The organism is Caldivirga maquilingensis IC-167 (assembly GCF_000018305.1).
Taxonomy (GTDB): Archaea; Thermoproteota; Thermoprotei; order Thermoproteales; family Thermocladiaceae; genus Caldivirga; species Caldivirga maquilingensis.
The window spans coordinates 634,386-865,071 of sequence record NC_009954.1; the positions used below are offsets into that span (position 1 = coordinate 634,386).

At 42.6% G+C, this 230,686-nt stretch carries 224 protein-coding genes, 8 tRNA genes and 1 other RNA gene (2 of these 233 only partly in view); 116 read left to right on the forward strand and 117 right to left on the reverse strand.

Annotation, left to right across the window (positions count from 1 at the left end):
* Positions 1–1,101 carry the 3' portion of a glycosyl hydrolase-related protein gene (locus CMAQ_RS03060; RefSeq protein WP_012185663.1) on the forward strand. 1,470 nt of this gene lie to the left of the window's left edge, so 1,101 of the gene's 2,571 nt are visible here — the last part of the coding sequence; its start codon lies off the left edge, out of view; the stop codon is at positions 1,099–1,101.
* Between the two features lie 7 nt (positions 1,102–1,108).
* Here CMAQ_RS03060 and CMAQ_RS03065 read toward each other — a convergent pair whose 3' ends face one another.
* Both CMAQ_RS03065 and CMAQ_RS03070 read right to left on the reverse strand, forming a co-directional pair.
* Positions 1,109–2,278 (reverse strand): MFS transporter, encoded by a 1,170-nt coding sequence (locus tag CMAQ_RS03065; RefSeq protein WP_012185664.1) that lies wholly within the window; start codon positions 2,276–2,278, stop codon positions 1,109–1,111.
* Positions 2,278–2,943: a DUF3834 domain-containing protein gene (locus CMAQ_RS03070; protein ID WP_048062641.1), complete on the reverse strand. Its 666-nt coding sequence runs from the start codon at positions 2,941–2,943 to the stop codon at positions 2,278–2,280. The genes CMAQ_RS03065 and CMAQ_RS03070 overlap by 1 nt, the downstream gene beginning before the upstream one ends.
* Positions 2,944–3,080: 137 nt before the next feature.
* Between CMAQ_RS03070 and CMAQ_RS10915 the strand changes: the two genes are divergently transcribed.
* Positions 3,081–3,215, forward strand: a complete 135-nt coding sequence (locus tag CMAQ_RS10915) for a hypothetical protein (protein WP_269479086.1) — start codon at positions 3,081–3,083, stop codon at positions 3,213–3,215.
* Between the two features lie 212 nt (positions 3,216–3,427).
* Here the strand turns inward: CMAQ_RS10915 and CMAQ_RS03075 are convergent, their stop codons facing one another.
* From CMAQ_RS03075 to CMAQ_RS03100, 6 genes are all read right to left on the reverse strand, one after another.
* Complete coding sequence (locus CMAQ_RS03075) at positions 3,428–4,489, reverse strand: DUF8196 domain-containing protein (RefSeq protein WP_012185666.1); 1,062 nt, start codon at positions 4,487–4,489, stop codon at positions 3,428–3,430.
* Positions 4,490–4,550: 61 nt separating this feature from the next.
* A complete protein-coding gene (locus tag CMAQ_RS03080; protein WP_012185667.1) occupies positions 4,551–5,270 on the reverse strand; it encodes a glycerophosphodiester phosphodiesterase in 720 nt (239 codons plus the stop codon).
* A 10-nt stretch (positions 5,271–5,280) separates the two neighbouring features.
* The gene (gene pheT / locus CMAQ_RS03085; RefSeq protein ID WP_012185668.1) at positions 5,281–6,924 is read right to left on the reverse strand and encodes a phenylalanine--tRNA ligase subunit beta; all 1,644 of its coding nucleotides are present in this window, start codon (positions 6,922–6,924) and stop codon (positions 5,281–5,283) included.
* On the reverse strand, positions 6,925–8,421 hold the full coding sequence (pheS, locus tag CMAQ_RS03090; protein ID WP_012185669.1) for a phenylalanine--tRNA ligase subunit alpha: 1,497 nt from the start codon (positions 8,419–8,421) through the stop codon (positions 6,925–6,927).
* A 41-nt stretch (positions 8,422–8,462) separates the two neighbouring features.
* A complete protein-coding gene (locus CMAQ_RS03095) occupies positions 8,463–9,617 on the reverse strand; it encodes a radical SAM/SPASM domain-containing protein (protein ID WP_012185670.1) in 1,155 nt (384 codons plus the stop codon).
* A 158-nt stretch (positions 9,618–9,775) separates the two neighbouring features.
* Positions 9,776–10,429 (reverse strand): RraA family protein, encoded by a 654-nt coding sequence (locus CMAQ_RS03100; RefSeq protein ID WP_198002083.1) that lies wholly within the window; start codon positions 10,427–10,429, stop codon positions 9,776–9,778.
* A gap of 137 nt (positions 10,430–10,566) precedes the next feature.
* Between CMAQ_RS03100 and upp the strand changes: the two genes are divergently transcribed.
* Positions 10,567–11,226 carry a uracil phosphoribosyltransferase gene (upp, locus tag CMAQ_RS03105; protein ID WP_012185672.1) on the forward strand — a complete coding sequence of 220 codons (660 nt, stop codon included), beginning with the start codon at positions 10,567–10,569 and terminating at the stop codon, positions 11,224–11,226.
* Here the strand turns inward: upp and CMAQ_RS03110 are convergent.
* On the reverse strand, positions 11,223–12,299 hold the full coding sequence (locus CMAQ_RS03110; protein ID WP_012185673.1) for an FAD-dependent oxidoreductase: 1,077 nt from the start codon (positions 12,297–12,299) through the stop codon (positions 11,223–11,225). The two genes, upp and CMAQ_RS03110, sit on opposite strands and share 4 nt — an antisense overlap.
* A gap of 87 nt (positions 12,300–12,386) precedes the next feature.
* The gene (locus CMAQ_RS03115; RefSeq protein WP_012185674.1) at positions 12,387–12,911 is read right to left on the reverse strand and encodes an SLOG cluster 4 domain-containing protein; all 525 of its coding nucleotides are present in this window, start codon (positions 12,909–12,911) and stop codon (positions 12,387–12,389) included.
* A 108-nt stretch (positions 12,912–13,019) separates the two neighbouring features.
* On the opposite strand from CMAQ_RS03115, the gene CMAQ_RS03120 reads away from it, so the two are divergent.
* From CMAQ_RS03120 to CMAQ_RS03135, 4 genes are all read left to right on the forward strand, one after another.
* Entirely contained in the window at positions 13,020–14,069 is a 1,050-nt protein-coding gene (locus CMAQ_RS03120; protein WP_012185675.1) for a DUF373 family protein, read from the forward strand.
* A 1-nt stretch (position 14,070) separates the two neighbouring features.
* Complete coding sequence (locus tag CMAQ_RS03125; protein WP_048062642.1) at positions 14,071–14,802, forward strand: TRM11 family SAM-dependent methyltransferase; 732 nt, start codon at positions 14,071–14,073, stop codon at positions 14,800–14,802.
* A gap of 636 nt (positions 14,803–15,438) precedes the next feature.
* A tRNA-Thr gene (locus CMAQ_RS03130) sits at positions 15,439–15,550 on the forward strand.
* A gap of 82 nt (positions 15,551–15,632) precedes the next feature.
* Positions 15,633–16,250 carry a coiled-coil domain-containing protein gene (locus CMAQ_RS03135; RefSeq protein WP_012185677.1) on the forward strand — a complete coding sequence of 206 codons (618 nt, stop codon included), beginning with the start codon at positions 15,633–15,635 and terminating at the stop codon, positions 16,248–16,250.
* A 171-nt stretch (positions 16,251–16,421) separates the two neighbouring features.
* Here the strand turns inward: CMAQ_RS03135 and CMAQ_RS03140 are convergent, their stop codons facing one another.
* The 3 genes from CMAQ_RS03140 to CMAQ_RS03150 all read right to left on the reverse strand — a co-directional run bounded on the left by CMAQ_RS03140 (position 16,422) and on the right by CMAQ_RS03150 (position 18,970).
* Entirely contained in the window at positions 16,422–16,823 is a 402-nt protein-coding gene (locus tag CMAQ_RS03140; RefSeq protein ID WP_012185678.1) for a roadblock/LC7 domain-containing protein, read from the reverse strand.
* 429 nt (positions 16,824–17,252) lie between these two features.
* A complete protein-coding gene (locus tag CMAQ_RS03145) occupies positions 17,253–17,822 on the reverse strand; it encodes a hypothetical protein (RefSeq protein WP_048062643.1) in 570 nt (189 codons plus the stop codon).
* A 23-nt stretch (positions 17,823–17,845) separates the two neighbouring features.
* Positions 17,846–18,970, reverse strand: a complete 1,125-nt coding sequence (locus tag CMAQ_RS03150; protein ID WP_232203799.1) for a glycosyltransferase family 2 protein — start codon at positions 18,968–18,970, stop codon at positions 17,846–17,848.
* A 117-nt stretch (positions 18,971–19,087) separates the two neighbouring features.
* Between CMAQ_RS03150 and ffs the strand changes: the two genes are divergently transcribed.
* An RNA gene (gene ffs / locus CMAQ_RS10540) (signal recognition particle sRNA) lies at positions 19,088–19,409 on the forward strand.
* Between the two features lie 171 nt (positions 19,410–19,580).
* Positions 19,581–21,461 carry an ATP-dependent DNA helicase gene (locus CMAQ_RS03155; RefSeq protein WP_048062897.1) on the forward strand — a complete coding sequence of 627 codons (1,881 nt, stop codon included), beginning with the start codon at positions 19,581–19,583 and terminating at the stop codon, positions 21,459–21,461.
* Here CMAQ_RS03155 and CMAQ_RS03160 read toward each other — a convergent pair.
* Positions 21,451–22,023, reverse strand: a complete 573-nt coding sequence (locus CMAQ_RS03160) for a hypothetical protein (RefSeq protein WP_048062644.1) — start codon at positions 22,021–22,023, stop codon at positions 21,451–21,453. The genes CMAQ_RS03155 and CMAQ_RS03160 overlap by 11 nt on opposite strands.
* A gap of 1 nt (position 22,024) precedes the next feature.
* Positions 22,025–22,387, reverse strand: coding sequence for a NifB/NifX family molybdenum-iron cluster-binding protein (locus CMAQ_RS03165; protein ID WP_012185683.1), 363 nt, complete (start codon positions 22,385–22,387; stop codon positions 22,025–22,027).
* Between the two features lie 63 nt (positions 22,388–22,450).
* On the opposite strand from CMAQ_RS03165, the gene CMAQ_RS03170 reads away from it, so the two are divergent.
* The 3 genes from CMAQ_RS03170 (at position 22,451) to CMAQ_RS03180 (ending at position 24,603) form a co-directional block, all read left to right on the forward strand.
* Positions 22,451–23,386: a substrate-binding domain-containing protein gene (locus CMAQ_RS03170; RefSeq protein ID WP_012185684.1), complete on the forward strand. Its 936-nt coding sequence runs from the start codon at positions 22,451–22,453 to the stop codon at positions 23,384–23,386.
* A gap of 67 nt (positions 23,387–23,453) precedes the next feature.
* Positions 23,454–23,885 carry a CBS domain-containing protein gene (locus CMAQ_RS03175; protein WP_012185685.1) on the forward strand — a complete coding sequence of 144 codons (432 nt, stop codon included), beginning with the start codon at positions 23,454–23,456 and terminating at the stop codon, positions 23,883–23,885.
* Between the two features lie 40 nt (positions 23,886–23,925).
* A complete protein-coding gene (locus CMAQ_RS03180) occupies positions 23,926–24,603 on the forward strand; it encodes a hypothetical protein (protein ID WP_048062645.1) in 678 nt (225 codons plus the stop codon).
* Here the strand turns inward: CMAQ_RS03180 and acnA are convergent.
* Entirely contained in the window at positions 24,600–27,287 is a 2,688-nt protein-coding gene (gene acnA, locus CMAQ_RS03185) for an aconitate hydratase AcnA (protein WP_012185687.1), read from the reverse strand. The two genes, CMAQ_RS03180 and acnA, sit on opposite strands and share 4 nt — an antisense overlap.
* Positions 27,288–27,493: 206 nt before the next feature.
* Between acnA and CMAQ_RS03190 the strand changes: the two genes are divergently transcribed.
* From CMAQ_RS03190 to CMAQ_RS10820, 4 genes are all read left to right on the forward strand, one after another.
* Positions 27,494–28,240, forward strand: a complete 747-nt coding sequence (locus CMAQ_RS03190; RefSeq protein WP_156769822.1) for a hypothetical protein — start codon at positions 27,494–27,496, stop codon at positions 28,238–28,240.
* Positions 28,241–28,332: 92 nt separating this feature from the next.
* The gene (locus CMAQ_RS03195; protein ID WP_012185689.1) at positions 28,333–29,235 is read left to right on the forward strand and encodes an ATP-grasp domain-containing protein; all 903 of its coding nucleotides are present in this window, start codon (positions 28,333–28,335) and stop codon (positions 29,233–29,235) included.
* 542 nt (positions 29,236–29,777) lie between these two features.
* The gene (pyrH, locus tag CMAQ_RS03200; protein ID WP_012185690.1) at positions 29,778–30,458 is read left to right on the forward strand and encodes a UMP kinase; all 681 of its coding nucleotides are present in this window, start codon (positions 29,778–29,780) and stop codon (positions 30,456–30,458) included.
* A 233-nt stretch (positions 30,459–30,691) separates the two neighbouring features.
* Positions 30,692–30,838 (forward strand): hypothetical protein, encoded by a 147-nt coding sequence (locus CMAQ_RS10820; protein ID WP_232203800.1) that lies wholly within the window; start codon positions 30,692–30,694, stop codon positions 30,836–30,838.
* A 319-nt stretch (positions 30,839–31,157) separates the two neighbouring features.
* On the opposite strand, the gene CMAQ_RS03210 is transcribed toward CMAQ_RS10820, so the two are convergent.
* The 3 genes from CMAQ_RS03210 to CMAQ_RS03220 all read right to left on the reverse strand — a co-directional run bounded on the left by CMAQ_RS03210 (position 31,158) and on the right by CMAQ_RS03220 (position 33,235).
* Complete coding sequence (locus CMAQ_RS03210) at positions 31,158–31,724, reverse strand: hypothetical protein (protein WP_012185691.1); 567 nt, start codon at positions 31,722–31,724, stop codon at positions 31,158–31,160.
* Positions 31,725–32,209: 485 nt separating this feature from the next.
* Entirely contained in the window at positions 32,210–32,566 is a 357-nt protein-coding gene (locus tag CMAQ_RS03215; protein WP_012185692.1) for a hypothetical protein, read from the reverse strand.
* A 24-nt stretch (positions 32,567–32,590) separates the two neighbouring features.
* Positions 32,591–33,235, reverse strand: coding sequence for a hypothetical protein (locus CMAQ_RS03220; protein WP_012185693.1), 645 nt, complete (start codon positions 33,233–33,235; stop codon positions 32,591–32,593).
* Positions 33,236–33,680: 445 nt separating this feature from the next.
* On the opposite strand from CMAQ_RS03220, the gene CMAQ_RS03225 reads away from it, so the two are divergent.
* On the forward strand, positions 33,681–36,068 hold the full coding sequence (locus CMAQ_RS03225; RefSeq protein WP_012185694.1) for a tRNA(Met) cytidine acetyltransferase TmcA: 2,388 nt from the start codon (positions 33,681–33,683) through the stop codon (positions 36,066–36,068).
* Positions 36,069–36,175: 107 nt separating this feature from the next.
* Here CMAQ_RS03225 and CMAQ_RS03230 read toward each other — a convergent pair whose 3' ends face one another.
* On the reverse strand, positions 36,176–36,508 hold the full coding sequence (locus tag CMAQ_RS03230) for a hypothetical protein (protein ID WP_012185695.1): 333 nt from the start codon (positions 36,506–36,508) through the stop codon (positions 36,176–36,178).
* Positions 36,509–36,880: 372 nt separating this feature from the next.
* Between CMAQ_RS03230 and CMAQ_RS03235 the strand changes: the two genes are divergently transcribed.
* Positions 36,881–37,738: a hypothetical protein gene (locus CMAQ_RS03235; RefSeq protein ID WP_012185696.1), complete on the forward strand. Its 858-nt coding sequence runs from the start codon at positions 36,881–36,883 to the stop codon at positions 37,736–37,738.
* A 42-nt stretch (positions 37,739–37,780) separates the two neighbouring features.
* Here CMAQ_RS03235 and CMAQ_RS03240 read toward each other — a convergent pair whose 3' ends face one another.
* Together CMAQ_RS03240 and CMAQ_RS03245 are read right to left on the reverse strand one after the other, a co-directional pair.
* Complete coding sequence (locus CMAQ_RS03240) at positions 37,781–38,803, reverse strand: polyprenyl synthetase family protein (protein ID WP_012185697.1); 1,023 nt, start codon at positions 38,801–38,803, stop codon at positions 37,781–37,783.
* A 30-nt stretch (positions 38,804–38,833) separates the two neighbouring features.
* Positions 38,834–39,295 carry a class I SAM-dependent methyltransferase gene (locus CMAQ_RS03245; RefSeq protein WP_012185698.1) on the reverse strand — a complete coding sequence of 154 codons (462 nt, stop codon included), beginning with the start codon at positions 39,293–39,295 and terminating at the stop codon, positions 38,834–38,836.
* 260 nt (positions 39,296–39,555) lie between these two features.
* Here CMAQ_RS03245 and CMAQ_RS03255 point away from each other — a divergent pair, with 260 nt between their 5' ends.
* From CMAQ_RS03255 to CMAQ_RS03265, 3 genes are all read left to right on the forward strand, one after another.
* The gene (locus tag CMAQ_RS03255) at positions 39,556–42,189 is read left to right on the forward strand and encodes an adenosylcobalamin-dependent ribonucleoside-diphosphate reductase (protein WP_012185699.1); all 2,634 of its coding nucleotides are present in this window, start codon (positions 39,556–39,558) and stop codon (positions 42,187–42,189) included.
* A 39-nt stretch (positions 42,190–42,228) separates the two neighbouring features.
* Positions 42,229–42,489, forward strand: coding sequence for a hypothetical protein (locus CMAQ_RS03260; RefSeq protein WP_012185700.1), 261 nt, complete (start codon positions 42,229–42,231; stop codon positions 42,487–42,489).
* A 76-nt stretch (positions 42,490–42,565) separates the two neighbouring features.
* The gene (locus CMAQ_RS03265) at positions 42,566–43,921 is read left to right on the forward strand and encodes a hypothetical protein (RefSeq protein ID WP_012185701.1); all 1,356 of its coding nucleotides are present in this window, start codon (positions 42,566–42,568) and stop codon (positions 43,919–43,921) included.
* Here the strand turns inward: CMAQ_RS03265 and CMAQ_RS03270 are convergent, their stop codons facing one another.
* The gene (locus tag CMAQ_RS03270) at positions 43,922–44,923 is read right to left on the reverse strand and encodes a 6-phosphofructokinase (RefSeq protein WP_012185702.1); all 1,002 of its coding nucleotides are present in this window, start codon (positions 44,921–44,923) and stop codon (positions 43,922–43,924) included.
* A 319-nt stretch (positions 44,924–45,242) separates the two neighbouring features.
* Here CMAQ_RS03270 and CMAQ_RS03275 point away from each other — a divergent pair, with 319 nt between their 5' ends.
* Both CMAQ_RS03275 and CMAQ_RS03280 read left to right on the forward strand, forming a co-directional pair.
* Entirely contained in the window at positions 45,243–46,433 is a 1,191-nt protein-coding gene (locus CMAQ_RS03275) for a pyridoxal phosphate-dependent aminotransferase (protein ID WP_048062898.1), read from the forward strand.
* 179 nt (positions 46,434–46,612) lie between these two features.
* Entirely contained in the window at positions 46,613–46,825 is a 213-nt protein-coding gene (locus CMAQ_RS03280; protein ID WP_012185704.1) for a hypothetical protein, read from the forward strand.
* Positions 46,826–47,058: 233 nt separating this feature from the next.
* Here CMAQ_RS03280 and CMAQ_RS03285 read toward each other — a convergent pair whose 3' ends face one another.
* From CMAQ_RS03285 to CMAQ_RS03300, 4 genes are read right to left on the reverse strand one after another with little or no spacing between them, the layout of a single operon-like run.
* Entirely contained in the window at positions 47,059–49,119 is a 2,061-nt protein-coding gene (locus CMAQ_RS03285) for a helicase HerA domain-containing protein (RefSeq protein WP_012185705.1), read from the reverse strand.
* Entirely contained in the window at positions 49,116–49,598 is a 483-nt protein-coding gene (locus CMAQ_RS03290) for a hypothetical protein (protein WP_198002084.1), read from the reverse strand. Before CMAQ_RS03290 ends, CMAQ_RS03285 begins: the two co-directional genes overlap by 4 nt.
* On the reverse strand, positions 49,558–49,872 hold the full coding sequence (locus tag CMAQ_RS03295; protein WP_012185707.1) for a hypothetical protein: 315 nt from the start codon (positions 49,870–49,872) through the stop codon (positions 49,558–49,560). Before CMAQ_RS03295 ends, CMAQ_RS03290 begins: the two co-directional genes overlap by 41 nt.
* A complete protein-coding gene (locus CMAQ_RS03300; protein ID WP_048062649.1) occupies positions 49,869–50,738 on the reverse strand; it encodes a nucleotide-binding protein in 870 nt (289 codons plus the stop codon). The genes CMAQ_RS03295 and CMAQ_RS03300 overlap by 4 nt, the downstream gene beginning before the upstream one ends.
* A gap of 350 nt (positions 50,739–51,088) precedes the next feature.
* On the opposite strand from CMAQ_RS03300, the gene CMAQ_RS03305 reads away from it, so the two are divergent.
* The gene (locus CMAQ_RS03305; protein WP_012185709.1) at positions 51,089–52,003 is read left to right on the forward strand and encodes a sugar phosphate isomerase/epimerase family protein; all 915 of its coding nucleotides are present in this window, start codon (positions 51,089–51,091) and stop codon (positions 52,001–52,003) included.
* Between the two features lie 15 nt (positions 52,004–52,018).
* Positions 52,019–52,450, forward strand: coding sequence for a nascent polypeptide-associated complex protein (locus CMAQ_RS03310; RefSeq protein WP_052290691.1), 432 nt, complete (start codon positions 52,019–52,021; stop codon positions 52,448–52,450).
* On the opposite strand, the gene CMAQ_RS03315 is transcribed toward CMAQ_RS03310, so the two are convergent.
* Both CMAQ_RS03315 and bgaS read right to left on the reverse strand, forming a co-directional pair.
* Positions 52,451–53,152, reverse strand: a complete 702-nt coding sequence (locus CMAQ_RS03315) for an endonuclease III domain-containing protein (RefSeq protein WP_012185711.1) — start codon at positions 53,150–53,152, stop codon at positions 52,451–52,453.
* Positions 53,153–53,228: 76 nt separating this feature from the next.
* Positions 53,229–54,689: a beta-galactosidase BgaS gene (gene bgaS / locus CMAQ_RS03320; protein ID WP_012185712.1), complete on the reverse strand. Its 1,461-nt coding sequence runs from the start codon at positions 54,687–54,689 to the stop codon at positions 53,229–53,231.
* Positions 54,690–54,961: 272 nt separating this feature from the next.
* Between bgaS and CMAQ_RS03325 the strand changes: the two genes are divergently transcribed.
* Positions 54,962–55,414 (forward strand): RecB-family nuclease, encoded by a 453-nt coding sequence (locus tag CMAQ_RS03325; RefSeq protein WP_012185713.1) that lies wholly within the window; start codon positions 54,962–54,964, stop codon positions 55,412–55,414.
* Between the two features lie 121 nt (positions 55,415–55,535).
* On the opposite strand, the gene CMAQ_RS03330 is transcribed toward CMAQ_RS03325, so the two are convergent.
* Entirely contained in the window at positions 55,536–57,968 is a 2,433-nt protein-coding gene (locus CMAQ_RS03330) for an ABC transporter substrate-binding protein (RefSeq protein ID WP_012185714.1), read from the reverse strand.
* Positions 57,969–58,113: 145 nt separating this feature from the next.
* Between CMAQ_RS03330 and metG the strand changes: the two genes are divergently transcribed.
* Both metG and CMAQ_RS03340 read left to right on the forward strand, forming a co-directional pair.
* Positions 58,114–58,458 carry a methionine--tRNA ligase subunit beta gene (metG, locus tag CMAQ_RS03335; RefSeq protein WP_012185715.1) on the forward strand — a complete coding sequence of 115 codons (345 nt, stop codon included), beginning with the start codon at positions 58,114–58,116 and terminating at the stop codon, positions 58,456–58,458.
* Position 58,459: 1 nt separating this feature from the next.
* Positions 58,460–59,422 carry a Gfo/Idh/MocA family protein gene (locus tag CMAQ_RS03340; RefSeq protein WP_012185716.1) on the forward strand — a complete coding sequence of 321 codons (963 nt, stop codon included), beginning with the start codon at positions 58,460–58,462 and terminating at the stop codon, positions 59,420–59,422.
* Here the strand turns inward: CMAQ_RS03340 and CMAQ_RS03345 are convergent.
* From CMAQ_RS03345 to purD, 6 genes are all read right to left on the reverse strand, one after another.
* Positions 59,417–59,611, reverse strand: a complete 195-nt coding sequence (locus tag CMAQ_RS03345; protein WP_012185717.1) for a hypothetical protein — start codon at positions 59,609–59,611, stop codon at positions 59,417–59,419. The two genes, CMAQ_RS03340 and CMAQ_RS03345, sit on opposite strands and share 6 nt — an antisense overlap.
* Before the next feature lie 36 nt (positions 59,612–59,647).
* Positions 59,648–60,910 (reverse strand): histidine--tRNA ligase, encoded by a 1,263-nt coding sequence (gene hisS / locus CMAQ_RS03350; protein ID WP_232203802.1) that lies wholly within the window; start codon positions 60,908–60,910, stop codon positions 59,648–59,650.
* 456 nt (positions 60,911–61,366) lie between these two features.
* The gene (purT, locus tag CMAQ_RS03355) at positions 61,367–62,569 is read right to left on the reverse strand and encodes a formate-dependent phosphoribosylglycinamide formyltransferase (RefSeq protein WP_156769927.1); all 1,203 of its coding nucleotides are present in this window, start codon (positions 62,567–62,569) and stop codon (positions 61,367–61,369) included.
* Positions 62,566–63,237 carry a phosphoribosylformylglycinamidine synthase subunit PurQ gene (gene purQ, locus CMAQ_RS03360; RefSeq protein WP_012185721.1) on the reverse strand — a complete coding sequence of 224 codons (672 nt, stop codon included), beginning with the start codon at positions 63,235–63,237 and terminating at the stop codon, positions 62,566–62,568. Before purQ ends, purT begins: the two co-directional genes overlap by 4 nt.
* Entirely contained in the window at positions 63,215–63,517 is a 303-nt protein-coding gene (locus CMAQ_RS03365; RefSeq protein ID WP_012185722.1) for a phosphoribosylformylglycinamidine synthase subunit PurS, read from the reverse strand. Before CMAQ_RS03365 ends, purQ begins: the two co-directional genes overlap by 23 nt.
* A gap of 71 nt (positions 63,518–63,588) precedes the next feature.
* On the reverse strand, positions 63,589–65,061 hold the full coding sequence (purD, locus tag CMAQ_RS03370) for a phosphoribosylamine--glycine ligase (RefSeq protein WP_012185723.1): 1,473 nt from the start codon (positions 65,059–65,061) through the stop codon (positions 63,589–63,591).
* A gap of 186 nt (positions 65,062–65,247) precedes the next feature.
* Here purD and CMAQ_RS03375 point away from each other — a divergent pair, with 186 nt between their 5' ends.
* Positions 65,248–65,973, forward strand: coding sequence for a phosphoribosylaminoimidazolesuccinocarboxamide synthase (locus CMAQ_RS03375; protein ID WP_012185724.1), 726 nt, complete (start codon positions 65,248–65,250; stop codon positions 65,971–65,973).
* On the opposite strand, the gene purM is transcribed toward CMAQ_RS03375, so the two are convergent.
* The 4 genes from purM to purL are packed head-to-tail and all read right to left on the reverse strand — an operon-like array spanning position 65,963 to position 71,640.
* Complete coding sequence (gene purM / locus CMAQ_RS03380) at positions 65,963–66,961, reverse strand: phosphoribosylformylglycinamidine cyclo-ligase (protein ID WP_012185725.1); 999 nt, start codon at positions 66,959–66,961, stop codon at positions 65,963–65,965. The genes CMAQ_RS03375 and purM overlap by 11 nt on opposite strands.
* Entirely contained in the window at positions 66,942–68,165 is a 1,224-nt protein-coding gene (locus tag CMAQ_RS03385) for a phosphoribosyltransferase family protein (protein ID WP_012185726.1), read from the reverse strand. The genes purM and CMAQ_RS03385 overlap by 20 nt, the downstream gene beginning before the upstream one ends.
* Complete coding sequence (locus tag CMAQ_RS03390) at positions 68,165–69,466, reverse strand: amidophosphoribosyltransferase (protein WP_012185727.1); 1,302 nt, start codon at positions 69,464–69,466, stop codon at positions 68,165–68,167. The genes CMAQ_RS03385 and CMAQ_RS03390 overlap by 1 nt, the downstream gene beginning before the upstream one ends.
* Positions 69,466–71,640 carry a phosphoribosylformylglycinamidine synthase subunit PurL gene (gene purL / locus CMAQ_RS03395; RefSeq protein ID WP_012185728.1) on the reverse strand — a complete coding sequence of 725 codons (2,175 nt, stop codon included), beginning with the start codon at positions 71,638–71,640 and terminating at the stop codon, positions 69,466–69,468. Before purL ends, CMAQ_RS03390 begins: the two co-directional genes overlap by 1 nt.
* A gap of 92 nt (positions 71,641–71,732) precedes the next feature.
* On the opposite strand from purL, the gene purE reads away from it, so the two are divergent.
* Both purE and CMAQ_RS03405 read left to right on the forward strand, forming a co-directional pair.
* Positions 71,733–72,215 (forward strand): 5-(carboxyamino)imidazole ribonucleotide mutase, encoded by a 483-nt coding sequence (gene purE / locus CMAQ_RS03400; RefSeq protein ID WP_012185729.1) that lies wholly within the window; start codon positions 71,733–71,735, stop codon positions 72,213–72,215.
* Complete coding sequence (locus CMAQ_RS03405) at positions 72,205–73,368, forward strand: 5-(carboxyamino)imidazole ribonucleotide synthase (RefSeq protein ID WP_012185730.1); 1,164 nt, start codon at positions 72,205–72,207, stop codon at positions 73,366–73,368. The genes purE and CMAQ_RS03405 overlap by 11 nt, the downstream gene beginning before the upstream one ends.
* A 41-nt stretch (positions 73,369–73,409) precedes the next feature.
* On the opposite strand, the gene CMAQ_RS10825 is transcribed toward CMAQ_RS03405, so the two are convergent.
* Positions 73,410–73,793 (reverse strand): MFS transporter, encoded by a 384-nt coding sequence (locus CMAQ_RS10825; protein ID WP_012185731.1) that lies wholly within the window; start codon positions 73,791–73,793, stop codon positions 73,410–73,412.
* Between the two features lie 80 nt (positions 73,794–73,873).
* Here CMAQ_RS10825 and CMAQ_RS10830 point away from each other — a divergent pair, with 80 nt between their 5' ends.
* Positions 73,874–74,053 carry a hypothetical protein gene (locus tag CMAQ_RS10830; RefSeq protein WP_232203806.1) on the forward strand — a complete coding sequence of 60 codons (180 nt, stop codon included), beginning with the start codon at positions 73,874–73,876 and terminating at the stop codon, positions 74,051–74,053.
* 86 nt (positions 74,054–74,139) lie between these two features.
* On the opposite strand, the gene CMAQ_RS03415 is transcribed toward CMAQ_RS10830, so the two are convergent.
* Positions 74,140–74,216, reverse strand: a tRNA-Trp gene (locus CMAQ_RS03415).
* Positions 74,217–74,464: 248 nt separating this feature from the next.
* Between CMAQ_RS03415 and CMAQ_RS03420 the strand changes: the two genes are divergently transcribed.
* Both CMAQ_RS03420 and CMAQ_RS03425 read left to right on the forward strand, forming a co-directional pair.
* The gene (locus CMAQ_RS03420) at positions 74,465–75,946 is read left to right on the forward strand and encodes a sugar porter family MFS transporter (protein ID WP_012185732.1); all 1,482 of its coding nucleotides are present in this window, start codon (positions 74,465–74,467) and stop codon (positions 75,944–75,946) included.
* Positions 75,947–76,119: 173 nt separating this feature from the next.
* A complete protein-coding gene (locus CMAQ_RS03425) occupies positions 76,120–77,091 on the forward strand; it encodes a 2-hydroxyacid dehydrogenase (RefSeq protein ID WP_012185733.1) in 972 nt (323 codons plus the stop codon).
* On the opposite strand, the gene CMAQ_RS03430 is transcribed toward CMAQ_RS03425, so the two are convergent.
* Positions 77,069–77,779 carry a type I 3-dehydroquinate dehydratase gene (locus CMAQ_RS03430; RefSeq protein WP_012185734.1) on the reverse strand — a complete coding sequence of 237 codons (711 nt, stop codon included), beginning with the start codon at positions 77,777–77,779 and terminating at the stop codon, positions 77,069–77,071. The two genes, CMAQ_RS03425 and CMAQ_RS03430, sit on opposite strands and share 23 nt — an antisense overlap.
* A gap of 44 nt (positions 77,780–77,823) precedes the next feature.
* Between CMAQ_RS03430 and CMAQ_RS03435 the strand changes: the two genes are divergently transcribed.
* Positions 77,824–78,114 (forward strand): hypothetical protein, encoded by a 291-nt coding sequence (locus CMAQ_RS03435; RefSeq protein ID WP_012185735.1) that lies wholly within the window; start codon positions 77,824–77,826, stop codon positions 78,112–78,114.
* Positions 78,115–78,121: 7 nt separating this feature from the next.
* Here CMAQ_RS03435 and CMAQ_RS03440 read toward each other — a convergent pair whose 3' ends face one another.
* The 3 genes from CMAQ_RS03440 to CMAQ_RS03450 form a co-directional block, all read right to left on the reverse strand.
* A complete protein-coding gene (locus tag CMAQ_RS03440) occupies positions 78,122–78,631 on the reverse strand; it encodes a 50S ribosomal protein L11 (RefSeq protein ID WP_012185736.1) in 510 nt (169 codons plus the stop codon).
* Between the two features lie 166 nt (positions 78,632–78,797).
* Positions 78,798–79,157 (reverse strand): hypothetical protein, encoded by a 360-nt coding sequence (locus tag CMAQ_RS03445; protein ID WP_012185737.1) that lies wholly within the window; start codon positions 79,155–79,157, stop codon positions 78,798–78,800.
* Positions 79,158–79,269: 112 nt separating this feature from the next.
* A complete protein-coding gene (locus CMAQ_RS03450) occupies positions 79,270–79,704 on the reverse strand; it encodes a ribosomal protein L13e (RefSeq protein ID WP_012185738.1) in 435 nt (144 codons plus the stop codon).
* A gap of 211 nt (positions 79,705–79,915) precedes the next feature.
* Here CMAQ_RS03450 and CMAQ_RS03455 point away from each other — a divergent pair, with 211 nt between their 5' ends.
* The 8 genes from CMAQ_RS03455 to CMAQ_RS03490 all read left to right on the forward strand — a co-directional run bounded on the left by CMAQ_RS03455 (position 79,916) and on the right by CMAQ_RS03490 (position 89,751).
* A complete protein-coding gene (locus tag CMAQ_RS03455; RefSeq protein WP_156769824.1) occupies positions 79,916–81,082 on the forward strand; it encodes an MFS transporter in 1,167 nt (388 codons plus the stop codon).
* Positions 81,083–81,250: 168 nt separating this feature from the next.
* The gene (locus CMAQ_RS03460; RefSeq protein WP_232203808.1) at positions 81,251–82,732 is read left to right on the forward strand and encodes an ammonium transporter; all 1,482 of its coding nucleotides are present in this window, start codon (positions 81,251–81,253) and stop codon (positions 82,730–82,732) included.
* A gap of 125 nt (positions 82,733–82,857) precedes the next feature.
* Positions 82,858–83,847, forward strand: coding sequence for a Gfo/Idh/MocA family protein (locus CMAQ_RS03465; RefSeq protein ID WP_012185741.1), 990 nt, complete (start codon positions 82,858–82,860; stop codon positions 83,845–83,847).
* Between the two features lie 2 nt (positions 83,848–83,849).
* Complete coding sequence (locus CMAQ_RS03470) at positions 83,850–84,854, forward strand: Gfo/Idh/MocA family protein (protein WP_012185742.1); 1,005 nt, start codon at positions 83,850–83,852, stop codon at positions 84,852–84,854.
* Positions 84,855–84,927: 73 nt separating this feature from the next.
* Positions 84,928–85,950: an ABC transporter permease gene (locus CMAQ_RS03475; protein ID WP_012185743.1), complete on the forward strand. Its 1,023-nt coding sequence runs from the start codon at positions 84,928–84,930 to the stop codon at positions 85,948–85,950.
* Positions 85,947–86,843, forward strand: coding sequence for an ABC transporter permease (locus CMAQ_RS03480; protein ID WP_012185744.1), 897 nt, complete (start codon positions 85,947–85,949; stop codon positions 86,841–86,843). Before CMAQ_RS03475 ends, CMAQ_RS03480 begins: the two co-directional genes overlap by 4 nt.
* Positions 86,844–86,928: 85 nt before the next feature.
* Positions 86,929–88,977 carry an ABC transporter substrate-binding protein gene (locus CMAQ_RS03485; RefSeq protein ID WP_012185745.1) on the forward strand — a complete coding sequence of 683 codons (2,049 nt, stop codon included), beginning with the start codon at positions 86,929–86,931 and terminating at the stop codon, positions 88,975–88,977.
* 162 nt (positions 88,978–89,139) lie between these two features.
* Positions 89,140–89,751 (forward strand): hypothetical protein, encoded by a 612-nt coding sequence (locus tag CMAQ_RS03490; protein WP_012185746.1) that lies wholly within the window; start codon positions 89,140–89,142, stop codon positions 89,749–89,751.
* A gap of 155 nt (positions 89,752–89,906) precedes the next feature.
* Here CMAQ_RS03490 and CMAQ_RS03495 read toward each other — a convergent pair whose 3' ends face one another.
* From CMAQ_RS03495 to CMAQ_RS03505, 3 genes are all read right to left on the reverse strand, one after another.
* The gene (locus tag CMAQ_RS03495; protein WP_012185747.1) at positions 89,907–91,286 is read right to left on the reverse strand and encodes an acetyl ornithine aminotransferase family protein; all 1,380 of its coding nucleotides are present in this window, start codon (positions 91,284–91,286) and stop codon (positions 89,907–89,909) included.
* 63 nt (positions 91,287–91,349) lie between these two features.
* On the reverse strand, positions 91,350–92,408 hold the full coding sequence (locus tag CMAQ_RS03500) for a DUF711 family protein (protein ID WP_012185748.1): 1,059 nt from the start codon (positions 92,406–92,408) through the stop codon (positions 91,350–91,352).
* 42 nt (positions 92,409–92,450) lie between these two features.
* Positions 92,451–93,305: a hypothetical protein gene (locus CMAQ_RS03505; protein WP_052290693.1), complete on the reverse strand. Its 855-nt coding sequence runs from the start codon at positions 93,303–93,305 to the stop codon at positions 92,451–92,453.
* A gap of 149 nt (positions 93,306–93,454) precedes the next feature.
* On the opposite strand from CMAQ_RS03505, the gene CMAQ_RS03510 reads away from it, so the two are divergent.
* Together CMAQ_RS03510 and CMAQ_RS03515 are read left to right on the forward strand one after the other, a co-directional pair.
* Positions 93,455–93,808, forward strand: a complete 354-nt coding sequence (locus CMAQ_RS03510; protein ID WP_012185750.1) for a hypothetical protein — start codon at positions 93,455–93,457, stop codon at positions 93,806–93,808.
* A gap of 45 nt (positions 93,809–93,853) precedes the next feature.
* Positions 93,854–94,480: a zinc metalloprotease gene (locus CMAQ_RS03515; protein ID WP_012185751.1), complete on the forward strand. Its 627-nt coding sequence runs from the start codon at positions 93,854–93,856 to the stop codon at positions 94,478–94,480.
* Here CMAQ_RS03515 and CMAQ_RS10665 read toward each other — a convergent pair.
* Genes CMAQ_RS10665 through CMAQ_RS03525 form a run of 3 tightly spaced genes read right to left on the reverse strand, consistent with a single transcriptional unit; the run spans position 94,452 to position 95,314 of the window.
* A complete protein-coding gene (locus CMAQ_RS10665; protein WP_156769825.1) occupies positions 94,452–94,622 on the reverse strand; it encodes a hypothetical protein in 171 nt (56 codons plus the stop codon). The two genes, CMAQ_RS03515 and CMAQ_RS10665, sit on opposite strands and share 29 nt — an antisense overlap.
* Positions 94,616–95,017: an MFS transporter gene (locus CMAQ_RS03520; RefSeq protein ID WP_048062651.1), complete on the reverse strand. Its 402-nt coding sequence runs from the start codon at positions 95,015–95,017 to the stop codon at positions 94,616–94,618. Before CMAQ_RS03520 ends, CMAQ_RS10665 begins: the two co-directional genes overlap by 7 nt.
* Positions 95,018–95,041: 24 nt before the next feature.
* On the reverse strand, positions 95,042–95,314 hold the full coding sequence (locus CMAQ_RS03525) for an MFS transporter (RefSeq protein ID WP_048062652.1): 273 nt from the start codon (positions 95,312–95,314) through the stop codon (positions 95,042–95,044).
* Between the two features lie 332 nt (positions 95,315–95,646).
* Between CMAQ_RS03525 and CMAQ_RS03530 the strand changes: the two genes are divergently transcribed.
* Genes CMAQ_RS03530 through CMAQ_RS03550 form a run of 6 tightly spaced genes read left to right on the forward strand, consistent with a single transcriptional unit; the run spans position 95,647 to position 100,045 of the window.
* Complete coding sequence (locus CMAQ_RS03530; RefSeq protein WP_012185752.1) at positions 95,647–96,654, forward strand: ABC transporter permease; 1,008 nt, start codon at positions 95,647–95,649, stop codon at positions 96,652–96,654.
* Positions 96,651–97,616, forward strand: coding sequence for an ABC transporter permease (locus CMAQ_RS03535; RefSeq protein WP_012185753.1), 966 nt, complete (start codon positions 96,651–96,653; stop codon positions 97,614–97,616). Before CMAQ_RS03530 ends, CMAQ_RS03535 begins: the two co-directional genes overlap by 4 nt.
* Positions 97,617–97,620: 4 nt before the next feature.
* Positions 97,621–98,643, forward strand: a complete 1,023-nt coding sequence (locus tag CMAQ_RS03540; RefSeq protein ID WP_012185754.1) for an ABC transporter ATP-binding protein — start codon at positions 97,621–97,623, stop codon at positions 98,641–98,643.
* Positions 98,627–99,082 carry an ATP-binding cassette domain-containing protein gene (locus CMAQ_RS10920; RefSeq protein ID WP_156769826.1) on the forward strand — a complete coding sequence of 152 codons (456 nt, stop codon included), beginning with the start codon at positions 98,627–98,629 and terminating at the stop codon, positions 99,080–99,082. Before CMAQ_RS03540 ends, CMAQ_RS10920 begins: the two co-directional genes overlap by 17 nt.
* Positions 99,079–99,819, forward strand: a complete 741-nt coding sequence (locus CMAQ_RS10925; RefSeq protein ID WP_052290695.1) for an ABC transporter ATP-binding protein — start codon at positions 99,079–99,081, stop codon at positions 99,817–99,819. Before CMAQ_RS10920 ends, CMAQ_RS10925 begins: the two co-directional genes overlap by 4 nt.
* Positions 99,820–99,832: 13 nt before the next feature.
* Positions 99,833–100,045 carry a hypothetical protein gene (locus CMAQ_RS03550; RefSeq protein WP_012185755.1) on the forward strand — a complete coding sequence of 71 codons (213 nt, stop codon included), beginning with the start codon at positions 99,833–99,835 and terminating at the stop codon, positions 100,043–100,045.
* On the opposite strand, the gene CMAQ_RS10355 is transcribed toward CMAQ_RS03550, so the two are convergent.
* Together CMAQ_RS10355 and CMAQ_RS03560 are read right to left on the reverse strand one after the other, a co-directional pair.
* Positions 100,012–101,946: an ADP-ribosylglycohydrolase family protein gene (locus CMAQ_RS10355; protein WP_012185756.1), complete on the reverse strand. Its 1,935-nt coding sequence runs from the start codon at positions 101,944–101,946 to the stop codon at positions 100,012–100,014. The genes CMAQ_RS03550 and CMAQ_RS10355 overlap by 34 nt on opposite strands.
* A 191-nt stretch (positions 101,947–102,137) precedes the next feature.
* Positions 102,138–102,743 (reverse strand): alpha/beta fold hydrolase, encoded by a 606-nt coding sequence (locus CMAQ_RS03560; RefSeq protein ID WP_012185757.1) that lies wholly within the window; start codon positions 102,741–102,743, stop codon positions 102,138–102,140.
* 192 nt (positions 102,744–102,935) lie between these two features.
* On the opposite strand from CMAQ_RS03560, the gene cimA reads away from it, so the two are divergent.
* Positions 102,936–104,489, forward strand: a complete 1,554-nt coding sequence (cimA, locus tag CMAQ_RS03565; RefSeq protein ID WP_048062654.1) for a citramalate synthase — start codon at positions 102,936–102,938, stop codon at positions 104,487–104,489.
* Between the two features lie 45 nt (positions 104,490–104,534).
* On the opposite strand, the gene tpiA is transcribed toward cimA, so the two are convergent.
* On the reverse strand, positions 104,535–105,212 hold the full coding sequence (gene tpiA / locus CMAQ_RS03570) for a triose-phosphate isomerase (RefSeq protein ID WP_012185759.1): 678 nt from the start codon (positions 105,210–105,212) through the stop codon (positions 104,535–104,537).
* A 54-nt stretch (positions 105,213–105,266) separates the two neighbouring features.
* Complete coding sequence (locus CMAQ_RS03575) at positions 105,267–105,710, reverse strand: uL15 family ribosomal protein (protein WP_012185760.1); 444 nt, start codon at positions 105,708–105,710, stop codon at positions 105,267–105,269.
* Positions 105,711–105,761: 51 nt separating this feature from the next.
* Between CMAQ_RS03575 and CMAQ_RS03580 the strand changes: the two genes are divergently transcribed.
* Positions 105,762–106,421 (forward strand): KEOPS complex kinase/ATPase Bud32, encoded by a 660-nt coding sequence (locus CMAQ_RS03580; protein ID WP_012185761.1) that lies wholly within the window; start codon positions 105,762–105,764, stop codon positions 106,419–106,421.
* On the opposite strand, the gene CMAQ_RS03585 is transcribed toward CMAQ_RS03580, so the two are convergent.
* A complete protein-coding gene (locus CMAQ_RS03585) occupies positions 106,416–106,940 on the reverse strand; it encodes a hypothetical protein (RefSeq protein WP_012185762.1) in 525 nt (174 codons plus the stop codon). The two genes, CMAQ_RS03580 and CMAQ_RS03585, sit on opposite strands and share 6 nt — an antisense overlap.
* Positions 106,941–107,047: 107 nt before the next feature.
* On the opposite strand from CMAQ_RS03585, the gene CMAQ_RS03590 reads away from it, so the two are divergent.
* Entirely contained in the window at positions 107,048–107,665 is a 618-nt protein-coding gene (locus tag CMAQ_RS03590) for a 30S ribosomal protein S5 (protein WP_012185763.1), read from the forward strand.
* A 17-nt stretch (positions 107,666–107,682) separates the two neighbouring features.
* Here CMAQ_RS03590 and CMAQ_RS03595 read toward each other — a convergent pair whose 3' ends face one another.
* Genes CMAQ_RS03595 through CMAQ_RS03610 form a run of 4 tightly spaced genes read right to left on the reverse strand, consistent with a single transcriptional unit; the run spans position 107,683 to position 112,906 of the window.
* On the reverse strand, positions 107,683–108,798 hold the full coding sequence (locus CMAQ_RS03595) for a sugar phosphate isomerase/epimerase family protein (RefSeq protein WP_012185764.1): 1,116 nt from the start codon (positions 108,796–108,798) through the stop codon (positions 107,683–107,685).
* A 59-nt stretch (positions 108,799–108,857) separates the two neighbouring features.
* The gene (locus CMAQ_RS03600) at positions 108,858–110,354 is read right to left on the reverse strand and encodes a rhamnulokinase (protein ID WP_012185765.1); all 1,497 of its coding nucleotides are present in this window, start codon (positions 110,352–110,354) and stop codon (positions 108,858–108,860) included.
* An 8-nt stretch (positions 110,355–110,362) separates the two neighbouring features.
* The gene (locus CMAQ_RS03605) at positions 110,363–112,228 is read right to left on the reverse strand and encodes an aldehyde ferredoxin oxidoreductase family protein (protein WP_012185766.1); all 1,866 of its coding nucleotides are present in this window, start codon (positions 112,226–112,228) and stop codon (positions 110,363–110,365) included.
* 9 nt (positions 112,229–112,237) lie between these two features.
* Positions 112,238–112,906 (reverse strand): class II aldolase/adducin family protein, encoded by a 669-nt coding sequence (locus CMAQ_RS03610; RefSeq protein ID WP_012185767.1) that lies wholly within the window; start codon positions 112,904–112,906, stop codon positions 112,238–112,240.
* 185 nt (positions 112,907–113,091) lie between these two features.
* Here CMAQ_RS03610 and CMAQ_RS03615 point away from each other — a divergent pair.
* A tRNA-Ser gene (locus tag CMAQ_RS03615) sits at positions 113,092–113,180 on the forward strand.
* A 479-nt stretch (positions 113,181–113,659) separates the two neighbouring features.
* Positions 113,660–115,051 (forward strand): MFS transporter, encoded by a 1,392-nt coding sequence (locus CMAQ_RS03620; RefSeq protein ID WP_012185768.1) that lies wholly within the window; start codon positions 113,660–113,662, stop codon positions 115,049–115,051.
* Between the two features lie 401 nt (positions 115,052–115,452).
* On the opposite strand, the gene CMAQ_RS10360 is transcribed toward CMAQ_RS03620, so the two are convergent.
* On the reverse strand, positions 115,453–115,884 hold the full coding sequence (locus CMAQ_RS10360) for a helix-turn-helix domain-containing protein (protein ID WP_012185769.1): 432 nt from the start codon (positions 115,882–115,884) through the stop codon (positions 115,453–115,455).
* 101 nt (positions 115,885–115,985) lie between these two features.
* Between CMAQ_RS10360 and CMAQ_RS03630 the strand changes: the two genes are divergently transcribed.
* Together CMAQ_RS03630 and CMAQ_RS03635 are read left to right on the forward strand one after the other, a co-directional pair.
* Positions 115,986–117,143 (forward strand): hypothetical protein, encoded by a 1,158-nt coding sequence (locus CMAQ_RS03630; protein ID WP_156769827.1) that lies wholly within the window; start codon positions 115,986–115,988, stop codon positions 117,141–117,143.
* The gene (locus CMAQ_RS03635; RefSeq protein WP_012185771.1) at positions 117,136–117,447 is read left to right on the forward strand and encodes a winged helix-turn-helix domain-containing protein; all 312 of its coding nucleotides are present in this window, start codon (positions 117,136–117,138) and stop codon (positions 117,445–117,447) included. The genes CMAQ_RS03630 and CMAQ_RS03635 overlap by 8 nt, the downstream gene beginning before the upstream one ends.
* A 29-nt stretch (positions 117,448–117,476) precedes the next feature.
* Here CMAQ_RS03635 and CMAQ_RS03640 read toward each other — a convergent pair whose 3' ends face one another.
* From CMAQ_RS03640 to CMAQ_RS03670, 7 genes are all read right to left on the reverse strand, one after another.
* Positions 117,477–119,357, reverse strand: coding sequence for a phosphoenolpyruvate carboxykinase (GTP) (locus CMAQ_RS03640; protein WP_012185772.1), 1,881 nt, complete (start codon positions 119,355–119,357; stop codon positions 117,477–117,479).
* Between the two features lie 258 nt (positions 119,358–119,615).
* Positions 119,616–119,849: a transcription elongation factor subunit Spt4 gene (spt4, locus tag CMAQ_RS03645; RefSeq protein WP_048062657.1), complete on the reverse strand. Its 234-nt coding sequence runs from the start codon at positions 119,847–119,849 to the stop codon at positions 119,616–119,618.
* A 72-nt stretch (positions 119,850–119,921) separates the two neighbouring features.
* Complete coding sequence (locus tag CMAQ_RS03650; protein ID WP_012185774.1) at positions 119,922–120,182, reverse strand: winged helix-turn-helix domain-containing protein; 261 nt, start codon at positions 120,180–120,182, stop codon at positions 119,922–119,924.
* Positions 120,169–120,834 carry a hypothetical protein gene (locus tag CMAQ_RS03655; protein WP_012185775.1) on the reverse strand — a complete coding sequence of 222 codons (666 nt, stop codon included), beginning with the start codon at positions 120,832–120,834 and terminating at the stop codon, positions 120,169–120,171. The genes CMAQ_RS03650 and CMAQ_RS03655 overlap by 14 nt, the downstream gene beginning before the upstream one ends.
* Positions 120,835–120,846: 12 nt before the next feature.
* A complete protein-coding gene (locus tag CMAQ_RS03660) occupies positions 120,847–121,509 on the reverse strand; it encodes a tRNA(Phe) 7-((3-amino-3-carboxypropyl)-4-demethylwyosine(37)-N(4))-methyltransferase (protein WP_012185776.1) in 663 nt (220 codons plus the stop codon).
* Positions 121,510–121,546: 37 nt separating this feature from the next.
* The gene (locus CMAQ_RS03665; protein ID WP_012185777.1) at positions 121,547–122,011 is read right to left on the reverse strand and encodes a hypothetical protein; all 465 of its coding nucleotides are present in this window, start codon (positions 122,009–122,011) and stop codon (positions 121,547–121,549) included.
* 131 nt (positions 122,012–122,142) lie between these two features.
* Positions 122,143–123,105, reverse strand: coding sequence for a cobalamin biosynthesis protein (locus CMAQ_RS03670; RefSeq protein WP_012185778.1), 963 nt, complete (start codon positions 123,103–123,105; stop codon positions 122,143–122,145).
* A 57-nt stretch (positions 123,106–123,162) separates the two neighbouring features.
* On the opposite strand from CMAQ_RS03670, the gene CMAQ_RS03675 reads away from it, so the two are divergent.
* On the forward strand, positions 123,163–123,522 hold the full coding sequence (locus CMAQ_RS03675; RefSeq protein WP_012185779.1) for a 50S ribosomal protein L18e: 360 nt from the start codon (positions 123,163–123,165) through the stop codon (positions 123,520–123,522).
* Here CMAQ_RS03675 and CMAQ_RS03680 read toward each other — a convergent pair.
* A complete protein-coding gene (locus CMAQ_RS03680; protein WP_156769828.1) occupies positions 123,515–124,480 on the reverse strand; it encodes an acyl-CoA thioesterase in 966 nt (321 codons plus the stop codon). The two genes, CMAQ_RS03675 and CMAQ_RS03680, sit on opposite strands and share 8 nt — an antisense overlap.
* 209 nt (positions 124,481–124,689) lie before the next feature.
* Here CMAQ_RS03680 and tatC point away from each other — a divergent pair, with 209 nt between their 5' ends.
* The 3 genes from tatC (at position 124,690) to CMAQ_RS03695 (ending at position 126,531) form a co-directional block, all read left to right on the forward strand.
* Entirely contained in the window at positions 124,690–125,499 is an 810-nt protein-coding gene (gene tatC, locus CMAQ_RS03685; RefSeq protein ID WP_012185781.1) for a twin-arginine translocase subunit TatC, read from the forward strand.
* Positions 125,500–125,662: 163 nt separating this feature from the next.
* The gene (locus tag CMAQ_RS03690) at positions 125,663–126,331 is read left to right on the forward strand and encodes a metallophosphoesterase family protein (RefSeq protein ID WP_012185782.1); all 669 of its coding nucleotides are present in this window, start codon (positions 125,663–125,665) and stop codon (positions 126,329–126,331) included.
* A gap of 123 nt (positions 126,332–126,454) precedes the next feature.
* Positions 126,455–126,531 (forward strand) — tRNA-Phe (locus tag CMAQ_RS03695).
* A gap of 452 nt (positions 126,532–126,983) precedes the next feature.
* Here the strand turns inward: CMAQ_RS03695 and CMAQ_RS03700 are convergent.
* The 3 genes from CMAQ_RS03700 to CMAQ_RS03710 form a co-directional block, all read right to left on the reverse strand.
* A complete protein-coding gene (locus CMAQ_RS03700; RefSeq protein ID WP_012185783.1) occupies positions 126,984–128,243 on the reverse strand; it encodes a molybdopterin molybdotransferase MoeA in 1,260 nt (419 codons plus the stop codon).
* Positions 128,244–128,387: 144 nt separating this feature from the next.
* Positions 128,388–128,475, reverse strand: a tRNA-Leu gene (locus CMAQ_RS03705).
* A gap of 111 nt (positions 128,476–128,586) precedes the next feature.
* A complete protein-coding gene (locus CMAQ_RS03710) occupies positions 128,587–129,090 on the reverse strand; it encodes a hypothetical protein (RefSeq protein ID WP_012185784.1) in 504 nt (167 codons plus the stop codon).
* A gap of 223 nt (positions 129,091–129,313) precedes the next feature.
* On the opposite strand from CMAQ_RS03710, the gene CMAQ_RS03715 reads away from it, so the two are divergent.
* The 3 genes from CMAQ_RS03715 to CMAQ_RS03725 all read left to right on the forward strand — a co-directional run bounded on the left by CMAQ_RS03715 (position 129,314) and on the right by CMAQ_RS03725 (position 131,258).
* The gene (locus CMAQ_RS03715) at positions 129,314–129,922 is read left to right on the forward strand and encodes a histidine phosphatase family protein (RefSeq protein WP_012185785.1); all 609 of its coding nucleotides are present in this window, start codon (positions 129,314–129,316) and stop codon (positions 129,920–129,922) included.
* Between the two features lie 98 nt (positions 129,923–130,020).
* On the forward strand, positions 130,021–130,209 hold the full coding sequence (locus CMAQ_RS03720; protein WP_012185786.1) for a hypothetical protein: 189 nt from the start codon (positions 130,021–130,023) through the stop codon (positions 130,207–130,209).
* A gap of 26 nt (positions 130,210–130,235) precedes the next feature.
* A complete protein-coding gene (locus tag CMAQ_RS03725) occupies positions 130,236–131,258 on the forward strand; it encodes a homoserine dehydrogenase (protein WP_012185787.1) in 1,023 nt (340 codons plus the stop codon).
* 78 nt (positions 131,259–131,336) lie between these two features.
* Here CMAQ_RS03725 and CMAQ_RS03730 read toward each other — a convergent pair whose 3' ends face one another.
* The 3 genes from CMAQ_RS03730 to CMAQ_RS03740 are packed head-to-tail and all read right to left on the reverse strand — an operon-like array spanning position 131,337 to position 132,893.
* On the reverse strand, positions 131,337–131,879 hold the full coding sequence (locus CMAQ_RS03730) for a CDP-2,3-bis-(O-geranylgeranyl)-sn-glycerol synthase (RefSeq protein WP_048062658.1): 543 nt from the start codon (positions 131,877–131,879) through the stop codon (positions 131,337–131,339).
* A gap of 1 nt (position 131,880) precedes the next feature.
* Entirely contained in the window at positions 131,881–132,276 is a 396-nt protein-coding gene (locus CMAQ_RS03735) for a zinc finger C2H2-type domain-containing protein (RefSeq protein ID WP_012185789.1), read from the reverse strand.
* 32 nt (positions 132,277–132,308) lie between these two features.
* A complete protein-coding gene (locus CMAQ_RS03740; protein WP_012185790.1) occupies positions 132,309–132,893 on the reverse strand; it encodes a DUF998 domain-containing protein in 585 nt (194 codons plus the stop codon).
* A gap of 200 nt (positions 132,894–133,093) precedes the next feature.
* On the opposite strand from CMAQ_RS03740, the gene CMAQ_RS03745 reads away from it, so the two are divergent.
* The 3 genes from CMAQ_RS03745 (at position 133,094) to CMAQ_RS03755 (ending at position 135,034) form a co-directional block, all read left to right on the forward strand.
* Positions 133,094–133,201, forward strand: a tRNA-Pro gene (locus CMAQ_RS03745).
* An 89-nt stretch (positions 133,202–133,290) separates the two neighbouring features.
* The gene (cyaB, locus tag CMAQ_RS03750; protein WP_012185791.1) at positions 133,291–133,845 is read left to right on the forward strand and encodes a class IV adenylate cyclase; all 555 of its coding nucleotides are present in this window, start codon (positions 133,291–133,293) and stop codon (positions 133,843–133,845) included.
* The gene (locus CMAQ_RS03755) at positions 133,838–135,034 is read left to right on the forward strand and encodes an MFS transporter (protein ID WP_012185792.1); all 1,197 of its coding nucleotides are present in this window, start codon (positions 133,838–133,840) and stop codon (positions 135,032–135,034) included. Before cyaB ends, CMAQ_RS03755 begins: the two co-directional genes overlap by 8 nt.
* Positions 135,035–135,070: 36 nt before the next feature.
* On the opposite strand, the gene CMAQ_RS03760 is transcribed toward CMAQ_RS03755, so the two are convergent.
* Positions 135,071–135,787, reverse strand: a complete 717-nt coding sequence (locus tag CMAQ_RS03760; RefSeq protein ID WP_012185793.1) for an ABC transporter ATP-binding protein — start codon at positions 135,785–135,787, stop codon at positions 135,071–135,073.
* A 198-nt stretch (positions 135,788–135,985) separates the two neighbouring features.
* Between CMAQ_RS03760 and CMAQ_RS03765 the strand changes: the two genes are divergently transcribed.
* Both CMAQ_RS03765 and CMAQ_RS03770 read left to right on the forward strand, forming a co-directional pair.
* Positions 135,986–137,800 (forward strand): ribosome biogenesis/translation initiation ATPase RLI, encoded by a 1,815-nt coding sequence (locus tag CMAQ_RS03765; RefSeq protein ID WP_012185794.1) that lies wholly within the window; start codon positions 135,986–135,988, stop codon positions 137,798–137,800.
* 159 nt (positions 137,801–137,959) lie between these two features.
* Positions 137,960–138,511, forward strand: a complete 552-nt coding sequence (locus tag CMAQ_RS03770) for a hypothetical protein (RefSeq protein WP_048062659.1) — start codon at positions 137,960–137,962, stop codon at positions 138,509–138,511.
* On the opposite strand, the gene cdd is transcribed toward CMAQ_RS03770, so the two are convergent.
* The gene (gene cdd / locus CMAQ_RS03775; RefSeq protein ID WP_012185796.1) at positions 138,486–138,878 is read right to left on the reverse strand and encodes a cytidine deaminase; all 393 of its coding nucleotides are present in this window, start codon (positions 138,876–138,878) and stop codon (positions 138,486–138,488) included. The genes CMAQ_RS03770 and cdd overlap by 26 nt on opposite strands.
* A 37-nt stretch (positions 138,879–138,915) precedes the next feature.
* The gene (locus tag CMAQ_RS03780) at positions 138,916–139,692 is read right to left on the reverse strand and encodes an MFS transporter (RefSeq protein WP_012185797.1); all 777 of its coding nucleotides are present in this window, start codon (positions 139,690–139,692) and stop codon (positions 138,916–138,918) included.
* A 276-nt stretch (positions 139,693–139,968) separates the two neighbouring features.
* On the opposite strand from CMAQ_RS03780, the gene rpiA reads away from it, so the two are divergent.
* Both rpiA and CMAQ_RS03790 read left to right on the forward strand, forming a co-directional pair.
* Positions 139,969–140,658, forward strand: coding sequence for a ribose 5-phosphate isomerase A (gene rpiA / locus CMAQ_RS03785; protein ID WP_012185798.1), 690 nt, complete (start codon positions 139,969–139,971; stop codon positions 140,656–140,658).
* 47 nt (positions 140,659–140,705) lie between these two features.
* A complete protein-coding gene (locus CMAQ_RS03790; protein ID WP_012185799.1) occupies positions 140,706–141,266 on the forward strand; it encodes a UbiX family flavin prenyltransferase in 561 nt (186 codons plus the stop codon).
* Here the strand turns inward: CMAQ_RS03790 and CMAQ_RS03795 are convergent, their stop codons facing one another.
* A complete protein-coding gene (locus tag CMAQ_RS03795) occupies positions 141,267–141,833 on the reverse strand; it encodes a phosphoribosyltransferase (protein WP_198002086.1) in 567 nt (188 codons plus the stop codon). It lies immediately after the preceding gene.
* A 126-nt stretch (positions 141,834–141,959) separates the two neighbouring features.
* On the opposite strand from CMAQ_RS03795, the gene CMAQ_RS03800 reads away from it, so the two are divergent.
* Both CMAQ_RS03800 and aspS read left to right on the forward strand, forming a co-directional pair.
* The gene (locus CMAQ_RS03800) at positions 141,960–142,493 is read left to right on the forward strand and encodes a DUF309 domain-containing protein (protein ID WP_012185801.1); all 534 of its coding nucleotides are present in this window, start codon (positions 141,960–141,962) and stop codon (positions 142,491–142,493) included.
* A 31-nt stretch (positions 142,494–142,524) separates the two neighbouring features.
* Positions 142,525–143,817: an aspartate--tRNA(Asn) ligase gene (gene aspS, locus CMAQ_RS03805; protein ID WP_012185802.1), complete on the forward strand. Its 1,293-nt coding sequence runs from the start codon at positions 142,525–142,527 to the stop codon at positions 143,815–143,817.
* Between the two features lie 66 nt (positions 143,818–143,883).
* Here the strand turns inward: aspS and CMAQ_RS03810 are convergent, their stop codons facing one another.
* From CMAQ_RS03810 to CMAQ_RS03825, 4 genes are all read right to left on the reverse strand, one after another.
* Positions 143,884–144,960, reverse strand: coding sequence for a Gfo/Idh/MocA family protein (locus tag CMAQ_RS03810; RefSeq protein WP_012185803.1), 1,077 nt, complete (start codon positions 144,958–144,960; stop codon positions 143,884–143,886).
* A gap of 152 nt (positions 144,961–145,112) precedes the next feature.
* Positions 145,113–145,697, reverse strand: a complete 585-nt coding sequence (locus tag CMAQ_RS03815) for a nucleotidyltransferase (RefSeq protein WP_012185557.1) — start codon at positions 145,695–145,697, stop codon at positions 145,113–145,115.
* 511 nt (positions 145,698–146,208) lie between these two features.
* Positions 146,209–146,673 (reverse strand): hypothetical protein, encoded by a 465-nt coding sequence (locus tag CMAQ_RS03820; protein WP_012185804.1) that lies wholly within the window; start codon positions 146,671–146,673, stop codon positions 146,209–146,211.
* 132 nt (positions 146,674–146,805) lie between these two features.
* Entirely contained in the window at positions 146,806–147,780 is a 975-nt protein-coding gene (locus tag CMAQ_RS03825; protein WP_048062660.1) for a replication factor C small subunit, read from the reverse strand.
* Between the two features lie 314 nt (positions 147,781–148,094).
* Between CMAQ_RS03825 and CMAQ_RS03830 the strand changes: the two genes are divergently transcribed.
* Both CMAQ_RS03830 and CMAQ_RS03835 read left to right on the forward strand, forming a co-directional pair.
* Positions 148,095–149,027 (forward strand): MBL fold metallo-hydrolase, encoded by a 933-nt coding sequence (locus CMAQ_RS03830; protein WP_012185806.1) that lies wholly within the window; start codon positions 148,095–148,097, stop codon positions 149,025–149,027.
* Between the two features lie 305 nt (positions 149,028–149,332).
* Entirely contained in the window at positions 149,333–149,518 is a 186-nt protein-coding gene (locus tag CMAQ_RS03835) for a chromatin protein Cren7 (RefSeq protein ID WP_048062914.1), read from the forward strand.
* Between the two features lie 57 nt (positions 149,519–149,575).
* Here CMAQ_RS03835 and CMAQ_RS03840 read toward each other — a convergent pair whose 3' ends face one another.
* Positions 149,576–150,235: an orotidine 5'-phosphate decarboxylase / HUMPS family protein gene (locus CMAQ_RS03840; RefSeq protein WP_012185808.1), complete on the reverse strand. Its 660-nt coding sequence runs from the start codon at positions 150,233–150,235 to the stop codon at positions 149,576–149,578.
* A 21-nt stretch (positions 150,236–150,256) separates the two neighbouring features.
* Complete coding sequence (locus tag CMAQ_RS03845) at positions 150,257–150,919, reverse strand: BAR domain-containing protein (protein ID WP_048062915.1); 663 nt, start codon at positions 150,917–150,919, stop codon at positions 150,257–150,259.
* 94 nt (positions 150,920–151,013) lie between these two features.
* Here CMAQ_RS03845 and CMAQ_RS03850 point away from each other — a divergent pair, with 94 nt between their 5' ends.
* Both CMAQ_RS03850 and CMAQ_RS03855 read left to right on the forward strand, forming a co-directional pair.
* Complete coding sequence (locus CMAQ_RS03850; protein ID WP_012185810.1) at positions 151,014–151,844, forward strand: sulfite exporter TauE/SafE family protein; 831 nt, start codon at positions 151,014–151,016, stop codon at positions 151,842–151,844.
* Positions 151,845–151,990: 146 nt separating this feature from the next.
* Positions 151,991–152,986 carry a glycosyltransferase gene (locus tag CMAQ_RS03855; RefSeq protein ID WP_012185811.1) on the forward strand — a complete coding sequence of 332 codons (996 nt, stop codon included), beginning with the start codon at positions 151,991–151,993 and terminating at the stop codon, positions 152,984–152,986.
* A 212-nt stretch (positions 152,987–153,198) separates the two neighbouring features.
* On the opposite strand, the gene CMAQ_RS03860 is transcribed toward CMAQ_RS03855, so the two are convergent.
* On the reverse strand, positions 153,199–154,020 hold the full coding sequence (locus tag CMAQ_RS03860) for an ABC transporter substrate-binding protein (RefSeq protein WP_012185812.1): 822 nt from the start codon (positions 154,018–154,020) through the stop codon (positions 153,199–153,201).
* 292 nt (positions 154,021–154,312) lie between these two features.
* Here CMAQ_RS03860 and CMAQ_RS03865 point away from each other — a divergent pair, with 292 nt between their 5' ends.
* Positions 154,313–154,945: a hypothetical protein gene (locus tag CMAQ_RS03865; protein ID WP_012185813.1), complete on the forward strand. Its 633-nt coding sequence runs from the start codon at positions 154,313–154,315 to the stop codon at positions 154,943–154,945.
* Positions 154,946–155,217: 272 nt separating this feature from the next.
* Here the strand turns inward: CMAQ_RS03865 and CMAQ_RS03870 are convergent, their stop codons facing one another.
* Complete coding sequence (locus CMAQ_RS03870; protein ID WP_012185814.1) at positions 155,218–156,429, reverse strand: MFS transporter; 1,212 nt, start codon at positions 156,427–156,429, stop codon at positions 155,218–155,220.
* A 151-nt stretch (positions 156,430–156,580) separates the two neighbouring features.
* Positions 156,581–156,681 (reverse strand) — tRNA-Pro (locus tag CMAQ_RS10670).
* 762 nt (positions 156,682–157,443) lie between these two features.
* Between CMAQ_RS10670 and CMAQ_RS03880 the strand changes: the two genes are divergently transcribed.
* Positions 157,444–157,818, forward strand: a complete 375-nt coding sequence (locus CMAQ_RS03880; protein WP_338028827.1) for an SUI1 family translation initiation factor — start codon at positions 157,444–157,446, stop codon at positions 157,816–157,818.
* Entirely contained in the window at positions 157,815–158,162 is a 348-nt protein-coding gene (locus CMAQ_RS03885; RefSeq protein WP_012185816.1) for a hypothetical protein, read from the forward strand. The genes CMAQ_RS03880 and CMAQ_RS03885 overlap by 4 nt, the downstream gene beginning before the upstream one ends.
* 79 nt (positions 158,163–158,241) lie before the next feature.
* Here CMAQ_RS03885 and CMAQ_RS03890 read toward each other — a convergent pair whose 3' ends face one another.
* Together CMAQ_RS03890 and CMAQ_RS10930 are read right to left on the reverse strand one after the other, a co-directional pair.
* Positions 158,242–159,867: an APC family permease gene (locus CMAQ_RS03890; protein WP_269479087.1), complete on the reverse strand. Its 1,626-nt coding sequence runs from the start codon at positions 159,865–159,867 to the stop codon at positions 158,242–158,244.
* Between the two features lie 14 nt (positions 159,868–159,881).
* Entirely contained in the window at positions 159,882–160,268 is a 387-nt protein-coding gene (locus CMAQ_RS10930) for an APC family permease (protein WP_269479088.1), read from the reverse strand.
* A 175-nt stretch (positions 160,269–160,443) separates the two neighbouring features.
* On the opposite strand from CMAQ_RS10930, the gene CMAQ_RS03895 reads away from it, so the two are divergent.
* From CMAQ_RS03895 to CMAQ_RS03925, 7 genes are all read left to right on the forward strand, one after another.
* On the forward strand, positions 160,444–161,334 hold the full coding sequence (locus CMAQ_RS03895) for an ABC transporter ATP-binding protein (protein WP_012185817.1): 891 nt from the start codon (positions 160,444–160,446) through the stop codon (positions 161,332–161,334).
* On the forward strand, positions 161,325–162,134 hold the full coding sequence (locus tag CMAQ_RS03900; RefSeq protein WP_012185818.1) for an ABC transporter permease: 810 nt from the start codon (positions 161,325–161,327) through the stop codon (positions 162,132–162,134). Before CMAQ_RS03895 ends, CMAQ_RS03900 begins: the two co-directional genes overlap by 10 nt.
* A 157-nt stretch (positions 162,135–162,291) precedes the next feature.
* A complete protein-coding gene (locus tag CMAQ_RS03905) occupies positions 162,292–163,476 on the forward strand; it encodes an argininosuccinate synthase (protein ID WP_083755280.1) in 1,185 nt (394 codons plus the stop codon).
* Positions 163,463–164,815, forward strand: coding sequence for an argininosuccinate lyase (gene argH / locus CMAQ_RS03910; RefSeq protein WP_012185820.1), 1,353 nt, complete (start codon positions 163,463–163,465; stop codon positions 164,813–164,815). The genes CMAQ_RS03905 and argH overlap by 14 nt, the downstream gene beginning before the upstream one ends.
* 1 nt (position 164,816) lies before the next feature.
* Positions 164,817–165,959 carry an aspartate aminotransferase family protein gene (locus CMAQ_RS03915; protein WP_012185821.1) on the forward strand — a complete coding sequence of 381 codons (1,143 nt, stop codon included), beginning with the start codon at positions 164,817–164,819 and terminating at the stop codon, positions 165,957–165,959.
* 167 nt (positions 165,960–166,126) lie between these two features.
* Positions 166,127–166,819: a DNA/RNA nuclease SfsA gene (gene sfsA, locus CMAQ_RS03920; protein ID WP_012185822.1), complete on the forward strand. Its 693-nt coding sequence runs from the start codon at positions 166,127–166,129 to the stop codon at positions 166,817–166,819.
* 160 nt (positions 166,820–166,979) lie between these two features.
* The gene (locus tag CMAQ_RS03925) at positions 166,980–167,408 is read left to right on the forward strand and encodes a hypothetical protein (protein WP_012185823.1); all 429 of its coding nucleotides are present in this window, start codon (positions 166,980–166,982) and stop codon (positions 167,406–167,408) included.
* A 517-nt stretch (positions 167,409–167,925) separates the two neighbouring features.
* Here the strand turns inward: CMAQ_RS03925 and CMAQ_RS03930 are convergent.
* The 3 genes from CMAQ_RS03930 to CMAQ_RS03940 form a co-directional block, all read right to left on the reverse strand.
* Positions 167,926–168,002: transfer RNA gene (locus tag CMAQ_RS03930), tRNA-Cys, on the reverse strand.
* Between the two features lie 108 nt (positions 168,003–168,110).
* Positions 168,111–169,379 (reverse strand): ABC transporter permease, encoded by a 1,269-nt coding sequence (locus tag CMAQ_RS03935; RefSeq protein ID WP_048062917.1) that lies wholly within the window; start codon positions 169,377–169,379, stop codon positions 168,111–168,113.
* Entirely contained in the window at positions 169,366–171,993 is a 2,628-nt protein-coding gene (locus CMAQ_RS03940) for a COG1361 S-layer family protein (protein ID WP_012185825.1), read from the reverse strand. The genes CMAQ_RS03935 and CMAQ_RS03940 overlap by 14 nt, the downstream gene beginning before the upstream one ends.
* Positions 171,994–172,080: 87 nt before the next feature.
* Here CMAQ_RS03940 and CMAQ_RS03945 point away from each other — a divergent pair, with 87 nt between their 5' ends.
* The 3 genes from CMAQ_RS03945 to CMAQ_RS03955 all read left to right on the forward strand — a co-directional run bounded on the left by CMAQ_RS03945 (position 172,081) and on the right by CMAQ_RS03955 (position 173,989).
* On the forward strand, positions 172,081–172,797 hold the full coding sequence (locus CMAQ_RS03945) for an ABC transporter ATP-binding protein (protein ID WP_012185826.1): 717 nt from the start codon (positions 172,081–172,083) through the stop codon (positions 172,795–172,797).
* A gap of 89 nt (positions 172,798–172,886) precedes the next feature.
* A complete protein-coding gene (locus CMAQ_RS03950; RefSeq protein ID WP_012185827.1) occupies positions 172,887–173,696 on the forward strand; it encodes a D-aminoacyl-tRNA deacylase in 810 nt (269 codons plus the stop codon).
* A gap of 2 nt (positions 173,697–173,698) precedes the next feature.
* Positions 173,699–173,989, forward strand: coding sequence for a hypothetical protein (locus CMAQ_RS03955; protein WP_012185828.1), 291 nt, complete (start codon positions 173,699–173,701; stop codon positions 173,987–173,989).
* Between the two features lie 22 nt (positions 173,990–174,011).
* On the opposite strand, the gene CMAQ_RS03960 is transcribed toward CMAQ_RS03955, so the two are convergent.
* Positions 174,012–174,254: a sulfurtransferase TusA family protein gene (locus CMAQ_RS03960; protein ID WP_012185829.1), complete on the reverse strand. Its 243-nt coding sequence runs from the start codon at positions 174,252–174,254 to the stop codon at positions 174,012–174,014.
* A gap of 119 nt (positions 174,255–174,373) precedes the next feature.
* Here CMAQ_RS03960 and CMAQ_RS03965 point away from each other — a divergent pair, with 119 nt between their 5' ends.
* Entirely contained in the window at positions 174,374–174,835 is a 462-nt protein-coding gene (locus CMAQ_RS03965; protein WP_012185830.1) for a DsrE/DsrF/DrsH-like family protein, read from the forward strand.
* Positions 174,836–175,054: 219 nt separating this feature from the next.
* Here the strand turns inward: CMAQ_RS03965 and CMAQ_RS03970 are convergent, their stop codons facing one another.
* The gene (locus CMAQ_RS03970; RefSeq protein WP_012185831.1) at positions 175,055–177,181 is read right to left on the reverse strand and encodes a hypothetical protein; all 2,127 of its coding nucleotides are present in this window, start codon (positions 177,179–177,181) and stop codon (positions 175,055–175,057) included.
* 265 nt (positions 177,182–177,446) lie between these two features.
* On the opposite strand from CMAQ_RS03970, the gene CMAQ_RS03975 reads away from it, so the two are divergent.
* Positions 177,447–179,783, forward strand: a complete 2,337-nt coding sequence (locus CMAQ_RS03975) for an ABC transporter substrate-binding protein (RefSeq protein ID WP_012185832.1) — start codon at positions 177,447–177,449, stop codon at positions 179,781–179,783.
* Positions 179,784–179,862: 79 nt separating this feature from the next.
* Here CMAQ_RS03975 and CMAQ_RS03980 read toward each other — a convergent pair whose 3' ends face one another.
* The 5 genes from CMAQ_RS03980 to prpB all read right to left on the reverse strand — a co-directional run bounded on the left by CMAQ_RS03980 (position 179,863) and on the right by prpB (position 184,458).
* Complete coding sequence (locus tag CMAQ_RS03980; RefSeq protein WP_012185833.1) at positions 179,863–180,582, reverse strand: helix-turn-helix domain-containing protein; 720 nt, start codon at positions 180,580–180,582, stop codon at positions 179,863–179,865.
* Positions 180,583–180,771: 189 nt separating this feature from the next.
* On the reverse strand, positions 180,772–181,470 hold the full coding sequence (locus CMAQ_RS03985) for a peroxiredoxin (protein ID WP_012185834.1): 699 nt from the start codon (positions 181,468–181,470) through the stop codon (positions 180,772–180,774).
* A 150-nt stretch (positions 181,471–181,620) separates the two neighbouring features.
* Positions 181,621–182,088 carry a helical membrane plugin domain-containing protein gene (locus tag CMAQ_RS03990; protein ID WP_012185835.1) on the reverse strand — a complete coding sequence of 156 codons (468 nt, stop codon included), beginning with the start codon at positions 182,086–182,088 and terminating at the stop codon, positions 181,621–181,623.
* A gap of 11 nt (positions 182,089–182,099) precedes the next feature.
* A complete protein-coding gene (locus CMAQ_RS03995) occupies positions 182,100–183,266 on the reverse strand; it encodes an NAD(P)/FAD-dependent oxidoreductase (RefSeq protein ID WP_012185836.1) in 1,167 nt (388 codons plus the stop codon).
* Between the two features lie 253 nt (positions 183,267–183,519).
* Entirely contained in the window at positions 183,520–184,458 is a 939-nt protein-coding gene (gene prpB / locus CMAQ_RS04000; RefSeq protein ID WP_012185837.1) for a methylisocitrate lyase, read from the reverse strand.
* A gap of 320 nt (positions 184,459–184,778) precedes the next feature.
* Between prpB and CMAQ_RS04005 the strand changes: the two genes are divergently transcribed.
* Positions 184,779–186,002 carry an amidohydrolase family protein gene (locus CMAQ_RS04005; protein WP_012185838.1) on the forward strand — a complete coding sequence of 408 codons (1,224 nt, stop codon included), beginning with the start codon at positions 184,779–184,781 and terminating at the stop codon, positions 186,000–186,002.
* Between the two features lie 86 nt (positions 186,003–186,088).
* Entirely contained in the window at positions 186,089–187,030 is a 942-nt protein-coding gene (locus tag CMAQ_RS04010) for a 2-oxoacid:ferredoxin oxidoreductase subunit beta (RefSeq protein ID WP_012185839.1), read from the forward strand.
* A gap of 278 nt (positions 187,031–187,308) precedes the next feature.
* On the opposite strand, the gene uppS is transcribed toward CMAQ_RS04010, so the two are convergent.
* A complete protein-coding gene (uppS, locus tag CMAQ_RS04015) occupies positions 187,309–188,016 on the reverse strand; it encodes a polyprenyl diphosphate synthase (RefSeq protein ID WP_012185840.1) in 708 nt (235 codons plus the stop codon).
* A gap of 234 nt (positions 188,017–188,250) precedes the next feature.
* On the opposite strand from uppS, the gene CMAQ_RS04020 reads away from it, so the two are divergent.
* The gene (locus tag CMAQ_RS04020; protein ID WP_012185841.1) at positions 188,251–188,517 is read left to right on the forward strand and encodes a zf-TFIIB domain-containing protein; all 267 of its coding nucleotides are present in this window, start codon (positions 188,251–188,253) and stop codon (positions 188,515–188,517) included.
* Positions 188,518–188,794: 277 nt separating this feature from the next.
* On the opposite strand, the gene CMAQ_RS04025 is transcribed toward CMAQ_RS04020, so the two are convergent.
* Entirely contained in the window at positions 188,795–189,748 is a 954-nt protein-coding gene (locus CMAQ_RS04025) for an MBL fold metallo-hydrolase (RefSeq protein WP_012185842.1), read from the reverse strand.
* A gap of 398 nt (positions 189,749–190,146) precedes the next feature.
* On the opposite strand from CMAQ_RS04025, the gene CMAQ_RS04030 reads away from it, so the two are divergent.
* On the forward strand, positions 190,147–190,335 hold the full coding sequence (locus CMAQ_RS04030; RefSeq protein WP_012185843.1) for a hypothetical protein: 189 nt from the start codon (positions 190,147–190,149) through the stop codon (positions 190,333–190,335).
* A gap of 46 nt (positions 190,336–190,381) precedes the next feature.
* Here CMAQ_RS04030 and CMAQ_RS04035 read toward each other — a convergent pair whose 3' ends face one another.
* Positions 190,382–190,738 (reverse strand): 30S ribosomal protein S25e, encoded by a 357-nt coding sequence (locus CMAQ_RS04035; RefSeq protein WP_012185844.1) that lies wholly within the window; start codon positions 190,736–190,738, stop codon positions 190,382–190,384.
* A gap of 240 nt (positions 190,739–190,978) precedes the next feature.
* Here CMAQ_RS04035 and CMAQ_RS04040 point away from each other — a divergent pair, with 240 nt between their 5' ends.
* The 3 genes from CMAQ_RS04040 (at position 190,979) to CMAQ_RS04050 (ending at position 193,915) form a co-directional block, all read left to right on the forward strand.
* Positions 190,979–191,704 carry a hypothetical protein gene (locus CMAQ_RS04040; RefSeq protein ID WP_012185845.1) on the forward strand — a complete coding sequence of 242 codons (726 nt, stop codon included), beginning with the start codon at positions 190,979–190,981 and terminating at the stop codon, positions 191,702–191,704.
* Positions 191,705–191,925: 221 nt separating this feature from the next.
* Positions 191,926–192,879 (forward strand): D-2-hydroxyacid dehydrogenase, encoded by a 954-nt coding sequence (locus tag CMAQ_RS04045; RefSeq protein ID WP_012185846.1) that lies wholly within the window; start codon positions 191,926–191,928, stop codon positions 192,877–192,879.
* Positions 192,872–193,915: a pyridoxal-phosphate-dependent aminotransferase family protein gene (locus CMAQ_RS04050; RefSeq protein WP_012185847.1), complete on the forward strand. Its 1,044-nt coding sequence runs from the start codon at positions 192,872–192,874 to the stop codon at positions 193,913–193,915. The genes CMAQ_RS04045 and CMAQ_RS04050 overlap by 8 nt, the downstream gene beginning before the upstream one ends.
* A gap of 12 nt (positions 193,916–193,927) precedes the next feature.
* Here the strand turns inward: CMAQ_RS04050 and CMAQ_RS04055 are convergent, their stop codons facing one another.
* A complete protein-coding gene (locus tag CMAQ_RS04055) occupies positions 193,928–194,875 on the reverse strand; it encodes a hypothetical protein (protein WP_012185848.1) in 948 nt (315 codons plus the stop codon).
* Between the two features lie 128 nt (positions 194,876–195,003).
* Between CMAQ_RS04055 and CMAQ_RS10365 the strand changes: the two genes are divergently transcribed.
* The gene (locus tag CMAQ_RS10365) at positions 195,004–195,897 is read left to right on the forward strand and encodes an SAM-dependent methyltransferase (protein ID WP_012185849.1); all 894 of its coding nucleotides are present in this window, start codon (positions 195,004–195,006) and stop codon (positions 195,895–195,897) included.
* Here CMAQ_RS10365 and CMAQ_RS04065 read toward each other — a convergent pair.
* Positions 195,894–196,301 (reverse strand): HIT family protein, encoded by a 408-nt coding sequence (locus CMAQ_RS04065; protein WP_012185850.1) that lies wholly within the window; start codon positions 196,299–196,301, stop codon positions 195,894–195,896. The genes CMAQ_RS10365 and CMAQ_RS04065 overlap by 4 nt on opposite strands.
* Positions 196,302–196,308: 7 nt before the next feature.
* Entirely contained in the window at positions 196,309–197,319 is a 1,011-nt protein-coding gene (locus CMAQ_RS04070; protein WP_012185851.1) for a transcription initiation factor IIB, read from the reverse strand.
* A gap of 259 nt (positions 197,320–197,578) precedes the next feature.
* Here CMAQ_RS04070 and CMAQ_RS04075 point away from each other — a divergent pair, with 259 nt between their 5' ends.
* The 6 genes from CMAQ_RS04075 to CMAQ_RS04100 all read left to right on the forward strand — a co-directional run bounded on the left by CMAQ_RS04075 (position 197,579) and on the right by CMAQ_RS04100 (position 204,851).
* Positions 197,579–197,818 (forward strand): hypothetical protein, encoded by a 240-nt coding sequence (locus CMAQ_RS04075; RefSeq protein ID WP_012185852.1) that lies wholly within the window; start codon positions 197,579–197,581, stop codon positions 197,816–197,818.
* A 57-nt stretch (positions 197,819–197,875) separates the two neighbouring features.
* Positions 197,876–198,367, forward strand: a complete 492-nt coding sequence (locus CMAQ_RS04080) for a hypothetical protein (protein WP_048062662.1) — start codon at positions 197,876–197,878, stop codon at positions 198,365–198,367.
* Positions 198,368–198,501: 134 nt separating this feature from the next.
* Positions 198,502–201,261, forward strand: coding sequence for an ABC transporter substrate-binding protein (locus tag CMAQ_RS10770; protein WP_012185854.1), 2,760 nt, complete (start codon positions 198,502–198,504; stop codon positions 201,259–201,261).
* A 119-nt stretch (positions 201,262–201,380) separates the two neighbouring features.
* Positions 201,381–202,499: an ABC transporter permease gene (locus tag CMAQ_RS04090; protein ID WP_012185855.1), complete on the forward strand. Its 1,119-nt coding sequence runs from the start codon at positions 201,381–201,383 to the stop codon at positions 202,497–202,499.
* Position 202,500: 1 nt separating this feature from the next.
* A complete protein-coding gene (locus tag CMAQ_RS04095; RefSeq protein ID WP_012185856.1) occupies positions 202,501–203,889 on the forward strand; it encodes an ABC transporter permease in 1,389 nt (462 codons plus the stop codon).
* Between the two features lie 5 nt (positions 203,890–203,894).
* On the forward strand, positions 203,895–204,851 hold the full coding sequence (locus CMAQ_RS04100; protein WP_012185857.1) for an ABC transporter ATP-binding protein: 957 nt from the start codon (positions 203,895–203,897) through the stop codon (positions 204,849–204,851).
* Between the two features lie 9 nt (positions 204,852–204,860).
* Here CMAQ_RS04100 and CMAQ_RS04105 read toward each other — a convergent pair whose 3' ends face one another.
* The 6 genes from CMAQ_RS04105 to CMAQ_RS10545 are packed head-to-tail and all read right to left on the reverse strand — an operon-like array spanning position 204,861 to position 211,771.
* Complete coding sequence (locus CMAQ_RS04105; protein ID WP_012185858.1) at positions 204,861–206,195, reverse strand: cobyrinic acid a,c-diamide synthase CobB; 1,335 nt, start codon at positions 206,193–206,195, stop codon at positions 204,861–204,863.
* A gap of 33 nt (positions 206,196–206,228) precedes the next feature.
* Positions 206,229–207,038, reverse strand: coding sequence for a shikimate dehydrogenase family protein (locus CMAQ_RS04110; protein WP_012185859.1), 810 nt, complete (start codon positions 207,036–207,038; stop codon positions 206,229–206,231).
* Positions 207,020–208,072: a 3-dehydroquinate synthase gene (locus CMAQ_RS04115; RefSeq protein WP_012185860.1), complete on the reverse strand. Its 1,053-nt coding sequence runs from the start codon at positions 208,070–208,072 to the stop codon at positions 207,020–207,022. Before CMAQ_RS04115 ends, CMAQ_RS04110 begins: the two co-directional genes overlap by 19 nt.
* A complete protein-coding gene (aroF, locus tag CMAQ_RS04120; protein WP_012185861.1) occupies positions 208,069–209,064 on the reverse strand; it encodes a 3-deoxy-7-phosphoheptulonate synthase in 996 nt (331 codons plus the stop codon). Before aroF ends, CMAQ_RS04115 begins: the two co-directional genes overlap by 4 nt.
* A complete protein-coding gene (locus CMAQ_RS04125) occupies positions 209,061–210,062 on the reverse strand; it encodes a chorismate mutase (protein WP_012185862.1) in 1,002 nt (333 codons plus the stop codon). Before CMAQ_RS04125 ends, aroF begins: the two co-directional genes overlap by 4 nt.
* Before the next feature lie 2 nt (positions 210,063–210,064).
* Positions 210,065–211,771 carry a transketolase C-terminal domain-containing protein gene (locus tag CMAQ_RS10545; RefSeq protein ID WP_198002087.1) on the reverse strand — a complete coding sequence of 569 codons (1,707 nt, stop codon included), beginning with the start codon at positions 211,769–211,771 and terminating at the stop codon, positions 210,065–210,067.
* Positions 211,772–212,015: 244 nt separating this feature from the next.
* Here CMAQ_RS10545 and CMAQ_RS04135 point away from each other — a divergent pair, with 244 nt between their 5' ends.
* The 4 genes from CMAQ_RS04135 to CMAQ_RS04150 all read left to right on the forward strand — a co-directional run bounded on the left by CMAQ_RS04135 (position 212,016) and on the right by CMAQ_RS04150 (position 219,274).
* Positions 212,016–213,269: a glycosyltransferase gene (locus CMAQ_RS04135; RefSeq protein WP_048062663.1), complete on the forward strand. Its 1,254-nt coding sequence runs from the start codon at positions 212,016–212,018 to the stop codon at positions 213,267–213,269.
* A 195-nt stretch (positions 213,270–213,464) separates the two neighbouring features.
* Positions 213,465–217,319, forward strand: a complete 3,855-nt coding sequence (gene rgy / locus CMAQ_RS04140; RefSeq protein WP_012185865.1) for a reverse gyrase — start codon at positions 213,465–213,467, stop codon at positions 217,317–217,319.
* Positions 217,320–217,449: 130 nt separating this feature from the next.
* Positions 217,450–218,838 carry a YeeE/YedE thiosulfate transporter family protein gene (locus CMAQ_RS04145; RefSeq protein ID WP_012185866.1) on the forward strand — a complete coding sequence of 463 codons (1,389 nt, stop codon included), beginning with the start codon at positions 217,450–217,452 and terminating at the stop codon, positions 218,836–218,838.
* 100 nt (positions 218,839–218,938) lie between these two features.
* The gene (locus CMAQ_RS04150) at positions 218,939–219,274 is read left to right on the forward strand and encodes a Rieske (2Fe-2S) protein (protein ID WP_232203812.1); all 336 of its coding nucleotides are present in this window, start codon (positions 218,939–218,941) and stop codon (positions 219,272–219,274) included.
* Here the strand turns inward: CMAQ_RS04150 and CMAQ_RS04155 are convergent.
* Both CMAQ_RS04155 and CMAQ_RS04160 read right to left on the reverse strand, forming a co-directional pair.
* Positions 219,240–219,935, reverse strand: a complete 696-nt coding sequence (locus CMAQ_RS04155; protein WP_012185868.1) for a uracil-DNA glycosylase — start codon at positions 219,933–219,935, stop codon at positions 219,240–219,242. The genes CMAQ_RS04150 and CMAQ_RS04155 overlap by 35 nt on opposite strands.
* A 28-nt stretch (positions 219,936–219,963) precedes the next feature.
* On the reverse strand, positions 219,964–220,725 hold the full coding sequence (locus tag CMAQ_RS04160; RefSeq protein ID WP_012185869.1) for a metallophosphoesterase family protein: 762 nt from the start codon (positions 220,723–220,725) through the stop codon (positions 219,964–219,966).
* A gap of 185 nt (positions 220,726–220,910) precedes the next feature.
* On the opposite strand from CMAQ_RS04160, the gene CMAQ_RS04165 reads away from it, so the two are divergent.
* Positions 220,911–222,248 carry a glycerate kinase type-2 family protein gene (locus tag CMAQ_RS04165; RefSeq protein WP_012185870.1) on the forward strand — a complete coding sequence of 446 codons (1,338 nt, stop codon included), beginning with the start codon at positions 220,911–220,913 and terminating at the stop codon, positions 222,246–222,248.
* Between the two features lie 239 nt (positions 222,249–222,487).
* On the opposite strand, the gene CMAQ_RS04170 is transcribed toward CMAQ_RS04165, so the two are convergent.
* Positions 222,488–223,993, reverse strand: coding sequence for an APC family permease (locus tag CMAQ_RS04170; RefSeq protein WP_048062665.1), 1,506 nt, complete (start codon positions 223,991–223,993; stop codon positions 222,488–222,490).
* 257 nt (positions 223,994–224,250) lie between these two features.
* Between CMAQ_RS04170 and CMAQ_RS04175 the strand changes: the two genes are divergently transcribed.
* From CMAQ_RS04175 to CMAQ_RS04190, 4 genes are all read left to right on the forward strand, one after another.
* Positions 224,251–225,129, forward strand: a complete 879-nt coding sequence (locus CMAQ_RS04175; protein WP_012185872.1) for a damage-control phosphatase ARMT1 family protein — start codon at positions 224,251–224,253, stop codon at positions 225,127–225,129.
* 101 nt (positions 225,130–225,230) lie between these two features.
* A complete protein-coding gene (locus CMAQ_RS04180; RefSeq protein WP_012185873.1) occupies positions 225,231–225,602 on the forward strand; it encodes a cupin domain-containing protein in 372 nt (123 codons plus the stop codon).
* Between the two features lie 89 nt (positions 225,603–225,691).
* The gene (locus CMAQ_RS04185) at positions 225,692–227,065 is read left to right on the forward strand and encodes an MmgE/PrpD family protein (RefSeq protein ID WP_012185874.1); all 1,374 of its coding nucleotides are present in this window, start codon (positions 225,692–225,694) and stop codon (positions 227,063–227,065) included.
* 61 nt (positions 227,066–227,126) lie between these two features.
* Positions 227,127–228,338, forward strand: a complete 1,212-nt coding sequence (locus CMAQ_RS04190; RefSeq protein WP_012185875.1) for an MFS transporter — start codon at positions 227,127–227,129, stop codon at positions 228,336–228,338.
* Between the two features lie 182 nt (positions 228,339–228,520).
* Here the strand turns inward: CMAQ_RS04190 and CMAQ_RS10845 are convergent, their stop codons facing one another.
* Positions 228,521–230,686, reverse strand: the 3' portion of a protein-coding gene (locus tag CMAQ_RS10845) for a helicase-related protein (RefSeq protein ID WP_012185876.1). The gene runs 495 nt beyond the window's last position; the window shows 2,166 of its 2,661 coding nt (coding positions 496–2,661); its start codon lies beyond the right edge, outside the window; it ends in the stop codon at positions 228,521–228,523.

Here is a 230,686-nt window from a genome sequence, read left to right on the forward strand (position 1 = left end):
AAGCCCCTAGTGAGGAGGAGTGTTGAGTCTAAGAATTTATTAATTGAATCACCCTACTATAAGGTCACTATTAAGGATGGTAAGGTAGTTAGTGTCATTGATAAGGAGCTTAACGTTGAGTTAATAGACTCCTCAAAATACACGCTCGATGAATACCTCTACGTACTTGGGGGTAAGGGAACTAGTATGGAGAGGACTATATTGAATTACCTCTATGAAGGTGAACCCACTGGTCCAGTCTTCAGTATTATTAGGGAGTATTCAAGCAGGGTTACTGGGGTTTATGAAAATGATGATGTGGTTACCGTGGTTATTGAGTCTGATAGTTACCTTAGTAAGATTAGGAAGGAGATTACTCTACCTAAGGCCCGCAGGGAGTTGATTATTAGGAATACTGTGGATAAGTCTGAGAATTACGATAAGGAGGGTGTTTACTTCGCCTTTCCATTCAACCTAAGTAAACCCAGAGTGCTTATTGAGGAGCCTGGAGCCTTCATTGACGTGGAGAATGAACTCATTGAGGGTGGGTGCGCCAATTGGTTTGCGGCAAATAACATTGTTTTACTTAAGGGTGAATTCGACATAGCCTTCTACACTGAGGAGGCTCCATTAGTAACCATTGGCAGTATCTTCGATGGTGTATGGAGGGGTAGTGTTAAAGTGAATAATGGCTTATTATTCTCCTACGTAATGAATAATTACTGGCATACTAATTACAAGGCTGCTCAAGGGGGTTCATTCACCTTCACCTATAGGTTAACGAGTAGTAGAGCCATTAAACCAAGCCAAGCCCACAGATTCTTCTCATCACCGGTAATTGGAAGAGCCATAAATGGTGACTTAACAATAGATCCACCTGAGGTGGTGGTGACTACGGTTAAGAAGTGGGATTTAGGTGATGGTGTTGTTTTAAGGTTACTTGAGGTTGATGGTGAAGCCAAATCATTAACCATAAGGTCAAGAACCCTAAACGGCTACAAGGCATACTTAGCAAACCCACTTGAGGAACCCATTGAGGAACTTGGTGAATTCACTAACGGTGAATTAAAGGTAAGTGTTAAGCCAAGGTCATATTTAACCATAGTGGTGAAGAGGAGTTAAGTTGAAACTAACCAAGTGGCTTATCAACAGCATTCACGTACCTTCTCAGGAACAGTAAGATAATAATCACAGGCAGTATTAGTACTATAAATGTGTTCCTTATGCCTATTAAATCCGCTACATAGCCTGTTATTGTTGGTGTTACTATACCTATGAGCATCATGAATGAGAAGAATAGGCTATTAGCCATATTCCTATGCTGTGGTTTAAACGCTCTTGATATGGCAACCACTGATAATGGATAAGTGGTACCATGTGGTATACCCAGTAATAGCAATGCAATAATGTATATCAATAAATTATTAATTAAACCTATCAATGCAATACCAATTACAGTCAATAAAACTGCACTACTCATAAGTGGCCAAAGTCTCTCAGCGGGTTTAATTGATAAGTAAAGCCTACCTAGGAATGATGTTACGAAGAATAATGAGAACAAAGTCTCAACCGTTGAGTAACTTAATCCAAAGGAATTCCTAGCATAAATACCACCGAAGGCCATTAGGAAGGAGAAGACCACGTTATATGTTGCTATGTTTAAGACGGCTGTTAAGAATCCAGGGTTAGATAATACATTGCTCACGGCAATTAATGAATCATTACTTGTCTCTTCAGGGAATTTAATGAATGGGGCTATGGCTAAGGCAAGTATTGGGAATACTGTGAAGAATAGGAAGGATTCCCTTAGGCTATAGTATTTAAGTATCAATGATTCAATAGCTGGACCTAGTATTAGGCTTATGCTTAATGACAACGTGTAAATATTGAGTAATCTCTCCCTAGTCCTCCTATCAGGTAGTAGGCTTGCTGAGGTTATTATGTTAGGCATTAGGAAGCCTAGGGTGAATCCAGCAATGGCTGAAAGCAGCCATATGGTTAATGGTGTTGATAACCAGAATAATGGATAAGCCACAGCATATATTACTGAAGACGCTATGAATGCTAATCTCCTATTACATGACCTTAACCTTGAGTTAATTAAACCACTACTTAGGAATGTCATTAATGCTGTTAAGGCTGATAATAAGCCAATAAGTGTATTACTGAAGTGAAAGCCATACCTAGCTAGTAAGGGTATTGTAGTCATTAACATATTATTAGATGCCCTAACCACTATTGTTAAGGGTACTATTATTAATAATGCCTGCGCTAATCCTAAGTAATGCCCCCTAATCATTAAGCCTCACTATACCTTTTAACAACATTAATAAAACTAACGTAGTCGCCAGGATCATATATGCCGTATTTAACCCTCCTGAGAATATTCTCAATGAACTCCTTAGGGATGGTGATCGGTAACTTCCTCACTATGTAATCGGCGGCATTAGTTAGGTCTTTTCTAATAGCCTCAATGCCGGCTGTATAAGCATCTATGAAGTATTGCGGATTACCATTCACGTAGGCACCACAGGCTCCAGGTGCATTAATTAATTCCTCTAAAAATGCATCATTATGCTCAAGTACTCCTAAGTTAAGTACAGCACTTTGAACCTCACCTCTATTAAGCATGTTAAATATAGAGTACCAGTCATCAGCATAGACGAGCTCAGCCTTTAACCCAACCTTATCCAATAATGCTCTAGTAAGTAAATCCGCTGCACTACCGCGTCTCCAGATGGCAATCCTAGGTCCCTGTAGTTTAGGATAAATGAACATTAGTCTCTTAACTGTTACCATGTCTATTCTTAAATCATTCTTAATCAAGGACACTAGTGAATCAGCCACTGCATAGGCGTTCTCAGTCTCCTTACCCTTAGCGAATACAAGATCTAAGTCACCATAATCCCTTGAGGCAAGTATTAAAGGGTATGAAACAGGACCCGGTGCGGTTACTATCTTCATGATGACATTACCGATATCGATATTTTTAAACATTTCCCGCTACACTAACCACATGCCTTTATAGCTGAAAGCCTTGTCTTTTAAGGTGTGGGTGAAGGTTAATTTATAGGCTTTGTATACTTTAAAGTGGACTAAGTGTGAAGCAATTCTCAGGTAGCTATCCACTGAAGAGACTGAGGGAGGTTGGTGAGGAATACAGGATAGGGTTGAGCATATCAATGGGGAAGCACCTCGAAAATATGCCTGATATGCAGGGTAATGGAGAACCATAAAAGGATAACAAGAGGATTATTCAAATGCTACAGGCATAATAAAGTGTTCAAAGCGGATCTATAACCCTGAGTCCCACACTATACGGGATAGGAGTAAAGCGCCTGAAACCAACAGCAATCTGAGGTGTAGCCATAAACCCCAGTCCTAAGGGGGGGAACCCACCCATTAGGGTAGAAGGAGGTCAGATGAGGTATTGATTCATGTAATTCTCTTAACTTAAGCTGCTTGGAGCATATCTCTCCTTGCCTGATTCAAGAAGCCAGACGTCATTCTTCTTAGCTTCCTCAATTGCATTGGGAATAATCCTCATGCAGTATAATACCTTAATTACCCGTCCAGGTAACTTATCAGGCATAATTCTTCCCAATTCCTCAATCCTACTTACAAGTCTTTGAATGGTTTTTGGACCAGCCCGAACCTTAGCTTCACCAATAATGGTTAATTGGCCATTAGTTCCATAAATGTCGAACTCATACCTAGTGTTAAAGTGAATTGGACTGGTGACTATGATTAATCCCCTTTGCTTAAGATAATATTGAACAACATCATTAGCCTCCTCCTCAAGACTAATACTCATCCTCTCCTGCATAGCCTTAATCCCCCTAATCTCCCTCCATATCTTATCCTGCCCTTCTCTTAACGCCTTTATTTCTTGCCATATTTTATTATTTTCCTCTTTTATTGCTTTGATTTCTTGCCATATTTTATTATTCTCTTCCCTTAGTGCTTTTAATTCCTCCTCATGCCTCTGCTCCACCTCCCTCAAAGCCTTAACCTCCTCCCATAGTTTATTCTGTCCTTCCTGTAGGTTCTTGACTACTTCCCATAGTTTATTCTGTCCTTCTCTTAATGCTTTAACCTCCTCCCAGAGCCTATTCTGTTCCTCTCTTAAAGCCTTAACCTCTTCCCAAAGCTTATTCTGCCCCTCCTGTAATGCCTTAACTTGTTCCTGTAGTGTCTTGACTTGCCCTTGTAGATTCCTAACCTCCTCCCATAGTTTATTTTGTCCTTCTTGAAGTGCCTTAACCTGTTCCTGTAGGTTCTTGACTGCTTCCCAAAGCTTATTTTGTCCTTCTTGTAGTGTCTTTATTTCGCTTCTAGTTTCAGTCTCCTCCTTAATGAGTGTGTTGACGGCATTGGTTAATGCGTTAACAGACTCAATTAATCGAGCCAAGGAGGCATTAACATCACTAATACCAAGAAGCCTCATAACCTCACCCCTAAACCCAGCATCCTCCCTCAACAAACGCAAAAACTCATCACGAAAAGACACGGAAATTAAGATTTTATTAATAATTTATAAGCCTTTCCATTCAACTCGAGTGGCGCTAAGATTATTTATGGTACTTAAGGCTTCCTATTATTAGACTTGGATTATCTGTAGTTACTTCATCAACTCCCATTCTGGTTAATTTAACAGCAATGTTAACATCGTTTACAGTCCAAGCGCCAATCTTTAAACCAGACTCATGGGCGATATTAACGTCACTTTCATTAATTAGCGTATACTCTGCTTGAAGCCATTGAGCCTTTAACTTTCTAGCAGCATCAATAAACCACCTGGCCTTACCTACGAATATTAATCCTAATTCCACTGAATCATCAAGCTGCCTAACTCTCTCAAGTGCATCGAAATCAAAGGACACTATCTTAGCTCTTACATTATATTTCCTAACAAGGTTAAGTACCTTTTCCTCAATGCCAGGGTATACGTCGCTACCGTGTTTAAGTTCAATTACGAAACTTGTTTTATTACCAAGTTCCTTAAGCACCTCATCAAGAGTCGGTATCCTGACTCCACGCCACTTTGCATCAAACTTAACTCCAGCGTCAAGGTTCCTCAACTCATTGGTTGTGTGATCCTTAACGTAGCCTGATCCTGTGGTCGTCCTATCTAATGTATCATCATGGATCACAACTGGTTCACCATCCTTAGTCATATGTACATCTAATTCAATACCATCCACACCGGCTTCAATAGCCATCTTAAACGATGGTATTGTATTCTCCGGGGCACAGCACCTAGCTCCCCTATGTCCAATAATCAATACCATAGGTTTAACTCTACTGATGAATGTTTTTAAGTATACTTAACATTAAGTCTATGTTTAACTCACCGATAACCGTAGGCTTCTCAATACCTAGATTAACCAGTACTTCTGGGTCAACTTCACCAATGCATCCGATACTTGTGTCATTCACTAACACCTCTACTGCACGTACAGGTATGAAGGGTTTGCTACTGCATTTGCGTAGGTTAATGCTCATTCCTAATGCCCTGAGAAGTGACTTAACTATTGATAATCCATCAGTCAATGTGTATCCATCACCCATGAGTAATATGCCAATCCTCCTGCTGGTAACTGCCTCATTATCCTTTAACTCAATTACATCACCCACCTCGAAGGCTTCCAGTTTACCAACAAGCCTTTGATTAATCTTAACTGTTAGGAGTAGTGACGGTATAAGCGAACTGCGGAGCGCTGAGTAGTCCCTAATTTTAGGATTACTTAATTTAATGAAGTTAACTAAACCAATATTCCTCATAACCTCATCACTGGTTAAGTTAAAATTAACCACCTCCTGTAGCCCCATACCAAGTAATAAATCCCTAATAACACCGCTTAGGTACTCCACAGGGTGCTTGATGCCAAAGTGAGTTGATGGTGGTAGGTTTGGTTCAAGGTTATTGTAACCGAGACCAATGGCGACATCCTCTATCACATCAACGTAACTGTGGACATCAATCCTATAGGGTGGGGCAAGGACATCAATTGAGTCACCCATGATTGAGGCTTTAAGCCCCATTCTTGTTAATACATTAATAACCGTGTTGGCTTCAAGCCTTATGCCCAGTAAATCCTCAACATCCCTTAGCTTAACGTTAACCTTAATCCACTTAAGGCTTGGGGTGATTTCACTACTGTTTCCAGTAACCTCAATGGACTCTATTATGGGATTCCTAGACCTCTCAGCCACTGAGGTAACCATAATGTTTAATACGTGTTTCATTAACCCAGGTTCAATACCGGTTACATCAATTAACACGTTCCTAGTGGATTCAGTTATCTTAGTTTCCTCACCATTAAGTATTGGTGGGAATGAGAGCACCCTCCCCTCACTATCAATTAATAATGGATACTCCCCAGGTTTAACTAAACTTGAGTACGCCCTACCCTTCTCAGTTAACTTAAGTACATCAGTAAGTGTCATGGATTCACTGTAGCCTAATGGCCTATAGGTAGCCTCCTTAACGGCAACGTAACTGAAGGGTGGCTTAACAGTGTCAAGGTCATATAGGCCTATTGATACTAGTCTCCTGTCACCACCATAATCCTTATGCAGTATCTCCTGAAGCTGAAAGAGTTGCCTAATGGCCTCATCATTAAGTTCAACGTTCCTTACAATGGCCATGTATGCGTAAGGCCTATACTCCGGCGCCTTAGTTATATCCAGCCTAGTGACCGGCCCATTGATACTGTACTGCGGGATGCTTCTTGAGCCTAGGTATATGCCTATAGCCCTCCCAAGCCCCTCAGCTGAGAATAAATCAGGTCTATCGTAGTTAAGCTCAATAGCCGCGTAATCACCCTTAACCTCAGTGACCTCACCTTTAAGAACCTCAACAACCTCCCTCAGCCTACTGATTGTTAAATCAACCCGCGCTATTGAGGATAGGTCTCTTAAGGAGACTTCAATAGTCGGCACTTAAATCACCCCAATGGGAGTCTTCATTGAGTCTATTTCCTTAACATTATTAGTGTAGAGGGTTCTAATATCATCAACGCCAAGGACAACCATTGCCAACCTATCTATCCCAACACCCCAAGCCGCAACCTTATACTCACTACCTAAGCCAACTATCCTAAGCACCTCAGGTCTAAACATGCCTCCGGGGAAAACCTCAAGTTGACCAAGCTTCGGGTGCTTCACGTAACCTTCAACGCTCGGTTCAGTGAAGGGGAAGTACGCCGGCTTAAAGTAAACCCTACCAAGCCTAAGCCTATTAGCAAGCTCGGTGAAGAAGCCCAGTAGATTCCTGAAGGTAACCCCCCTACCCACTATTATGCCTTCAAGCTGGTGAAACTCCATGAAGTGCGTGGCATCGGGTGTATCAGGTCTGTAAACCCTATCAAGTGAAAACAACCTATACTCCCCCGGCCCCCTATGGTAAATCTGCTTAATAGTAACCAGTGTAGTGTGTGTTCTTAAAAGTACCCTAAGGGCCTCATCCCTACTCCACTCATACGACCAAACTAACCTATGCTGCTCACTAGCCCTCTCCATAACCTCCCCTGGGGCTTCCCTTGGCTTTAGCTTGTTCTCAACGTAGAATACGTCGGTTTCACGTCTAGCCGGGTGGTATTGAGGCACTAGGAGGGTGTCGAAGTTCCATAAGGCTGCATCAACGTGTTCATCCTTAACCTCCTCAAACCCCATGGCCACTAACTCATCTCTAACCTGATTTAGGAACTGAATGAAGGGGTGCTTACGCCTAATAGGCCTTAAAGGCACCTCCACCGTTAAGTCAAATTCCTTAAAGACCCCGCCCCTCCAGGAACCTGAGGCTAAGTCAGCTGAGGTTAGGCTGGTTATTACCCTTGCACTGGTTAATTGACCACTCCTATAAAGGTTTAAGGCCTCCTGGGTCGCAGCCACTATGAGTCTCTTCACTTGATGAACCTTAACAAGTCCCCTCCGCCTAGCCTCCTCTACGTATTCAGGTAATTCACCAGTGTACTCTACTTCACCTTTAATGTTGTTTAGGAATGTTTTAAGTTCATTAATGTAATTCCTGAATTCACCCTCATCACCGGTTAAGTTAATTACACTACCACTTAGGTTAACTGCCTTAAGCCTCCTAAGCCTACCCAAGGCGGCTGTGAGCTCCTCCTTACTTAAATTCATTGATTGACTTAACTCACTTAAGTTAGCCTTACCACCCAATTCCCTTAACCGGGCTATGAGCCTCTCCTCAGGTAGGCCTATTCTTAAGTACTCTTCACCAAGGTCTGTTAACGCAATCCTCGTGACTAACCGGTATTCAATTCTAATGAACTCCCTTGCCTTAAGTTCCTCAAGATCCCTCATAATGTCCTCAGTTCTCTTACCCACCTTACTAGCTAAGGAATCTGCGTCAATAGGCTCATTAACCTCAACCAGCACTTTAATTATACTGTACTGTAATGGTGGTAATACAATCATATTCTACATCCCCGCTTACCAACCCTTATTAAGCTTAACACCTAGCTGTTCATTAATGTGCATTGTGGGTCAGGGCCATTTAATGAACCATACTTAGCGTAAACCCTAGCTGGGCACCCTCCCCGGCATATTTTAAAGAATGGGCATGTAAGACATAATGGACTGGGTACTCTGTTTCTAAAGGCCTTGAACCCACTTACCCACACCTTACTCAACTCATCCCGCCTAACATTACCTTCCCTAAACTCCGGTCGCATTAATAATTCGCAACCGTAAATATCACCATTGGAGTCAATCACAAGCCTACTCCTACCTGCTGGGCATGTACCATAGTTAACCACCTTAAGCCCATTAAGTAACCCCTCAGTCTCACGGTAAGCTTTACTCATAAGGTTCAGTAACCCGAACCTAAAGCCACTGTACACTACCTTAACATTAACATCACTTAATTCACTTAACTTAATTAAAACCTCATGGGCTAATTCATTACTAATACCTAAGCCCCCTCCGCTAGCCCTACCGAATTCCTGAACCCTAATGAAGGTTACCACAGGAATCTTTAAATCGGAGGCTAGTTTAACGAAGTCCTTTACGTAATCAGCATTACTGATTGTGACCGTGTACGATAATGATACCGTTACCCCAGCATCCTTAAGGTACTTAATAGCGTTTATGGCTTTACTGAAGGATCCATGACCCCTAATAGCATCATTAATCACTGGATTAGGCCCATCAAGACTCACTTGAACCTGATCCACCCCTGAATCCCTTAACTTAACTGCAGCCTCCTCGCTTACTAAGGTTCCATTAGTGCTTAGGGAAACAATCATACCATTCTCCTTACCCCTCTTAACTATGTCTAGTAAACCCCTATTAAGTAGAAGGAGGGGTTCACCTCCAAGTAAGTAAAGGTACCTTACCCCCAATTTACCCAACTCATCCACAACCCTTATCCATTCACCAGCATTAAGTTCATTGGGTAATGGTTTTGAGGCTGATACGTAACAGGTAGCGCACCTGAGGTTGCATGCCCTGGTTAAGTAAAGGGTGGCATCCACTGGATTACCTGAACCAAGTGACTTAACAAGACTCTCAGTGTAGTCTCCGGTATTAAGCGCCAGGATGTGAGTTAATGGTGTTGCAGGGCACTCTGTGAGGAAGATTAACCCCATATCCTTAATTAATTCACTGGTCAAGTTAATTCACCTATCTCAACTGTTTTTAATAACATTCCGGTTAAAAAATATTTTGCAACTTTACTTTAATAAATGTATTAATAAATGAATATACTGATAATACATTAGTGCAATCATAGGTAATTCATCTTAATTACCGCTGACCCTGCTACTGGTTTTCAAAGAACCTTGTACTTACCCCATATGTCTTTAAGGTAGGCGCCTCTTCTTAACTCACTCTTAGCGGTGCTTTCCCTATTCACCTTCTCAATAGCCCTATTAATGACTTCACTCATAACTTCCTTAGGTACTATGACTACGCCGTTAATGTCGCCGAAAACTAAGTCACCCACCTTAACCCTCACATCACCCACGGTTACCTCAATTCCATGACCCTTAAACTCACCCCTACCCTTAATATCATACGGCGTTTTACCCACTGCGAACACTGGGAATCCAAGTCTTAAAACCTGGTTAACATCCCTAATTAAACCATGCACAACAACACCCCTAGCACCTCTAGCCATTGCTGCAGTGCTTGTTAATTCACCCCAAACAGCAGTCCTACCTCTAATAGTCTCCTCAACCTCAATAACGATTACTGAATCCTCTGGAACTGCATCCACAGCTTCAATTAGTCCCTCATAAGGGTTATCTGGGTTAGGGTCATTGGCTTCACCAACGTACATTGGGTATGCATACCCCATAACCACGTAATCAGGGTTAATTGGAAGTATGTAACTTGGTAATGCATGATTATAAATGCCTAATTCATCCAATGCATCTGAAATAACTGGTGAGTAGAGTACTCTACTTAAGTACTCGAAGTTCACTGGGATCCACCTTAACTGCTTCAGTATTAATTTCATTAAATACTTTACCTAGATTTAATTTCGTTAAATTCACCTGCTCGGCTTTAAACACAGTATCATCCTTAAAAAGGGCCTGGAGGCAACTGCATTGGTAATTCATGGGGAGGGTGATAATTGTTGATCATCCCCTGGCCCAGGACATATTAACAACACTTAGGGATAAGAGGACGGGCCAAATTGAGTTTAGGAAGGGGTTGGTTAGGCTTGGTAGGTTAGTGGGTTATGAGATAATTAAGTCCTTTGAAACCTATAATGTGGAGGTTGAGACACCCCTTGGTGTTAAGGCTAGGGGGATTAGGATTAAGGATGTTGATAAGGTCATAATAGTTCAGGTACTTAGGGCGGCAATGCCCATGGTTGAGGGTCTTCTTAAGGCCTTCCCAGCGGCTAGAATAGGTGTTGTTAGCGCCAGGAGGGTTGAGAATACTCATGTGCCTGGTTCAATGGAGTTTCAAATAGATGTCGGTTACTATAGGATTCCTGAAATACATGGTGACGATACGTTAATTGTGGTTGACCCAATGTTAGCCACCGGGTCAACAATATTATCCACCTTAAACATAGTGTATAGGCATGGTAAACCTAAGAGAACTATTACAGTTCACGTAATAGGCACTAGGTACGCCATAGATAGGGTACTAGCCAAGTACCCGGATATTGACGTTTACCTAGTTGCCGTTGACCCTGAGTTGAATGAGAGGGGATTCATTGTACCTGGGCTTGGGGACGCTGGGGATAGGGCCTACGGTGAAGCCTAGGATCTCCAACTACTCCCCTTCTTACCCCCAGCCTCAAGGAATGCCTCAACGGATTGCGCTATCCTCATGCCGTGGGACAATGCCTTACCAATTAAAGTCGGGCCATTTGTTACGTCGCCAGCCGCAAAGACACCGAGCCTGGTTGTTCTACCTTGGGCATCAGTATCTATGGTGCCGTTTTGCCTTAACTTCACACCGCAGCACTCCTTCCTCATGGGTGGTGTTGGTATTTCACCAACCGCTGATATTAAGGTATCTACGTTGAGTATGAATTCAGAACCAGGTATTGGCTCTGGGGCAGGTCTACCTGAGGCATCCGGCTTACCTAGCCTCATTTTAATCATCTTAACAGCCTCAACGTACTCCTTACCATTAACCTCCACCGGTAGTGTTAATTCAAGGAGCTTAACCCCCCTTTGAATTAACCTATTTATCTCAGCCTTACCGGCAGGGGCCTCGTTTATGGTCCTCCTGTAGGATAAGTAAACCTCCTTAGCCCCCTCTAATTGAGACTCTATTGCAGCATCAACAGCGGTTAAACCAGCCCCAACCACCATGGACTTTAGGCCTGTTTTAAAAACTTCAGATTTAGGTAAGTAACCATGTTGGCTTGCGTATATTCTGAATAAGTAATCGAGGGCTAGGTATGATCCTTTAAGATTCTCCCCAGGGATTTTAAGCCTCCTGGATTCCCAAGTCCCTGTGGCTATTACTAAGGCGTCGTATTTATCAATCAACTCCTCCAAGTGAATCTTACTTTTAACGAACTGATCACCCTCAATACTGTACTCTTCATCGCAAATAACCTTAACATTACTGAAGAAGTTAACACCCAGTTCCCTAAGTTCCCTCACCCCAGCCCTAATGTTATTCCAAGGTAGTCTCCAATTGGGTATTGCGAAGAGCGTCATTCCACCTGGTTCAGGCATCCTATCGTAGACATCCACATCATACCCCTTGCATATTAAGTAACCAGCCGCACCCAGGCCCGCCGGCCCAGCCCCAATTATAGCCACCTTCCCCTGCCTCTTACTGATCTTCTGACCTGGACTACACTTCAATGCAAACTTCATGAATTAGGCTCTGTTTCACTATTTTTAATGTTTTTCACACGACCTTTAATTCAGTATTATGTTCATTTTATATACCTAGATGAAACCTCATCCCTGTTCCTTAACCTGAATTCCACTTGAAATACAAGCTAACTTACCGGCTTCACGGGGATTAGTTACGTAAAGTATCCTGGAGGTTCTCCTATCATCAACGTAATCTGGGAAGGCTAACTCAAGTCTATCCGTTGGGAAACCCGTGCCCTTAAGCACTATGGTTGGTTTACCCATGGCGTATGCTAAAAGCGCCTCCATTATTGTTCCAACAGCCCCACCAATAGCTATAAGTGAATCACTACTCCTAACTAACACCACTGACCTTTCCCTAAACTCCATACCAGTCCTCACGATTACAGCATCCTTAGGGGCCTCAATGTTCTCGTTCTCAATAGGCAGTATTAACACGACCCTTAACCCCCTTGAGATGGCTTCATCAGCCACAACCCTCATTAATCCCCAGTAGCCGCCTAGAAGTATGGTGGGTTTACATTGGGTTAAGCCATCTATAACATCCTTAACGGCTTTAACATGCTCATCCCTGTATTCACCACTGTGGGCTGCAATGGCCACCTGCATGCTGCGTTAAGTAAATGGGTGGTATAAAGTATTGCCTCATTTCCTAAATCATTCACTCCTCTTAACATCAGATTTATTAAGGTAGAAGAATAAGTAGATGACGTAGTAATGGCTGAAGAGAAGATACTGGTGCTTTGTGTAGATAGGGATAATGATGTTGGGGAGAGGCTTGGTGTTAAGACTCCAGTTATTGGTAGGGATGAGGTTCTTAAGGTTGGGGTGGATTTCATAGTTAGATACCCTGATGATTCTGATGCAAACGCCATATTTGGGGCTATTAGGGTTTACGATAGTTTAAGGCCAATATACGGTAATAACATTGAGGTTGCCTTAGTAACTGGTAGTAGTGATAGTGATGTTGAGGCTGACTTGAAGGTTATGGCTGAGTTAGATAAGGTTTTAAGCGTCTTTAATGCTGACGGCATAATACTTGTCTCAGACGGCCCCTCCGATGAAGTGGTGCTTCCCCTAATACAATCAAGGAGAACAGTGATATCTGTTAAGAGGATTGTTGTTAAACAGACTAGGAGTGTTGAGGATTTCGCTGTGTTAACTAGGTATTACCTTAGGAAGGCTTTTCTTGAACCAGGGTGGAGGCAATACACGTTGGGTTTACCTGGACTGGTGGTTATGCTTTACGGGATATGGCTTCTGATTCCTCAATCAATTAAGCCCATGATAGCTTCATCCTTATCACTATTAATTGGCGTAGTGTTACTCTTCATAGCCTTTAACGCATATAGGCCACTCATATTATTCATAAGGCGTTATGAAGTCACATTCTTCACAATACTGGTAACCATAGTTATACTAGCCATGTACATAAACATATACTCACCCATACTGAGGACTAACCCCTACATGATCTTAATAGGGAAGCCATTAACCCTACCTGAAATTATAGGAATAATATATGGTGCATTAGTGGCAGTATTAGTTATAGAGACTTACTCAAAAAGCCACAGAATACCCTATGGATACATAGCGTCAATTTCATTAATATCACCCTTAACCGGATTATCCTCAATAATAGTACCCGGCTTCAACATAGCATCATTCATACTATTCCTCATAATATACGTATTAATCAACATACTGGTGCTAGCTGTAATATTCGTGATTAGGAGGCATATGAGGAGGATTAGTATTGAACGGTGAAATGGAGGCACTCATTAAATTAAAGAGGCTAATGGGCACTGAGTTAGCGTGCCTAGAATTAAGAATACTGATTAAGTTAAGTGGATTAAATTCAGGTAATGTTGAATGTGGGGATGGTTGGGCTAAGGTAAACACCAGCAGTGGGCTTGAGCAATTGTTAGGAGTCATTAATAGAGCAGCCTTAGTTAAGGAAATGGTGGTTAACGGAGTTAAGTATAAGCCCACCTTAATTAAGACAATACTGGGTAGTGTTAGGAAGGATTCACCTCACTTGAATCCACTTCACGCATTACTCATGATTAACCTAACCGGTGTCATCGACGGCCCATTAATAGACCCGTTCGCTGGGGTAGGTACAATACCTAGGATAGCTGAGGAATTAGGAATACGTGCAATTGGGTGTGATGTTAAGAGTATGAGTGATCTAGTCTGCAACGCATTAATGATGCCTATTAGGCCTGGTTCAATTAAGGCAGTGGTAACAGATCCACCATTCAATAGGGTGTTTAGGACAGAGTCAAGGCTCAGTAACCTCTACATTAGGTTCCTTGAATCAGTCATTGAATTACTGGCTAAGGGTGGTAGTATTGTAATGACGCTTCCCTCATACTTACTGGACGTAGTTATTGATGAAGCCACTTCATTGAACTTAAACGCATACTGCATAGGTGTTGATCATGTTCATGGGGCATTATCAAGGTTCATCCTATGTTTAAGCAAGGATAATGGTTAAAGATTAATGAATCAGTAAAAGAATAAATTCAATCCTTTGCTTTATGTACTAAAGCCATCATTAGTGGTGGTTAAGTTTAATTTAGGTAATTCCCTTGTTTCCATGTTTAAGTGAACTATAAACCATTAACTTGCACCAAAGGGCTAATGCAAGAAGTTCCTCAACATAGCTCAACTCTTTAAGGCAAGGGGAGGTTATATTCGGGTTCGAGTTCAGTTACAGCTTATTAGTGTTACTCATAGTTTTTATTCCTCATTGAGGAATACTTGAGGGTAAATTAAGCAACCTCACATACTTATTTTAATTTCGTTTTACTTCATGCTCCTCAGGGATCCATCAGCCTTTAGTAAATAAACACTCCCTCATTGGGTCTAATAAAATTATTAGTATAGGGGTTGTAGAGTAAGCCGTTTTAAACAATGAGCCGAAACAGGAGAAAGGTGGTAAACATGCTGAAAAACGCAATAATTTTAAACTACTTGAGGTTTTAGGCAATGGTGGAGTTGATGATGAAGCTGAGCTAAAACGATGAGTGAGTGTTTATGAGCCTACTGATAAACTTGAAGATTATCTTTCAATTAATACATGATCCCTCTGGGAGAAAACCTTAAAATCACTTACCTAAAAAACCATGAAGCCCCGGTAGCTCAGCCTGGTTGGAGCGCCCAGGGGTCGCTTACCCCGCGTAAGCCTTGTAAGGATCCAGGCGAGCGGGAGGTCCCGGGTTCGAATCCCGGCCGGGGCTCCATTGAACTCTATTGCCATATTATTTAATTGCTAAGTGTGCATTAGGTTAGGAAGATTTTTAACCAATTGCCTTTTAATTTACTGTGGAGTCTATTGTTGGCTCTATTGTTGATAAGGCCTTGGAGACCGTACTTAAGAAAATTGAGGACGGTAAGAAACTGAGTATTGAGGATTTAGTTGTCTTAATGATTGGGATGTTTCGTGAAACCAATAGGAGGATTGATGAAACGAATAAGAGGCTAGACGCCATGGCTGATGCATTAAATAAGCGCATTGACTCACTTGACGTTAAAATAGATGCTAAAATTAACGATGTTTATAGGAGGATTGATGAGACTAATAAGAGGATTGACGAGATACTAAAGCTAATGGGGAATATGGAGGAACGTATCAATAAGCGTATGGATTTATTAAATACTAATATAGATGCTATTGATAAGTCATTAAATGCTAAGATTGATAGCGTTGATAAGTCGTTAAATGCTAAGATTGATGATGTCGGTAGGGCATTAAGCGTAAGAATTGATGCCATTAGTGGGAGGATTGATGATATCAGTAGGAGGATAGGGGATACTAATAGGAGGATTGATGAAGTTTTAAAGTTAATAGGAGGCATGGAGGAGCGCATTAATAAGCGTATAGATGAAACAAATAGGAGGATAGATGCATTAGTAGAAGCAGTAGCGAAAAGTAGCCATTAGGATGAAGAATAATCATGATCTTAAGGATATTCCGAAAAGGCCGGTAATTAATGATAAGGTATTACTACTTAGATTCCTAGGTTGCATAGCTAGGTGAGGTGTAACCCTTAATGCGCTGATTCCCGGTTACTATATTGAATACCGAGAAGTGAGTTAGGTGAGAATAGGGTATTAATTAGAATCCTTTGTGGACTTTATTAAATTACTTATGTACTCAGCATACTTGCCTGTTACATATGTTATTAAACCCATGTTAGCATTATTATTAGCAACCACCATGAGTAGTAAGTCACCGTAAATATACTCAATGTAAAGTACGTAGCCACTGTAGCTTACTATTGCGTATTCAACATCACCTAACTTAGTCTCACCGCTGATCTTCCGCATGTGATTAATGGTTAAGGCGCATAATGCTGATAATGAATTAATATCCAGGTTAATTACAGTCTTATATGCTATTGGTAAACCATTAATATCCGATACCACTACACTTACCACATCTCCCTCCATATCCCTCAAGTAAGACTCAAGTAAGTCATTAAGCCCATTAACTAGTCCCTTCCCCTGCTTCACTAAGGTACTACTGATACTGACTTTAATTACTTTTAGATAAATTTAACTTAAAGCATCATTTAAGACCTCGTCTAAATAACTGGCGCTAATTCCTGAATTCGCTATGTCTTATCTTAGTGCTTATTAGCATGCATGTCTTAGCGTTTAGTCATCTAAAGGGTGGGCTTTAAAGTAAGTGGTAATGCCGATAATTGATCCATAGTTTTGCTGCTTGGTGGTTACAATTAAGCTGACTGAGGTAGGTTGGATCAATGGGTTTAAGTCTAGTTACTTCTTATCGACACCTACCTATGCCTCTATTCTTGATTTCTAGTCCCCATGTTAATAATTCATTTACCGCTGAAAGAGTGTTTAGGTAATTTAAAAATGATGCAGCATAAATAAGTATTCATAAGCGTTCACAAGCATCGATGAATAATCATAATTGGCTTATATCATGCGTATGTGCGCCATTAATGCCACTATGAGGAATATTAAAGCTAGTGATGAACTTACACCTAGTATTAACTTATTGTTAATTACCAGAGATACTACCGCTGTAATTGAGGATACTCCTAGTATTATCCAGGAAAGCATCTCGATGCTTCTAATTCTTAAAGTACGCCTAACAGTTTTCCTCACCTGCCTAGTAACTAGAGGTTGCTGACTCCTACTCCTATCATCCTCCTCACTGATAAAGAAGGGTGGTTTAGTCTCCTGTACTGCATTTGGGAATATTACCTTTAAAACCTCAACTACGTCGCCTCTAAGTCCCTGGAATTCACCCCTCTTAATCATTAATGGATTCACGTTAAGGTTCCTTAAAATATCCTCAACAGCATTAATCACCTCCTCCTCACTGCAGCCTTGGTTAAGGAGATTGTAGACTATTGAGGATACTCTCCTAACTAGACTTAAGTCACTTATAACATCTCTGAACTTAGTGTACCATAGTCTAAAGTCCTCAGCCTCAAGCCTAATACTCACTGGATCACACCCACCCCTCTTATTGTTGGCCACAAGCATCAATAATGTTGATGTTTTTAAAGGTTATTATCAGTGCCCGTGCGCCGGTATTTGAAGACGTAGACCTCGGCCATAATGTAGTTGGCTATGAAACCGAATATAACACCTATTACGTATGCTACGTAACCATTTACGCCTAGGCCGTAGTGAAGCAGGTTCGTTACAGCATACGTCACCGCTGTTCCGGTTAAACTAGCCACATGATACTTACCTAACCCCACCCAGTAACCCACTGACCTGTCTTTAAACGTCCACACCTTATTTAGGGTGAAGTTATTAGCAATACCCGCCTCAATAGCTGGTATGAGGGATATGAAGTACGCTAACCCAAGTATCCTCCAGAATACGTGAAGCACCAGTTCTGAGACAACTAGGCCTATTGCGCCGACAATGGCGAATTTAATGGGCCTATAACCACTTAGGGAAAGCAGACTCAGTGATATTGAGGCAATCTGCTTAACGTAGTTTATTATTTGCCTAGTACCTAGCTTAGATGAGCCAGCCTCCCTGGTTCTAAAAACGTAGGGAACCTCCACTATCCTCCTAACCCTACAGAGGGCGAGTATGTCGAGGAGGATCTTGTAGTCACCATGGGGCTTATCTATGCATACGGCACTCCTCTTCACTGCGAAGAAGCCTGAGACAGGGTCCTTAACATCCCTGGCTGTGGGCACTAGTATGTGGGCTAGGGTAACTGCCCCACGGCTTATTATCCTCCTAAGGAGGGGCCAATCACCTGCTATGCCGCCACCATTAATGTACCTAGAAGCGACGGCTAAATCAGCGCCGTTTGAAACGGCCTCAATAAGCTTAGGCACTACTGATGGTGGGTGTTGTAAATCAGCATCCATTACAACAATAATACCCCCTCTACTGGCCTTTACACCATCAATCACTGCGCTTGATAATCCAAGTCTCCTACCCCTCTCAATAACCTTAAGATTAACCCCAAGCTTCTTAGCAGTCTCCTCAGCAACCTTAACGGTTCCATCAGTTGATCCATCATCAACAATTACCACCTCATAGTTAATGCCCTTAAGGTTACTGGCTAATTCCTCAATAAGCCTACCTACGTTACCAGCTTCATTAAGTGTTGGTACTATTATTGATGCATCAGGTGCATCACTCATCCTTAACTCCATTAGCAATAGGCAAGGGTACTTTAATAGTTTTTCCTCAAACCAATACTCATAAATAGTTTAAGATAAACTATATTGGTTTCCGAATAAGTAAGAGTTAAAAAGCCCACTTCCCATTACAACTGGGCCGGGCCTGGAGGGGCGCCACCCCTCCCCCTCTTAAAGGGGGCCGTAGGTGAACGGGGGCCGAAACTCCACCCCGCTACTGATTAGCCCAGTGTCGGGCCATGGGCACCGCTATGAAGGCCAGCCCCCTGAGACGCCCATCACCCACGCCTACAGCCGTAGGGCTGTGGGTAGTGGGGTTCCGGTGAACCGGGTTAGGCCCGGGAGGGAGCGGCCCTAAGCCGGGGTGGGCGTGTTCAGGGGTCCACTGGCCTGAGCATGGGCCTATGGCTACGGCTGAGACTAGTCGGTGGTGGGGTGGGGGTTGGGCCCATGTTAATCTTGATACCCCTGATTAGGTTCCTGTAAGGATGAAAGGTAATTATCATGGTGCCAACCCCTTTAAACAGAGTTCCCTTTAATGATGAGGTAAGGTTTACGGTTTTAATTGAGATTAAGGTACTGAACCATAGGTTTTTAAAGCGTGGTGCACCTTAACGCTGGTCTAATGATTAATACTAAGGTGAGTAAGTACTTACCGTACGTTGGTTGGAGGCCTCTTCAAGCTAAGATTGCGGACTTCATATACAGTAACCTAGGGGAGGGTAAGGGTATTGTGGTTGAGGCACCCACTGGTGTGGGTAAGACTGCAGCAGCCCTGGCTGCTGCCTTAGCCTACAGTGAGGGTGAGCCTATTAAGATTATTTACATGATTAGGACTAATAATCAGGCTGCTGCACCCATGAGGGAGTTGAGTAGGATGCTTAAGATTAGGGGAGTCTTCATACCTTATGTCCTAATTAGGAATAGGGCCAGAATGTGTTGTATTTCATCAACATCCAGGTTACCCTACAGGGACTTCCTAATGGAGTGTAATTACTTGAAGAGGACGGGGGAATGTAACTACTACGTTAAGTTGAAGAGCAATGGGGTAGATAGTAGCTTATTCATGGATACTGTGGCTGGCTTAGAGTCACCGGGTGAGTACGTTAAGTCAGTGTGCAAGTTAGGTGTGTGCCCTTATGATGCATCAAGGATGCTTATAGATGAGTCAAGGGTTATAATACTATCCTACTACTACTTATTCTCCCTAAACGCTCCCGAGGTGGTTGACGTTGACTTAAAGTCATCAATACTTATAATTGATGAGGCACATAACCTCCCCTACGCCATACTTGACTTAAACACCCAGTACTTGACTGAGGCCATGGTTAAGGTGGCCTTATCTGATGTTAAGAGATTTGTGAATGATGTTAACGTTAAGGCAGGTGCATTAAGGGCCTTGGCATCGATTAGAGCCCTCTTCAGGGACTTATTCAACGACGTGAGTGAGCAGGGTGAACGTAGGGTTGATTCAAGTAAGATCCTGGAGTACTTCAATGATATTGAATACTTGACTGAAGCCTCCAGTGAGGTTTTAGCCAGTAAGAGGAGTAGGGGTATTCTTCTTGCCGGTACCCCATTGAGTGATATTATTGATTTCTATAGGTCAGTAATTAAGATGCCTAAGGATAAGGCGCTCTTCCTATCCATGGGTAATGATGGTAAGGCTATTGTAAGTAGGTTAATGGATCCATCAGCGGCGGCTTCAGGGGTAATGAATAATGCCTACAGTTTCATAGTTATGAGCGGTACGATGCCGCCTACAAGGCTCTTCACAAGTCTACTTGGGGTTAAGGTTAAGGTTAGTGAGTTGAGGATTGGGTTAACTGAGTACGTTAAGTCCTCTAATGTTAAGGCTGTTGTTTACGGTGAAGTTACCACGAAGTATACTGAGAGGAGTGAGGAGCAGTACAGTAGGATTGCTCAAGCACTGATAAGCATATATGATGCGGTAAAGCATGGTGTATTAGCCGTCTTCCCATCGTACGATACCCTTAAGGCTACTAGGAAGTATATTAGGCATGGAGTTGACTTAATTGTTGAGATAGGTACAACAACCATAGAGGATGTTCTAGAGTCAATTAAAGTTAATCCACATAAATTAATACTGGCTGTGGCTGGAGGTAAGTTAGTTGAGGGCATTGAGTTCAGGTTCAATGATGTTAATTACATAGATGCCGTGGCTATAGTTGGTGTACCTTACCCTGAGCCGAACGACTTCATGAATGGGCTAGTGGATGTGGTTAAGTCAAGGGCTAATTACGATGACGCATGGCACGCCGTCTACACATGGAACGCCTTAGTTAAGGTTAAGCAAGCCATAGGCAGGGGGCTTAGGTCAGATAAGGATAGGGTCTTCATAATATTAATGGATTATAGGTTCAGGGATAATCCAGTAATTTGGAGGGAGATGACGAATTACCTACCTAACATTGAGGTTGCCTCAAATGAGGACGAGTTAATAAGCATGCTTAGGGAGTTCACCTCAATAAACACTAATCAGTGAGGTAATTATTCAATACGCTAATCCTACTCAAGCAAGCAGAGGAGCTTAACCTAACGCCAAGGCACTCATCCTTAGACTCAACAAGCAGTACATCCCTCTTATTCTCAATAAGGAACCTAACCATGGCGCTGGCGAGCTTAAACCTAGAATTAAGCCTCATAATCCTCTTCAATAACCTAACACTTGATAATAAGATGGGTGTACTTAACCCCCTCCCACCCCTGGATAACACCACTATAGGCCTATTAAAGGAGTTTAAAGCCCAGAGTGCCTCGGCGTAGGTTTCTGAACTTAAGTAGGGTTGACTACCCCTAATCAGCACCAGGGGTGGTTGCACATTAGTTTCAATACATGAGTCTAGTAACCCCCTGGATGATTTATACGTATAATCAATATACATTGCTAAGGTAACCGATCCAGTGACCTTAACATTCCTTAATGGGCCGCAGAACACTACGTTACTTAAACCAGCCTCACTGAGGCTGTGCTCCATGTACTCAATTACCCTACTTAATAATCCAGTATCCTTAAATGGCGGTATAACCACTATGGCGGTAGCCATGTTAATGCCCACTCAGCCTCTCAAGTACTGCTACTATACTTGAGTAAAGAACCTCCCACTGGTTAATGGGTGTTACGTTAACACTGCTTAAGTCTGAGCCTGGTTCAGTAACGTAGATTCTCACGTTATGCTGCTTCAATATGCGGTAGGATGGGTAGCATACTGAGCCGTGAGCGGCGATAACCACGTCCGCCCCAAGCTCAACACACCTATTAGCCACTGTGGGTCTTTTGCTTGTACTAAGTAATGCTGGATTATCCTCAACGTGTATTATCTTCCTATTAGTATCCATTAATATGAGTTTAGTAGCCTTTGAGAATACCTCAACCCTGTAGTCATCATTAACCGTGGTGCACACTATCATTAGGGGGTAATTGGGCTTGGATTTATAAACACTGCATTAGTTTATTTAAAGCTAAGAGTATTAATGAGCAGTAGGATTGTTAGGTTTAGGGGTGTTGACATTAGGATTGAGGTCATTGAATTACTTAAGTTAATAAAGAAGTATGGTTCATTAAGCAAGGCAGCTAAACTACTCAACATACCCTACTCCACAGCCTTTAGACTAATTAAGGAGGCTGAGGTCGCGTTATCAGAGGCTTTAGTGGAGGGTATTAGGGGTGGTTCAGGCGGTGGTTATAGTAGATTAACAAAGCTTGGTGAGGAACTCCTGCTGACTTTCAGTGAAGGTGACTTAAGGGGCAGGTTAATAGTAGCCAGTAGTCATGATGAACTCCTCTCCTACATTCTAGATAATCACGCCTCAGTGACTTGGGTTGGGTCAATGAATGGTTTATCAATGCTGCTTATGAATAAGGCCCAGGTAGCTGGGGTGCACTTATCTTCAATATACGGTAGCAACCTAAGCTTACTTAAGGCACTTGGGGTACTAGATGAGTTAACCCTGGTAAGGGGTTATGGTAGGGTTATTGGAATAGGGTACAGGGAGGGGTTGGGTTCAATGAGCCTTAAGGACCTCATTGATGGGGTTAGGAAGGGTAGGTTAATAATGGTTAAGAGGAATCCTGGTTCAGGAACGAGGCTACTTAGTGAATTATGGTTAAGGAGAATGAGCATCAGTAACCCGCAATCACTTAGTAGGGTTGCCTGGACTCATGATGATGTGGCTAAGGCTATAATAAGAGGTGAAGCTGATTACGGCTTCATAACGCAGTATCATGCTGAAAAATGGGGTTTAGGTTTCATTAAGATTACGCAGGAGGACTATGATATAGTTGTGAGGAGGGATTCAATCGATGAGGCTCAGCAGCTTCTAGAGGCCTTAAGGGGGTTAAGGGGCCTTAACATTAAGGGTTATTTAATAGGTAGTGATATTGGGCAAATTATAGAATTAAACCATTGATAAATTTACATATTAACTTGATTAATAATAGGGATTAAGTTTAAAAATAACGCCACTCAGTAAACACGTGAAGGCTTCAGAATTAATAACTAGGAAAAGTCCAATAGTCATTAAGGTTGGTTCCCCAGTAATGGAGGCTATTAAACTCATGGCAGATAATAACGTAGGACTGGTGGTTATTGTTGATTCCCCTGAGAATAAAAAGGTCCTGGGAGTCATAAGTGAGAGGGATGTGATCAGGGCATTGGCTAAGGGTATTGATATTAGTAAGGCCACTGTGGAGCAAGTGGGGACAATGGGTAATATAGTCTCAGTTAAGTACTATGATTACATCACCACTGTTGCAAGGTTAATGAATGAGAGGCAGGTTAGGCACGTGGTGGTTATTGATGATGATAATAGGGTTGTGAGTGTAATATCAATTAGGGATCTTTTAAAGGAGAAGGAGGTTATTGATTCATTAGCCAGACTCCGTCCCCATCCACCTGTTAGAGAGTAGGCGGTGTTAGGTTTATTCACTAAAGGCAGCAATGCCATTGATGCTTAAACTCATACTTGTTGACGCAGCCCTAGAGCCAATACCCCCTGAATTAAGGAACGATAAGGGGATTGTCAAGACGGCTAGAAGGCTTGGCAGGGACCCAATCTACATGCCCCTTGATAAGGCCCTTCACTTCAAGGCCATGAGTAAGCTTAAGGGTAAGGAGAGTAGGGGTAGACCAGATATTGTTCACAAGTTTCTCCTGGATTCATTAAATAGTTTACTTGCTAAAAGAGGTATGTTAACAGTTTACATTCACACCGTGACTGGTAGAGTCATTGAGGTTGCCCCAGGTGAGAGGCCACCTCAGAATTACTTTAATTTCCTTGGATTAATGGAGCAGTTATTTAAGCATGGTTCAGTACCCCCCAGTGGTAAGTGGTTGCTTAGGTTCATGGATGTCTCAATCAGTGAACTGGTTGAGTCAATGAATGAATCCCTCATTATACTTCTTGAGAGGGATGGTGAACCCATTAAGGTTACTGAATTAGCTAGGTTAATAATTAAGAATGGTGGAGCAGTGGTTATGATTGGTGGAATGCCTAAGGGTTCAAGTGAAGTGGCTAGGGCCTTAGCCAGGAGGGTTTTTAGCTTAGCTAATGGTGAATCCTTAACAACAAGCCATGTTGTAAACTCCCTAATAATTTCCATTGAATCTGAATTAGGCTTAATTTAACGTCCATCACTTAATGCGATCCTCCTAAGCATATAGGGTAGTATTCCCCCATGCTTATAGTACTCAACCTCAACTTCATTATCCAACCTGGCAATGGCCTCAACCTCCTTAACCTCACCATTAGGTTTCGTAACCCTGATCTTAAGTCTCTTCCTTGGTTCAAGACCCTCCTCAATACCAATTACATCAACTACCTCATTACCCGTTAACCCAAGGCTCCTCCAACTTACCCCCTCAGGTAATTGTATGGGTAACACACCCATATCCACTAGGTTGCTCCTATGAATCCTCTCAAAGCTCTCAGCAATAACAGCCTTAACACCTAGGAGTAGTGTTGCCTTAGCCGCCCAATCCCTACTACTGCCTGAACCATACTGCTTACCGGCAAATATCACTAAGGGTACACCCTCACTTTGGTATTGGACTGCAGCCTCGTAGACGGTCATGACTTTACCGTCAGGCCAATGAATAGTGTATCCACCATCCTTATTCACCATGAAGTTCTTAAGCTTAATATTACTGAACCCACCCCTAACCATAACTTCATGATTACCCCTCCTAGCCCCATACGTGTTGAATTCCTCAGGCTTCACGCCCCTCTCTATTAGGTACTTGGCCGCTGGGCTATCTAACGGTATTGAACCGGCTGGTGAAATATGGTCAGTGGTTATCTTATCCCCAAGCAACAGCAGTATCCTAGCACCCTTAATGTCCTTAAGCGGCGGTGGTTCTGGGGTAATGTTATCGAAGAAGGGTGGTCTCCTTATGTATGTTGACGAGGGGTCCCATTGGTAAAGTAAACCACTGGGGGCCTTTAAGCCCTCCCATAATTCATCACCCTTATATACATCAGCGTACTTCCTCTTAAATAATTCAGGAACCACGGTGCTTCTTATTATTGAATTAACTTCACTAATACTTGGCCAAATATCCCTCAGGTAAACAGGCTTACCATTTGGGTCGTAGCCCAGTGGTTCATTATCGAAATCCACATCAATCCTACCCGCCAATGCGTACGCAACCACAAGCATTGGTGAGGCTAAGTAAGCTGCCTTAACCAATGGGTGTATTCTACCTTCATAATTCCTATTACCGCTCAGCACAGCCACAGTGTATACATCATTCTCCCTAATCGCCTTAGCCACGGGTTCAGGTAGGGGACCTGTATTACCTATGCATACTGTGCACCCATACCCGGTTACGTGGAAGCCTAAGGCCTCCAGGTAGGGCATTAACCCGGCTGCGGTTAAGTAATCAGTCACAACCCTTGAACCTGGGGCTAGGCTTGTCTTAACCCATGGCTTAGTCCTCAGTCCCTTCTCCACAGCCTTCTTAGCCATTAAGCCAGCGCCAATTAGTACCGTTGGATTACTGGTGTTTGTGCAGCTTGTTATTGCAGCAATGGCAACAGCCCCATCCGTTAAGTTGGCTTTCAAATCCCCTAAATCCACGATGCTACTCCTCTTACCACCCCTACTGTTGGCGTATTCATTAATCAGCTTAGATACAGTTGCCTTAGCTGCCTTGAGGGGTATCTTCTCATCAGGATTCCTTGGACCAGCTATCACCGGCTCCACTTCACTTAAATCAAACTGATAGCTCTCGCTGAAGACTGGTTCATAATCATCAGTGTAGAATAAGCCAACATGCTTAAGGTAATCCTCAACAAGCTTAACGTGAGCCTCATCCCTACCAGTTAACCTTAAGTAGCTTAACGTTAATTCATCCACCGGGAACAAGCCTGTTGTTGCACCGTATTCAGGAGCCATATTGGATACTGTAACTCTATCCCAGGCGGGGAGAGCCTTAATACCTGGGCCATAGTACTCAACTATCTTACCAACCACATTCCTCTTCCTTAGGAATTCAGTAATATTAAGAACTATATCAGTTGCAGTAACCCCCTCCCTTGGTTCACCCACCAGTTTAACCCCAACAACCTGTGGTATCGTTATGTAGTGTGGTTGACCAAGCATAACCGCCTCAGCCTCAATACCACCCACACCCCAACCCAATACACCGATGCCGCTAACCATGGTTGTGTGACTATCCGTGCCTAGCACAGTATCTGGGTAAGCTGAGGCATTGTTTTGATTAACGAAAACCACCTTGGCTAAGTACTCTATGTTAACCTGGTGTATTATACCTTTACCAGGGGGTACTACCTTGAAGTTACTGAATGTTGATTGAGCCCACTTAAGGAAAACGTACCTCTCCCTATTCCTCTCAAACTCAAGCTCCATGTTTAACCTTAATGCATCCGACACACCGAAGTAATCCACTTGAACAGAGTGGTCAATAACCAGGTCCACTGGGACAAGGGGATTGATTACCTTGGGATCCTTACCTAACTTAGCCACTGCATCCCTCATGGCTGCTAAGTCGGCTACAAGTGGGACACCGGTGAAGTCCTGTAGTATCAACCTAGCGGGTATGAAGGGTATTTCCTTAGGGTACTGAGCCTTTGGATCCCACTTAAGTAAGGATTCAATATCCTCCAGCTTAACAACCCTACCATCATAATTCCTAACCACACTCTCTAGGAGTATTCTAATGCTTATAGGTAATTTAGAGACCTTGAACCCGATTTCCTCAAACCTACCTATGTTCCAAATACTTAACTTACCCACTGGTGAACTCCACTGCTCCTTAATGATCCCAAGGTCCTTAACGCTAATGCTCATAGGGCCTCAACCTTAGGGTACTTAAAAAATTACCGATCCTAAGATTAATTCAACGGTAAGCTAGTTTAAAATTATACAGGAAGCTTAACAGTTGATTTAGTGACCTTACTCATTGCTTTCAAGTCCCCAGTATCTTAGGTAATACATATGATTAACCCAGGGTAGTCGGCGTAATGCGCGTCCACTCCACACAGAAGGTAAGGCACATGGATAGTGGGGCGGTCTCGGCATTAGCCACCACGTATATTCTATCATTAATCTCCCTAATTACGCTCAATACATCATTTAACCCACTTAGGATTACTTTAGTGTTTATGCTTGCGTTACTTAATATAATGAGCTTAACGAGAGTTCACTTAAGGTTAATATCGAGGCCAAGGTTCATTGACTACGTATTACTTATGATTAATATACTACCTTACTCTTACTTACTCTATACTGGGTATGATTTAATGTGGATTATACCCTCATTAATATTCCTCTTAATCTTCATTATTGAGGCCATTAGAGGAAAGGGTAGGAGCACGGTGGCTAACATAACTGGTACAGTTCTAATGGCTTCAGTTTACTTACCTTGGTACATAATGATGGGTGGCTTAATTCACCCTACAATCCTCTACATTAGTACTGTTTGGTTAGCCTACCATGCCTTCTCATCAACCTACGTTGAGGGTAAGTTACCGTTTAGGTCAATTAAACCCTGGGTCTCCTCAGTGGTTTGGTCAGCATCACTAGTACCGGTGACTTACCTAGTGGTGAATTACCTTAACCTCAATATTTACTACTTCATACCACTTATTGAACCCACCATAAGGGCTATTCACGCATTATGGGAAAGTAAGCTTAATACTAGTGAGGTTAGGTTAAGGATCAGGAGGATAGGCTGGGGTAGTCTTATTGAGTCAATAATTCTAATGCTACTCCTTCTCCTAATCCCCCTGCTCACTAGGTAGCTTCACCATTGCATCCTTTAATACTACGTTACGAGTTTAGTTGCTCTTAAGATTGGTTAACGTTTAAAATCCAATGTTAATTAAGCTTAAGCATGGATATAGGCATAATTAGGCCGTATGAGGTTGAGTTTAATCAACCTGACATTGAGGACCTTGAACAGGCCATTAGGGAGCTTGGTCATAGGGTTAAGAGGGTTTACGTTAATATGGCCAGTGTTAGGTTAAGTAAAGGTAGTGTGAGTGTTTACCAGGCTATTGGGAGGGGTGTTAGGGAGCCTGTCTTAATTGATGGTGGTGTGCTTAGGCATCTTGGGTTAATTAGGGACTTTGAGCAGTTGCTTCACAGGGTTTGGGTTGTGAGGGCTATTGAAATCATGGGTGTTTACGTGGTTAATAGCGCTATGAATTGGCTAGTGGCCAGTGATAAGTTAGCCGCATTAATGATATTGGCTAAGAATGGCCTACCAGTACCTGAAACTGAGTCAAGTGAGAACATGTTTATGGCATACGACGCAGTGAAGAGGTTTAATGAGGCTGTTGTTAAGGAGTTAAGGGGTTCAATGGGTTATGGGGTGTTTAAGGTTAATGACCCTGATGTGGCAATGAACATATTCAGCCACCTACTTAACTTCAGTAAGCCAATGTATGTTCAAAAATTCCTGGAGAAGAAGGGGAATGGGGACTACAGGGTGGTTGTTGTGGGTGGTCAGGTAATTGGGTCAATATTCAGGAGGGGTATTGGTTGGAAGAGTAATGTTGCCCAAGGCGCGAAGCCTGAGGCCGTTAAGCCAAGTGCTGAATTATCTGAATTAGCCTTGAAAACCTGTGAGGTTTTAGGCCTTGGTTACGCTGGAGTTGATATTGCTGAAACTAATGATGGATACTTCATACTTGAGGTTAACCCATCAATGTCATGGCAGGGCTTTAAGGAGGCCACAGGCATAAATCCGGCGAGGCATATAATTAATCACGTTATTAATAATATTAAGAGGTGAATCATGTTTTAAGAAACTTCACCATCCTGTTCCTAGGGTTAATTCAACTAAGTCATAATCCCAATGAATTCTAAGCATGCTCCATAATGCTAAAGGTGAGATTGAGGGGAAGATTATATGAAAAAGAAAAAAAGAATTTACTTACTATTTTAATTAAGGATCGGGTGATTACTTCTTCTGCTGCTGTCCACCCTCCTTCTTCTCCTCTGTAGTCTTCTTCTTCTTCGCCACCTAAACCACCGGCTATACCTAATCTAGTGCCCTGAGATTTAAAAGTAACCTTTGCTTTTCTTGGTGAAATTAATGTAGCTGAAAACTCTTTTAACCATTAATTTCCTCATTAATTTATTTACCGCGAATGGTTAATTAATGGTGAGTAGTAATGTGGGTTTAAGGTGATTTCTCCATAGGGTTATCAGCAGTAATGACGTGAAAAAGGCTCTAAACCTAAATACAGTCCCCCTACAATTTTACTAAAGTAAAGTTAACATCAGTACAATGGCTCATGAGAATTTAAAAAGCGTATCCTTAATTCAGCATCAATGGGAATAGTGATTAAACTAACGGGTAGAGTATTCAACAGTGAGGAGTTAATCAACAAGTATGCTGACATAATAGCAGAGGAGGCCAATAGGGGTATTGTGGTAGTGGCTGGGGGTGGGGATACGGCTAGGAGGTATATTGAAATAGTTAGGAAGCTAACTGGGCGTGAGGCTGCAGCTGACATGCTTGGAATATGGGCAAGTAGGTTAAACGCAATGCTAATGATGTATACCCTCCTAGCTAAGGGCGTTAACGTATACTTAAGCATACCTGAAACCCTCCAGGAGCTTGGTGAAGCATACTCTTCATCCAAGGTTATTGTAATGGGTGGGCTACAGCCTGGTCAATCAACAACAATGGTGTCTGTACTGGCTGCCGAGTACTTAGGAATAGGCACAGTGGTGAACTGCTCCAACATTGATGCGCTCTACACTGATGATCCATCTAAAAACCCTAACGCAGTAAGGATTGAGAAGGCTAGGTTAAGTGAGGTGGAGGGCATATTGAGTAGGGAGGGTGTTAGGTCATTTGCAGGAACCTATGAACTCATAGATGAGTGGGCGCTGCAGATAATGAGAAGGAGCGGTATATCAATGATTATATTGGATGGTAAGGATCCAGGGAAGTTAATTAAGTACTTAAAATACGGTACCATTGACGGGACATTAATAACACCTTGAATTATGCTTAAAAAACCATCTGGGAAAGGTATTTTAAGCCTCAGCTACTGAAAAGGTGGAGGTGGTTAAGCCTGTCATATGAGGAGGACTTAAGTGAATTCGAGATTGAACAAAAGAAGAAAAACATAGGTAATGACCCTAAGCAGAAGTGGGTAAATAGGATAATAGCCTCCATACAGCGTTACTATAAGAAATGCCCGCATTACGACTTCAAAACAGGTACTTGCCTAATAATGGATAGTGATAATCCCAAGTGCCCAAGGGACGGTAGGTATGAGGGTTGCCCAATACTAGAGGAGTTCCTAGGTAAAAAATACGACTACTATAAGGCTAAAGGTATTAATCCACCATATGATTTCAGGGATTTAGCATTAGCATAGTGACTGAAGCTATATAGGAGGTTCACTTACATGCATCATTCAATGAAACAGTTTTCAGTGAAATCATGAGAAGTAGTAATTAATTAAATTAAAATTCTAAGGAAATTAATACAGGTTAAAACAATGAGTAAGGGAAGGATATTTTTTAACTCAACTAGATTTCCCGAGTCCTCAAGGTAAATAACCTATAATTATTATACGTGCTTAATCCTTAAACGCATTCTTTTTAGATTCACCAAGTGTATTCATGCTTAAAGATAAAGCCTTAAGTACCACTCATATTTAGCTAAATGCTCTGAATTAAAATAAGGTAGATTGCTCATTGCCTCCTGTCCAGTATTAACTCCATGCTCCTGCTTAAGTGGCTAATGAGCGCCCTAGCCTTATTTACGCTCTCATCAACTTCTCTCGCCATGGGCCTAACCTCCTCATTCCAAACCTTAAATACCTTAGGAGGTATACTTCTAGCTAGGTAAGCAGCCCTAATTACTGCGTTAGCCTCAAGCGGCCTAATTTCCCACGGTAACCTAACCTCCTCAGTCTCCTTAACTTGAATGTACCTGGCTTTACCATTCTCTAAGGCTTGCAGATGGTGGGAGAGGAGATGCAGCATTGTACCTAAATCAGCCTTATAATTAACCAGTATTGTTGAATCACCGGCAATGTAAATACCAAGTATGCTTGAGCAGGGACCTGAGTCGAATCTACCGCATTCGTTAATATTATTAATGGTAACGATTAACCTAGGCTTCTCAACATTAAGAGCCTCCGTGATTAACTCAATGATACCCTCCATACTGCTTTCCAAGTCGCCTAGGCTTCTTAGAACACTACTCCTAATCATAGAATCAACTTGGTGAATTAACCCCCTGTAGTCTAACCCCATTAATACAATTATCCGTCCCCTTTTATTAAACCTTAACTCATATTAGTATCAATAATAGGTTAAGTATTGAAGTCTAGGCAATGATTCTAATTCAGTTTATGAGAGGCTAATCTTTTAAGCTCATTTAAGGAAACCTAATTGTTGAAGAAGTGATGTGGCGGTCGGTTACTGAGACTTGATGATAATCGCATGGACTGATTAGGATACTGGTCTATATTACTACCCTATTAGTTTTAGTTAAGCAACGGTATTCTTCACATTTCATTCCCTATTCCTTCCTAATTAAACTTCATCCTTCACTGCAGGAGGTTTCACATTTATTGAATTTACTTAAATTACCCGTAAGAGGATGCTCATTGCATTAATAACATTTTCATCAATTGAGAATACACAGACTAGAAAATTCTCTTACTGTACCCTCATCTCCTTGGGGGTACTTCCTCTACGGTTAAGTATACGTGATTAATGAGGGTTTCATGATGCGCCTAGGGTTTATTTAAATTCTCAAACTCACCTAGGTTCACGTCAGCAACCTTAATTATTTGCCTAGGCTTACATCTGCTGGCCAAATACCTAAGTGTCTTCAAGGCCCCATCCCCAGAGGACACTTCATATAACTCAATTCTAACATCCATATTATTAGCCACAACCTCATTAGCGTTAAGCAGATACTTAGTGTAGTCGACTTGAGGGCACAGTATGGCTATTTGAAAAACCCTACCAGGCCCCTTCCTGGCATTAATAACAGCGGTGTTCAAGACCTTCTTAACCGCCTCCTCACCATTCCTGCATACATCTATGATTACGTAGTCGGTTATGCAGCCTTCATGAGACTGCTGCATGATTAACCTTAATAGGCATTAGTTTTAAGTATTATTATCCAGTGCACTTGATAATAATGCGCCTGTAACATCATCAATCGTCTTATACACCTTACCACCGAGGCAATAAAGCGACTGCGCCACTAGCTTATCAGCGTGATTAAGCACCTTTATTATGTTATCCGCCTCAGGATACTTATCAAGCATTGATGATGCAATTCTCCCACATTCCCTCAACTTAACCCTAACCCCATCAATTGCCTGAGCCTCAGGGGTGGAGGCGACTATCCAACCAACATCACCCCTGTAGGATGAGCATAAGTCACTTATCTTAGTCTCAAGAAGGGTCTCAACTATCTTAACCTTACTTAACCTCTCCTGGGTTCCTTGAACCAGGTAGGCATTCAACTGCATGGATAAAGCCATAACCACTGCAGCTATTGATGCTACCTTTGGTTCATTACTGAAACTAAGCCTAATACCATTAGTTAAGTTAACTAACTCATCAAGACACCCCATTAGCATTATTGCCGGTGAATCCTTCCTAAGCCTTAGGGTTCTTCCAAAAACCGGTATAGTACTGTATCCGCTATCACCAGGGCACGCTACATCACCATTAACCTCCCGGCAATCCGTAAACAGCGGCAACCGTGCCGCAGGCTTAGGATCGCAGTGCTCCCCCTTATTCATCTCAGGCACTTAATTTAAGTTAGCTCAGGCTTTAATAAGCTATTCTTTAAAAACAATTACATACCCATAACTTAAAGTTTAACCCAACTCCCTTTCCTTAGGTGATTCACCATGATTCCCCCAAGGTAGTCATGGGCCTCAGGGAGAGAAACTAAGAATAATTAAAGGCTTCATTAACCGTGCCTAAAGTCTCGTTATTCATGGTTGCGATTAATGAGGGTATTACCTAAGTGAACTAGTAAACGCATCGTAGGCTAATAAGGAATAATCCAATATGGAAACCTACCCCTTTAAGGCAAGGGAAGACAGTTACTAATTGAGGATCTTACTCTTAGCAAGGAAAATAACGCTTCTCATCGCCTTAACTGGGTCTTCCCTTAAAGGTGAAGCCTCGGTTATGTTATAAAGATTTATTAACTTAATATTGAGGTCTTAAAGTTAACTTATGTCTGAATGGGTTAAAAGCCTGGAGGACTTCATTAGGAGTGGTGTTAAGGCTAACCATAGGAGGATGGTGGTTCTAGTTGGGTCAAGTGATGATGCAGTGGCTGAATCAGCAGTGGAGGTTGTTAAACTATTCCTGGACATAACGGGAATGGGTAATGGAATTTACCTGTATCAACCTGAGTACGGTGATGCCAGAAATAGGTTAAGGGTTTTCACGGATAGTATGGGTAACATTAGGTTTAAGCCAATACCCTTCAAGGACACTAAACTACTCCTAGGCCAAACACTGGACTACGCTGTTGTTGATCTCTTCAATGACCTTAAGCCAAACGACATAGGTAGAGTTGGTAGTGTTGTGAGGGGTGGGGGTATTTACGTGCTCTTAATGCCCCCAGTGGATAAGTGGCTTAATTCAATAACTAAGTTTCAGCTTAAACTAATAACACCCCCTCATAAGCCGGAGGAGATTAGACAGTACCTTAAGTCTAGGTTCTGGAGAAGCCTAATTAATGGTGAAGGCGTTTCAATTTACGATACGGATGAATCCAGGTTCATTAAACCCCCTCAACCAATTAATGTACAGGAAGTAAGCCAGACCCAGTTAAGCATACCCAGTGTTAAGGGTAAGGCCATTGAAGTGTATAAGTTGGCTAAAACCCAGGATCAAGTTAACGTAATATCAATGCTTGAGGGTATGGTGAATGAGAAAGGTAAGGTTAATGCAGTCATAATAGCGGATAGGGGTAGGGGTAAGTCTGCGGCCGTGGGGCTTGCTGTATCATTAATTGGACATAGGCTAAGGAGGAGGCGTGGGGTTGCTAGGATAGTGGTCACGGCTGAAAGCCCTGACAACGCCGAGACGTTAATGGAGTTCGCCAAGAGGGGGTTTGAGGAATTAGGTTACGATGTTGAGGTTTCCAGGACTGGGAGTAATATTGTGGGTTTATCGACAAGGGGTATTTACGTGGATTACTATAAGCCTTACCCACTCATGTCGCTGCAGAGACCAATTGACCTAGTGGTGGTTGATGAAGCAGCAATGATGCCGTTACCCATACTCTACGGCATACATAATAGGTTCACTAGGGTAATTTACTCAACCACAATACACGGCTACGAGGGTGCTGGCAGAGGCTTCAGTGTTAGGTTCCTTAAGTACCTAAGGGGTAGAAGGGGTATTAGGGTTCTTGAGTATGAGATGACTGAGCCAATAAGGTACGCTAGGGATGACCCCATTGAGAGATGGCTGTTTAAGACATTCCTACTTGACGCTGAGCCGGCGCACATTGATGAAGATGACTTGAAGCTGGTTAATGAAGGTAAAGTTAAGTATATTGCCCCAAGTATTGAGGAATTCTTCTTTAAGGACGAGGAGGCGTTAAGGCAATTCTTCGGAATATACGTGCAGGCCCATTATAGGAATGAGCCCGACGACCTAGGTATGATGATGGATGCCCCCCACCACATTGTCAGGGCGTTAACGCTGGAGAACGGTAAGATTGTGGTTTCAATGGAGTTAGCCGAGGAGGGTGGCTTAGATGATGAGACTATTAATAATATGGTCCTAGGCTTTAAACCACCAGGCAACATAATACCTGATAGAATGGTTAAGTACTGGAAAATACCTGAATTCGCTAAGCTAAGGGGGTGGAGGATAGTTAGGATAGCCACCCACCCTGAGCTTCAGGACAAGGGGCTTGGCTCCACTGCATTAAGTATGCTTGAGAATGAGGCTAAGGTAAGGGGACTGGATTGGGTTGGCGTTGGCTTTGGGGTTAATGCCCAATTACTCAGGTTCTGGGTTAAGAACGGCTACTTACCAATACACATAAGCCCTGAGAGGAACCCGGTAAGTGGGGAGTATAGTGTACTTATGATTAAGCCAATAAGTGATACCGCTAGGGAAGCTGTTTACTACGCTAATAGGGAGTTTAGGATTAGGTTACTAAGTAGCCTAAGTGGGCCATATGTTGGGCTTGAACCCGACGTAGCCTTAATGCTACTAACCAGCAGTGAACCAGTGGCCCAGTCCCTTGAATTAAACCTAACCAGTGGCCAACTTAATAGGCTTATAGCCTACGCCTGGGGCCCCATGACCTATGAGAACACTGTTGATGCATTAATTGAGTTGTTTAAGGCATACTTCATGAGAATCACAAGAGCAGGCTTCAGGATACCTGAAATCATGGAGAAGGGAATTATAGCTAAGGTTTTTCAGTCAAAAACCTGGAGCGCAGCGGCTAGGGAACTTGGGGTTAAGCCAACAGTCCTCATGCTTGGCTTAAGGGCAGTATCAAGGGTATTGTTGGTTTACTTCTACGGTAACGGCTTCAACATACCCATTTACATGATTCAACCCTCCAAGAGGCAGAAGCAGGCTTACTGAGATTCACTTAAGGATTCATTAATACTTAAGCAAACCCGTGATTAATATTGAAAAGCAGTTAAGTACATTTAAATTAAAGAGGCTAAGGCACCTAGCGGCGGGTTGAGTTAAGTGGAAAGTGTTATGGGTATTATATAAGCCTTAACGGGTTTATTACCCATAAGTTCAAGCACAGTAACCCACTCAACATCCTTAATATCCGGTGGTATTGATTTAAGGATCCTTAAGTAGGCTTCCTTAGCTTCACGTACAATGTTGAGTAATTCCTTGGAATCCAACCCAACGTTAACCATTGATTCAACATCAATGGCATTAATCAACTCACCCTTAGGTGCAGTCTTCTTCAAAATCGACTCCACCTCAGTAAGTTCCTTAATCATGTTCTCAACAAACCTACTGAACTCCCCAATGCTCCTAAATACAATGTAATCAGTACTCACTGGCGTGGAAAATATAGTCTAGTATTTAAAAATCAGTCTTCGCAGTATCCTTAACAAGATTATAACCTCACTGAAAGGGTTGGGTTTTGAGAAGGTGATGTTTTCTCTGTGAATAGGGTTGGTGTAGTTGCTTAGCCTGCTCCTTAATTGAAGGAGTGGGATGAGGTTATGTGAATCAGTCTAAAAACCAGTCGAGAAGTCGGGTTAACAAGGAAAACCCCACCCTTAAGGAGTGAGGCGGCGGCTCACAGGAGTATGCATGAGAAGGTTACTGTTCCTCAACCTGTTTCACATGGCTTACCGCGGTTTCACATGGTGAAACCAAGGTTCTGAAACATGTCCCTTTAAAACACGCCACTGCTTACTTAGCTTATGAAGCCAATAAGCCTAATACTACTGGCTCTAGCCGTGGGAGTGGCAACAGCCTTAGTTGCATCACCGGTGCACTTGACGGTTAACCCAGCTACTGCAACAAACTCCACGGTAACTAACTCAAGTACTACTGAAACACCCTTATTAACCGCAACAAACGCTACAAACACCACAACCAGTATACCTGTACTAGGTAACTCATCAATGGCCCAGAACGCTACCTGTACCGCGGCTATGGTTCACATTGAGCTTAGCCTATTCTTCTACCAGAAGGTTAAGGCTCTGGCTAACGCCACCGGTGAATTAAAACTGGTTAACTATACTTTGAATGAGGCATATAATTTAACTAAGGAGGCTAATGAAACCTTGAGTAAGGGATTATGCTTCACGGCATTGAAGGAGGCCATAGAGGCCATTCACCTGGAGCAGAGGGCTTGGAGTGAATCCATTAGGACTTTCAGCATGGAGAGGCACATTAATTTAACTGAATTTGTTAAGGCTGAGGCTGAGTTAAGGATGCTTAATAGGACACTTACCGTGGCGTATAGGATAGCCAACGAGACCGGTAACTCCACCTTATTGAATGAGATAAAGAGTCTAATTAATCAAACTAAGTTAGCTAATAAACTACTTAGGGAGGGTAATTACACCGGTGCATTGAAAACACTTAGCGGTATTAAGCAGAGTATTGCGCAATTAACCAGGCAGGTTCATGAGGAGGCTAAGAAGTGGGTTGAGGAGTATAAGGCTCTTCACGGTCACGGTAAGGGTAATGGGCATGGTAAGCCAAGTGGAGGCGAAGGTAAGGGTAATGGTAGCGGCAACAGTAACCATGGCCATGGTAAAGGCCACTCCTAAGTTAAACTTCAATATAATTTAATTTCTTAAAACCTTAATTCTTCAATACTCCCTATAAACTATGAATTTAGCCAGTTCCTCCAGCTTCATTGTATGTTCATTCCTAGGCACCTTACTTAGTTCACTAATGGCCTTACTCATGTATTCATTAGCCATCCTAATAGCCTCCTCCCTAGCCTTAGTTGCTGAAATAACCTCCACAGCCTCCTTAACATCGTCTTGAGTCGGCCTCTGCTTGGAAAGCACATTAAGTAGCTTATTAGCCTCCTTACTCTCAAGGAGTGAAAGCAGTATAACTAGGTTACCGACCTTATGTTCCTTAAGGTCCTTACCAATCTCCTTACCGAACTTCCTTAAGTCACCGAATATGTCTAGTACATCGTCTATTATTTGGAAGGCCACACCCACGTTATACCCGAAATTACTCAGCGCCTCCAATTGCTCGTTACCGCATTTCGCCGAGTAGCCGCCGAGCCACATTGATGTTTTAAATAATGCAGCAGTCTTAAGTGAAATCATTCTTATGTAAAGGTCCCTTAAGGCTGGGGTTATTTCCCTAACAAGTCTATTCTCAATAAAGTAAGGATCCCTTCTACCCGAGTACTCCATCAGTATGTCAAGTCTCTCACCCTCATCAATGGCCTTTATAGTCTCAGCAACAACCCTAGCTACCTCACTGGGATTCCTTGTATCCAGTACCGCCTCCTCAATAGCCTCCCTATACCATATCCCCACCAGTATTGCCGCGTAGTCACCGTACTTCCTCCTCACTGTTGGCATATTCCTCCTTAAGTCCGCCTCATCAATTATGTCATCGTATATGAGGGAGTAATTATGTATTAACTCAACTATGGCGGCGTAGGGTAAGGCTGATTCAAGGGAACCACCACAGGCTAAGGCTGATTCAATAACCATTAGTGGCCTAATCCTCTTACCACCCGTAGCCACTTGGTAAAGTACAGTCTCCCTGAATGATGGATCAACACCTATGGTTAAGTACCTCTCAATAGCCTTATTAACCAATTCCCCATACTTCTCATGTAGTTCACTTAAAACATCAACCATAGTCACGGAATTAGTTAACGTTTAAAAGTATTAGCCGCCTCGAAGCAGGGTTGCTATAAGCTCATTATCAATATCCCTAGGCGACTTAGCTAAAACAACTCCACTAACCCTCCTAGCCTCCTTCAATAGTTCTAAGCCATCTAAATCAGCGTTAACGGTGTTTAGTAGTATGGCTACGTTAAATGATGATGACCTAATGGGAAGCATAGCCCCATCGGAGCACACTGCATCAACATTAGGTAAGCCAGCTGGGTACCTTAGTAAACTACATGCAATATCAATGCAGGTATACTGCTCCACAATACCTGACAGTAAGCCGGCACCAACACCTAAGCCGCAACCAATGTCAATAATCCTCATGCCCCTTAACCTAACCCCCTCAATTAACGTTAAGTAACCCATAATACTCTCCTCCAGGTAAAGTTCAAGGTAACCTAACCCCATCCTCTCATATAGTTCCCTAACCTTAGCCTTATTATCAAGGGAACTCATATACTCACTAGTGTTTTGCAGGCTTGCTTTCTTATTTTTACAGAAGGGTATTTATTTAGGTAGGATAATTATCCTACCTATGTGCAGATCAGTTTCAGCCAACTCTCTATCAGAAGCCATATTAATGGGAGTGGTTAAGAGGTTCATTATGCAGACGGCAGGTAATATACTTAACATTATCGGGTGTTCACTGCAGGATATTTTAACTGCTTACCCTTTATTATTGAATAGGAAGGGTTTATTAGGGGTGTTACCGTAATATGGAACAGAAAGTCACTGGAGAGAGAACCATGATAACGGTAATTAAGAGGAATGGCTTAAGGGAGGAGTTTAACCCAGTTAAGCTACTTAATAGTTTAAAATTAGCTGGAGCACCCAATCCAGAGCGCATACTTGAGGAGGTTACCAGTCAAATTAAGGGTAAGGGGGAGGTTACTTCAAGTGAAATATCTGATTCCGTTCAATTAATGATGCTTAACCTAATTAGTGAGGACTTTAAGTGGCATGATGCAGCCAGGAACTACCTACTCTTCAGTATTTACAAGCAGGCCTGGGGCAAGGAGGTGGTTAAGAGTATTAACTCAGGTTCATTAACGTTAAGTGAAGCCTACAGGAGAGGCCTTAGGGATTGGTTCAACCAGGGGCTTAATCAAGGCTTATGGAGCCTTGATGCTGCTAAATTCTATGAGAAGCATTTAGACGAGTTAATGAATAAACTAGACCCATCAAGGGACTTACTCCTAACCTATAATGGTGTTAGGACACTGATGAGCAGGTACCTTATGAAGAGGCTTGATGGTTCATTCTTCGAAACCCCACAGTACATGTGGATGAGGATAGCCATGGGTGTGGCCTACAGTGAGGTTAAGTATGGTAATGATCCCATTAAGTGGGTTGAAAAGTTCTATGACTTAGTGAGTCAATTGAAGTTCCTACCTAATTCGCCAACAATGTTTAACGCCTTAACTAAGCTGGGTGAATTATCGGCATGCTTCGTTATACCTGTTGATGACTGCCTAAGTAAGGATAGTAACAGGGATAATCCAAACTGCTTCTTCGGGATAATGGATGCAGCTAAGTTAGCCGCATTACTCTTCCAAGCCGGCGCTGGGGTTGGTTACCAGTTCGGTGAATTAAGGCCTGAGGGTGATGTCGTAAAATCAACGAGTGGTGTTGCCTCAGGCCCATTATCATTCATGAGGCTCTTCGACACCCTAGTGGATGTTATTAAGCAGGGTGGTAAGAGGCGTGGAGCCCAAATGGGTATGCTCTTCTGGTGGCATCCCGATATTGAGAAGTTCATAACCTCGAAGACTGGTAGATTGAAGGATGTTCAGCTCCAGAACTTTAACATAAGTGTAACCATAGATGACTACTTCATGACTAAGGCACTGAGGGGTGAGGATGTGTATTTACTTAATCCAAGGGAATGCACCTGCCTATACCAAACGTGGGGTCAGGAATTCATTAAATGCTATGAGGAATGCGTGAGTAAGGTTAAGGCAGGCCTGGTGAAGGTATGGAGGAGGGTTAATGCGGGTGAATTATGGAGTAAGATAGTTGAGTCAGCCTGGGATAGTGGTGACCCAGGGTTATGGAATAGGGATGTGGCGAACATGAAGATTGAGTACGTTAATGATGTGGTTAGTGAGAAATATAGGGTAATAAATGGGACAAATCCATGCGGTGAAGTGGCGCTATACCCATTTGAGTCCTGTAACCTAGGCAGTATTAACTTAACGAAGTACATTAATGGTAATAGTATAGACTGGGTTTCATTAGCCAATGACATTATGCTTGCTGTTAGATTCCTCGATGATGTAATCGACTCTAATCAGCACCCGCATGAGTACCTGGATAGGGCTAATAAGGCTAGTAGGAGAATTGGCCTAGGCATTAATGGTTGGGCTGATGTATTAGTGTCACTTGACATACCTTATGATTCACCTAAGGCTATTGCGTTAGCCGACGTAGTAATGGGGTTTGTAGCAAGGGTTGCGGTTAGGGCTAGCGTTGAGTTGGCTAAGGAGAAGGGCCCATTCCCACTATGGCCGAGCAGTAAATGGAGGAGTGGTTTCCTACCCTGGAGGGTTCATGATGAGAGGGTTTCAAAGATGCTTGAGGTTAAGGGTGTTTCAAGCGACGTGGAGGAGTACCTTGAGATCCTTAAGTTAGGTTACGGTGAATTAGGTGGCCTACCCAATAAGGCTGAGGAGTACTTAGCTAAGCTAAGAGCCACTGACGATGAGTTGATTAAAGATGCATCAACAGTGGGTGTTAGGAACGGTGCCTTAATCAGCATTGCCCCAGAGGGTTCAAGAAGCCTAATTGCTGGGGTTAATTCAAGCATAGAGCCTATTTTCGCAATAGCCTACGTGAGGAATCTAAGCATTGGAAAGCTAATAGAGTATAATTACACAGCCCTCAGGAAGCTTAAGGACTCCAATGCCTTGGATAATGAAACAACCTCCAAGGTACTTGAATCCGGTATGCTACCCAGTAACCACGTGATGCATCCAGTACTCAAGACTGCTAATGAAATACACTGGAGGTGGCACGTCTTCATGCAGGTCACCTTCGCCAAGTGGAGTGACTCGGGTGTAAGTAAGACAATAAACATGCCCAGTAATGCGACTAAGGAGGATGTCAATGGGGCATACCGCCTAGCCTGGGCCTTAGGGGCATTCGGCATAACGGTGTATAGGGATAAGAGTAAGGCGGTTCAAGTAATATACACTGGCGTTGAGGGGAAGGGCAAGGCCCAGAGCACTGAGTCTAAGGCAATTAAGGTTACTGTTAAGGCAATTAATCTCAATAGGGATATTGAGGAGAATAAGCTGGCTGAAATAGGTGAAACAGATGATCCAGCGTGTAGAACTGGAGTATGCGGATAAGGCATTAACTTATTAAGCCAACCCTAATTAAGGTAGTTAATGATAGATCAAGGAAGCGTTAAGGATGTGGTTAAGGGTTTCTTTAAATCAAGAGGCATCATTAACATTAGGTATATTAAGGTTAATGCTAATGAGCGCGAAGGCGTAGTGCACGTGGGTATTTACATTGAAAAACCCATAAGCCTAACAATCCTAATCGACTTAACCACGGAGTTAAGTAGCAAATTTAAGCTAAGTAATTGGCTAATCTACGCACCCCATGGTGGATTAATCAGATTAACCGGATCAGTGGGTAAGTAATCTTGTTGGTGTAAGTAGTTTAATTACCTTAATTTAATGATTTAATGCTTTTAAGCTAATCCCACTCTTCTACATCATGGTTAAGTTACCTGTGGTCTTTCTCGAGCCTCCCCTTGGTGCCGTTGGTTACCCCGGTGGTCCTAGTTTTAAGTATCTTCAAGGTAATGCACCTAGTGAGGTTTCCTCCTGGTTTGAGACCTTCTGGAAGTGGGCTAGTGACTTTGAGTCTAGGGTTCTTAATAGGCTTAAGTCCCTTTACCCTGATGTTGAGTTCACCCCTTACTACGCTAGGAGTATTGATGACCTTGAGGATGCCTTAACCAGGGAGTCTGAGTCAGTGGGCTTTATTGTAATTGATCTACAGGGCCCATCAAGTATGGTTCAGAGGATTGTGGCCACTGGTAAACCAGTGGTCTTCATTGCGGAGTCCCTTGGAGGTGGTGGTGATTACTTACTCTATAATAGGCTCCTTGAGCAATACCCGGTCTTAGGTATTGTGACTAGGAGTGTTGATTCTAATGAGGCTTTAAGCCTAGTTAAGTACCTTATTGCCTTAACCATGCTTAAGAACACTCATGCAGTAGTCATTAGTAATAGGGATTTAAGTAACTGGTTATCCTCAATATCAAGGAACACCGGGGTTAAGTTCACCTTAATTAGTGGTGGTGAGTTTGTTGATAAGTATTATAGTAGGGTTAATGCTGATGAGGCTAAACCCATTGCTGAGACTTGGGTTAAGGAGGCATCCCATTACCCAGACCCCGATAAGCAGTGGCCTGAGGTTCTTAAGAGTGCTAGGCTTTACATTGCTGTTAATAGGCTTCTTGAGGATTATAAGGCTAATGCAGTAACCATCGACTGCCTAGGCTTAAGAAGCGCCTCAGCAGTAGTCCTTGATGCCTGGCCATGCTTAACATGGATGCAGCTTTGGCTTAACGGTAAGTATGTACCAATGTGTGAGGCTGATGCCAACTCACTAATAGCAGCATTAATAGGCAAGTACCTACTTAACACTGCAGGTTCAGCAACGGATCCTGTAACCGATGAGTTGACTGGTGAGGTAACCTACTACCACTGCTACTTACCAATCAACCCTAAGCCAGGTATTAGGCTTAGGTACTCGATAATACCATCACACTTAGGAACCAGGTATGCTGCAGTTAATGTTGAGTACCCGGTTGGCTCAGATTTAACGGCTGTTGGCATTGATGCTGTTAATAGGATTATGCATATTCACGTCAGTAAAGTTACTGGTAATGAACTCTCACTACCAGCATGTGGTACTAAGGTTATTGCCAAGGCTAATGTTAAGGCATTGAGTGTGAAGTGGGGTGCAGGTTGGCATAGGGTACCTTTACTAGGTGATCATAGGGATGAGCTTAAGAAAATGGCTAAACTAATGGGCTTCAAGGTAATTGAGGAGGATCAATGATTAATTAACCCAAAAATCCTCATAAAGCCTAAGCCACCCACCGCTAACAAGCTTATTCTTACCAACAACCTCATGTATCGGTACGTAACCATACCTTGACTCACTGTAATTAACCATAACGTTACATAACTCATTCTCCACGGCTTCATAGGCCTTAGCAGCGTAGTTAACGGCTAGAACCCGGTCAAACGCAGACGGTTGAACACCCCTTATGGAGTGACCTGGTGAAACAGCCCTAGTCTCTATTCCAGTCGTCTTCTCAATCAACTCAGCCAACCTATACCCAATTCCATTAGGCGTGGGGTGCTTATTGGCGGTGATAATACCGTCACTAACATTAATGCCTTCAGCCGTCACAACTAATGCGTAGTGCTTTATCTTATAGGCCTCAATTAGTTTATTAACTATGAAGTCCATGGTTAATGGGTACTCCGGTATTAGTGTTGCGTCTGCCATTGTTGCTAGTCCAGTGTGTAATGCTACCCATCCAGCCTCCCTACCCATAACCTCCACTACACCAATCCTCTCATGGGAGATTAAGGTGGTTTTAAAGGACTCAGTAACATTAACAGCAGCATTAACAGCAGAATCAAAACCAATAGTAAAATCAGTACCAAAAACATCATTATCAATAGTCTTAGGAATATGAATAACCTTTATATCCAACTCAGTGGCCTTATAGGATGCCTTTAATGATCCATCACCCCCAATAGCCACTATACAGTCAAGGCCATAATTATTAACGGCTTCAACAAGCTTCTCGACGTCATCCTCATTATCAAACACATTCCTTCTAGATGTCTTAAGGGCAGTACCACCCATGGATAAGTAAGGTAGTAGGTCAGTGGATTCAATTCTCCTAATGGAACCATCAATAAACCCCTCCCAACCATGGAATACAGCGAATAACTCATGTTTTCTCTCAGCCAGCTTAATGAAAGAGTACACTGCAATATTTAACCCAGGGGCATCCCCACCGCTGGTTAGTATTCCAATCCTCATGGTTCCTCACCCCAGTGTTTCATGGTAATTACCCAGTAATCTCTAGTAGTAATTAAGCGACTCATAGGTAGTTATTGGGTTAAGCTAATTTAACCCTTGTGGTATTATTCTAGGGCTGAGTTAAGATGAGTACACTTAAGTGTACTCATTGGTAATGAGTAATTAATATTATTGAACTAGGTTTTCAAGTAATCTGGGGGTATTTATAAGCCTATGGTTGTTAATGGTTTTATGCAATTATGTATAGTATCTACATTGTATGTTTAATTTGCTAAAAATAAATACGTAATGCATATATATAAGCCTTAGCGTGGGTATTGTGCGTAATCTCTCCGATAGGATATCAGCCTTAAGGGAATCACCAACTAGAAGAATTGATGCAATAAGGGAGAGGCTTAGACGCGAGAACAGGGATATAATAGTCTTATCCGCTGGTCAACCAAGCATTCCCCCACCCCCTGAGATTAGGGCAATTATGGCTGAGGAGTTGGCTAAGGAGAGCATGGATTTATACGCCTATACGCCAAGCCAAGGCATAGTTGAGTTAAGGGAGGCTGTCTCCGAGGATTTGAAGAGGCTTGGTTCCCTTGACGTTAAGCCTGATGACATAGTTATTGTGGCCGGCGGCCAGGAGGCCATGTTCGCCACATTAATGACCATACTGAATCCTGGTGATGAGGTAATATTAATGGATCCAACATACTTCGGTTACAAACCCTTAATAGAGTACTTTGGTGCCAGGATTAAGAGACTGAGGTTAAGCATGGATGATGGCTTTAGGATAAACGTGGAGGCGCTTAAGGAGTTAATAAGCAGTAGGACTAAGGCAATTATCCTAGTCTCACCGGATAACCCAACGGGCTCCATAATTAGTGAGGACGTTGCTAAGGCTTTAGTCGACTTAGCTAGGGATAAGGACTTCTGGATAATATCGGATGAAGCCTACAGGACTCTAATATACGAGGGTAGTCACGTCTACCTCTACAAGTACGCCCCAGAGTACGTAATATCCCTAAACACGTTCTCAAAGGACCCAGGGATACCAGGTTGGAGACTTGGTTTCGTCTACGGGCCCCGTGAGATTACTTCAAGAATAAAACTAGCTGCGGAGGAGATGACCTACTGTCCACCATCCTTCGCTCAGCGTTTTGTGGCAACATACTTAAGGTCTGAGGTTAGGTTAAAGCACATTAAGTACGTTGTTGAGCAATACCGCGCCAAGAGGGATACCGCTGTTGAGGCAATTAGGAGGAATTTACCTGAAGCCAGATTCGTAGTCCCGAAGGGCTCAATGTTCATTTTCGTTGACTTATCTAAGTACATTGATGATAGTGATAAATTCGCGGAGTTCGCCATGGAGAAGTACAGTGTAGCCCTGGTTCCAGGAAGCTACTTCAGTGAGCAGTATAAGGCTGCTGTGAGGGTTTCGTTCGTGTGGGAGAGGACTGACCGTCTAGTAGAGGGTATTAGGAGGCTGGCTGAGGCAGCTAAGGCTTATAAGGCTTCATGAGCATTACAGTGTAGTGTCTCATTAAAACTGATGTAATCATTAGGTAATAAATACTGCATATGAAGGTTAATTAAAGCGCCCTATGAGGTTGACTTAACTATTAAATTCCTGGAACAATCTCATTCCTTAAGGTGGATCATTTATAAACAGACGGATACATGGGGGTATGGGTGTTAGGGGTGTCAACTGTCCTCAATATGGCGAAGAAGGCTTTAGCCCTATTGGGTGAGCAAATCTACAAATGCCCAAGCTGTGGGTATGGCTTAACTGTTGAGTCCCAGGTGGTTAGAGAGAGGAGTGATTACTATGTTGTGGAGAGGGTTCTCAGGTGTAGGAAGTGTGGGGTTAGGATTAGGCAAATGGTTTACTTGAATAAAATTAATCCACGGTAGGTTTACATTGATTATGGAAAACACTATGGTTTATTTTAATTATGAAGTTACCCACCTACTCCTCTTCCCACTCCTCGAACTCCTCCTCCTCAAACTCCTCCCACTCCTCCTCAAACTTACGTACAACTGGTTTATTTAGCTCCTTCTGTTCCTTAATCATGAGTCAAGGTTAAGCCCTGAGTTTAAAAGAATTACCTTAATCTAAGTTAATGATTACTTGAGTAATACTTCAATTAATTATTCATAGGTTTTAGTCTTGGATCAAGATCCACAAGTACTTGCCTCCTTACAGGTCCCTCTATAAGTAATGCTCTACTTCTATTCCCCATCATGTGAGGCGCTAAACCTAACCTAAGCCATTCGAATTCATTCTGGTCAAGTTTAAGGTAATTCATGGATTCAATTATATAGGAATCAGGCCCACCCATCATTATTATTAAGGGTATGTTCTGAATTAGGCTACTTGACACATTAGTTAACGTTTGGGTTATTAGCATTACGCCTAGGCCCGATTTCCTAAGGCCCCTTACGTAGAGCTCCATTAACCTACTGTCCATGACGTAGTAAGCTTCATCAACAGCTAAGATATTACTCAGCTTACTCACCTTACCGGCGAACATTGAGTATAGGTATGCTGTGACTTGGTTCATGGCGAAGGCTGTTAACTCAGGGTTAGGTAGTATTGACTTAAAGGATAAAACCACCCCCTGTCTCAGCTCCTCAGGGGTTATTAGGCCTCTTTTACCTAAGCTACTAGCTATAATGCTGTAAACGTATGAGAGTTCAATATTATACGTGGTTTCCGCAGCCTTACTGAACACTTCCTTGAAGTCACCATGGTTACTGAGGCCCCCTAAATCACTTAGTATTAGGTCTAGGTCACTTATATTGAATGCCTCGGATATTGATTGGGCAACCCTTAGTATAGTCTCCTTACCCTCAATCTTACCCACAGGGTTAAGGAAATCCACGAAACGTTCTGAAACATCAATAATAGGTAGGCCTAAGTTACTGTATTCACCATGCGGATCAATTACAATGATCCTTAAACCCATTTTAATTAACCTAGCTAATATGGTTCGTGCAGCCCATGATTTACCCATACCAGTGGGACCCAGTAATAACATGTGGCCTGCTGGTAAGGAGTCCAAGTCAACCTCCACAGGTTTGCCAAGACTATCAACCCCAATCCTAATAACCCTACTATCCTCGCTTACCCTTAATCTACCACCAGTGAATGGTATGAATACTGCAGCATCATGTGATAAACCATTCAGTAGGAAGCCGTCAGGAACCCATAATGCGTATGATGCAACCTTGCTCTTAGTGGCATTAACGTATTCAAATCCCCCATTGCATAGTAGCATTAACCTTAATGGTAATTCACCCGACGATAACCTATCTATTACGTTTCTCCAATATAGTAAACCTGGGTAACTCTTACCCCTCTCCTTAACCACAAGGGACTCCGAGGCCTTATGATACTCCCTGGTGGCTAGCATTGATAATTCACTGTTCCCTGATATTACGAGTGCGTACTCATTAATAGTGTTATGGAAGGCCTTCGCCAAGGAGTAAACGTCAGCTTGCGTTAACTTACTCATCATAAGTTCATTCCTAGTACTAATCCTACTGAAGAGAAGCCCATTATTAACCGTGAACCTCCCACTCAAGTACTGCTTAATCACTATTATTGCGAATATCAACCAAGGTGCAATACCTAATACTCCGAATAGTAGGAGAATAATTAATGGTATAGTTAGCACCATTATTAGGCTTGATACAGGGTATGGTGATTGATTCACCAAGTTCCTAAGTTCCTCACCCTTTATTGGTTTAACCATGAAGTAATCCTCCAGAACATTAACCGCATTGGATTGAAACGACTTAAAATTATTAAACGGGGGTTCATCAACCATGGACACCCTTATTACTTTCCTATCACCAATTACTATGAATGTTATGTAGCATTTATCGCATAGGTTTAACCTAAGCAGCATTTCATTAACTAGATTAATGAACTTACCCTCACTTAACCTAAGTAGGTCATGAATAGGTTCAGCCAGTAGGAATGAGTGAACAAGTCTATTAATCGGATCATAAATGTAATTATCCCTTACCACTAACTGCGGCGCCACACTGTGCCTAATTGATAAGGCTAGTAAAGCCGCGTCATTCCTGAAGATTATTATTAAGGGCACTAAGGCTATTAGAGCGTACTTGGTTATTAGTGAGGAAAGCATCACTAGTATTAATGCTGCAATCATCATTCTAATTCTTGTGGTGAATATCATATTGACCTCGGTAGGAAGTTCCACCTAAACATTCGCAGGGGCTTGTGTTCAATGACCTTACCGTTCACTAGGTGCTCAGCTGCATCACCGCTAATTCCTAGTTCATTCATCAGTATTTTAATCACCTTATTCTTATCAAATGATCCGCTTGAAACGTAGTTAAGTAAGTCATCCTCATCATTAGCCAACGCCATTAACACTATTACGCTTAACCCCTTAACTTTAATCGCCTTAAGTAAGTTAGCCACATCATACCACCTATACCTACTCAGCAGAATCCTTAACCTACTGATACACCATTGCCTTAATTCACCGCAATCCTTAAAGTAATTCACCACCCCCCTAGGTACTTTACTGTCATTAACCCTATACTTACGTAGACTGGATTCCTGGGTTGCCTCATGATTCATCAGTGAGTTTAAGGTATCATTCACGAAGTCACTGTACTTGATTATGCTTCTCTTCACCATAGGGCTCACACTTACTTAACCTGAACCTTAACCATGTCTTTATAAAGTCCGCTAGCCTTGAATTATACTTACTAACCTCAACGCATATATCATCTATAGTAACCTTATTAAGTATCTTAGTCACTAACTCATCATCCTCACCGAATATTTCAGTGAAGTTCTCAAGGAGCTCAATCGCTATGTCAGTCTTACTCCTCTTCATGGATACTGGTTGATTAACCTGTGCAGCATTACCATCATCCTCCATTATTATTCTCCTAATCCTATCAATATCCTTCATCATTTAACCACCCCCATGTACATGCTTACTTGATTAACCACATCCTTAGTTAATTCATCAATAGACTTCCTGAATACAGCCGCCTCCCTATACTTAACCGCTAATTCACCCTTCAGGGTAAGAGCCATGGCCACTGGGTCAAGTCTGATTAAGTACACCTTACCCCTTATGACATACCTATTAGCCTCCTTTGGGTAACCGTCGAAGTATTCATGATACTTGTTAACTATTACGTTAACCATGGATTCATCATCAACGACCTTAATTAACCACCTGTACAATTCACTCAACACCCCCATGTAGACTTGACCAGGTTCAATAACTACATTAATGATGTCACTGTAGTACAGTAGGAGTGGGTAAAGTGGACCTAGGAAACTTGGATTTGATGGAAGATCTATGAGTAGTATTGATAATCCGTTCTTAGCCAGCAGGGCAACCATGTTAGAGAGCCTATTAGCCATGGCTTCAAGGGGCATGGAGAATACAATCTTAGGTATCTTCAAGCTCCTAAATGAGCCAGGTGGAATGAATTTAACGTTAGGTTCCTCCTTGGACTCAACAATGTTTAACTCAGATCCATAGGCGACGTAGTCTATGAAGCCGCTGGATTCATCAGTGTACTCAACCTTATGAAGCCTACTGGCTGTTACATTACCATCAAAGCCTAGGTCAAGGATGACCACTGGTTCATCAATCATTGCCGCTATATTAGCCACTAGCGTACTCTTACCAGTACCACCCTTTGGTCCACTGGTGAAGGCCACTGATACTGTTAATGGCCTTAAGCCTAAGCCACTTAAGCTCATTAGGCCTTTAACACACCCAGGTTGATTAGGCATGCCCATGTAGGTGCATGTTGAAAGCAATCATACCCTACATCTGGCTTAATTTTAAATCACTTATGGTGCCTCTTAAAGTCATTATTGAAAGGCAGGTTAAGTGAATCAATTAATAATAACCTCCCTCATCCTAGGGATTACGCATAAGAGCCTCTATAAGTAATTTCCCTGCTTCCACTCAAGTATTACTCAAGTACTCCTAGACTAATGCATAGGATCTGGTTAACTCATCATTAATATTCATTAAGGTTAACGTGATACTGCATACTTTTAATGTGTCCTATGCTTGGATTAACAGTAATCATGGTGTAATAATTATGAATCATCTTTAGATACTACGCATAGCTTAAAAATTACTCATACTGAGTTGAATAATCATGGGTTCACCGAGGATTAACTTAGCCTGGTTATACGCAATAACTAAGTACGGTTATCCACCACGTATTACTGACTTCTTCAGTTTCATAGATGATGCTGTTAGGCTTGGTTTTAAGGCGATTGAGCTTGAGGTTTACGGTGAGGATAACCTGAGAGCTGTTGAGGAGGAGAGGGTTAGGTTAAGGGACTTCATTGAATCCCATGGGTTAAAGGTGGTTAATGTTGCTGGAATATTCCCTCAACTACTCTCACCAATTGATGGGATTAGGGAGAGGGGGCTTGAATTATTTAGAAGGAGCGTGGAGTTAGCCGTCTTCTTTAATGCTGACTTAACCCAAACAGACACATTTACACCACCCATTGAGTTCACCGGCCCTAAGCCCTATTCAACGGGAATAGTGTTCGCAGAGAGGTATAGGGTTAGGATCCCCACTGACTTCTCATGGAGGGTGTTCTGGAGCCTACTGGTTAATGCCATGAGGGGGTGTTCGAGGATTGCCCTTGATCATGGTTTAAGATTCGCCATTGAACCTAGGGTTGGGGAATCAGTGGCTAATAGTGATGCAATGCTTAGGCTCATTGATGAAGTTAACATGGATAACTTCGGGGCTGTACTGGATGTTGGGCATCTTAATGCTGCTAAGGAGTTGATTCCATTATCCATAGAGAAGCTTGGGGATAAGATACTTTACGTCCATGCCTCAGACAATGATGGTAGGGATAACTACCACTGGAGCCCAGGTAGGGGTGTTGTGGATTGGGATGCTGTTTTCGAGGGCTTGAGGAAATTTAATTTCAGAGGCTACGTTGCCATTGATGTTGGTGGACAGGACATTAAGGAGAGGCTTGATGAGGAGGTTACGCAGGCTAGGGTGTTTATTGAGGAGGCTGGTTCAAGGCATGGGCTATGGTGAGTTTAATTAAGCCTAGTGGTAACTGTTAAATACTGGAGTATTGCCTTAACAAGGATGTTTAACCCCAATGAGGTTAAGAGGATGCTTAAGAGAATGGGGATTAACGTTAACGTTAAGGATGTTGATGCTGTTAAGGTAGTGGTGGAGTTGAGGGATGGCAGTAGCTTGGAGTTAAGTAACCCAACAGTGGTGCTTCTTGAAATGCCGGGTGGTGTTTTACTTTACCAGGTTCAGGTTGATAAGAGGGATGTTAAGACTAATCAACCACAGGCGCCGCCGAGGATTGTGGTTAAGGCTCAATCACCTAAGTACAGTGAGGATGACATTAGGCTTGTTATGGATCAGACAGGGGTAAGTAGGGATGAGGCCATTAAGGCCCTTGAGGAGGCTAATGGTGACTTAGCCGAGGCAATACTGAAACTGCAGAAGTCGGGTCATCACCCTTAATTAATACGCATTAGTGCCTAACTTGGCGAAGCGGCATTGATTACGTAGTGGGCATTCAATACACCTCGGTGTCTCCTTAAGGCACCACTCCTTCCCAGTGGTCACCACACCAGCGTGGAAGAGCTTATACTCATATAGTCCCCTGGGCAGTAGCTTCATTAATGTAAGCCTCCAATCCTCGTAACCACCCCCCAGGTAACCGTAAATCCTCTTAATTACCCTGATGGTGTATGTTGAGATGGGTATTGTTACCCTATTTAGGGCGAAGAGCATTATTGAGTCAGCTGTCTCGTAGCCGACACCATCCATTGATAGTAGCATTACCCTAACCTCATCGTCACTAAGCTTACTTAAAGCCCTTAACCCACCCATTGATGTAATAGTCCTGGCAATCCTCACTAATCTACTAGCCTTAGTGAACCTGAAGTTAACCCCACTCAGTGCATTGGCTAAATCCAGTGGATTAAGCTCAGCAATAGTCTTAAGTGTGTTTAACCCACCTTGCCTAAGCTTAGCCATGACTTCACTAACCCTCTCCCACTTAGTCTGCTGAACCAGTATGGCTGATATAATAACCTCCTCGGGACTTAAGGCGCCACCCCACCACTTGGGTGATTCTGGTTCACTAATAAACCACCCATTTTCACTAAGCTTCTCACTAATTTCCTCAAACACCTTAAGTAAATCCCTAATATTCTCCATATGCTCCAGTCCCCACGTAGTGGGGGACTTAACATTTATTCACCATTCAGTAATCACGCGTATTAACGCCTCCTCTTCATTCAATTCTAGGTGGTTTAATGTAATGCTCTAAGTAATCCGGTATAGCCTTCTGTTTAGCCACCTCCCTCATAACCAGGGCGCTTGGCCTAAAATACCTCCTCTTGGTTGCATAGTCAACGTAAACTAGGCCGAACCTCATCCTATATCCTGCAGCCCACTCCAAGTTATCTATTAGGTTCCAGTGGAAGTACCCTCTAACATCCACCCCCTCCTCCATGGCCCTGTGAATTTGATACAGGTGCGATACTATGAACCATGACCTCCACTTATCATGCTCATCAGCTATACCGTTCTCAGTGATGTACATGGGCATCCTATACCTCCTCCATAGGTCCATTAAGACATTGTAAACACCCTCAGGGTATATTTCCCAGCCGAAGTCACTGCATGGTCTCCTATCATTAGATACGCCTCCAGGTTCACAGGAGTAGCCGAATCCATCCACCACGGCTACTGATGCCCGACCAGCATCCTGCCTCCTCCTCAATACGGCCCTAGTGTAGTAGTTTACCCCAATCCAGTCAAGCCTACCCTTCAAGTCATCCCTAGTAACCCCCATTAATTCACCCTTAATTGGAGCGTCGAAGAATGAGTAGTCAAGTCCCTTAGCCTCCTTAACAGCCTCCTCATCACCCTGCCTAAGCGGCTGATAGTCTGCGAAGGAGTAGACTAGGCCCACTGGTTTCCTTGAGTAGGCTTTAATGGCGTCGTAGGCTCTGGCATGAGCCTCAATTAAATGCTTACCCGCAGTGGCTAGGGAGTTTAAGTCCAGGTAACCTGGTGGGAAGCCTGACTTAACGTAAAGGTAACCCTCAGTTATCACTACCCCAGGTTCATTCATCGTATACCACATGTCAGCTAAGTCACCTAACTCATGGGCTATGAAGGCTGCGAACTTAGTGAACTCAATAACGGATCTCTTATCAAGCCAACCGGAGGGGGCTCTATCAGGTCCATTCTTCCTAACGGCTATTGGGTCATGAAGCCACGTAGGCATAGCCCAGTGGTAAAGGTTAATCACCAGTAAACCACCCCTCTCCTTCCAATCACTTAAAATCCCCCTATAGTGATTAACAGCATTTAAGTCAGCTAGCCTGCGTAACTCCTCTAATGCTGATTCATTAACCTCAACGTCAACCACGTTACCTCCATCATCCTCATCAACCTTAACCTTAACGTCAAAGGTCGGCTTAGGGAACACCCTAGCCCACTCAATAGTTATCCATGCTGCATCAAGCCCAAGATCCCTAGCTATTGAGTGGTCCTGCTTATACAAGTCCCAGTAACCTGGCCCATGTTCAGGTAAATCACCGCTAACTAAGCCCGAAGCAATGTTCTCAGGGTCATGAAGCCACACATACCAGTCACTTACGAATTCAGAACCAGGGGTACCCATCTCATGCTGAGTACCCACTGTGGAGAAGCCGAATCTGAAGTCGCTTGGGAACTTAATCATAGGTTTAATTAACGCTTTGAGTTTAATAATGTTTCTATAAATAAGTCATAGTGTTAAATAAATTAATTATATAGTTACTTAATTCACACTAAGCCATTGGTTTACTGCTTGTGGATGCGTGATGGATTTAGGCTTTTCCATCACTGGTTTCAGTGCAGGTTACTTGAGGTAACCCTGAATACCCTGCAGTGAAGAATGAGGATAGGGAGTAAAGGAGCCCACAGCACGTGCATTGGGTTTAATTTAAAAGCGTGTTCATGAGGGACTGGTTAATGAGGGAATTAATAGTACTAATTGATAATGTGTCCAGTGTGGCTAGGGTTGTGGAATTCGCTAAGGTGGCTTACGGCTTTGGTGTGAAGAACCTAGTGTTAACTCACGTTTACGGTTCAGCAGCACAACAGGGTGTGCCGGAGGCTTTTAAGATAGCGTTAAAGTACTCATCAAGCCTAGTAGTACTGCCAACTATTAAGGATGCGGTGGACTTATTTAAACCCGATAACATACTGGTAATTAGGAGACCTGGGCCGCAGGTTAAGCCATTAACCGAGTTCATGAACATTAATGGAAGGGTAATGCTTGCAGTGGATGGTTCAGATCAAGACATTAGGATTGAGGGAAGTAACGTTAACTACGTAACATCCATTACACGCGATGTAGGTAACCTAGGCCAGCTTGCAATAGCCTTATGCCTACTAATGAGTGAATGCCCATCATTTACCTGAGGATATAGTAAATTAAAGACATTTTGAAAACCATATCTTGGCACTAACCTAAGTATCACTGGCTCTAAACAAAAAATTGTAAATAAAAATTTGATTTTTAACTTTTAATTCTTTGCTTTTCTCATCTTCTCCTCAACGCTATTATTGCTGCTACTGCTGCTATTACGATTACTATGATTACTATTCCTGCTATTAATGCTGTTGATACCACTGGTTTTGTGACTGTTACGGTGCTTACTGCTGTGGTTGTTGCTGTGCTAGTCACTGTTGATACTGCAGTGGTTGTAACAGTACTCACCACTGTACTAACTGCCGTAGTAGTCACAGTGCTTGTAGTAGTTGAAGTAGTTGCTGATGTAGTCACTGGGGTAGTTGTTGTAGTTGATGTCGTGGTCGTTGAAGTAGTCGTCGTGGTGGTTGTTGTAGTAGTACTTGTGGTTATTATTGATGGAACATACTCTGAGGTTATGTTGAAGTACTGGGCTAGACAATACCTTAACTGGTTTAGGTCTGTTAAGTAACTTGGTGTTAAGCCTAGGAATTCCGCGTAATCAGGGTGCTTGATCCATAGGCTACCGTTAACCATGGCCTCAATCAATGGGGGTACTGCACCAGCTGGGGCGCCACTACCCCAGAAGGCCTCCCATACTGGGGAGCTAATGACCTGATAGTAATAAGCCTCAGCACCGATTATGTATGAGTTATCTGATGGCATTAACTCAATCCTAAGCCACGGTGGTATGTATTTCTCGCACATGGGGTTAGGCACATTGTAAGCCCAGGTGATTAAGTAATTCTTAGGACCAATGTTAACCTCAGCCCTCTTCCAACCAACGGGCACTATTGGAACATAGTAATCATACCAGGCGAATAGAACCTTAAGCAATTCATTATACTGGTGAGTACCTGGTGTTGCGGCATCATATAGCGTGAACCAGTTGGTTAAGTTAATGTACCCAAGAGTTGAGTTAATGCACCAGACTACAGTACCATTGGCAGGTACTAGGCTACTATTGGCTGAGGGTGGAAGATGTATTACCACTGGTGTGCATGTTCCATTAGGCCACTGGAATGGCCAAGTATAAATCCCCAATTCAGTAACCCATGGTATCCACTCTAATGGTCCCTGGAATGCTAGGCCGGTTGGATCATAGTACCCTCTACCGTAACTCGACAACGTATTGGCGACCTCAAATTGAGCACTTGGGAATATGCTGCTCCAGTATGTGCCAGTATCTAAAGCCAATACCTTAGTGGGTATGCCAAATAAGCTTAATTGGGTTGCCCAGCCTTCTGTTATGGTGGCCCAATCAGTGAAGCCTGAAGGTGTAATTACGGTTAATGTTAATGGTGTACCATTAGGCAGGTACCATTGGTTACCCTTCTTATACATGCCAATGCTTTCAAGTAACTCAGCGGCTTTAGTGGTATTGTAACTGCATGGTATTATGAACTGCTTAACGCTGGGTGGGTATGTATCAATAGTGGTTGGGAATACTGGCGCGGGATAGTAAGATGGATAATATGTACCAATACCCCATACTGCAATTGCGGCTGTTAAGTTAACAGCATAGCATAGTGCCTTTCTGAACTGGGTTGTGTTGAATGGGTAACCGCCAAGTGGATTAATTGCCATGCCTAATTCCCCAAATTCCTCAACCATGTAGGCCAGTAACCCAGACTTATTAACTACCCCAATCTGCGCCAGTGAAAGAGCCACGGACGACCACGTGGCCTTACCTGATAATAAGCCTGTTAATGCCTGTGTATTACCGAGAACTTGAACATAATCAATTACTGGGTAATACTGCCAATCCTCGTATGGGAATATATTATACCATTGCCTCAATATGTTAGGTGGCTCAAGCTGTGTAACGAATGTGGCTGTTCCTGGGTAGAAGGCCACGAAGTAGTATGGTGCAAGTGACCAGCATGGTGGATTCCACGTGGTTACATTATTAGGGCCATAAACTGTTAAGGCGTACGTGGAGTTCATGGTCTTCAAGGCCTTAACAACAGGTTCCCAGTAAGGCCATGGTGTAGTTATGGGTTCAGTCAGCATGAATAATATGGTTGTTGGACTCCATGCTGTTAATTGAATGGATAATGTGTAGTTATTAATAACCCTTATACCATCAGCATTAACATATGGATACCACCAGTCAAATGCCTTAACCCCAATGTAGAATTCAGCGTAAACATCCCAAGCTGTGAAAGGCATTGTGGCTGAGCCATTAAACCAAACTAAGCCCCTACGTAAATGAATTATAATTGTATCATTCTGGGGGAATAATGTCCAATTACTGGCTAGGACAGGCCACCATTGACCATTATAAGTATTGTAGTAGGCTAATGACTCCCATGCATTAATAAATGACCAAAGAGCCTTAGGATTCCATATATTGCATATGGGTGTACCTGGGGGTACTGTTAACGTACCGTAGGAGTTCCAGTAAATTATCGTGTACCCGCTTGAGGCGTATGCGATGTTTAACGCTATTAGAACCATTACTGATGCTACTATTAATAGTACATATGTCTTATGTATTCTCATTCACTCCACCACTTATCCCTAGTTATGGATCTTAATAAGTGTTTTTCTAAGTAGGATTTGAGTAAGTATATTTATTATTAATAGTGCTATATAATGCTATGATTAATGGGCTTAATGCTTATTAAGTAGCTGCGGCTACCTTAATATGGCTCAATCGGAGAGGATTAGTAGGGATTACTTCGCCAAGTTGGATTTAAGGGTTGGTAAGGTTATTGAGGCTCAGAGGATTGAGGGTAGTAGGAAGTTGATTAAGCTTATTGTTGACTTGGGTGTCGAGAAGAGGCAGATACTGGCCGGCTTAGCGGAGTATTATAAGCCTGAGGAGTTGGTGGGTAGGTTCATTGTGGTTGTCGCCAACATGGAGCCTAGGGTTATGCTTGGTCTTGAGAGTCAAGGCATGCTACTGGCTACATGCGGTGAGAAGGGTAAGCCCCTCCTATTAACAGTACAGGATGCTGATGATTCAAGGATTGGGGAGAAAGTGTGCTAGTATGCGTATAGCCGTAGTTGGCTGTGGGGGTTTCGGTAACGTTCACCTTAATGCGCTTAGGGAGTTGAATAGAAGTGACTTGGAGGTTTACGTTTTCAGTAGGAGTAGGGAGAAGGCTGAGGAGTGTGCTAGAAGGTATTCTGCATCAGGCTACTTCACTAATTACGATGACGTGGTTAAGTCCAACGTGGATATTGTTGACTTAATAGTAAGCCATGATATGCATGCCCCAATGGCTATTAAGGCCATGGAAACAGGTAAGCATGTTATACTTGAGAAACCCATAGCAAGGACCATTGATGAGGCTAATGCAATAATTGAGGCTTCAAGGAGGCTTAAGGTTAAGTTCATGGTTGCTGAGAACTTTTACTTTGATCCAGCTGTCTGGAAGGCCGTTGAGTTGATTAAGGAGATAGGCCAAGTGCATACTATAATAATTAGGTCAACACACTACGGTAAACCTGGTGGTTGGAGGAGGGTTAAGGAATTAATGGGTGGTGGAGCATTCATTGATGGAGGAATACACTTCGTGGATACCCTACTGAACATTGGCGGTGAGTACAATCACGCCTGTGGTTTATCATACAGGACCATTAGTGGAATTGAGGGTGAGGACACTACGATAGGGCTCTTTAGGTTTAGGAATGGGGCTAGGGGTTTAATAATGTATAGTTGGGGGATGATGCATTCACTCAATGTACCATCCATTGAGGTTTACGGTGAGGGAGGTAGTATTATCGAGGATCCCTCAACAAGGAGGATTAACGTGAACTACGGTAGGGTTTACGGTGACCTATTGTTTAATGGTAAGGCCATTAACCTACCTAAGGTTAATGTGGTTAAGGCTGAGCTTGAGGGGTTCATTAAGTCCATTGAGGAGGATAAACCCGTCCCAATGCCCCCTGAGGTTGCCCTTAGGGATCTTAAGGCTGTCCTTGAGGTTTACGGGAATCAATGCCTATGAGGCCTTAAGCCTAATTGACTCCCCGTACTTGGCTGCGCATTCACTGCAGGCAATAACCTTGAAATTCATTCCTATTAACTCATCATTAATTACAACAACCTTAGCCTCACTTGGTTTAATGGTCCTGAGACAGAAGAAGCACACTAATTCCTTGCTCCTAATGCTTCTGAATCCCCTTGCCCTACTCATTATTAACTAAGGAGTCTTGGATTAGCCTTATAAGGATTACTTAAGGATCTTATCTAAGGGCACGTCCTCCTCACTCCAGGTCTCAAGATCCCTAACCCTAACAACACCCTTCTCAACCTCCCTCCGGCCAATTATTATGAACTTCCTCGCCTTAATCCTAGCGGCGTACTCCAGGGCTGACCTTAGGCTTGGTTTACCCACGTCAACAATAACCCTTAACCCAATTTCCCTCAACTTCTCAGCAATCCTAACACCCATGCCGTAGTAACTACTCTCCATGGGGTACACGTAGTAATCCACTGGGGGAACACCACCCTGTTCCTCACTTAGAGCCAGCATCACCCTCTCAATACCTATGGCGAATCCAACGGCTGGCACATCCTCCCCTGAATAAACCTTAAGTAACTCATCATACCTCCCACCACCCCCCACGGCTAGCTTAATCTTATCGGTGTAGAGTTCGAAGACGAAGCCCGTGTAGTAGTCTAATCCTCTCACTATGCTTAAATCCAGGTAAACCCTATCCAACACACCATAATCCGTTAAGGCGTTGACGAGGGATTCAACATAGTTAATTAAATCATCACCCACACCTAATTCCCTTAATTCACCCGTCGAGTTAACTATCGGAGTCCTGGTGCTGGCTATTGCCACTAGGGACTCTGCCTTAGTCTTATCAATACCCTCCCTAATAAGTAGCTTAATTAACTCGTCATCAGTAACCTTACCCCTCTTGTCAAGTATCCTTAACACTGATTCCCTAGCAGTACTAATACTCATCTTATCCAGTAGTTGATCCATGATCCTCCTATCACTAACCTTCACAGTTAATTGAGGTAAGTTAACTGACTCAAGGGACTTCACCGCTAAGGCCAGCACCTCCGCATCGGATTGAACAGTGGGTGAGCCTACGTGCTCAACCCCAAATTGGTAAAACTCCCTAAACCTACCGAACTGTGGTTCATCATACCTCCAAACCTTTGAGACATAGTATAGTCTAATGGGCCTTGGGAAGTCACGCCTATATGATAGGACCCTAGCCACGGGCACAGTCATGTCGAATCTGAGGCCTAATTCCCTACCTGCCTTATCCTTAAGGTAATATATCTCGTTAATCACCTCCTCACCCGCCTTAGCCTTCAAAACCTCAAAGTGCTCGAGGGCAGGGGTCTCAATGGCGCTGTATCCGAAGGACTCAGCAACCCTGGATAACTTAGAGGCTACAGTGATTAGTGAGTAATACTTATCCGGTGTCCAATCATTCATACCCCTTGGTGGTTGAAGCAACCAATCCTCCACATGCCTCTTAGATGCACGCATTAAAAAACATAACCTTAATAGTAATACCCTTCCCTCTGGACTAGGGTCATTGAGTGTGCTTACTATTACCTTAAATTATGAAGCCTAATTACACCCAATGTTATTCAGCCTTCCCAAACATACTCAACAACCAGAATAATATTGGCGAGACAATACTCCTTACCTTGATACAAAACGCCATGGTTTTAATCAGAGTAAAGTGGTATGGGAATGGTAATTCATAGGTATAGGGTATTAATTCCTATGAAAGCTAACGCGTAAGGTATCACTACATTAAGGCTAATTATAGTGAATCTTGAATCCAATGTTGGGTTAATGATATGGTAACGTTCTTTTACGTTGAAAGCATCATTTATTTAAGTCATGATTAAATTTAAATCAGGCATGGTTGAAAATACCTATCAATAATAGGAATCTTACTAGCCTCATCTTAAATTAAGTACTCTCTACTTTCACGATACTGGCGGCCTTCCTAACTTTTTCAATAGCCTCCTCCACTGTTGAGCCCGTTGCCAAAATAACACCCATCCTCCTCCCCCTGTATGAGTTTGGTTTACCAAATAACCTAACCTGAACTCCAGGTATGGTTAAAGCCTCATTAATGCCGATGTAACGAGGGGCCCAGGCTTCATTATCAGCCAGTATTACGTGTGCAGCAGCTGGTGTAGTAACCTTAACCTGAGGAGTGGGTAGGCCTAATGCGCTCCTTACGTGAACCTGGAATTCATTAATATCAGTACTGGCAAGCGTCACTAAACCAGTATCATGGGGTCTTGGGGCAACCTCACTGAAGAGTACTCTGCCATCCCTAGTTATTATAATCTCCACCCCAAATATACCTAAGCCTCCTAATTCATTAACCATCCTCACTGCATAATCCTCAGCGGTCTTAATTATATTACCACTAACACTTGATGGATGCCATGACTCAACATAGTGAAACACACCCCTAGGCCTCTGATGCTCAATCGGTGGTATAACAGCTGTCACCGTACTGCCTTCACTCGGGTACCTGTACGTTAATACCGTTAACTCCTTATCCACGTCAACGTACTCCTCAACAATAACCCTCCTACTACTCCCTCTAGCATGCTTAATGGCTTCATTAAACTTGGATTCAACATCACTGGGGTTAACTACAACTTCGTGACCATGGCCGCTGGAGCTCATTTCAGGCTTAATAAGGCAGGGGTAACCAACATCACTACAAGCTCTCCTAGCCTCCCCAGGGTCATTGGCTACGGCATACCTAGTTGTGGGTAATTTAAGCCGTTCCGAGGCCAGTAGCCTTAATTCAATCCTATTCATGCATATTTTAACGGCATTGGCGTTCGGGATTATTCTAAACCCCTCATTCTCAAGGTCAATTAAGGCATCTGTGTTAATTGCCTCAATCTCAGTAACCACTGCATCCGGTTTCTCCCTCCTCACAATAGCCTTTAAGGCATCGCCATTAAGCATATCAATTACGTAACTCCTATGGGCTACATGCATGGCTGGCGCCATGTCATACCTATCAACAACAATCACTTCAACACCCATGCGTTGAGCCTCAATGGCAATTTCCTTACCCAATTCACCACCACCAAGTATCATTATTCTCCTACCCCCCTCAAGCAATGGTGTGCCGAGCATCACCATCCCCTCCTGAGGCTTTCCCTTAAACTGACCCAAAGCCTTAAGCCACCTTTATCGAAACCCCTCGGTACCAATGTATCCTCAGCAGCCCTTTCAGGATGAGGCATTAACCCAACCACGTTACGGTTATTATTAGATACACCAGCCACATTGCCTAATGAACCGTTTGGGTTAAATCCACTGTACTTAAACACAATATTAATGCTGCTTAAGTCAACTGCATGAAACCTACCCTCCCCATGGGCTATGGGCATTGAGGCCACTGCACCAGGTTCATAATGTATCGTGAAGGGTGTTCTTGAGTCAATTACCTGAACCTTAACCCACCTTGCAATGAACCTAGGTGGATCATTAGGCAATAATACACCTGGCAGTAACCCAGCCTCCACCAGGGTTTGGAAGCCATTACATATACCGAGTATTGGCTTACCCTCCTCGGCAGCTTCCTTAACCTCATTAATAGTCTTACTCCTAGCTGCTATGGCTCCTGCCCTAAGCCAGTCACCGTAACTGAAGCCTCCGGGTAAGATTACTGCATCATAATTACTGTGCTTAAACTCGCTGTACCAGATGGACTCAGCCTTAACGTTAATCACGTTATTTAGGACATGGGTTACATCATTATCAGCATTAGTGCCTGGAAATTTAATAACCGCTACCGTCACCATACTCGACACCGAGGACTATTAGCTTATGGACGGTTGGGTTAAATATCCTGAGGTCCCTACATAGATTGGTCACTAGCTTGATAGCCTCCTCACCATCACTTGACTTAACAGTGAAACTGAGGTACTTGCCACTGGTAACCTTAACCACATAATCAACACCACTGGCTAACACCACATCCCTCAGTATTGTTTCACCCTCAGGGTCCCTTGAACCCTTAAGCACCACGGCTACGTGAACCTTATACAGGCCTATGGGTTTAATTGTGTTTCCCGCCTCCATAATATTAATTGATTAAAAGAATATTTAAACTTTTCCGATAATTAATTATCTTATTAAGTTAATTAATTTAATTACGAGTAATCATACACTGCAACATCCCTGCCAGGCACCCAGTCAATCCTAACCCTCCCCAATCCATGGCTCCTCCTCCACCTGTAAACCTCCCTGACTAATTCAGCGTCCCTAATCCTCCTCTCCATGAGGCTTGGTTCACCCACATCAACCCTATGTATCAGCTTCCAGTCACTGGACTTAACCAGTGAGATGCATTCCTCAGCCTTAGCATGAGCCTCACTGTAACTTGACCCAGTGGCCAGTATTTCAACGGCCCTAGAGCCCAGCGTCCTATACTCGCCATTAACGTACTCCACTGAGCCGAAGTAAAGCCCACACCCCAGTTTCTTAATGCCATTGAAGTCAATGCTAATCCTCCTCCCAGCGGCTAAGTCTCTTCTATGCGGGTAACCTAGGGGTGCTATCGCCTTGGCCACAGTGACCTCGTTGCTGAAGGAGTAATTGAATGATGGTAACCTCCCCTCCACTGCTGCTTCAATTAATTCAAGGAAATCCCCCCTCAATAGGGCTAGTGCATTTAAGGCCTCAGGGTCACCTAACCTACTGTAGTACTCTATGAGTGTTGGCCCATAGGATGTTAACATGAATTGACCTGAAAGCACACCCACGTACCTTAACCCAGTCTCCCTCTGTAGGGCATTGATAGTGCTCTTAACAATATTAACGCTCTCCCAGTACTCATCATCCCTTAGGAAGGGTAATCTAGCTCCTGGACCAGCCACACTACCCATGCCTCCGCATTCAGGTCCAATGTCGCCATCAAAGGCATGTGGGTGATCTTGAATGGGTGGTAGGGGAAGAATGTTTACTCCATCGGTTATCACTTGAACAGTGTACTCGACACCACTTACAGTCTCCTCAACAATAATTAAGTCTTCTACGTCACCGTACTTAAGCACATCATTAGCAGCATCAATTAATTGAGTCTCCTTAGCGTCATTAACTCCATCCCTTAAGTAAGCTTGGTTAACCCAGAAGACCCTAACACCCTTACCACCACTCTGCCTAGCCGGCTTAATAGCCACTGAGCCTGCGTTCTTAACGTACTCAATAGCCTCCTCCACGCTTCTAAACGCCCTATAGGCTATCCTACCTGGGATCCTATACCTCCACATCAACCACCTGGCGAAGGCCTTACTCTGCTCAATCCTAGCTAACCTACTTAATGCACCGAAGGTTGGTACACCCATTTCCACAGCCTTATCAGCAACACCAGCGAACTGTGGTTCCTCGGGTCCAATTACCACTAAGTCAGGGTTAATCACATTAATGGCCTTAACAACCCCCTCCTGGTTAAGTGGTCCAATTACCAGTGAGCCACCGGTGGATTCGACAATTCTCCTTATCCCAGGGTTAATATGGTTAACCAGGGCGCTGATTCTTGGTTCATTTACACTTCTTGATAAGGCTTCAGCAATAGCGTGTTCCCTTGCTCCATCCCCAACCAACAGTACTTTGCTTTTTATCATTAATAATAAAATAAGTTACCTATTTTTAAATTTAATTTTTAAATTATTAAGGTATGTTATTTAATGGTAATGAGGTTTTATGTTGAATTATTTACCATAAAAATTTAAAATACATGACGCATTAGTTAACGTTAATAATTAAATTAAACAGTAAAATTTAAATAAGGAACCACTGGTGTAAGCGTAATGAGCCTAGGGGAGGGTAAGTTAATCTATGAGGGGAAGGCTAAGAGGGTTTACTTAATTAATAATGAGGAGTTAGTAATGGAGTTTAAGGATGAGGTAACTGCACTGGATGGGGCACGTAAGGAGTATGCTCCAGGTAAGGGTAAGTTAGCTGCTTCTCAAACGGCATTCTTCATGAGTTACCTCAATGAATCTGGGGTAAGGACTCACTTCATTAATTGGGATGGGGATAGGAGGATTCACGTTAGGAGATTGAGAATGATCCCAGTGGAGGTTATTGTTAGGAATTACGCGTATGGTTCCTTCATAAGGAGAATGCCACTCATAAAACCACTCACTAAGTTCACTACCCCACTGGTGGAGTTTCATCTTAAGAATGATGAGCTTCACGACCCTCTAATACTCATTGAGGACATTATTGAAGCTGGATTAACATCAATGGAACAGGTAATGGAGATTAGGAGTGTATCACTTAAGGTTAATCACCTGCTCAGTGAATTATTAGGCAAGTATGGGTTAACCCTAGTTGATTTTAAACTTGAATTCGGGGTTAATAGTAATGGTGCATTAGTTCTTGCTGATGAATTAAGCGGTGACACAATGAGAGTTCTCATGAATGGTAAACACCTTGATAAGGAACTCTTCAGAATGGGTGGGTCAGTTAAGGAGCTGATTGAGGCATACTCACGGTTAAACAGTATACTGGGCTTAGGGCTTAAAGGTTGAAATTCACGTTACCTAGATTAACCGTTAATCTACCACTATTATTAACACTACCCATTACCCAATGCCTTAAACCGAATTCATCAATAGTATTCTCAACCCTACTAGCTTTCTCTTCATTCACAATTAGCATTAATCCAACACCCATGTTGAAGACCCTGTACATTTCACTCCACTCAACGTTACCAGTCTCCTTAATTACCCTAAATATGCATGGAGGTTCAGGCGCATTGAATTCAACACCCATTTCACCAATCACCCTCCTAACCTTAGTGAAGCCTCCTCCTGTAACATTAACAGCCGCCTTAATTAAATTATCATTATACAGCCTCAACAGTAGTTTACTGTAATTTAATGTTGGCTTAAGGAGTTCATTAGCCAATTGAACACTACACACCTCATCACTGAGCTTAAACCTACTTAGGAGAACCCTACGGGCTAGGGTGTAGCCATTCATGTGTAATCCATTGGATTCAACTCCAATAATTAAGTCACCTGCATTAACCCTCATTAATCTACCCCCACTCTTAATACCCAGTACGGTGCAGGATACGTCTATTCCATTAATTAAGTCAGGCATTATTGCCGTTTCCCCACCAAGTAATACTATGTTTGATTCCAGTGAGGCATCGGTAACACCCTTAATCACTTCACCGACGGCTTCAGTATCATTACTTGAGATGGCTATGTAATCCACCACAGCCATTGGGGTTACGCCGTCGCATGCAACATCATTAATATTACTCACTACGCAATCCCACCCAAGAACCCTCAGTTTCCTTGCTTCCCAAGCTATAATTGACTTAGTGCCAACCCCATCAGTGTGCATTGTTAATTCAACGCCGTTTAGTGTAATTAACCTAGTGAAGTTCCCCTCAATTAACTTTACTCCAAGGGATTCCTCAATACGCCTAATCGCGTCCTGGGCTATTGAGTGCATGCTGTGGTGTTTACTTAAATCCACCCCAGCTTTACTGTAAGTCCACTTCATGGTCCCTCCTCAGGAAGCATTCTAGGCATAGGTTCCCCTTCCCTATCCCTACATCCTCCGCAGCCTTGATTAAGTCACTTAGTTGAAGCCAGGATATTGAATCAACCTCAAGTAACTTAACTAAGTCCTCGTCATTAGGGAATACATTAGCCAGTAATTGCTCATCGGGAGGCATGTTGACGCCGTATGGGCAACGCCTCACTATCCTTGGGCTGGCTATGGCTACGTGAATCTCCTTAACCCCTGCCCTATGCCTAAGGGCCTGGGATATTTCCTTAATTGTTAAGCCGCTTACCAGTGAGTCATCAATTAGGAGGAGTTTCCTCCCCCTAATGGCGTTGATGACTGGGTTAACCTTAAGGTGTATTGATGATAGTTTATCAATCAATTCACTGGTTAATGCTGATCTACGCCTCTCAATAATGCTTAAGGCAAGTTCAACAGGCTTACCCAGTGATTCACCAACCTTAACGGCATAGAGGACACCGGTTTCAGGAACCCCAACCACTGAGTCAACGTTAACCTTAATCCCCTTAGCCATTCTCTTAGCTAAATTAACCCTAAAGGCATACACTGAGTGTCCATCCACCTCAGAGTCAGGTCTAGCCATGTAGATTAACTCCAGTGAACACACCTTACCTGCTTTACCCACGCCCCCGTTAAACTCAACATTATTCCTACTAATCGTAACTAATGCCCCTGGTTCAATGAACCTCCTCACCGAACCACCCATGGCGTTAATGGCTGAGGTTTCATTAGATATTATGGCTAAGTCGAAACCGTAGGCACCTAGGGCTAGGTTTCTCAACCCACTACTGGGTCTTAGGCCCATTAATCTACCATCGCTTGTTAAGGCAATAACCGATGATTGAGCCTTAGGTTGCTTACCATTGCTAACTAGATCGCATATATCCTCTGGTTTCAATTCCTGTCCCTCAACACAGTAAGCTACAGTTACGTCACCGCATTTAGTAACCCCCACTGATGATTCATCAATGTAGGTGCAGGCCAAGGCCACCCACCCGTTGAATCCCTTGAATTCAAGGTCATTAACAAGCCCTGTACGTAAATTATCACTTAAGACGGCTATGAAGTATCGCCCATTACCCCTATGCTTAAGCGCCATTAATGGGTATTTAATAACCTTAACCACATCCCAGCCCTCGTGGAAGGATAATACACCCACAACCCCGATTACACCCATTACCTATCACCCGTGAAGGCCCCCTCTAATTCATCAATGTTAACCTTAAACGGGTACTCCCCTGTGAAGCATGCTGTACATAATTCCACCGTGCCTATGGCCTCCTTAAGTTCATCAACGGTTAAGTAGGTTAGTGAATCTGAACCCAGCATTGACTTAACTTCCCCTATGGATTTACCATGAGCTATTAATTCACGCCTACTTGGGAAGTCCATCCCCATGAAGCATGGGTACCTCACGGGCGGTGAAGAAACCCTTACGTGAATTGCCTTAGCTCCAGCGGCCTTAACCTTAGGTATTATCCTCCTAAGCGTAGTACCCCTTATTATTGAGTCATCAATTAAGGCCACTGACTTACCAGTCACCCCCTCCTTAATTACACTGTATAGTTCAAAGTCCCTATCCTTAGGCGGTTTTATGAATCCCCTCCCCATGAACCTATTCTTAACTATGAACTCATTCAATGGCTTACCAAGGGCATTAGCATATGCTTGCGCAGCAACCCTGGCGGTTTCTGGGATTGGGGAAACCTCATCAACCTCCTCCCCCTCCTTCCTCGCTAACGCTAACCCAAGCCTACGCCTAGCACTATAGATGCTTATGCCGTTAAAAACTGAGTCAGGTCTTTGGAAGTAAATATACTCCAGGGCGCAGTACATTCTTCTAACACTAGGCCAATTCAATATCCTCTCCCCATTACTACCCAGCACCAGGGCGTTACCTGGCTTAACCTCAATCCACTTAATGCCTAAGGCATCTAGGACTGATGTTTCTGAGGCAAATACTACACCATCATTAGTGATTCCCATTGCAAGCGGTCTTAATCCCCATGGATCCCTAATAGCTATTAGTGAATTACCCCAAAGAGCCAGTATCGAGTAACCACCCTTAATGGTCTTGAAGACTTCATTAACAGTATCATCAATACTTAGCCTAGTTAATAGGTTCTTAAGGTATTGAGCCAGTATTAATGCATCATAATTAGAATTAACGATAATCCCCATTTCCCTTAACCTCATTTTCAATTCCTTATAATTAGCCACTGTACCATTGAAGACTAACGCCAAGTCCCCTAAAACCACTGGTTGAAGCTCAACACCGTATGGTCCACTGGTGGAGTACCTGGCGTGTCCAAGGCAGAGATTAGACTCCAGTGGTATTGGGTCATTGACCTTAAGTAAAGCCCCATTACGAACGCAGACGTATGAGAATCCCTCCTGCCCTCTATGCATTAGCCATGGCGCCATTTTGCTCACCATTAGGTTTGCTCCTTGACCTAGGTAAGCCCATATGCCGCACATTATATGACACCCCTCAAGGAATCATTAATACTAACTAAGTCATCAACACTCAGGGATGCTAACTCCAAGCCACCCCACTTAAACTGCACTATCCCTCCCCCTGATTCACCTAATACACCGTAAGGTACACCATTAGCCTCAATGATTCTTACCGTCTCCTTTAGATTACTGGTTTCAATAATGTATCTTGCGTTCGTTTCGGAGAAGGCCACGGTTACTGGGTCATTTAATCCCTGGGTTAATGGGGCTTTAGAAAGATCCACTGTGAAGCCTACGCCACCAATTATGGACATTTTAATGAGTGCTGCAGCTAATCCACCAACTCCAACATCCATTACTGCCTTGGCTAATCCATTATTAATCAACTGCATAACTAGGTTAGCGTTCTTAACCTCACTCAATGGCTTAGGTTCAGGGGGTTCACCAGCCACTAGGCCATGTACACTGTGTAGGAATTCAGAGCCCCCTAATTCAGGTCCTGTGTCACCAATAATCACCAACCAGCCTTCACCGGTTAAGCCACCTTCAATTGCCTTAGCGTAATCATTAACCACACCCAACACTGCCACTGCCACCACGGGCTTTATTGATGCACCAGTTACTGAGTCCTCATTATAGAAGCTTACCTTACCCCCAACGAAGGGTATGCCTAGGGCATTACCCATCCATGTTAAGCCCTCCACGGTCTTAACGAAGTACCAGTATTTATCCGGCTTCTCAGGATTACCCACGTTTATTGAATCAACGGCAGCTATTGGCTTAGCCCCCACTGAGGCAACATTCCTATACGCCTTAGCCAGTGAATTAGCTGCACCAGTGAATGGATTTAAGTAACTGTACCTTGGGTTTGAGTCAGCCTTAACGGCGATCCCTAACTTACCGTCCCCACCATCCTCCTCAAGTAACCTAAGTACCGTTGCCCCAGCCCTACCAGGCTTAATAACAGTCCTAACACCGACTTCGTAATCATACTGAGTGTATATTACCTCCTTAGATGCCAGGTTGGGGCTTGAGGCTACTTTAATTAAAGCCTCATTAAACTTGACGCTAGGTAGTGGTGGAATACGCCTTAGCCTCATTAAGTACACTGGTTCAGTATATTTGCGTATTGGTTCAGGGGGATTAGTGATTAGGTCTAGGGGTAGGTCAATTAACTTAATCCCCTTGTAGTAGGCGGTGAATTTACCGTCATTAGTTAACTTACCTATTAGGTCAAACCCCACCTCATACTTCCTTAACACTGCTTCAACATAGCTTAATCTACTTGGGTCAACAACAATAATCATCCTCTCCTGGGACTCTGAGACAAGTATCTCCTCAGGCTTTAACTCATCCCTAAGCCTAATGTTGGTTAAATCAACCTCAATGCCTAAGCCTAATTGATGAGCCAATTCACTTAAAGCCGTTGCTAACCCACCTCCCCCCACATCCTTAATTGCCTTAACTAGCCCCCTCTCCCCCAGCTCCATTAATGCATCTATGAGTAGCTTCTCAAGAAGTGGGTTACCTACCTGCACCGCGCCTATGTCATCGCTACTGCTTAGTTCCCTTGATGCAAAGGAGCTCCCCAGCATGCCATCCCTACCGGTGTCATTACCCACAACTAGGACTAGGTCACCTACCTTACCCTCACCCCATATTACCCTCTTAAAATCACCAGCACCTATGCAGGTTACTAGAACTATTGGATTATTGTTGAAGGATTCATCAAACCAAGTCTCCCCACCAACCACTGGTACCCCAATCCTATTACCGTAGTCGGATATGCCCTTAATGATATTCCTACTCAACCATAGGGAACGCTGATTATCTAAGCTACCTAAATGTAGATTATCAAGGAGGGCTATTGGCCTTAGGCCCGTGGTTAAAATATCCCTAACAATCCCACCAACACCAGTGGCTGCCCCATCATATGGGTCAACCGCGGATGGGTGATTATGGCTCTCTATCTTAAAGGTAACGGCAATATTATTAATTCTAATAATCGGCGCATCAAGACCAGATCCCCTAATCACCAGCGGTGACTTTGATGGTAATAACCTAATCCATGCCCTACTGCTCTTATAAGAGCAGTGTTCACTCCACTCGGCCTCAAAGATCAACCACTCAGCCTCAGTTGGATTCCTACCTAGGGTGTTAATTATAATCTTGGCCTCATCGCTTGTTAACCCCATTTCATCACCTCATTTAATTTTTTAATTGAATACATATGGGTTACTAACTATTTCTCGGTTAACTTTTTAAATCTTTTGTTGAAATACTGGTTATGAATCCCCTAGTAGGGGTCATAATGGGTAGCAGGAGTGATTGGGAAGTAATGAAGGATGCCGTCGACGTATTGAAGCAACTAGGGATACCATATGAGGCTAAGGTGATTTCAGCCCATAGAACACCAGACTTAATGTATCAGTACGCGAGAAGCGCCTTAGAAAGAGGCCTGGAGGTTATAATAGCAGGCGCTGGTGGTGCTGCTCACCTACCAGGTATGGTTGCATCCCTGACACCATTACCCGTAATAGGTGTCCCAATCCCATCAAAGCACCTTAATGGCCTTGACTCCCTCCTCTCAATAGTTCAAATGCCCTATGGAGTACCAGTGGCCACTGTGGCTATTGGTAATGCTAAGAATGCGGCCTTATTAGCGGCTAGGATAATTGGCGTGAAGCACCCTGAGTTCATGAGTAAGGTTACTGAGTTAATGGAAGCCATGAGGAATGAGGTTATGAGAATGGTGCTCAATGATGCGTAGCATTGGTGTACTTGGGGGTGGGCAATTAGGGTTAATGATGGTTCTTGAGGGTAGAAGAATGGGCATTAGGTTCAATGTCTATGATGAGAAACCTGACGCCCCAGCCTTAAGGATTGCGGATGCAGTGTATTCAGGTGATGATTGGGTTAAATTAATTAATGACAGTGACGTGATTACTGTTGAATTTGAGCACGTTAACCCAAGGGCCCTGGAGTTGGCTCATGAGGCAGGTAAGCTAAGGCCAAGCCTTAATTCAATAATCCCAAAGCAGGATAAGATTAAGGAGAGGCTAATGTTAAGTAACCTAGGCCTACCAACCCCCAGATTCATGATAGCCCATGGACCTGAGGACATTGAGAAGGCCTATAGGACCCTTGGGAAACTGGTGGTTAAGGTACCTAATGGTGCCTATGATGGTAAGGGGCAATTCTACGTAACCAATGAGGAGGATTTACCCGCAATACCGGTCCAGTACCCGTTACTGGTTGATGAATTTATTAATATTGAGAAGGAGGTATCCGTTATACTGGCCAGGGCAGTTAATGGTGAAGTGGCCGTTTACCCAATAACTGAGAATCATAATCATAACGGTATGTTGCTTTACAGTAGGGCGCCGGCTAACATTAATGAAGACTTATCAGGCAAGGCCACTGAATTAGCCGTGAAGCTTGCTAATTCACTTAACTACGTTGGTGTACTCGCAGTGGAATTCTTCCTAACTAAGGACCAGGAATTACTCATAAATGAGTATGCACCAAGGGTTCACAATACTGGGCACTGGACCCTGAGTGGTGCAGTGACTAGTCAATTTGAGAACCACCTTAGAGCTATACTGGGCCTCCCTCTGGGTAACACTAGGTTACTTAAGCCCACAGCTATAGTCAACATGATAGGTGTACAGTATAGTGAGGAGTTGATTAATTCAATTCTTAAGATACCGGGTACAAGGGTGTGGTGGTATGGTAAGAGTCAAGTTAGGCCGAGGAGGAAGATGGGTCATGTGACAATAGTGGCGGATAATGATGAGGAGTTAACACAGAGGATAAGGGATATATTAAGTGTTATTTATGGGTCATTAATTAACCACTTCATTCCACCATGGGACCACGTAGACGGTATACAAGGCATTACTGGGCATGGGACTCCTCATTAATCAACGCATATTCATTAACCCAGCATTAAACTAACTGCCTCTTACCCCTGTGTTAATGCGGTTAAGCTAAGTATGGCTAATACCACGCCTAAGCTCATTACTACAACCATTGGAGCCCACCCACCTATTAATAAGCCCCAATTATAAGAAATACCTAAGCCACTGGCCCTGTATTGTACATTAAATCTATTAATCAGTAGGTATGGTACAAGACCCATTGCGAAGTTCTCAGTGAATGCAAGTATAATGAGGTTCACTAGGTTTGGATGCAGTATTAGGGCTATTGGTGCATAGGCTAGGGAGGCTATTAATGTAACTACAATGAGCCACTTATAATTAATAATGAGAGCAAGGGGTCCTGCAAGTAGTACCGCTATGACTGCGGCTACTGTGGATAATAGCATTACGCTTGGTATTAGGTTCACGGCACCGATGGTGCTTAGGAAGTCAGAGTATATTAAAATATGTTGAGTAATATATTGTTAATAATCCACCGGTGAATAATATGCCGAATCCCAATGAGGCGCCACCCTGCTTAAACAGTAATGTTAATGGATTAGACTTAGGCCTCGACCATATGGGTGATTCAATTAACCTACTCCTAATAACAAACGCTAACACAGCAACAATGGCCCTTTACCTCATGGAATCAATACTCCTCTGCACAATTAGCTTAAGGCTTTAACCCAATTTAATTTTCCCCATCCCTCAATTAAATCATAAACCAATCATGGTTTAATTATGAGAGAATCTTCACTGAATTATTAAGCCTGGTGGGCCCGGAGGGATTTGAACCCCCGACCTACAGGTCTGGAGCCTGCCGCTCTACCGTGCTGAGCTACGGGCCCTGTGCTTAGAGTCTTGTGGGTCTTTTTAATGCTTTTCTCCATGATGCTACACATGACTTACTTAACTTCTATATTTTGAGAATTCTTAATTAATGCCATAAGGGTAATCATTCTAGGATTATTAATACATTTAATCCCGTAGCACGGATGGTTACTACATAAATTATATAATTATCCTAGAAATCTTAATAATCTATATAATATATGAATAGGAAAGAATTTTAAAAGCCACTAATGTGCCTTGAATTATGTCAAGTGAAGCAAGTAATCCGAGCCTCCAAGATTTGCTTAGGATACTTGATAATAATAGAGTCAATAAGTTTTACTGGCTAATCACTATTTTAGCTGCTGTTGGAGGTTTCCTATTTGGCTACGACACTGCAGCAATTGGTACAGCTGAATTATTTGTACCATACCACTATGAAGGATTCCTACTTGGATACGAGGTTGCAAGTGCTTCACTTGGAGCAGCCATAGGGACGGTATTAGCATACTTTTATACTGATAAATACGGTAGGAAATCATTACTCATAATTGACGCGTTAATTTATGCATTGGCTGCAATAGGTTCAGCGTTATCAGTGAATGGAATAATGTTACTTATTATGAGGACTATACTTGGAGTTGCCATAGGTGCTGATTCTGCTATAGCAACAGCCTATATAACTGAGTATGCTCCTAAAGATAAGAGGGGTTCATTAGCTATAATGCAGCAGTGGATGATAACAATAGGCATATTGGGATCTTACCTTATAGGTTCAGTAATCTTCTACATTGCACCAGCCTTAGCTTATTCTCTTGGCTGGAGACTGGTATTGGGTCTAGCAGCCGTACCCGCTATCATAGGTTTCGCCTTCAGGTTCATAATGCCTGAATCCCCTAGATGGCTACTATATACTGGTAAATTAGAGAGGCTGAAAATGGAGTTAAGGAAGTTCGGGTTCGATATTAATGATCGGGATTTAGAGAGGCTTAGGGCTATAACTTTAACTGAGGTGAGGGAGGCATCACTAGATAATGCGGCTAAGAAGGCTCTTGTAGTGGTTGGCTTATGGTTAGTATTCCAGCAGATAACCGGAATAAATGTGCCATTTTACTACGGACCTATAGTTCTTTCAAAGCTTCACCTATTCGGTACCACAGCGAACCCGGTATATAGTAACATTTATGCAGTACTGGAATCTGCAATACTTGCCGCTATAAATGTGGCAGCCACATTCATAGCCTTCAGATACATAGATAGAATCGGTAGAAGGACATTGGGGCTATCAGCATATATCGGTATGCTGATCTCCGACTTAATAGGAGGCATTTCAGTAATTAAAGGCTTCCTACCTGGTGTACTTATAGCATTTGCTGGGTTTATAATATTCTTCGCATACGGTGTTGGGGGTACTGGATGGCTTATACAGGCAGAGTACTTTGATACGAGGATTAGGGGTAGGATGGCGGCAATAGGTGCATTAATAGATTGGTTAGCAAACTTCGCGCTTATTGAAGTCTTCCCTGTTATGTTATCCTCAATTGGACTTGCCGGTAGTATGTTCATTTTCGCGCTTCTCGATGTAGTAGCATTAGCCTTCGTTTACTTATTTATGCCTGAAACCAAGGGATTATCTTTAGAGGAGGTGGTGGAAATGTTTAGGCAAATACCATTTACACAGTTGAGACACGGTAGGGAACTTATAATCTCCGCGTTATCTCAGGAGAGGGGAAGCAGTGAAAACTAGTTATTTTAGCTATTAAAATTTAGATTCATTAATTTATACTAGTCCCCTAACCTTACTTAGCTAGGATTAATGTTTCACAGGCTTAAATACCATTAATCCTAAAGGCGTTATGCATTACCTTTAAATTTACGTACTAAGTTAAATTATTTAACTAGCCTGAGGTTGCCTGACTTATGGTTAAGGTTGTTGCCTCAACCATTAGGCTGCCTGAGGAGGCTAAGGTAATGCTATCAAGTTACGCCAAGGTTTACGAGTTACCTAATTTAAGTGAACCTGAGTTGATTAAGGTACTTGGGGAAGTTAATGCATTACTCTGCTGGTGTGGTAGTGACTTTGATTTAACTAAGTGGGTAAGATACATGCCTAACCTTGAGGTTATTCAAACATTTTCAGCCGGAGTGGATCACTTACCATACTCATCAATACCAAGTAACGTTAAGATATATAGTAATGCCGGAGCCTACTCAGTGCCTGTTGCTGAGCATGCATGGGCGCTCATATTAACTTTAGCTAAGGGTATTCACTCAGGATTAATGGATAGGGGTAATTACTTAAATGACCCAGCCTACTCACCGAGGCAATTAACTGGGAGAAACCTCCTAGTTCTTGGAACAGGGGGTATTGGGAGTGAGGTGGCTAGGGTGGGTAAGTTGGCCTTCAGTATGCGGACTATAGGCGTTAATAGGAGTGGTAGGCCTGCCCAGTACTTTGATGAGGTTCACCCAATTAGTGAGCTTAAGGGTGTTTTACCAAGAGCCAACGTAATGGTGGTGGCGTTACCATTAACTAAGTACACTAGGGGGCTTTTAGGCGAGGCCGAGCTTAACCTGCTTCCCGAGGATGCAATAGTGGTTAATGTGGCTAGGGGTGATATTGTTAAGGAGGATGACTTATACAGGGTTTTAACCAGGAGGCGTGGTTTAAGGTTTGGTACCGACGTGTTCTGGGATTACGGTTCAGGGGAATCCTTAAACCCAAGAACAGGGTTACTGAACTTACCAAACTTCATAGGTACACCTCACATTGCTGGTGGTGCTCAACCTGATGTCGCTAGGAATGCCGTAATTATGGCTGTCACTAACCTCACCAGGTACCTTAAGGGTGAGCATGCGTTAAATGAGGTTAATAGGAGTGATTACGTTTAGGAGCCTCTAATAGCCTAATCCTCTCCTCCTTAATTCTAACGCATTCCTGTATGCTTAATTGACCAGGCGCAGTCCCATCACCCGTGGAGCAGTACATTAAGGCTGTGCCAAGCATTATCGCAGCAGCCCTCTGTATAGGCTGCATGGGCACTATGGCCACAGGTACTTCCCTTTCCTTAACCAGTAACTCCACTAATGCTGGTAAATCATCCCCATTAATTGTGGCTACCTTGTAGGTGAAGGCATTCATGGAGTTGGCTAACTCGTAGTCACTAGTGATTATTCCCCTAATGTCAGGGCGTTTATTAAAAATATGCCTAGATAATATCACATCACCCCATGATGCAATGTACCTGGCGTACCTCCTGGCGAATTCAACCTCAATATCCACTAGTGCACCGTTTTCATGGGCAAGGTTAATGATCTTAAGTTTCAATGATGAATCAACCTGATTAACACCCCCCTCCTCATGATCCCTAACCGTTACTATTACCTTAACCCTACTTAGTAATTTCTTAATTAAGCTACTTAATTCACTCAACCTAGCCTCAATTTCATTACCCATGTAATCAAGCCTTAACTCAACGGCCTCGCATCCACTGGGTGGGTTCAATTCCTCAATACTCTTAACGGGTACTGCACACACAAGCATTGGTCTATTGGCGCTTAAGGCAGTTTTATGAGGCATTGGGGGAGTAATGTATTTCAGTAGTTTTATGCTTAACTCAAGCTATGCGTGGTGTAATATTCATTGTTAGTGATGGGAAGGTTAAGGATGCTGCATTACTAGTGAGTGAGGAGTTGGGGTTACCTATAGTTACTAGTGTTGGTAATGGGGTTTTACCCATACTTAACCCTGAATCCGGTAAAGCTATTATCGAGTCCCTGGTAAGGAGTATTGATGAGGATTTATTCATAGTGCTTATTATCGGTAAGGGAACATGGTCCATTATTGAGAAGACGGTGTCCCAGATTGATATTGCTAGGTTACTTATGAGGCTTGAATTAAGGAGTGTCGGCTAAGGGTTACTTAACTGGGGTTAATGTTCTTCTCATACTTCGATATCAACTCATCGTAGGCTCCCTGATCAATCTCCTTAATAACCTCCTTGGGATCCTTACCGTTCACAGTTAATCCAATGGACCTGCATGTACTAACCACCTGCTTTAAGGCTGATTTAAAGGACTTACTACCCAACTCCTCAATCTTAATTAAAGCAACCTCAGCCAACTTCTCCAGTGGTATGTCACCTATTATCTCCTTACCGGCCTGGTGGCTTGGTGAATCCTTACCAGCAACCTTAAGTATAATGTCTGTTATTGGTGGGTAATCAATGTTAATCCTAAGAACCCTCTTAGATGAATCATCGTACTCAACCTCAATGTTAAGGTTCTGGAAACCAAGCGCAGCCACCTGCTTAATCCTATTATTAATTAGATTAACCACCTCCTGCGCATTTAACCCAGCACCCTGCAGCTGCTGCATGGCCTGTGGGGGTACCTTACCGCCGCTTGTCTGAATTCTAATAACCCTCTTCATTAAGCCCCGTTCACACCCCCTCTTTTAAATTTGACCCAAGGTGACCTTAATTACATGACTGAGGCATTAGGTTTAACCGGAGTGGAAACCAAGACAGATGACATTATTTAAACGAACCCTAGGCTCATTGCTAATACGGGGTAAGTGGTATTGAAATTCACTGGGATTAGTCTCCACCAATCTTCTCCTCCTTACCATGCCTCACTATCCTAACCTTTGTTTCAATGGGGACATGTAACCCTACATTCTCTAGTATATTGTATAATTCACCGTCAGTTAACTCACCTATGGCTCCATCTCTGCGTAATTTAATTAATTGCCTAAAGACAGTTAATGCCGCCTCCCCATAAATCTCAATAGCCTTATTAATTATCTCCTCAGCCCTCTCACCTTTGACCATAGCCTTAACCTCACTAACTACGTCAGTGGGCTTCTCCTCAGGCCCCTTCCTAGGCTGCTGCGCCATTAGGTTCATTAACTTCCTAAGCCTGATTAACTCAAGTTCAGGATCCTTATCGCCACTCATACTGATTAACTCTAGGTGAGTGAATCAGTTATAAAACATTCCCCTTAACTCAGTAATCCCTATTCGTGAATCAATGAAGCCTATGATTAACCATAACTTACATAATGTTTGCTTACGCGCCTCCCTTACGGAAGACTACCTCATGCCTAAGCTTCAACTCACGCTGCCTCTGCTTCCTCCTCCACTTATACCTATGAGTCTCCCTTAAACCAATACTAAGGAGACCCCTAGCCCTCCTACCCGCTGGTGTAACACCCCTGAAAGCCCTCCCTCTCTTAGGCTTTACCAGTCTCCTCTTGGGTATTGAGGGTAATGGTAACTGGGATACATCAGTAACATTAACTACCTTACTCACGTACTCCTGAAGAGCCTTAACATTCCACTCCCAGGTTGATTTACGCCTGGTATCAACAGGTATACCTAACAGCCTAGCCTCATTAACAGTTAAGTTAATGGCCTTAATCTCACTAATGGAGAATCCTCTACCCTGCTTCATCTTCCCATCCTTAGGCGACTTAACCATGGCCACAGGCGGATTAATGGACACGGTTAAACCTTAGGCCAAGGCATTAATAAGCTTTACTGAACCATGTTAAACTAAACATTAGATCCACTTCCCCTTATTTAATTAAAGCAGTGAATTCACTGTGCTATGTAAGACTAAGGCAATGAATCATGGATGCAAGGTATCTTCCCTGGATCCTTAGAATTTAAAATAGGATTATTAATCTCATTTTTAAAGAGTAAGGTAATCTACCTTGAGTCTCAGTATGAGTGACGGTAAGGTATTCATGATTAATACCGTATCAAGGATTGGGTACGGTATAATGGTGATAGCAATACCCTACTATATTCCAAGCCACCTAGCAGCACTGGTGGGTGTAGTATTGTCTGCTTACCCAATAGCTGAGGCCTTAGTATCAATACCAGTGGGCTTAATGGCTAATAGGTTTAAGGCTAATTACCTGGTTTCAATTGGGGTACTGGTTATGTCTGTTTCAGCTGTTTTATTCACGGTGAGTAATAATTGGGTCACTTTAACAATACTGCATGGTGTAATGGGTGTTGCTGCAGCCTTAATGACTGTACCATTATTAACATTAGTAGCGTACAGGAGGATTAAGTTAGGCTTAGGATACGGAGGCTTCTTCTCAACATACTTTGCAGGTTACATAATTGGCATTGGTGTAAGCGGCTTAATGCAGAGGTTGATTAGTAATAGTGTTGAGGCTGCACGGGTATCAATGATAATTGCGGCAGTGACATTCTTAATAACACTGCCCATTGCATTAATGCTTAAGGGCGAACGTAACGCTAAGGCACCTAGTAGACCAAGATTAAGGCGTAGTGCATTAACCCTCTTCCCACTTTGGTTAGGTATAATGATTATGCTTGGGATAGCCTTTACCTTACCCACGGGCTTAACCACGCACCTTAACATTAGCGGAGCCTACGTTGCCTTAATATACGTCTCAGCGGCATTAGTGTTAGCCCTAGGTATGATGATGTTCGGTGCATTGGTTGATAGGATAGGGGCTGTGAGAACTATTATAATTGGTTTAATAGGCCTAGTCCTAATCATAGGTATAGCATACTTAGCGGTGTCGGGGGAAATAAGCATTAGCAGCGCCATAATACCCCTAGCCCCCTCAGTACTCTTAGCCTCAGCCCTAGTGCCGTCAATATACGCGTACATTGGGTACAGGATTGAGGAGGGGTCTGAGGGATTGATAATGGGTGTCTACAATGTACCAACAGCAGTAGGTATAGCCATAGGTAACCTACTCGGTGGCTTCTCAGTAAGCCATCTCGGCCTAGGTTTAACAGTGACCTCAGCGGCTTTAGTATTGGCATTATCCATGCTACTCACTGCATTACTATGGGTTATCCAGGATGCACGCAGTCATATTAATCAGCCGACTTAGGCGTCTTCACCAATACGTGTGGGTTCAATTCATCACTCAAGTAACTTAGTGGTTAGGCAGTTAATAAGTGTTTCCAAGTCATTAAATAGTCTATTTGCCTAAGTCTGAACTTACCTAAGCCACTATATTGACGAGTAAAACTTATAAATGAGTCAACAGCAGCTATTTATGCAGGCCTCAGTAATAGGTTATATAAATAGAATGAAGTGGGTAATAAACATGGTATATATATTATCCGTGGTTTATATAGTGGTCTCAAGCGTCCTCATAGTTAAGGCTCAATCGCAACAGTTAAGTGGGTATCCTTCATCATCAGTACCCAATTGGCTTGACACTGGTAGCAACGCCTGGGTACTCACTGCAGCCACATTGGTGGGTTTAATGAGTGTGCCCGGCTTAATGCTATTCTACGGTGGCTTAACTAAGAGGAAGTATGCTATAAACACAATGATGATGGTTCTATATGCGTTCTCAATAGTGCTTGTGCTTTGGGTTCTCTTTGAGTATGAGGAGTCCTTTGGATCACCATTATTAGCCATTAAGGGCTTTGGTGTGCTGGGTAAGCCAATACCAATACTGAGCAGTGGTTTGCTTGGATCCCAGGCCGTTATACCACTTGCACAACAGGCCCCAAATATAACTCTATCAACATTAGCCTACTTCCAATTCGTATTCGCCGCAATAACACCAGCGTTAATAGTGGGGGCGTTGATTGAGAGGATGAATTTCAAGGCTTGGATGCTCTTCGTACCATTATGGTCAGCGCTGGTTTATGGACCAGTGGCCTACTGGCTCTGGGGTGGGGGTTGGTTAATGAGGCTTGGTGCTGTTGACTTCTCAGGCGGGTACGTAATACACCTTGATGCCGGTGTAGCAGCCGTCATTGCTGCAATGCTTGTTGGACCTAGGTTGAATGAGGAGAGGAAGCTGGCTCCACATAACTTGACCCAGGTAGCCGCTGGATTAGGGCTCCTCTGGCTTGGTTGGAATGGATTCAATGGTGGTGATCCATATGGAGTAACCATAGATGCATCAATAGCTGTCCTAAACACTAACTTAGCTGCAGCAATGGCTTTACTGGCGTGGGTTATCTTGGATGAGGCTGTTTACGGTAAGGTAAGCCTAACCGGCGCTGCCTCTGGTGCGGTGGCTGGGTTAGTTGGCATAACCCCAGCTGCTGGTTACGTTAATGGGCTTGGTGCATTAGTCATAGGTGTTGTATCCGGTGCCGCTGCCTGGGCCTCATTGAACCTCATTCAATACAGGATCATGCCGCTGAGGAATATTGATGACGCCACCGGTGTATTCTCAACACACACCGTACCAGGTTTCCTAGGTGGTGTTTTAACCGGTGTATTTGCTGATCCACGTATAGCAGACTTCATAGACCCAGGCCTAGCAGGTGCATTATACGGTAATGTTTACCAATTATTAATTCAAGTAATAGCCGCAATGGTGGTAATAGCCTACAGTGGATTAATGACGTTCGCAATACTTAAACTGGTGAGTAAGGTGACCCCATTGAGGGCGTCTGAGTGGGTTCTTAGGGTTGGTGACCGTGAAATGCACGGTGAGGTGGCTTACGATGAGTATGCATTCCCGATTCAAGTGGGGGATGTTGAGGTAATCAATGGTAGAAGTAGGGAATGAATCATAGTATTTATTAAAAATGTGAATTATAGTTAGTAATTAATAATCTTATGGTAATGCTATATAATAGTTTACTTAAGCTATATATGGGAATGCATTTAAACTTCATAGGAATTCAATAATCAATGGTTCTCAAGGTAGGTGTACTTGGTTCCGGCTTTGCAGCCAGGGAGCTTCACTTACCTGTCCTAAGTAAAATTAGTAATGTTGAGTTATCAGCCATATTCGGGATACCCTACGAGGATGCACTTCTACTGGCTAAGAGGTTTAATATACCTAAGGCAACAGATGACTGGAGGAGTGTTATTAATGATCCAAGCATAGACATTGTAATCATAGCCACACCAACATACACACATAAAGCCATTGCTGAGGAGGCTATTAAGGCTGGTAAAGATATAATGCTTGAGAAGCCCATAGCCCTAACAGTTAAGGATGGGGAGGATTTGGTTAAGGCCTATGAGGCAGGGGGCGTTAAGTTAATGATAGCTCACTGCCTAAGATTCTGGCCTGAATACGTTAAGGCTAGGGAATTAATAATGACTGGTAGGATTGGTGAACCCAGGGTTATTAGAGCCTATAGGCTTAGTTCTCATCCAGGTCGTTGGTTCAGGTTCCAGGAATTAAGTGGTGGTGTTGCAGTGGATATGAGTATACATGATTTAGATTACTTAAGATGGACCTTCGGCAGCGTTAAGAGGGTTTACGCAATAGGGGGCTTATACTCCAGTGAATCAGTCACTTCAATTGACCACTTCATGGCCACATTGGAGTTTGATAATGGAGCTGTGGCCTATGTTGAGGGTTCCTGGGCAATGCCTAGGAATTACCCATTCACAACGTACTTCGAGGTATCCGGTACTAATGGCTTATTAACTATTGATAATCAGTCCACGGCAACCATTGAGGCTTACATCGATAACTCATACTATAGGTACAGTCCAATGATGAAGGATGCCTACTACCTGGAGTGGATTGCCTTCCTAAACTGGGTTAATAAGGGTGTTAAACCACCCATTGAGCCTAATGAGGCCGTTGAGGCACTTAGGCTTTCCTTATCAATTAATAAGAGCATCATGGAGGGTAGGGTGGTTAACCCAAGTGAGGTGAAGTGACCATGGTGCTTCGCTTCGCAGTAATCTCATACGCACACATGCATGCCTGGAGCTACACTAGGGCAATTAAGGAACTTGAGGCTGAGGGTAAGGCAAGCCTAGTGGCTGTCTTCGATAATAATGCGGATAGGTTAAGGAGGGTTCAGGAGGCTTTCAGACCCAAGGCAGTCTACAGTGACTTCGATAAATTACTGGCTGAGGGCGGCTTTGATGCAGCCGTGGTGGCTTCAGAGAATGCTAGGCACATAACCTACGCACTACCCCTCATTAAGGCGGGGGTACACGTTATTGTTGAGAAACCCATAACAACACTAGTAAGCGACGCGGTAACCATGGTTAATGAGGCTGATAGGCGTGGCGTTAAGCTTCAGGTAGCCTTCGTAATGAGGTACCATGATGCAGTGGTTGAGGCTAAGAATAGGGTTAGTGGACTTGGGGGAATTAAGTCAATAACAGCGACTAACCACGGTACATGCCCCTTCGACTGGTTCGTTGACCCCGAGTTAGCTGGTGGTGGGGCAATGATGGATCACATTGTTCACGTAGCTGACTTAATAAGGTGGTTCACAGGTAAGGAGTTTGAGGAGGTTTCAGCATTCGTGGGCAGGAACATTAGGCCTCAACTTAAGGTTGAGGACAACGCCCTAATACTGGCTAAGTTAAGTGATGGTACACCAGTATCCATTGACTCAAGTTGGTCCAGGCATGATACGTGGCCAATATGGGGTGACGTCTACATGAGGATTCTAACTGATCACGGTGTGTTAACGATTAATGCCTTCAATCAGAACATATCCTTGGCAGATGACAAGGGCTTCCACTGGGTGTCTTTCGGTCCAGATGCAGACAGGAACATGATTGAGGACTTCATTAGGGTTATTGAGAATAATCAAACACCTAGGGCTAGTGGGCTTGATGGCTTAAGGGCCCTTGAGGTGGTTGCGGCGGCATATAAGTCATGGAGGGAAGGTAGGCCAGTTAAGATTAGTGAAGTGAGGGTTCAGTGACTTAAGCTTGAAGGCACTCGAGTTTGTATGCATCTAAGGAAAAGCATATAAAGGTTCTATAAGTTAATTACATATGAGGGTTAATTGGTTAATTAGAAGGATTGGATTAGCAGTGACTACTTGGTTTGTTGCATTATTCATAAGTTACGTGCTTTTCGAATACGCTCCAGTTAACCCAATTAACTACATACTATCTCAATTAGGCATGCTTGGCGGTGGTAGTAGTGGTGTAGGTGGTACTGGGCCTGCATTAATGAGTAGGGAAAATTACGAGTATATAGTTCAATGGGCCTCAGCGTTCATGATCCACGGTAACCCAATCCTAGGTTTCACCAAATACATGGTGAATACGTTCAAGGGTGACTGGGGTTGGTCAGTGGTATACGGCTTGCCTGTATTAACGTTAATAGCCAGGTATCTTCCTTGGACTTTGTTTATTGTTGTTTCTGCTAATTTGATTTCCTTTTTTGTGGGTATTTATCTTGGTCAGTATATGGCTTATCATAGGGGTAGTGTTGGTGATCAGGCTGTTACCCAGTTCATAACGGTGAAGAGATCAATACCAGTATACATTTATGCTGCATTACTAGTCTACTTCCTGGGCTTCGAGTACCATATTTTCCCAACCCATGGAGCCTACTCCGGTACCCCAGGCTTCAACCTGCGCTTCATAGTTAGTGTTCTTTATTATGCTGCTTTGCCTATATTCACCCTAGCCTTCTCATCCTTTGGTCATTGGGCTTTAAGCATGAGGGGTAATATTATTTCAGTGCTCGGTGAGGATTACGTAAACTACGCAGAGGCAAGGGGACTACCAAGCAACTGGATACAGAGAAGATACGTTGGAAGAAACGCACTACTACCACTATACACAGGAATAATAATAGCACTAGGAACATCATTCGGAGGAGCAGTATTCGTTGAGTCTGTTTTCTCATACCCAGGTGTTGGTGCATTATTCTCATCATCACTCAGTAATGGTGACTGGGCCCTTGGAATGGGTATTCTACTTATACTAATATTAGCTGTGATATTAGGTATGGTTATTGCTGACTTAACGTACTCACTAATAGACCCAAGGGTGAGGCAAGGATGATGGAAGCTAGTTACAGTAGGGTTGAGGGGGTCATTAAGAGTATTTACAATATTTTGAGGCTCATTTGGGTTAATAAGTCAGCTAGGTTCGGTTTACTTACGCTCACGTTCTATATACTAATGGCTATAATTGGTCCATTAATATTACCCTATAAGCCTATAATAGCTAGTTCAACCAATGTTTTCCAGCCACCTAGGCTTTGGCCACCCATATACTGGTTCGGTACAGATAATGTTGGTGTACCCCTCCTGGTGGATATTGTTAATGGAGCACCCTTCGTCCTTGAAGTTAGCTTATTCACTGCCCTCTACACTACCGTAATAGGCCTATTGGTTGGTATTGTAGCTGGGTTTAAGGGAGGTTACGTGGATGCTGCCTTATCCTTTGTTAGTCAAGTACTCATGACTATTCCTAGTCTACTCTTAGTCATGATAATGGCAACAATGATACACACTAATAACCCGCTCATACTATCTGGGGTATTGAGTATAACAGGTTGGACTGGCTTAGCTCTCGCGGTTAGGTCACAGATACTTTCAATGAGGGAATTACCTTACATTGAGGTTTCAAGGGTATTAGGACTATCTAGTGGATACATACTGTTTAGGGAAATAACACCAAAAATAATGCCATATGTTTGGATAAACTTCATACTAAATATGGAGGGAGCAGTGTATGCCTCAGTTGGCTTATACTTTCTAGGCCTATTACCATTCCAAAACTACAACTGGGGTGCATTAATAAGCCAGGCATTAGCCTATGGGGCGTATTATGGTGGAAGAGCATTACCAATATTAATAGTGCCCGTGGTCTTTGTGACACTATACATGGTGGCACTCATAGAGTTGGCTTATGGGATAGATGAGATAATAAACCCAAGGTTAAGGAGATGAATTATATATTATAATTATTAATATTTATGTTAACGTTAATCAATTTAGAGTAAAGCTTATAAAGTAGTATACTATTTGGTAATACATGGCTATAAAATACACCTGGTTCAAGTGGATCCTAGTAGTCGCTACAGTTCTAGTAGTGAGTTTAGTGGTGGGTCAGGTTAATTTTGGGCGTACCGCAGTAAACCCAATACTTAATGCCCAACAGTATAATATTACACCCTACAATACAATATATGTATTCACCATAAGTAGCCCACCCTTAACCAGTATGTCGCTTTATAACCCGAACATATTCCATGGTGGTATTGCATGGTATGGTGTTGTTCAATCACATGTAGCGGCGATAAATTACACCACTGGTGAAGAGATTCCAATACTGGCTAAGAACTGGACCCTTCAAGTGCTTCCAAATGGTACACTGGCTATTTACGTAACCTTAAGGCAAAGTGGGATGAGTAATGGGCAACCAGTCACGTGTTGGGATCTATTGGCTAATAATATTGCTAATGGTTTAATACACAACATGTGGGGTAACGTCAGCATTGTGAATAACTACACATGCATATTCAAGATGCCTCAAGGCTACTATGCACCACCCACTAGCCCAGCTGCTGAGGCTTATGACGTATTCTGGGCGCTTAACTGGGGTGGGGTGGCATTGGTCTGGACATTTAATGCATGGTACCCATTAATGGAGGCAACATTGGCTAACTATAGTTGGCTCTGGCTCTTCAACTTTGGTAACGCCACCCAGCAGGCTCAGGCTAGAAAAGTATTAACGCCATTAATTAATGAGTTATTCACTGCAAAATTACCACCTAACACACCTACAACAGGCCCATTCTATGTTTGCGATATTACACCTGAGTACATTCTCCTTTGTAAGAATCCGTATTGGTATGATGCTAAGGATATTAAGGTTGATTACATTGTTGAATGGCAGTACTCATCAATGACCCAGGTTTACGCAGCATTGGCTTCCGGTAAGATCAGTATCTGGCGGACCGGGGGCTCGTCAATTTCATCCACGTTGCTTAGTCAAATACTTAGGAATCCATACATAGAGATGAATATTTACCCAGGCTTCGGTGGTGATGCCTTGTATTTCAATTTCCTTAATCCTTGGTTGGCTATGCCTCAGGTTAGGCAGGCTATTTACTATGCTGTTAATTGGACTCAATTAGCCCAAGCAGCATACGGGCCTCAATTCATATTACCTTCACCAACTCCTCAAGTAGGTATAATGAATGATATGTATCCAAGCTTAGTGCAGCAGGTTATAGGCTATTGGGCTAGTCAAGGATCACCATTAATAAACTACACTTATAATCCATCCATGGCTACTCAATTGCTTGAGAGTGCTGGTTTCACTGAGAAGAATGGTGTATGGTATACACCCAACGGCTCAGAATTCACGTTAACACTATACATTAGTTCAGGAGCATCACCGCCGCAGTTGGCTTTAGCTAATAGTATTGCCAATGCGTTAACAAGCTTCGGAATACCAACAACAGTAACTGTTTACCCAAGCTCAGAGTTCAGTACCATAGTTCAACAAGGTAAGTATGATTTAATATTCTTGTATTATGATGGTGCACCTGAACCTGGTTTTCCATCATTCTTCCCAGAGGGTCCAATACCAGCAGCCTACTTCCAAGGTTACCCATTCAATGCAACGCATTGGAATATGGTTGTTACCCTACCTAATGGTACTCAAGTTACCCCACTTCAAGCATGTACTGATTACTTGCTGAGTCCAGCTAGGATATTCTCATGTTACGCAATATCAATGTGGGCTTGGAACCACTATACACCATTCATACAGATTGATAGGAATACTTGGATATTCTTCCTAAACACCCAGTATATTAACTGGCCGCTTAACGACACGTCAATATGGGAGAACCTACTAACCATAGAAACAGAGGCTTGGACTGCATTACTCATGCACGTATCATTCAAGTCACCTTCAGTCGCAACTACAACTACCTCCCCAGTAACCACAACTACCCCGAGCACTGTAACTAAGGTTGTTACACCGTCATATATTATATATGCTGTAGTGGCTGTAGTTGTAGTGGTTATTGTTGCGGCTGTTGTTGCGATAATACTGGTGAGGAGAAGGTGAAGTTAACTTTCTTTAATTAAAATTAAATCTATTTTTCAAATTTTCAAAATTAATCTAATGGGCTTAATGAACCTAAGGTACTTCCTTTAATATTAAACTTAACTCTAATTCACGTATTTTTGAGTAAAATATTTAAAATTAACCTTGCATAATAAGGACTTAGTGCTGGAGGTCTCGTTCATAGGTAGAAGAAGCGTGTTTAATGAGTTGAGTAGTATTGTAACGGGCCCCATTAGTGTTAAGTATGCTGACTCCAGGGTAATTAGGGCTGTGGGTAATGAGGTATGTATCCTGGATTACTACGTTGATGTTGATTGTTCAGGTAATTGCGTGAGGGTGGGTAGGTATGTTGAGCCAGTGGAGCTTATGGGTATTTTAACCAGTATTATAGTTAATATGCTTAATCATGAACTTATTAAAATGGGTATTGACTACGGTACGGAGAGGACAGGTGTAGTCTTGATTTACGACAACACACCCTTAATCGGCAGTATATTAACCCCCGTTAAGTTAATTAAATTAATTAAATTGATTAATGGTAGATTCAGTGAAGTAGCTATAGGTGATTCACCTTCAGCGCGTAGATTCCTTGGGAGAAGTATCAATGACTTATGCTCAATAACGGATAACATACTGATTATTAATGAGCTTGAATCCTCCAGGTTAAGGAACTGGATATCCACGAATGGTCTAATGGGTGATGTAGCTGACGCCTATGCAATAGCGTTAACTAAACCTAAGATAACCATTAAGTGCCCTAACCTTAAAGACTAAGTTTCCTGGTGTTATATGGTAAACGTGGAGATTACTGGTTTTCTTAAGGTGATTCAAGGATTAACAATATGCGCTTAAAGTCGTCTTTCAGTGGGAAGATGCTTAAGGGGTTTAAATAGCGGTGTTTAATTAAGGGTGTCTAGGTTTTATAGATGTTAGGGGGTTTCCCTTTCAACGCTCCTTATTGATTCAATAATTATGTCAACAGCCTTTTCAGCTAATTCAATGGGTATGTTAAGGGGTGGTGCAATCCTTATTGTTGATTTACCCGAACCTATTACAGCCACCCCCCTCTTAAACGATCTCATTAACACCTCCCCCAGCTCCTTAACGGCAGGTTCCTTGCTTACCTTATTCTTAACCAACTCAACACCAATCATTAATCCAAGCCCCCTAACGTCACCAATTAACCTGCTTGAATCAGTCTCCTCTTTAAACCTCCTCATAATGTAATCCCCAACCCTTGAGGCGTTTGTAAGTAAGTCCTCATCCTTAATAACGTTAATCACCTCAATACCTGCAGCCAAGGCCACTGGATTACCACCGAAGGTATTGGCGTGGGAACCCTTAGGCAGTTTCATTAAGTTAGCCTTACCCACAATGGCTCCTAATGGTAGGCCAGCCGCTATGGCCTTAGCCATGGCTATTAAGTCAGGTTCAATGCCGAAGTGCTCCACTGCAAACCACTTACCGGTTCTACCGAAGCCTGATTGAACCTCATCAACAACCAGCATTATACCGTGCTCCTCAGTAATCTTCCTTAACCCTCTCATGAAGTTAACCGGTGGTACAACGTAACCCCCCTCACCTTGAATGGGTTCAATGAAGACTGCAGCCACCTCACTTGGATCAACTAACCTACCGAATACCCAATCCTCAATGAACGATAAAGCTTGCTCGCCACACTCCTCCTCACTCAGCCTCTTACCGAAGGGGCACCTGTATGGATACGGGTATGGTGCGTGAATGACATTAGGCATCATTGGGTTAAACCCAAATCGCTGAATAGGTTTACTGGCTGTTAAGGACATTGAACCATAAGTCCTACCGTGGAATGCACCTAGGAAGGCCATAACGTAAGGCCTCTGATTCCTGAAATACCCCCTAGCTATCTTAAGGGAACCCTCTATCGCCTCAGTACCTGAATTGGCGTAGAAGACGCTCTTCCCGCCACTTATTGGGGTTACTTCAATTAACATTGAGGCGTGTTTAACGGCTAATTCATAGTAGAAGTCAGTTAAACTGTAGTGGGTGAATTCACCTGCCTGATTCCTTATAGCCTTAACAATCCTTGGGTGGGAGTGCCCAACATTCATGACTGCTATACCTGAGTTAAAGTCCACGTATAGGTTACCGTCAACATCCTCTATCACTGGGCCGAATCCCCTCTTAATCACTAGGGGGTACCATCGCCCAAAGGACTGCATTATCAGTGACTCATCGCTCTTAACAATACTTAAGGCCCTGGGTCCAGGGGGCTCCACTATTATTCTTGGGACGTCACTTGGCTTAACATCCCAGTACCAGTTAGGCATACTTAGTTACCTCAGTGGTGTTTAATAAAGTATCCTATAATAGGGTATATAACCTATGTAGCATTATTTAAGAACCTTACCGGTTAACAGACTGACAACCGGGGATTTACCGAAGTCCTCCCCTAAGTCAATACTAGTCCCTTTAGCTGGAATAAGCCTAACACCCAGTGAACGACCCTTAACCCTAACCACCTCGGTTAAGTCAAGGAGTAGGTTCTTAATTAACCCAAGTTCATTAATTGGTACTGGAACCATGTCAATACCCGCCACGCAAACCTGCGTATATGATATTAGTTTAAATAAGTCAACTAAACCATTATTAAACCTCTCCTTCAACTCATCATCCTCCCCCAACGGTAACATAACCTCATTGAATCCTGTCTTACTGAAGGGTAATTCCGTTATCAACCTATTAATGAGGCCAATGGTCGCCATGGTCCCTAATTCACCAAACCTTAACCCACCCACCTTCTCAATCACCTTAACCACAGAGTCCTGACCCCAGGGTGATAGTGAAGCATCAATACCCCTGTACTCCACGCCGGCTAATTCACTCAACTCCTCACCTATTTCATTAGCCTTACCCACAATGTCCCTTAACCTCCTCTGCAAATCACCACCCTCCAGTAGGTCTGAGGCGTATAGTATTGCTATTGATAACCCAGTACCACCCTTAACGTTAACAGATGCCGGGTAGTATGGGGTTTCAATTAAGTCACCTAGGAGTATAGCCACCTTCCTAGCTGCTAATGGTTCCTCGGAGGCGATTAACTTAAGTAGGTTAACGTAGAAGTCGACTACTTCATCATCATACTCAGGCATCCAAACCATGGAGTAGGTATCATACTCATTAATCAACTTAACCACGGTGGAGGAATCTAGAGGAGTCATTAGGCTTAAACCTGAGTAAACGTAACCCCTCCTGGCGGCTGTGGATTTAAGTACCCTAAGCTGCTCCTTGGCCGCATTAGCATCATTTACGAATGGTAACGTAACCCTCTTAGTAACAATGCTTACACCATACTTAGATGAGACTACGCTAATGCCCGCATTAACCCTATCCAGTAGGTTAGGTAATGAGGCTAAGTCATCTGTGAATAAGGTCACTGCCCTAATCTTCATGAAGTTTAATTACAGTTAGGAGTTATTAAACATAACCCACATTCAGCATTCAAGCCTAATACCGCTAAGTATATGCGCCTTAATCCTGTACGTTAATACGTAATCCTCATCAGCCAGTAGTTGAGTTAAATTCACTGAATTGGGTTTAAGATTCCTCATGAATGAGTATGCGCTAGGGTTACTCAATGTTTTAACAGGCTCAGCATCCATTAAGGAGAAGTTCTTAACACAGAAGTGTGGTATGGGTATTGCTGATAATTTAGTTGACCAATGTATCGATAAGGGTACCCTAAAGGCCTTAACCTTACTCAGTGTGTTAACGCCCAGGGTTACGTTACTCATTAACCCACTGAACCTACTGAACCTCTTCATAGCCCTCTCGGCGGCGTCAATTATGATTCTAAGTAACTTAGAGGCATTCTTCAAATCAACACCATTCTTTTCATTAAGCCTAGCGAAGACCTTAAAGCCATTCATGCCGTCAAAGTACATTAACACGTTACCAATACCCACGGCCTCAAAACCCAGCCTAACGGCGTTGGAGGCTATGTGCATGATTAAGTAACCCTCAGGTGTATTAAACATTACCTGCTTAACCTTAATATCAGCAACTAGGACATCAACGTTACTTGAACCTATTGGCTTAACTGAAGCCATGAAGTCTAACCCACCTTGAGCAACAAAGGATTTTAAATCATTAATACTATTTATCACTATTGGCTTACCCTCAATACTCCTAATCAACCTAACACCACTGGATTGCTGAACTATGACTTGGGTGGTCCTATTAACCATGAAGTCAAGCATTAATTCACCCACTGAGTCATAGTACTTAATTGGGTCAACCGGAACCTTCTTCACTACCGGATTCAGTCTCCTAGCACTCTTCATACTCACTAACTGGTGTTGAACAATAGTATATTAACTTACTGTTGCTTAGGGTCATTTAACGATTATGGTAAGCTTAAATTGAGGCTAAGCAGTATTGGCGTGAGTTCTCATGGGTCATTAAGTAAGTGTTTTAAGGGTAATTACTTGATTAATACGTGGTCAACATATACATGGGTAGGGAGAGCTGCTATGCGGTTAAGGAGGGTGTTTACGTTAAGCCTGGGCCAATGGACCTAGGTAGGGCTGCGGCACACCTTTACCTGCACTTAAGGGACCTTAAGTTAGGTTACACTTACAATCATGATTGCGTTAAGATTAGGATGAGCCGAAGTCTCTTTGAGGCTAGGTGCAAGTACCTTGTTAAACTCTGCAGGGAGCAGATTAATGATGAGTATGAGTGTAGTCAAGTAGAGCAATTAGTCAACGCGGTGCTAAGTAACATGAAGCTACCCCAATGGGCTGAGGAATTGGTTAAACAATACCTAGTTAAGGTAACTAGGTTGATTTAGGAGTTAGCAATATTAATAAGTCCCTAACGCCTCAAGGGGGGTTCAGTGAGCCTATGCCTACTTGAACATAGGGATATGGTGATTTCAGGCCTAGCAGTCTTCGCAGCATCATTCATGCTCCTCTCACAATACTGGCTAACTAACTTAAGCCTACTGGGACCCATTTCCCTAGCATCTATCCTAATTGCCTTAACCGCATTTATGGCTCATGAGTTAATGCACAGGTACGTGGCTAGGAGGCTTGGCTACATTGCCTGCTTCAGACTTGTTAAATACGGTTTAGTGATGCTTCTTGTAACAGCATTAATAGGGTTAGCCGCCAGGTCACCATTCATGATGGGTGCCCCAGGGGCCGTGGCTATTGGGCCTAACATACTGGGTAAGGAGAATAGTAAGTATAGGGCGCTCATAGCCTTAGCTGGGCCAGGGACTAATGTGATAATGGCTGCCTTATTCTACGCATTAACCCTACCCACCGTTAATAATGCTGCATTGCTACTGGTCCTGCGTTTAACATATATTCTCAACTCGATTCTAGCCCTATTCAACTCACTTCCAATACCACCCCTTGATGGCTACCAGGTGGTTAAGAATAGGGAGTACGGATTATGGTTAACGCTCATGGTATCATCAATACTGGTCTCTATCCCTGCATTAGGGTACTTACTTTAATCGAACTCACACCCTTAACAGTTTCCCTTACCCTCAATGCTATTAATGCGGTTATTATTGATGATACTGCTGATGATATGAATATGTAGTAGAAGGATAACCTTGAGGGAACCATGTAAAGTACTGGCAAGTTACCTAACATATCATTAATACACCATGCTTATACATATCAAGTATTGAACTTGCAAACACTGGACCGAGGGTATTACCCATTAGTCTCATGGTTGTGTTGGTTCCAGTTATGGTGGCAAGTCTCCTCTCGGATGCAGACATCATGAGTATAGTTATCCTAGTCACCATCATTCCACCAATACCGATTAACGTGACTACTAGGATCATCATAACGTCAACCACAGTTAATGAGTAGTCCAGCGGTGTTACTGCAAGAAACAGTGAACCAAGGGCTGCAATTAATGGTGTAATTATTAATATTGGCTTAACCCTAATCCTACTTGATAATGCCACGAAGACTGACCCAATAATCAGCATTATTATGCTTATGGGGGCTGGGGTAATGCCAGTGGATAATATATCCATGCCGAAACCCACTGGGCCGGTAGGTTAAGAGGACTGGCACTGTGTATATTTATTAAAAACCATGAGTACCCTCTTCCTACCGTACTCATCAGCTAACTTACCTATAACAGGCACTAGGACTAAGCCACCTAAGGTTTCAGCGGATAAGATCCATGAAGCCTCTGAGGCTGAGGCATTGAATTCGCTTTCAATCTTGTATATTAAGGGGAGTACAGCCATTTCAATGTACATTGTTAAAATAAATATGAAGGCTAATATGGGTAGGTGTCTCCTTAAAACATTGGCAGTATGGCTCATAGCGGTTCTCATAAGGGCTTGTATATTAAGTCTAGTAGATGGTAATCATGGCTTAATCGAATATTAATTCGACTCAATAGTCATACTTAGATTCAATACAGTAATCAAAGTTAATTAACCTCCATTGAGGTTAATGGTTTAAAACATATGCGATACTGCATTATATAGGTGTAGGTAAGTTATCAACACTCTTAATAGTATGGTTATTTGTCAGCATATAGTAGGTGATACTTATTTACCTGAGTAAAATTGTGTTAAATATGGCCCATTATGTTCACTTAATGGTGCATCATGGGAAAAACTTATATAGGAGAGGTAGCTGAAAATATTTTATGGCTAGGAGAGACGTAATAAATACCTCAATATGGGCTGCTAAGAGTATAGCTGTTGTCTTCGCTGAGCTAGTTTTCGCAATAAGCATATCCTTCTTCCTAATACACGCAATGCCAGGTAACCCGTATCAAATAATCCTAGTTGGATTACTGCAGAAGGGTATACCTTATGAACAGGCTAAGATAATGGCAGCTGCATTAGCCGGCTACAACCCTAACACTAACCCAATAGTTAGTTGGGCTGGTTACATGTGGAGTGTGTTCCACGGTAATTTAGGTTACTCACTAATATACAGGGCACCGGTTAGTAAAATTATAGCCACAGCCGCACCCTGGACAATACTACTGGTCGCAGTATCCTTAACACTAGCCTTTGCCACAGGTTATATACTGGGGCTTTATGCAGCATCAAAGACAGGTATAGTGGATAGTTTAATAAACGGTACATTATCCTTCTTCCAATCAATACCAGCCTACGTCCTAGCCTTAATACTAATAATAATATTCGGTGTACTACTGAAGATAGCCCCCATAGCTGGAGCTTACTCCTCAAACGTCACACCAGGCTTCACGGCGAAATTCATACTGGATGTTATGCATCATCTAGCCCTACCCCTCTTAACCTACTACCTAGTAATATTCCCAGGCTGGGTCTTCGGTACCAGGAGCCTAGCCATAAGCATTACTAGGGAGGATTACGTGCTTGTGGCTAAGGCTAGGAGCCTACCGGAGAGGAGGATTACGCTCACCTACATTGGTAAGAACGCCCTACTACCCCAGTTAACTGCATTACTATACTCCTACGGTTTAATGTTCGGTAGCAGCATATTCATTGAATCAACCTTCGCCATACCCGGGTTAGGCTATGTCTTATCAATAGGCTCTGGTTCAAGGGACTACTTACTGACCATTGGTTCATTCCTAGTGATTATTATTGCTGTTATTTTGGGTAATTTTATTGCTGATGTTACTTATGGTTTGATTGATCCTAGGGTGAGGGGTGTATGATGGAGTCTGCTATTCCTCTTGGTAGGAGGGTTGTTAATAGGATTGTTGATTTGCTTCATCAATTATACGTCTCCATAGTCATCTTCACCAGTACTGGTCAAGGTAAGGCTGGCTTCGGTTTAACAGTATTCGTTGTTGCATTAGCCATAGCAGCACCATTATTCCCATACCCAGGACCAAAATGGAGCAACGTAGCACTACAATTCATACCACCATCAACAAAACCATCACTATGGTACATACTTGGCACTGATTACCTAGGAATACCACTGTTACTGGACATAATATGGGGACTAAGATACTTCTTGGAGATAGGTGCAATAGCCGGTGTACTGCAGGTGGCTATAGGTACCTTCCTGGGGCTCCTGGCTGGTTACCTAGGGGGCTTCACCGATAGGGCATTAAACTTCGTTTTCAACTTACTGCTCACAATACCAACCTTCGCCCTATGGTTAATACTAGCAGTCATATTTAGGTCAGGTAACCCAGTTATCCTAGGTTTCATACTAGGTATATTGAGTTGGGCTGGGTTAGCCAGATCCATTAGGGCTGCTGCCTTGAGTGCTAAGAATAAGGATTACGTTGAGGCATCAAGACTACTAGGCTTAAACTCACTATCAATAATAGCAAACGATATAATGCCTGCAATAACCCCATACATAGTCATGAACTTCATGTTAAGTATAGTCGGAGGCTTCTATGGCGCAATGGGCCTAGCATTCCTAGGCCTAATACCCTACAGTAACATAAACTGGGGGGCAATAATGGGTAATGCCTTCTACCAGGAGGCAGCAATATTCTCACCAACTGGAACAATACCAGTAGTAATACTGATAGTGATTCAAACAGTGATATTAATGGGTTTCGTCTACTTCGCAAACGCCTCAGTGTACATATTCGACCCCAAGAGGAGGAGGGAGGTAGAAATTAAATTAGCCAGCAAGCGTAGGGCTGTGAGGTGACAGCATGTCTTCGACAGTGCTCTCCGTTAAGAACCTGAACGTAACGTATAAGACAGCTACCTTCGACGTTGAGGCTGTTAAAAACGTTTCCTTCGAGTTACATAGGCATGAGATACTGGGGATAGTTGGCGAGTCGGGTAGTGGCAAATCAACCATAGCCCTAGCACTAATGAGACTACTTCCCAATAATGCCGTAATAACTGGTGAGGCTTCATTATACAGTAGGGATGGATCCAGAATTGACAATGTATTAACGCTCCCTGAGGAGGAGCTTAGGAGGATTAGGTATAGGTGGGGTAAGATATCCATAGTGTTCCAGGGCGCCATGAATTCGCTGAACCCATTATTAACTGTTAAGGATCACTTCATTGATACTGCCCAAGCCCATGGTATTGATAAGGAGGAGGCACTTAAAATAGCTGCTGATTTGCTCCGTTCAGTTAGGCTTGAGCCTGCTAGGGTGCTTAGGTCATACCCGCATCAATTATCAGGTGGTATGAAGCAGAGGGTTATGATTGCCTTAGCTCTAATGCTGAACCCAGACGTAATAATACTTGATGAGCCAACCACCGCCTTAGATACATTGACTCAGAGGCAGATACTTGAGTTAATTAGGGATCTGCGTAAGGAGCGTGACGTAGGCATAATGCTTATTACTCATGATTTATCCGTCGTGGCTGATGTGGCTGATAAGGTTCTCGTTCTCTATAGGGGCTACGTAATGGAGATTGGGGATGTTTATACAGTGTACTCACGCCCATACTCGCCATACACGCTCATGTTAATAAACTCCTTCCCAGCAATAGGCAAGAGGATAATTAAGCTTAAGCCCGCTGGCATAACTGCAACAACTAATAATAGGGGTTGCCCATTCATAAATAGATGCCCATTCGCATCCATTGAGTGCGCTGACGCGGATATGAATCTTATTGAGGTTGAGCCAGGACACTTCTCATCATGTATAAAGGCAAATCTCATACAGCAGCAGGTCGCAGGCAAGGTGATGGCCAGTGAGCAACAGCAGTAGCTCAGGCAGTAGCCCAAGGGGGCCTGCCCCAGTTTGCCCATATCTTCAAAGAACCCCCCAGGGCTACTTATGTAGCCTAACTCAGAAGCCTGTTAATCCACTTGGCTGGTACTGCATATTCGACTACATGAATTGCCCAATATACGTAAGCCACGCCGCTTACATGAGTGGTAGGAAGGGGCTTGAGAGGAAGTATAGTGAGGATGTTGTTATTGCTGCAGAAGACTTAACAGTAGTCTTTAAGGTTGGGAGCATGTTCAGTAAGAAGGATCTTTACGCTGTTGATCATGTTAACATAACTGTGAATAAGGGTGAGACTATGGCAGTGGTTGGTGAGTCGGGTAGTGGTAAGACCACGCTCGGTAAGACCCTAGTTGGATTATATATACACCTGCAACCGGTAGGATCTACTTCCATGGTAGGGATATTTCAACAATGACTGAGGAGGAGTATAAGGTTTACAGGCTTAAGTCACAGTACATTCACCAGGACCCATACTCAAGCCTTAACCCATATAAGACAGTGTACGATATATTGGCTGTCCCATTGAGGGCTAATAAGCTTGTGCATAGTAAGGCTGAGGAGGAGAAGCTGATTTTCGAGGCTCTTGAGAACGTTGGCCTTAACCCCAAGGCCTACATTAACAAGTACCCCTTTGAATTAAGTGGTGGTGAGAAACAGAGGGTATCCATTGCAAGGGCATTGCTCGTTAAGCCTGAGTTTGTGGTGGCTGATGAGATAGTTACGATGCTTGATGCTTCACTTAGGCTCGAGGTTCTTGATCTACTCTTAGCAGTGCAAAAGGAGATGAATTTAAGCGTACTCTTCATAACTCATGATTTAGGAATGGCCTACTACATGGCTGGTGACACAGGTAAGGCTGCAGTAATGTACCTTGGTTCAATAATGGAGTATGGGCCAGCTAAGGAGATGCTTGAAAGCCCACTACACCCGTATACCCAAGCCTTATTATCAGCAATACCTGAGCCTGACCCAGCTAAGTCAAGAAGTAAGAAGGTTATGAAGCTTAGAAGCCTTGATCCACCTAACCCACTTAGGGCGCCTCCTGGATGCAAGTTCAGTGACAGGTGCCCATTTGCCATGGATAGGTGCTTTAAGGAGAGGCCTCCACTTAAGAAGGTTGGCAACGTAATGGTTGCCTGCTGGTTATATTAAAACAGTGATAATTATGCATCCTGAAATAGGTAAGGCTGTCTACGGTATAATACTAAGTTTACTAGTGCTATTGGGTATATCATTCATTTACCTGAACCCAGATGAGGTAAGCTTCTACGTAGCCTTAGTGGCACTGGTATTCCTCATAATACTGCTGGTATGGACTATCAATGATATTAGAAAACAGGCTGGTCAGGAGGGTTTAAGGTCCTCATCGGAGTCGTAGTCTGTTTTTAAACTGGGTCTTTTATACTGTATTATGTTTGTTACTCCTCTATGCAGGTTCTTGGAGGATTCACTAATCATGAAGTGTAGGCTTACTGGTTCATCAATGCGCTTAACCTTTATGGAAACAGTATTCCACCCATGTCTCATTAAGGCATCTGCGTAATTCCTACCATCACCATCGTAATTAGGCCTAAGCATATACTTCTCCTTGGATTCAACAATGGGCTCCTCATTAAACCACAGTTTAGCGTATGGTGCATTATTGGGGATACCCAAGTGCATTATTCTTGAATCACCTGGATTATAAATGAAACCCACAGCAACCATTGAAGCACCCTTAGGTATTAAATCCTCGAGGCTGAGGTCATAACCATCCCTGTAAACCGCAGCCCATTCACCAGCCGCAGCTTCACCAACCCACCTATCAACATCCTCATCACTGTCATTAACCTTATTAATGAACCAAACCACCGGTGGTAATATTGTTAAGGTTATGTTAATTGACTCAAATGAGTCTAAAGCAGTGAATTGAATGATAGGGTGCTCAACGGTATTAAGCTCATTAAGGTTAATTAACCTAACCCTAAACTCAACCTCGGCCGTGGAATTAGGCTCAATGAATAACCCTCCACTCACTGGGTTTATTTGATAGGCCTTAGTGTTGATGCCGTGTATAATGTAGTTTAGGTTAATTGGACTTAACCTAATGCTCCTAATTGTGATTATTATGGGTAATTCAACATTAGGCTTAAGCACCGGGCCGATTGGGTGCTCAACGGTGGCCTCAATCCCAATGAATCTAAGCCTCCAGGTATTTGGCTTATAATTCAACCATGATTCATTAGGCTTAACCGTGAATGGGTCTATTAACCATTCAACACCACCTTCATGGTTAATCTTAACTCTATCATTATACCTAGCAAGTAATCTATACGTAACCTTAAGGATCCTATTAGCTAACTCGGTCACAGTCCTATTAGACCTAATATTAGATACACCACCCCATGTCTCATTGGTCATAATCTCTTCGTAAACCTTAACGTAGTCTTGGGGTATGTAATCCGCGCCATGAATAATACCCAATACAGCACCCACGGTGGCCGCGGTGCTGTCAGTGTCGTAGCCTAGGCTAATAGTCTTAGCAATAGCATCCATGAAGCTGTTACCGTAGAGTAGACCTAATACCTCAAAGCCTAGGTTAATGGGTGAGTATTGGGCTATTTTACGGTACTCAGTAGGTGCGAGCTCAATAATAATTCTCCTAGCCTCCCTTAAATCTAAGCCCTTAGCGTAGGCATTAAGGGCATTCTCAATTGCCTTATGAGTTAAGCTATTCTGGGGTATGTAGCTTAACGCATGCTTAATTAACTTAATTAAGTCACCTTCAATGAATGCTAAAGACTCTAATACCGCATTAAATACTTCACCGTAAACAGACTCACCACCACCATGGTCAACAATAGCATCCTTAAAAGCGTACTCAGCAGCTACGTCAGGTAACCCTGGAGCTATCATTGCCCAAACCTCAGACCTAATGGGTGAACCCATGCAGTGTTTAAACCAATTATTGAAGAAACCTGACATGGGTGGTAGTATGCCCAGCCTCAGATTCCTCTTACTCAACCCATATTCATCCCAATTATAGTGAATACAGTCGAGCCAACACTGGGCAAGATCATGCTCAGTCACATCAAGTCCCCTATCCTCAATAAGCCTAAGCCAAGCCATCTGAACCTCAAAATCATCATTAGGGTAAAGCTTAGGCTCAAGTCTAACATCAATTAAATCCTCCTGGCCAAAACCCCTCTCATAAGGGGTACCAAGACTACCACCAGCATTCTTACCTAGTAAACCACCGTAAACCTTATTAAATAAAGCTGCCCTTGAAAGTGAAACCATAGGTAATTAAGTCGCATTGGTTTTAAAGCTTTAGATAACGCATTAATTTCCTACCCAGATTCAATAAATCCTTGAATTAATACACGAATCAATAGCTTATTTTTACTGAGTCTTAGTTAAGCTTATGATGCTTACACCAGGAATTTAATGCTTTAATTCAAGTTAATTTTAGTCGGAACCCTGATACCTCATCAACTATCAGTGATGGCAGCCGTCCCCACTTCACTTAGGAATCCTTCAACTATTTTTATGAATTCCTCAGTATTATCAAGGTATGCAGGATGCCTTGCTCCCTCTATGTAGACTACCTTGAAGCCGAATCTAGTTAATAAGTCGGCATTATACCTTGGTGACACATCATCCCTACTACCCCATATACCCAGTACTGGCTTTCTTATTTTAACAAGGTCAATCCTATTAACACCCACTGGTCCTATCACAATGGCTGCAGATGCAGGGTAACCTAAGGCTAAGTACCTTAATACTGTTTCCCCACCTATTGACGCACCTATCAGTATTGGATTTAAGATACCTAATGCATCCACAATAGCCTTTAAGTGTTCTGCGTAATCATTCTCGTTTTCCCTCTCAAAATGGTCGCTTCTTGACCTTGGGCCATAGGGCATGTCTACGGCGTAAACCTCATACTTCTTCTCAAAGTAACTTAAGCAGCATTCATTCCAAGTATCGGCACTAAAGCTGAGGCCATGGATGAAGAGTAATGTTGATTTACCTGAACCACCTTGAAGTAATCTAACCCTCTTACCGTTAACTGTTATCCACTTCTCATTAACCATAGTGATTAAGAATTCACGGTAGTTAATTAATCTTACTCACCAGCCTCTTTGGTTACCTATTTAGCTAAGTAATGAGGCTATATGGTGTAATCGCTATTATATTTACTTACCCGATTAATTAGGTAAAACTTATATACCCCAGGTAATTAACTAAACCTATGGAAGGTGTTCTAGAAATCAACCGTTGAAGTACTGGACACAACCCTGAGGGATGGGGCACAGGGTGCAAATATATCATTCACGCTTAATGACAAGATTAAGTTGACGCTTGTTCTTGATGAGCTCGGTGTTGACTATGTTGAAGGTGGTTGGCCTGGATCAAACCCTAAGGATGAGGAGTACTTTAAGGAGATTAAAAAGTATTCACTGAGTCATGCCAAGGTTGCTGCATTCAGCAGCACTAGGAGGAAGGATACTAAGCCCAGTGAGGACCCAAGCCTAAACGCAGTATTAAGGACTGATGTTGATACTGCGGTGTTATTTGGTAAATCATGGGTGCTTCACGTTAATGAAGTGTTGAAGGTGAGTAGGGAGGATAACCTTGAAATGATATATGACAGTATCAGTTACTTGAAGTCACATGGCCTTGACGTAATCTTTGATGCTGAACACTTCTACCAAGGCTTTAAGGATGATCCTGATTACGCTCTCTCCGTTGTGAAGACTGCTGAGGACGCTGGGGCCAAGGTAGTGGTGTTGGCTGATACTAATGGTGCTATGATGCCTAATGAGGTTTATGAAATAACTAAGAGGGTAGTGGGTACTGTTAGGATTAAGATTGGTTTACACATGCATAATGACTCAGGCTGCGCAGTAGCTAACACGGTCATGGGTGTCTTAGCTGGGGCGAGGCATGTTCAGGGAACAATTAATGGTATTGGGGAGAGGACCGGTAACGCTGACTTGGTTCAAGTAATACCGAACCTAATTATTAAGGTTGGCTTAAGGGCGTTAAACGGCTCAAGCAGCTTAAGGAAGCTGAGGGAGGTCTCCAGGTTAGTTTATGAATTAGCAGGTCTACAGCCTAACCCGTATCAACCGTATGTGGGTGACTACGCGTTTACGCATAAGGCTGGTGTTCATGTTGATGCTGTTTTAAAGAATCCAAGGGCCTACGAGCATATTGACCCTGAAACAGTGGGTAATTCAAGGCGCTTCATATTATCTGAGTTATCAGGTTCATCTAACCTGGTGGTTTACCTGGAGGAGAATGGTATTAAGGTTGATAAGAAGGATGAGAGGGTTAAGAGGGCGTTAATGAGGATTAAAGAACTTGAGAATAAGGGCTACAGCTTCGATCTGGCTCCAGCCTCAGCGGTCCTAATAGCGTTAAAGGAACTTAACCTATACAGGGAGATGATTAAGGTGGAGTATTGGAGGGTCATTGATGAAAGCGGCGTGAATCTGGCGGTGGTTAAGGTTAATGGGCAGCTTGAGGTGGCTGAGGGGGTTGGTCCAGTTCATGCAGTTGACTTAGCATTAAGAAGAGCACTTCAGAAGATTTACCCTGAACTCTCCAGGGTTACTTTAACAGACTACAGGGTTGTATTACCCTCTGAGGTTAAGAATACTGAGAGCCTAGTTAGGGTAACGGCGGAGTTCACTGATGGTGTGAGGAGGTGGAGGACCATTGGGGTCTCCACAAGTGTAATTAAGGCCAGTATTGAGGCTCTGGTAAATGGTCTTGATTATTATCTTCAATTAAGCAGGTTAAGGGTTATTGAGGGGGCTCAGCGTTCACCTTAATAATGAGCCTGAGTTTAAGCATCATTGAGTATTCAAAGTGAATACTCACTTACCCACAAGGGGTTTAGCTAATTCAGTTATCTTAGCCTCCCAATCCTTAGCCTTAACTATTGCACTAGCCACCAATACACCCACTGTACCTAATTCAATTGCCTTAGCAACATCATTATAATCCTCTATACCGGCACCTGTAATAACCTTAACATCACCGTTAACCCTCTTAACTGCATTAACCGTTTCAACAACCACATCAGGCTTAGTCCTACTAACGGACTTACCTGTGCCTATTAATTCAGGAGGCTCCATGGCAACTGCCGTGGGTGCAAGGGCAGCCGCAGCGGCACTTGATAATGGGTCTGGGGAACACACCACTGTCTCAAGGTTAAGGGCCTTGGCCTTATTAACAAGCATGGCTATGTCATTTAACAGTAACCTATGCTCACTATGATTTATAATCACACCTGAAGCCCCAGCGTCCTTAATGAACTCTAAGGGTATGTGGCCAGTCCTAGCCCCTGGATCCACTGGGTCAGCTGACTGCGCGTAAACGGGTATGTTTACGGATTCAGCAACCTGCCTTAGGTAAGTGTGCGGTGGTGCAACTATTATGGATGCACCCAGGTTATTAGCAACCTTCTCAGCTACTTGAGCCAGCTTAACGGCACCACCCCCCAGTAACTCTGGGTAAGCCTTCATGTTTATTATGAGTACTGGAACCTTCATGATTAAGCCTAGGTTAATGGGTGTATAAGCATTAGCTCATATTAATCATTAACACTATTGAACTATTAAGACTTCACCACCAGCCTCCTTAATAGCCTTAATAGCCTTTGCTGAAGCAGCCCTAACCTTAACCACCACGGGCTTCTGTATCTTACCTTCACCAAGTAGTTTACCATACCCCAGTTGAGTTAAGTCAATAATGTACTTATCACCCTCCATCTTAATTAAATTCCTCCTCTGCAGTGAATCAATTAACCCATTTAAGTCACCTACATTTATTACATTAACCTCAGGACTCGGCCTATAGAAGCCATGCTTACCTATTAATGGGTAAAGTTCACCATTAGTTATCTTAAGTAGCAGGCTCTTCTTATGCTTAAGTAAACCAATCTTACCTCCCCCACCTCTTTGACCCCTGCTCCTATGCTGACCAACCCTCCCCCATGAGTGGGTTCTCCAGCCCCTAAGCTTCCTAGACTTCTTCTCTCTACGTCTCACAAGCACCCTTAATGGGGAGGGTTTAAAACTTTAACAATACAACCCAACTTAATGAAGGTAATAGCCAAGGGTGCTGAGGCTTTGCTGTACTTGGAGGATTGGTTAGGCTTAATAGTGCTTGTTAAGGAGAGGGTACCTAAGGGTTATAGGGATCCTGTGTTTGATAAGGTGATTAGGGTTAAGAGAACCATTAATGAAGCCAGGTTAATGATGGATGCTGCGGATTTAGGTGTTAAAACCCCGGTGGTGTATGATGTTGATGTTGTTAGGACTAAGATAAGGATGCAGTACTTGAATTCACCAACATTGAACACTATTATTAAGAGTAATGGTTACTCTAAGTTGGTTAAGGAATTAATGAGCAGAATGGGGGCGCTAGTGGGTGTACTGCATAATGGGGGTATACTCCACGGTGACCCGACCCCAGCTAACGTGATAGTTAATGATAGTGATGAGTACTTAATTGACTTCGGGCTTGGTGAGAAATTGAAACCAACCTGGGACAGTAAATACCTCAGGAAGACTGCTGTGGACTTAAACGTGCTACTTAGATCCCTTGAGAGTAATTACGGTGAGTACAGTGAACAACTCTTCAACGACTTCATTAACGGCTACAGTAGCGTCATAGGAGGTGATAAGGCGGCTTCCGTGGTTAAGTGGGTTAGGAGAATTAGGAGCCTGGCAAGGTACTATACGGGAAGGTTACTATGAGGTTTCTGAACCTTGTTTCTCCCCTATCTTGGATACAGTCCACTTAATGGCATCAATTATCCTCCTTAACCTACGCTGCTCCCTGTAGTTCCGAATAATTATCCTGGTTATTAGACCCTCACTGTTCTTCTCAATCTCGTAATCAAACCCCATTGATTCATCTAACTCACCATTATTAATCAACTCCTCATCCTCACCCTTAAGGCTATTGAGAACCTTCTCAATGAAGAACCTCCTTAATGGCGGCTGCTCGGTTATTGGTTTACTGAACTCAATCACAATCTTGTCATCATCATAGGTTAACTTAGCCACCTCCTCCCCACTGGCTGCTGTTAAGTGTAATTCCTCCTTGGGTGAAACCTTATCAGCGGTGGTTATTGATCGAGTTCTTATTAATGCATCTATTACCTTAAGTGTTGACTCAAGCATGCTTAACTCATCCCTAAGCTCATTGACTCTCTCCCTAATCCTCCTCCTAAGTTCAAGTAATTCCTTGACGTTTAACTCCTCATTACCCACGGTTAACAATCCAGGTAAACAATATAAATGTTACTCCAATTCCTTAAACCGTCATTACTCATTCAGGTAGCATTAGATTTAAAAAGGGTAACTAGGCTATTTGGGCAATGTCTGAAGTTCCCGCTGCCAATATTGAGGAGTGGAAGCCTAGGACTGAGATTGGTAGGCTTGTTAAGGAGGGTAAGATAAAGTCGATTGACGACATATTTATAGCCAATGCAAGAATTCAGGAACCTGAAATCGTTGATGCATTACTAACTAACCTTAAGTACGAGGTATTAAGCATAAATATTGTGCAAAGACAGACAGATGCTGGGGAAGTTAGTCAATTTCAAGTGGCGGTAGCCTTAGGTAATGAGGATGGGTACGTGGGTATAGGGGTTGGTAAGGCTAGGCAAATAGGCCCAGCCATGGAGAAGGCCATAAGGGAGGCTAAGGTAAACATTATCCCAGTGAGGAGGGGTTGCGGCTCATGGTACTGTTCATGTGATGAACCACATAGTGTACCATTCGTGGTTAGGGGCAGGTCCGGCAGTGTGTTTGTTGAGCTCATACCGGCACCTAAGGGTGTTGGTTTAGTTGCAGGTGATACAATTAAGCCCATACTTAGGTTAGCTGGGATTAAGGATGTTTGGTCAAGAGCCCTTGGTGAAACAAGGACAACCCTTAACTTCGCAATGGCTACTTGGAATGCATTAAAGAACACGTACATATTTAAGATATAGTATCATTAACTCAACGCTCATAAGCCGTACATTATCCTCTTAACGTAGTCAAGTATCTTAGCTTGATCACCCGTGGACCTAATGTTCTCAAACTCATCCCTAGATAAGTATAGTGCCAGAGCCTTCTTATACAGGTTAGCGAATAATTCCTTAGATAACCTTAACCCATCCACTGGATTAAGCCTATAAGTGAATTGATCCAGGGTAAACCAGCCTGAGTAACCAGTGTCCAGTAGTGCGTATAGGAAGTCTACGAAGTGCCATGCGTCCCCAGTTCCAACAACCCTGTCCTCATCATTACTATGCCACTTAGCTGTATTAATATGCACCGTGGCCACTGAGACTCCCTGCTCCTTAGCTAAGTAGACTGTGTAGGCTGGTTCAACGGCGTACATTAATTCATGACCATAGTCTATGGTTATTCCAAACAGTTTTACACCTAAATCATTATTTAGCCTGTTAGCGAGCATTATTGAAACATGGGATGTGGGTATGATTAAATTACCCTCCCTAGGCTCCTTGGGCTTAGCCTCAAGTCCAAAAGACCTAATGCCCAACCTATGCGCCTCCTTACCTAGGGTAAGTAACCCCTCGTAAAGTTCCTTAATCTTCTTACCGTAATTAGACTCAAGACTGTAATCCCAGCCATCTGGACCAAGCCAAAGTGATACTGAATCCAGGCCAAGCATACGGGCTATTTCAAGGCTCTGGGTAAGGGTGCTTAAGGCCAGTTCCCTCACCTTAGGGTCAGGGTTAGTTAATGAACCTAGTTTAAACACGTGGAAACCTGAAATATCCATACCTAACCCAGCTATCTTAAGGCCTAATTCACTTGCAGTTGCCTTAACTTCATTTATCAAGTCCTCCTTAACCTTAAGATTATCGTCAAGGAATTGAGCATCTATTGGCACGACACCCTCAATCCCAGACTCCCTCACCCTCCTTAACTGATCCACTAACCCTCTTGGTAGATTCGGGAAGTAACCACTTCTATTGAATCTATCTGAGAAATCCCCAGCAGTCCATGTACCTGCAGCGAACTTAACATTATACTCACTGAAAAATTGATCAACAGTCTTACCCTCTATGAAACCTGAGTAGGTTGACTTTAACCTACTTATACTCATGCTCATTAACTGAATTAAGCATTAGTTTACTTTTAAGTTATAGCCATCATTAATCATTAAACAGGTTAGGGTAGGTTAAGTCTAGTCACGAATATTGAGTATAAATCCTCATACTTCTTCTCATCCCTTGGTTCAAAGACCCTAATATTGAATGAATCCCTAACTATGGATCTAAGTTCCTGAATGGACTTAATAATGCCCATGCCAGCTGCCTGAATTAGAATGTTCCCAATTGATGTTGATTCTTCAGGTCCCGCGTAGACAGGAATCCCCATTACATTGGCTGTTAATTGATTCATGAGACTGTTCCTAGAGCCACCACCAAATATGTTGATTCCCCTCAGTCTCCTACCAGTTATCTTAGTCGCTTTCTCAAATATATACCTATGCTTCAAGGCTATACTGGTTATAATAAGCCTAATTAATTCACCTAAGCTCCCTGGTTCCCTCTGCCTAGTTTCCTTAAGGTAACCGTGGATCTCATTAATCATATTAATTGGAGCCAAGAACCTTGAATCATCAACATCTATGAAGGATTCAGGTTCCTCAGCCTCAGCCGCAAGGTTAACTAACTCATCGTAAGAGTACTCCCTTCCACTTAAATCCACTAGTATTCTCCTAACCTCCTGCAGTATCCACATGCCCTGCATATTCCTTAAGAAGGTAATTGTACCGAAGGCACCGCCTTCATTAGTGAAGTTGCTTAACATGGCTTGTTCATTAATTAAGGGTTCATTCAACTCCACTCCAACAAGATTCCAAGTCCCTGAACTCACGTAGCCAGTATCCTCATTAATCATTGGCCCAGCCGCAATGGCGGAGGCAGTATCATGCGTTGCAGGCGCTATCACGTTGACATCCCTACTGTCCTCACCCAACTCCTCCACAACGTCCCTCTTTAAGTAGCCTAAAACGGATCCAGCATTAACTATTTCCTGAAGAATGTCAGTAGGTATATTGAGTTTCTCCAGTATGTCTAAACACCACCTTTTACTCTTGGCATCAAGTAATTGAGTGGTTGATGCATTGGTGTATTCATTAACCTTAACGCCGCTTAACCAGTAATTAAGTAAGTCAGGTATCATGAGCATTGCCTTAGCAATCTTCAGTTTAGGTGAATTAAACTTAACTAGGGCGTAGAGTTGGTAAAGGGTGTTAATGCGCATGAACTGTATACCAGTCCTACTATATATGACTTCCTTAGGTACCTTACTGAAGACTTCACTCATTAATCCTTCAGTCATAGGATCCCTGTAGGCGTAGGGTAAGCTCACTAACTCATCATGGTCATCAAGCAGTACGAAGTCAACACCCCAAGTATCAATACCCACTGAGGCTAATCTACCCCTATACTTCCTTAAGGCGGCTTTAATTGAATTCTTAACCTCAGCCCATAGTTGAAGCATATCCCAGTATAGGTGGTTATTAACCCTAATCATTTGGTTAGGGAACCTATATAATTCATCTATAGTTAACTTAAGGTTCTTTAAATCCAATACACCGGCAATAGCCTTACCCCCACTTGCACCTATATCTATAGCTAATATTACTATTGAATCCATGCTGCCTCTCACTTATTATTCATGAATCTCTCCACTATTGGCAGTATTCCCAATTCCTTAAGAGTCTCCCTAGTTGGTATACCATTCTCATCCCAGCCCATGTAATTATAGTACTCGTTAAGCATGGGTTCAAGTTCAACAACCTGCCCCTTAGCCCCACCTTCACCTAACGGCTCCTTTAGGAACCTTTCAGGTAAAGTGTCATCCTTCCTACTTATGCCGTTTATGACATTGAACATTCTCTTCAAAGTGAAAATACGCTTACCCGCCGTTAAAAGATCCTGCAGAGTCTTCTTCCTTCCCGTCACCAGCGTATACATTCCAGCTAGGTGTAATGGTGGTATACTTATGAATTTGCATATTACTAGTGATTCAAGAACCTCGTGCCAAGTCTCCATTGTGGCAACCACACGGCCTTTACCGATGTAGGAAACCCTATCATACCTCTCGTAAATCTTCAAGTCAGTTACTCTCTCACCCTGCTCAATCCTGAAGGTTAAACCCTGAAGGTGATCAGCACCCCTATTTGATGTTGCGTATTGAAGCCCCATGCCCTTGAAAGCCCTTGGATCATGCATAGGCATTTCAGTGCCCTTAACATGCATGCAGTACTTCTCAGTGCCCCTACCTATGCTTCTTGAAGCCATGCGGCATCCCTCCCCAAGTAGTTTACCGAAGCCCTCCCGCTTCCCTATGAGCTCTATGAGTTTAAGTACTGTTTCCTTATCACCCCACTTAAGCTCCAACCCATCTGTATCCTCCTTAGTCAATAACCCCTTCTCAAAGCTCTCAATTGCCCACGCTATGGTGCCTCCTGTGGATATTGTATCTATGCCATACTTATTGCATAGGTCATTTGCCTTAACTATGTAGTAGGGGTCATCTATCATTAGCATTGAGCCCAGTGAGGCAATAGTTTCATATTCAGGACCCCTGCCTTTAACATTATTCACCTCAACGTACTTCCAGCAGTGTATTGGGCATGCCCAACAGGCCCTATGAGCTTTCACAATATCCTTCTCCCTAAAAGCCCTACCACTTATATTAAGTATACCATCCCACTTACCCACTGTGAAGTTCTTTATGGGCATGTCACCGTACTCGTAGAACTCCTCAACCTCACCCGCGGTACCGTATATTGAGTATAATTGTGTCGTTGGGTAGGATAATATGTAGGGTAGTAGCCTATTAATGTTGCTCCTAAGCTTCTCAGGTTCCTTAACCTTAATTTGCCCATTACCCTTAACTACAATGGCCTTAAGGTTCTTTGAACCCATGACAGCCCCCATCCCTGTTCTACCAGCTACCCTGGGTCCATCTGGAGTTATGTCTGAGGCTATTATGGCATATCTAACAAGTTTCTCACCAGCCGGCCCTATTGCAGCCACGCGTATCGCCTTATCCCCTAAATCATTCTTTAGGCTAAGGTCTGTTTCAACTGTTGTTAATCCCCAGTACTTGGATGCGTCACGGACTTCAGCTTCCCCATCATGTATGTATAAGTAAACTGGGTTACTTGACCTACCTTTAATTATAATACCATCGAAGCCGGCCTTCTTAAGCTCAACACCCCAGAAGCCTGAGGCATGTGCCTCACCCCAAGCCATGGTTAATGGTGACTTAGCCGCCACTACGTAACGGCCACTGCATTGAACCATTGTACCAGTTAATGGTCCAGTCATGAACACTAGCACGTTATCTGGGCTGAGGGGTTCAACCCTTGGGTCAACCTCATCGAACATTATCTTTGCGGCAAGGCCAATGCCTCCTATAAACATGTCAGCATCCTCTTCCTTCAATTCCCTAACCCTAGTTTTACCACTGCTTAAATCAACCTCAAGTATCTTCCCTATGTACCCATACCATTCACTCATGCAGTCCACCTAACCCTGGAAGTACAACTTCATGTAGAGCTCCACATCCTTCTCAGGTATAACTGGTGGTTCCTTACCTAACACCATGGCCACAAACTGCGCAGTGGCAACCTCCTCAAGGGTCTCCACCACAGCCTCAGCCTCAAGTAAATTAGCCCCCATACCCACTACCCCATGATTCATCAGTATTATTGCACGCGCACCCTTAAGCGCAGCATCAGCAACAAGCTTAGCTAATTGGTCAGTCCCAGGGAAGGCAAAGGGAACGACCTCAACCTTCCTCAGGGTCATAATAGCCTCAACGGATATTGGCTTCAAGTTAACACCAGCCAACGCTAACCCTAATGTTACTGGGTTATGTGCATGAATCACTGCGTTAACATCCGGCCTAACTTTATATATGGCTGCGTGAAATGGAGTCTCTGTTGATGGCCTAAGCACGCCCTCAACCACATTACCATCTAAATCAACCTTAACTAAGTCATCAACATTAACAGCACCCTTAAAGACACCACTGGGTGTTATCCAAAATTCACTGGCTCCAGGTACCCTGGCACTAACATTACCCCCAAGCGCAGACACTAATCCTCTCTCATACAGTGCCTTCATTACACGCGTAATCTCATTCTTAATCTCATCCTCACTAATGAGGCTAGGTCCCTCTTCCCCTGTTGACATGCAGTGAATATTTAATCAGATGTATATAAGCATTTTACCATTATGTTTATCCTAACATGTTAGGTATGCATGAAGACTCAATGAACATTAAATCATCATGCAATACCTACAATAATAAACCATAACGTAGGCATAAAGCCTCAAAGGGGAAACCTTTTAAGGAGCCTATTAAGGACTAAATGAAAGCCGGGGTGGCCGAGCCTGGTTTAAGGCGTGGGCCTGCTAAGCCCATCCCCGCAAGGGGGCCCGGGTTCAAATCCCGGCCCCGGCGCCATTGATTACTTTCGCTTGTGTTGAAGTGGATTTGGTGTTTACTGAGCTTTTATTGAAGATTATTCATGATTATTATTGTATACTTTGTTTAAATGAAGCTTTACATATCTTAATTATTCATTGATGACCTGATACGGGTAAACTAATGTGAGGTCTCTCTAAATGTAGTATTTTAATGTACTCCCGGATTCAAGGTTTCCGCTTCCGCTAGTTGAATTAATGGCTAAGAGTGGGGATTGGGGTAAGATAAGGGGGTCATGTATTTATAATCGGTAAGGCCGATGAGGCTAAGGGGTCTTACGGATAAACTACACTTACACTAGTGGTTAAGAGTATTTCATATGTTAGATTCAAACTAAGTAAGGTAGTAAGGGAAAACAAACTTTAGAACTTATAATTGATAATATTTTAATATTATTTAGATTGGAGTATGTAAGTTACAAATTAAATACTTAAATACTATCTTTCAGGAGTATTAACGTGAAGTCTACTCATTATCCCAGTAGAGCAGCATATACCGTGGTCTCTGCCTTGGGGTATATGTTGGATGGATATGACCTAAGCGTTATCAGCGTTTTCACTTTCTCCTTACTCAAGTTTGGGTTCTTCAAGTATAATAGTCTAGAGCTGGGCTTTGTTAGTGGTGCGGCATTGCTAGGGGCAATGTTCGGTGCATTGATTTTTGGCCACTTCTCCGATAGACTCGGTAGGAGGTATCTATATACCTTTGATCTCTTATTCTTCGTAGTATTTGCAGCGCTCAGCGCCTTCTCCACTAACATTATTCAAATGATAATATACAGGTTCTTTGTGGGTTGGGGTGTAGGGGCTGATTACGCCCTGAGCCCAGTTTACGCAACTGAAATGTATCCAACTAACAAGAGAGGAATGGGTTATGGTTGGGTGTGGACGTTCTGGAGCGTGGGTGCCTTCATAGCATTCATATTAGGCTATGTGTTTTACTTAGTTGATCCAGTATACGGATGGAGGTGGGCCTTGGGCATAGGTGCAATAATAGCGCTGGCCACGATAATAGTGAGGTCACTTATGCCGGAGTCTAGCCGTTGGAAGGTGGCAGTTAAGCAGGATACGAATGCCGTGGAAGAGGCCCGTCGGTTATCTCAAGTCACCGGTATGAGTGATCAAGACATAAGTAAGCTAGTGGAGGTTGAAGCTAAGAAGCTAGCTCATGTGAAGCCAGGTTCGTTTTTGGAATTATTTAAGGGTGATTACGCGAAGAGGACGGCAATTGTCTGGACTCAATGGATACTATATGACATTGGGTCGTATGGTTTTGGCCTGTATGCCCCATCCATAATATCGATGCTTGGCTTCAAGGGCGCATCCTCCATGTTATTATCAGCACTACTCTACATACCGGGGGCCCTGGGTGCACTGGGTGCTGCATTCCTCAATGATAGGTGGGGGAGAAGGATTCTTCAATTACTTGGTTTTGGTTTCTCCACGCTTGGAATGGTATTAGTAGCCTTAGGGGCATTAATAGGTGGGCTTATGGCCATGGTTATTGGTGTCATTGGATTAGTGTTGTGGTATGGCTTCGGTAATTTGGGTCCGGGAAACACCATGGGTCTGTATGCTATAGAGCTTTTCCCAACTAAGCTTAGGTCAACATCGATGGGTAGTGCCACGGCCATAACCAGATTCGTATCGTTCTTGAGTGCCTTCGAGTTCCCATACATAGCCCTAGTCTTCGGTAAATTATCATTCTTCGAGTTCCTGGCAGCGATTACCTTCGTGGCCTTCATATTTACAATTTTCTTCACACCGGAGACTAAGGGAATATCGCTGGAAGACATAGCCACAGCCAAGTACAAGGGCCCTGGACTACATCCCAGACTAGAGGTGGAGTAGGAACAGTGTACTGAATATCGCCTTTAAACAAGAATTTATTTAACCTTACCTTTAAGGTTCATCATCAAGTGGAATTCCCCATCTCCACCCTGGTTATGGATCCTTTACGTTATGGTAAGTGCTAGGGAAGAGACAACTCTACTACATATAAGGGGTCTCAGTATCCTTAGTGTGTTTCTTTATAGGCATAATACTGATTGATTCGGTAATACTTATTACAATTATTGGGATTGGGAGGCCGCATCATTAAAAGATATGTAAACCTGAATCAATGGTGGAGTTTATTCATTTAAGGTAGGAGGAAGTTTGGCATCTTCACGAATACTACTTACCTCAACTTACAATACTTGGGGGAATAGTAGAAGCCTCTAACATGCGAGCCCCCTCTAAAGGGTAAGGGGTTATTTTAATTTTAGCAGCCTTCTTAGTTTAATCCATTGATCAGTGAATTCAATTATGGAGAAGGTTAATAATGCAAGGATAGCTACCATGGTTATTAAATCTAGTTTAATTAAACCCAGTAGTAGGCTAATCAGATATATTACTGTTAATGCTGCTGAGAAGCCTAGGTAAAATGCAGTTCTAGGCAGCATAATGGATCTAACTATTATCACGCCTTCAATTACCCCATTTTTCCTAACCGCCCTATATCCATCGGTGTCCTTAGTCACTAACCCAAGTTCCCTTAGTCTTTCAAGGTGGTGGTATGCTTGGCCAGGACTTGATAAATCCAGGGCCCTCTGAACTTCTCTAATGCTCATGGCCTTACCCTCCCTAATTAGGAGTAGGTAAACCCTTAATGTTGTTTCACCTAACTTAACCTCATCGTTCACGGTTGGGCGTATTGCCCTTGGTTATAAAGTTCTAGGCATTAGAACATGAATGCCCAGGTATTAGAAACATTAACAGTGGGTGCAACAGTGGAGTGATGGGCATGGGAGGTGTAGGTATGAGGATACTCACGGCAATCATAGCGTTGGCGGTAGCCGCTACTATAGTATCTGTAGTATCTCTAGTGGTTATTGCTCAGAATCCTCAATGGGTTAATCAGCCTCAACCAATGCCTAACGCATTAGGTGGGTTAATGGTCTATATAATTAATGTTAATGGATCAATGGTAGGCTTAGTATCCTTCAATGGTCAATTCGCATGGGGTAGGGTTGCAGTGCAGTTAATAAATCCAAGGACAGAATATGTGCTTGTTGCTTATGGCCTCAACTTCACTGGTAATGGGTTAATGGAGTACATTGGATACACTTACGTTAATGGGTCAACATTACTAAGTGTAATTAAAGGTGGCTTAAGTAACCTATATTCATGGGTAAGGAGTGAAATTACCTTAAGGCCCCTTAACCAGTACCCGAATTCAAGTATCACAATTATGGTTAAGTCACCCAGTGGTGAATTAATAAGCAATGGTACTCTATGTGCAATCCCGGTTTCAGCAATAGTGATACCGTGGTTCAGGGAGGCAGCATTAATGCAGGGTGTAGTATGTGTTAAAGTCGTAAATGGAATAGCACGGTTAGGTAACATACCTGAAATACCATATTACTTACTCTATTATAATTACGTTAAACTGGGAGGTAGTAGCATTAGTACTGAGAGTGTTACGCATAAGGTGGTTAATGTATATGGTGTAAATGTTAACGTCACAGAGTATACTGAGGTGGTGAGCATTACAGTGCCTTCAGTAATAATGTTACGTAACTTAACATTTACAATTCCAAGCAATAACACTTTAACTATAATTCCCAGGATATGGTACTTACCTTCACCGCAGTATAATATTAATGGACAAAATAGTGAGGAAAGCACTACTACGGCGAATGAAAGTGACCCAGTGAGTATTGTTAACTCAATGAATGGTGCCTTCAGTATAATGCCATCAACAAGTACATCCGTATCATCAACCATCACCTCAACTAGTGCACCAATACCACAGGTTGCTTCGCCTACTGAGCAGGGTCACATGGGTAGAGTCCACTATGAGTTAGCCTTAGTTGCAGTGGCAATTGCTGTGGTTACCGGGTTTATTGCAGCCTTAGTGGCTTCAAGGGTTATTGTTAAGTCAGGGATCAAGCATGAATGAAATCGATTACTCAATAGTGAATAGACGCATTGTTAGGCGTAGGACTCGTAGGAATAGGGATAGGGTAACAATTATAATGCAGATACTAGAGTACTTAGCAGGTAGATGCAGTAAACCCAGTAAAGTATCCGTTGAATTGAATTTAACCTATGATAGGCTTATGCAGCTTCTAAAAAGTCTTGAGAATCTTGGGTTAATTAAAAGTAGTACGCATGGTTACTGCATTACCCAAAGCGGCTTAACACTATTAGAGGGTTATAGAAGATTCATGAATACTCTTAAGGCCTTAAACATAATAGTCTAGTAACTTGCCTTTAAAATCAAGTATTTTCTCTAGTTCTTCTCAAAGACGCTTGGTGAAATCACATTCCCATATTTACCTTCAGCCTCCAGCAGCCTCTGTCTTTGTTCACTAAGTATATTAAACAGTATCTTAGGCGTAGTAGGTATCTCTGAATATATCTTCATTATCCTATCAATCTTCTCAATAAGCTTACTGACCCTAACTGCGAATTGCTTCTCATAATTCTCAAGGCTATACTCCTTGCCTAAAACCTCCCTGAATAATCCCTTTAAGTCATTGTACCTTGGTATTAGGCCTATGGGTGTCTCCACCACGTCTAACTCACCGTGTACCCTCCTCTCCATCCAAGCTAACCATACTTTCTTATCCTCCTTACTATTCAGGAACCTACCCTGCTCATCCCTCAGGAAGTAATTAACCCCAAAGATCTTAGGTGGATTAGACGCCTCCTTACCGAACCTTAGGTAATTACTGATGTACACGCCTAGGTCAACGGATAGGAAGTCTAGGTTAGCCATGGGGTTAAACTCCCTTTCCCCAGCCTTACCAATAACTGCAGCAGTCCTCTCGGACTCAAGGGATGCGGCTATGGTTACGACTCCATGCTCCCAATTAAAGGACTCGAGAAGAGGCACTAAGGTGTCTGAATCCCTGCCACCGAATATAATGCCCTTAACCACTACACCCTTTGGGTCATCGTAGGCTGGGTCTAGGTTACTGAATGCCTTAAGTGATACTGTGAATCTTGCGTTTGGGTGGGATGGTGGTATTGGGTTACCCTTATCATCAACCTTACCCCTCCACCACTTACCAGTGTAATTAATTCCACTACTGGGTTCAGGTTCCCCCTTGCCATTCCAGTAGACGTCACCATTCTCAAGCATTAGGACATTTGAGAATATTAATTCACCCGGCTTACTCAGCACCTCGTAGATTAATGGGTCATCCACTGGGTTAATCCCCTCTATAATACCGAATACCCCAGCCTCAGGGTTAACTGCCCTAACTTCCCCATTAATGATTCTTAAGTAAGCTAAATCATCCCCAATTAATCTACCTAACATGGCTGTTGAAGTCTTACCTGACATCGAGGGAAATGCACCAGTGAAGTAAGTAACCCTGCCTCCCGGCCCATTTACACCTATTAGAAACATGTGTTCACTTAGCCAACCCTCCTCCATCGCCCTCTTGATTGTTAACCTGAGGGCAAGTTTCTTTAAACCAATGCTATTACCACCATACTGAGTGTTTACACTGTACACCGTCTCATCGGTTAAATCAATGAATATCCTCCTCTGCTTAATGTTCTTACTCTGCTTCATTTCATTTAACTCCCCCTGAGAATGAATGAACTTTAAGAAACGTGCCTCCTCTCCCTGTCTAATGAATTCATCGTAAGCTTGCCTATATAGAATATTCTCACTATGCATGACATAGTAGGAGTCGGTTACTTGAACGGCAAGTATACTGAAGGGTGATGCCTTAGGGCCAAGTGAGTAAAAACCAACAAGCATCTCCCTACCCCTCATTATACCCTTAAGCAGCGTTAACATTTCCTTAATACCCTCATCTCTATCCTTAGTCCTTATGAAGGGGAGCTTCTGATTATTAGGCAGTAGTATTGCAGTATCATCCCTAGCCCTAGCTTGATCAAGTGGACTATCAAAGTGAATAGTATGCCCCTTCAGTCTCAGGGGGATTTCCTCCCCGCTCTCAATGGCTTTCCTCCTAATGTAATCATTATCCTCAGGGCTACCAGTGGATACGAACACTGATGCTGGTTCACACACGCTAATGACCCAAGCCAGGAAGGAGTGAAGCCTACTATTCCTTATCGCCATTAATCGATTATACGACTCATCACCTATAATGCTACGTAAGTCACTTAGACCACGACCTGAGGCGCTCATAGCTGAGACTCCTTAATTTATGCTTATAAATATTGTTAATTATATAATTAGTAGATAAATGTAGTATCACCATGAATACAAGTTAATGAAAGTTAATCAATACGTAAGAGGTAATATTTGATCAGACTTTTATATAATTACGCGTTAATCTTTAATAATGACGGTATTTCACATAGCGATATCAATAGAGTACATAGATATTTCATCCTATTAATAGACTTAAGCGAATGGCGAGTAGGCTATGATGCTGAATGAAGTTTAAGTCACTTCAACAGCGTACATGCCTGGCTTAGTTATATTTAACTCCTTGGCTATGCATGATTCCTCAGGGTTAAGTATGATTATTAATCCCCTCCACTCCTCACTGAATTCAATGCCACCGCAGTTGGGGCATTGATTAACCTCATCAGGAACTATTAGCTTACACTTCCTGCATGCCTTAAATCCAGATAATGGCCTCCTCCTAGTCCTGCTCCTAGTAGCCCTACTCATTAGCATAAGGTCGCATTAGGGTTAATAAGCATTCCTAACCATGGTGAAGCCAAGATAATACTCTAAATTAGCCTAGAGATCTATTCCAAGTGACTTGGCTAGCCTCCTGAACCTCTGGTATTCCCTCAGTAGTTCAAGCCCCTTATGGGTTATGCAGAATGAGTCACCATCATACGTCACTAATCCATTACCCCTTAATTGTTGAAGCATTTGATCAAGCCTATCGTAAGCCAGATTCAATGCCATGGACATTTTAGTAGGTTTACTGCAGCCCTCAGATAAGTACTCCAGGATTTCCATTATAATCTCAACCCTACTCCTACGCCTTACCATAGTGAACAACCCTTATAACATTCACTAACAGTATGGTGGATACCACTGAGTAAACAAGCCTCTCCTCTATTAACTCAAGGAATAATGAATTAGTTACCATGAATACAAAAACCTCCATTGGGATGTTGAAGAGTAGTAGTGTGAATGCTAATGCGGTTAACATTACCAGGTTATTACCCTGAGAGAACCTTAACCAAAGCAGTATGCATATGTAGGATAATAGAATTATGCTTAATACCGATAGCGAGTGAATTATGAATATTGGGTTAGTGCGCAGAATAAGTAAGCCACCAATGAATGCGTAGAGTTCAGTGGGGAGACTTAGGGCTAGTGATATTAGTATAAGGCTGGCTAACTCCATTAACCCATCAGCAATCAACCAGGGGTATACACTGGGTGGTACATATATTAGTCTTCTGGCTGGTTCATAGTATAAGTATGCTAGAACTGATATATTTATTAAACTATTAACAAGCATGTATACCCCGAAGAGCATTATACCTATTGATAGAAGTAGCATATTCCTACTGCGTAGAATCCTTGATGCCCTATAGGCGTAGTAGGATATTAGTAAGTTAGCTATTAGTATGTAAGCCTCGTAGGCTATTATTAGGAAGTAAAGTAAGTGCCTTGTAGGCAACAGTATTGCCATTAGATCATCACCTTAAAGACCCCTCCTAAAGACCCTATATGGCACTAGTGCTTCATTATCCTGACTATAACTCCTATTAAAGTACCTTGATTCAATTAACTTAATTAACCTAACTAACCTTAATTTACCAAACATTAGTGTCTCATTGGCTGTGTTTATGATTTCATTAAGCTGATTATTGTTGAAGAGTAAATTACCATTAATCTTAATGGGTATATCCAACCTATCATCACTCTCAATCTCAATAACCACCCCCCAATCCTTAATGGATAAAATACTGCTTCTCTTAAATCCAGCATCTTTAGCCAGCTTAGATAAATCCACGGCTGATTCCATGTTTCTAGCAACAACATGAAGTATCGGCCCCCTGGTTAGTAACCATAGATTAGCACCATTATTAACAACGCTCAATACTTCACTTAAAGTAACTGGTCTATGCCATTTAGCCAGTATTTTAGCTAGACCCCTACCCTTAGCGAAGCTGAGTGAGAATGCATTAATAATCATTATCCTGCCACTGCAGCTACTGGTTGTGTAATAGTTGCTTAATGTATTGAATTCCCTTAGGAAATCAAATATGTCAAAGTCAACCTTACCCTCCTCCCCCTCCTTAATAAGCCTCTCCACGAATCTGCTCTTCCTGACCTCATAAACATCAGCCACAGTGCTTAACACACCAAGTCAACTAACCTTCACCTGCTTGCTTTAAGTTTTATTCATAATCAGTGAAAAAGCCCCTATCCCTATATGCCTCCGTTAAGCCAAGTTTAATGACTCTCTCCTCAGCCTTCCTGTATAATTCAGCGAAGGTTAAAACCTCCCTGGCTAAATAATCTAGGGGCGCTTCCTCAGGGTTGTAGACATACTTAGTCATTCTACCTCTATGATCCCTTACTATAACGTAACCCTCCACATGGCCATTACCCGGTACTTCACTTGAATCATCAGCCTTAACTAAGAAGACGTAGCCCTTAACTTCACCATTCTTAAACACTAACCTAACTAGAACCAGCGTCACGTGGAATTCCTTAAGCATGTTTATTACTACATCCCTATATCTCTCAGTCTCCTTTATTTGAGGCATCCTTTCAACTAGAACTAAGTCATCTCGATTTAAATCACTACTTAATTCACTGAGCATGGTTGTTACGGGTTTATTAACGTTAACAGTACCCATTATTAAGTATCCCTTAATAGGGTTTATAAAGAAACTGCCGAATGACGATGAATCTTCTCATTGCTGGATGGTTTTATTAATTAGGTTAGGTTTAATGCCCTGCAGCATGGTTAAGTAAGTTTATTGAAGCTTTAATGGAGTTTAATTAATGAGCCTATTAAGCCGTATTTACTTGATGGGATTAATATTAGGCATAAGATGAGTATTATAATGAATAATACTGCAGTAAGCTTAGCTAATTTAATCGCGGTTAGTAGGCTAATGGTGTCAGGTAATTCTCCATTCCCAATACTGTATTCATTAATCTTCTCCAGTCTCACGCCTAGCACTGATGATGCTGCAGCAAGAGGGTGCCCTGCATTTAAGCTCCTAGTGATTGACCTATACTTTAAGTATGTGCTTAATCTTGGTTTTCTCCCCATTAAAAACCCAGCAAGTACTATTAGTAATGCGGTTAATCTGGCTGGGGCATAATTCATGGCAGTATCCACCTTAGCTGAGAACCAGCCAATACGCCTATATGGTTCATCAGTGTAACCTAGGGCACTGTCCATGGTGTTTGATAACCTCTGAAGTAATGCACCAATCGGTCCAAATAACAGTAGGTAGAATAGGGGTGAGGTGAAGCCATCTACGAGGCTCTCAAAGAGCGATTCAACCACGGCTGAGTTAACATGCCCAATGTCAATAACCCACACGTTTCTCCTAACCAATTGCTGAGCTACACCCCTAGCCTCATTTAAGTAACCCTCATTAATAGCCTTACCGTAATCCTCAACTAAACTTAACAGTAACCTTAAGGATATGCTTAATTTAACTATGAAGCCTGCGTAAACTAGGATAATGAGTAGGAGAATGGGGTTACTTAATGGTATTGAAATAATGGGGGCACTGTAGATTAACAGGATTGGTGTGACTGATGAAAACCATACAGCCACCCCCCATAACCTCCCTGAATAAGGCCTATATAGTCTTACGGCTAACCCATAGGTTAAGTGCACTGGGTGAATTAAGTATAGTAGGCCCTTATGCATGGGGTATAGATAATCCATTATTAACGCTATTGTTAAAGTGACTAAGAGGTACGGTACCATGGCTCCTTTAATCCTCCTTAAGATTAAGTTTTTAAAATATAGCAGTAAAGGCTTCCCGTGGAGTTAAAGTCAACGAACCAGTACCTTAGGATGACTGTTAGGTTCCTTGAGAAGGCGCATAGACAGTATAATGCAGCACTCTGGGCTACGGTGGCTGACATTCTTAGTAAGCCTAGGAGAAGTAGGGTTACTGTTAATGTTGGTAAGTTAAATAGGCTACTTAATGATGGTGATGTAGTGGTTGTTCCAGGTAAGGTTCTTGGGGATGGTGAATTAAGTAAAAAGGTAACGGTGGCTGCCTGGGCCTTCTCTAAAACAGCCATTGATAAGATTAAGGCCGCTGGAGGTGAGGCGTTAAGTATCCCAGAGCTTGTTAGGAGGATGCCTAAGCCGAGTGGCGTTAAGATAATTACTTAATAATCATTGACTCCTTAAGTCTCTTAATCTCCTCATCCCTAAGCATCTTCCTCCTCGCCCCCTCCTCAAAGAGCTTCCTCTCATAATCATTAGCCGGCTGATATTGTGGAACAGGCTGAGGCTTCCCTTTATCATCAATAGCAATGTAAGTGTAGTAGGCTGTACACACCCTCTTAACGTTACCATAGGCGTCCTCAGTGGTGACGTGTATTAAAGTCTCCAAGCTAGTCTTACCAACGTAACTTATTCCTACAGCAATCTTAACAATCTCGCCGGTTCTTATTGGTGAATAAAATACTGTATCATCAATTGACCCAGTTACCACCACTGACTTAGCGTATTCACTAGCCAGGGATGCAGCAATATTATCAATCCAGGCGAGTAATCTGCCTGCGGAAACCATGTTAGACATGAAGGCGTCCTGAGGGGTAACCCATCTGTTTGACTCAACCCTCCACCTAAGATTCTCCGTTGGATCATTAACATTATACCTCTCCTCACGCCTATTCACTATCTTACTCTTCCTAGCCTCATACCTACTCCTGGCATTATTATAAATCATTAATTCATCCGGATTAGGCTTAAGTTCATTCCTAATTAACCTAGGCTGCCCATAATCATCAACAGCAACGTATGCCGCCGTGGTCATGGTCATAATTACTTGATCACCACCATGGCGTCTAACAGCCTCAATGTAAGTCTCCATTGATGACCTACCCACGTACTCAACCCTAGCCTTAAGTGTGATTGAATCACCAATGAAGGCTGGGGCTAGGAAGAAGTGCCTATCCATGTAAGCCAACACGGTTGGTCCCCGGGAAAACTTAACAGTGGCCACTGTACCAACGTTAGCAATCCACTCCAGTATCCTACCACCGAATAACCTACCAATAGAATTAGCGTCAAATGGTTGAACCATTTCAAGGAGAGTAACCTCAGTATCTCTAATGCTGACCATACTTATGTAGTATTTCATAAGCCTTAATAAATAATTCGCCCATTAAATCACGCACCGCCGCACGGGGGGCCGCCATCCTAGACCACTAGACCACGGCCGCTGAATTAAGGCTGATCCCTTGGTTTATTAGCTTTTCCTCATGAATGCATTTTTCAGTTTCCCGGAATTAAAGCTTAATTAGTTAAGCTGTGCTAAAGGGAATTTAGGGAATGCAGGAGCAGCCGTTGATGAGCCACATCGTGGAGTTAATCAGTAGGTTGAGGAAGGCACTGTACACCATATTAATCTCATTCATCCTCGTCTTCGCATTTAAATACAGCATCATTAGGATTGATCCACCCGGCATACTGATTATTGTGCCGACACCCTCCATAGATGATTCACTCTCAGTATCAGTAATAAACTTCTTCATTCACGCAACAGTACCTAAGGGTGTTGAGATAATAACCATATCCCCCTTTGACCCATTACTGGCTGCAGCTCAAATATCACTCTTCCTGGCGGTAATAATCGCCTTACCAATAATTCTATGGGAGGTATGGGCCTTCATATCACCCGGTCTCTATAGTCATGAAAAACGCATGCTTAAGATCTCGGTACTACCTGCAATGGTTCTCTTCGCATTAGGCGCCTTATTCGCATACACCATTATAATACCTGTAATATTCAAGTTCTTCCTATTCTACGCCAAGGCCCTTAACGTTGAACCGACGATAAGCCTAAGATCCTTTGTGCAAACCATACTAGCCCTAATGCTCTCAATGGGCTTAGCCTTCCAGACACCGTTAATAATGACTATATTAACCAGGTTCAGGATTGTTAAGGCATCAACCTGGAGACAGTACTGGCGTTGGGGAGTCTTAGCTAGCTTCCTATTCGCATTAATAATTTCCCCAGGAACAACCGGTGGGGTAATTGAGACTACAATTGGGTTAACCATGTCGGCACTATACATAGTAGGCATGTTAACTTCAATGGTAGTAGAGAGGAGGCAACCCCATGTTGAGAAAGCTTCCTAAACCTTAATGATTAAGCTTAATAACCACCTCTAAGTCATTAACTAAGTGATGAGACCTTAACCGAATGAGACTGGTGATTAAGAACCCATGCTTACTGATTACTGCATAAGCATAGGCTTAATTAATACTAAATATTTAATAATCTTAGCGTTTTCACTGAAGTATGGCTAAGCTACTATTGATAAGTGACCTACATAAGACAATTGAACCTGGGGAATATGAGGCCGTTAACTGGTTAATTGGAATCATTGATGATGTTAAGCCTGATGCATTAATATCAGCAGGTGATTGGGGTGAGTACTTGACTCAAGATGACTTATACGCTGTTATTAGTAGAGTACCCTTAATCACGGTTTACGGGAATCATGAGAACTTCGGCTTAATTAAGCATTACGCCATTGGTGATGGTGCAATCCGCAGAATACATGGGTTAACCCTCAGTGGTATTAATGGGTTAATAAGTCAAAGCGATGGTGAATACACCATTGGGTTTAATAGGTTCATGAGGGTAATTGATAGGATTAGGAGGAAGGTTAATTCCCTTGACCTACTCATAATGCATCAGCCACTCTACCTACCTGACCAATACCCATGGATGAAGAATGATGAATACAGTGCAATGGCCCTAGAAGCTGCTAGGCTTCTTAAACCAAGGCTACTGCTTAACGGACACATGACTGGTGAATGCTATAATTACGGTAAGTATGAGTGGGGGAATTACCTTAGAGTTGATTCATCCCAAAGGTTCAAGTGCTATGCAGTACTCAACACTAATGACATGAGCATTAGAGTTTTTAGAGACGGTAATGAGGAGTACACGTTTAATGCCTAAGATTAATTACCTAATTAGGTGCTTAACCCATTTCACGCACCAAGCATGTTAAAGTGTTAAGGAAATTAAACTAGGCATCCTAAGGAAAAGCATAAAAACCATTTACGCTAATAAGAGTAACAGGCCCCGGTAGCTCAGCCTGGGAGAGCACCCGGCTGAAGACCGGGGGGTCCCGGGTTCAAGTCCCGGCCGGGGCACCATTAAATAGGAATATAGCATTTACCACACTACACAGTCAAGGGTTCACCAATGCTTAGTGGCTTCAAGAAAGCCCCACCTGCATAAAACGCCTCAGCAATATCGATAATCAACCTACTGAGGTCCAAGGCACCCTTAAAGGTAATATGCACAGTAAGGTCTCAGTCACTATTCTATAATTACCTCTAACCCTAGAACCAAAGATAGACACACAAGTCTCCTAAACACACCATTTAATAATTCACCCAGTGCATGAGGTATAGGTCAATTTAAGCTTGGCCAAGTAACCACGAACCCTAATCTTCAACTTACTTCCCTTAATAATCTTAACGATGGTTCACCTAATCTAATTACTGCATAACTTATTTGGATGCAAGGAAGCAACTTAAATTAATGCTGCAGTTACGTAAAGTCCATGTCCATGGTGTTCATTATTCTAGTCTAACTTAGCATATTAATATTTAAATGATCTGCTTCTAAGCATTAGCATTTCAACTATTAAATCCTTTGCGGCATCATTAACCCATGGTGGAATGTTAATTAAGGCATCTGCTTCAGCTAGGGTGGATGTGAATGAACTACCTGTTATCTTCAATGGTTTAACAATATAACCATTATTATCCACCTCCACCTTAGCTCTTACCTGTCTCCAAAGACCCCTACCTGGTTCAGTTGATTCAAGTAACCTGCCATAGGCCTTGGGTAAAGGCACTGTGCTCACAATGCTTAACATGTTTCTTACAAATGGTTCTATTAATAGGCTTAAGGCATTTAATGCGCTTATTGGGTGTCCACTTACACCAAAGGCTACATGACAGTCATCGAATACTGCAACGGTGGATGGTCTACCTGGTCTCATTTTAATACCTCTAACGTAGTACTTGGGTTTCAATGCTGTTAAGGTATCATGCACGTAATCAATACCACTTGGTCTGGTTCCACCAGTGATTACTATAATGTTTGATTTCCTTAACCCATCGGTAACTGAACTTAGTATTTCATCGTAAGAATCATTAATAATGATATGCTTTAATACTGTTACATAAGGCATGTAATTGCTCATAAACCATTCAATTAATAAACCAGTGCTCTCAATAACCTTACCCGTCATGAATTCATTTAAAGCCCCCTCAGGGGTTCTTGGTTTAACCAACTCACTGCCCGTTGAAATTATAGTAACCTTAAGTCTATTATAGAATTGAGCCTTAAAGACCCCTGTCTCAAGTAGTGCGGAAAGTATGTAAGGTGTTAATACTGTGCCTTTACTGACAAGTAATTGACCCTTCTTGGCGTATGAACCAGGTTCATCAATGTTATCGCCTGTTGAATATGCCTTATTAATTATTACTGAATCACCATTAACAGTAGCATCCTCCTCAGGTACAACAACATCAGCTCCTTTAGGTAAGTAGGCTCCAGTGGTCACATAATACGTCTCCCCTACTCTCAATTCACGGTTAGGTAATTGACCTATTAGTATTGAGCCAACTAACTTAAATACACCAGGTGTTTCACCTGCCTTAACCGCAAACCCATCGTAGACAGCCTTAGGCATAATAGGTGTATCAAACGGTGCAATAATGTCATTAGCTAAAACTAAACCCACAGCATCCCATAGTGCCATTTCACTAACCTCAGGATTACACCTAGGTGCATTACTCAATACTTCGTTTAAATCATGTAACGTAATATACTTATCTTCATGAAGTCTCATTAAGCATGATAAATTCACCTTTAGTTTTTAAACCCATTGCGAATGATTTTTTCTCAATAATGGATAGTCGCATCTATGCGCTAATACTTTATCAAGTACTTTGATTCTAGAATATAATATTTCTTTATTATCTTAATATCTTACTGGTGCGGGGGGTGGGATTTGAACCCACGCAGGCCTACGCCAACGGATCTTAAGTCCGCCCCCTTTGACCAGGCTCGGGCACCCCCGCCATTAGGTAATGCACTATTGGGCTTTTAAGGTTTTCTCATTATTATCTGGGTCTACTTCCTTAAACTTAATACCATGGGATGCCGCATCTCAGTTAAGTCAAGTTGAGTGACTAATCTTTAAGTATTAGGATTATGAGCCCAATTGTTTTAATTAAATCACCTATTAATGAGATGTAAGTATTCTTAATCAGTATTAAGGGTAAACCCACGGTAAATATAACGGCACCCCAGAAGAACACGTGTGCTGCTGGTTTATTGAAGTCAAGTAATCTTAAGTAAAGGGATACACCAGCTATGGGTTCTAGGAAGTAGCCTAAGACTATTAATTCGGCACCAAGCATCTTATGTTCAGTAAGCAGTATTAAACCCATTAATGTTACTATCAATGCTAATACACCGGCATACTTCATTAACTGCCTAATCTTTAAGGCGGCTAAAACATAGGATACGTAGGCTGCAATTCCCATGACCCAAAGCATCCACATTACTACTAAAACCCATAGGTAAAACACTGCTTGTATCCCATGAATCATTATTCCTAAGAGAACCAGTAGTATTAAGACTCCTGCAATTAGGCTTATTGTGTTACCTAAACGTAAATACCTAACCGACACACCCCAGTGATCTCACCTGACTTTATAATAATTTATTAATCCATGAAATATTCAGTATAATAATCATAGTTTCATTATTGAGCTGGAAAAAAGCCCTGGGTATTGGTGATCGGCGCCGTATACTTGACCGGGCTATACTACCGGGGCTAACACCCACTATGTGCTTGGCTTAAATAAGCTTTCCGCAATGTAATGCTTAATAGGGTTTAGGTTCAGCATCCTCATGGTTATCATTTACCTGGTTAGGCATGGTGAATCAACGCTTAATAGAGAGGGGGTGTTGCAGAGTAGGGACATTAACGTGGGTTCATTAACAGAGAGGGGTAGGTTGGAGGCGTTATGCGCTGCAAGGTTTCTTAAGAATATGGCTAAGGGTGTGGGGAGGATTATTTCATCCCCACTTCTTAGGGCTAGGGAAACCGCCAGTATTATTGCTAATGAAATTAAGGCTGAGTTGATTATTGATGAAAGGGTTAGGGAAGTTAATATGGGTGAGTGGGAGATGATGAGGATCAGTGATATAGGGCCTGAATTCCTAAAATACTCAAGGGATCCCCTTAAACACCCACCACCTGGCGGTGAGAATGCTGAGGCGGTGTTAGGTAGGGTAATTAATATGATTAATGAGTTAATGGAGGATACTGTGGTGGTTTCCCACTACCAACCCATAGCCTCATTAATAACTCACGTTATTGGTTCAAGCCAAAGCAACATTTATAGGATCAGGATTGATACTGGTTCTGTGTCAGCGGTTTTTAGGGATGACGAGTGGGGTGATTGGAGGGTCTTATTTGTAAACATTAAGCCATTTAATTTTCTAAACTGCAAATGAATTATTCTATTTTTAGCAATTGAAAATACTATATTATATTTATAAGGGTATTATTAATTAAAGATAATGCTTTTAAATTAGTTAAAAATAATAGACGTATGGCCATTGAGTATGTATGCCGCTGGTGCGGTTTCATACTATATAAGGGTGATAAACCTAAGAGCGCTGAAGACGTGGCTAGGTACTGGGGTGGTAAGTGCCCAAGATGCTTAAGCCCCATATCTAAAATACCCCATAAGATTGAAGTATTACCTGTTAGGAAGGCAAACCAAATTGGTGAGGTTTAAAACACTAATTAATGTAACCCTTAATTATGATTAAAATAGCCTTAATAGGGTTTGGTAATGTTGGGAAATCCTTCGCAAGGGTATTAATCAATAGGGCCACTGAATTAACTAAGCTGGGGCTAGAACCCTGCGTAATAGGTGTACTTGCATCAAGGGGTGGTTTAATTAATGATAACTGCATAGGTGGTGGAACACTCATGGACTTAGTTAATAAAGGCCTATATAATGCGCCTGGCTTTAAGGCAGTTAATTTAAGGGACTTAATTAAACTTAAACCAGACATCGCAGTAGTATCAATACCACCAAGTTACCGCACTGGTGAACCGAATCTAACAATATATAGGTTATTGATAAGTGAAGGCGTATCAGTTATTACCGCTGATAAAACAGGATTAGCCTTAGCCTACTGGGAATTAATCAATGAGTCAAGGGCTAGGGGAGTCTTCCTAGGCTTCACGGCTACGGTTATGGCTGGTACGCCGGTGATTCAACTGATTAAGGGATTAAGGGGTAGGGTTGTTGAAAGCATTGAAGGTGTTTTAAACGCTACGTCAAATTACGTCCTAACCCTTGTGGAGAATGGATTAACCATGAGTGAAGCCGTTAAGAAGGCTATTGAGGAGAAGATCGCTGAACCAGACCCAGCAATAGACCTAGGTGGCTTAGACGCTGCCGCTAAGGCAACCATACTTGCTAATGTGCTGGGCCTTAATGTGAGCTTAAGGGATGTTAATGTTCAATCATTAATGAGCCTTAAGGATGATTACATTAAGGAATGCGCAAGGAGGGGTGTTAGGGTTAAGCAAGTTGCCTCAATAAGCTTAACCAGCAGGGTATTAAGCGTTAAGCCAATGGAGGTTCCAACAGGTAGTGTGCTTGGCTCCATTACAGGTAACTACAATGCCTTAGTAATTAGGCTTAATGATGGGAAGGAAATAACGGTAATAGGCCCAACAGGCCCGGCTGAGGCAACAGCCGAGGTAATGTTCAGTGATTTACTTGAATACGCCGACTTATTACTAACCATGGGAAAGCGTATTAAGGGTTAAGCCTATTAAGGCAGTTGAGTGATGTGGATCTCGAGTCCTGAGTGAGTGAAGAAGGCTCGCATGGCTGATTTTTAAGGTTCACCAAGGCTCATTCTTAAGACCAAGTAAGTATGCACCAGCATTAGTGGCTAAGTGAATCGGGGGAGTTATTAACACTGCGGTTACAGCCACTGGTAGTGGTAATAGGCTTGGGTCAATTAAGTAGAGTGAGAGTAGGGAGGCTAGGAGGAAGTCAAGTTGATCAAGTAATGGGGCTGGTTCACCCCTCCTTAACCCAAGCCTCCTCTTAATGAAGGCACCCAACATATCGCCTAAAAGCGCAGCCACAGACATTATGAAGGAGTCAAGCATTGTAGGGTACTTGAGTATTGGTGCTGTTAATGAACCAATAATGTAGACTACAAGGTAACCACCCAGTGTCCCTAAGGTAACACCCATTATGAATCCCTCATAGGTTTTACCATCCCCCAGAATCCTCCTACCATCCTTAAGGGATTTATTAAAGTCAATGGGGTGAAGCCTACCCCTGAAAACCCTCTTAGCTAGAACAGGGGTTGCATTAGCCACGTAGGGTGGCCATATTATGAGTAATGCTTGAGCAATCAATAATCCAATATTCATGCTAATCCATCGGCCTCTCATGGAATGTAGATAAGTGAGCTAAGGCCGATGACCTATACTTAAACACTCTACCACAGGCCAGGCAAACCCAAAGCATTACACTACCCTTCCTGAAGCCCGCAATCATATGCTCCTTCATATGCCTCATGGCCTGTCCCTCACCCTGAACCTTAGCCTGACAAATATCACAGGTGTAATTCCTTCCACCAACCTTAAGATGCCTCCTCATGTGTGTTACAATGGATTCAATAGGCACCTTCTGCCCACACTTAGGACAAGTCACCTCAATGGGCTGAGATACCACAGTGTAGTCAAGCTTCAATCCCTTAACATCACCCATGTAGTTGCATATAGGGCAAACCACCACCTTTAAAGGTGCATAAGCCGCCTCAGCCATGATTCACCATTTGCCCTCGACCTTTTTAAGCATTAAACCCCACAGCCAACCCTAGGGATCCTGCTCCTAATTAATATAGTTGCAGCTATAGCCCATGCATCAATTATTACTATACCGTAAGTCTCAAGAATAGCGGTTGAAGGCCATTTAATTAACAGAGCCGGTATGGGGGCTATTAAGCCAAGTAGCAGCAGTGGGATACCGTAATTAAGTCTCCTCCCCACTATTAGGCCAATGCTCCAAGTCACAACAGCTAAATCCATTTGAGTGAAGAACCATTCAGAAACAAAGGTGTGGGGATAGGTTCCCTCATGAAAAATACCTATTAGCGCGAGGAAGATTGAGGCAATGGTGACGAATGATGACCCCATTGCCTCAACCTTATTTTCAGAAACAAACAGTAAGTAGAGTGAGAACAACAGCATTAAGGTGGCCGTTAAGACTAAGCCGTAGTTATATAGCCAGTAGTAATTAGCGTGGGGATTACCTAAATCACTTAAGGCATTACTAAACATGTTGAACCAGGGATTAAGACTAATGCTAGTTAATATTATTACCCAAGCCAATACTGCAGCTGCAATACCCATGTATGTTAAGATTTTACTCACTAAAGCCATATAAGCCTACTATAGCTTTATGCTTAAAAGTATTAATGAGTCAATGCATTAATGAAATATAAGAAGACCCCCTTAAACGCCACTAAACTGGAGACTCGGAACTCAGACCTACCATGAATAATAAGCCTCGGGTACATCACTACGGTACTTCAACGAGGACCCAAAGCTTAAATAGCCACACTTCAGGTAAGCCAACAATAGGGGCCGTAGTCTAGCCTGGCTAGGATGCCGGCCTGGGGGGCCACCCCCGTATTGAAATTGACCCGGTGCGCCGGTGATCCCGGGTTCAAGTCCCGGCGGCCCCACCAATTATTGATCCCGGTAATGGTTCAGTTTCAAGCATGTTCCTACATTGATTAATCGCAGTCTTTAAATAAGCTTGCTTCATGGGTAGCGTATGTTTGAGGTTGAGGTTAAGTTTAGGGTAAGTGATGTGAATGATATTGTGGGTAAGTTAAGGAGTTTCGCCACCTACGTGGGTAACGATGTTGAGGAGGATCATTACTTTAATCATCCCTGCAGGGATTTTGCAACTACTGATGAGGCTATTAGGGTTAGGTTATATGGGTCAGGTAAAGTAACTGTTACGTATAAGGGACCTAGATTAAGTGGTGAGGGTAAGGTTAGGGTTGAGTATAATATTGATGTTGACTCAGCCAGCAATACCATAGGGGTCTTGAAGGCGCTTGGCTTTAGGGAGATTGCGGTTATTAGGAAGGAGAGAGCTGAGTACACTTACGGTAATTACACAATCTACGTGGATAAGGTTAATGAACTAGGGGACTTCCTTGAAATCGAAACCCTAACTAATGATCAAGGCATGGTAGGTGAATTAGTGAAGAATATTATGGGTTTTGCACGGAGGAACCTTGGTATTAAGGAAGATTCCGTGGAGCCTAAAACATACCTGGAACTTATTCTAAGTAAGGGGCAAGCGAGGGGGAATGAATAGGAATGTTAAGGCTCTTGTGGCTTCAAGGATTATTAGAAGCTTCTCCTTCGGGTACTTATCATTCATAATACCTCTTTACCTGAAGTCCATAGGCTTCAACCCAGTGTTAATAGGGTTATACTTCATGATTAATGCAATCTCCTCATCACTACTAGTATTGGCGGCTGGTTTCCTAGGGGATCTTTATGGTAGGAGGGATACACTCATAGCTATGTCATCCTTATTCACAGCATCAATGCTGGTTTATAGTACTACGGTAAATAGGTTAGCGATATTCGCAACCTCAATACTAGGCACCACAGGGGGTGGTGGCCCTGGGGGAGGCGCTGGTGGTGGCCCAGTTACACCGCTTCAAACCTCATTACTAGCTGATAATACGAGTCCAGTTGAAAGAACTAGGGTTTATAGCATAACCACTGCCGCATCAACTGCATCATCACTGGCTGGTGCAGCGTCATCATACCTATTCCTCAGTATGGGTTTAGGGGACTTATTCCTATTTAGGTTATCCGCGGTGCTTAGTGCATTATCCCTACTGGTCTTATTAATGGTGAGTAGGGATAAGGGGAGGATTAGGGTTGATTCAATAAGTCAAATAATCCCAAGAAGATCAAGTGGCTCAGTGGTTAAGATTGCGATTGCCGGTTCCTTGGGTAGCCTTGGATTAGGTATGGTTACTCCGCTTCTTCCACTCTGGTTTAAGCTTTACCTGCACGCCACTGAGCTTGACGTAAACATGATTTACATGGCATCATACTTAGTTTCAATGGTTTCCACACTGCTGGCTGATAGGGTGGAGAGAGTGATGGGTAGGGTTAAGGCTATATCAGTGCTTAGGGCTGTTTCAGTGGGCTTATTCATAGTAATGGCGGTAACACCCAGTTTAATAATAGATTCGGTACTTTACATAATTAGGGTGGCGCTTTACATGGTTACCATACCCATGAGGCAGTCCTTATCCATGGAGGTTATAACCAGTGATGAGAGGGCTAGGGGATTATCCATAACCGGCTTAGCCAGGAGGCTACCCTATAGTTTAGGTAGTTTCATAGCTGGTGTAATGATGAATTCAGCATTATTCGCATTATCAATGATAACCGGAGGCTTAGTATCAATGCTTGATCCACTGCTTTACTACATATTCTTTAGGTCACTTGGAGTGAGGAGTAGGGATCGTGTTAATGATTAATGAACCGGTTCAAACCCTGCGTTAAGGTACGTGGATTTACTTAAGCATTCTAGCCACAGCCTCCTCAATTCTCTCCCCGGGCTTAACTAGGTTCATTAATTCACTGATGCTGCCTTCCCAAATTAATCTACCCCTATTAATCATGATTACCCTATTAGCTAACCTCTCAGCAACAGTCATTATGTGGGTGGATATTAACATAGTGGTGCCGTTCCTCCTCATGCTTAATAATAATTCAATAACGTTCTCCTGGGTTGGAATATCAAGGTAATTTAAGGGTTCATCAAGGAGGAGTACCTTAGGCCTATGAATAATAGCCATGGCTAAGGCAACCCTCTGCCTATTACCCCTTGATAATGATGCTGGTTGAGCATTCATTAAACCATCTAAGCCTAGGGCTTGGGAAACCCACTCCACAGCATCCTTAACATTACTTAACCCCCTCACTAAACCCACGTACTCTAGGTTCTCCCTAACCGTTAAGTTCATGAATGGTGCAGCATCCTCAGGTAGGTAACCTAGGCAGGCCTTAGTTAACCTAGGTTCCTTAATAGTATTAAAACCACATACCCTAACTATTCCTGAGTCTGGTTTAAGGAGCCCTGCAATAATCCTCATTGTGGTTGTCTTACCAGCCCCATTTGGCCCAAGGAGGGCTGCTGAATCACTACACTCCACGCCGAATGATAATCCATCCAGGGCCCTTACCCCATTAAAGGACTTCACTAAGCCCTCAACATCTATGCACTTCACAGGCAGTACTCATGAGTATTGTTAAATACTTACCGCGCGGCATGGGGAATGCTTAATTTACCCCCAATACCCCTATCCCCTAGTGATGAGCACGCTGGTATATGATGAGTGATTAGGGTCAGAGATTCTGATTAATTTAGTAATCATTTAGGGTTAAGAAGAGTGCAAAGCAATAAAAACCAAGGGCCTGGACCAATTATGAAAATGCCAACTAGAATAGCTGTGGTTGATAAGGATCTTTGCCAACCTAGGAAGTGTAGCCAGGAGTGCATTAGATTCTGCCCAGTGGTTAGGACAGGTAAGAGGGCCATATACTTCGATGAGCAACTTAATAGACCAGTTATAACTGACCTATGCACCGCCTGCGGCATCTGCGTGAGGAAGTGCCCCTTCGAGGCAATAACAATAATTAACCTACCCTCTGAGCTTGATGAGCATTGTGTTCACCAGTATGGACCAAGTGGCTTCAAGTTATTTAAATTACCCATGCTTAAGCAGGGTAAGGTAATTGGTGTAATTGGTCAAAATGCCCTCGGTAAGACAACAATAGCCAATATACTCGCCGGCTCAATAATACCTAACCTATGCTCAGGCAATGGTAGTAAAGATGAAGTGGTAAGGAGGTTCAGGGGCACTGAGCTTCAAACATACTTCACTAGGCTTTACGGTAATAGGCTTAGGGTTGTTCATAAGACGCAGTACATTGAGTTAATACCCATGGTGATTAAGGGTAAGGTTAAGGAGGCTTTAATGAGGATTAATGGGGATGAAAGCAAAGTGCTGGAAGTAGCCGGTAAGCTTAATTTAACTCATCTACTTAATAGGGATATCAATGTCCTCAGCGGTGGGGAGTTACAGAGATTAGCCATTGCCGCCGCCATCCTTAGGGGTGGGGATGTTTACATCTTCGATGAACCCACAACCCACTTAGATATTACGGAGAGGCTTAGGGTGGCTAAGGCCATTAGTGAATTAACTTCAGGCAATAGGTATGTCCTGATAATTGACCATGACCTAGCAGTATTAGATTACTTAGCGGATCTAGTGGTGATACTTTACGGTAAGCCTGGGGCCTATGGAATAGTTTCAAGTATTAAGGGGGCTAAGGAGGGGATTAATGAATACCTTAAAGGCTACTTAGCAAGTGAAAACATGTTAATTAGGAGGGAGGCAATAACCTTTAAGTCAACTCCACCACCAAGGGAAGTTAGGAAGGAGAGGGTTTTAGTGGAGTGGAGTGATGTGGTTAAGAACCTTGGTGACTTTAAGTTAATTGCCCGGTCAGGTCAATTAATGAGGGGTGAGGTTGTTGGTGTACTTGGGCCTAATGGTATTGGTAAAACCACCTTCGCCAGGATACTGGTGGGTGAGCTTCAACCAGATGAGGGTGTGGTAATGCCTTATGGTGTAGTCAGGATAAGTTATAAGCCCCAGTATATAAGGGATATTGCAGTTAAGTACCCTGAGTTAACCGTCTCCTCAATAATAGGTAAGGTGGCTGGGGTTGATTATAGGGAGAAGCCTCATTGGCCTGACTTAGCCAATGGCCTACTTTTAACACCAATAATGGATAAGAGTCTCAGGGAGTTAAGTGGTGGTGAGCTTCAGAGGGTTATGATTGCCGCAGCCCTACTTAAGGATGCTGAATTATACGTGCTTGATGAGCCAATGGCTTACCTAGACATTGAGCAGAGGATTAAGACGGCTAGGGTTATTGCAAGGTTAGCTGAGGAGAAGGAGGCCACAGTACTCTTCATTGAGCATGACGTAACAATGCTTGATTACGTGAGTTCATCAGTAATGGTGTTTGAGGGTGAGCCAGGTAAATTAGGTACAGCTAATCCACCCATTGATTTAAGGAAGGGTATGAATATTTTCTTCAAGGCGCAGGACATAACATTCAGGAGGGATGCGCATAATGGTAGGCCTAGGATCAATAAGAAGGATTCAGTAATGGATAGAATTCAAAGGGAGATTGGTGAATACTACTATTACGTTACCGAGAAGGAGTAGGTAATGAATCCTTAAGCATACTGAGCATTGTGTTAACAATACTGATGACACCAGTAATATTAATCAAACTCCTTAAATGAAGACTGAGCATCACCAGCATTAAGTAAACTTAGGGAATTATGCCTTAAGTATTATAAATAAACTCAATTACCCCCTTGCGTGAATAAGCAGCCGGTGGCTTTAATTCATGGTTCAAGGGATTCTGAGTATGTTAGTGATGTTGATTCATTTTTTAAAAGAATCGGCATTAGTTACATCTTTCTTTTGGAGCATCATGAAGGCATCATACCTGAATCATTCCCACTCTTCCTTAACTGGGGTAGGGATTATGAGAGGGCGTTAAGGTTCGCTGGCCATAGGCTTAACCCATTGCTAGGTATTGAGGAATTCATTAATGGGCTTAAGGGGCGTTTACCTAAAACAATAATAATTCACGGATCCAGTGACACGGAGGCCCTTAGGGGTGTTGAAGCACTTAGGAATGCAGGCTTTGAGGTTAGGTTTCTCCTAGGTGAACCCAGCGTGTACTCTATGGAATGTCCAAGTGAGGCTTACTTACTATTCCTATTTAAGGGGGTTATTGTTAAGAGGGCTGCAGAGACTATTAAGGTTAAATGCCCCTTAATTAAATTAAACGGCCCCTTATCCTCAGAGCCCTGGTTCCCAAGCCTCGTCCTTAGGGTTCTTAAGTCCTCTGGGCTCCTAGACTGAAGGGCCTTGGTAAGAGTTCACTCAACTTAAACCTCTTAATGCCGCCTCGTGAAGCCACATAAACCTCCTCAACATTAAACTCAGCCATAACCTGTAGACAGGCGCCACAGGGGTATATTTCATCACGGTTAGAAACCACAACCACAGCCTTAATCCTCCTATAACCCTCTGTGACTGCCCTAAATACTGCAACCCTTTCAGCACATATTGTTAAGCCGTATGAGGAGTTCTCAACATTAACCCCTGGGAACATTTTACCATCACTTGTTATCGCAACTGCAGCAACCTTAATACCTGAGTAGGGTGAGTATGAGTTACTTAAGTATGATTCAGCCAACTGAATAGCCCTATTAACCTCCTCATCCATGTTTACTTTAAATCAAGTGAGTTTTTAAATGTAGTAATCACTGTAGTTCAATACCCTTGGTTTCACTTGATAGTAATGCTGATGCAAGTATCATGACTTCACCAATTATTATAAACAAACCCCAGTATACGTAGAAGCTTGGATTACTTATTGCTGAAACCAGCAGCAGGAACACCGTACTCCAGTTACCTAAAATGAAGCCTCCATTAAATGAGAAACCAACTCCAGTACTCCTCACATCTGTTTGAAACTTCTCAGATAGGTAAGCGGGTATAACACCATATATTCCCGTGGTTAAGAAGGCAAGTAGGCTAGCTAAGGTCATTGTACCGTAGAAGCCGTACGCATGCTTAAGTATCAGGTACGTTAATGGTATGGCTAAGGCTATTGCAGTAGCTGAGAACACCACCATTGTTACCCTCCTCCCAATTACATCACTAGTGAAGCCTGAGGTTAAGTAACCTAGTAGTGATACTAATATTACTACGTAGAGGAAGTATGGGAACTTAGTGAAATTATGGTACGATAACACCGTCGGGTAGAAGCCGAGTGTTAACCCATAAACCCAAGCTATACCCGTCATGGCTAATACATCGGTTAAGGCACCAAGTCTATAGGCTGGGTTCCTGAGTATTGTAGTGAAGGGTGCCTTATTAATACCCCTCTCCTTACTAACCCCCTCCCACATTGCTGACTCAGGCATTGAAAGTCTCACAATTAAGTCTATTAACGCAGGAATTATGCCTATCCAGAACATCCACCTCCACCCAAGCTCCGTGAAGGATGAACTTGGAATAACGTAGTGTAATCCCAAGTAAACTAAGGCAGCAATGGTATATCCTATTGGGTAACCGCTTTGAAGCGAAGCTCCACATACCTCCCCCTATTAACTGACTCAACGAGAAATGAACCTAAGTAAACCCTTCTAGTTAAGGTAATCTCCCCAATTTGATTGCTCATGGTGAGTCCTTGCTTGAATTATTTTAAAGCCTTTTGGAGTAATTTCCTAACAGTCATGAGTTATGAATAAAGCACAATGTTCATCATTATTTAGGCCTCTACTTTAAAAACCTAAGGTAATGTTCCTTGCATGGATCCGAAGTTAGCGGCGGCTAAGGCTGCACTTAAGTATGTTAGGAGTGGGTACGTGATTGGTGTTGGTTCAGGTTCCACGGCTCTAATGTTCCTGAGTGAATTAGCCGAGAATATTGAGGGAGGTGGGTTAACTGATGTTAAGCTTATTGCCACTTCAACTGAGACTGAGTATGAGATTGTTAAGCTTGGTCTCGGTGAATTACTTAGGTATCCTTGGCAGGTGGATCATGTTGATGTGGCTATTGATGGGGCTGATGAAGTTGATAAGGATAAGAACCTGGTTAAGGGTGGTGGGGGTGCGTTAACTAGGGAGAAGATAATTGATTACTGGGCCAGTGAATTCATAGTAATAGTTGATGAATCTAAACTGGTGGATAAAATACCCAGTAAGCATCCGATACCAGTGGAGGTTGTGCCGTATGCGTGGCCATTGGTTAAGGCTAGGCTTGAGAGGGATTACGGTGGCTCAGCGGAGTTAAGGTACTCCTCAGGGAAGAGGGGGCCGGTTATTACTGATAACGGGAATTACATCATTGATTACAGGCCTGGGTCAGGAATAGAGCCTAGGGAGGGTGAGAGGGTGATTAAATGTATCCCAGGTGTTGTTGAGGTTGGCTTATTTAATGGGCTTAAGGTGTCCAGGGTGATTGTGGGTAAACAGGATGGTTCAGTTAATGAATTTTAAGTTGAAGCTAACCGTATAGTTAAATACCGGTCACTGAATGTAAGTCTATGAGGAGGGTTGTGGTAGCTGTAACAGGGGCCTCGGGTGTGGTGTATGGTCTTAGGCTTCTTGAATCCCTTAGAAGTATTAATGATGTGGAGGTTCACCTAGTTGTCTCTAAATCCGCTTCAAAGGTTCTTCAACATGAGTTGGGGTTAAGCATAGATGACTTGGTTAAGCTAGCTCACAGGACTTATGATGAGGGGGAGCTTGATGCCCCAATAGCCAGTGGTTCATTCAACTTTCAAGCAATGGCAATAGCACCCTGTTCAATGAAGACCCTTGCAGCTATAGCCCACGGCTACACGTCTAATCTAATAACAAGGGCAGCTGACGTCGCCCTTAAGGAGAGGAGGAGGTTAGTATTACTGATTAGGGAAGCCCCCTATAGTTTAATTCACATTAGAAACATGGAATTAGTCACCCAGGCTGGGGCAATAGTAATGCCTGCTAGCCCACCATTCTATGGTAAACCAAGGACAATAGATGACTTAATCAATGCAGTGGTTGGTAGGGTTATGGCCCTCATGGGTATTGAGAATAACATTTACCCAGTATGGGGCGGTTAATTACTTAGTGTTGGTTGGGGTATTATGAACTAGGTTCCTTATCCTAGACACAATACTATTATTCCTAGCCTCCCCTAACGCTGCATCAAACCTATTACCCAATTCCCTTATTGTTTCACCAAGTTCCCAGGGGAATATTATCCAGGCGGTGGCTTCATCAGCATAGTAATCGGGCTTAAACCTAGTCCACGGTTTAATCATAAGGGTCGCGGTCTTAATCTCAGCGGCACCCTGCTCCTTCAAGTAATTGTAGGCTGTTGATAGTGTAGTACCCGTGTCTGATACATCATCAACAAGCAGCACCCTTAAGCCCTTAACGCTAACCGGCAGTGGTTGAGCTATCTTAGCCTCTTCTCCTCGATTATTAATACCCTTATATAGTTTAACCTCTATGGAGGTCATGTTGCCTATTCCAAGTATATCCTCAATTATTTTAGCTATAACAACACCACCCCTAGCTACCCCCACTACTATGTTAGGTCTATAGTTATCCCTCACTATTGATTCAGACACCTTAATGGTTAAATCCATCACGTCATCCCACGACAAATACTTGAATTCTACCATTAAATTCATTTTACTTAACCCCTTATAAACCTTACTCTCCCAATACCCCAATGCATATTAAGTTAAGCTTAAGCAAGGGTACTATGGTGTGGATTAGCTTATAGGGGAGTTAGCCTTAATTCACTTATGAGAATACTGATTCACGCACTTAATTCAAGGGGATACGAACCTAAGGATAGGGTTAAGTTAATGGGTCTCTTAAGGAGTTTAGGCTTAAGTATAATTAACGTTAGGGTGGCTTCAAACCACATTGAGGTTGATGCCAATGCTAATAATATAGATGAATTACCCCCAGTGGTGGGTAGGGTTATTGGACCAATCCTAGGTGTAGTTAACCTAAGCACTGGTAATGAGGTTAGTAACCCATTCAAGTCCTTCGTGGATTTATTCAACGAGGAGAGGTTTTGGGAGGCTCATGAGGTTCTTGAACCAACATGGAGGGTAAATAGGGATATTAATATTCAGGGGCTAATAGTTGCAGCCGCAGCCTTCGTTAAGATTCAGGAGAATTACATTGATTCCTTCCTTAAACTGGCTAAGAGGGCATTAGGCATGATAATGGTTAACCAAGTTGATTGCATTGATGCATTAAGTTTTAGGGAGGGGTTGAGGGCATCGTTAAGTACTCTTAAGCCCTTTAAGGCTAGGTGCATTACTTAAAGACTTAAATACACGGGTAAGACCACTTAACGTGGCCATTTACAGGAAGACGCATTGGACCAGTGAAATTAAACCTGAACTGGATGGTAAAGAGGTTACCTTATCTGGTTGGGTGTGGGAGATTAGGGATGTGGGTAGGATAAAGTTCATAATGCTGAGGGATAGGGAAGGCATGGTTCAGGTTACGGTTAAGCGTTCATCAGTAAGCGATGAGACTTGGGACACGGTCTCTAGGCTTTCCAAGGAGGATGTAGTAAGTGTTAGGGGTATTGTTAGGGCTAGTAAGGTGGCTAAGACCGGCGTGGAGGTTGAGCCTATTGAAGTTAGGTTACTTAATAAGGCTAATCCACTTCCAATAGATATTTGGGGTAATGTTGATGAAACTATGCTCGACTTAAGATTAAGGTATAGGACAGTTGACCTTAAGCGCAGGAGCAATGTAATACTCTTCAAGGCCTTAAGCGAGGTTGTTAAGGCAATGCGCACAACGCTTTACGGTTATGGTTTCATAGAGGTGTTTACACCAAAGATAATAGCCACAAGCACCGAGGGTGGTGCTGAATTATTCCCTGTACAGTACTTTGAACGCACAGCCTACTTGGCTCAAAGCCCCCAGTTGTATAAGGAGGAGTTAACCGCCAGTTTAGAGAGGGTTTTTGAAATTGGACCAGCCTATAGGGCTGAGAAGCATGATACAACATACCACGTTAACGAATTCATATCAGTTGACGCTGAGGCGGCATTCATGAATTACAGGGATGTTATGAGCGTTCTCGAGGATGTTATTGTGGAGTCCTATAGGGCTTCAGTGGACTTACTGAGTCAAATAGGCAGGGAGGTGAGGGTGCCGTCTAAGCCCTTTAAGGTTATTACATACGATGATGCGTTAAGCATGCTTGATAAGGAGGGGATTAAGGTTAAGTGGGGTGATGATGTGCCTAAGGAGGGGTTAGAGGCCTTAAGTAGGTTAATTGGGGAGCCGTTCTTCATAATACACTTCCCAACAATGCTTAGGGCCTTTTACACAAAGCCTATTGAGGGTGATGAATCCAGGAGCGAGTCCTTCGACCTAGTCATAGATGGCATGGAGGTTACCTCAGGATCCACCAGGATACATGATAAGGATGAACTTGAGAAGGCCATGAGAGCCAGGGGCCTTAACCCAGGTAACTTCTCAACCCACCTGGAGATTTACAGCTGGGGTATGCCTCCACACGCTGGTTGGGGTCTTGGATTATACAGGCTAATGATGGTTATGGCTGGTGTAAGGAATATTAGGGAAGTGATATTATTCCCAAGGGACAGGTATAGGTTAGTGCCTTAATCCTAATCCTTTAAGGCATATTTTCAGTGGTTTAATCATTTAACCGAAAATAAGATCATGCATTCACTAAACCTCAGGTAACGTAACCCTTACTTCACTACCCTTTACTGCTGACTCATACACTGCATCTATTATTGAGTGTATTATTATGCTTTGGTAACCTGTCGTGGGTGGTTCCTTATTCTGGGTAATTGAATCTATGAAGGCTTTAACCATTTCAAGGGGCATATCAACATTGCTTATTATTGGCTTCATATCGTAGAGGAAATTACTGGTCCTACTGTGTAGGCTCATTTCAGTGACTGACTCATGACCCTTACCCTCTAATCCACCCTTATCACCAAGCACCCTGTACACACCCACCTCACCTACATGCGATACATTGGCTGCCCAACCAACCTCAATAATCATTGATGCACCATTCTCAAACCTAACAAAACCCACCGCGTAATCCTCAAGCTCAAACTTACCTGGATCCCATGAACCCCAGTTAAACTTAACCTCCTCAGGATTCCTACCGAACTTAGTGTACGTGGCCCCACTTACTGTAACTGGTTTAGGGAATCCCAGTAGGAATAGTAGGTTATCCAGGATGTAGCAACCTATATCAAGTAAAGCCCCCCTACCGCCTGATAATTCCTTATCAATGAAAGTCGGTACACCTGGAATACCCCTCCTCCTAACTAGGTAACCGTAGGCTAAGTAGGGTTCACCAACCATACCCAGTTTCATTGCCTCAGCGCCAAACTTAAGGGCTTGAGAGAACCTGGACCAGTAACCAACCATGAGTATCTTACCCTTAGCCTTAGCTGTCCTAACAACATCAATAACCTCATTTAAATTAGCCCCAAGCGGCTTATCCACTAGAACATGAACACCCTTGCTTAAAACATCCTTAGCAACCCTAGCATGGAGGCCGGTGGGTGTTACTATACTGACTGCATCAAGGTTTTCCCTATCAATCATCTCAAGGTAATCCGTATAATACTTAACCTTAAACTCATTACCAACAGCCTCAGCCCTCTTAGGGTTAACATCAGCAACAGCAACAACTTCAACATTAGGCAACTTAGTGTAAGGTATTAAATGCCTACCCCTACCATGACCCCCAACACCGATGACCCCAACCCTAACCTTCTCCATAAATTTAGGGGGATTAGTTTCCTTTTAAAGTTATTAATAATCCCGAATGATTTAGTTAACTTCTCTCAAAATACGGAACACTGTTAAACATAGAGTTAATGCTCATAAATTTTAAAATAATATTAATGAAGGGGCAAGCAGGGTTAGTTTGATTATTCTATGTATATTCCTGTTGTTTGTATTTTGTGTTTTATGCTTTCCCTCTCCTCCTCTGGGTATTGGTTTATGTAGTTTATTATTCTTGCCTTGTCTAATTCTATTCCTGTCCTTGGGTCTATTATTTTCTCCGCTAGCCTCTCTAGGAATTCCTCAGCCTCATCAGTGGCCTCCCTAGCCTTGAGTACTATTAATGCCTCAATCCTAATACCCTTGAAGACGCTGCCATTAACACTGAAGCTTAATGAGTCATTAATTATTGCCTCAGGTATGTAGACGTCCAGTAGATTCTCCATTAAATCAACCCTAACAACCTCACCATTAACAACAACCTCATAATACATTCCACCAAAGGCATTGAAGCCGTAATCCCAATCAAACTCCCTAGCAATACCCTCAAAGAACTCAGCATCAGTTAAAGTACTCTTATTAGTTAGGAATAAGTCAACATCATGAACAACCCAATCAACACCATAGGCAAGTGGAAGAATCAAACTACCAACAACAACAAAACCAACACCCCTCCCACCCAACACACCACCAACCCTAAGCAAAGCCAATGAATAAACCCCAACACCCACAAAAACCCAAAACAAAAAACCTTAATCAACCTAACTGATTATTAACCACCTTCTAATCATTTTTCTTTCTAATCCCTTTTGGGATTTACGATTCCCTATGGAAAACTTCATGATGAGAATCCAGGAGCACTTTCTAATCCCTTTTGGGATTTACTCCTCGGTGGCTGCTGCAGTCTACCTTATTGCGAATAAGAAGGAGCACTTTCTAATCCCTTTTGGGATTTACTGATTTATTGGCTTTTTTAGGGTTTTTAAGTTTTACTCTACTGCCTGTTTTGTTTATCATTAGCACACACTATTCCACCATTCTGTGCTCTCACATCCCTGTGCTGATGATGCAATGAAGCCCCCTAATGGTTGTGCTAATTGAAAGAAATGAAGAATGACAATGAAACTGTGCCGATGACAATATATAGAATATATATTTAACTCAATGAAAGAAGATAAGAATCATAAACAAGAATAAAATTCACATACATTTGCAGGGAAATTATAAAAGGAATTGGGGAGTTTAAGGGATGGGGGATGATGTCATTTGTTCAGGTATTGTGCTGGCTTCAACTGTGGATTTCTCCACTAGCCTATACACATATACTGTGCTTGAAATGTTTCCGTAAACGCTCATTAGGGAGTTGACTAATTTATTAGATAATTCTATTGCAAGTATGGGTGATGTATCCCTTACACATGACTTAAACCTACCACTCAGTACTACATTGCCTTCCTCACCCACTAGGAGTAGTCCATTGAATTCATCATTGTCTAGGCTTAATGAACCACCGTATACTTCACTTATATTACCTAAGGCAAGTCTAACAGACAAGGGGGCGTTAATCATGTTGACATTATCGGCGTTAGTAATACTCCACCTCAGTATACTTGACATTACTTTACCTAACTCATCTCCCTCGCTCCTTGGTTTAACTAGTATGAATACGTCGCATCCGTTCAGGAAAACCTCCAGTTCGAAATCCATAAGGAGATGGGTTATTCACTGGAAATAAACCTTACTCAGTTTTTCACAATAATCATTATCATTCAATCATAATGCTGTATTCATATTATGAATAATGATTAAGCTAATTTCCACTAATGGTGCATTACCCAGTTAGCCTGATGACTTAAGCATTAACCTTATTTCTGCGAGTAAACCAATAACCTGCGTTAAGTCATCACTCCCCCTTAGTATTGCATGATGACGCATAGCAATACTGTATATTATCCTCGGTTTCAGGTACTCGGGTGCATTAATCTTAGAGACTGTTGAAGTGACCTCCCTATGCAGTAGCCTAATTATGTAAATTGGGTCAACACCTCTATCCCTTATCATTGATTTAAGACCCATTATAGCCTTTCCAAAGTCACCATTCAACGCCTCATATATTAAATCCCTAACCTCCTGAGGATTAATGCCGCCGAAGAGTTGATAAACGGCGTTTTCATCCACTTTTTTGTTTGTTGTGGTTGTTGTTTGTAGTGTGTTTATTGCTTTTCTCATGTCTCCTTGGCTCACCTCCCATATTGCCTCTAACCCATCCTCAGTTACCTCTACTCCAGTTTCCTTGGCTATTTGCCTAAGCCTCTCTATTACTGCCTCCTTTGGTAGTGGGTTGAATCTGAATATTGCGCACCTGGATTGTATTGGTTCTATTATTCCGCTTATGTAGTTGGCTAGTAGTATGAATCTTGTTGTTGATGCGTACATCTCCATAATCCTCCTTAAGGCTTGCTGGGCATCACTAGTCATGTTATCAGCCTCATCAAGGATTACTAGTTTAAACGGTACTGGGCCGGTGGGTATTGTTCTAGCGAATTCCTTAACCTTCTCCCTAATAACATCAATACCCCTCTCATCACTGGCATTAAGCTCAAGAACACTACTACGCCATGAATCACCGTAAAGCTCCCTAGCCAAAGCCAAGGCAGCAGTAGTCTTACCAACACCTGGAGGACCATAGAAGAGTAGGTGAGGCAAGTCACCACGCCTAACAAACTCCATCAAACCAACCTTAACACCCTCCTGATCAACCAAATCCACAAGCCTAACAGGCCTAAAACGCTCCACCCAAGGCTCCTCAGGCACATTTACTAGGGATTTATTGAATTATAAACCTTCCCATTCCAAGCACCTTATTAATCTTAAGGACAAGTAACTTACCTTCAATGATGCTTAACCTGATGGGTACCCATTTGATGGCGTTAGTATAGCTGATTAACTCAACCCACCTATGCTTAATGGATTATACTGAAGTATACCGTGCCTTGAGGCAGGTTAATTAAACAGGTTCTGGGTTAATTCTACAATGGGGTAATCGGGTTGAAGACTTAGCACATGGTCCATTACTCATTGAGTACTTGAAAATACATAAATAGGTAACCATAATTTAAACTGTAGTCATGGTTATTTTAATCAGACCCCTTGGTGAGGAGAGTCTTGGCATTAGGTCGATGAGTCTTTACGTGGAGACTAGGGGCTTAAGGATATTGATTGACCCAGGGGCAAGCCTAGCCCCCTTTAGGTTTGGTTTACCACCGCATCCAAGGGAGTTTGATGCCCTTAAGGCATTTAGGGAGAGGTTAATGGACTTGGTGGATAAGGTTGATTACATATTCATATCCCATTACCATAGGGATCACTTCACCCCACCCTACAGTAGTGTTTACATGGGTACCGGTGCCAAGGATTATGAATTAATTTATGGAGGTAAGGTGGTGTTGGCTAAGGATTATGAAACCGTTAACCCAAGTCAAAGAAGGAGGGGCATTGGACTCTTCAAGGCTGTTCAAGGCTTAGTGAGTAAGTGGGTTAAGTGCGATGGGCAGGTTATTGATATTAATGGTACTAGGCTCATAATCTCTAACCCAATACCCCATGGTAAACCAGGCAGTAAAACCGGGTACGTGGTGGGCTTAGGTATTATTGATGAGTCCGGTTCCCTCGCCTACATACCTGATGTTCAAGGCCCCCTCTCCAGGGAGGCCGTTGAGTTTGCGTTAAGCCTTAAGGCTGAAATCCTGGTAATAGGTGGTTTTCCAGTATACCTTCTTGGAAACTCCTTTAAGCAGGAGGATCTTAATGAGGCTAATAATAACTTAATCACAATATGGAACATGGCTAAGCCTAAGAAGCTAATACTTGCCCATCACTTACTTAGAATAATTAACTGGAGGAATTACATACCAAGTATTATTGAAGCGCATACCTACGCATCCATCCTTGGGTTAAACGATAACCTGCTTGAAGCCAGGAGGAGGGAATTATATGAAATTGAGGATCCAGGTAGAGGTTACGTTAATAAATTTAAAAGAAGGAGTAATAGGGAGGAGTAGGTTTCACGGTGACATGCTGCTCATGTTTAAGTAAACTTCCTTATAAGCTCCCTATTAACCGTGAAAAGCCTTAACAGTTCTTTTCCAGGATTAACAATCATTAATGAGCAATAGAAGTACCCACTTACTAATAAGCTTTGGTGATTTAATTGAGAGATTTATGAATAATCTATGGTTGAATATAAGCAATTTCCCACGTAATAATGATATATTTAATGATTAAAAGAGAGAGCATTAATCTCTTTTCTCCATGATTAATGCTCTTCATGTTTATTAGCCATTACGCTGTATACCTATTGACCGGTATGGCAGTAAATGTACAGCAATACCTCAATAAGGAGTATGAAGTGGAGTGCGATGGACAGATGGTTAGGCTGAAGCCAGTTAAGGCCTGGGTGCTTCAACCAAAGGGCAGGAAGGGTGTTGTAATAGGGCTCTTCAAGTGCCCCAATGGTAAGACGTTAAGAAAGGCAATAGGCAAGATTGAGTAATCCTGGTTAAAATATTAAGTTAAAGGTAAAAACATTTTTATTTTTCAACCAATGAATTCAACCGCATTCTGCTTTCCTAGATTCATCCTCAATTTTAATGAATGAATCCTTAGGGTTACTTGACTCATATATAGCCCTCCCCACTATTTCAAAGTCAGCCCCATTAGCTATCGCGCAACCGGGCTTAACCCCCTGTGCACCAATGCCTGGGCTAAGTATCACATATTCATTACCTAAGTATGATCTAGCTCTCCTTATTAAATTGGGCTTATTCCCGCCAATAATAACCCCTGCGGCGTTAATCTCCTTGATAATACTGATTACCTCCTCAAAGTTGGCGTCATATAATTCACCCCCACTGGTCATGGAAACCAATACCAGTATATCTAGGTCGCTTACATTAGGCATATTAACCTTACCTATGAATCCATGGACTATAATCCCATTAATACCCAGTTCCTTAAATTTACCTGCGATTATATTGTTTATGAAGCCTACATCAGCTAGTTTAGCATCCATGAGGAAGTAAACATCCTTGTTATCACTTATTAATCTACGTAAACCATCAGGGCCTATTGTAAGTAACGTTACCCAACTAATCTTAACTATTTTAATTAAACCCCTTAATTCATTCATTATATCCCAATACCTCCTAGGTTCCGTTAAGTCCAGGGCCAGCACCACCCTGCTTATGCCTCTTAGGTCTCTTATTCTCATTGCTTAATGAGGGTAGGAGGGTTATTTATTAGTATCATTGCCTTGGTTCACCTGCCTCCTCTTAACGCTGTTCCTTAGGTCCTCAATCAACTTAAGTAATGCCACCGCGTAACTTCTCTCAACAACTATGAATACATCATTATCGTACCTAAGCATGTGCCTTATTGTTATTCCACTTGCCCTAGCTAACTGAACCATGAATGTTACAAAACCCACAGGTGCCTTTTCCCCAAACATTATTCTAACCAATGTATACTCCAGTCTACCCACTGGATTAGTGAACTTACCTAGAACAGCGACCGGCGCAATTAATTTCACTCTCTCCCCATCAGTTAAGAGTATTGAGTAGCCTTTAAACAGTTCCATTAACTCATGTGATTCATAAAGCTTAACCGTATCCGCTAGGCTTAATTCAACTTCATCAACACCATTAAATATGACTACCTCAGCCTTCTCTAAGGCTTCCCCAATATCCCTTATTGAAGCTGGGGTTTTCCTTGATGTTAACCTCTCTAACGCCTTAACTATGGTCATTAGGTTAACCTCCTTACCAACTATGGATTCAACAAGTGGTTTAACCTCCCTAGCTATGGCTGATAGATTGGCTATGCCGCTTGATAATGCAATTAAGTAGAGGGGATTCTCCTCTACAATTACCCTAACGGCCTGCTGGACACTAACCATAATTAAACTGTTCTGAACTGGTAAATAAATGTAACTATATGTCATATTCTTGACAAAATAGTTTTTAAATTAGAAGCCGGTTAAGCGTAAGTTTATGATATACATAACACCTCTCCAATACGCTCTCTCAGTAATATCAGGAATACTAGTGGGGTTTTCACTTGGCTTAATAGGGGGAGGAGGCTCAATATTAGCCGTACCCCTCTTCCTATACCTAGTGGGCCTTGATACAATACCTAATGCAGCCCACATAGCCATAGGCACCACGGCATTGGCCGTTGGCTTAAACGCATACATAAACTCATACATGCACCTCAGGAAACACAATGTTGCACCGAGGATTGGTGGTATATTCGCTGGTGTTGGTGTAGTGGGTGCATTAATAGGAGCATACCTAGGCCACATCACGCCAGGCACTAGGCTTCTAATATACTTCTCAATAGCCATGATAGTGCTTGGGGTGTATGTAGCCGTGAGGAGGGAATCAGCTAAGGCAGGTACTGATGATGAAGTAGATAGGGTTATTCAATCACTTAACAAATGCCCAAGGTTAACGCTAGGCACTATTATGAAGGTAGCTGGCGCCGGATTCGCAGTTGGCTTAGTGAGCGGTTACTTTGGAATAGGGGGTGGCTTCCTAATTGTGCCAGCGTTAATGTTCTCAACAGGCTTATGCATAACTAGGGCTATTGGAACATCACTAATAAGTGTGGGTACCTTTGGTGTAGCCAGTGGAGCGGAGTATTGGGCTTACGGTGAGGTGCTGGTGCTTATTGCCGCATTATACGTGCTTGGGGGTATTGCCGGTGGCTACGCCGGGACAAGTATAGCGGTTAAGGCACCTAAGAACACGCTTAGGGTGGCTTACGGAGTCATAATAGTGTTAGTGGGTATATACATGCTCTACAGGTTAGGCGTATTTTAAACTACCACTAACTTGAAGGGTAATCCCTCATAATCAGATAATGCCCATCCTCCCTCTGGTTACTCAGTGGAATGGGATTCATTGCAATTCCATGTAGGCCACGACTATGACTAAAAAGAAAAATAAGCCTCCACTTAAGGTAGCTTGTGACCAAGGTATCAGTACTAGTGCCGGTTAATGCTGGTGGGTTCGTTAAGAGACTTGGCCCCATGCTTAGGTTATTTTCACTACCTTACGGTGACTTTGAAATAGAGGTCACCGGTGACGTATCATCGATAATTGAATCCAGATCCATGAGCCTTGATGCGTTATCCGGCCTTAGGCTAGCGGTTAAGGTGCTTCACGATAATTTAAGGAAACTAGACAGTGTGGTTCATGCATTCTTCTGGTACATTAGGCCTAGTGGTAGGTTAATACTTGAGACTGATCAATCCCCAGGTCAATTCTTCACAGGATACTTAAACATGGCCCCCGTTAAAACACCGGTAAGGGCATTGTATAAGGATTCAGTATTAATCACTTGGAGTAGGTGGGCTAGGGATGGGTTATTAAGGGATGGTTTTAGTGATGAGCAGGTGAAAGTGGTGCCATTACCCTACGTTGAATCATTATTCAGGGTCAAGGCAACTAAGATTAAGGCAGTAGCCTTCGTGGGTTATGATTACTATAGGAAGGGCGGTGACTTAGCCTTAAAGACTATGGCCGTGATTAAGTCCATTGACCCCTCAGTTAAGACAATATACATTGGTCAAATACCTCATGGTGTACCAAGATTCATTGATGAGTATCACGCCTACTTACCTAGATCCAGGATCCTTAAAACGTTCGCTGAATCCATGATTGCTCTAGCGCCATCCAGGCATGAGGCGTATGGATTAGCGGCCATGGATGCAATAGCTAATAAGGCTATTGTAGTGGCCACTGACGTTGAGGGATTGGGGGAGTTCGTTAAGGTTAATGGTGGTGTAGTGTGCCCCCTAGGTGACTTAAATTGCCTAATTGAAAACACATTAAGGTACCTGGATAGGAGGGAGCATGAAGCCAGGGCAAATCTACAGCTTCAAAGACTCATAGAGAACCATAACCTGGGTAGAATTAGAAACATGATGAAGGAGATTTACGAGGAGGCATCAAGTAAATAATATTTAACGGAATACATTAATGCAGTGAATCAACGTAAGGAATTAATGGTGATTAGGAAATCCTTAACTGCATTGAAAATCACTATGTAAAGTGCTACCGCATCATTCACCTGGCTTATGAAGGATGTTGATTGGCTTAATGCTTTAGGAGAATGCATTTAAATAATAATGCACCTTAACCAAGCCACCAGTGGAAGTCAAACCAGGCTGCTCTAGGTTACGTATGGTTTATACCATTCATCACTTAGGCTTGGTCTATTAACACTGGATGTGCCCTCCACGAATGATCTACCATTATTAACGGCTTCACTCACCAGCCTAAGATCCAGTGGTAGGCTTGGCCCAAAGTGGGCTAACGTGTCATTGGGTACGAATAATACACGTCTATTAGCCGCAAAGTCAAGTTCCTGGGGTCTATAGGTCTTAGTCTTACCCTCGTATATTATTAGGTTGGGGTTAAGTTGATTAATCAGGTTGATTAAACCATCCTTATTAGTTAAAACCATTACGCACTTAAACCCCTTAACGTAATTCAACCCAACCCTATTAAGCGCAGAGGCTACGTAAGAAGCTTCACACGGCACCACGTAATCACCCAGTGAGAATACTGCGAGAACGCCGTCAACATTAGCCTCACGCCTCATTAAATCACGGTAAATACCTACCAGCCTCAAGGCCTCCTCATCCATATCAAGTAAACCACCAATCATCTCAAAGAAGCCTAGGGCAGTGTTTAAGTTAACTGGGGTAGGTATAGCCAATACAGGTGCCAGCGCCCTCAATTGGTTAACCAACTGCCTTTGAACAGGATATGATAGTATTATTAAGTCTGGGTTTAAGTTCTTAATCAAATCAATGTTAGCTGACGTAAATGAACCAATCCTCATAACCCTCATGGCTTCACGCGGCCTATAACTCCACACATCAACACCCACAACCCTATCCCCAGCCCCAAGTAGGAATAGGAACTCTGTTACAGATGGATTAAGGCTAATTACCCTACGTGGCACACCCATTAACTCACCATCAATCACCCTCCACCACCCACTTCATCATTAAGGTAAGGGGACTTGTATTTTAACCCTTCATCCCTAAACACCAGTAATACTCATAATTATTCCTCAACTCATGGGGGGACTCAATACTTAACACCAGTATCATAATTCATTGCACATATGACTCTCCCCTTAACCTACTTCCAATGTATCAAATAAATTATATGCGTTATCATTTAACATTACATCACCTTTGAAAAATGATATATGGGAATAATCTATTAAACTTAATTGGGGAAAATTTAAAAATATAGCGTAATGGGTCACGTCAATGGATGTTAGAATTCTTTACGTAGGAATAATACTGTTAGTGGCGGCTCTTGCGGTTACTAGCTTAGGGTACTATACCCTACTACAAAAGTATAATAACTTACAACAACTGGTGAATGGTAAGAAGCCCGTAATACAGGATATTATAGATAACTATACAATCGCAGGAATTTTAAATGCCTCTGAAGTTAAAGTTTTTATCCAGATAAAAGCATCGAATAATTATTCTGCAATTAATGAATATTCCTTCATCACTGCACCCATAAGATTAGTTGGCAATATAGAGATCCTAAGTTTTAAGTCCCCATTATATGCTGAGAATCGTTATTATGAATTCCTCCTAGACTCCTCATACTTCAATTATGTTGTTTCAGGGTATTATAATGGATGGAATTACACACTTTTACTTAATGCCACGGAGCCAATCAATAATGTTTCAAGGTTATTTCGATACGGGGCACTGGTAGCATATGGAGGGAATGAGGTTTTCTATATCAGCATTAATGCCTTATCACCCACTGGATTATATAATTTCAATGCCAGTATATTCCTACAGATTCTTGGCGCTGAATTAGCTTACCATCATATTTACCACCTGAAGACCACAGGAGACCCAGCCCAGGTCCACCACTAGACGAGCAGGGTGGGTAACACCCACTGGTAATAAGGTAATGATAGAAGACGGTAAACCAATAAATCAACCCCTAGGATGGGGAGGAAGCTATTTTCATGCCTCAGGGAATTTTAATGGCCATTAGAAGGAGGTGGTACCTTATGAATGCATTAGTGAGTTATGATAACCATGGTTAATACTAACGGTGCAGTCACCATTATGGTAGAACATTAAGGAAGGCTAAGGCATTATTAAAATCCATGTTTAATAATCAGTGATAGTGTTGCTTCAATTCACTGCGGATTAACCTCCTCCAGGGTCTTAAGCCTGGTTTCAACACCATGGGTAAACCAAATCAATGCACCTAATAGCCCAAGGCTCCATAGTGCGACATTATACCATGCGTATTGCCATATTGTGAAACCAGCTGTTATGAAGATTGATGCTATGTAGGCGACGTAGGCTATTGCCCTAACCAAGGCAACACCCATGGATCTACTGCCTGTTGGAAATAACTCAGGCTCCAGTACAACCCTAGCGGCCCACCCCAGTTCACCAAATACGCCGTTAACAGATAGTATTAGAAGGAATAGTGGTAGGTTTTGCGGTGCAAAGGCTAATTGAGGTATAACCAGTAGCATTGTGATGAAACCACCTAGGTAGGCCATTAGGGTGAACTTCCTCATACCCATTATATCAGCTAAGGCCATGCCTATTAAGCCACCCACTGATTCACCAACATTATACAGTAGCACGATCCATGAGGTTAATTTCGGAAAGAGGTAAGGACCCATTACGAGAGCCAGTAATGCATATGTTAACACTATTGTTAAGGCTATGAGTGTTAAGAATATTAACCTAATCCTAAATCCCTTCATCTCACTTAACCCAATCACCCTACATGACGACTTCACGTTACTCCACCTATATGATTCAGGTATCAGCAGCCTAGTGGCTAATATTATAATTATGGTGACTAGTATTGTTACACCAAAGAACAGCTTCTGAAGGTACATTGATGAAGCAACAAGGGACAATGCAGCCGCCACCGCGGCACCAATATTAGCCACATTAGTAACACCTATGATGATCCTCTCCCTCAACCTAATGGGCATCATTTCAGCCATATAGGCTAACGTTGCAGGCTCCTCACCACCAAGACCAAATTCAGCTAGAGCTATGCCGGCTATTAATTCGTAAACGTTACTGGATAATATTATTAGTAATGCACCAACACCGTAAATAACCATGGTCATTATGAAACCCATCTTCCTACCCAAGGCGTCAGATAATTTCCCGATGATTAAATTACCAACCATTAATGATACTGGCGCCGCTAAGAGTACGTACTCATCAAAACTACTTGGTACGAAGGGCCATTGCGTTGTTAATGGGGCTAATGCCAGTATGAAACCCCATAGGAACATGCCCAGTGCCGTTGATGTTATGGCGAAGAACCTACTCCTCCCTAATGGCCCATAATCAATCTCCCTTAAATTACTCATGAATTGGTAACCAATAACCAATTTATAAATTTTATGCGCTTACTCAATCTATACATTGATTAGGAAAATGAGGTATACCGAGCATGAGTTAGGCATCACTTAGAAAATGCAGAAAGATAAAGCAGGAATAATCAAGGCGCAGTATTGTGATTGGTGGGGCCGCCGGGATTTGAACCCGGGATCACACGGGCCCGAGCCGTGCCTTAGGCGTGGTTAAACCCACGTGTCCTAACCAGGCTAGACTACGGCCCCTGCATTCCGCAATTATTTAACCTCCTTTTTAAGATTACTGCAGTTCCTTTATTTTTCAGTTTCCTCAAGGAGCTTTACACATTAAGAAGCAATAAGCTATATATTGGTATTCCCCTTACCGCTCATCTAAATCATCTCCCAAGCGCTTCTTAAAGAAGTTAACCATCACCTTCCAAGCATCTTTGGCAGTAGTTTCACTATGAGATAGATCACCTTCAGTGGTGAATACATGGTAAGGCCTAGGTACAGCACCATTTAAGTCTAGGCTTATACTTAATCATAGTTCCCATATTCATAATTACTTAACGTAATATTAATATGATGCATAGGAGAGGATCGACATAATTAAGACGAAGTTTCAGTAAGGCATGGATGATTCGGTGATTTCAGGAAAAACATATGTGGCCTTATTCTTATTATTATATAGCAACCACTGTTAATTAAAGGTTGATTCAGTAAAACCATTGCATTGAAACTCATGTAGGTCTAATGCTAACCCTGTGAGCGGTATAATGCCACCTTAATAATGCGGTAACCTTTCTGAGTCACTGCGTCTAGGAGGGGTTTAAGTAGTGTTAGTTTAAGGATGAGTACTCGGTGTACCAGTATGGGAAACTCCAAATATGAGGGATTTGCCTGGTGTTTTCCGGTAATGGTGAATATTACTCCGGTAGGATTAATGATTCTATTCCTTAAGTTTCCTAACGGTATCTGCCTGTGGGAAACTTTAAATAGGGGAAGCTGGTCTTATTAATGTAGGTCATGGGAGAGGTGGATAATAAGCCCAACCAGGATAACGTGATTGATCAACTGCTCTCGTCAATAAGTGGGAGTGATAATGTTGTTAGTGAGTCAATAGCTAAGGAGCAGGCCCTAATTAGGATAAGGGTTGAAAAGAGGAGGGCGCATTACGTTACTATAATTGAGGTTGATAGTAATGATGCTAAGAGTATAAACCTAGAGGAAGTGGCTAAGCAACTTAAACGTAAGTTAGCCGCAGGAGGTACTGTTAAGGATAATAGGATTGAGATTCAAGGTGACCATAGGTATAAGATTAGGAAACTGCTTCTTGAGGAGGGATTTAATGAAGATAACATATTCATAGACGAGAACATAACGGTGGTTCAGAATAAATGAGCATAGAATACATTAAGGACGGCTTCAGGACTGAATTAGCCAGCAATTTATCAAACCCTGTTAAGGTTCATGAAATCTGTCTAAAGTTACTCTCAGAGGTGGCTAAGGTACTGGGTATTAATCAAGTTATTGAATCCACGGAGGATGGCTGGATTATAATTAATAAATTAATAGAGATGAGTAATGAATACGTATTAGCTAGATTCTATGCTGAGAATTCCTCCCTAGCCACTAAATTGCAGGTTAATGAATTAGTGCTAGGTATGTTAATTAGGGATTCAATAACATGCATGGAGAAGATAAGAACCATAGCCCTTGGTTTAACACCCAGGGAGGCAGGTTAATTAATAGGAGTTAAGTAGGGGCATGTGTTATTAAATTAATGATTATTTTAATGAAACTGATGCAATTAAGTAAAGCTACTTACTCATTAATATTTACCCCCATTTCCTTAAACACGGCAATTAAATCATCAGTTAGTAAACCACTACGGGTACCATACATGTATAGTGCAAGTGCAACCACTGCAGCGGCCACAGTATCCCATGGGAATGGTATTATCGGGGTTTGGAATACGCTGAAGCTGCCTAAGAATGATAATACTAATGCTGAGTACAGTACAGCTATTATCCACCAACCTGCATTAATGTGACTACGGAGGTCTTTACTCTTTGCCGTTGAGGCAACCCAGTAAATTAACGCCACTAAGGTTACTAACGTTACCGCGACGTAGCCTAAGAAGTCTACTATGTGTGTGAATTGAAGCTTAAGCATAGTGACGGGGCTTGATGATGGCCAGCCGGTGGGTTTAGCGAAGGGTAGGTAGATTAGGAAGTAGGTTGATGCTATTAATACTGCCCAGTATATAATACTGGCAATAATGCTGATCATCCTGCTTGCCCCATGCTTATTAACCATAGTGTACATGAAGAATAAGGGTAACCCAGCCATAATTAAGGCGAATGCGAACCAGAGGTAGTAGAAGCTTGACCAATAGACTATTAGGAATGCCGCAATGGTTGCTACCGCCCCAATAACTGACGCTAGAGGAAGCTTAATGGGCCTGGGTGCATTAGGCGCCAGTCTCCTAAGTGTCATTAATGCTGGTCCACCGATTATGTACGTGAACACTGTTGTGGTGGTTATGAAGGATGATATTGCGAACCATGTTGGGAATGGTAGTAGGAAGAGCATTCCAAGTATCCACGCGGTTAAAGTCGGCCATAAAGGCACCTTATACTTATTAAGCTTAAGGAACGTGTTAGGTAAGTGTCCATCCGCAGCCATGCCGTAAATCGTCCTAGCAGTGGTACCTATGTAAATCCAGCCTGTACCTGATGGTGAAATAACGGCATCAATAAGTAGTATTACCGCGAAGGCCGCTAGAATAGCAACACCACTTGACACAAGTACACCGTAAAATGGCCCACTGGCCAACGGAACATAATTACTACCCGATTTATAAGCCGCGAACTCAGCGATATTACTGCTCACCGGTACGCCTGTACTGCTTATGTAACCCCAATTCCATGTTCCTGCTGTGGGGTGTCCAAGGACTTTAACCACTTGGCTAGTTTGAGTATTTATATCAACTAAGTATAAGTTGTTAAAGTTTAATCCACCTATGAATGATATTTGAAGTAGCACGTAAATGATCATTACCACTACGAAGCCTATTATAGTACCCATAACTACGTCAGTTGGTCTCCTCGCCTCACCACTATAATCAATCCCCTGCCTAAATCCTAAGTAGGCATATGCTATTCCCGTGGTTGGAATAGCCAGAAACATTGCGGCTGAGCCATAGGGCATGAAGCCTCCTGCTAATTTAGTGTAGTTAACTGAGTGCATTGCCAGTGCCATGAGTAGGATGAAGGTTAATGATGGGATGACCAGCTTCCACCAACCAACAGCGGTATTAGTCTTACCCATTACGTGGACACCAAACCAATTCAGTAGGAAGAAGAAGGTTGCCAATACCGCTGCAACCAATACACCAAGTGGAGTCAACATGCCGCTGACGGTTAATTGAGGTAACCACGTAGACATGTACGTTACCGCCGCTATAGCCTCACTGGGGCTACTGTCACTGCGCTTAGGAAGTAGGCCCAGGCAAGCATGAATGATGCGAAGCCACCGTGAGTATACTGAGGATACCTCACGATACCACCTGATTTAGGAAGCATGCCGCTTATCTCCGTGTAGGTGAAGGCTATGAAGATCATTAGGAAACCCGCTATTAACCATGATAGTATTGCCGCAGGGCCGGTGTATGATGATGCCCCAGCGGATGCAAATAACCAACCACTACCAATCATTGCGCCTATTACCAGGAACGCTATATCCCATTGATTTAAAGCACGTCTAAGCATTTTATCAGTTTGCTCAGCTTCATTGGGTACATTAAGTTTATTTTCCCCTGCCTTATCCACCCCTTCATCTTTACTCATGCCAGTATACTCTTGTTCTACATTTTTAAGTATTACGTACATTGTCTATATCAATATTGTCAAATATAGTATAATAAATATATATTGAATATACTTGCCACTATATGCCTTATTGTTATCTCATTATAATTGCTGATTGGGGAAAGATTTATACGCTCAGCCCGATATCGGGTTTATGCCCGCTGTAGAGTTCGCTAATGTTACTAAGCGTTTTAATAAGATAGTTGCTGTTGAAAATATTAATCTTGTCGTCAATGATGGTGAAGTAATAGCGCTAGTTGGTCCTAATGGTGCAGGTAAGACCACGTTACTTAGAATGGCCGCAGGTGTTCTACTGCCTGATTCAGGCAAGGTGCTTGTTTACGGTATTGAGGCTCATAGAGCTGAGGCTAAGCGCCACGTGGGCTTCATGACACCCATGGATAGGGGTGTTTACTGGAGGATTAGTGCATTAGATAATTTAGTGTTTTTTGGAACACTATATGGTTTATCCATTAAGGAGGCTAGGAGAAGGGGTCTTGAGTTACTTAGGGAATTCGGCTTGGCTGAGAGGGCTAATGATTGGGTTGCAACATATAGTACAGGCATGATGAGGAGGCTTGAGTTGGCTAGGGCAATGATGCATGACCCAGACATACTGCTTCTTGATGAACCAACCAGCGGTATTGATGTTGATGGTAAAAGAATAATACTTGACCACATAAGGAGGCTTAAGGGTAGGAAGACGATAATAATGGCTAGTCATGACCCGCAGGAAATTGAGCTTGCTGATAGGGTTGTTTACCTGAATAGAAACATAGTGAGTACTTTACCAACCCTTAAGATTGTTAAGGTGCTTGTTAAGGGTGCTTTACCATCATTAGACGGATTCAGGATTACTGATCTTGGTGATGGCAGTTACGTTATTTATGCCAGTATTGATAAGTTTAATGACTTAATTAAGAAATTAGCCTCAATGGATGGTAACCTCAGGGTAATTGATCTCAACGTTGAAGTTGCCTTCGCAGAGAGGAATGCGAGGATTGAGGAAAGAATGAATAGGAGGGGTGGTGGACCATGGGTTTAGCAGCTAAACTATACTCCTTCGTAGTAATAAGGGGGTTTAAGGTTTGGGTAAGCTATAAGACTCAAGTAGCCTTAAACTTCATAAGCTGGACAATACCGGTTTTCCTCTACTACTTCATAGGCTTAACCTTCGGGGCAAGTAAAATGTCAGCGGCAATAGCATCAAACTACAGTTATACAGCGTTTGCAACCGTTGGCATTGCCTTCCAAGGCTACTTCTCATCAGCCGTAGCCACATTAGCTGGTAGGATTAGGAATGAGGAATTAATAGGCACCCTAGAGTACCAGATGGCCGCACCCCTTAGGCCTATGTCACTCATGTTCTACTCCACGGTATGGGGATTCGTAATAAACTCAATAAGCACAGTCACAGTATTGGCAATAGGCTATGGCTTAGGAATAAAGTACATTATTAATCCCCTCTCAACATTCGTGGTTCTACTACTATACATGGTGTCGATAATAGGCTTAAACCTAATATCAGGTGCAGTGGTCCTTATAGTTAAGCAGGGTAATCCAGTGGCATTATTCACCTCAGTGGCCACTAATATTCTTGGTAACGTGGTCTTCCCAGTATCAATACTACCCACCTGGCTTAAGGACATGAGCTACGCCTTATCCTTAACATGGGCCCTTGATGGTTTAAGGAAGGCAATGTTATCTGGGGAGGGGTTAGGCAGTATGATTAATGACTTAGTGATACTATCCATACTGTCAGTAATATACATAATAATAGGTATATGGTTAACCAACTACGCCTTCAAGAGAATACTGGAGCAGGGTACTGTGCACATGTACTAACGGTGCGTGAATTAAATACCCTTAATTTTAAGGTTTAAAATCATTCTTGATGCAATGCGTGGAATAAACCTTAATCCTACACTAATCATGCGTAACGCTTATTAATAACCCCTTTACGTAGGCTTATGGATAACCTGGGACGAGGAAACCAAGTAGGATAGCCCTAGCCTACTCAGGTGGTTTAGACACCACCGTGGCTATCCACTGGTTGAAGAGTAGGTTTAATGCAGAGGTCGTGACGGTGACGGTTAATGTGGGTCAGGAAGATGACTTCAGTGAAATAGAAAATAGGGCCTATAAACTCGGCGTACTTAAGCACTACACCATTGATGCTAGGGATGACTTCGCCAATGGTCCCATAGCCTCGGCAATAATGTTGAATGCCCTATATGAGGACAAGTACCCTCTTGGAACAGCATTAGCTAGGCCATTAATAGCTGAGAAGGTTATTGAGGTTGCCAGAAGGGAAGGCTGCGATGCCATTGCCCATGGCTCAACCTCTAAGGGTAATGACCAGGTTAGGTTTGAGGAGGCTATAAAGGCCATGGCCCCTGACTTAACCGTAATTGCGCCGGCTAGGATATGGGGAATGGATAGGAAAACCGAGGTTGAGTACGCTAGGAGGAATAATATACCTATCCCTGAGGTTCACAGTAGGTTTAGTATTGATGATAATTTATGGACTAGGAGTATTGAGGGTCCTGAATTAGATGATTCAATGGTTGAGCCACCTGAGGATGCCTTTAAGTGGACTATTAATCCAAGTAAGGTTAATGAGTCTCTTAAACTGGAGATTGAGTTCAAGAATGGTGTACCAGTTGCTGTAAATGGTGAGAAGATGAAGCTTTCCGAGCTTATACTAGCCTTAAATAGGCTTGTGGGTAGTCATGGATACGGTAGGGTTGATCATGTTGAGAATAGGGTTGTCGGTTTTAAGTCAAGGGAGGTTTATGAGGCTCCAGCCGCGTTAACCCTAATAGAGGCTCATAGGGATCTTGAGAAGTTAATATACACTCCAATTGAGTATAGGTTTAAGAGGCTCATGGACCAGACTTGGACCGACCTAATATACCAGGGGCTTTGGCATGAACCACTGCGTATTGAACTTGAGGAGGCTGCTAAAGCCATGAATAAGTGGGTGACTGGTGTTGTTAAGGTCACTGTACGCGGTGGCTTAATGATAACAGGTAGGTCAAGCCCATACGCCAGTTACAGTAAGGAGATTGCGGATTACGTGAAGGGCTGGTACCCAAGTGACGAGGAGGCGAGGGGCTTCATAAGCATGTGGACGTTGCACTCATTAACCGCATATAGGGTAAGGTGGGGTAGTGGTGTATCGTGAGGGACTACTGGGGAAGGGGGAATTAAGCAAGATTAAGTACACCTCATCCCTATTGGATGATGCTGAAATATATAGGGAAACCATACTTGCATTGATAACTCACGTCAATGAGTTAAACAAGGTTGGTGTATTACCCAGTAATGAGGCTGAGGCAATAATTAAGGCGTTGAGGTCTCTAGCCAAGGAGCCATATAAGCCCAGTGATGAGTATGAGGATGTTCACGAGTATATTGAGGCCGTGTTAATTCATAGACTTGGTGACGCTGGTGGGTGGATTGGATTAGGTAGGTCGAGGAATGATCACGTAGCGACGGCGCTTAGATTAAGGCTTAGGAAACTTATAATTGAATTAGCCTCAAGTATTATTGAATTAAGGAGGGTGGTGTTGAATAAGGCTATTGAAACCGCAGACACCGTAATAATAGGCACCACCCATAGGCAACCTGCTCAGGTCACAACCCTAGGCCACTACATGCTTTACCTAGATGAATTAAGCAGAGACTTCCTAACTAGCCTCCTCTCAATTTATGAAGTAGTGAATAAGTCCCCCTTAGGTTCAGGCCCATTAGCAGGCACCATGGTTAAGTTGAATAGGGTTAGGGAGGCTGAGGAGCTTGCATTCAATGGTATCGTTGAGAATACTGTGTACGCAACGGGTTCAAGGTACTTCATGCTTGCTTCAGCATCAATTACTGTATCTTACCTAGTTGAGTTAGGTAGGTTCATTAATAATATTGAAATGTGGCTTATGCCTCAGTTAAACTACATAACACTTGAGCCAAGTCACTTAGCCACAAGCAGTATTATGCCTCATAAACGTAACCCAGCCACACTTGAGGTTTTTAGGGCTAGGATAGGGGAGGCTGTGGGGCATTTAGTATCAATGTACTCGATTGAAAGACCTGTTGAGGCTGGTTACCAGCTTGACCTACAGGAGGAGACTAGGCACGCTTGGTTAATCATGAGGATAGCCATTGATGGTGTGGGAATGATCACTGATTTACTAAGGGGAATCAAGGTGAATGAGGGGAGGGTTAAGGAGGACCTGGTTAAATACCCTGTCACAGCCGCTGAGTACGTTGAATTAATGTCAATTAGTAGAGGAATACCCTTCAGGAATGCTCATAGGGAGGTGGCTGTAATGATTAAGGAGGGTAAGAATCCGGGAATCAACCCCACTGAGGCTATCAGGGGTAAGGAGGTTTTAGGCGGACCTAATCCAAGTATTATCACTGAGTCAGCTAAGGCTAGGTTAATTGAATTAAGCAGCATTGAGGCTAAGGTTAAGGAATTGGAGGTAAGTGTTAATAAGGCTGAGGCTGAACTAATGGGTGATTAACATGGTTAGGTTAGCCAGGTACTATAAGGTTTACCCACTAAGCATCATTAAGGGCAGTATGCAATACGTATGGGATTCAGGGGGTAATAGGTATATTGACGCTAATACAGGCCATGGCGTAGCCTTCATGGGTCACTCAAACCCTGAAATAATTAATGCAGTGAAGGCTCAATTGGATAAGATAACCACGGTACCACTCAACATGGGTAATGAGGCCAGGGATGAGTTTGTAAGTGAATTCTCTAAAATAATTCCCCACGGCTTCGATACAGTATTCCTGCAAAACACCGGTACTGAGGCTGTTGAAACAGCTATTAAGATAGGGAAGAAGGTGACTAGGAGGAAGACCATAGTTGCCTTCACTAATTCATTCCATGGAAGAACCATGGGTAGCCTTTCCGTGACTTGGAATGAAAACTACAGGAAGGCGTTCCAGCCCCTTTACCCACATGTGAGGTTCGGTACATTTAATAACGTTAATGAGGTTGATAAGCTCATTGACGATGATGTATGCTGCGTAATAGTTGAACCAGTCCAGGGTGAGGGTGGTTTAAACACAGCCACGGTTAATTTCCTAAAGGCGTTAAGGGAGGCCGCAAGTAGGGTTAATGCATTACTCATATTTGATGAGATTCAATGCGGCTTTGGGAGAACTGGTGAAGCATGGGCCTTCCAACACTACGGTGTTGAACCAGACTTATTCACCGCAGGTAAGGCAATTGCAGGTGGATTACCCATAGGCCTAGTGGTTGCTAAGGGGGAGTTTGGGGATGTTTTCAGCCCTGGGGAGCATGGCTCAACCTTCGCAGGTAATCCAGTGGTAATGGCTGCTGCAGCCGCAGCCACAAGGGTTTTCACAAGGGTTAATGTACCAAGTATAGTTAAGGAGACTGGTTCCCTATTGGCTAAGAGGCTTAGTGAATTGAATTCAAGGCTTGTGATTAGGGTTAAGGGTATGGGGTTGATGATTGGCGTGGAGTTGAGGACTAGGGCTGAACCCTATGTTGAAGCATTAATGAGGCACGGCATCCTAGCCTTAACCGCTGGAGTTAATGTGGTTAGGTTCCTACCACCCTACATGATAAGCGGTGATGATGTTGAGGCAATTGTCAACGCCTTGAATGAAGTACTTAAGACTCAATGACCCCGTTGCCTCTCAACTGTGTAGTCCGAATCAACGGGGTCTCCCTAATAGGGGAGGACATTAAGTTAAACTTAGCACTAGGTGTTTTAGAATCTAAGGGTGATTAAGGAAATGGGTAGAGAAGGGTATATTTAAGATTGGGTTAATAGGCTTAAGGGTGGTTACCTATACTAGGCTTCACCATTAATAAGCCTGATGTTGAAGGCGTCTTCATTAAGAGGATTAATAGGTTCCTGGGCATTGGTCTAATCAATGGAGTTGAGTCCCTGGTTCATATTCATGATCCAGGGCGTTTAAAGGAATTACTTAAACCCGGCATCAAGTTCTACGCATACCATAAAGACTCAGGTAAGACTAGGTTCTACCTTACCGCAGTGGATTTGGGTAATGAATTGGTTTTAATTAATTCAGCCATACACAATAATGTAGCCGCCTGGCTCATAGAGAATGGCCTCATTTTAAAGGGTTACGAGGTCTTAAGAAGAGAACCCAGGTTTAGTGGGGGTAGGTTTGATTTAATGCTTAAGTCACCTAAGGGTGGTTACACTATGGTTGAGGTTAAGGGGGTTACGCTGGAGGAGGATGGTGTAGCCAAGTTCCCGGATGCACCCACATTACGTGGTGCAAGACATATGATTAAGTTGGCTAAAGCCATTGAGGAGGGTTATGAAGCCTACGTAATATTCCTAGTACTAAGATCCAATGCACTATTATTCACACCAAACGTAAGCCTCGACCCCAGGTTCAGTAACGCATTGAAGTACGCCATTGAACATGGGGTTAAGGTACTAGCCTACAAGCTAGCGTTAACTAGGGACTGGGTACTGCTCCCCATGGGTCGAGTTAATGTGATACTGTGAACAGTCACTAAGGTTAATGAATAAAGCTAAGGTGAGTTAATGAATCCTGAAAAAATTAAAGGAGGAGCTTAGCGTTAAATTAATGTGAGTAGAATTAAGGGTAGAATTGGGCATATATATGTTATTAGGCGTAGGGTCGGGCACATTTGGGTGATTAAAAGTGGCCGTGAGAGTGAGGGTCAGGTTAAGGAGTAGTGGCTCCATTGAGGTATCAACCTCAGCATTAGTTAACACAGGCTTTGAGACTGAGAGGCCACAGGTATTAATACCCATAAATCTAGCTAAGGTACTTAAATTATGGCCACCCATAGGTAATGCCTACATTGTTGAACTTGGAACCGCCGGCGGACCCATTAGGGAATACGTGATTCCGAATTCCATAGAGATCACTGTGATCACAGCTGATAGGGAATCCAGGGCTGTGACCTGCGATGCGGTGGTATCGCATGTTGAGGAGGAGGTTATTATTAATGATAAGCTCTCCGAGGAGCTTGGCATAATTATACTAGCTGCCGGTAGTGGAAGGTGGAGATTTACAGATGATTCAGAAGGCACAGTGAGGTATTCTGAGACGCCGCAATACTGGTGAATTATAAGGAAACCATTATTTAGTGAGTTAACTATGAATCACCCTAAAGTAGAATTCAAGGCTCCTTACCCTTGATCTTAACTCTTCTCCTTTAGTTTAATCATTCTTTATGAGTCCTGGATTTTTATGACATATTATGAATGATCTCAACAGAGTTAACTTAAATGGATGCGCACATTAACTTAACCATGGATTAAGGCTAGCATAACCTCAGAAACATCATCAAGTAATCTAGTCGATTCCTCAAGTAGTGAGGAAGGTTAATGCATGGTGGAGTAAATTCTCAGCAACAATATACTTACTTGACTAATCATGCAGATTAAGTTCCCTGCAATGTTAATCCTACTAGTTGAAGCATCATTCTACATATATAAGTTAATTACCTTAACCTAGTCATGAATAATCCTAGTCAAGCCATATAGGTAGTAACTGCATTGTGTATGAATTCTCTTGTAACAGGTAAAACATTGATATGTAACGCGGGGGATTGAATGGAAATGTTAATAATAAGTATCCCTGGAGCCCCGGCCGGGATTTGAACCCGGGGCCTACGGGTCTGCAGCCCGCCGCTCTACCGTGCTGAGCTACCGGGGCTTAGTTAACATTATAGGCATGGATTTTATAAGCTTTATTACGGTACTAAGTAATGAAATTTAGGGAAAGATTCAGGTTTAGGTTATGGGAAGTACCTTTTACTTTAACTTACTCATATCTTAGTGTTTGAGCTGGTGGTATTCTAGTAGCCCTTATGGCTGGTACTAATGCAGCAATGATGTTTGTGGCTAATGGAACAATGAATAGAAGCACTATGTATGGTGCAGTGAGGGTTATGGGTATTGGTAGGCTTATGCCTACTGATGATGAGGATGATGCAGATAAGGCACTTGATGCCGCAGCACCCCTGAAGCCTCCCCTGAATCCCACCCCTGGGCTGGCGCCGAATAGTGATGATGTGTGTATTAGGTGTGTTAAGGCAACTAAAAGTGAGACACCTATTATTGAACCTATTACACCAACTATTACTGCCTCGGTTATTAATAGGAGTGGTATTGATCTCCTACTGAACCCAACTGCACGCATTATCCCGAACTCCCTAGTCCTCTGGATAACATTTATTGTAGTGGTATCAAATATCCATATTCCAATTATCACGAAGCTTATGCCCGATATGAAGGCTAGGAAGAGTTCAAGTGTTGTGAAGAATTGATTAACGCTTGAAAGCACCGTGGATAGGTTAAGTACCTGGTCCTGAGGGTAAAGCGACTGAAGCATACTTGATACTGAATTAACATTACTGGGTTTATCAACATGGATAGTTAATCCACTTAAGACGCCTGATGGGTCAATTTCACTGAGGAATGATGATGAATCCATGAATATTGCCGTATTAGGATTAACCCCAATTAAACCAACACTACCAGGTTTCAAAACCCCACCCACTATTGCCGTCACAGTCTTACCATTAACAGTTATGGTTAGTAACTGACCCGGGTAAATTATCTCCTGGCCAGTGTTAGTGAACGCAACATCATAACCCACCAGAACAACGCCAGTTTGTAGAATTGGGTTACCGCTGATTAATGCGTCACTAAGGGATGTGACACCATACATTTGCATTAACTCATCCACCGTGACTCCGACTAATTGAACACGTTGAGGATGACCATTAACATTTATGCTACCTGAGGCCTCAAGCAAAGGCTCCACACTACTAACGTGTGGTAGTGATGATACTGTGGCTAGGTCGGTTAAGGTTAATTGCGCCGAGCCACTTGGGAATAGAACAATAGTGTTAACCCCAAACACGCTCTCAAAGAAGCCAGTGGTTAGTGACTTAAAACCCTGACCGGCACCAACAGCTAGGCCTAGGGCTATTATTGCTATAACTATGCCCGCAATAGCCCCAATAGTCCTACCTCTCCTCTCCCATAATGCCCTCCAGGCTAAGTTAAGGTAATCAATGACCCTCACTACCACCACCCCTCCTCCTTAAGGCAAGTACAACCACGGCAACTACAATAATCACCACCACCGCAATTGTGATGTAGGTTACTAACCCATACCTACTACCACTTACTCTACTAGCCGTGGTTGTGAAGACCCTTGTGAAGAACCTACCACTACTATTGCTACCTGGGAAGCCAGCGAACCTGGTTGAATTCCCAAACACCCTAATCGGCACACTGTAGTAAATCCTGTGAAGCTGCCCATACTGATCAGTGAATGTGATTATGAAGATTATTGAACCGTTAAGCGGCCTAACTGGTAGCACTGTGAAGGCAACATTACTTAGTGACTGGGATCCAAGTGAACCGAGGTAAATACTCCTACCACTAATGGCTTCTAATCCGGGACTGGTTAGCATTGTTACGTTCAGGTTATTTGCAGTTACTGGACCTGAGTTAACTAGTGTTAATGATATTGATACATCAGTACCCACCGTGGCTACTGTTGGTGCAATGGTGTAACCAGTTATTAGGATTTGCGGTAACCCAGCAACACTCATGGTTATTTGGCCCTCAACATTACCCTCACCACCAGCGTAACTGTACATTAGGGTGTAGCTTAGTGAGACTGAGCTTGATGATGATGGTATGGCTGCAGGTACCGTTAAGTAGTAGGTTCCCCCGGCCCCAACTTCATTAATATGATACTCAGTATTAGTAATAGACATGCCGTTCACTGAATTGAAGATTAGCGTTAAATTGTAGAGTGGTACTGGTTCATTATTACGTATACCTAGTATTAACTTACCTAAACCAGCATTGAGGGTTGAGTTAAGTGGATAAACCACGGCTATGACACTGGGTGCACTTGACACCCCTAGGTTTAATTCACCATTAACGTTACTTACGTACTTGCCTACGCCGTATGTTAAAACATAGTTAATCACCACTGAGCCCGCTGATAAAGGTACCATTAACGGTACAGTAACCATGCGTGCACTATACGGTTGTATTTCACCAATGTTAAAACTAGTCACTAGTGGATACGCCCCCTGTGCTGAGGTTATTGTGAAGGTGACGTTACTTAGGCTTGATCCTAAATTATTCCTGATAACGATGGGTATTGTCTCATTACCAATACCTATGGTTGAGTTAAGTGGGTAAACAGTTAATATTGACTGGGGGCTAATTACGTTGACTGGTAATGACCCAGTTATGCTTCCACCATATGTGCTTGGTGTTAGGTAGTAGTAGAGTGTGTAGCTAATGGTTGCCGTGCCTGTTGTTGATGGGGTCATTACGGGTACTGAAATATAGTATGAACCACCTGGGGGTAGTTCAGGTATATTATACTCACTGCCACCTAAACTTAACCCACCTGCGGAGTTAAACACTAGGCTAACATTGTATAATGTCACTGAGGCTGAGTTAAGTACACGAAGCGTTAATTCCCCTAATCCAGGGCTTATTGTTGAGTTAAGGAGTAGTACTGATAATGGGTTAGCCACACCATAGATGCTTAAGGTGAGTGAACCTTCTCCACTGCTTACGTAACCGTTAGGTAACTGGAATGATAATACGTAACTTATTGAGGCGGTTGTGGCGGATAATGGTACAACCACCGGTACAGTGAGGGTTAAGTAACCGCCACTGGGTATGCTTGATACCATTATTGTACTATTACCCCTTAGTATCAATCCCTGTGTTGAAACCAGTTGAATAGTCACATTATACAGTGTTACCGGGTTTAGATTACGTACACCTATCTCAAGAATCCCAGGCCCTGGACTAAGCGTGGAGTTAAGTGGATATACGGTAACTTGGCTTGCTGACACTGATAAGGTACTCATACTTATTGTTGAGGAGCCTGATACTGAATCACCGCTTTGAGTTATGCCACTGTAGGTTATGGTTAATGTCACTGAGGCAGTTGAAGTGGGTACTACGTTAATCATTAATGGTAGTGATTCACCGGGATTAAGGTAATTAATTACAGTTGATACTCCACTGGGGCTTAGGTAGGCTCCATTGGCCTGAATTGAAATAGCCATATTGTATATTGGTCCGCTTCCATTATTTGTTACAGTTAATGTGATTGGGTTGATTGAACCATATATTAAGTAGCCTTGATTAACGTTAATGTCAATATTCGGTTCACCGTATATCACTATAGGTAATGTTATGCTTGTTGAACCTGAACCACCAGCATTAACGTATGATGATGTTAATTGAGAGTACTTGGATTCTCCACCCCAGTTAACGTTAAGGTTTGCCTGACAATTAATGGGTAATGAACCATTTATAAGGTAAGTTAAGGTTAATTCCTGTTGGGGACTAATCCAATCAATGAATATTGAGCCTGGTGAAACAGTGTAATTACCGCATGAGAGGGTTGGTTGTAATTGGAAGTAGACATCATATAAGTAGTAGCCACCAGTGTACTCTACGGTTAACGTTAACTTAGAGACGCCAACGGGTGTTAGTGATGGCGTGGCTTGTTCATTTAATATAACGAAGGGTGGTGGGGTGTTTTGAGCGTAGGTTACCTTAAGGAAACCCACTAGGGCTAGTAGGCTTACCGCCACCATTATTGTAGTTAACTTTACTTCACTTACTGAGGTTTTCGATAACGGGTTCATACGATATCGGCAATCTATAAACCTTATAAACCATACTCACCAGTTATATGTACTAGTTTAAATACCCTAGAAGTATGCGAATTAACCATGGCGTTCATTGAGTGTAGGGATGTTTGGAAGTACTACGGCGATTACCCAGCCTTAAGGGAAGTTGATTTAACAATCAATGAGGGTGAATTCCACTGCGTAATCGGACCCAGTGGTAGTGGTAAAACCACATTACTAAGCCTAATAGGTGGTCTTGATAGGGTTAGTAAAGGTTATTTGAGGGTGGGGTCTTATGAGCTTCATAATCTCGGTGATAGTGAACTAGATGAATACAGGAATAAGTACGTTGGCTTCGTCTTTCAATTATTCTACCTAATACCACGCATGAATGTTGTTGAGAACGTTGAATTACCATTAATAGCCAGGGGAGTTGGTTTAAGGGAGAGGAGGAAGCTGGCTCTTGAGGCGCTTGAGGCTGTGGGTATGAGGGATAAGGCCTACAGGAAGCCAAGTCAATTAAGTGGTGGTGAACAGCAGAGGGTCGCTATTGCAAGGGCTATTGTAACTCGACCAAGGCTACTCCTTGCTGATGAACCAACAGGTAACCTTGATAGCAAGTCAGCTGTTAATGTAATGGAGATCTTCAGGAGGCTTAACCATGAGTTAGGAATGACTATAATAATGGTTACTCACAACCTTGAGCTAATTAGGTACTGTCACAGGGTCTCAAGGATAAGCGACGGTAGAATAACCAGAACCTACAGTGTCTCTGAGGCCAAGAACTACGATGAGTTAATTAGAGAATTAGCTGAGTGATTCTTAAGTGTTTATGGGAATTAAGGCATGTTCCCATGTAATTAATGATTTAGGGAATGGTTTAATAACCTAAGCCTAAGCTTAATGCGATGAAGATTGGGTTAATAGTATCTAGGGTTGATGAAGCCTCCATAGGTATTTGGAGCATGCTTAAAGGCATGGTTAAGTTCAAGGAGATTAACACTAATGAGTATTCATCAGACCTAGCCCTAGCCTTAGTCTCAGATAAGGATATAGTGTACGTTGATGAGGCTGATGAATGGGCTAGGGTTAATGACATAGATTTATTATTATTCCTAAGTAGGCATGAGATGAAGAATCCTAAACCACTTATAACATTCCACACCCCGGGCAACTGGACTAATGACGTTGAGTTAGGTGGTAAACCGGGTCAAGTAGCCATTAGTGAACCAAGGGTACTCACTAACCTGTTTAGGGAAGCGTATAGGAGGATTGGGGAGTTAAACGGCTACTCAGTTACCCTGGAGGCTACTCATCACGGTCCCTTTGTTGATAAACCAGTAGTTTTCGTAGAAATCGGCTCCACAAGCAATGAGTGGAGGGATCCTAAGGCTCAGGAATTCCTGGCGTCACTGGTTTTTGACCTCCTTAACAACACTGATAAGTATATTAATGATGGTAAGGATGCCGCAGTATCAATAGGTGACCTACACTACACAACACTGGTTAACCACATAATTAATGGTGAATATGATGTAGGCCACATGGTACCTAAGTACATTAAACCCACACCCACAATTATTAAGATGGCTGTTGAACGCAACACCGTTAGACCGAGGATAGGTATAATACACTGGAAGTCGCTGGATGCTGAATCAAGGGTGATGTCGGAGAAGGAGCTTAGTAATCTTGGGTTAACTGTGATTAAGAGGAGGTAAACATGCCCAGGTACATTATAATTGAGGCGAAGAGTAGGGATACTTTACCTCAAGTCTATAGGGATTTAGTGATCAAGGCTAGGGGGATTGCTGGAATTAACTGGGATTCAAGTAAATGCTACGCACTTCCAATACTTCTCCACGCTAATAGAATCGTTATTAAAGTACCCAGTAATTGCATTGCATGGTTCAGGGCAGCGATGGTAAGCATAGATTATGCAGTAACCATTAGGGTCACTGGTACCGCTAAGAAGGCTAAGGCTCAAGCATTATCAATACCCAGCGTATTTTAAGGTATAATACATTGTAATTTAACTACTGCTTACCCTTAATCCTTATCCTAACGGTAATAACGCCGTCACTCTCATCTAGATTTAATAATTCATTATTGGTTACCCTAGCCCAATTAATTAAATCCTGCTTAGCAGCTGGATCAGTGGCTATAACCTTAATAACCTGACCAGGCTTAGCTAATCTAGCAGCCTTAGCGGTTTCAAGCACTGGAATTGGGCATACCTTTCCCTTAACATCAACCGTAATCTCATTATCCTCCTCCATGGTTAAGGTGGGGTTAGTTAATTTAATATGCTATTTCACTTAATGCATAATATGCCCCCTAATGTAGAAAATAACCAATTAATGATCCTATATAAGCCAAGGAGTTAGGAGCCTGAATTATGAGTAGTAAAACAGTGGGTATGGTTGTCCAAAGCGGTGCCGCTAATAGAATATGCTGCGTAGTAGTCTACGCAGCCGCCGCTTTAGCCTCAGGCAGGAAGGTGGTCCTCCACCTGGTTAATGAGGGTTTAGTTGCCTTTAGGAAGGATGTGGCTGGTAAGATTTGGAGCAGTGAGAAGCCTGATGATTGGTCAATATTTCCTGAACAGTATAGGAGTTATGTTGAGGTATTCTTAAAGAATGTTAATGGCGCCATTAAGTCAGGTTCCTTTAAGAATTGGCATGAGATGCTGGCTGAGCTTAAGAAGGAGTATGGTGATAATCTAAAAATATATGCATGCCCCCTAGCCGCTCAAATGTATAATATTAAGAAGGAGGATTTATTAGACATTGTTGATGCAATAGCTGGCGCTGAAACATTCCTAGCAGAGGTTGAGGGAGGTACAGTATTTGTATTTTGATTTCAATTATACAGTTAAAAATTAGGTCTTAATTCTTAAAATGAAAATTCAGTTCAGGATTAAATAATCTCCTTCTAGTATTAAAAGAGAAGATCAATGTTGGTTTTAAGAATTTATAATTAATCAGCAGCCTGGAAGTAGTCACTTAATCCTTCCTCACGCACCTCATCATCACTCATGTTCCCAGTATTAGGCTAATAAATATTGTGTGAAGCCTCTTTATGAGGGGAGGGTTAACTCCAGGGTTGCTTCAGTGTACTGTATGTTAACTAGTAGTAGTTTACTTGACTCATTATAATCATAATTAACTGGAGTTCCATTAACCTTAACACTAATTGGCTTACTGGGTGAGTAAATGAGGATTTCACCAGGTTCAACTAGTGTTAAGGTGGCTTTATAAAGTGGCCTTGAGTACTCCTCATTAATCCTGATTACTGAGGCTGGCATCAATGCGTACTTGGTTAACCCAATTACCCTTGGTTTACTTGAATCATTGAATGCAAGGATTAAGTGGGGCTCAGCCTTCCTTACACATCCCTCCGCTTTACCATCATGAGTAGTCATAGTGTTCACCCTCAGTAAGACCGAGTCCTTAGGTAAACCCAATTTACCAGATTCCAGTGTGTAGCATACTTGGTCAAGATCCCTATGTACGTTAAATAAAGTGATCACAGTAATATCCCTCACAGTGGTTAAGGCGATTAATGGTACTGGTTCAGTATATGGATCATTTAGGAACATTTCATCAGCTAGTTTAGCTGGCTCATCAGGCCTAAGCACAATCCATTGCGGGGTCAAGAACCTCCTAAGTAAATTAACATTAACACCCCTCCTCCAGTATGGGTCCTTATCAATGGCGTCACCAATACCCATTGCGGAGAAGAATAATATCCTGGCCAGTAGGTCAGCGTAAGCGTGATGATCCGTTGTCACCATGACGTCGAAGAAGGGTGCGTAACCCAGTTGAATCGCTAATTGCGAATCATATGCATTATAATAGAGTAGCAGATGCTTAGGTAGTGATGACCCGTAATCCGGGCTTGTTCTAATCATTAATGCATTATTATGCTTAAAGCCTATGAAGTAGTGGTACATATCAGGCATGCATAATTCAATAAGTAAATCATGCTTCCCCGCGGCATTGAATAATGCATCAATATACCTCTCAAGGGCACCAACCTCACTCATGTACACTTCACTGCACCTCTGCCTTAACGTTGTTAACCAATCATGCTTAACAGACATAATGCCCTTACTCTTAAGCGCCTTGAATAGGTCATCGAAGAACTCCTCAGGTTGCAGTAGGCATGCTGCATCCTTAACAAGCCTTGAGGAGTATTTTTGAGCATACGGTGAATTCTTGGATAAATACCTTATGTGTAAGCTTACTATTGGTCCAAGTACCTTAGATAACGCATCCAAGTCGCTTCCCAATTCAGGAACCTCCTTATACTCCAATGCTCCACCATCCTCAGTACTCTTAGGGTACCACCATGAGTCAACTTGGTAATACTTAACGCCAATCCCTTTCTCATCCATGTATCTCTTAATCTCAAGCATTGTTTGAGTATAATTCATGCCAGGTAATGTCCTATACCAGTACATCCCACCTGTATCTGTCCAGTATTGAAGTGAATCCAGGTAATTCCGGTTAACTTCAATGGATGTCTTAGTTCTACCGTAAAATCCTCTAATCCAACGTCCCCACCTTGATAATGCCTCATTAGGTGACTTGCCATACACCACCACTGAGGAGAGGTTGAATCCACTGGGTATTTCCCTAATGGTTCCGCTCAAGCCCAAGATAGCCTTAAACCCAACGGAACCTGGATTTAATTTAAGGAGCTGAGGGGCCCTTGGCTCAAGGGCCGATACCAGCATTGTGTTAAGTCCACTGGAGTTAATAAACATTCCAAAGGAACCCAATACCGTGGGTTCCTTGAAATCACCAGCCCTTATGAAAACAGGCCTAATCCAGTTATACGGCGTATAACCAAACCCCCTATCTAGTAATACATGGGCATTAAATGAAGCTGTATCAACATCAGCCTCCCTACCAACACTCCTGTTCACACTTGAATTGAATAATATGCTTGATACTATAATTGGGTCGTTTAAGTAAGCCTTAACCGAGAATGTTAAATCCCCAGGCTCTGCTCTAATTGAATATACTATATACTTACCCAATGAGTCAACGTTCTCATGCGACTCATACCCTTTGGGGCTAAGTAACTTACCATTAACCAGTGGTGAAGCCCTAAGCAACAGTGAGTCGCCAAGAATTAACTCCCATGCTGCATCATCGTGAAGTACCGTAAGCCTTAAATCATTCCACTTAATCATCATTGGATTAGTGGTTAGTCTGTTTTAAATCATACTGTGGCCTAGTCTTATTAATAAAGTATTACCTATAGTACACTTAGGCTAATGTAAAATGTAGGTAATCGCATACAGTATAGTTGATTAATGTGAATCATATACATATCCTATATAGTTTTTCACTTTTAATGCACTTGGGTTTACTGGTTTAGGAATAATTAACTACTATAAATGATTACTAGTATACAATGTTAGAATACATGTTTAAAAACATGTACACCCTGTATTAGGCATGGCCACTGTTAGGGTACTCGGAATACTACTATCAATACTATCGATAGCGGTAGTGTTATCGGCAGCCACTACAGTGACTTCAGCGGTCAGTTTTAATGTAACCCAAGCCGTATCATCAACCCTCTTATATGTACCAAATTCCCCAAGCGACTGGAATTTATTTGTCTCACACCCAATAGCCCAAGACCAAGGCGCCTATGATACATACTCCCCCTTAGCCTATTATAACCCAGTTACTGGTCAATTCTACCCAGCCCTAGCATATAATTGGACTATTCAAGTTCTCCCCAATGGTAGTGGTATTTTAACTGTTTACCTTAGGCCTGGCTTATACTGGTTTAATGGTACGGCAACAATACCCTTCACTGCATGGGATGTTTACGCAGAGTTCTATATTTACGTTAAGGGCTTTGGTGCATTCTACCCATTCATGCAGTTCCAGTACGCTGATGAGGATATTAGGGTAATTAACAATTACACAATACAATTCCTATTCCAGGAATGGAGCCCAACAGATTGGATATACTTACTCACATACCACATGTTCACACCATGGCCTGTTTGGAAGTGGGCAGTGGAGGCATTAAAGAATATTACAAGCCAATCTGAAGCCCTTGCCTTTGCGCATAGTAATATTACTAAGTTCGTTGCACCATATTGGGCCCTTAACCCATACTACGTATCTAAGGTTGGATCAAACTTCATAATAATAACCCTAGAGCCTCAGAATTTATTCAATAGTTGGCTTGAGATTTACCCGTTAAATTCATTTACATATTACCCAACCGTGACCTCACTATTTGTGGGTGGTAATACCCAATCCATGACCGATATTTTGTCTGGCACCGCGCAATTCATATACGTCTTCCTGTCTCCACAGCAGAATGCTGAGCTTGAAAGCCATGGTATAAAAGTATTCACAATATATTCATACGATATATACGGCATAACCATTAATCCGAATCAATACCCATGGAATATTCCCGCGGTTAGGAGAGTATTATATTACGTGCTTAATACCACGGCCATAGCGGCATCATGGGGATTGCAATCACTCCTACCAGCCAATTACAATATTCCAGCTGCGCCATACACATTGGTGACCTTCCCATCATCAATAACTAACATGCTATTCACGTATCAGTACAATTGGACTAAGGCTGCTGAAATACTTCAAAGCCTAGGCTTCTACGAGAAGAATGGACAATGGTATACACCTAATGGGACACCATTGCAATTGCAACTACTAATGCCAGCAGGCTTCACAAACCAAGTGGTTCCAGCTACGTATGCTGCAGAGGAATTAACGGCCTTTGGCATCAAGGTTACCCCAGTATCCGTTGAGCACGGTACATTAGTCAGTGTATATATGAAAAATGGTCAATTCCAGGCACTTCAATACTTCGCCCCTAAGGTTGTTAGCTATATTACTGCATGGACCAATTGGCCGCATTCCTCAGTGTGGTATGATTACGTTGGGAATGTCTTCAACACTTCGCTTGCCTGGCCCTTCGCTTGGCCTAAGGTTATTGATCATCAGCTTGTTGGTTGGTATTGTCAACCATTATCAACAAACCTACCACCACCAATAAATAATACCCTTGTTTGGTGCGTTAACTCAACATTCGGATACATTAACCTAAGCAACGTTCAAATAGTGATAGCGGCTGCAGCTCCTGGTAGTGTTGATTATGAGAAAGCCATTGAGGCTTGGGTTGCATGGTGGGAGTACTATGATCCACAGTTTGTCTGGGGTGCCAAGCTTGAGCCTATTCAATATAATCCAAGTTACTTTGACTTCACTTGGGCCTACGCATGCTTACCGGGCATAATAGCTGACCTAGTGGTTTACCCATCGGCACAGCAGTCAATACTCGGTATGTATTCAACATGGTTACCTGACCCATTCTTCTTCGGTGGAGTGGCACCACCAGGCGTTATACCGCCCATTGCCCAAGCTATTATTAATGGTTCATTGTGGACTAAGTATTCTCAGTATGCTGAATTCCTTGGCCTAACACCACAATTCGGCATTAATATTCAGCAGTTGCAGGCTTGTGTTGCATCGTACTTCCATGTGCCTTACACACCGGTGACTACTTCAACGACTACTAGTACTGCCACTTCAACTACAACTGTTACTTCTGTGGCAACAGTCACTAGCACAGTAACCACTACTGCTGTTAGCACTGTGACTAGTACAGCAACAACCACGGCAGTATCAACAGTAACCGTGACTAAACCAGTGGTAAGCACAGCATTAATAGCAGGAATAGTAATCATAGTAGTGGTTATCGCAGCAATAGCAGCAATAATAGCATTAAGAAGAAGATGAGGTATCATTAATCTTAAATCTAGTTAAAAATTAAATTTTTAATTTCTTAGATCTATAGCTTTCCTAATTAATGAAACAATTAAATATATTCATTATTACTGAATATTGCGTTAAGTATTTTTCTTATGCTGCTCCTTAGTTGGTGACTAATGGTGCTTGTTGATAGGTCAAGTTCCTTAGCTAATGTTCTTAGGCTGGCTTCCCTTGGTTCATTGAAGAAGCCTAACTTGTAAACCTTATATAACGTGTCTAATTCAGCCTTAGTTAATACTGAGGTTATCTTATTGGAGATGACTAAACTTAATACGTCATTTATGTTAACGTTCCTTGAGCGTACATTAATTATTTTTCCATTAATCTTAAGACCATTGAAAAGTAGATCTAAGTTAACATTAACTGGGAATAGGAATCCCCAATTCTCAACACCATTTGTTATATAATCCTTAACCTCAATGCCATCAAATAACCTAGCCTTATACCTAGTTGAGTTACTTAACCTAGATTTAATAACGATCCCAATTCTCTTTGGGTAACCCTTATTCATTGGTTTAAATTTAACTAATTCATCAACGCTTGGGTCATTGCTAAGTATGTTGAATAATTTCCTTAGACTTAGCTTATCCTTAACCTTAAGTACTGCAAACTCGTAGACATGGTTCTTTAATCCATCAACATAGGACTCCACTACATTATACTCGTAACCATCAAATGTGGCTTTAGCTGTCCAATCAGTTTCGTGGACATAATCAAACTCAATGTACTTAAAGCTCATTTTTCCGAAATCGAGTAAGTAGTCCACGTAGTGTTTTATTTTTTGACTTATTTTTATATTTTATTCAAAAATAGTACTTAATGAATCCAAGGCTTCATTATGTTGAGGTATCTTTCTTAGGGCTTTAACATTAAGAATTAATGATAAATATGCGGGAAGAAACAGTGATGAAAATGAATTATGTGTTTAAAATGTTTTTAAGGGAGCTTCACGGCATTACTCAATCCTTATCTTAATGGTTCTCTTAGTATCCTCAACTTCCTCCTTCGGTATTTCCCTATAGGTTAGCCACCATGCATAACCCTTATACTGCTGGAGTCTCTTGGGTGCTTCCTCAACGTGGTGTGGTGGTGGATTCAGCATATTTTCACCAATTATCTCATTATATGGCCAGTTGGCTGGGGCGACTGTACCATACTTATCAATTAATTGTAGAGTCTTCACAGCTCTTAAAATCTCTGGAATATTCCTACCAAGTTCCAGTGGATAATACATTATTAGCCTAACAGTGGCCTTATCATCAACAATGAAAACCGCCCTAACTGTGCTTGTACTTGATTCGGCGTGAATCATGCCGAGTCTCCTGGATACATTACCCATTGGGTCGGCTATTATTGGGAACGGTATCTTAACACCCAGGGTCTTCTCAATCCAAGTAACCCACTCAATGTGGCTTATGTCAGTGTCCACGGATAAGCCTATTAACTCAGTGTTAATTTTCCTAAAGTCCTCATACCTCTTAGCGAAGCTAACGAACTCAGTGGTGCATACTGGTGTGAAGTCACCAGGATGACTAAAGAGTACGAACCACTTACCCTTATAGTAGTCTGGTAGTTTTATTTTTCCATGCGTAGTAGCTACCTCTATTTCAGGGAATTTCTCCCCTATAAGGGGCATTCTGAATTCCACGCTCATAACTGTCAATAATATTTAGACGCATACCTTTTTAAACATTCCGCGCTTAACGTGTCACAATCATGCTCTTAGCATGGTGTTTAAGTAAAGGTATATAAGTTATGTACAGATTAGCTGGAATAAAAATGCTTTTAATTTACCTAGTTATGGTTACTGTTTACCGCTTGAGCATTTACCAAGTATCTTAACTAACTCAAGCGCTACTCCTAATCCCCTTTGAACATCCTCATCACCTAATGCTCTCCAAAGTCCCATTAATCCCTTAACGGGCTTAGCATTAGAGACCGCATTAACATTCTTGCTCATGCATCCACCTAGGCTCTGCATTAACTCCTTAAGCCTAATAACGTCGTTGGCATCTAACTTATTCATTAAGCCTAAGCTACCGTCCAGTGCAATGGCTAGGAGCCTAAACACAGCTGGATCCTGGAATAAATACTGTATAAGCTCCTCAAACCTGTTAATTATCTGCATTAGTGAATCTAAGACGCCGCTGCGTTTTAACTCCACTATTAATTCGACTAAGCCCTTCAACTCATCAGCGTTCTCAGCAAGTATACTTAATGCCTCGGCGAGTTTTTCATCAGGGCTTACTTGAACCTGTTCTTGGGTTGTCATGGTCATTCACCTTACATTGTTGTCTGTAGCCATGTCTTGTAGAATAGATCCTTTATAAGCTTACCTAATGGTGATGTCAATATACTGTAGCAGTTGCCTACCCAGAGGGCTTTATTATTCTTAAGGTCAAGCTTAATGTCGCAGTTGAACATCATGCCTAAGTCACCGTAATCCATGGCGCAGGCCATTGCGTTTATTTGAGCTGGATCCACCGGTTCACCAAGTAATTCACCTGCTATTGATGCGGTGCTTGCCAATGCGGTGAAATGCACTGGTACTCCAGCTGTGGGTAAGCCTATTGCGGGCATGGAATGCTCCCCAGGTAGGTAGACATCATCATACTTAATACTCCTACCAGTGTACACGTTTATTGCGGTCCATTTACCGCTTGGAGTATCAACCACTAGCGGTGTTCCATCGAAGGGCTTAGGTAATCTAGCTGGTGGAACAACTATGAGTAAATCGTACTTAACCTTATCTGAAGTGGTTACGACAACCTTACCCTTATCATCAACCTCAACAGGCTTGGCATTACCAATGTATTTAATGCCCTTTTGAGCAAATACATCCTCAGTTATCTTAACAGCCTCAGGGCCAAGTGGCTGTATAGGCTTCTCAAATGGGTGTATAAGCGTTAAATCAACCTTATCCCTAATCCCCCTCTTCCTAAATATTGTATCTAATTGAGCAATGATTTCAAACGGGTAAACACCACACCTATATAATGGCTCAGGGGTAAACACTACTACACTTCCCCCCTTAAAGTTCCTTAATGCCTCCCTTAGCTTAAGCGCACCATCGAGGGTGTAGTTATGGTAACCAACCCCTAAGTTATATGATTTAAAATCAAACTCTGTACCAAGGCTCGCCAGTAAATAATCATAGTTAAACTTGCCTTTATCAGTCTCAACAACCCTATTATCAGGGTCAATCTTAGTTACAGCGGCTTTAACACTCTTGACGCCTCTTTTACTAAGCATTGATAATGGTAATTGAGCCTGCGCCGGATCCATATCACCTAACGCAATGTTAACCAGTAACGGTGGTAGTAGGTAATAGTCAGTGTCACTTATTAATGTTATTTCAGCATCGACACGATTCCTTAGCCTTTCTGCAAGTTTCTTAGCAGCTACCACACCACCAACGCCACCACCCAGCACTAGGATTTTCTTACCCATAGTATCCACAGTGCACTACTTGACTTTTAAGCATTAATACTATGATACTTCAGCGCATGTGAAATACCGCTTAGCTTACATTTTCATAGTACCTACATTATATTAATGCATTAACCTATGATGTTATAACTTATTTAAATAATATAATATAATTTATCATATAACTTATCTCCCTAGGTCAAGGTAGGATCATAATTACTCATGAGCCTCATTTAAGTACTAATTCATTACGCCTAGTTGCGTAATCCTAACTCTACCTCAGCTTAATTCTACCACTTAATAGTTTACTAGCCTCCTCAGCTAAATTCTTATCCCACTCCTCATAATCATGGTATCCAATGAGTTGGTAAACATCCTCCCTACTCATCATATCGTTAATTAAGCTTAATTGACTACCCTCATTCTTAAGGGTAATTAACGCCCTTTTAATAGCACCCATAGCGTACCTGAATGTTGTTACAGGGAATATAACTATCTTATAACCCATTTCCTCAAACTCCTTCGCAGTAATGTACGGTGTCTTTCCAAACTCAGTCATATTAGCAAGCAGTGGTGCCTTAACCCTCCTGGCGAACTCCATGAACTCCTCCTTACTGTGGAGTGCCTCAGGGAATATTGCATCAGCGCCAGCTTCAAGGTAAACCTTAGCCCTCTCCACTGCTGAATCAAAGCCCTCAACATCCCTAGCATCAGTCCTAGCTATTATAATGAAGTTATCATCCCTCCTAGCCTCAACTGCAGCCTTAATCTTCTTAACCATTTCATCAATGGGTATAACCCTCTTACCTGCTAAGTGCCCGCACTTCTTAGGCATTTCCTGATCCTCAATATGAACTGCGGATACGCCAACATCCTCAAGCTCCCTAATGGTCCTTGCAACATTTAATGCCTCCCCAAAGCCTGTGTCAATATCAACGATAAGGGGTATGCTTACTGCATTTGTAAAGAACCTCAGGTAGTATGATAATTCACTAAGCGTGAAGACGCCTAGATCAGGTAAACCAAGCATATTGGAGTACGCGGCGCCACTGAAGTAAACAGCCTCAAACCCCAATTCCTCAGCTAACATTGCTGCAGCTGGAATGAAAACACCAGGAGCCACTATTATACCATCCTTACCCAGTCTCTCCCTAAACCTCCCCCTAATCTCACTTGGCTTAGGCTTACCCTTATCAAGTAGTACAGGTTTCATGATTTAAGCCTAGATTAAGGGATTAAAGTAGTTTCACGTTAGGATTCAGGGAAGTGAAGAATATGCAAACCAGACCCTCAGGTTCTTAGAGGGCTTTAAGTATGCTTTTAAATTAAGGTAATTGACTCATGAACCCTGCTTATTGGCACTACTTGCAGCCCTCTGTTTCGACTCAATCCTCCTCTGCTCCTCCTCTGTGGTTAGGAATAGGCTAGTCTTCTGTCTGCCACCCATACTTTACACGTTTAGGTAAACCCTATTTAAACCTTAAGCGTAGTCACTGTTAAAACTTAGCGTAGCCCCGTAACCATTGATTAACCATGATTTCGGTGAGGTATTTTAATAATGGTGAATTAACTAGGATTAAGCTAAAGATACGTGGCTCAACGATTATTGAGCTACCTGATAATGTGATCGCAATCCCAGCCTTCGCCGATATGCATGTTCACCTTAGGGACTGGGGTGAGAGCCATAAGGAGGACTTAAACTCAGGTTCAAGAGCAGCCCTAGCCGGTGGCGTGGCTACCGTGGGAGATATGCCCAACACTAAGCCTCCAATACGTAACCCCGACTTAGCCCTTAAGAGAATTAGGGAGGCTTCAAGCCTTAAAATAACCTATAAGCTACATGGCGGCGTCCCAACTGACCTCAGTCTACTGAAGGATTACGTAAGCCTTGGTATTAAGAGCATTAAGGTGTATCCTGAGGATTACGGGTTAATTGAGGAGATAATTAAGGCCGCCGCGGTTAACAATATGACTGTTATTATTCACTGTGAGGACCCCTCATTATTCAGGAACCTTAAGGGTAATGACTCAAGAATACATAGTGTCAATAGGCCCCTTGATGCAGAATTCTCATGTGCCTTAAGGGTGACTCAACTTGCCTTAATCCATGGTGCAAGGATTCATTTAACCCACGTAACAGACCCAAGGGTAATTGACTTAGCAAGGTTAAGTAATAGGATTACGATTGATGCTACCATGCATCACCTACTGCTGGATGAGGATTCATGCATTGAGAACGTTAATGACCCATTCTACTGCAAGGTTAATCCACCTTTAAGGAGTAAGTCAATTAGATTTGAATTACTGAGGAGGTTAATTGATGGTTCAATAAGCATTATTGCAAGCGACCACGCACCGCACACCATCAGCGAGAAGTTCCATAACAACTACGATGACACATCCCCAGGATTCCCAGGCTTAGAGACAACGGGCCTTCTTCTACTTGACCTATGGAGGAGGGGATTGGTAGACTTAGGTAAGGTTATTAATGCGTATTCGATTAACCCACTTAAGGTGCTTGATGTAAGTAATGATGCGCAATTACTCATTGACACTAAGTCAAGCACAGTAATAGACCCAGACTTATTCATGAGTAAGGCTAAGCACAGTCCATTCTCAGGCTGGGTCACCATGGTTAGGTTAATTGGGTTAATTAAGGGAGGGGAATTGCTCATGGTGGATTCGGATTATGAAAAAATCTTCACTGGTATCATTAGTGAGAATACCTTAATTAAATTAAGTAAAGTAATTAAGTAGTATTAATCTATTGCTAATTAACCTAAGCACCCTAGTGTAGCGAGTAAGCGTTATTAAGACTAGCTTACAACGAGTATTGACGCAAGATGTCAACAGTAAAAATAACCCTGAATCCGCAGCAGTATAGGAGTAAGGTGTGGGTTGATTGGTGTCCTGGTTGTGGTAATTTCGGTATTTTGGCTGCTGAGACCCAGGCTTTGGCTGAACTTGGGTTGAATCCAAGGCAAGTGGTGGTGGTTTCAGGTATTGGGTGTTCAGGTAAAATACCGCACTTCATGAATATTGAGGGTGTTCACACTCTTCACGGTAGATCAATACCATATGCGATAGGCATTAAGTTGGCTAATCCAAGTTTGGAGGTTGTTGTTAATGGTGGTGATGGTGATTTGCTTGGTATTGGTGTTGGTCATTTTGTTAGTGCTGGTAGGTATAATGTTGATTTAACCATTATTCTTCATAATAATGGTGTCTATGGTTTAACTAAGGGTCAGGCTTCACCAACATTACCTAGGAATGTTAAGACTAAGGCATTACCTAAGCCTAATATTAAGGATGCAGTCAACCCAATAATCCTAGCCCTAGCCAGTGGATACACCTTCGTAGCTAGGGCATACGCATACGATACAAGACACTTAAAGGACGTGATAAAGGAGGCTATTAGGCATAAGGGAACAGCACTAGTAGACGTCCTACAACCATGCCCAACATACAACGACATAAACACAAAGGAATGGTACGACAAAAGAGTATACAAGCTAGACAATGAGAAATGGGACCCAGTGGTGCATGATGAGAAAGAAGCTGAAGAGAAGCTTGTTAAGGCTATTGAGAAGGCTAGGGAACCCATGGATGAGAAGATACCCATAGGGGTATTTTACCAGAATGAACTCGTGCCAACGTACACCGATAGATTAGCATCAAGAATAAGCAATTACCTAGAATTACCACCAGCTAAACAGGTCATTGAGAAGGATGGTGAATCCCTAACATTAATCGATAAGATACTTGAGAAGAGAAGGGTAATATAGCCTTAAGTATTAATTTATTAAAGCCTTAGAATTAATCCAGGAAATTGTGAGCTTTGGTTCAGTGATTGTGGATTACTTAAGTAAGCTGAATTAATACTAACACGTTTGCATGGGGACTAAGAATTTTATGGGTAAGGCCTTTAATCACTACAGGGTTTGAGAAGGGTTAATTGGATTATAGCCACTATACTTATCTCCAGGATGAAGAATGCATCATTAATTGGGGGATTCTATAGAGGACAGTGTATATACCGTTATGTTAATCCGAGTTAGCAATTTCATTTACCGAATTTCCTCTCAACGCTTGCATAATACCTTAGGGCCTCTTGGAAGTCCTCTCTACTGAAGTCAGGCCAATATTTATCAAGGAAGTATAATTCGGCGTAAATGGATTCCAGCGGAAAGAAGTTACTTAGCCTCCTCTCGCCTCCGGTTCTGATAACTAGGTCTATGAATGGGTTAGGTAGGAAGCTGGTTGGTAGTAGTTTAATTAATTCATCATCATTAATTAACCTGCCAATCTTAGTGATGGCTGTATTAACTAAGTCCACGATGGATTGGTAACCACCATAAACCACCGCTAGGTTGAGGAAGTGGGAATTATACATCTCGGTGGCGTTCATGGTCTTAATAGCCTCATCAACGACGTATGGCGGTAGGTTCCTCCACCTACCTATTAAGGTAACCTTAACTTTATTACCATGTATCCTAGGATCCTCCCTAGCCTTCTTAAGCTTCCTAATGAGTAACTCGTATAGAATCCTCTTCTCCATCTCGCTCCTATTCATGAAATTCTCATAGGATAGAATATATACGGTGACTGCCTGCACATTATTATCAAGCGCCCATTCTAAAACCTCCTCAACCTTATCCGACCCGATTAAGTAAGCCGTATATATATCCATGCCATGAGCCATAGCCCACCTTCTATTACCATCTGGAATGATCCCAATATGATTCGGTAAACGCTTAATATTATTAGCCATATCTGTTGCCCAATATCTGACAGTTCAATTTATAAAAATTACTGTACGATGAAGTTCATGCATTTATCTTTACATATATGTGTATATTATTGAAATGAGATTGCAGCTTAATGATACTTTATAAAATGTTGAGTAGACTTTACGCAGAGTAAGGTAATAAACCCTAGCTTAGATTAAAAACACGGCGTCTATGATTAGCGAAGCATTTATTAACTAGAAGCCAGTTTCTTCATTATGAAGTTTTGCCCTAAGTGCGGAACAGCAATGGTTCCAGTGAAGAAAGGGAATGCAACATACTTAAAGTGCCCTAAATGTGGGTATGAGGAGAAGGTTAATAAGAAGGATAGGAAGTCTTTCGTTGAGAGAAGTGTTGTTGAGGAGGATAAGCGCGTTAAGGTACCTATAGTTGAGAATAAGAGTAGCTCGGAGGAGGAGGTTGATGAGGATTACCGTAAGCAGCTCCTAGATAACTTACTGGAAATGGGGGAGGATTTCGATTAACGTAACCTCCATTAATACTAAGCTTCATTACTACGGTAGCAACGTAATATTAATTACTCTGCAAGTTACATTAGTAATTAGCCATATTGCGTAGCAAATAAATAGACTATTTCCGGTTAACGGCTTATGCTGATCATCATGTACTCATCATGAGTGTGGTGCCGCTGCTCAAAGTCTATTACCAATTACAGGTTATTGAGATTCATTGACTGCTAGGTTCACTCCAGTCTACATCTATGAGATTGACGGTAGTTGCAGTGAAGCGTATAATGTATAGTTAAATTAACGTATTATTAGGTATGGGGTATGAGTTTAAACCATACTCAAGCCTCAGATGCCTAGCTAGTTTTTCGCTATGACCGTAAATAGTGTATATTCTCTTCGCTCTCGAGTTAACCGCAAAGTCAACTAATCCATTGAAGTCACTATGACTACTTAACTGAATGTGAACATGCCTCCTAATCCACCTTCCAGGAGCACCACCTGTTACTAATGCTATTACTGAATCATTACTTGGTTGAATCCTGGGAGGCATGTCAGCAACTATGATGTCACCATTACTGGATATTGCCCCCACATTCAATAGTATTCTATTGAGTGAATACACGTTCTTATCCATTGCCGCATTGAATCCATTACTAATGAGCAGCTTATATAATTCCTGCCCCTTACCAAGTGCAAAACCTGAAAGCACCAACCTGAGTCCCTTCCTCACTGTTCTTTCCGCTAAGTCAATTATATTATCATATACATTGTCACGTGGCTCAAAGTGGAAACTTGGATCCCCATAGGTGCTCTCAATGACTAATATGTCTACGTCGGGGTAGGGTTCAGCCCCCTTGAGTATGATGCTGTCTTCAATATTCATGTCACCGGTTAGTAATACTGAACCAAACTTGAATTCAATTAAGTACATTAAGCTACCCATTACGTGACCTGCATTTAATGGAACCACACTGAAGTCGTCAAAGACTATTGGCCTATTAGGATACGCAACAGTTACACCGGCTCCAAGCCTTAACCCCCTGAACTCCCTGAGTATCTTTAAGGTTTCACCGCTCATTATTATCCTTCTAGCCTTAGATATGTGGCTTGTATAATGGTCACTATGACCGTGAGTTATCAGTACCGCATCATAGTTATCTATGAATCTACGTGTAGGATCTACGAGTATACTATGGCCGCAGCATGAGACTTCAATTCCACCAAACCTCCTAATGACGCTAATCATCTTAGTTTAGTTAACATTAACCCAATTTAATTACTTTTCCCATTACTAAACCAGGATAAAGCGGTTTCCCACGGCTGCATTGTCTTTTAAGGGTATGTGTTAGGGTACTTAACCTGGTTTTTAATTCAAGATAATTTTAAGGGCATTAAATTGATAATATGTAAATATTATCCTCTTTCTGCAACATGAATTATTATTAACATATGGGAATATCAATGATTATGCATTAAATTTTTCTAGTCTGTATTATAAAAAGAGATTAACCGCAAGAGGAATAAACTTGAATTTTAATGATTAAATATACCCATAAACCATGCGAATTAAACCAGAATTGCTGAATACACACCATGCGTATTGCAGAAATCTATAAAAGTAACTAACCTAGGTTTAAATGCAATATGTCGGATGGAATAAAGAAGAAGATATTAGACTACTTAACTCAAAATAAGGGTAAGGAGTTAACTGTTGAGGATGTGGCTAAGGCTATTGGTGAACAAAGGCTTAATGTAGTGAAGGCGCAGTTAACTAGGTTAGCTAAGGAGGGTAGGGTTCAGAAGGTTGCTGAAGGTAAGTACAAGGTTCCATAAAAGCATTAATGGTATTTTGATAAATTAAACCCATATGTATTTTTAGTTACTGATTAATTAAACCAAGTTTCTTAGCCCTATCAACAGGAGTATAAACATTCATTCTATGGCTCCTTGACACCAATACTAATTCACCCCTCTTCACTAAATCATTAAGCACCCTTGATGCAGCCCCCATTTTAAGCCCATACTTCGAGGATATTAGGTATGTTGTTACGTATTCCATCTTCTGAACATCCTTAGCTATCTGGTCATATAATTCAGCGGGTACTGTGGCTACAATCTTCTTAACAGGCTCCTCAGCAGCCTTACCCTTCCCCTTACCCTTCTTCTCAGTCTGCTCCTTTTCCTTGCTCTCCTTTTTAGCTAATTGTGAAATAGTAGGCTTCTTCTTACCTCCCATACTTAAGTTGATGGGATTAGGCTTTATAAACTTAATGGGAGTTAAGGAGGCGTAAAGACTAACCTCTATGAAGAGGCAGATAACCCTCTTTGCAGCAGTGTTTAGGAACTCAGCATATTTTTCTATATCCGCCGTGGAGTTTGCCCGTTAGGTTTCATTCAATACCAGTCTTACACAGTCTTGGTGTTTCATTAGTTCATGAACATAGGTTAATTAAGGGCACTGGTTACGGTTAATTTAATGCTTCTGGCGGTTTCCTCGCCTTCAACAGAGGCGCATGTAGCCTCAGTGAGTAGGGTTGTTTCAGCATTACTGGTTAAGGGTGGGTTTGAGAATGTAGCTATTCCAATACCTAAGGAATTATTAACAATAGTGATTAAATTAACGTTATCATCAGGTAAAGGAGCTGCAGTTGAATTCCTAAGAGGGAGTTTAGGTAATGCTTGGTTGGTTACTCATTCACCATTAATAGATTTAATAATGATGCTGTACAAGGAGTACCCGTGGGTGAACTTGATTTCAAGCGGTCCAAGTCTAAATGATCAGAGGAGGATAAGTAAGATTGCGGTGGATATGGTTACCTTAACGGCTAAGTCAGCTTTAACCGGGATTAAGATTGATGATTGGGTTAAGTTACATAGACAGGCTGTTGAAACCCTTGATAAGCCTAGAACCTACCCACCCAACTCAATTGTAGTTTCAATAGGGTATGTTAATCATCTTAAGGTGAGGAATATAGCTGATGATGTTGTAGTGGTTAGTGAGCTTAAACCAACTCCAACCGAATTATTCTACATATATAGGGGTAATTACGATGATAGGTTTAGGGATATTGTTAAGTGGGTTATAAGGTACTTGAGTGATATAGTACCATCATCAAGAAACCTAACGGAGGCCTACATAACCATAACACGCAATAGGGAGTACCTTAGTTTTGTAAGCTCAATAACCCCCTCATCTCATTAATGTTCCATGCCTTATGATACTTGCGCTTCATTAATAATTCATAAGCATTAATTCACCTTTCATAGTACATAGTATGAATTATTATTGGATATTATTAGTAAAGTAATGAGGCTAAGTAAACTATTAATGAATTGTATATAGATTACTTACCAGTAAGACTCATTTAAGACTGGGTAACGCTTAAAAATATAGTTAAGCAACCCCCATATGGATAGGCAGGAATGGGTCGGGAATCCGGAATCCAATATAGGGCATTGATAACGGACAAGATTGATGAACGCCTCATAAATAAGTTAAGTGAAATGGGCGTGGCAGTTGATTATAAACCTGGTATACAACATGAGGAACTCCTCAAGATTGTTGAGAACTATGATATATTAGTGGTTAGGAGTAGAACTAAGGTTACAAGGGAGGTTATAGATAGGGGTGCATCATTAAAGATTATTGCCAGGGCTGGTGTTGGATTAGATAATATTGATGTTGATTACGCGCTTAAGAGGGGGTTAACTATAGTTAACTCACCTAATGCAGCTACTTACTCAGCCGCTGAATTAACATTATCATTAATGCTAATTATATCGAGGAACCTTCACCTTCACTTAATTGATGTTAAGAACGGTAAGTGGAGTAAGGGTCTTTACCATGGAATCGAGCTTAGGGGTAAGACACTTGGTGTAGTTGGCTTCGGTAGAATAGGTAGGGCAGTTGCTAATTACGCTAAGGCATTGGGTATGAGAATACTTGCCACTGATGTAGTGGATATATCAAGGTACGCGGAGGAGCTTGGTGCAAGTGTAGTTAGCCTTACTGAGCTCCTTTCACGTAGTGACGTGGTTACACTTCATGTTGCGTTAAATAAGGAAACATACCACATGCTTAATGATGATAGACTTAAGTTAATTAAGGATAACGCCATCATAGTTAATACAAGTAGAGGTGAAGTTATAGACACTAAGGCTCTTCTCAATCACTTAGATAGACTATGGGGTGTTGGCCTTGATGTACTTGAACATGAACCACCTAGGGAGGACTGGGAAATCAAGCTTATTCAGCACCCAAAGGTAGTGGTAACACCGCATATAGGTGCGGAAACCATTGATGCCCAGGGAAGGATTGTTGATGAATTAGTCTTTAATATTCAGGAGGCCTTGGAGAGGGTGAGGAACCATGGTTAAGTACTTAACCCCTGGCCCAGTTCAACTACCGCAAAGGATTATTGAGGCTTATGCTAAGCAACCAATGTTTCATAGGGGTAAGGAATTCAGTGAACTGTACGGTGATGTAGTTAACCAGTTGAGTAGAGTATTCAGGGGCTATACTGTAAGTATACTGCCTGGCACCGGTACATTTGCCGTTGATGTAATGATCTATAACTTCATTAAGCCAGGTGATGAAGTGCTGGTTCCCATTAATGGTGAATTCGGGGAGAGGCTTGCTCAATCAGTGGAGTCAAGGGGTGCTGTGGTTAAGAGGATTTACACTGAACCAGGTGAGTCAATATGTGATCATATTGATGAATTGAACGTTAAGGTTAAGGCAGTAGCCATGGTTCATAATGAGACAAGCATGGGGGTTGCGAACAGGTGCATTAGTGACATAGCTAAGTTAATTCACGATAATGGTGGAGTACTGCTTATTGATAGTGTTTCAGGTGTTCCAGCCGAGCCACTCAATAATGATGCTGATGCAGTAGCCACAGCAACCCATAAGGCGCTGCTAGCCCCACCGGGAGGTTCAATAGTGGCCTTTAAGGACGCCGGCTTAATCACAAATTACCCTAAGCCGCCTTCAATGGATCTCGGTAATTACCTTAAGTACAGTGCAAGGCTGGAAACACCCTACACGCCCCCAATTAATGTTCTTTACGCGCTTAGGGAATCATTAAGGTATATACTTGATGAAGTCGGTTTAGAGAAGTATGTGGCGATGCATGATGAGAGAATAAGGCTACTCTACGATGAACTCAGTAACATAGGCTTTAAGCCAGTTCCCATTAACCCCAATGATAGGAGTAGAACAGTAACAGCATTCTATAGTCCCATTAATCCAGCTAAGGTTACTGATTACCTTAGGCAGAATGGGTACGTAATAAGCGGTGGCATGTGGCGTATAAGGGAGAGGAGTATAAGAATAGGGGTTATGGGTGATGTAACGTTAGATGACTTAAGGAGAGTAGTGACATTACTTAAGGCGTTAATTAATAAGAACTAAGAATAATGGCACCTAGTACCAGAAGGTTGAGTAAAATTGATGCTCGTTAGTGAATATTCCGCTTCTATAGGCATTGCACGCACTCCTTAATTGACATTTACCGCAGTTAGGCTTATCACGAATACAGGTTGATCTACCCAGGTTCCATAGGTAATCATCTAGGGAGAAGGCGTCAACATGTGAATTCATTGATACTATTTTCCATGAATCCCTAATTAGGCTCCTTAGGTTAACATCATCATTAGGGGTGAAGGATATATTATTGTTAATCATGTTGATGAATCTTTGACTTAATTCAACTAAGCCAAGCCTGATAGCAATCCTCGTTAAGTGATTATCAACAGCCACTTGAGCATTATTAACATCAGTGAACTTAATTATACCCCTACCGTGAATGAACTTAGCCAATAAGTACGTCTTCTTCTCCACGGGATCGGTATAGGCGGTGAAGTTCCTCATTAATTCAATTAAGCCACCTGGGCCGAGTAACCTCCCACCAGTGGATCTTAATGCATTTAATGCGGAATTATTAAATAGTGAAGCTACCTTAACGCCTAAATCTGAAAGTAGAAATGCTCTAACGCCATAATCCCATACATCACCTAGCCAATCCTTAACATCACTGGGCTTTAACTTAGCTAATCTACCGGGGGTGAAGAATGATGCATCATCCCTAAGCTTCTCAGCCCCAAGTCTCCAAAGTAAGTCTGAGCCAACGTACCTCTTACCGTCAATAGTGGCTTCAAAAGGATGCCCAGGTATGTTGAGCCTATGGTCTATAGCCACCATTGCCATGAAGTACATGGCCTGTATCTCCAAGTCTAACTCAATTGGGGGGTAGTAGTCTGGGTTAACGTAATTATCCTGCGTTGGCCTTATATTACTGATTAAGTCGGCTACTTCAATTGCCTTATCGTAATTTATCCAGCCCGCATCATTTCCCACGTAACTTATCTTCATTCCTCAATCCTCACCCTATCCTTTCTTTAAAGAATTCCCCTGTGAATTAAACCCTAATGCAGCTTAACCTGTTACCCGCCATTAAACTGTGGTAAAAGGCTTATAGGAACCCTACCCTAAGCCTACGTGTGACTAGTGAAGGCAGGAGGATTGACTTACCTCATAAGTTCATGGAGTTATCGCCATCAGCTAGAATAATAACTAGTTACCTTCAGTTTGAGAACATGATTAACGGTAAGGAGTACGTAACCTTCAACGACATTGTTGAAAACACTGGTCTCAGTCAAAGGGCGGTGAGGGGTGCGTTAAGTGAGTTGAAGGCTAAGGGTATTATTGAGGTGATACTTGATGTATCAAGGGGGAGAAGATACTTATACAAGTTAATCCCAAGCAATATAACCATAGTGGAGGAGCAGGTTGAAAGCGGCCTATACCTAGTTGATGTTGGCGTAGGGTTACCATCAATGATGAGTTTTAGGGTTTATAGAGCAATTAGGGCATCAGCAATAGTCTACTACACATCCCACGTACCGCAGTCATTCCTAGAGTACACTAAGTGCACCTGCGCCTCACTGCCACTGGAGGGTACTAAGCCGGAACAATTAGTTTTACTGATAGGTAAAGTAGTATCTTCAGGTGGAAGTATTGCAATAGTTTATGATCAATTATTGGACTGGGAATTACTGGAGCAGTACATTAAATTGATTAAGGAGTCAGGAATTGGCCCCATTAAGCCACTATCCTCTGTCTCACCATTGACACTAGGTATTCAACTACTTATGAGTGGGTCCAATGAGACACTGGCCTTTAAGAGGGGTAATATTAGCATCAGGTTAATTAGAGTTAACCCAAATGATGAGGTTAAGAATGTTAATAAGAGTCTCCTGCTTAAGGTTTTTGAAATAAGGAGGATTAATGAGCTTATTGAAATTAGGCAATTAAGTAACCTTGATAACTTATCAAGCGACTACGAGAGGGTTATGGTTATTTATGAAGTGGTGCCTAAGTACCCTGTGGGTTAACTTCTCCAAGCCCTTCTCAAGCGTTCAGCGTACTGAATGGGTGTTTCTGGAATTGGTTTAGCGTTAAAGAAAACCTTAATGAAGCTGACATCACCACCCCACCTAGGAACTATATGGAAGGCAACATGTGGATAAGCGACTAATCCAATGTTAAGGCCCTGCGGATGATACACACTCCTTAAAGTAGCCTCAGCCCTCTTAACAAGCCTAAGAGCCTTATACAATTCCTCAACACTTAATTCACTTAAGGATACATGCCTCCTAGGCACTATGACTATGTGCCCATTATTGAAGGGTTCATCATAAGCATAGATACCGTAGCCGCTCTCCTCCGCTATCAGTAATTCATTACTCAGGCTACAGTATCTGCATAGGGTCTTATACTCAACACCAGGTATTTTCATGAGTAAGTTACTTAATCGGTATCTTTATGTTTAACTCCTTAGCAAGCTCCTTATACCTATTCCTAACAGTAACCTCAGTGACTTGGGCTGCTTGGGCAATCTCCTTCTGAGTCCTAACCTCACCCTTAAGTAATGACGCAATGTAGACGGCCGCTGCAGCTAAGCCGGCTGGGTCCTTACCAGCGGTTAAGCCCTTATCCTTAGCCTCCTCAAGAACCCTAATGGCCTCCTTAGCAATATCCCCTGGGAGTTTAAGTTGCTCAACTATCTTAGGTACATACTGCCTTGGGTCACTTAACGGTAACCTAATCCTAAGCTCCCTTGCAATTAACCTAAAGCACCTCGCAATCTCCTTCCTAGGCGCCCTAGTGTACTGTGAAATCTCATCAAGACTCCTAGGCATCCCCTGCATTCTACAGGCCATGTGTAGGCAGGCAGCTATAATAGCCTCAACGCTCCTACCCTTAACTAAGCCGCTCTTAAGGACCTGCTTATATACGGCTAGGGCCTCATCCATGCAGGACTTAGGGACACCTAACTGGTGGGCAATCCTATTTAACTCATGAGTGGCTTGAACAAGGTTCCTCTCGTAACTAGTCTGAACCCTAATCCTCTGCTGCCATTTCTTATACTTAAGAATCTCAAGCTTCTTCTTCAAATCAGGGGACTTTAAGGTTGTTTCAATCCTAGTTACAAGCTCCTCACTGGTAACCCTCTCCAATGGCCCACCAGTCCTAGCCCTATCCTCCTTCTCCTCCGGGGTGAATGCCCTCCACTCAGGCCCAGTGTCAAGAATATGCTCCATGAGTACGTAACCGCAGGAGGCGCACACTATCTGTCCTCGCTCAGCATCCTCAATAAACACGGTGTTACCGCATATTGGGCACCTTAACTTCTGACCGCTCTGATCAACAAACTCCAGGTTATTGCCCTCCCTCCTAAATAATTTAAACTTCTGTATTATTAATTCCCTCCTGGTTTCATCCTGTTGGTTAGAACCCCCCTGTGTGGTGCTCATGTTATCTCCTTTCCACCTAATTAAAATTTTACTCATTTATAAACTTTTCGCATAAAATAAACTACATTAACTTAAGTATTATCCAACGTGATGACCGGGTGACCCATCCCCCTTCACAGGCCTGCCCATGCAGGTCTCCAGGGAAGTACGCTAAATACTAAAGCGCCGCGCTTTTAACCCTATCGGTATCATTGGTAAGGAAGCTCACAGTGTTTGTTCCATGCGTATTGTTTTTAAAGTAACTTAGTAAGTATTGTTAATGGAGGTTATTGTAATTACGGCATCATGGGATGTTCACCTCGGTTTCATCAAGTATCATTGTAGGCGATTGCTTAGAAAGGGTATACCCTGTGAAGTAACCATGATTAATAATAATGACGCCAAGGAATTATTAATTAAATACGGTGTAAAGAACGGTATTATTAGAATACCCACAGTGCTTGTTTTAAGCAAGAATGGAGTTAATGTTATTGATGTTTACCAATTAAGAAGCCTCTAAAATTATCTTAACCGACTGCAGAAAAACAATTAACCTCCACTGCCACTAAAGAGGCTAGTGAGTATGTTGAATAAGTATTTGAAAATAGGGTTTACCTTAGGGTTAGTAACAGTCTTCCTAGCCTTAATGCTTCTCCTAGGCCAATACAGCTTAATCCCAATAACACTTAATCATAATTGCTCAAGCTCATTAACAATGAATATTACTGGTAATGTTTATTTGATTCTAAACAACACAGGGCTTATTAACGCATCATTAACTATGATTACTTACCAGAACATACCTCAAACCAACATAACCGTACCACAGGAATATAATTTCACCATAACGCGTTTGAATTCAACAAGGTTAGTGTTCCTCGATATTAGGGGTATTGAGATTAATTGCAGTAGCTCCTATTTATTCATAAACCTCTACGCCGTAAAGAGGCCATTATACTATTATCCAGCTTGGATACTGATGTTGTTTTCATTCCTAATCTCAATAGCATTAATTATAATGGGGTACATTGAATTAATAGAAGCTAAAGTAGGTGATTTAAGGAGCTGACTTTAATTTAATATACTAGAATAAATTTATTTCACCATAAGGTAAATTACTATGATTTATCATGATACTAGTAATGAATTACCGTAAAATAACTTGTGATAAAACTTATAAATACCTAGTTAGCGGATAATCCCATGAGTCCAGTTAAATCCATGGGAGTGTCTAGGAGTGTTTTGGCTGCTGTGGTTGTGGTTGTTGTGGTTGTTGCTGTGGCTGGTTATGTGGGGTATTATTATGCGACTCATCCTAAGGTTGTTACGACTACTGTGGTTTCAACATCAGCCACAACAGTAACCACCACAACAGCCGTAACCACAACAACCGCTACAACAGTAACAACATCAACAGCAACAACAGTAACCACAACAGCAACCACAGCCACCACAGTAACAACATCAACGGCTACCACTGTAACTGCAACAACAGCTACAACAGTAACCACCACAACAACACCACCGCCACCAATGCCGCAGACGGTGCAGATCCTTGAGGTTCCTCCAAGTGAAGTCCCACAGTACCTTGAGACTGATGAGATAGACCTTTACCTAAACCCATTCGTAATACCACCGAACGTGTTTTCACAATTATCAACAACACCGGGTGTGCTTCTTGTTTCACCAGCATTAACTGGTGCCGACGATTTATTGTTTAACCCATACCCAAGCAATACTACGTTCAACCCATTCGCCTACTACCAATTCAGATTCCTAATGAACTACCTTGTTGATAGGTCATATGCAGTTAGCCAAGTGTTCCATGGTTTAGCATCACCAATGCTTACTTGGCCTGGGGTTTTCGCAATGTACAGTTACATGTTGATATTCCCGCAGATAGTGAAGTATAATATTCACTTTGATCCAACCTACGTTAACCAATCCATATTCAACCTATTTAAACAGATTAATGCAACTGACCCGGTTTGGCACGGTAGAATACTCTACATTAATGGTAAATGGTACTACATACCACCTAATTCCACAACACCCAAGCCAGTTACAATAACATTATTCATTAGGAATGATGACCCATACAGGGATGCCATGGGCACTGCCTTCGCCAATGAACTGCAGAGCCTAGGCTTCACAACCAATATTATCTTTGGACCAGCCTCCACAGCAATACCAGCAGTCTACGGCAGTAACCCAGCGTCAATGCAGTGGCAGGTCTACACGGAGGGTTGGGTTATTACGCCTGAGCCATGGGATACCGGCGCCGGTGCATCGTTCTGCGCCTCCTGGACAACCAACATGCCGGGCTGGGGTGTTTCGGGGTATTACCAGTACACTAATTCAACAATAGATTCATTAACATACCAGGTTGCAATAGGTAACTTCACGTCAATGGCTCAGTTTGAGAACATTTCAAAGATTACATTATTCGACTGCTTCCAGCAGGCGGTTAGGGTTTGGCAGGTGGCTAACCAGTTCCCATATCCAGTGCTGTCAACAGTGCAGAACTACATGCCCAGTGTATTCGGCCTTGAGTGGCCTCTTGGTGCTAAATTCGCTTACTCAACATTGCATCCAGATACTCTAAAGGTTGGTATGCTTCATGTTACTGCACAGGCCTGGAACACGTATAATTGGTACGTACAGGTTTGGGTATATGATGTTGATGTACTGCAGGGCTGGGTTGGTGATCCATTCGCCTCCTCTAATCCATTCAATGGCTTACCAATGCCCTTAAGGGGTAATTGGTATGTTGAATTAAGCCCCAATGGCTCAGCAATATACCCAGTTCCCTCTAATGCAGTTATTTGGAATGCAACACTTAAGAAGTGGGTTCCAGTGGGTCCAGGGCACTATGCTAAGGATATTGTTTACCTATACTTCAATGGTACTTGGATTGGTCAGTATTGGCAGGATGGTCAACCAATAAGCATGGCTGATATAATATTCTACTACTACACTTGGTTCGACCTATACGCTACAACAACCACTGGTGCACCGGACCTAGGCCCTAACCAGGCATCAGCATCTGATATTGGTTCAGCATTATCGGCTCTGGTTCCTGCAATAGCCGGCTTACAATTCTTCCCCAACGGCACAGTGGTTGTTTATGGTAATTACTGGTTCCCAATACCGGCATTTGTGGCATCATTCTATGCGCCAGGCTTCCCAACGTTCGCTAATCCATGGGTTGTTCAGGCTGTACAGTTGTACGCCTTTGCCCAAGGTAAATACGCCTTCTCCACTGGTGAATCCGAGTCACTTCACTTGCCGCAACTTGATTTAAGGAGCCCAAGCGTTAATGCGTACTTAGCCGCTGTGATAAAGAATTGGACTGAGACTGGTTATATTTGGGATAATGGATCATGGGCTATCATCAATGGTTACAACTTCCTAGGCTCCAATCCCACGGCCACGGCTACTCAGGATTATAATGATGCCTTAAACTTCTACAATACCTACGGTAACTTATTCATAAGCAATGGCCCATACATACTTAAGAACATTGTCACAGTATCACCGCAATCAGCAACATTGGTGAAGTGGAGTGGTTACCCATACAACTATACCTACTGGTTCAACCAGATTTACGTTAAGCTCGGCCTAACCCAAATACCACCTGGCGGTAACCTAGTGCCTAAGGTCATATTGGTTACACCAAGTAACATAACCATTGGTCAATCAGCCACATTCACAATATCAACATATGACCCAGCCGGTGTACCTGAGGCCTACGTGTACTTGGTTTCACCAAGTGGTAATGTAGTGTACTCAGGTGAATTTAATGGTACAGTAAGTGGTACTGCTGGTACAATAACGTTCACAATACCGTCCAGCGTAACTTCAATGTTAACCCCCGGAGCCTACTCACTATGGATACTCTACTACACTAGCGTAGTTGCAATACCTGCACAGTACCAGGCAACCATAGTGGTTAGTTCATAGTAATCGAAGGAGGCGCATTTATTTTAAATCTTAAATCTTATTTTTCATGTTTTATTCATTATTTTACGAAGCTTAATGGCAATAAAATTTATTAACTGATCGGTATAAGTGCAATAGATATGAGTTTGCTTAGGGCGTTATCAATAAGGCTAATTAACCTTGTGCTTATATTACTTGTGGTGCTAATAATAATTTCAGCGGTCTTATCCGGTCCAGCATCACAAATACTTAAAAGCAATATTGAGAGGCAGGCGAGTGAGCAGGTAACCCAATTAATGCTCCATCATCCAATGACTCCAGCCCAGGCTGATCAACTTAGGCAAAAGATAATAAATCAATTGGAGGCTGCTTATGGGTTGAATCAACCATTAGTGGTGAGGGTGTTCTTCATACTCTACAACATAATGTCATTTAACTGGGGTTTCTCATACTTCCCAAGCTCATATGGTGTCCCCTCAGGTAGAGTTGTTTCAATAATAATGTCCGCATTACCTGGCACCGTTATATTAGATACCTTAGGTATAATGCTTAGTGCGTTAATTGGCATATGGCTTGGCTTAAGAGCTGCATTAAAGTACGGCACTAAGTATGATAGGGCCGTAACCTATTATGGGGCTGTTGATAATGGTATTCCCCAATGGTGGGTTGCAATACTCATGATACTGGTCTTCGCCGTTGACTTAAGGCTAATGCACTCCCCAGTAGTCTTCCCCTACGGCGGCATAGTTAGTAGCCAATACTACAACGTATGGCTCTACAATCCATTAAAGGCACTTATTACACCACAAATACTGCTTAACCTACTTTACCACATGGTGTTACCCATGGCTACTGTTCTAATAGTGAATGTTGGGGGTTGGGCCTATTTCGCCAGGTCTATTGTGCTTAATATTGCTAAGGAGGATTACGTATTCTTTGCAAGAATCAAGGGCCTCCCACAGGGACAGGTGGTTAGTAGGTATATAATGAGGCCGGCGATGCCCCAGATACTAACCAGCATATTCATAACTATACCATTCGTACTCTTCGGTGGATTCCTACTAACTGAGGCTGTTTTCCACTGGTGGGGATTGGGGTACGTATTGAATATAGCTATTGTTGGTGTACCGTCACCGGATATGCCTGTTATACTGGCCGTCACATACATGTCCACGCTACTGTACATAATACTCGTCTTTATACTTGAAATACTATACTATGTGCTTGACCCAAGGATAAGGGAGGGGGTTGGTGGTTAATATGGCTAAGTCATCTGAGGTTAGGATACTTGGAATGACGCTGGGTGAGTTTACCCGCATCTACTTGTCATCTACCCTTGGTAAAGTATCCTTAGCCTTATTCATGTTTCTAATTGGGGTAACCATATATGCGGTAATAGTGATACCGCATAACTTCGGTACATTATGGAATACGTCAACATACTGGCAAATATACCCCAAGGATGCACCCCCATCATGGGTTAACTTATTCACTGGAAACGAGTACTCACCTGAAGTAGTGAGTAGTAATATTGTTAAGTCATCATCCTCATCATTAACCATAAGCTTCACTGTGAATAATGAATATAAATCACCCTGGAGTGACTTATTTATTGTTTTAAATCCACCATTAAGCGGCATCAGTATGCTTGCTTACATAACCATTAATAGGCCTGATGGATCAACAATAAGCATCGGCCCAATCCAATTAGGTGCAACAGTCACTGAGGTGGGTACATTATATCAAGTTGAGGGTCAGGTGGTGCAATTCTACGCCACTAAGTATGGTTATGCTTTAAATATTCCAACGGCTTCATCAGCATTCCCATTCATATTCATGCATGTTAATAAGGGTACCGTTGAACCACTATATGGTAGGTATGAGATAACTGTAACACTGATGCCGATAACAGGTTCATTACCAAGTTTAGGTGATTCAAAACCAGTGGAGGTTGTTCTAGAGGGTTCTGCATACGGCTTAATGGGTACTGACACTGTTGGTCATGATTTATGGTTAGGCTTATTGGCAGGCTTCCCAGTTAGCCTAGAAATAGGCGTGGTTTATGCACTCTTGGTTACAGTAATAGCGGTGGGCATTGGTTTAACCGCTGGCTTCATAGGTGGTATTGTTGATGAGATTTTAACAAGGGTAACTGACTTAGTGATACTATTACCATCCTTCGTTATACTAGTTGTTCTATCAATACTACTTCATTTAAACATATGGGATGCCATGCTGTACCTAGCCGTATTAGCGTGGGGAGGTAGTGCCAGGATTATTAGGGCTATTTCAATGCAGATAAAGACCGCGTCATACATAGATTTGGCTAAAGCCTCTGGGGCCGGTAACCTATGGATACTTAGGAACCATGTTTTACCTCAAATAACCCCATATATGCTTTACCTACTTGTCGTCAACGTGCCTGGGGCAATATTAACATTATCATCATTAAACTTCCTCAACCTAGCTGGCGTGAATTACCCAACATGGGGCACCATATTGTATTACGCCGAGGAGTATGGAGCTTTAGAGACCGGTATGTGGTGGTGGGTTATTCCACCTGGCTTATTAATAACGCTAGTTGCTGTGACATTCATAGTTACTGCCTTAGCCATAGAACCAATTGCTAACCCGAGGTTAAGGAGGTGATTAAGATGGTGCTGCTTAATGTTAAGAACGTTAGGTTAAACTACATAACCACAAGGGGTATTGTTAAGGCTCTTGATAATGTTAGCTTTAGCCTTGATGAGGGTGAAACCATAGCCATAGTTGGTGAAACAGGTAGCGGTAAATCAACATTGGCTAAGGTGATTACCAGGTCATGGGAAGAGAACGCTAGGGTAATTGGTGGTGAAGTGATCTTTGAGGGTGTTAATATACTTGGGCTAAGTGAGGAGGAGTTTAGGAGGAGTTACAGGTGGGTTAAGATAGCCATGGTGCCTCAGGGATCAATGAATTCACTTAACCCCGTGCTTAGGGTGGTTGATCAAATGATTGAACCACTGCTACTTAGGGGTATTCCAAGAATAGATGCCATTAAGATTGCTGGGGATGCCTTGGAGAGTGTTGGTTTAAGTAAAGATGTTTTAACCAAGTACCCTCACCAGTTATCTGGTGGTATGAAGCAGAGAGTGATTATTGCAATGGCTATTCAATCAAGACCTAAATTAGTTGTACTAGATGAACCAACGTCAGCACTTGACGTAATGACTCAAGCCAATATAATGAACCTGCTTAAGAGGCTTAGAAGTAAGTTTAAGTTATCATACATATTCATTACCCATGATTTAGCGCTAGCCAGTGAATTAGCCGATAAGGTTCTTGTCCTTTACGCAGGCAAGGTTGCTGAGTTTGGGTCAGCTGACGTAATCTACAGTGAACCAAAACACCCATATACCCAAGGCCTAATGTCAAGTGTCCCAACGCTTAGGGAGGATAAGAAGTTATCATTCATTCCAGGTGAGGTACCAAGCCTAATTAACCCACCCTCAGGCTGTAGATTCCATCCAAGGTGCCCATTTGCTATGGATATTTGCCGTAGGGAGGAGCCGCCATTAGTAACCCTTGAGAATGGTCATGTTGTAGCCTGCTGGTTGTACGTCAAGGGGTGAGGAGGCGAATTACCTCAAGTGCTTCCCAATATTAATTATCCTATCCCTCACGCCTGGTATTGATGGTAAGTACGTGTGGGTGTATAGGCCTAGTGCATTATTTAACAAGACCCCATCGTAACTATTCATTATTCCTCTACCCCTAATATTCCTAAACACGTACCTTTCATTAGAGTATTCTGCGCGTGAAACATGGAACTCATGACCCCTAATCCTTAGACCAGCGGGCACTAGTGGATTATCTACAATGCTCTCAAGTTCAGTATATCCAATTGTTAATCTATCCTTAGCGGCAATACCAATGTCAAATAAGCCAACCATACTGTACTCCCTATCATCCCTAATGTACTTTGATAAGTACATTAAACCACCGCACTCAGCTAAAATAGGTACACCATCATATGCAGCCTTCCTTAACCATGAGGCAGTATCCCTAGCTGCCTCAAGTTCCCTTAAATGCAGTTCAGGGTATCCACCACCAATGTATATGAATGATGCATTATTAACTACTTCATTATTTATTGGACTAAAGAACCTTAAGTCAAATATACTTGAGAGTAAATCAAGGGATGCCCTATAGTAGAATAGGAAGGCGTTATCGTAGGCTACTGCAGCAACCCCAAGTTTATTACCGTAATCCTCCTGTTCATTAACATGTTCACAGTTAACTGGTTCAGCTAAATCATATATTAAATCAAGGTTAATTTTCCCATTAATTAACTCAACGCCGCGTTTAATAATCCCTTTAACCTTATTACCGTAATCCTCCACGGTCACAAGGCCTAAATGCCTCTCATTAATGATTAACCCTGCATCATATGGTATGTAACCCAAGCTCACTACATCCTTGGGTAGTGAGGATTTACATGCGTTATAGTGGTTGCTTGAAGCCACATTATTGAAGATGACCCCAACCACGTTAACAGGTCCATAATCCCTTAAACCCTTAACAATTGCCCCGGCTGTATAGGATATGTTGGAGCAGTCTATTACTAGGATAACTGGTAATGAGAGTAATTTAGCAACATGAAATGTACTCGACCCAACCTCAACACCATCATATAATCCCATTACACCCTCAATCAACCCTAAATCAACCCCCCTCATGTATCTGCAGAAGGTTTCTTTAAGCTTCTCCTCACCCATTAACCATAAATCAAGGTTAATTGAGGGTAATTCAGTGGCTACTTTATGGTAACCTGGATCAATGTAATCTGGCCCAACCTTAAACGCCCTAACCTTAAGTTTACTTGATAATGCTGCTGCTATTATTGATGTAACCGTGGTCTTTCCTGATCCACTCCTATCCGATGCTATTAATAACGCCCTGCCAGTGGGCATCATTACCGGTTAAGGTGAGGATTATTAATAAGCTTCTCAGGAGGGATTAATACCCTTAATATACTTAATTACTTCACTAGCACTTGGTTCATTAAAGTCACCTAGCCATAGTTTATCAGCAGCCAGGGCTTGCCTAACCAGTATTTCAACACCATCAATAACTTGAATACCTAGCTCCCTAGCCCTCTTGATTAAGTCTGTTTCAGTATTGGGTTTATAAGCCATGTCAAGGAGCAGCATAGTCCCCAGCTCACCTAGGTTAAGTAACCAATACTCCTCACTGCTCAGTGGGGTGGCGTTAATAATAACGTGGGGTTTACCATAATTCCCACCAATATCCACCACACTGCAGTCTAAGCCTAATCCATTGGCTAATCCACATAACTCCACTGCCCTCTCCCTACTTCTATTAAGTACTTTAATTGCCCTGCACCCAGTTTTCGATAAAGCCAGAACCACAGCCCTAGCAGCTCCCCCAGCACCAATTAGTAATGCTTCCTCACCCTTATATCCTCTTTCAATTAAAGATTCCTCAACAGCCACATAGTCGGTATTATAGCCTATTAATTTCTGGTTACTGTTAACAACAGTGTTCACGCTCTTAATAGTGTCTGCATCATCATTAAGTTCATCAATTAGTTTAGCCACTGCAACCTTATGCGGTATAGTTACGTTGAATCCGCTTAAGGCATCCCTTGAGAACTCAATGAAGTGTAGTAATCTCTTCGACGCTACCCTTAATGGTACATACGCTGCATCAATTCTTAGTCTCTTGAAGACGTAGTTATGAATCTGAGGTGATAGGGTATAGTTCAGTGGATAACCTATTAAGCCAAATACATGCATGACTCCTTCACCAGCCTAAGGTACTCATCAACCTTAACCCTAACCTTAACCCAATCACCTAATTCAGTAACAATGGGTAAGTTAAGGAAGCCACCGTTTCTCTTCTTATCACCGGTAATGGCTCTTAATGCGGAATCAGCGTTAACCTTAATGCTTTGAATCAAGTTAAGTTCACTTAGTGATTCAGTTAAGTAACCGGGTATATCTGGGTTCGTGTAACCTAATTTAACCCCAATGGTTGATTCACAAATCATGCCTAACCCCACTGCTTTACCGTGACTGATGCTGAATCCTGACGCTGACTCTAATGCGTGTCCAATAGTATGCCCATAGTTAAGCACTATTCTTATACCTAGGGTATCGTACTCATCAGCCTCAACCACATGAGCCTTATTAACCAGTGAACCGTAGATTAAATCCTCCAGTAATCCCTCATCCCTATTCATCACCTTATCAACATTACTGCTTAACTTATCGAATAACCCCTTATCCATAGTTACCCCATACTTAAGAACCTCAGCGAAACCATCCAGGTAATTTGAGGCTGGTAGGGATTTAATGAAGGCTAAATCCACTATGATTTCACTGGGCTGCTTCACTACACCAATAATATTCTTTAAACCAGCGGCATTAACCCCTGTTTTTCCCCCCAGGGCTGCATCAACCATGGCTAATGTAGTGGTGGGTACATTAACGTAATCCACACCCCTCATGTACACTGCTGCAGCAAACCCAGTTACATCAAGTGTGCTTCCACCCCCAATCCCAATCATAACCCCGCTCCTATCCAGGGAATTATCCATTGATTGCTTAATAATGTTTAAGACTGTTTCAATGCCCTTACCCTCTTCCCCATCCTTAATAATAATCCTTGGGCATTTACTGAAATTCACTAAACTGCTTACGGAGGATGGTGTAATTATCATGCAGCTAGTGTACTTATCAAGGAGTTTACTTAACTCATCGGCATGCGGGTAATTAACCAGAACCCTTACCTCACCACTACACCTACTCCTATAAGTGAAGCTCCTCATATACCCCTACCTATTGCCTGGGCTACTGCCTTAGCCTTACTCATTAATTCATTAAACATATCGAAGGTTAATTGCTGCTCGGAGTCTGATAAAGCCTCCCACGGCCTTGGGTGAACCTCAACAATAATCATATCTGCCCCAGCTGCCACTGCGGCTAAGGCCAGTGGAATAACGTACTCCCTCTTACCGGCTGGGTGTGATGGATCCACGCATATTGGTAAGTGGGTTAATTTCTTAGCCGCCACCACTGCACCTAAGTCCAGCGTGAATCTCGTGGCGTTCTCAAAGGTCCTTATCCCTCTTTCACAAAGCACTACGTTACCATTACCCTCAAGCATGATGTATTCCGCTGCCTGAAGCCACTCCTCAACCGTGTTTCCCATACCCCTCTTGAGTAGTATTGGTTTCCCAGTCTTACCAGCCTCTTTAAGTAGGTCAAAATTCTGGGCATTCCTAGCCCCTATCTGAATCATGTCAACGTAACTGGCCACCACCTCAACCATCCTAGTATCCATAACCTCAGAGACTACGGGTAAACCAACCTCATCTGAGACTCGCCTCAGTATCTTTAAGCCATCTACTCCAAGTCCCTGGAAACTGTAGGGACTTGTCCTAGGTTTAAACGCCCCACCCCTCAGTAGTCTTGCTCCAGCCCCCTTAACTGCCTCGGCAGTCTCCTTAACCTGCTCATAACTCTCCACTGCACATGGCCCAGCTGCAACCACTAAATCATCACCCCCTATCTTAACCCCTGAAACATCCACAATGCTCCTCTGCCTCCATTGCTTACTGGCTAACTGGTACTTGGCCTTAACGTTAACTAGTACTGCCCCAGGGTCAATCACTCTAATGGCTCCCTCATCAACAGGGTCTTCAGGCCAAGTCACTATTAACTCCTCACCAAGCAGCTTAACCTCCCTGAACCTTACCTTAGCCTTATCTAGAGCTGATGCAACTTCATTAATCTTACCTGGCGTTACCCTTATTATCACTTTAAGTCACCTCCAATTAACTCACTTAATTTACCTTCAGCTGCTGCTGAATTAACAATGTTAATGTACTTGGTAATCTTATCCCTAACTTCACTGGCGTATGGATTCATTTCCTGAATCTCCTCAACAACATCAAGCTGCTCCAGGGTTCTTTCAATAGCCTTCATGGTTAACCTCAAGCTGTGGGTCATAAGTAGGTTTGCATCAATCCCACCTACTTTACCAGCATCCTTAAGCATGGTATAGAGGGCTAGTAGCATTAAATGGTGGGCAACCTGTATGTAAGCCATTACCTTATCATGAGTATCAGGATCACTTAACACCACTGTTCTTAAGCCTGCTGCCTCAAATATCTGAGTAGCCATTGGTAGTGAATCCCTACTTGTTAATGATGGTATTAGGACTACTACTTCACCCCAAGTATCCGTTAGGCTACCGAACAATGGGTGTATGCTCAGGTACTTGAAGCCTACTTCCCTTGACTCATCCTCAATGATGTTGAATAACCTTGACTTAACCGAGAAGGAATCCATGAGCACCCTACCCCTTATGCTCTCACTATTCCTCTTAATGTAGTTAATGGAGTCCTCAGTGGGTCTTGTGGCAAGTATTACTATGTCTGAGTCAGGTAATTCATCCCTCATGCTAATTAAGGTTGTTGGAGTGACTTGGCTTAAAGCCCTCTTAAGCGTCTTACCTAATCTCCCTGAACCCACTATAGTGACTTTAACGTTAAACCAATTCCTAATCTGCCTCTTGGTGGATGCCTTTATCACTAGCTCAGCAATGCTTCTGGCTGTTAATTCATCTAAACCAGCCTCAACTAAGCCACTGACCCATCTATCAATAACTTCACTCTCCCTCTCATGATCCACGGGTGGTAGATTAAGCTTCCTCTTAACATCACCTATGGTTTCGGCTATGGTTAGCCTCCTGGCGAGTAACTTAATTATTTCATCATCAACCTCATCAATACTCTTCCTCAACTGCCACAGCATTATTACTCACCCTTAATTAGCGTGAGAGCCTCATTAACAATCCTCCTATGTGTTAAACCAATGTACTCCATTAACTGCCTGGTTGATCTACCTGACCTACCAAACCCATTAATCCCAATCATCCTAATTGGCACAGGGTAATTTTGGGAAAGCACCTCAGCTACCGCTGAACCAACCCCACCATGTGTTGAATGCTCCTCAATAGTCAATACCGCCCCAGTTCTCTTAGCTGCCTTAACCACAGTGTCAACGTCAATGGGTTTAATCGTGCTTAGGTTAATGACCATTACCGATACCCCCATTTTACCTAATTCCTCAGCAGCCATTAAAGCATCCCATAGGACTGGTCCAGCACCAATAATTGCTAAATCATCCCCATCCCTAAGCACTGAGGCCTTACCTAGCTTGAATTCATCACCATTAGTTACCCTGGGTCCGTAATCCCTACCAATCCTGACGTAGGCTGGTCCCTGATGCTCCATTAACGCTAACACAGCTTTACCAGCCTCATTGGGGTCGGCGGGTACTACAATGGTCATGTTTGGTAGAGTCCTCATTAGTGATATGTCCTCGAAGGTTTGGTGGGAAGCCCCATCAGCGTAATCGCTTAAGCCGGAGTGGGTTCCAATAATCTTAACGTTAAGATTCATCCTAGATACCGTATTCCTAACCTGTTCCCAAGCCCTCATTATGAACATTGCGAACCCAATGGCCACAGGTCTAAGGCCTGTTAAGGCTAATCCACTGGCTACACCAATCATGTGTTGTTCAGCTATACCAACGTCAATGTACCTGTTGGGGAACTTCTCCTTAAACCAAATAGCCCTTGTTGACCCACCTACATCAGCTGTAACCACGTATAAGTCATTGTACCTTTCACCCGCCTCAAGGAGAGCCCTGCCGACAGCATCCCTCATTGATCCGAAGCCAGGTTCCCCACCATCATCCAGTATCCTCTGTTTACTGGTTCCCTCAATGTCGGAAACCCCCTTCCCCCTAATGGTTCTGGCTACTATAACCTTGGGTCCATTTACCTTATGTGCTTGAATCAGAGTATCAATCAAGGCCTCTGGGTCATGTCCATCACACTCCAGTACGGTGAATCCCAGTGACTTAAGTGCCTCAGTTAACGTTGATTTAATACCCCTCACTGGTCCATCTAATTGAACACCATTGTAGTCAATTATTATGAATAAGTTGCTTAACTTAGATTCAGCAATATCCATTAACGCCTCCCAGGCCTGCCCCTCATCTAATTCACCATCACCCACTATTACGAAAACCTTACCTGAGGCCTCCCTAGCCATTAACCCCCTTGCAATACCCACGGCTGTACTTAACCCCTGCGCTAGACTACCTGTGGATACTGGTACTGTTGGTAACTTAACCTCAGGGTGACCCTGCAGTGGGCTCCAGGGTTCATTAATCATCATTAACTCCTCCCTATTAACTAGGCCTAATTCCGATAACACCACGTATAATGCTGGGGCTGCGTGACCCTTTGATAATATTACGTAATCCCTCCTTAATGGATCATTATCACGTACATTAGTCATTAAGTATAGTGTAGCTATAATATCTATGCTTGATAGGGATGAGCCCAAGTGAATATGTGGATCTATTAGGCTTAACCCAACCAATATTGAACGGGCCTTATTACTTATCTCCTTAACCCTATTAACCAGGTTCACCTTAGCCTCTTTTACCATTCCAGGTATTCCACGTGGGTCCCGAATTCCATACCAATCTAAACAGCCTATACAATCTATATTTTTAAGCATTACCCATAATTTAATAATTTATAGTTAACTGAGGTGCATCATGAGTAATCAGTAGGGTTACTCAGGATTCACTTCATTAATCTAAAAATGAGGCTTAATAATTAAATCGCTCATTATTTAAGGTGAATCAATTACGCAAATGTAAATAACCCCCTTCACCGAATAGTAGTTAATGGGTAACAACGTGCTTGTGACTCATCGTTACTGGGGATCACCAGGAGGTGGTCAATTAGTCTGTGCCTCAGCTGCCTTCTCGCTTGATAAACTGGGATTTAACCCAGTGTTAACCGGTACATTTAAGTTTAATCCAAGCAAGTACATTGACTGGTATGGTATCGACATATCCAAGTACCCTGTGGTGACACTACCCCTCGGTAATATTAAGGCCTTTGGCCTATGGACAAGGTTATTCGTATGGTACCCTGCGGTTAAGGCGATTAATAAGTACCGTGCCCTACTAATGTTCACTGATGAGGAGACCTATAAACCATTAATTAACTATAGGGGGAGGGGATTAAGCATAATCGAGTACATTCACTTCCCCTTCGAGGTAATAATTAACCCTAAATTTAAGGGAACTGGGTTAGCTTACGGTGAGGATCCATACGTCACTGAGAGGTATGGTAGGTTCCCAATGAATCTTTACTGGGGATTATTCACAAGGCTGCTTCCGCACTACATTAGGGAGAACCCGTTCAATGATGCTGACGTGGTTTTAACGAACTCCAAGTGGACCGCTGGAGTGGCTAAGATGGTTTACGGTGAGGAACCCACTGTACTTAACCCACCCATAGCCCCTAATACTGAGATAGTTGAGGAACCTAAGGCATTTGATGAAAGGGATAATTGGGTCATTATGCTTGGTAGGTTCAGTGAGGAGAAGAGGTACCACTGGGTTGTCACTGAGCTTGCCCCAAGGCTCCTTAAAGAGGTTAAGGCCACTAGAATAATCATATTTGGTGGAGCCACCACTAGAACGCAGTTAACGTACATGAGTAGGGTCATGGATTTGGCGGGTAAGGCTGGTTTAAGGGTTTCAAGTGATATTAGTAAGGACGCTGACCTATACCTGGTGCCTAATGCACCTAGGAGGTTGATAAATGAATTAATGGATTCAGGTAAGGTTTTCCTCCACGCAACAATAAATGAACACTGGGGCATAGCGGTGGCTGAGGCTATGGCAAGGGGATTACCTACAGTTGTCCATAAGTCAGGGGGTACTTGGAGTGACTTAATTGAGAATGGTGTGAGGGGGCTAGGGTACAGTGATGTTGATGAAGCCATTAACGCAGTGGCGAAACTAATCACTGACGGTAAGGCTTGGAGCCACTACTCATCGGCATCAGTAAGTAAGGCTAAGGATATGACTCTGCAGGCCTTCATGAGTAAGTTCAGTGAAATACTCAGGAAGGAGGACTTAATTTAAGGAGGGTAGTGTCGTTTACGGAATCAACCCAAGTATACTCATGCCACAGGGACAGTAAGGCTTATTAACTTACCTAAGCCTAAGCAATGAAAGCCCCAGCCCCTTCCTAAAGGCGGCCTTCCATGCGGGTCATGGTGCGTTGTTTTTCAGGGAACGCTTTTTAAATCCCCAGCATTACCTTAAGATTGAATTGGGATGCGTGATAATAAGGGTGATGGCGGCAGTGGGGAACCACTGGTGCTTTACCACGGCATGTGCCCCAACTGCGGTGGCCCAGTTACCTCGGATAGGCTTAGGGATGGTTTACCATGCCATGTTTGCCTACCTGAAGGTTCAAGATTAAGGGCAGCATCATTAAGAGTAGTGTTAAGTGAACTTAATAGAGAAGGTAGATTAGTTAGGCTTAGGGATATCTTCAACTACTTAATGAAGTATGATGAATTCAGTGAATTATTCAGAAAAGCCACTGGAACCTCAATGTGGGGTGCTCAGAGGTTTTGGGCTAAGAGACTTATCAAGGGTAAGAGCTTCGCCATAATTGCACCCACGGGTAGCGGTAAGACCACCTTCGGTTTAGTTGCCTCAATATACGTAGCCAGTAAGGGGGGTAGGGTTCTCATGGTATTCCCAACTTCAACACTGGCTTACCAAGTGTATAAGAGGGCTTTAACCTACAGGGATTCCGCAGCCGTTAACATTAAGGTAATAACCTATAATGGCCTACTCAGCGAGAAGGATAAGAGTGAGGTGCTTAATGCCATTAAGGCAGGCGACTTCAATATACTTATCGTAACTAACGCCTTCCTACCAAAGGGCATGGAGATTCTAAGCAAGTACAGGTTTGACCTTGTTTTCGTTGATGACGTTGACAGCGTCATGAAGGCTTCAAGCAGGAATATTGAGAGACTACTTCAGTTACTCGGTGTGCCGAGGGAAGCCATTGATAAGGCGCTTGAGATTGCGAAGATAAGTGACTTTAAGGAGAGGGAGGGTAAGGTGAGTGAATTAAGGAGGATCCTTGAGGGTAGGAGGATTGGTTCATTAATAGTAAGCGGCATGTTAACCAGAACCAGGAGGACGGCTAGGGCTGCATTATTCAGGGAGATACTGGGATTCGATGTTGGTGGTAGGGCTGAGGGGCTTAGGAATGTGGTTGACCTATACATTAAGCCTAAGGGTGACCTTAAGGTAATTATCCTGGATTTAATTAGGAGGCTTGGTGATGGTGGAATAATATACGTACCCACTGACTTAGGCAGGGAATTCGCCGAGGAGTTGAGTAAGTTCCTTAATGATAATGGTATTAACGCTGGGCTTTACCTAAAGCCTAAGAGGAAGTTGATTGAGGGCTTTGAGGATGGTTCAATACCGGTGCTAATAGGGTTAGCCACATCTAGATCAGCGTTAGTTAGGGGCATTGACCTACCCCATAGGATAAGGTACGTGGTGTTCGCCGGTGTACCTAAGATAAGGTTCAGGTTATCGCTTAAGGAGTTTAACCCAGGCCGTTACATAATGCTCCTCTCCTCACTTAGGGTTATTGCACCAAGTGAATACAAGACTAGGATTGATAAGACTGTTTCAAGCTTAAGGAACATAATGAATTTAAGCCAGGACAGGATTAATAAGATTATTGAAGCTATTGAGAGAGGTGAGAGTCTTCAGGGCTTCGATAAATATGCCTCAGAAGTCATTAGTAACGCCATTAAGCTTGCCCAGGACTTGCTGAATAGGGATGATGTGAGGGAAGCCATGAGTAAGTCAATTGTTAATATTCAACGCATGGGTGACGATATCTATGTTATTCTACCAGACTCACCAGCCTACATACAGGGTAGCGGTAGGACATCTAGAATGTACCTAGGCGGCATTACCCACGGTCTCTCAGTGCTTATTGTTGATAATGAGGCTGTCTTCAATAGTTTAAGCAGGGACTTAAGGTATAGGCTGGTGGACTTCCAGTTCATAAATTATGAGGAGTTTAATGTTGATGCCTTACTTAAAACCATTAATGAGGAGAGGGAATTAATAAGGCAAATAATGACTGGTAATGTACCGCAGAGCATAAGTCAAGTTGATCCACTTAAGTCAGTTCTAGTGATTGTTGAATCACCTACTAAGGCTAGGACAATAGCGAACTTCTTCGGTAAACCAAGCACAAGGGTGCTCGGTAGTTTAATAGTGTATGAGGTCACTTCAGGTAATCTACTATTAAATATAATAGCCACTAAGGGTCATGTGGTTGAGTTAGCCACCGAGCAGTATGCGCAGTCAGTTAGTAGTGATGTGGATTACGTGACTAAGTTCATATCAAGTGTAACCAGGAATTATTACTCAGTGTTGAAAATAGATGGTAACTTCATCCCAATATACTCAACAATAAAGCGTTGCCCAACCTGTGGTAGATCATTCACTGATGATGTGAGTAAGTGCCCCTTCGATGGTACGCCACTAGTGGATAGTAGTGGGGTTATTGAGATGCTTAGGGACCTGGCCACTGAGGTTGACCTAGTCCTAGTGGGTACTGATCCCGACTCAGAGGGTGAGAAGATAGCCTGGGACGTATTCAACATGCTTAGGCCCTTCGTGCAGGATATTAGGAGGATAGAGTTCCATGAAGTGACTAAGAGGGCTATATTGAATGCGTTAGCTAATCCAAGGGGGGTAAACGGTAATATGGTTAAGGCTCAATTGGTTAGGCGTATTGAGGATAGGTGGATTGGCTTTGGTTTAAGCTCATACCTACAGAGGGCGTTTAATGATAGAAACATGTCAGCCGGTAGGGTTCAGACACCTGTGCTTAAGTGGATTATTGAGAGGTATATTGAGTATAGGAGGAATAGGGTGATTAGGTTAATTGTTAGGAAGAGGATTAGTGATGGTAAGGTTCTTGAGGTTTCCTTTGATAAGGTTACTAATGGTGATGAAACAGCCAGGGTTAGGCATGACTTAAGGGATGTGGCTAAGGATAAGAAGGGGCTTAGAATAATAATAACTAAGCTCAGTGAATCAGAGGAGGAGGTTAACCCGCCACCACCCTTCACCACAGACTCAATGCTCACTGAGGCTACTGCTAGACTTAGAGCCGGTACAGAGGAGGTTATGAGGCTTGCACAGGAGTTGTTTGAAATGGGTTTAATAACATACCATAGGACTGATAGCACAAGGGTTTCAGCGGTGGGTATTAGTGTGGCTAAGGAATACTTAACCAACAGGTTCGGTGAAGGTGTCTTCACGGCTAGGGAATGGGGTATGGGCGAGGAGGGTGCCCATGAGTGTATTAGGCCAACTAGACCCATTGACTCCGAGGAGCTTAGAAGCCTAATTGATAGTGGCGTGCTTAAATTAAAGTTAACTAATAGGCACATTGCACTCTACGATTTAATATTCAGGAGATTCATGGCAAGCCAAATGCAGAGTGGCTTAGTTAAGAAGGTGAAGGTGGAGGTTAAGTTAATGCGCAATGGCGACATGCTTTCAAGTAGGGTTGATGAATTCGTAACAAGCGTGATTAGGAATGGCTTCTTAGCCATATATCCGACTATTAGGGTTACTCAATTCCCAGAGTCATCAATGGAGTTACCTGTGACTGAGGAGGATGAGGTTATTGTTAAGACAGTTCACACAACATACCCGTATAGGGAAGGTGATATTGTTGCTGAAATGAAGAGGAGAAGGATAGGTAGACCATCCACTTACGCCAAGATAATAGAGACTCTTAAGAGGAGGGGTTATGTTAAGGCCCTTGGTTCAACAAAGGTATTAATCCCAACTAAACGCGGTGTAGCAGCATACATTTGCCTATCGAATGATAAGGATGTGGCTAAACTCTACTTAAGCACTAGACGCAATAAGGTTCAGGAGAATACGGAATTCGAGAGTTTACTGAAGCAGTGTAACGTTAACTTCAAGTGCCTTATAAGTGAGGATAGGACTAGAATGGTTGAGGAACACATGGATAATATTGAGAATGGAGATGAAGATTACTTAACAGTTCTGCATGAATTATTCAATGAGGCTGTTAAATATGGAATAATGCCTCAGAATTAATTAAATTCACTTGAACCGCATACGATACGTCAGTATTTAGACGATCATATTAATATTGATAATAATTGTCATATTTATGACTACTAAGTCAATTAATTTGACTAGTTTGGTACCCTATTTGGTGGTCTGAGTGCAACTGGAGACCCTTTACGAGAAGGATAGGAGAACTGTATGGATAGCCAGTTGGATTCTGCTGGCGTTAGCCCTTGGGCTACTGCTTGGGGGAGTGTACATGCAGGTGGTTCTTCATGAGACTAAGGCACCGCTATTACTTGGTATTGTGGCGGCATTACCACTTGCTATTCCACTTGAATTATGGAACTTCTCTGATCCTGACACATTATTCAGAGTTATGGCATTACAGGATAGATTCTTAGTTGCTTGCTTTGGTTTCGCAATAGGTTTAGGGGCAATACTACTATATGGTCTTAACCTGTTTACTCATCCCAACTTCGGCATTAAGGACCTATTCATAGGTGGTATAATCCTAGGTGGCCTACTCTTTGGTGTGGGGGTTGGGTTAGCAGGCTACTTCCCAGGCACCATATGGATAGCCCTTGGGCAGGGTAGGAGGGATGCATTATATGCTGTGGCTGGTGGTTTACTGGGTGCCTTCACTTGGTCAATGATATTTGGTTGGGCTAGGGGGCCATTATGGGATACATTGAACTTCGGCCCAATTACCTGGCCTAACTTATTCGGTATACCCTTCAGTGATAAAGTTGGGATGTTCGCTGGCTCAATAGTATTCGGTGTATTACTACTTCTAGTGTTCCTATTCCTACCAAGGTACCCTAAGCAGCCCATTAAGCATGCCTGTGGATTCCACCTAGCTGGTGTTGGTAAGGAGACTGTGATTAGGTTTAGCGATATGATGAATGATGACTTAGTCAAGTACCCCAATCAGAATAGGTTCCTTGTTGAGTTAATTAATGAGAGTAGTGTGAGGAATGCTAGGTTCATAATGGTACTTGGCGCCGCCTTCACCATCGAGGCTGTGGCGGTGATAATATTGCATCAGATATTTGGTGAATCAACAACGTACTCATGGATTGGTGCCCAGTTATCGTACTTAGTTAACCCGTATTGGGCTGCATCAAACCCATACTTCCAATTATTCGGTGGAATGCATATTGTTAACGGTATACCTGTGAATAAACCCTTCAGTGAAATCGGCTGGGAACCAATAACCGACTTAAGCACATTCATAGGTGGTTTAGTGTCATCATTATTCATATCAAGGAGATTCATGGGTTTCAGGAACCAGATACCGAGGGTTTGGGCTCATAGGTTTGGTGAATCAACGTGGAAGAGGTTCCTTGGTTCATTCTTCGGAGCATACCTAGTACTATTCGGTGCAAGGATGGCGAATGGATGCGCCAGTGGGCATATTTTAAGTGGGGATATTCAAATGGCTGTATCCAGTGCATTATTCCTAGTAATGGTAATGATTGGAAGCATGCTAACCCTAAGATACGTGCTGAAGCTGAGGATAAACGCCTGGGGATACGTTCAGTGAACATTTAGCTAATGCCATAATTTAAATTAAAATCATTTATTTTCACTTTACCTTAAGGGTAATCCTTTTAAGCTAGTTAACCTTACTTAGAGCCATGGGAATGAGGGTGAATATACTTGTTAAGGTGTTTGAGAGAAGAAACTCAATAATAGCCTGGGTTAATAATAAACCCATCCTAATAGTTAAGTATGGGGATAAGTTATACGGCATGGATGCTGTATGCGCTCACATGGGTTGTGCCTTACTCACTGATGTTAACGGCTACGTAGCCACATGCCCAGCCCACTTAGCTAAGTATGATGTTAGGACTGGTGAATTAATTGAGAAACCTGTAGTTAGGCCTGAGGTTCCCTGCGAATACATGCAGGTTAAGGTTCCTTTAAAGACGTATAAGATTAACGTTACGCCTGAGGGTTTCCTTGAAGTTGAGGAGTAGGGCAACCAGCGTATTTAGCGGCTGCACATAGTATGTTAACTAGGTCACTTAATCTTAACCTACCAGTATTAGTATTCCTTGGACTTGGGTGATAACTCATGTATACTGCAGTATCGTTAATCTTAACTACACCCCCATGCTTAAAGCCTCCACGTAGCCCAAGAGCCATGGCCACTCCCCTCCATGCAACTTCACCAAGCACCACTATCGCCCTAGGCTTAACCATATTTATTTCATTAATAAACCACCTGCCTACACAAGCCTTAACCTCACCTGGAGTTGGTTTATTATCCGGTGGTGCACACTTAACGACTGACGTAATGTAAACACAGTTAACCTTAGTGCCGTCAATCCTACTAAGGCTATATGGGTTATTTGATAATCCACATGCGTGAAGAGCCTTGAAAAGGAATTGGGCGCTCGCATCACCGGTGAACATTCTACCCGTCCTATTGCCACCATGGGCGGCTGGTGCTAACCCCACTATCATGATTCTTGGGTTACTCAAGTCTCCCCAAGGTGGTACTGGTTTCCTCCAGTATTCATCATTACTAAACCTAGGTAACGGTGGCACGGTTACCCTATACCTTACTAACCTTTCGCAGTAGTTGCAATTAATTAGGTTCCTGAGTAAATCATGGTAATGTGCATTAATACTCACTCCCCACTCACCTCAAATTAAATTTAACCTACTTAAGCCACTCATCAAGACCAGTGGATTTAAGGGTACTGGTTTTATTATGTGCGCTAACTTCCTTACACCTACTGTATTCCCTTGGTTCAATTACGTTAATTCCACCATCACTATAATCTATTATGAATGGGGAGGCAACGTTCTCGAAGGCTGCATTAATTATTACTGAGTCACCCATTTTAACACACCTGGTTTTTGAACGATGAGCATGACCATGTATGGCAAGTACCCTACTGCTTGATAATACTTCCTCAAGTTTTCTAGTACCTAGGAGTGGGTAATTATACTCATTCTCACCCTCCAGTGTTGCGTAGACTGGTGCATAGTGGGTTAGTAGGATGACTTCATTGGAGTTCTTAAGCTCATTAATCAACCACCCCAGTCTCCTCCTATATAATTCATCAATACCCTTAATGTTCCTCTCCTGCCATTTAGTTGGCTTATCTAATATGCCCCTTGATCCAATGATTTTAACACCATTAATGATGAGTGCCTCATCATTCAGCAGGGTTAAGCCACTCATCCCCTTCAATGCCCTTAACTTATCATCATACTCCTCATTACCCGGTACAGCTATAATAGCACCAGCCCTATTCCTCAATAAGTTGATTATTACACTGTAGTACTCAATCCTACCCCCATCAACCATATCTCCAGCCAATAGGGCTAAGTCAACGTTACTAACATTAACTAAACTATTCTTGAACTCGCTTAAATGCTTTGGTGAATGAACATCTGAAGTTGCAAGTATTCTCACATAGGTAGCATTAAATTGAGGTTAATTAATGCTTCTATTCATCCCTATGAAATTTATGGACTTTAAGAATCCTCACCCCTGCATGCTGGGTTATTACCGCGTGTTCATTAATGACATTAAGGGCATGTGGTTGCTATGATAGTTATGGTACAATAATTTAAAGGAATACATTAACCACTTAATGCATGCAGGCTAACGATTCCAGTGAACTTAGGGATCTTGCACTTAGGTTAGTTAATCAAGCTCTTACTGCCTCAGATCCGGCACCAGTGGTTAGGAATTGTGTTAGACAGGTAGGTAGTAGTATTAATGTTTGCGGTAGGGAATTTAACGTGAGGGATATTGCTGTGGTTGCTATTGGTAAAGCCGCCCCAAGGCTTATTGATGGTGCATTATCCTCAGTGAATGCAACCAGGGCATTAGCAGTAATACCTAGGGATTGGGTAAAGCCTAAGTCGAGTAATGTTGAGGTTATTGAATCAACACACCCATTACCAAGTGATTTAAGCATTAAGGCCGCTGAGGAGATTATTGAATTATCCAGAACCTTAAGTAGAGGTGACTTAGCCTTAATCCTCATTAGCGGTGGTGGAAGCGCATTAGTTGAATTACCTAGGCCACCATTAACCATTGATGATTTAGTTGAGTTAAATAGGTTAATGCTTAATTCGGGAATGAGCATCAGTGAGATTAACACTGTACGTAAGCACGTATCAATGATTAAGGGTGGTCAATTAGCCCAATACTTCATTAAGAGGGGTGTTAGGGTTGTTGGATTATATGTTAGTGATGTACCTGGTGATGATCCATCACTAATAGCAAGCGGCCCAACGGTCCCAGATAAGTCAAGCTTCAGTGACGCCGTAAGCATTCTTAAGGCAAGGGGTATTTGGGGTAGTTTACCGGATAAGGTTAAGGTTTTACTTGAAAATGGGGTAAGGGGTAGTATTCCAGAAACCCCAAAGAGGCTTAAGGCTATGAATAAGGTAATATTAACTAACCTTAATGTACTTAAGAGCCTAAGGTTAAGGCTCAGTGAACTTGGCGTTAAGTCAATCATATTAACATCCAGGCTTGAGGGTGAAGCCCGTGAGGTTGGGAAGGCATTAGCCTCAATCACCCTTGACTCCTTAAGGAGAGGCTTACTGCTTAAGAGGGGTGTAGTGTTGGCTGGTGGTGAACCTACCGTTACCGTTAGGGGTAATGGTAGGGGTGGTAGAACAATGGAGCTTGCAGCAGCCTTCGCTAAGTCAGTGAGTGGGCATGGTTCAGTGGCTTTACTGGCCTTAGCCACGGATGGTATTGATGGTAATACCGATGCCGCAGGTGCATACGCCGACTACACCACTGAATCAAGGGCGATGAGTATTGGTTTAAGCATAGATGATGCCTTAAGTAGAAACGATACGTACACTCTATTTAAGGCATTAAATGACACCATTATAACAGGCCCAACGGGGACTCAGGTTAACACAATTATAGCCATGCTAATTAACGCTAAGATCACTCACCAAGTCCAGTAAGGGTTTTGGTAATTTAGTAAACTATATTGCGTAACACAGCCTTGATTATTATATTAAAACTATAAAACTATTAATCCTACCTCTTATTCATAGCTTCAACCTAACTGCTGTAAGTATTAGCCTATTCTTAATTCTCCACTACAATTATGATTATCTCTTACTTAAAGGCTTAACCATTAGTGGGGAATGAGGTAAAACCTTGAATTAAGTTAAAAAATTAAAGTTAGGTTTCCTTAATTTTACTCAGGTGGTATTTCCTTATACACTAGGGTTATATCTATCCCCCTCTTCATGTTAATGTACTTAGATGCAGTATAGACTACTGCGCCTAATCCTATGAGGCCAAGCACGTAGGCTAATCCTGGGTAATATGGTTGCAGCGGCTTTAATGATTCAATAACACCAAAGTACGGGTTCGTGAATGCCTCATAACCTAGGAGCGATAGAGGTATTAGTGAGAGTACTGATGAAACCAGCATCCCCTTATTCCCCTCCTCTCTAGCAGCCTTAATGCCAGCCACTGATACGAGTATTAAGTAAATTATGGCTAATGGTGTATAACTGTATAGTGCCTCATACCCATTCGGGCTTATTATCGGGAAGGCCAGGAAGACCGCTGTGGCGGCTAAGTCAAGTAAGTGGGCGTACATTGGTGAACCCCACTTATTAAGCCTTGAGAAGATTTCTGGGAATAACCTATCGAAGGAGAAGGCGAACACGTAGCGTGCGAAGACTATTACGCCAAAGGCCATTATGAAGAACTCCCAGGCAATTAGACCTAGGCCAATGAACCATTGTAATGCCTCATTGCGAGCTAAGTATATTGCAATATTCCAGAAGTTGTATATGCTGGTTGGGTAATAGGTCATGTTGAAACTGTAACCCGCAGCTAAATCCATTAATAGGAAGGGTAGGGTAATGAAGATTACCGTTATTACGCTTCCTAGGATTTCATTATACAATAGCCCCCGTCTATCCCTTATCTCAGCGGCCACGGCTGGCCCGGCGTAGAGCCATATGTAGGCGTATGAGGCGAAGTACGGTATCATGTATAATGTTGCAGGTAAGCTAAAGGAGGGGCCTGTGTATGCGCTCTGGTTAGTTAGATTGAAGTACCTTAGGAATTGCCCAATACTCTGGTGGAAGGTTGGTATTGAGAAGCCTAGAACAATCATTGCTGCTGCAGTGCCTGTTAAGGCTAATGCCCCTAAGGCTGTGGTTAACTTGAAACCGGCGCTAGGCCTAATTATATTAATTAACAGTATAATTATGAATGCGATTAAGGCTATGGTGTAGTTAAACCATGCATTACTGGTACTGAATACTATGTTTGCTAATTTAATTAAGTCTTGTTGACCATGAGAGTACCCTATAACCAATAGCACATTATTCACAGTGGTAACGGAGAAGAAGGCTGAGAGTGCGAAGAATGGAGGCATGTTGAAGGCTAGGGCAATACCCATGATTGAGCCTAAACCTCCGTGAAGCTTCCTGGTGATCCACACGTAATCCCCACCAGTCCTAGGTATCCTAGCTATGAAGTAGGTGTAAAGTATCACCAGTGGGAGGGTTAGTATGAATGTCAGTATACTTGATAACCATAATACTGCACCAGGTATCACAAAGGGGCTAATACCTATGAATACGGCTAAGCCAGCACCCATGTTAGCGACGTTAAGCATTGCAGCATCCCACAGTGAGGCCCTCTTAACAAGACCGGAACTCTGCCTAACGAATAAAGCCATATTCACGGGAACCATGCCGGGTTATAATAACACAATAGTGCAGAAACAGGTAATTTAACCTAAATCCTTATGATTATGTAGTGCAAAAATAATGCAGGAAACAATGCAATACCTCATAACCAGTTAATTGAGTAATTAAGCATCAGGATTATTAATTAAATAAGATGATGTATGGTTATTACTTACGTTATGAATCATGGGGTTAATTTTCCTGAAAAGGTGTTTAAATAGACTTCACTCCACGTAGTTGAGTAATAATGAAGCCGCATAGGGAATGCCCACTCTGCATAGTGAGTGTTAGGCTTAATGAGGTTGCCTCGGCTCAAATTAATGATGAGAAGGTTATTGATGCATCATCACTGGTGTTAGAGGAGTCCGCCAAGGCCTTCAGGAGAGATGATGAATTAACTAGGATTGCCTCAAGTATATTTGCTGAATTAGTTTCAAGGTACCCTGAGGTTATTGAGTATTATAAGGTTGCTAAACGTAGGAGCATTGATAATGCCAAGGCTCAGTTAGCCTTAATTAAATCAGCATTACATGATTTAAGCGGATTCAATTTATTTAAGGCAGCCACCAGGGTTTCAATAGCAGGTAACCTACTGGACATGGGGGTGGCTTCCCATAAACCACCCAGTGAATTATCGTTAAACTCAATCATGAGTATGCCCTTCTCCATAGACCATACCAGTGAATTATACAATATGCTGAGTAAGGGTGGCTTAAGGGTACTGTGGCTTTTTGATAATGCTGGTGAAGCAGTGTTTGACACTGTTCTCATAGATTTAATCAGAGGCATGGGTAATACAGTTACCGGTGTGGCTAAGGCTGAGCCAGGTTTTCAAAATGACTTAACAATAAGTGACGCTGAATACGCTGAACTAGGTAATCACCTGGATGAATTAATATCAACAGGATATGCGGGTTCAAGTATACATTTAGATAAGGTTAGTAGTGAATTCCTAAGCAGGCTAAAGGCCAGTGACCTAGTGGTGGCTAAGGGTATGGCTCACTTCGAGTACTTATCCGAGGTTAATTTAGGTAAACCCACAGCATTCCTACTGGTTCCTAAATGCGGGCCTGTTGCCAGGGTATTGGGTGTTGAGAAGGGTACCCTAGTAGCTATGTTAAGGTGAAGTAATTAAACAATAGAATCACATCATTAAATAACCAATGCGCATCGTGTTGAGGATTCATCATGGGCTTACACTTAATAAGTTTACTTAGAGGCCCTTGCATGCATGTAGGTAACTGGGCTAATGTACCTCAACAGGACGTATCAAGCCTACTTAAGGGGACTAGGGGATTCTACATTCAGTGGCTTGTAACTAAGGATCATGGTTCAGTGAAATATGCTGTGAGGAGGTTTGTGGTTAAGCCAGGTGGCTACATGCCTCTTCATAATCATAAGTACACGGAGGCTGTAATTATACTTAAGGGTAAGCTTAGGGTTAAGGGTAATGGTGTCCTCTACGACCTTGGACCTGGTTCATTCTTCTTCACGGGACCATATGAACCCCATTCATTAGAGAACATTGGTGACGATGACGCTGAATTCATTTGCGTAATATCCTATGAGGATGATATGGAATTAAGGCCCCTTGAGTAACCGCATCCCGCTGAGGACAGGATGCTTAATGTATGGTTAATTAAGGCTTCAATGTTTAATTGTTATAAACCAGGCATTATTATTAAGTTATGCCTAAGGATTTATCAGAGGTTTTCGTGGATTACGCAATGAGCATAGGCTTCGATGATTTACCCACTAATGTTGTTAAGGAGGTTAAGAGGAGGATACTTGATAGCCTTGGGGTTGCATTAGCCTCATACTCAGCTGAGCCTGTTAAGTACGCTAGGTTAGCTGCATTGGGTTTTAGGGGTAATGTACCCATAATTGGTTCAAGTCAATTAACCACCGTTGATTGGGCTGCCTTCATAAATACGCTTATGGTTAGGTACCTTGACTTTAACGACACTTACCTATCCAAGGAGCCGCTGCATCCATCAGACATGATTGGTACAGCCTTAGCTGTTTCACAGTACCTTGGGTCAAGTGGGAAGGAGGTTATTACAGCCTTAGCCATTGGTTATGAGGCTGGGGTTAGATTATGTGATGCAGCCTCACTTAGGGCTCATGGGTGGGATCACGTTAACTACACTGGCATAGGGCACTTACTGGTTGCTGGTAAATTAATGAGGGTTAATAGGGAGGCATTCATTAACGCCATTGCCATACATGCAACCTCCCACTTATCCACAAGGCAGAATAGGGTTGGTGAATTATCTCACTGGAAGGCAGCCGCCACCGCTAATCAGGCTAGGAACGCTGTATTCTCCGTGGTGGTGGCCTCCCATGGCTTAACTGGACCTGATAAACCCTTTGAGGGGGAAATGGGGTTCATTAGGCAGCTCCTGGGTGGTGAGTTTGATTACGGGCCCATGAAGGATCTTGAGAACCTTACTAAGCCATCAGCCATATTGAGAACCTACATTAAGCCTTACCCAGTGGAGTATCATGCCCAGTCAGCAGTTGAGGCTTCACTTAGGATTCGCAGCGAATTAGGTGCAATTGATCCAAGTGATGTTGAATCCATTAGCATTAGGACGTTTAAGGCGGCTTACGACATTATTGTTAAGGACCCTGAGAAGTGGAATCCTAAGACTAAGGAGACCGCTGACCATAGTTTAATGTGGGCAGTAGCAACCGCTTTAATTAATGGTGACTTATGGTTAAGTCACTATGAGCCATCTAGAATAAGGGATCCCAGGGTGCTTGAGTTAATTAAGAGGATTAAGGTTACTGTTGACCCTGAATTAGATAAACAGTATCCACAAGCCACACCCACCGTGGTTAGTGTTAAACTGAGAAATGGAAAGGAAACTGAGGTTAAGATTGATTACCCAAAGGGCCACCCCATGAACCCCATGAGCGATGATGAGGTTGAGGGCAAGTTTAGGAGGCTTACCACTGGTTTACTCACCGTTAAGCAGCAGGACGAGGTTATAAGGGTGGTTTGGGGTCTTGAGGATATTAAGGACTTAGCATCATTAATTAAGGCAACTGTAATCTAAGTTAATGCATTTTTAACCACTATAGTTATGTCTTTAAAATACATTCCTAATGCAGTAAACTATGGTGAATAAGGATACATACATTGCCATACTGGCTGGAATGGGTGGTTTCACGGATGGTTTCGCATTACTACTGGGTGGTGCAGCATTACTATCATTAAGTCATTACTTTAAATTAACCCCTGGGATTGAGGGATTAATAATATCAATGCCGTTCATAGGTTCAGTTATTGGTTCATTAATCTTCGGTAGATTAGCCGATTTATTAGGTAGGAGGGCAATATTCCTAAACGTCCTACTCTTCTTCGTCTTAGGTTCACTTATAAGCGCCGTAGCCTACAATACGCTACTCATAATTATTGGTAGATTACTAGTAGGTATTGGAATAGGGGGTGATATACCAGCTGGCGCCAGTCTAGTGGCTGAATTATCTAATAAGGGTAGTAGAGGTAGGTTAATTTCAATACAAAGCATGTTATGGGGACTCGGTGGTTTTGCGGCGGCGTTGGTTGCATTACCATTACTGAACCTAATGGGTGCTGAATCATGGAGGTTAATATTCGGGCTAGGTGCAATACCACCTTTAATAGTGTTAGTCTTAAGAAGAAGCATTAATGAGAGTTGGGTATGGGAAATCAAGAGGAGAAATAGCAGTAATATTAAGTTAAGTAATCGTAGTAGGTATACATTAGTCTTAGCCTTCACCGCAGCGTCGTTATTTGTATGGACATTTATCTTAGCCATATTCGCCAATTATACACCCACCATATTAGTTAATGCAATGCAGCTTAATAAGGCTATGGCATTACTCATAAGTGGACTTCAGTGGATTGGCTTCGTAGCTGGTGGATTAATCGTATTCAAGTACTGTGATAGGCTTGGTAGAAGAACACTCATAGTACCTGCGACAGTGGGTGAGGCTGCATTACTTTACTTATCAATAATAATGGTCAAGGATCCAGTGACACTATCACTAATACTAATAACTCTATGGGTACTGGGGGGAGTCGGCTACATTGTGAACAGCATATATTCAGCGGAATTATTCCCAACACTACTCAGGGGTACATCAAACGGTATAAGTTTCTCAGCAGGGAGACTGGGTGGGTATATAAGTACGCTTATATTACCATCACTGCTGTTGAGTATTGGATTAAGTAAAGTATTCTTAATCCTTGCAGTCATGATAACCCCATTAATTGCAACCTGCATAGCCACTGCACCACGTAGTGAGAATAAGAGCTTAGAGGAATTAGAAAAAGACTACTTCTAAAAATAACGTATTCCTAAGGATTCAAGAATAATGGTTTTCCGCTCATTAAACGAATATTACGCATCATATCTCGGATTATATTAAGGATGAGTTTAACGCGAGTATTGATGGGTTAAAGGTTTAAGATTAGGAACTTGGCTTCATCCTAAATGTTGAACAGTAAGTATTTTTCACCACTGGTTTCATTTAACATACTTAAGCATGCTACCCTGCTCCTTAAGTTTACTAACTATTGCCTTAACCCTATTTAGGAGTAGACTTAGGTCCTTCTCATCATACTTCCTACACTCCTTCTCGTAGACTTCATCATCCGGGTGCCTCTCATTACTTAAGGCCTCCTCAATGGTGTTTCTAGCAATTATTTCATAGACCCTAGCCTCAACTTTACCCTCAGTCTGCCTAACCACACGCCCAACCCTCTGAATCATTTGCCTAGGTGAACCTGTTCCTGAAACCACTACGGCTACATCAGCATCAGGCACATCAATACCCTCATCCAACACTGTTGTAGTAACCAGGACCTTAACATTACCTAACCTGAATCTCTCAAATATATCATCCCTATTACTGGTCTTAGATGTTATTAACGCTACCTTAACCCCAAGCTCCTTCTTCAATTCCTCGTAAATCTCCTCAGCCTGCTCAATATACTGTGTAAACACTATTACCTTACTTCCCAGTGAATACTCCAGTTTAGTTAATTGAACAGTCACTGGAATCTTAGCCTTAGCCTGAGCCGCAGTGTTCCTAAGCATTATGGCGTTATCCTCCCCAATTGACCTATACTCCTTAACCTCATCCTCACTTAACTTAACGTAAATCCTGAAGTGCCTTATTGGGACAACGAGACCAGCATGAACCATGTCTAGGTAAGTCGCCTTATGCACCACACCACCACTGGTTAGGTATATTAATTCCTCGTTACCATCCTTCCTAGTTGGTGTTGCTGATAAGGCTAACCTATAGGGTGCAGTCAACTTGAATGCAACGTTCTTAAAAGTCTCAGCAGGCACATGATGGCAATTATGAACAACCACACCATCAGCTATGAAACTATGATCCTCCTCCACCTCAATATCATAAACAACCCCTACCCCTCCTAAAATACCTCTAATGCCGGTGACTGGATTAATCTTAGGAATCCCCTCATCAACTTCATGTTCAGCATACGGAGAAGGTAGTGATTGCCGTATCGCATTATCATGATCTTTATCTACAAGAACGTTCACACTAAGTACTCTCACTGGGGTAAAGTATGAATCATGCTTAGCTTCATACCTCTTATTTCCCATGGAATTAATAAGCAGTAATCCTTGTCCACTATCTTTAATAATGTCATCATCTCCAAGGGTAGTTGCTACTTTAGTGGGTTCATTATTCATAGGTTTAGGTTGCTTACCGTATAATGGTTCCCTGAGATTTAAGCCGCTTTGAATTCTACCCTGTGGCGCCTGCGTATTGTAGAAGTATAGTAAGTCTCCGTTCCTTAATTCTATTGCTGGTTTCCACCCATTCTGTGTAAGGATTAGATGGTCTTCCGTTACCGTTAATTCGCCTTTCTCATGCGTAATCCTTACTAGTCTCTTAACTAAGGGTATTTTGAAGTAATTAGTAATACGCATGAAGCGTCCTTTATGCGTAAGAACCTTAACGGGTAATCTCTTCTCCACAATCTCCCCTATGGGTATTAATCCCTTATCCGTAATAACTAATGCATCATATGGTAAACACTCATCGAAGATTGCTAAGTCGAATCTATCCCTAATGTCACCTATGTACTTAACCGCTGAATTATATATGGCTACGGTCACATCCTTGATTTCATTAAACCCACCACCAAGCCTACCTGCCTCAATACCCAGCATCCTTCTGATTCTATCATGCCACTGATTCATTAATTCCTCCGTAACCACTAGTATTATTGTAGGTACTTTAACTGTTGCAATGGCCTTTAATGCGATGAATGTTTTACCACCACCTGTTGGGATGACCACTGTTCCCTTATAACCATTCTTAACCCACGCCTCTAATGCATTCCTTTGGAAATCCAGTAGATTAACATTATCCTTAGGCACTGGGATTGATCTAGGTTTCCACTCAACTTCCTTAATAACGTAGCCCAGTTTCCTCAGTAATGACTCTATGGTTTGCTTTTCAAATACAGGGAACCTAATAATCCATTTATCACCATCCCTATACACATCATCCCTACCTATAACTGGTATTTCATACCTATTCAAGTTACCTTGCTTATCAACAGTATTGTAAGGTATTCTAATCTCCCTAAGGCTCTTAAGTAGTCCCTTGGCTAGGAAGTTTAACGTCACCTTACCGTTATCAACAATGGC

Coding starts and splice junctions, on each gene's coding strand:
- CMAQ_RS03160 (WP_048062644.1), bottom strand. CDS start 22,023: ATGGCTACCGCCATAGTGGTTATACCGCCATTTAAGGATACTGGATTA.
- CMAQ_RS03225 (WP_012185694.1), top strand. CDS start 33,681: ATGTCTGAATGGGTTAAAAGCCTGGAGGACTTCATTAGGAGTGGTGTT.
- CMAQ_RS03845 (WP_048062915.1), bottom strand. CDS start 150,919: ATGGTTAGTGTCCAGCAGGCCGTTAGGGTAATTGTAGAGGAGAATCCC.
- CMAQ_RS03405 (WP_012185730.1), top strand. CDS start 72,205: ATGATGCGTAGCATTGGTGTACTTGGGGGTGGGCAATTAGGGTTAATG.
- CMAQ_RS03865 (WP_012185813.1), top strand. CDS start 154,313: ATGGATGTTAGAATTCTTTACGTAGGAATAATACTGTTAGTGGCGGCT.
- CMAQ_RS03605 (WP_012185766.1), bottom strand. CDS start 112,228: ATGAGTGAATGGTATGGGTACATAGGGAAGATACTTGAGGTTGATTTA.
- tpiA (WP_012185759.1), bottom strand. CDS start 105,212: ATGAAGGTTCCAGTACTCATAATAAACATGAAGGCTTACCCAGAGTTA.
- CMAQ_RS03235 (WP_012185696.1), top strand. CDS start 36,881: ATGAAGCCAATAAGCCTAATACTACTGGCTCTAGCCGTGGGAGTGGCA.
- CMAQ_RS03535 (WP_012185753.1), top strand. CDS start 96,651: ATGATGGAGTCTGCTATTCCTCTTGGTAGGAGGGTTGTTAATAGGATT.
- CMAQ_RS03385 (WP_012185726.1), bottom strand. CDS start 68,165: ATGGGTGTAATCGGGGTTGTGGGTGTATTATCCTTCCACGAGGGCTGG.
- CMAQ_RS04050 (WP_012185847.1), top strand. CDS start 192,872: ATGGTTAAGTACTTAACCCCTGGCCCAGTTCAACTACCGCAAAGGATT.
- CMAQ_RS03900 (WP_012185818.1), top strand. CDS start 161,325: ATGGGTTTAGCAGCTAAACTATACTCCTTCGTAGTAATAAGGGGGTTT.
- CMAQ_RS03680 (WP_156769828.1), bottom strand. CDS start 124,480: ATGGTCAGCATTAGAGATACTGAGGTTACTCTCCTTGAAATGGTTCAA.
- CMAQ_RS03430 (WP_012185734.1), bottom strand. CDS start 77,779: ATGCCTCATAAAACTGCCTTAAGCGCCAATAGACCAATGCTTGTGTGT.
- rgy (WP_012185865.1), top strand. CDS start 213,465: ATGCGTGATAATAAGGGTGATGGCGGCAGTGGGGAACCACTGGTGCTT.
- CMAQ_RS03940 (WP_012185825.1), bottom strand. CDS start 171,993: ATGAACCCGTTATCGAAAACCTCAGTAAGTGAAGTAAAGTTAACTACA.
- CMAQ_RS03835 (WP_048062914.1), top strand. CDS start 149,333: ATGGCAGTAAATGTACAGCAATACCTCAATAAGGAGTATGAAGTGGAG.
- CMAQ_RS03725 (WP_012185787.1), top strand. CDS start 130,236: ATGATTAAAATAGCCTTAATAGGGTTTGGTAATGTTGGGAAATCCTTC.
- CMAQ_RS04090 (WP_012185855.1), top strand. CDS start 201,381: ATGAGTTTGCTTAGGGCGTTATCAATAAGGCTAATTAACCTTGTGCTT.
- CMAQ_RS03120 (WP_012185675.1), top strand. CDS start 13,020: ATGGCTGAAGAGAAGATACTGGTGCTTTGTGTAGATAGGGATAATGAT.
- CMAQ_RS03995 (WP_012185836.1), bottom strand. CDS start 183,266: ATGGGTAAGAAAATCCTAGTGCTGGGTGGTGGCGTTGGTGGTGTGGTA.
- CMAQ_RS03245 (WP_012185698.1), bottom strand. CDS start 39,295: ATGAGTTCCCTTGATAATAAGGCTAAGGTTAGGGAACTATATGAGAGG.
- CMAQ_RS03975 (WP_012185832.1), top strand. CDS start 177,447: ATGGCCACTGTTAGGGTACTCGGAATACTACTATCAATACTATCGATA.
- CMAQ_RS03830 (WP_012185806.1), top strand. CDS start 148,095: ATGGTTATTTTAATCAGACCCCTTGGTGAGGAGAGTCTTGGCATTAGG.
- CMAQ_RS03950 (WP_012185827.1), top strand. CDS start 172,887: ATGAAGATTGGGTTAATAGTATCTAGGGTTGATGAAGCCTCCATAGGT.
- CMAQ_RS03970 (WP_012185831.1), bottom strand. CDS start 177,181: ATGATGATTAAGTGGAATGATTTAAGGCTTACGGTACTTCACGATGAT.
- CMAQ_RS03895 (WP_012185817.1), top strand. CDS start 160,444: ATGCCCGCTGTAGAGTTCGCTAATGTTACTAAGCGTTTTAATAAGATA.
- CMAQ_RS03295 (WP_012185707.1), bottom strand. CDS start 49,872: ATGATGAAGGATATTGATAGGATTAGGAGAATAATAATGGAGGATGAT.
- CMAQ_RS03840 (WP_012185808.1), bottom strand. CDS start 150,235: ATGAGAATAAGAGACCTAAGAGGCATAAGCAGGGTGGTGCTGGCCCTG.
- CMAQ_RS10665 (WP_156769825.1), bottom strand. CDS start 94,622: ATGTTAGGTAACTTGCCAGTACTTTACATGGTTCCCTCAAGGTTATCC.
- purL (WP_012185728.1), bottom strand. CDS start 71,640: ATGGGGTTAACAAGCGATGAGGCCAAGATTATAATTAACACCCTAGGT.
- CMAQ_RS03730 (WP_048062658.1), bottom strand. CDS start 131,879: ATGAATATTGGATTATTGATTGCTCAAGCATTACTCATAATATGGCCA.
- CMAQ_RS03800 (WP_012185801.1), top strand. CDS start 141,960: ATGAGAATACTGATTCACGCACTTAATTCAAGGGGATACGAACCTAAG.
- CMAQ_RS03960 (WP_012185829.1), bottom strand. CDS start 174,254: ATGGAGGAGGATAATGAGATTACGGTTGATGTTAAGGGAAAGGTATGC.
- CMAQ_RS10355 (WP_012185756.1), bottom strand. CDS start 101,946: ATGGTTTCACTTTCAAGGGCAGCTTTATTTAATAAGGTTTACGGTGGT.
- CMAQ_RS03580 (WP_012185761.1), top strand. CDS start 105,762: ATGAAGGTAATAGCCAAGGGTGCTGAGGCTTTGCTGTACTTGGAGGAT.
- CMAQ_RS03990 (WP_012185835.1), bottom strand. CDS start 182,088: ATGACAACCCAAGAACAGGTTCAAGTAAGCCCTGATGAAAAACTCGCC.
- cdd (WP_012185796.1), bottom strand. CDS start 138,878: ATGGATGAGGAGGTTAATAGGGCTATTCAGTTGGCTGAATCATACTTA.
- CMAQ_RS03550 (WP_012185755.1), top strand. CDS start 99,833: ATGCATCCTGAAATAGGTAAGGCTGTCTACGGTATAATACTAAGTTTA.
- CMAQ_RS03655 (WP_012185775.1), bottom strand. CDS start 120,834: ATGGCAATACTGTTGCCTACAAGGCACTTACTTTACTTCCTAATAATA.
- CMAQ_RS03170 (WP_012185684.1), top strand. CDS start 22,451: ATGAGCAGTAGGATTGTTAGGTTTAGGGGTGTTGACATTAGGATTGAG.
- CMAQ_RS03525 (WP_048062652.1), bottom strand. CDS start 95,314: ATGAGCCATACTGCCAATGTTTTAAGGAGACACCTACCCATATTAGCC.
- CMAQ_RS04040 (WP_012185845.1), top strand. CDS start 190,979: ATGCTTCTGGCGGTTTCCTCGCCTTCAACAGAGGCGCATGTAGCCTCA.
- CMAQ_RS03465 (WP_012185741.1), top strand. CDS start 82,858: ATGGTTCTCAAGGTAGGTGTACTTGGTTCCGGCTTTGCAGCCAGGGAG.
- metG (WP_012185715.1), top strand. CDS start 58,114: ATGGCTCAATCGGAGAGGATTAGTAGGGATTACTTCGCCAAGTTGGAT.
- CMAQ_RS03345 (WP_012185717.1), bottom strand. CDS start 59,611: ATGAGTAGGGCAAGGGGATTCAGAAGCATTAGGAGCAAGGAATTAGTG.
- CMAQ_RS03595 (WP_012185764.1), bottom strand. CDS start 108,798: ATGAGCATGAGTATAAGTAGGTTAAAGTCAACCTACTCAGGTTTCATA.
- CMAQ_RS04095 (WP_012185856.1), top strand. CDS start 202,501: ATGGCTAAGTCATCTGAGGTTAGGATACTTGGAATGACGCTGGGTGAG.
- CMAQ_RS03820 (WP_012185804.1), bottom strand. CDS start 146,673: ATGGATTTCGAACTGGAGGTTTTCCTGAACGGATGCGACGTATTCATA.
- CMAQ_RS03440 (WP_012185736.1), bottom strand. CDS start 78,631: ATGAAGAGGGTTATTAGAATTCAGACAAGCGGCGGTAAGGTACCCCCA.
- CMAQ_RS03560 (WP_012185757.1), bottom strand. CDS start 102,743: ATGGTTAATGAGAAGTGGATAACAGTTAACGGTAAGAGGGTTAGATTA.
- pyrH (WP_012185690.1), top strand. CDS start 29,778: ATGGGAATAGTGATTAAACTAACGGGTAGAGTATTCAACAGTGAGGAG.
- CMAQ_RS10820 (WP_232203800.1), top strand. CDS start 30,692: ATGGATAGTGATAATCCCAAGTGCCCAAGGGACGGTAGGTATGAGGGT.
- CMAQ_RS04070 (WP_012185851.1), bottom strand. CDS start 197,319: ATGAGCACCACACAGGGGGGTTCTAACCAACAGGATGAAACCAGGAGG.
- CMAQ_RS03650 (WP_012185774.1), bottom strand. CDS start 120,182: ATGGTAAGGCGTAGGAGTAGGGTTGAGATTATAATGGAAATCCTGGAG.
- purQ (WP_012185721.1), bottom strand. CDS start 63,237: ATGGTGACGGTAGCGGTTATTAAATTTCCAGGCACTAATGCTGATAAT.
- CMAQ_RS03115 (WP_012185674.1), bottom strand. CDS start 12,911: ATGCAGGTGGCCATTGCAGCCCACAGTGGTGAATACAGGGATGAGCAT.
- purM (WP_012185725.1), bottom strand. CDS start 66,961: ATGAAGTGGACTTACAGTAAAGCTGGGGTGGATTTAAGTAAACACCAC.
- CMAQ_RS04185 (WP_012185874.1), top strand. CDS start 225,692: ATGCCTAAGGATTTATCAGAGGTTTTCGTGGATTACGCAATGAGCATA.
- CMAQ_RS03215 (WP_012185692.1), bottom strand. CDS start 32,566: ATGCAGCAGTCTCATGAAGGCTGCATAACCGACTACGTAATCATAGAT.
- CMAQ_RS03255 (WP_012185699.1), top strand. CDS start 39,556: ATGGAACAGAAAGTCACTGGAGAGAGAACCATGATAACGGTAATTAAG.
- CMAQ_RS10930 (WP_269479088.1), bottom strand. CDS start 160,268: ATGAGTAAAGATGAAGGGGTGGATAAGGCAGGGGAAAATAAACTTAAT.
- CMAQ_RS03600 (WP_012185765.1), bottom strand. CDS start 110,354: ATGGATTCAATAGTAATATTAGCTATAGATATAGGTGCAAGTGGGGGT.
- CMAQ_RS03425 (WP_012185733.1), top strand. CDS start 76,120: ATGGTTAAGGTTGTTGCCTCAACCATTAGGCTGCCTGAGGAGGCTAAG.
- CMAQ_RS03155 (WP_048062897.1), top strand. CDS start 19,581: ATGATTAATACTAAGGTGAGTAAGTACTTACCGTACGTTGGTTGGAGG.
- CMAQ_RS03435 (WP_012185735.1), top strand. CDS start 77,824: ATGCGTGGTGTAATATTCATTGTTAGTGATGGGAAGGTTAAGGATGCT.
- CMAQ_RS03220 (WP_012185693.1), bottom strand. CDS start 33,235: ATGAATAAGGGGGAGCACTGCGATCCTAAGCCTGCGGCACGGTTGCCG.
- CMAQ_RS03715 (WP_012185785.1), top strand. CDS start 129,314: ATGGTTATCATTTACCTGGTTAGGCATGGTGAATCAACGCTTAATAGA.
- CMAQ_RS03445 (WP_012185737.1), bottom strand. CDS start 79,157: ATGAGTGGCGATAAGGATCCTGAACTTGAGTTAATCAGGCTTAGGAAG.
- CMAQ_RS04035 (WP_012185844.1), bottom strand. CDS start 190,738: ATGGGAGGTAAGAAGAAGCCTACTATTTCACAATTAGCTAAAAAGGAG.
- CMAQ_RS10830 (WP_232203806.1), top strand. CDS start 73,874: ATGCCGAATCCCAATGAGGCGCCACCCTGCTTAAACAGTAATGTTAAT.
- CMAQ_RS03420 (WP_012185732.1), top strand. CDS start 74,465: ATGTCAAGTGAAGCAAGTAATCCGAGCCTCCAAGATTTGCTTAGGATA.
- CMAQ_RS03735 (WP_012185789.1), bottom strand. CDS start 132,276: ATGGCTGAGGCGGCTTATGCACCTTTAAAGGTGGTGGTTTGCCCTATA.
- CMAQ_RS03070 (WP_048062641.1), bottom strand. CDS start 2,943: ATGAAGATAGTAACCGCACCGGGTCCTGTTTCATACCCTTTAATACTT.
- CMAQ_RS03260 (WP_012185700.1), top strand. CDS start 42,229: ATGATAGATCAAGGAAGCGTTAAGGATGTGGTTAAGGGTTTCTTTAAA.
- CMAQ_RS04010 (WP_012185839.1), top strand. CDS start 186,089: ATGTCAACAGTAAAAATAACCCTGAATCCGCAGCAGTATAGGAGTAAG.
- CMAQ_RS03065 (WP_012185664.1), bottom strand. CDS start 2,278: ATGATTAGGGGGCATTACTTAGGATTAGCGCAGGCATTATTAATAATA.
- CMAQ_RS03915 (WP_012185821.1), top strand. CDS start 164,817: ATGGTTAGGTTAGCCAGGTACTATAAGGTTTACCCACTAAGCATCATT.
- CMAQ_RS03165 (WP_012185683.1), bottom strand. CDS start 22,387: ATGATAGTGTGCACCACGGTTAATGATGACTACAGGGTTGAGGTATTC.
- CMAQ_RS04190 (WP_012185875.1), top strand. CDS start 227,127: ATGGTGAATAAGGATACATACATTGCCATACTGGCTGGAATGGGTGGT.
- CMAQ_RS03590 (WP_012185763.1), top strand. CDS start 107,048: ATGTCTGAAGTTCCCGCTGCCAATATTGAGGAGTGGAAGCCTAGGACT.
- CMAQ_RS03330 (WP_012185714.1), bottom strand. CDS start 57,968: ATGAGAATACATAAGACATATGTACTATTAATAGTAGCATCAGTAATG.
- CMAQ_RS03720 (WP_012185786.1), top strand. CDS start 130,021: ATGGCCATTGAGTATGTATGCCGCTGGTGCGGTTTCATACTATATAAG.
- CMAQ_RS03210 (WP_012185691.1), bottom strand. CDS start 31,724: ATGGGGTTAGACTACAGGGGGTTAATTCACCAAGTTGATTCTATGATT.
- CMAQ_RS04180 (WP_012185873.1), top strand. CDS start 225,231: ATGCATGTAGGTAACTGGGCTAATGTACCTCAACAGGACGTATCAAGC.
- CMAQ_RS03665 (WP_012185777.1), bottom strand. CDS start 122,011: ATGGGTACTGTTAACGTTAATAAACCCGTAACAACCATGCTCAGTGAA.
- CMAQ_RS03485 (WP_012185745.1), top strand. CDS start 86,929: ATGGCTATAAAATACACCTGGTTCAAGTGGATCCTAGTAGTCGCTACA.
- CMAQ_RS03755 (WP_012185792.1), top strand. CDS start 133,838: ATGAATAGGAATGTTAAGGCTCTTGTGGCTTCAAGGATTATTAGAAGC.
- CMAQ_RS03890 (WP_269479087.1), bottom strand. CDS start 159,867: ATGTCTACGTGGTTACCTCAATTAACCGTCAGCGGCATGTTGACTCCA.
- CMAQ_RS10925 (WP_052290695.1), top strand. CDS start 99,079: ATGACTGAGGAGGAGTATAAGGTTTACAGGCTTAAGTCACAGTACATT.
- upp (WP_012185672.1), top strand. CDS start 10,567: ATGGGGAGGGTGATAATTGTTGATCATCCCCTGGCCCAGGACATATTA.
- CMAQ_RS03265 (WP_012185701.1), top strand. CDS start 42,566: ATGGTTAAGTTACCTGTGGTCTTTCTCGAGCCTCCCCTTGGTGCCGTT.
- CMAQ_RS03270 (WP_012185702.1), bottom strand. CDS start 44,923: ATGAGGATTGGAATACTAACCAGCGGTGGGGATGCCCCTGGGTTAAAT.
- CMAQ_RS03520 (WP_048062651.1), bottom strand. CDS start 95,017: ATGGATATATTATCCACTGGCATTACCCCAGCCCCCATAAGCATAATA.
- purE (WP_012185729.1), top strand. CDS start 71,733: ATGAATCCCCTAGTAGGGGTCATAATGGGTAGCAGGAGTGATTGGGAA.
- prpB (WP_012185837.1), bottom strand. CDS start 184,458: ATGAAACCTGTACTACTTGATAAGGGTAAGCCTAAGCCAAGTGAGATT.
- CMAQ_RS03240 (WP_012185697.1), bottom strand. CDS start 38,803: ATGGTTGATGTTTTAAGTGAACTACATGAGAAGTATGGGGAATTGGTT.
- CMAQ_RS04150 (WP_232203812.1), top strand. CDS start 218,939: ATGAGGGTGAATATACTTGTTAAGGTGTTTGAGAGAAGAAACTCAATA.
- CMAQ_RS03495 (WP_012185747.1), bottom strand. CDS start 91,286: ATGCCTAACTGGTACTGGGATGTTAAGCCAAGTGACGTCCCAAGAATA.
- CMAQ_RS10770 (WP_012185854.1), top strand. CDS start 198,502: ATGAGTCCAGTTAAATCCATGGGAGTGTCTAGGAGTGTTTTGGCTGCT.
- CMAQ_RS04110 (WP_012185859.1), bottom strand. CDS start 207,038: ATGCATGTATTTGGCTTAATAGGTTATCCACTGAACTATACCCTATCA.
- CMAQ_RS03870 (WP_012185814.1), bottom strand. CDS start 156,429: ATGAGTAATTTAAGGGAGATTGATTATGGGCCATTAGGGAGGAGTAGG.
- CMAQ_RS03365 (WP_012185722.1), bottom strand. CDS start 63,517: ATGGAGGCGGGAAACACAATTAAACCCATAGGCCTGTATAAGGTTCAC.
- CMAQ_RS03640 (WP_012185772.1), bottom strand. CDS start 119,357: ATGAGCGCCTCAGGTCGTGGTCTAAGTGACTTACGTAGCATTATAGGT.
- CMAQ_RS03460 (WP_232203808.1), top strand. CDS start 81,251: ATGCAGGCCTCAGTAATAGGTTATATAAATAGAATGAAGTGGGTAATA.
- purD (WP_012185723.1), bottom strand. CDS start 65,061: ATGATAAAAAGCAAAGTACTGTTGGTTGGGGATGGAGCAAGGGAACAC.
- CMAQ_RS03690 (WP_012185782.1), top strand. CDS start 125,663: ATGGCTAAGCTACTATTGATAAGTGACCTACATAAGACAATTGAACCT.
- CMAQ_RS10545 (WP_198002087.1), bottom strand. CDS start 211,771: ATGGTAAAAGAGGCTAAGGTGAACCTGGTTAATAGGGTTAAGGAGATA.
- CMAQ_RS03790 (WP_012185799.1), top strand. CDS start 140,706: ATGAGGAGGGTTGTGGTAGCTGTAACAGGGGCCTCGGGTGTGGTGTAT.
- CMAQ_RS03765 (WP_012185794.1), top strand. CDS start 135,986: ATGAAAATGCCAACTAGAATAGCTGTGGTTGATAAGGATCTTTGCCAA.
- CMAQ_RS03325 (WP_012185713.1), top strand. CDS start 54,962: ATGAGGGAATTAATAGTACTAATTGATAATGTGTCCAGTGTGGCTAGG.
- bgaS (WP_012185712.1), bottom strand. CDS start 54,689: ATGATTAAGTTCCCAAGCGACTTCAGATTCGGCTTCTCCACAGTGGGT.
- CMAQ_RS04175 (WP_012185872.1), top strand. CDS start 224,251: ATGAAGCCGCATAGGGAATGCCCACTCTGCATAGTGAGTGTTAGGCTT.
- CMAQ_RS03945 (WP_012185826.1), top strand. CDS start 172,081: ATGGCGTTCATTGAGTGTAGGGATGTTTGGAAGTACTACGGCGATTAC.
- CMAQ_RS03110 (WP_012185673.1), bottom strand. CDS start 12,299: ATGAAGTTTGCATTGAAGTGTAGTCCAGGTCAGAAGATCAGTAAGAGG.
- CMAQ_RS03475 (WP_012185743.1), top strand. CDS start 84,928: ATGAGGGTTAATTGGTTAATTAGAAGGATTGGATTAGCAGTGACTACT.
- CMAQ_RS03390 (WP_012185727.1), bottom strand. CDS start 69,466: ATGTGCGGCATATGGGCTTACCTAGGTCAAGGAGCAAACCTAATGGTG.
- CMAQ_RS03810 (WP_012185803.1), bottom strand. CDS start 144,960: ATGGAGAAGGTTAGGGTTGGGGTCATCGGTGTTGGGGGTCATGGTAGG.
- CMAQ_RS04165 (WP_012185870.1), top strand. CDS start 220,911: ATGCAGGCTAACGATTCCAGTGAACTTAGGGATCTTGCACTTAGGTTA.
- CMAQ_RS04005 (WP_012185838.1), top strand. CDS start 184,779: ATGATTTCGGTGAGGTATTTTAATAATGGTGAATTAACTAGGATTAAG.
- CMAQ_RS03190 (WP_156769822.1), top strand. CDS start 27,494: ATGGATAGTGGGGCGGTCTCGGCATTAGCCACCACGTATATTCTATCA.
- CMAQ_RS04100 (WP_012185857.1), top strand. CDS start 203,895: ATGGTGCTGCTTAATGTTAAGAACGTTAGGTTAAACTACATAACCACA.
- CMAQ_RS03885 (WP_012185816.1), top strand. CDS start 157,815: ATGAGCATAGAATACATTAAGGACGGCTTCAGGACTGAATTAGCCAGC.
- CMAQ_RS04105 (WP_012185858.1), bottom strand. CDS start 206,195: ATGATGCCCACTGGCAGGGCGTTATTAATAGCATCGGATAGGAGTGGA.
- CMAQ_RS03315 (WP_012185711.1), bottom strand. CDS start 53,152: ATGGAGAATATTAGGGATTTACTTAAGGTGTTTGAGGAAATTAGTGAG.
- spt4 (WP_048062657.1), bottom strand. CDS start 119,849: ATGAGTAGGGCTACTAGGAGCAGGACTAGGAGGAGGCCATTATCTGGA.
- CMAQ_RS03480 (WP_012185744.1), top strand. CDS start 85,947: ATGATGGAAGCTAGTTACAGTAGGGTTGAGGGGGTCATTAAGAGTATT.
- rpiA (WP_012185798.1), top strand. CDS start 139,969: ATGGATCCGAAGTTAGCGGCGGCTAAGGCTGCACTTAAGTATGTTAGG.
- CMAQ_RS03985 (WP_012185834.1), bottom strand. CDS start 181,470: ATGAGCGTGGAATTCAGAATGCCCCTTATAGGGGAGAAATTCCCTGAA.
- CMAQ_RS03540 (WP_012185754.1), top strand. CDS start 97,621: ATGTCTTCGACAGTGCTCTCCGTTAAGAACCTGAACGTAACGTATAAG.
- CMAQ_RS04025 (WP_012185842.1), bottom strand. CDS start 189,748: ATGATTAGCGTCATTAGGAGGTTTGGTGGAATTGAAGTCTCATGCTGC.
- CMAQ_RS03470 (WP_012185742.1), top strand. CDS start 83,850: ATGGTGCTTCGCTTCGCAGTAATCTCATACGCACACATGCATGCCTGG.
- CMAQ_RS03670 (WP_012185778.1), bottom strand. CDS start 123,105: ATGGTACCGTACCTCTTAGTCACTTTAACAATAGCGTTAATAATGGAT.
- CMAQ_RS03195 (WP_012185689.1), top strand. CDS start 28,333: ATGGATATAGGCATAATTAGGCCGTATGAGGTTGAGTTTAATCAACCT.
- CMAQ_RS03150 (WP_232203799.1), bottom strand. CDS start 18,970: ATGGAGTTAAGGATGAGTGATGCACCTGATGCATCAATAATAGTACCA.
- CMAQ_RS03610 (WP_012185767.1), bottom strand. CDS start 112,906: ATGTCAACAGGGGAAGAGGGACCTAGCCTCATTAGTGAGGATGAGATT.
- CMAQ_RS04170 (WP_048062665.1), bottom strand. CDS start 223,993: ATGGCTTTATTCGTTAGGCAGAGTTCCGGTCTTGTTAAGAGGGCCTCA.
- CMAQ_RS03530 (WP_012185752.1), top strand. CDS start 95,647: ATGGCTAGGAGAGACGTAATAAATACCTCAATATGGGCTGCTAAGAGT.
- CMAQ_RS04075 (WP_012185852.1), top strand. CDS start 197,579: ATGGAGGTTATTGTAATTACGGCATCATGGGATGTTCACCTCGGTTTC.
- CMAQ_RS04030 (WP_012185843.1), top strand. CDS start 190,147: ATGTCGGATGGAATAAAGAAGAAGATATTAGACTACTTAACTCAAAAT.
- uppS (WP_012185840.1), bottom strand. CDS start 188,016: ATGGCTAATAATATTAAGCGTTTACCGAATCATATTGGGATCATTCCA.
- CMAQ_RS03375 (WP_012185724.1), top strand. CDS start 65,248: ATGAGCCTAGGGGAGGGTAAGTTAATCTATGAGGGGAAGGCTAAGAGG.
- CMAQ_RS04065 (WP_012185850.1), bottom strand. CDS start 196,301: ATGAAAATACCTGGTGTTGAGTATAAGACCCTATGCAGATACTGTAGC.
- CMAQ_RS03080 (WP_012185667.1), bottom strand. CDS start 5,270: ATGGTATTGATTATTGGACATAGGGGAGCTAGGTGCTGTGCCCCGGAG.
- CMAQ_RS03880 (WP_338028827.1), top strand. CDS start 157,444: ATGGGAGAGGTGGATAATAAGCCCAACCAGGATAACGTGATTGATCAA.
- CMAQ_RS03500 (WP_012185748.1), bottom strand. CDS start 92,408: ATGAAGATTAGGGCAGTGACCTTATTCACAGATGACTTAGCCTCATTA.
- acnA (WP_012185687.1), bottom strand. CDS start 27,287: ATGAGCATTAGCGTTAAGGACCTTGGGATCATTAAGGAGCAGTGGAGT.
- CMAQ_RS03700 (WP_012185783.1), bottom strand. CDS start 128,243: ATGAGACTTCATGAAGATAAGTATATTACGTTACATGATTTAAACGAA.
- CMAQ_RS03630 (WP_156769827.1), top strand. CDS start 115,986: ATGGGAGGTGTAGGTATGAGGATACTCACGGCAATCATAGCGTTGGCG.
- pheS (WP_012185669.1), bottom strand. CDS start 8,421: ATGATTGTATTACCACCATTACAGTACAGTATAATTAAAGTGCTGGTT.
- CMAQ_RS03180 (WP_048062645.1), top strand. CDS start 23,926: ATGCTTAAACTCATACTTGTTGACGCAGCCCTAGAGCCAATACCCCCT.
- CMAQ_RS03955 (WP_012185828.1), top strand. CDS start 173,699: ATGCCCAGGTACATTATAATTGAGGCGAAGAGTAGGGATACTTTACCT.
- CMAQ_RS03285 (WP_012185705.1), bottom strand. CDS start 49,119: ATGATATTCACCACAAGAATTAGAATGATGATTGCAGCATTAATACTA.
- CMAQ_RS03965 (WP_012185830.1), top strand. CDS start 174,374: ATGAGTAGTAAAACAGTGGGTATGGTTGTCCAAAGCGGTGCCGCTAAT.
- cyaB (WP_012185791.1), top strand. CDS start 133,291: ATGTTTGAGGTTGAGGTTAAGTTTAGGGTAAGTGATGTGAATGATATT.
- CMAQ_RS03125 (WP_048062642.1), top strand. CDS start 14,071: ATGGAGGCACTCATTAAATTAAAGAGGCTAATGGGCACTGAGTTAGCG.
- CMAQ_RS04125 (WP_012185862.1), bottom strand. CDS start 210,062: ATGCTGTGGCAGTTGAGGAAGAGTATTGATGAGGTTGATGATGAAATA.
- CMAQ_RS04055 (WP_012185848.1), bottom strand. CDS start 194,875: ATGAAGATAAGTTACGTGGGAAATGATGCGGGCTGGATAAATTACGAT.
- CMAQ_RS03795 (WP_198002086.1), bottom strand. CDS start 141,833: ATGGTAGAATTCAAGTATTTGTCGTGGGATGACGTGATGGATTTAACC.
- CMAQ_RS03850 (WP_012185810.1), top strand. CDS start 151,014: ATGATATACATAACACCTCTCCAATACGCTCTCTCAGTAATATCAGGA.
- CMAQ_RS03635 (WP_012185771.1), top strand. CDS start 117,136: ATGAATGAAATCGATTACTCAATAGTGAATAGACGCATTGTTAGGCGT.
- CMAQ_RS03740 (WP_012185790.1), bottom strand. CDS start 132,893: ATGGCTTTAGTGAGTAAAATCTTAACATACATGGGTATTGCAGCTGCA.
- CMAQ_RS04135 (WP_048062663.1), top strand. CDS start 212,016: ATGGGTAACAACGTGCTTGTGACTCATCGTTACTGGGGATCACCAGGA.
- tatC (WP_012185781.1), top strand. CDS start 124,690: ATGCAGGAGCAGCCGTTGATGAGCCACATCGTGGAGTTAATCAGTAGG.
- CMAQ_RS03340 (WP_012185716.1), top strand. CDS start 58,460: ATGCGTATAGCCGTAGTTGGCTGTGGGGGTTTCGGTAACGTTCACCTT.
- CMAQ_RS04045 (WP_012185846.1), top strand. CDS start 191,926: ATGGGTCGGGAATCCGGAATCCAATATAGGGCATTGATAACGGACAAG.
- CMAQ_RS03305 (WP_012185709.1), top strand. CDS start 51,089: ATGGGTTCACCGAGGATTAACTTAGCCTGGTTATACGCAATAACTAAG.
- CMAQ_RS04115 (WP_012185860.1), bottom strand. CDS start 208,072: ATGAGGAGCTTCACTTATAGGAGTAGGTGTAGTGGTGAGGTAAGGGTT.
- CMAQ_RS04020 (WP_012185841.1), top strand. CDS start 188,251: ATGAAGTTTTGCCCTAAGTGCGGAACAGCAATGGTTCCAGTGAAGAAA.